Genomic DNA, 173,877 nt, shown 5'->3' on the forward strand with positions numbered 1-173,877 from the left:
CGGTTACTTCGGTGGCCTGGTATCGGCGCCGGTGTTCAGCAAGGTGATGTCCGGGACGTTGCGCCTGATGAACATCACGCCGGACAACCTGCCGGCTACCCAACAAGCGAACGCCGGCCCGCCGGCCGCTGCTGTAAAAGCCAATGGAGGGCGCGGCTGATGTCTCTGAGCCTGAACAAGATTTTTGCCCACGCCGGCCGCGATCTGCTGATTCGCGAGTTGACCCTGGACAGCCGTAATGTGCGTGCCGGCGACCTGTTCCTGGCAGTGCCGGGTGGCAAGTTCGACGGCCGTGACCATATCGCCGATGCGCTGCAACGCGGCGCTGCGGCAGTAGCCTATGAAGTGGAAGGCGCCACCGTGCTGCCGATCACCGACGTGCCTTTGATTCCGGTCAAGGGCCTGGCTGCGCAACTGTCGGACATCGCCGGGCGCTTTTATGGCGACCCGAGCCGCACCCTGAACCTGGTGGGCGTGACCGGTACCAACGGCAAGACCAGCGTGACCCAACTGGTCGCCCAGGCGCTTGACCTGCTGGGTCAGCATTGCGGCATCATGGGCACCCTGGGCACCGGTTTCTACGGCGCGCTGCAAAGCGGGCTGCACACCACGCCTAACCCGATTGCCGTGCAAGCGACCCTGGCCGACCTGAAAAAGGCCGGTGCCAAGGCGGTTGCCATGGAAGTCTCGTCCCACGGTCTGGACCAGGGGCGCGTGACTGCCCTGGCGTTCGACGTGGCGGTGATGACCAACCTGTCCCGCGATCACCTGGATTACCACGGGACCATGGAGGCCTACGCCGCCACCAAGGCCCGGCTGTTTGCCTGGAATGACCTGAAGTGCCGGGTGGTCAACCTGGACGACGAATTCGGTCGCCAACTGGCCGCCGCCCAAGGCGACGGCCGCCTGATCAGCTACAGCCTGGAAGACTCCAGCGCCTACCTGTATTGCCGTGAAGCCACCTTTGATGACGAAGGCGTGCGCGCCACGCTGGTTACGCCGCAGGGCGAGCACCATTTGCGCAGCACCTTGCTCGGGCGTTTCAACCTGAGCAACGTATTGGCCGCTGTGGGTGCCTTGCTCGGCCTGGATTACGCCCTCGACGAAATCCTGCGGGTGTTGCCGAAGCTCGAAGGCCCGGCCGGTCGCATGCAGCGCCTCGGCGGCGGCACCCAGCCGCTGGTGGTGGTCGATTACGCCCACACGCCGGACGCCCTGGAAAAAATCCTGCAGGCCCTGCGCCCCCACGCCAAGGGTAAATTGCTGTGCCTGTTCGGCTGTGGCGGTGACCGCGATCGCGGCAAGCGCCCGCTGATGGCGGAAATCGTCGAGCGCCTGGCCGACGGTGTGCTCGTCACTGACGACAACCCGCGCAGCGAAGACCCAAGCCAGATTTTCGATGACATTCGTGTCGGCTTTAAAGATGCGTCCAAGGCGACGTTCGTCGCCGGTCGCGGTGCAGCCATCGCCCAATTGATCGCCGGCGCAAGTGCTGACGACGTGGTGGTGCTGGCCGGTAAAGGTCACGAGGACTATCAGGAAATCAACGGCGAACGCCACGCCTTCTCCGATCTGGCCGAGGCTGATCACGCCCTGACCGCGTGGGAGGTGGCCCATGCTTAAGCCGCTTAAATTCAGCGAACTGACCCAGGCCTTGTCGGCCCGCGTGCTGTCGGCTGATTGCAGCTTTGATGGCGTCAGCATCGACAGCCGGACGATCAAGCCCGGGCAACTGTTTGTCGCCTTGGCCGGCCCGAGTTTCGATGGCCATGACTACCTGAATGACGTCGCTGCCAAAGGCGCTGTCGGCGCTCTGGTGCAGCGCGAAGTCGCTGACTCGACGCTGCCACAATTGCTGGTCGCCGACACCCGCCTGGCCCTCGGCCAACTGGGGGCGCTGAACCGTGCCGCCTTCACCAAGCCTGTTGCGGCGATCACCGGTTCCAGCGGCAAGACCACGGTCAAGGAGCTGCTGGCCGGCATCCTGCGCACGCGCGGCCCGGTCCTGGCGACCCGTGGCAACCTGAACAATGACTTCGGCGCTCCGCTGACCCTGCTCGAACTGGCCCCGGAACACACGGCGGCCGTCATTGAGCTGGGTGCTTCGCGCATCGGCGAAATCGCCTACACCGTGGCCATGACCAAGCCTCATGTCGCGGTGATCAGCAACGCCGGTACTGCCCACGTCGGCGAGTTTGGCGGCCCTGAAAAGATCGTCGAAGCCAAGGGCGAAATCATCGAAGGCCTCGACGCATCCGGCACTGCCGTGCTGAACCTCGATGACAAGGCCTTCGAAACCTGGCGTGTACGTGCCGCCGGTCGCAAGGTCCTGAGCTTCGCGGTGCACAACGCCGCTGCCGATTTCCATGCCTCGAATATCAAGGCCGACGCTCGTGGCTGCCCGTCCTTCACCCTGCATACCCCGCAAGGTGACGAGCACGTACAACTGAACCTGCTGGGCAACCACAACGTCGCCAATGCCCTGGCTGCCGCCGCCGCCGCCCACGTGCTGGGCGTGTCGTTGTTTGGCATCGCCACCGGCCTTGGCGCCGTGCAACCGGTCAAGGGCCGCACCGTCGCGCAACTGGCCAGCAACGGCATGCGCGTGATTGATGACACCTACAACGCCAACCAGTCCTCGATCTGTGCCGCCATCGACCTGCTGACCGGTTTCGCCGGTCGCAAGGTGCTGGTGCTGGGGGATATCGCCGAGTTGGGCGAGTGGGCCGAACAGTCTCACCGTGAAGTCGGCGCGTACGCCGCCGGCAAGGTCGATGCCCTGTACGCCGTTGGGCCGAACATGCTGCACGCCGTGGACACCTTCGGGCCGGGCGCCAGGCATTTCGCCAGCCAGGCCGAACTGATCCAGGCACTGAGTGCGGCTGAACAAGACAAACACACCACTATTTTGATCAAGGGATCGCGCAGCGCGGTGATGGAAAACGTCGTCGCGGCCTTGTGTGGCTCAAGTACGGAGAAACATTAATGCTGCTGCTGCTGGCTGAGTATCTGCAACAGTTCCACAAAGGCTTCGCGGTCTTTCAGTACCTGACCCTGCGCGGGATCCTGGGTGTGCTGACCGCGCTGTCGTTGTCGCTGTTCCTCGGGCCATGGATGATCCGTACCCTGCAAAACCTGCAGATTGGCCAGTCGGTACGCAACGACGGCCCGCAGTCGCACCTGTCCAAATCCGGCACCCCGACCATGGGCGGTGCGTTGATCCTGTCGTCCATCGGCATCAGTACGCTGCTGTGGGCTGACCTGCATAACCGTTATGTCTGGACCGTGCTGCTGGTGACCCTGCTGTTCGGCGCCATCGGTTGGGTAGATGACTACCGCAAGGTGATCGAGAAGAATTCCAAGGGGCTGCCAAGCCGCTGGAAGTATTTCTGGCAGTCGGTGTTCGGCCTCGGCGCGGCGATCTTCCTGTTCATGACTGCGCCAAGCGCGGTGGAAACCACCCTGATCATCCCGATGCTCAAGGACGCCAGCATTCCACTGGGCGTCGGCTTCGTGGTGCTGACCTACTTCGTGATCGTCGGCTCCAGCAACGCGGTCAACCTGACGGACGGCCTCGACGGCCTGGCGATCATGCCGACGGTGATGGTGGGCGGTGCCCTCGGCATCTTCTGCTACCTGTCGGGTAACGTGAAATTCGCTGAATACCTGCTGATCCCTTATGTACCGGGCGCGGGCGAACTGATTGTGTTCTGCGGTGCGTTGATCGGTGCGGGCCTGGGCTTCCTGTGGTTCAACACCTACCCCGCACAAGTCTTCATGGGCGACGTCGGCGCACTGGCGCTGGGCGCGGCCCTGGGCACCATCGCGGTGATCGTCCGCCAGGAAATCGTCCTGTTCATCATGGGTGGTGTGTTCGTGATGGAAACCCTGTCGGTGGTGATCCAGGTTGCCTCCTTCAAATTGACCGGGCGCCGCGTATTCCGCATGGCGCCGATTCACCACCACTTTGAACTCAAGGGCTGGCCTGAGCCGCGGGTGATTGTCCGTTTCTGGATTATCACCGTGATTCTGGTTCTGTTCGGCCTTGCCACCCTGAAACTGAGGTAGAAACGAGTGTCCCTGATCGCTTCAGACCACTTCCGCATCGTTGTCGGCCTCGGCAAGAGCGGCATGTCCCTGGTTCGCTTCCTGGCGAACCGGGGCACGTCGTTTGCCGTGGCCGATACGCGGGAAAATCCACCGGAGCTGGTCACGCTGCGCCGTGACTACCCGCACGTGGAAGTGCGTTGTGGCGAGCTGGATGTCGAGTTTCTGTGCCGTGCCGATGAGCTCTACGTGAGCCCCGGCCTGGCCCTGGCGACCCCGGCCCTGCAAGCGGCGGCGACCCGTGGCGTGAAGTTGTCCGGCGATATCGAGCTGTTCGCGCGTAACGCGAAGGCGCCGATCGTGGCCATCAGCGGTTCCAATGCCAAAAGCACCGTGACCACCCTGGTGGGCGAGATGGCGGCTGCGGCCGGCAAGCGCGTGGCCGTGGGCGGCAACCTCGGCACGCCGGCGCTGGACCTGCTCAACGACGACGTCGAGCTGTACGTGATGGAGCTGTCGAGCTTCCAGCTGGAAACCACTGACCAGCTCAACGCCGAAGTGGCCACCGTGCTCAACGTCAGCGAAGACCACATGGACCGCTACAGCGGCCTGCCGGCCTATCACCTGGCCAAGCACCGGATCTTCCGTGGCGCGCGGCAAGTGGTGGTGAACCGTCAGGATGCCCTGAGCCGTCCGCTGATCGGCGAAGGTCTGCCGTGCTGGACCTTCGGCCTGAACAAGCCTGACTTCAAGGCCTTCGGCCTTCGGGAAGAGAACGGCGAGAAATACCTGGCCTTCGAATTCCAGAACCTGATGCCGGTGCGCGAACTGAAAATCCGTGGTGCCCACAACCAGGCCAACGCCCTGGCGGCGCTGGCGCTCGGTCACGCAGTTGGCTTGCCGTTCGACGCCATGCTCTCGGCCCTGCGCAGCTTTGCCGGCCTTGAGCATCGCTGCCAGTGGGTTCGCGAGCTGGATGGCGTTGGCTATTACAACGATTCCAAGGCCACCAACGTCGGTGCGGCACTCGCTGCCATCGAAGGTTTGGGTGCCGACATTCAGGGCAAGGTCGTGCTGATCGCCGGTGGCGACGGCAAGGGTGCCGACTTCAAGGACCTTAAAGGCCCGGTCGCCGCCAACTGCCGCGCCGTGGTGCTGATGGGCCGTGATTCCGGCCGGATCGCCGATGCCCTGGGCGACGCCGTACCGCAGGTGCGTGCGCAGTCCCTGGACGATGCCATCGCCCAATCCAAAGCCTTGGCTCAGCCGGGCGACGTGGTGCTGCTGTCGCCTGCCTGCGCCAGTTTCGACATGTTCAAGAACTACGAAGAGCGCGGCCAGCTGTTCGCCCGCGCCGTGGAGGCCTTGGCATGAGTATCAATTTGCGCAACATCATCAAGCCGTACCCGTCGCCGATCATCACCGGGCGCGGTATCGACCTGGACTTCCCGATGCTTGCCGGTTGCCTCGCGCTGCTGGGCCTGGGTCTGGTGATGATCACCTCGGCGTCCTCGGAAGTGGCCGCCGTGCAGTCGGGCAACACCCTGTACATGATGATCCGTCACCTGGTGTACCTGGTGATTGGCCTTGGCGCATGCATCGTCACCATGATGATCCCGATCGCCACCTGGCAGCGCCTGGGTTGGCTGATGCTGGTGGGCGCCTTCGGCCTGTTGGTGATGGTGATCCTGCCCGGCATCGGGCGTGAGGTGAACGGTTCGATGCGCTGGATCGGCTTCGGTGCGTTCAACGTGCAGCCCTCGGAAATCGCCAAGGTGTTCGTGGTGATCTACCTCGCCGGCTACCTGGTGCGGCGCCAGAAAGAAGTACGCGAAAGCTGGATGGGCTTCTTCAAGCCGTTCATCGTGCTGCTGCCCATGGCCGGCCTGTTGCTGATGGAGCCGGACTTCGGTGCCACCGTTGTAATGATGGGCGCGGCGGCGGCGATGCTGTTCCTCGGCGGCGTCGGCCTGTTCCGCTTCACCTTGATGGTGGTGCTGGCGGTGGCCGCCGTGACCATTCTGGTGCAGGCGCAACCCTACCGGATGGCCCGTCTGATTACCTTTACCGACCCGTGGTCCGATCAGTTCGGTTCCGGCTACCAGTTGACCCAGGCGTTGATCGCCTTTGGTCGCGGCGAGTGGCTGGGCGTGGGCCTGGGCAATAGCGTGCAGAAGCAGTTCTACCTGCCGGAAGCCCACACCGACTTCGTGTTCTCGGTACTCGCCGAAGAGCTGGGTGTGGTCGGTTCGCTGTGCACCGTCGCGCTGTTCGTGTTCGTGTGTGTTCGCGGCATGTACATCGGCTTGTGGGCCGAAAAGGCCAAGCAATATTTCGCCGCCTACGTGGCGTACGGCTTGTCGTTCCTGTGGATCGGCCAGTTCCTGATCAACATCGGGGTGAACGTCGGCCTGCTGCCGACCAAGGGCCTGACCTTGCCGTTCCTCAGCTACGGCGGCAGCTCGTTGGTGATTTGCTGCGCCTGTCTCGGGTTGTTGCTGCGTATCGAGTGGGAGAGTCGGACCCACCTGGGCAGCGAAGAGATGGAGTTCAGCGAAAGCGACTTCGCCGAGGAGCCGAACCATGGGCGCTAACGTGCTGATCATGGCAGGCGGCACCGGTGGCCACGTGTTCCCGGCGCTGGCCTGTGCCCGTGAGTTCCAGAACCGTGGCTACAGCGTGCATTGGCTCGGTACACCGCGCGGCATCGAAAACGATCTGGTACCGAATGCCGGCTTGCCGCTGCATTTGATCAACGTCACCGGCTTGCGTGGCAAGGGCAAATTGTCCCTGCTGAAGGCGCCGTTCGTGTTGCTCAAGGCCGTGTGGCAGGCGCGCAAGGTGATCCGCGAAGTGAAGCCGGTATGCGTGCTGGGCTTTGGTGGCTACGTGACCGGCCCGGGCGGTGTTGCGGCAAGACTCGCCGGCGTGCCAGTGATCGTCCACGAGCAGAATGCCGTGGCCGGCACTGCCAATCGCCTGCTGGTGCCCTTGGCTGCTCGGGTATGCGAGGCGTTTCCGAAGACCTTTGGTGCCGCGGACAAGCTGCGTACCACCGGCAACCCGGTGCGTACCGAACTGTTCATGGACATCGCCCGCCAGCCATTGGCCGGTCGCAAGGCGCACCTGTTGATCCTGGGCGGAAGCCTGGGCGCCGAACCGTTGAACAAATTGCTGCCTGAAGCGGTGTCGCAACTCCCCGTCGAGCTGCGCCCGGAGATCTTCCATCAGGCCGGCAAGAACCACGATGAAGTGACCGCCACGCGTTATCGCGATGCGGGTGTGGAGGCGAATGTGCAGCCCTTCATCAAAGACATGGCCCAAGCCTATGGCTGGGCCGACCTGGTGGTCTGTCGCGCAGGTGCGTTGACCGTCAGTGAACTGGCCGCCGCCGGTCTGCCGTCCTTGCTGGTGCCTTTGCCCCACGCGATCGACGATCACCAGACCCGCAACGCCGAATATTTGGCCGGGGAGGGCGCTGCCTTCCTGCTGCCGCAAAGAACGACTGGCGCCGCCGATTTGGCCGCACGCCTGACCGAGGTTTTGATGCAACCGGAACGACTGAACAGCATGGCGAGCACCGCAAGCCGCCTGGCCAAACCTGACGCAACCCGCACCGTGGTCGATATCTGCCTGGAGGTGGCCCATGGTTGAGAATCAGAAAGCCATGCCGCAACCGGAAATGCGCCGCATCCGTCGCATCCACTTCGTCGGTATCGGCGGCGTGGGCATGTGCGGGATCGCCGAAGTGTTGCTGAACCTGGGTTATCAGGTGTCCGGCTCCGACCTGAAAATGTCGCCGGTCACCGAGCGCCTGGAATCGTTTGGCGCAAAAATCTTTATCGGCCACCGCGCAGAGAACGCCGCCGAAGCCGATGTGCTGGTGGTCTCCAGTGCCGTGAACACCTCCAACCCGGAAGTGGCCACCGCCCTTGAACGCCGCATTCCCGTAGTGCCGCGTGCCGAAATGCTGGCTGAGCTGATGCGCTACCGCCACGGCATCGCCGTCGCCGGTACCCACGGCAAGACCACCACCACCAGCCTGATCGCCTCGGTGTTCGCCGCCGGTGGCCTGGACCCGACGTTCGTCATCGGTGGCCGCCTGAATGCAGCGGGCACCAATGCACAACTGGGGACCAGCCGTTACCTGATCGCCGAAGCCGATGAAAGCGACGCCAGCTTCCTGCACCTGCAACCGCTGGTGGCCGTGGTGACCAACATCGACGCCGACCACATGGCGACCTACGACGGTGACTTCAACAAACTGAAGAAAACCTTCGTCGAGTTCCTGCACAACCTGCCGTTCTACGGTCTGGCCGTGGTGTGCCTGGACGATCCGGTGGTGCGCGAAATCCTGCCGCTGGTGAAGCGTCCGACCGTGACCTACGGCTTCAGCGAAGACTGCGACGTGCGCGCGATCAATGTGCGCCAGCAAGGCATGCAGACTTTCTTCACCGTGCTGCGTCCTGACCGCGAGCCGCTGGATGTCTCGGTGAACATGCCGGGCAACCACAACGTACTCAACTCCCTGGCGACCATCTGCATCGCCTCCGACGAAGGCGTCAGCGATGAAGCCATCGTCGAAGGCCTGTCGGGTTTTGCCGGTGTGGGTCGTCGCTTCCAGGTCTACGGCGAACTGCCGGTGGACGGCGGCAACGTGATGCTGGTGGACGACTACGGTCACCACCCGACCGAAGTCGCAGCGGTGATCAAGGCCGTGCGCGGTGGTTGGCCGGAACGCCGCCTGGTGATGGTGTACCAGCCGCACCGCTACAGCCGTACCCGCGACCTGTACGACGATTTCGTCAATGTACTGGCGGATGCCAACGTGTTGCTGCTGATGGAAGTCTACCCGGCCGGTGAAGAGCCGATCCCGGGTGCCGACAGCCGCAAGCTGTGCAACAGCATCCGTCAACGCGGCCAGTTGGACCCGATCTACATCGAGCGTGGTGTGGACCTGGCGCCGATCGTCAAGCCGCTGCTGCGTGCCGGCGACATCCTGCTGTGCCAGGGTGCCGGTGACATCGGTGGCCTCGCCCCTAAATTGCTGGCAAGCCCGCTGTTTGCCGCCGCACAGGGGAAGTCGAAATGACCACTGACTACGGCTCCCTGTTCTCGACCATTCAACCTGCCGACTTCGGCCGGGTTGCGGTGCTGTTCGGTGGCAAGAGCGCTGAGCGTGAAGTGTCGCTGAAGTCCGGCAATGCCGTGCTGGAAGCGCTGCAAAGTGCCGGTGTGAATGCGTTCGGCATCGACGTGGGTGATGACTTCCTGTCGCGCCTGCAGGCCGAGAAGATCGACCGCGCCTTCATCATTCTTCACGGCCGTGGCGGTGAAGACGGCAGCATGCAGGGCCTGCTGGAGTGCCTGGGCATTCCGTATACCGGCAGCGGCATCCTCGCTTCGGCCCTGGCCATGGACAAGTTGCGGACCAAGCAGGTGTGGCACAGCCTGGGTATTCCGACCCCGCGTCACAGCGTGCTGTGCAGCGAAGACGATTGTATTTCTGCAGCCAAGGAACTGGGCCTGCCTTTGATCGTCAAACCAGCCCATGAAGGCTCCAGTATCGGCATGGCTAAAGTGAACTCAGCCGCCGAATTGATTGACGCATGGAAAGCGGCCAGTACCTACGATTCGCAAGTGTTGGTGGAACAGTGGATTCAAGGTCCCGAGTTCACCATCGCTACTCTGCGTGGCCAGGTATTGCCGCCCATCGCATTGGGCACGCCCCACACCTTTTACGACTACGACGCCAAGTATGTGGCCTCCGATACCCAGTACCGGATCCCGTGCGGCCTCGACGCAGCCAAGGAACAGGAATTGATGGACCTCACGGCGAAAGCCTGTGAGGCGCTGGGTATCGCCGGTTGGGCGCGGGCAGACGTGATGCAGGATGACCAGGGGAACTTCTGGTTCCTGGAAGTCAACACTGCACCCGGGATGACCGACCACAGCCTGGTACCCATGGCCGCTCGTGCCGCCGGCCTGGATTTCCAGCAGTTGGTGCTGGCGATCCTGGCAGCAAGCATAGAGCCACGAGGCTAAGACCATGAACGGCGCATCGCTTCGTCATCAGCAACCCGCTCCCGGCCGCAAGCCGGTGCCGCGTGGTGCCAGCCGAATGGTGGCTAAAGAGCCGATGTCGGCGCGCATGCCGAAAGCCAACTTTGGTTTTCTCAAGGCGTTGTTCTGGCCGGTGATCCTGGTGGCCCTGGGGTTCGGTACGTATGAAGGCGCCCAGCGCCTGCTGCCGTATGCCGACCGGCCGATCACCAAGATCAGCGTGCAGGGTGACTTGAGCTACATCAGCCAGCAAGCCGTGCAGCAGCGAATCGCCCCGTTTGTGGCGTCGAGCTTCTTCACCATCGACCTGGCAGGCATGCGCTCCGAGCTGGAACAGATGCCATGGATTGCCCACGCCGAAGTACGTCGCGTGTGGCCGGATCAAGTGACGATCCGCCTGGAAGAACAACTGCCCGTGGCCCGTTGGGGTGATGGTGCGCTGTTGAACAACCAGGGCCAGGCGTTTGCACCTCGCGAAGTGGCGAATTACGAGCACCTGCCGCAGTTGTTCGGGCCGCAGCGGGCGCAGCAGCAAGTGATGCAGCAGTACCAGGCGTTGAGCCAGATGCTGCGGCCGTTGGGCTTCTCGATTGCGCGACTGGAATTGCGCGAGCGGGGCAGCTGGTTTTTGACCACGGGTGCAGGCAGTTCCGGCCCGGGCATCGAGTTGTTGCTGGGACGCGGCAACCTGGTGGAAAAGATGCGCCGTTTTATCGCCATCTATGAAAAGACCTTGAAAGAACAGATTACGAACATTGCGAGCATCGACCTGCGTTACGCCAACGGCCTTGCCGTCGGCTGGCGGGCCCCTGCGGCGCCCACGGCAGCGCAACCTGCTGTCGCGAAGAATTAAGAAGAGGCAGGACCCATGGCAAACGTGCAAAGCGGCAAAATGATCGTCGGTCTGGATATCGGCACCTCCAAGGTGGTGGCGCTGGTAGGCGAGGTCGCGGACGACGGCACGCTGGAAATCGTCGGAATCGGCACGCATCCGTCCCGGGGCCTGAAGAAGGGCGTAGTGGTGAATATTGAATCCACCGTGCAATCGATCCAGCGCGCCATCGAAGAAGCGCAGCTGATGGCCGGTTGCCGGATTCACTCGGCATTTGTCGGCGTTGCCGGCAACCACATCCGCAGCCTGAATTCCCACGGCATCGTGGCGATTCGCGACCGCGAAGTCAGCTCGGCCGACCTGGAGCGGGTACTCGACGCAGCGCAAGCCGTGGCGATCCCGGCTGACCAGCGCGTGCTGCACACCCTGCCGCAGGACTACGTGATCGATAACCAGGAAGGCGTTCGCGAGCCCCTGGGCATGTCGGGCGTACGTCTGGAGGCCAAGGTTCACGTAGTGACCTGCGCCGTCAACGCTGCACAGAACATTGAAAAATGCGTGCGCCGCTGCGGCCTGGAAATCGACGACATCATTCTCGAGCAGTTGGCTTCGGCTTACTCGGTACTGACCGACGACGAAAAAGAACTGGGCGTGTGCCTGGTGGACATCGGCGGCGGCACCACGGACATCGCGATCTTCACCGAGGGTGCGATTCGTCACACCGCCGTGATCCCGATTGCCGGTGACCAGGTGACCAACGACATCGCCATGGCGTTGCGCACACCGACCCAGTACGCCGAAGAAATCAAGATCCGTTACGCCTGCGCCCTGGCCAAGCTGGCCGGTGCCGGTGAAACCATCAAGGTGCCAAGCGTGGGCGACCGTCCACCGCGCGAACTGTCGCGCCAGGCATTGGCCGAAGTGGTCGAGCCGCGCTACGACGAACTGTTCACCCTGATCCAGGCTGAACTGCGTCGCAGCGGCTACGAAGATTTGATCCCGGCCGGCATCGTGCTGACCGGTGGCACCTCGAAGATGGAAGGCGCGGTCGAACTGGCCGAGGAAATCTTCCACATGCCGGTCCGCCTGGGCGTGCCCCATGGCGTGAAAGGCCTGGGCGACGTAGTGCGCAACCCGATTTATTCCACCGGTGTGGGCTTGCTGTTGTACGGGCTGCAAAAGCAGACCGACGGCATTTCCCTGTCGGGCCCGAGCAACCGCGACAGCTACAGAAGCGACGACGAAGCGAAAGCGCCGTTGTTCGAGCGGTTGCAGGCTTGGGTGAAAGGCAATTTCTAAAGATTTACCGCAACACCGTTTCAAGTAGTAGGCGAAAAAACTAGAGAAATGAAAGGAGAGGGAAAATGTTCGAACTCGTAGACAACATCCCCGCAAGCCCGGTCATCAAAGTGATCGGCGTCGGCGGTGGCGGCGGCAACGCTGTCAACCACATGGTCAAGAGCAACATTGAAGGCGTTGAATTCATCTGCGCCAACACTGACGCCCAGGCCCTCAAAAGCATCGGTGCACGCACCATCCTGCAATTGGGCACAGCCGTGACCAAGGGCCTGGGTGCCGGCGCGAATCCGGAAGTCGGCCGTCAAGCCGCCCTGGAAGACCGCGAGCGCATCGCTGAAGTGCTGCAAGGCACCAACATGGTGTTCATCACCACGGGCATGGGCGGTGGTACCGGTACCGGTGCTGCGCCGATCATTGCCGAAGTGGCCAAGGAAATGGGGATCCTGACGGTTGCCGTCGTGACCCGTCCATTCCCGTTCGAAGGTCGCAAGCGCATGCAGATCGCCGATGAAGGCATCCGTCTGCTGTCCGAAAGCGTCGACTCGTTGATCACCATTCCCAACGAGAAGCTGCTGACCATCCTCGGCAAGGACGCAAGCCTGCTGTCTGCGTTTGCCAAGGCTGACGATGTACTGGCCGGTGCCGTTCGCGGTATCTCCGACATCATCAAGCGTCCGGGCATGATCAACGTCGACTTTGCCGACGTACGTACCGTGATGAGCGAAATGGGCATGGCGATGATGGGCACTGGCTGCGCCAGCGGTCCGAACCGTGCACGTGAAGCTACCGAAGCGGCCATCCGCAACCCGTTGCTGGAAGACGTGAACCTGCAAGGCGCACGCGGCATCCTGGTGAACATCACCGCCGGTCCTGACCTGTCCCTGGGTGAGTACTCCGACGTGGGTAGCATCATCGAAGCCTTCGCTTCCGAGCACGCCATGGTCAAGGTCGGTACTGTTATCGATCCGGACATGCGCGACGAACTGCACGTGACCGTTGTTGCGACCGGCCTGGGTGCGAAAATCGAGAAGCCTGTAAAGGTCATCGACAACACCGTCCATACCAGCCACGCCAGCCAGCAAGCTGCCGCTCCAGCGCCTTCGCGCCAGGAACTGCCGTCTGTGAACTATCGTGACCTGGATCGTCCGACCGTGATGCGCAACCAGGCTCAGGCCGGTGCTGCTGCATCCCGCAGCCCGAATCCGCAAGATGACCTGGACTACCTGGACATCCCGGCTTTCCTGCGTCGTCAGGCCGATTAATGGAATGTATCAGGGCTATGAAGGTGATTGGTGTTCAGCAAAGGTCTGGTCTGCTATTATCGCCAGCCTTTGTTGATACCAGTTCGCAATTTGCGCTGAAGCGGTCCAAGCCATGATTAAACAACGCACCCTGAAGAATATTATCCGTGCCACAGGTGTAGGTCTGCACTCCGGGGAGAAGGTATACCTGACCCTCAAGCCCGCACCTGTCGACACCGGCATCGTGTTTGTTCGTGCCGACCTGGACCCTGTGGTGCAGATACCTGCTCGCGCGGAAAATGTTGGCGAAACCACGATGTCGACCACGTTGGTCAACGGTGACGTCAAAGTGGACACGGTGGAGCACTTGCTCTCGGCCATGGCCGGTCTGGGCATCGATAACGCCTACGTCGAGCTCTCCGCGTCCGAAGTCCCGATCATGGATGGCAGCGCCGGACCCTTCGTATTCTTGATTCAATCTGCCGGCCTGGAAGAACAGGACGCAGCCAAGAAGTTCATTCGCATTCTGCGGGAAGTGACAGTAGAAGACGGCGACAAGCGCGCCACCTTCGTCCCGTTCGAAGGCTTTAAAGTGAGCTTTGAGATCGATTTCGATCACCCGGTATTCCGTGACCGCACCCAAAGTGCAAGCGTGGATTTTTCCAGCACTTCGTTCGTAAAAGAAGTCAGCCGCGCCCGTACCTTTGGTTTCATGAGTGACATCGAGTACCTGCGCAAGCACAACCTCGCACTCGGCGGCAGCGTTGAAAACGCCATTGTGGTCGACGCGGATGGTGTACTGAACGAAGACGGCCTTCGCTATGAAGACGAATTCGTGAAGCACAAGATCCTCGATGCAATCGGTGACCTCTACCTGCTGGGCAATAGCCTGATAGGCGAGTTCAAAGGCTTCAAGTCTGGCCACGCCCTGAACAACCAACTGCTGCGCAAGCTGATTGCACAGACAGATGCCTGGGAAGTCGTGACCTTCGAAGATGCCAGCACCGCACCGATCTCTTACATGCGTCCCGTCGCGGCGGTGTAAGTAACAACTCTCTTTCCTTTTGTTTTTAAAGGCTGCCTTCGGGTGGCCTTTTTTTTGATCGTTCCCACGCTCTGCGTGGTAACGCCTCCTGTGACGCTTCGCATCACGGCTTTAAAGCGCCGGCATCAACAACGCGATTACGCCCGGTATGCTTGGCCTCATACAGCGCCTGGTCGGCGTTGAGCAGTAATTCCTCCAGCGTGGTGCGGCTGTTTTTGGTCCAGGTACTGAGGCCGATGCTGACGGTAATCGGCACCGTATCCCCGCCCACTCGCGGCAGGTGTTCGACACTGCTGCGGATATGTTCAGCAATCACGCGCGCACCCTGGCTGTCGGTATGCGGCAGCACCACTGCAAATTCTTCCCCACCATAGCGAGCCGCGAGGTCGGCCGGGCGGCGGATATTGCCCTCGATCACCTGCGCCACCGTGCGCAGTGCCTCGTCGCCACCTTGATGGCCATGTCGGTCGTTGAACGCCTTGAAGTGGTCCACGTCAATCATCAGCACCGTCAACGGCTCGGCCGAACGCTGGGCGCGGTCCCATTCCAGGCGCAGTCGCTGGTCCAGGGTGCGGCGGTTGGCCAGGCCGGTGAGCGCGTCGGTGGCTGCCAGTTCTGACAGCACCTGCTCGGTACGGTGGCGCCTGCGCAGTTCCATGCAGAGCATCCAGGTCAGCCACAAAAGGCCGATGCACAAAATCCCGGTGGCGCCGCTGATCACCAGTGCTGCGCGCTTCCAGGGGGCGAATATGTCATTCGTGGACAGCCCCACGACGACGATCAGCGGTAAATCGCCCACCGTTGAGAAGGTATACAGGCGGTGCTCCTCATCCACACTGGAGGTGCCGCGAAAGTTGCCGTCGCGCTCGTGCAATATGCGCGCGACGTTGGGCCGCTGGCTGAGGTCCTTGTCGATCATGTCCCGTTCCAGCAGCGGCTGCTGGGCCAGCAGGATGCCTTGCCGGTTGATCAGGTTGATGGTGCTGTCGCTGCCGATATTCAGGCTGCGGAACAGTTGCTGAAAGTACGACAGGCGCATGGTGGCCACGGCCACGCCGAGGAATCGCCCATCCGGCCCGGAAACCCGGCGGCTGAATGCGATACGCCATTGGTCGTCACACACGCAGCGCGCCGTGAAGGGCCGGCTGATGAACAGGCCCAGGTCGGGATTCTGCCGATGGGCCTGGAAGTAATCGCGGTCGGCGAAGTTGGCGGATTTGGGCGTCTGCAGGGCTGAGTCGGCGATCACGTTGCCATCCTTGTCCAACAACAGGATGTCGCCTTTGTAGGGCGCCGCTTCCGAACGGTCGAACAGCACCAGGTGACGGATGCCGGCCGATACCCCAGCCAAATCAGTGCGTTCGGTGGCGGCGATCAGGCCTTTGATCGACAAGTCGTACAGCTCGACGTTGCGCAGCACGTCGGCGTCGATCAGTTGGGTGATGTTATTGGCCGTGCGCTGGGCCGCCTGCAACGTGTTGGCGTGTTCGCGAATCAGCAGCACCGTGACCACCAGCATGATCAGCAGCACCGTGACGCAACTGCCGATGATCAGCAGCAGCTCCGGACGGTGGGTGGGGCGGGGCGGGCGGGTAGTGCCTGGGCTCATCGGGCGTACTTCTGCTTCGAGGATGCCCTTAGCGTAGTTGCTGATAACGGCTTATGTGGCCTGGCTGTGAACGATGCGGTTGCGCCCGGAATGCTTGGCGTCATACAGCGCCCGATCGGCACTCAGCAGCAGCTCTTCCAGCGAGCCACGGCTGCGTTTGTCCCAGGTACTGAGCCCGACGCTGACGGTGACCGACAGCGCGTCGCCGTCCGCCGGTGGCAAGTGCTCCACCGCACTGCGGATATGTTCGGCGATGGTGCTTGCGCCCTCGCCGTCGGTATCCGGCAGGATCACCGCGAACTCTTCGCCGCCGTAGCGCGCAGCCAGGTCGGCGGGGCGACGAATATTGCTGCCGATGACCCGGGCCACGTTGCGCAAGGCCTCGTCGCCACCCTGGTGACCATGGCGGTCGTTGAAGGCCTTGAAGTGGTCGACATCAATCATCAGCAAGGCCAGTGGCTCGCCTGAGCGTTGCGCGCGCTCCCATTCCAGGCGCAGGCGCTGGTCGAGGGTGCGGCGGTTGGCCAGGCCGGTGAGGCCGTCGGTGGCCGCCAGTTCCGACAACACCTTCTCGGCACGATAGCGGCGGCGCAGTTCCAGGCGCAGCATCCAGGTCAGCCACAACAGCCCCACACACAGTACGCCGGTGGCGCCACTGATCAGCAGGGCGGAGCGCTTCCAGGCGGCAAACACGTCATCGCTCGACAACGCCACCACCACAATCAGCGGCAGCGCGCCGACGCTGGTGAAGGTGTACAGCCGTTGCGCGCCACTGATGGCGGAGATGGCGCTGAAACTGCCGCTGCCTTCGCGCAGCATTCGCTTGAAGTTGGGCCGCGCGCTCAGGTCCTTGTTGATCATGTCTCTTTCGAGCAGCGGCTGCTGGGCCAGCAGGATGCCGTCGTTATTCAGCAGGTTGATGCTGCTGCCGCTGCCGATGGTCAGGCTATTGAACAGCTGGTCGAAATACGCCAGGCGCATGGTTGCCACCGCCACACCGGCAAACTCGCCATTGGGCCCGGGCACCCGGCGGCTGAAGGCGATGCGCCAGACTTGATCGCAGTCGCAACGAATCCTGAAGGGCCGACTGATGAACAGCCCGGCATCGGGGTTCTGCTGGTGCACCTGGAAATAATCGCGATTGGCGAAGTTGCGGGGTGTGGGCGCCAGCGTGGAAGAGTCGGCGGTGACCGCGCCGGTTTTGTCCAGTAGCAGGACTTCGCCTTTGAAAGGGGCGGCCGTGGACTGGTCGAACTGCACCATATGCAGGACTTCGGCGGAAACCTGGGGCAGGTCATCGCGAGTGGTTGCGGTGATCAGGCCGTTCAGCGCCAGGTCGTAGAGCTCGACGTTGCGCAGCACATCGGCATTGATCAGTTGGGTGATATTGCTGGTGGCACGCTTGGCTGCCTGCAAGGCGCTGGCGTGTTCGCGGATCAGCAGTACGGCAACGATGACCACGATCAGCACGACAGTAAGGCCACTGCCCAGAATCAGCAAAAGCTCCGGGCGTGCAGGCAGGGTGAAGGCGCGGCGTTGAATCATGGGACTGGCTTCGGCACTCAAGATGCTGGCAGTTTAGTTCCATGCTGTGAAAAATAAGTCGTCGCCGCTAAAAGAAAGCCTGAAGGTTAAAAAACGTCAATCGGATAGTCGACGATCACGCGGTACTCATCCACGTCCCGGTCCACTGCCGCGTAGCCATTGCCGCCGCGATTGGTCGCCCATTGCAGGCGCACGGCCAGGTCCTTGGCCTTGCCGCCTTGCACCACGTACTTGAGGTCGATGTCCCGTTCCCAGTGCTTGGCGTTCTTGCCGTCGGCACTGTACCAGGATGAGTAACCACGGCTGTCCGGATCGACCGTGGTCAGGTCGGTCTTGCCGCTGATATACGACACCGCCGAGGTCAGGCCCGGCAGGCCCAGCCCGACGAAGTCATAGGCGTACTTGAGCTTCCACGAGCGCTCGTTGGGGCCGTTGAAGTCGGAGTATTGCTGGGAGTTGTCCAGGTAGATGCTGTCGCCCTGGCTGATGTAGTCGAACGGCGTGTTGCCGTTGACCCGCTGGTAGGCGGCGGTAACGCTGTGATTGCCCACGCCCACGGTGAAATGCAGGCTGTAGGTGTTGTTGTCGATGTCGCCCAGCAAGGCTTTGCCGGTCTCCTGGGTGTGGTAGTAGTGCAGGCCCGGGTTCAGGCTGACCAGCTCGTTCAACTGCCAGGTGTAGTCCAGGTCGTAGTAGTACTGGTTCCAGATGTCCTTGAGTTCGGACGCGTACAGGTTGCTGGTCAGCCCCGGCACGCCGCTGAAGGACACGCCGGCCCAGTCCAGGTGGCGGCTGTCTTCGCCATTGGGCAATGCGCCGTAGCTGGTGCCGATGCGGCGACGGCCGCTCTGGTTGTAGAGCTTGGTGAAGCTGGCCTGGCCGCCCTCGAACATCCAGCCGTCCAGGCTGTGGTTGGTCAGGCTCACGCCGCGGAAGGTCTGGGGCAGCATGCGGGTCATGCCGCCGGCAATCACCGGGTTGTTGAGGAACAGGTCGCCGGCTTTCAGTTCGGTGTCGAAGGCGCGCATTTTCAGGGTGGCGCCGGCGGTGGAGAACGAGCCGGGCGCTTTGCCGTTGCCGGAGCTTACCGGCAGGATGCTCGAGCCGTCGGTGCCGCCACCGCCGTCGAGCTTGAGGCCGAGCATGGCGTTGGCGTCCAGGCCGAAGCCGACGATGCCGGGGGTGTAGCCGGATTCGAAGATGCCGATGAAGCCCTGGCCCCATTCCTTGCTGTCATCGGTGTGAATGTCGCGACGGTCGCGGTTCATGTAGTAGTTGCGGGTGTTGATCTTGAAGCTGGAACCTTCGACGAAGCCGTCGGTGGCCGGGGTGTCTGCCGCGTGGGCAAGGGGAACGATCGTTGCAGCGATCGCGAGGAATAACGGGGTGAACGTCAGCGAGGTTTTCACCGGTGGAGCTCCTTTGGGTCAATCGAAACCGGCCAGTGTTGTTGGGGTTCCTGGCCTTTTTTCAGCGCAAAAAAAAGCCGCTGAACTCAGCGGCTTTAAGACAGATTCCCAGTGTAGAGCCCTGGAAATAAGTCGAGGGAAATCGGGGGAGAGCGGGTCGGTCTTAACCGCTGCGCTCATCGATGCGACAAATTAGCGCAGGTGAGCGGTGCGATACAGAGTGTAACAAGATAATGACTGTTGCCCAAATCGCAACAGTCTGGCAGTGGGGTGTGAGGGGCGGCCTGACAAGCCCTACCCAAGAATGTTAGCGTGCTTGCCATTCCCACGTAGTCGATGAGCCCGCCTTCCATGAAAAAGACCGTCCTCGCCTTCAGCCGCGTCACCCCGGAAATGATCGAACGCCTGCAACAGGATTTCGATGTCATCGCCCCCAACCCCAAGCAGGGCGACATCAACGCCCAGTTCAACGAAGCCTTGCCCCATGCCCACGGCCTGATCGGCGTAGGCCGCAAACTGGGCCGCGCGCAACTGGAAGGTGCGAGCAAACTGGAAGTGGTTTCCAGCGTGTCGGTGGGCTACGACAACTACGACCTGGCGTACTTCAATGAGCGCGGGATCATGCTCACCAACACCCCGGATGTGCTCACCGAAAGCACCGCCGACCTGGCATTCGCCCTGCTGATGAGCAGCGCCCGCCGCGTCGCCGAACTGGACGCCTGGACCAAGGCCGGCCAGTGGAAAGCCAGCGTCGGCGCGCCGCTGTTTGGCTGTGATGTACACGGCAAGACCCTGGGCATCGTCGGCATGGGCAATATCGGCGCGGCCGTCGCCCGTCGGGGTCGCCTGGGTTTCAATATGCCGATTCTGTACAGCGGCAACAGCCGCAAGACCGAACTGGAACAGGAACTCGGCGCGCAGTTTCGCAGCCTCGACCAGTTGCTGGCCGAAGCCGATTTCGTCTGCCTGGTGGTGCCACTGAGCGAGAAAACCCGCCACCTGATCAGCCATCGCGAGCTGGGCCTGATGAAATCCAGTGCGATCCTGGTGAACATCTCCCGTGGCCCGGTGGTGGATGAGCCGGCGCTGATCCAGGCCCTGCAAAACCACACAATCCGTGGTGCGGGCCTGGATGTGTATGAGCAGGAGCCGCTGTCCGAGTCGCCGCTGTTCCAGCTGAGCAATGCGGTGACCCTGCCGCACATCGGCTCGGCCACCAACGAGACCCGCGAAGCCATGGCCAACCGCGCCCTGGAAAACCTGCGCAGCGCCTTGCTGGGCGAGCGTCCGCAGGATCTGGTAAACCCGCAGGTGTGGAAGGGCTGACGACTGCTTGTTGTAGGTAGGAGCGAGTTTGCTCGCGAAACGCGTCAACGATAACGCGGGCAGCCTGGATAAACACAGCGCCCTCAGGTTCTTCGCGAGCAAGCTCGCTCCTACAGTTTTTCGCGTGCAAGTCGATAACGGTCTATAGATCGTCATCCCTGATCCACAGAAGGTTTTTATGTCCACCACCAAAGCCCGCGCAGATTCACTCTCGCTTCTGCTCTTTACCTTGCGCAGCGGCAAGCTGATGGCGATCAACCTGCTGAAAGTCAGTGAAATCATTCCCTGCCCGCCGCTGACCAAGCTGCCGGAGTCGCACCCCCACGTCAAAGGCATCGCCACCTTGCGCGGCACCGCGTTGTCGGTGATCGACCTGAGCCGCGCCCTGGGGGAAATGCCCCTGCAAGACCCGGACGGCGGCTGCCTGATCGTCACCGATGTAAGCCGTTCCAAGCAGGGCCTGCATGTGCAGGCGGTAAGCAAGATCGTGCACTGCCTGACCACCGACATTCGCCCGCCGCCGTTTGGTTCCGGCGGTACGCGTTCGTTTATCACCGGCGTGACCCAGGTCGAAGGCGCCCTGGTGCAAGTGCTGGACATCGAGAAAGTCATCCACGGCATCGCCCCGGCGCAGATCGAAGCGGCGCCCACCGACCTGACCATGGAAGAAGCCGAAGTGCTGGGCAACGCCCGAATCCTGGTGGTGGACGACAGCCAGGTGGCCCTGCAGCAATCGGTGCACACCCTGCGCAACCTCGGCCTCACCTGCCACACCGCCCGCAGCGCCAAGGAAGCAATTGACCGTTTGCTGGAGCTGCAAGGCACCGTCGAGCAAATCAACGTGGTGGTCTCGGACATCGAAATGTCCGAAATGGACGGCTACGCCTTCACCCGTACCCTGCGGGAAACCCCGGACTTCCAGGACCTCTATGTGCTGCTGCACACCTCCCTGGACAGTGCGATGAACAGCGAAAAAGCCCGCCTGGCCGGCGCCAATGCGGTACTCACCAAGTTTTCTTCGCCGGAACTGACCAAGTGCCTGGTGGTAGCCGCCCAGACCGTGGCGCAACAGGGCCTGTGACCGGTGGGTGAATATTTCCAGCTGCTGCGCCGCGACCTCACCGGCAGCCTGCCCGCCCCGCAGTGGCCGGCGGATATCCAGCTGGATCATTACCGCGAAGCCATGGCCCCGGCGATCCACGCGGTATTGAGCCTGGCCCAGGAACAAGGCGGCGGACGCGTCGGCTCCCTTGAGCACTGGCGCCAGCAGTTCGTTACCGATGCCGAGTTCGACCCAAAACTGTGCCTGGTGGCGAGTAACGCCAGCGGCATTCTGGGTGTGTCCCAATGCTGGACCAGCGCCTACATCAAGAACCTGGCCATTCACCCCTGTGCCCAGGGCATGGGGTTGGGCCGTGCGTTATTGCTGCACACCTTCCAGGTGTTCAAGCAACGCGGCGAAGCGTTTGTCGACCTCAAGGTGCTGGAGTCCAACTTGCGGGCACGGCGGCTGTATGAACGTGTGGGCATGGTGTTTGTGCTTCGCGACCTTGTCCCCGAGGACTGACGGCGCTGGCGCATAACTTGCTTTGCACAGAGGCAGAACGGTGAACAGAGGCAAAAACCCGCCACCGTTCATGAGTGCCTTCTGACCTTGCCTGGTGACAGATCCTCCATGAATACCCATTTTTCCTGCGTCGGTTGCGGTAAATGCTGCACCGACCACCATGTGCCCTTGACCCTCGAAGAAGCCCGCAGCTGGGCGGCTGACGGCGGTAATGTCATCGTGCTGGTGGAAGGTTTCCTGGGCAGTGGCCTGGGGCTGCCCGAGTTGCAACGTGACCACGCACAACGCCGTTCCGCCATCGTGCCCAGCGGCAATACCGAGGCGTATGTGGCAATCACCTTTGCCGCCTATAACGCCGGGCGCTGCCGGAATCTTGACGAAGACGACCGTTGCCGCATTTACGAGCGGCGGCCGTTGGTGTGCCGCATCTACCCGATGGAGATCAATCCGCACATCCCGTTGAACCCGGCCGCCAAGGACTGCCCGCCGGAATCCTGGGAGCAGGGGCCGGCGCTGATCGTGGGGGGCGAGTTGATGGACAAGGAGCTGGCCGAGTTGATCCGCCGCTCACGCCAGGCTGACCGCGATGATATCCAGGCCAAGGAAGCCGTGTGCGGGTTGCTGGGCATCCATACCACGGCGCTCAAGGGCGATGGGTTTACCGCGTACTTGCCCGACATGGGCCTGTTTGCCCAGGCGATCGAGTTGGCGACGCAAGAAGTCGTGCAGGCCAATGAGTGGGTGTTTCATGTGTCCGGGATGGACATTGCCGAGCAACTGCTGGATGCCGGCGCCCGGATTGCCACCGAGGTGCCGGCGAACTACGCCTTCATTTCATTGCGGGCGGCTTAAGCGCTAGCGCCGCTTGCCCCAGAATTCCTCCGCCAACCGCCGCAAGTCATCCGCCAGCCCCGCCACGTCCCCTGAGCTGAGCTGGCTCTGCTGGCCAGCGCTGACCGTCACTTCCCCGGCATTGCGAATGCCGATGATGTTGCGATTGATGTCTTCGCTCACCGCACTCTGTTCTTCCACCGCCGCCGCGATCTGCTGGCTCATGGCGGTAATTCGGGTCACTCGCTGGCTGATCCCATCCAGTGCGGCAGCGGCGCGCTGGGCCTGATCGACGCTGGCCTCCACATGCTGGCTGCTTTGCGCCATCGCCTGCACCGCATCCCGGGCGCCGCCTTGCAGGGTGCTGATCATGCGCTGGATCTCATTGGTCGAATCCTGCGTACGCTGGGCCAGGCCTCGTACCTCATCGGCCACCACGGCAAACCCGCGTCCTTGCTCCCCGGCCCGCGCCGCTTCGATGGCGGCATTCAGCGCCAGCAGGTTGGTCTGTTCGGCAATCGCCCGGATCACTTCCAGCACCCCGGAAATATCGCCGCTGTGGCTTTCCAGTTGATGGATCACTGCGGTGGCCCGCGCCAGTTCCTCGGACAAACGCAGCACCGCGTCGCGGCTTTCATCCACTCGTTGATGGCCCTCGCGGGTTTCGCTGCCGGCCTGGTCTGCGGCCCTGGACGCCTGCAGCGCGTGCTCGGCGACTTGCGCCACGCTGGCGGCCATTTGATTGATCGCAGCGGCGACCTGATCCGTCTGGGTCTGTTGGCCGAGGCTGCTGGTGTGGCTGCTGTCCAGTTGTTGCACCAGCGCCGCGGCATGGCCGGACAGACGTTGCGACGCATCGCCAATCCGGCCGACCACCGCGCCCACCTGCGCCTCCAGCATCTGCATGGCAAACTCGATACGCCCGAACTCGTCCTTGCGCCCGGTGTAGATCGCCTGGCTCAGCGGGTTATCGGCAATCAGCCGTGCCCGCTGGTTCAACTGTGCCAGGGGCCGTAACAAGCCGTGCACACCCGCTATCCCCGCGGCGCAGGCCGCCGTTCCCGCCAGCAGTTGCCAGGTCAGCGAATAAGTCGCCAGCCCAAGGCCCAATGCCCAGGTTGTGGCGCAAGCCCCCAGGACCCATGCCGACAGCTTGAAGGTCATGCCCACCACGGGCCGTGCTCGCCGAGTGCCGGCACGCAGGCAGGCATAGGCCCGTTCGGCCCGATGCACCCGCCGTGCATCGGGCTTGGTGCGCACCGATTGATACTCCACCGTCACGCCGTCCCGGGTGACCGGCGTGGCATAGGCACTGACCCAATAGTGATCGCCGTTCTTGCAGCGATTTTTCACCATACCCATCCACGAGCGACCGCTTTTCAATACCTGCCACATGTGCGCAAACGCCGCGGCCGGCATGTCCGGGTGACGCAGCAGGTTGTGCGGCGTGCCCAGCAGCTCCTCGCGGGTGTAGCCGCTGATATCGATGAAGTCCTGGTTGGCGTAGGTAATTGCGCTGGTCAGGTCGGTGGTCGAGAGGATATTGGCGTCGGGGGCAAAATCCACATTTCGACCGGTGACCGGCAGATTGATCTTCATGGAAAAGCGCGCTCGTGATTGTTGGAGGAGTCGGCAGGGCGTCGACTCTAAGCGCACCGGTTGGGCAAATACTGATCCAGCTCATGTTCCGCGCAATTAATTGGCCATTACGGTCTGGAGAGCGGCGCGTCCAGGCGGTAGGGCTCGATGATGCGTTGGTATTCGCCGCTCTGTTTCAGTTGATCGAGGGCGTGATTGAGGGCGCTGCGCAAGGCGGTGTCGGGCTTGCGCAGTGCGATCGCCACGCCGTTACCCAGCAGTTCGGTGGAGACGTGAGGGCCGAGGAAGTCGAAAACCTGACCATCAGCGGTATCGAGCAGCGCCTCACGGATTTCCACGGTGCCTTGCAATGTTGCATCGATGTCGCCTGCCAGCAGGCTGCGGATCAGCTCGTCATTGCGCCAGAATGCCTTGACGATGACCCCCTTGGGCGCCCACTTCGACAGGGCGAAGGCTTCGCGGTTGCTGCCCACCAGAACGCCCACGCGCTTGCCCTTCAGTGACCGTGGGGTCGGCTTCAACCCCGATGTCTTGCGGGCCACCAGGCGCGTGGTGATCGGATAAAGGTTATCGGTGAAATTCACCCGCTGGCGCCGTTTCAGTGTAGGGGCCATGCCCATGATCGCGTCGAATTGCCTGGCTTCAAGGGCGGGGAAGTTTTCCACAAGGACCTGGTCGACCCAGGTACACCGCACATTGAGCTGTATGCATAAGGCATTGCCCAGCTCGATGTTCAGCCCTGCAAGCTGGCCATGTTGATTGCGGCTTTGGAAGGGTGGAAATTGCGCAGCAACGGCGAAACGAATTTCATGCCGTGGTTGACCGCTGGCCGCAGTGGTGGAGAAAACGCTGGCCATCAGCGACAACAACAGCACGACACAGGTGCGTATCAGAACCACAGGGGACGTCCTTTTCCAGAAAACCAGCTTTACCACGTCCAGCCCCGAGCGAAAGAGTCGGGGCAAGCGGGTGTCATGCAAGCTTTCAAGAATTGGCCGCAGGCCTACAAGGCGAAACGTCAGTAACTGTTGTAGGCATAAATCTCCATTACGGAGGATTTATTACCGGTCAGCGCTTGCCCATCGAGCGACGGGTGCCGGGAGGCGCCATGCCCGGGCTCTTGGTGTGGCCGTTCTTGGCGCCGTTTTTGTACCACGGCTGGCTGGCGTTTTTCGCCCCGGCCAGTTCGCCCGGCTTGAACGGAAACTTGAACGCCGGGATCTCGGCCTTGGTTTCGCCTTCGACGCTGTCAGGGTTGGCCTGTTGGTCGATGTCGACCGCTTCAACAGCGGGTTGTGTCGGGGAATTCATGGTGGCTCCGGGGAGTACTGAAAATGACGCGGGCCCGACTTGCAGGCCACACCGCCGCGCAGTATACCTGCGCGCCTCGGATCTTTAACCACTGCTCGTACGAATGGTCGGACTTTACTGACGGCGCTGTCAGTTAGCAGTCACTTTGCTGACCCGGTTGGCGGGCTATAAAGAGCCTTCATTCTTCCGATCCTTTGCCCTGGCGCCTCACCCCATGCACATTCAACGAAAACCTGCCTTGATCGTGGGCGTCCTTGTGGTACTGGCCGTGGTTGCCTGGGTGGTGACCCGCCCGGCCAAGACCAAACTGACCGCATCGTCGGCGATCCCGGTGCGGGTGATCAGCGTCAAACAGCAGGACATCCCGCGGTTTGTCAGCGGCATCGGCTCGGTGCTGTCGTTGCACAGTGTGGTGATTCGCCCGCAGATCGACGGCATCCTTACCAAATTGCTGGTCAAGGAAGGTCAACTGGTGAAGGCCGGCGACCTGCTGGCGACCATTGATGACCGCTCGATCCGCGCCAGCCTGGACCAGGCCAAGGCGCAGCTCGGGGAAAGCCAGGCGCAACTGCAAGTCGCGCTGGTCAACCTCAAGCGCTACAAGGAACTGAGCATCGACGACGGCGTGTCCAAGCAGACCTATGACCAGCAACAAGCCCTGGTCAACCAGCTCAAGGCCACGGCCCAAGGCAACCAGGCCGCGATTGATTCGGCCCAGGTGCAGCTTTCCTACACCCAGATTCGCTCGCCGGTTACCGGTCGCGTCGGGATTCGCACAGTGGATGAAGGCAACTTCCTGCGCATGAGCGACACCCAGGGCCTGTTCTCCGTGACCCAGATCGACCCGATTGCCGTCGAGTTCTCCCTGCCGCAACAGATGCTGCCGACCCTGCAAGGCCTGATCGCCGCGCAACTGCCCGCCGACGTCAACGCCTACATGGGCGCCGACACCGACGGCCAGACCGGCGACCTGCTGGGGGAGGGCCGCCTGAGCCTGATCGACAACCAGATCAGCGGCACCACCGGCACCATCCGCGCCAAGGCCGAGTTCAGCAACGGCGCTCAGAAACTCTGGCCGGGGCAGTTGGTGACGATCCGCATCCAGACCGCCCTGCACAAGAATGCCCTGGTGGTGCCGCCTACCGTGGTGCAACGCGGCCTGGATTCGCACTTCGTGTACCGGCTCAAGGGGGACAAGGTTGAGGTGGTGCCGGTGCAGGTGCTGTACCAGAACAGCGACATGAACATCCTCCAGGGTGTGCAGGCCGGCGATGTGCTGGTCAGCGACGGCCAGTCCCGGCTCAAGGCGGGCGCCCAGGTCGATGTGCTCAAGGAGCCGCCGCAGGTGATCCAGACCGTTGATGCCAAGGTGCAGCCATGAGTGGCAGTCGTTCGCCGTCGGCCTGGTGCGTCGACCACCCGGTCGCCACCTTGCTGCTGACCTTCGCGCTGGTATTGCTCGGGATGATTGCCTTTCCACGCCTGGCCATCGCCCCACTGCCGGAAGCGGAATTTCCGACGATCCAGGTCAGCGCCACGCTGCCCGGCGCCAGCCCGGACACCATGGCCTCATCCGTGGCAACGCCGCTGGAGGTGCAATTCAGCGCCATCCCCGGCATGACCCAGATGACTTCCAGCAGCGCCTTGGGCTCCAGCCTGCTGACCCTGCAATTCACTCTCACCAAGAGCATCGACACCGCCGCCCAGGAAGTGCAGGCGGCGATCAACACCGCGTCCGGCAAACTGCCCAGCGACATGCCGAGCCTGCCGACCTGGAAGAAGGTCAACCCGGCGGACAGCCCGGTGCTGATCCTCAGCGTCAGCTCCGACAGCATGCCCAGCACCGAGCTGAGCGACTACGTGGAAACCCTGCTGGCCCGGCAGATCAGCCAGATCGACGGGGTCGGCCAGATCAACATTACCGGCCAGCAACGCCCGGCCATCCGGGTGCAGGCGTCGGCCGATAAACTCGCGGCCATCGGCCTGACCCTGGCGGACGTGCGCCTGGCGATCCAGCAATCGAGCCTGAACCTGGCCAAGGGCGCGATCTACGGCGAGAACAGCGTGTCGACCCTCTCGACCAACGACCAGTTGTTCCACCCCGAGGATTACGCCCAACTGATCGTGTCCTACAAGGACGGGGCACCTGTACAGCTGCGGGATATCGCCAAAGTCATCAACGGCTCGGAAAACGCCTACGTGCAGGCCTGGTCCGGCGACACGCCAGGGGTCAACCTGGTGATCTCCCGCCAGCCCGGCGCGAACATCGTCGAGACCGTGGACCGCATTCAAGCCGAACTGCCGCGCCTGCAAGCCATGCTGCCGGCCTCGGTGCAGGTCAGTGTGTTGACCGACCGCACCAAGACCATCCGCGCGTCCCTGCATGAAGTGGAAGTGACCCTGCTGATCGCCATCCTGCTGGTGGTGGCGGTGATGGCGCTGTTCCTGCGCCAGCTGTCGGCCACGTTGATCGTGTCCAGCGTGCTCGGCGTGTCGCTGGTGGCCAGTTTTGCCCTGATGTACCTGATGGGCTTCAGCCTGAACAACCTGACCCTGGTGGCGATCGTGATCGCCGTGGGGTTTGTGGTGGACGATGCGATCGTGGTGGTGGAGAACATTCACCGCCACCTGGAAGCGGGCCTCGACAAGCGCGAAGCCGCAATCAAGGGCGCGGGTGAAATCGGTTTTACCGTGGTCTCCATCAGCTTCTCGCTGGTGGCGGCGTTTATCCCGCTGCTGTTCATGGGCGGTGTCGTGGGGCGGTTGTTCAAGGAGTTTGCCTTGACAGCCACCTCGACCATCCTGATTTCGGTGGTGGTCTCGCTGACCCTGGCGCCGACCCTGGCCGCATTGTTCATGCGCGCACCAACCCATCATGCCCACGACAAACCCGGTTTCAGCGAACGCCTGCTGGCCGGCTATGCGCGCAATCTGCGCCGCGCCCTGGCCCATCAACGCACCATGGCCGCGATCTTCATGGTGACCCTGGCCCTGGCCGTGGTCGGCTACGTGTTTATCCCCAAGGGTTTCTTTCCGGTACAAGACACCGGCTTCGTCCTCGGCACCAGCGAAGCGGCGGCCGACGTGTCGTTCCCGGACATGGTCGCCAAGCACAAGGCAATCGCCGAGATCGTCAAGGATGACCCGGCGGTGGAAGCGTTCTCCCATTCGGTGGGCGTGACCGGCAGCAACCAGACCATCGCCAACGGCCGGTTCTGGATTGCCTTGAAAGATCGCGGGGATCGCGACGTGTCGGCCAGCCAGTTTATCGACCGGATCCGCCCGAAACTGGCGAAAGTGCCGGGCATCGTCCTGTACCTGCGGGCCGGCCAGGACATCAACTTGAGCTCCGGCCCCAGCCGCGCCCAGTACCAGTACGTGCTCAAGAGCAATGACGGCCCGACCCTGAATACCTGGACCCAGCGCCTCACCGAAAAACTGCGGGCCAACCCGGCGTTCCGCGACCTGTCCAACGACTTGCAACTGGGCGGCAGCATCACCCACATCAGCATCGACCGTCAGGCCGCCGCGCGGTTTGGCCTCACCGCCACCGATGTGGACCAGGCACTGTACGACGCCTTCGGCCAGCGCCAGATCAACGAATTCCAGACCGAGATCAACCAGTACCAGGTGGTGCTGGAACTGGACACCCAGCAACGCGGCAAGGCCGAAAGCCTGAACTACTTCTACCTGCGCTCGCCGTTGACCAACGAGATGGTGCCGCTGTCGGCGGTGGCCAAGGTCGACCCGCCCACCGTCGGGCCTTTGTCCATCAGCCATGACGGCATGTTCCCGGCGGCCAACCTGTCGTTCAACCTGGCACCCGGCGTCGCGTTGGGCGATGCGGTGATCCTGCTCAACCAGGCGAAGAATGAAATCGGCATGCCGACCACCATCATCGGCAACTTCCAGGGCGCGGCCCAGGCGTTCCAGAGTTCATTGGCCAGCCAGCCCTGGCTGATCCTCGCGGCACTGGTGGCGGTCTACATTATCCTGGGTGTGCTGTACGAAAGCTTCGTGCACCCGCTGACGATCATTTCCACCTTGCCGTCGGCGGGGTTGGGGGCGCTGATCATGCTGTCACTGATGGGCCAGGACTTTTCGATCATGGCGTTGATCGGCCTGGTGCTGCTGATCGGGATCGTGAAGAAGAACGGTATCCTGATGATCGACTTCGCCCTGGACGCCCAGCGCGTACGCGGCCTGCCGCCCGAGGAAGCGATTTATGAGGCGTGTGTCACGCGGTTCCGGCCGATCATCATGACCACCCTGGCCGCCCTGCTGGGTGCAGTGCCGCTGATGCTGGGCTCCGGCCCCGGCGCGGAAATGCGCCAGCCGCTGGGTATCGCGGTGGTGGGCGGGTTGCTGGTGAGCCAGGCGCTGACGCTGTTCACCACACCGGTCATATACTTGTACCTCGAGAAGTTTTTCCACAGACCCAAACCAGCTCCCCAGCTGGCAATCACACACTGAGGCTGAGGCCCCGTCCTGGAACAAAAGGCTCATGCGTGTACTGATTATTGAAGACGAAGAAAAAACCGCCGACTACCTGCACCGCGGCCTGACGGAGCAAGGCTATACCGTCGACGTCGCCCGTGAAGGCGTCGAAGGGTTGCACCTGGCCCTGGAGAACGATTACGCGGTCATCGTGCTCGACGTGATGCTGCCCGGCCTGGATGGCTTTGGTGTTTTGCGCGCGCTGCGGGCGCGCAAGCAGACGCCGGTGATCATGCTCACCGCCCGCGAGCGCGTGGAAGACCGTATTCGCGGCCTGCGCGAAGGCGCGGATGATTACCTCGGCAAGCCGTTCTCGTTCCTCGAACTGGTGGCGCGCCTGCAAGCCCTGACCCGTCGCAGTGGCGGGCATGAGCCGGTGCAGGTGACCATCGCCGACCTGTGGATCGACCTGATCAGCCGCAAGGCCAGTCGCAACGGCGTTCGCCTGGACCTGACCGCCAAGGAGTTCTCGCTGCTCAGCGTATTGGCCCGGCGCCAGGGTGAAATCCTGTCCAAGACCTCGATTGCGGAAATGGTCTGGGACATCAATTTCGACAGCGACGCCAACGTGGTGGAAGTGGCGATCAAACGCCTGCGGGCCAAGCTCGACGGGCCGTTCGAACAGAAACTGCTGCACACCATCCGTGGCATGGGTTACGTGCTGGAGAACCGCAGTGTCGGCTAACTCCATCGCCCTGCGCCTGAGCGGCATGTTCACCCTGGTCGCGCTGCTGATCTTCCTGTTGATCGGCGGCGCGCTGTACCAGCAGGTGGACAAAGGCCTGGGCCTGCTGCCCGGGGCCGAGCTGGATGCGCGCTACAGCGTGCTGGAGTCTTCGGTCAATCGCTTCGGTACGCCGGACCATTGGGCGAAGATCACCGCCAAGCTCAAGTTGTTGGGAGAGGAAGACAAGCGCATTCGCTTCTGGGTGGTGAGCAGCGACCCGACCTACGAATACGGCAACCCGGACGCGCAGATTCGCGCCTTTGCCGCCGGCCCGACCGGCAAGCGCGACTTGCGCCTGCCGGGCCATGCCTACCCGTTCAAAGTATTGGTCAGCCAGTTTCCAGCCAAGGAGCAGCGCCCGCCGCTGCGTTTCCTGATCGCGGTCGACACCGAGAACTTCCGCGCCACCCAGCATCAACTGCTGGTGGCGCTGATCGGCCTGGCGTTTGTCGGCGTGCTGCTGGCCTCGCTGCTGGGGTTCTGGGTGGCGCGCATCGGTCTCAAGCCGCTGATCAAGCTGTCGGACGAGGCGCAGAAACTTGCACCGCCGAAACTCTCCGGGCGCCTGCAATTGTCGCCATTGCCGCCGGAGCTGAAGCAGTTCGTCAACTCCTTCAACTCGACCCTCGACCGGGTAGAACAGGCCTATTCGCGCCTGGAGTCATTCAACGCCGATGTGGCCCATGAGCTGCGCTCGCCGCTGACCAACCTGATCGGCCAGACCCAGGTGGCGCTGACCCGTGGGCGTTCGGCCGAGCATTATTTCGAGGTGCTGCAATCGAACCTCGAAGAGCTGGAACGGCTGCGCTCGATCATCAATGACATGCTGTTCCTGGCCAGTGCAGACCAGGGCAGCAAGGCCACCAAGCTGATCACCAGTTCGCTGGCGGATGAAGTGGCGACCACCCTGGATTACCTGGACTTTATCCTCGAGGACGCCCAGGTGCAGGTGCGTGTGACCGGCGATGCCCAGGTGCAGATCGAGAGGGCGCACTTGCGCCGGGCGTTGATCAACCTGTTGAGCAATGCGGTGCAGCATACGGCGCCTGGCCAGGTGATCGAGGTGAAGATCGAAGTGCTGGAGGACCACGTGGCGATCGGGGTGACCAACCCGGGCGATGAGATTGCCAGCGAGCATCTGCCCCGGTTGTTCGAGCGGTTCTATCGGGTGGACGCGTCCCGCAGCAATAGCGGGGCGAATCACGGGTTGGGACTGGCGATCGTCAAGGCGATCGCGTTGATGCACGGCGGAGATGTGTTTGTGCGCAGCGAGGGCGGCGGCAACACCTTTGGCATTACACTGCCGGTGTAGCGGCTGCCCCCCTCAGTTACTCAGTCGTACCCCGCCCAAACTGCCACTTAGCTCATAGGCCGCCAGTTCCGCCTGATGCGCGGCCATGATTTCCGGCAGGGAACTGCGCAGGTATTCCACCCACGTCTTGATCTTCGCATCCAGGTATTGGCGCGACGGGTAGATGGCGTACAGGTTGAGCTCCTGGGAGCGGTAGTTGGGCATCACCCGCACCAGGGTGCCGTTGCGCAGCCCTTCAATCGCCGCATACACCGGCAACAGGCCAACGCCCATGCCGCTGGTGATCGCGGTCTTCATCGCATCCGCCGAGTTCACCAGGAACGGTGAGCTGTTGATCGCCACACTTTCCTGGCCTTCCGGGCCATTGAACGACCATTTATCCAGCTGAATCACCGGGCTGACCAGGCGCAGGCACGCGTGGTTGAGCAGGTCGCTGGGCCGTTGCGCGCAGCCGTTGGCCTTGACGTAGGCCGGCGAGGCACAGGCGATGCTGTAAGTTATCCCCAGGCGCTGCGAGACAAACCCCGAATCCGGCAGCTCGCTGGCGAGCACGATGGACACGTCGTAACCCTCATCCAGCAGGTCCGGCACGCGGTTGGCCATGGTCAGGTCAAAGGTCACGTCCGGGTGGGTGCGGCGGTAGCGGGCAATCGCATCGATCACGAAGTGCTGGCCGATGCCGGTCATGGTGTGCACTTTCAGCTGCCCGGCGGGGCGGGCGTGGGCGTCGCTGGCTTCGGCCTCGGCTTCCTCGACGTACGCCAGGATCTGCTCGCAACGCAGCAAATAGCGCTTGCCGGCCTCGGTCAAGGCGATGCGGCGGGTGGTGCGGTTGAGCAAACGGGTTTGCAGATGGGCCTCAAGGTTGGAGACCGCGCGCGAGACGTTGGCCGTGGTGGTATCCAGCTGCACGGCGGCGGCGGTGAAGCTGCCGGCTTCGGCCACACAACTGAAGGCGCGCATGTTTTGCAAGGTGTCCATTAAGGTGCTCTCAGGGGAGATGGCAAATTGTGACACGAAGTTGCAGGATCCAGTGATCCCTACGAACGGATTATCGCCTGAACGGTAACAAAGATTCACAAGAATCCCACCTTATCGCCATCCGGCCCGCCCCTTAGAATTGCGCCACCTTCCCCGCAACACCCTCTCAGGAATTCGCAGCAGTGCCGCGTCGCATCAGCAGAGAGCTGAAGACTCTCAGTGTTTGGGCCTTATCGTTAGCAATCAGCGGCTGCATCGGAACCGGAGGAATTGCCCCTCAAGGCCAGTCACTCGTCGCCAGTTCATTGGCCACCGACGAGGCGATCAAAAGCGCCGCCCAGGACGCCCACTGGCCCACCGCGCAATGGTGGCAAGCCTACGGCGACCCGCAACTCAACCACTGGATCGACCTCGCCGTGCAAGGCAGCCCGAGCATGGCCATGGCCGCTGCACGTGTGCGTGAAGCCCGGGCCATGGCCGGGATCGCCGAGTCGGCCGAGTCGTTGCAGATCAATGGTGATGCCACGCTCAAGCGCCATAACTGGCCGAGCGACCAATTCTACGGCCCAGGCGCGCTGGACAATTCCACCACCTGGGACAACAACGCGTCCCTGGGGCTGAGCTATGCCCTCGACCTCTGGGGCCGCGAAAGCAATGCCACCGAGCGCGCCGTGGACATGGCCCACATGAGCGCCGCCGAAGCGCGCCAGGCGCAGCTCGAATTGCAGAACAACGTGGTGCGCGCCTATATCCAGCTGTCGTTGCACTTCGCCCAGCGCGATATCGTGGCCGCCACCCTGGCCCAGCAACAACAGATTCTCGACCTTGCGCAAAAGCGTTTGAATGGCGGGATCGGCACCCACTTCGAAGTCAGCCAGGCTGAGACGCCGCTGCCGGAAACCCATCGCCAGCTGGACGCCCTGGATGAACAGATCGCCCTGAGTCGCAACCAGTTGGCCGCGCTGGCGGGCAAAGGGCCGGGGGAGGGCGCGCAGTTGCAGCGGCCCACCTTGTCCCTGGCCGCGCCGCTGAAACTGCCGTCGAGCTTGCCGGCCGAACTGCTCGGCCAGCGCCCGGACGTGGTCGCCAGCCGCTGGCAAGTGGCGGCCCAGGCCCGTGGCATTGATGTGGCCCACGCCGGTTTCTACCCCAACGTCGACCTGGTGGGCAGCCTCGGCTACGTTGCCACCGGCGGCGGGATGCTGAGTTTCCTCACGGGTAAAAAGCTCAACTACACCGCCGGCCCGGCCATCAGCCTGCCGATCTTCGACGGCGGCCGCCTGCGCTCGCAGTTGGGGGAGGCCAGCGCCGGCTACGACATTGCTGTGGCGCACTACAACCAGACGCTGGTGAATGCGCTCAAGGGTATCAGCGACCAGTTGATCCGCCGCGAGTCGATGGACAAGCAGCAAGCCTTCGCCGCCGAATCCGTGGCTTCGGCGCAGAAGACCTATGACATCGCGATGATCGCCTACCAGCGCGGCCTCACCGACTACCTCAACGTGCTGAATGCCCAGAGCCTGTTGTTCCGCCAGCAGCAGGTGCAGCAGCAGGTCCAGGCTGCACGCCTGAGTGCCCACGCCGAACTGGTGACCGCGTTGGGCGGTGGCCTCGGTGCAGGCAGCGACGTGCCTCAGGACAGCCAGACCTTACCGAGCAAGACCCCGGCGGCCCTCGCCGTGTTTGATCACTGAGTAGGATGCGATGACTCCCTTGCCTGCACCGCTGCGCTGGTTGCACTCGCTTGAGTGGCGCCGTGGTTTCTTCGATTGGGCACGCAGTGATGGCGTGACCTGGGTCTATATCTTCAAGGTGCTGATCGCGGCGTTCCTGACGCTGTGGCTGGCCATGCGCCTGGAATTGCCGCAACCGCGTACCGCGATGATCACGGTATTTATCGTGATGCAGCCGCAAAGCGGCCAGGTATTCGCCAAGAGTTTCTACCGCTTCCTGGGCACCCTGGCGGGCTCGGCGGTGATGGTGTTCCTGATCGCGTTGTTTGCGCAGAACACTGAACTGTTCCTCGGTTCGCTGGCGATCTGGGTCGGCATCTGCACTGCTGGCGCGACCCGCAATCGCAACTTTCGCGCCTACGGTTTTGTGCTGGCCGGCTACACCGCGGCGATGGTCGGCTTGCCGGCCCTGGCCCATCCCGACGGCGCGTTTATGGCGGCGGTGTGGCGAGTCCTGGAAATCTCGTTGGGGATTGTCTGCTCCACGCTGGTCAGCGCCGCGATCCTGCCGCAAACCTCCAGCGCTGCGATGCGCAACGCCCTGTACCAGCGCTTCGGTGTGTTCGCGCTGTTCGTCACCGACGGCCTGCGCGGTCGCAGCGAGCGCGAAGGCTTTGAACGCAGCAACGTGCGCTTTATCGCCGAAGCCGTGGGCCTGGAAGGGCTGCGCAGCATCACCGTGTTCGAAGACCCGCACATGCGTCGGCGCAATGGCCGGCTGACGCGCTTGAACAGCGAGTTCATGGGCATCACCACGCGCTTCAACGCCTTGCACCAATTGCTCGAGCGCCTGCGCAGCCAGGAGGCCGATCACGTGGTGGCTGCGATCAAGCCGGGCCTGCAAGACCTGGCGGAACTGCTCGACGGTTTTTCCGGCCGTGCGCTCACCAGCCCCGATGCGGCGCGCCTGGCCAATCAGTTGAACGCCTACAAGGAAGGCCTGCCCGCCAAGGTGCGCAGCCTGCGCACCCGCTTCCAGGAAAGCGCCCCCAGCGACGCCGAACTGTTGGACTTTCACACCGCCTATGAGCTGCTGTACCGCTTCGTCGACGACTTGCACAACTACGCCCAGACCCACGCCTCCCTGGCGGATCACAGCCACGAGCGCGAACACTGGGACGAACCCTACACCCCCAAAACCAACTGGCTGGCCTGCGCCGCCTCGGGGATTCGCGCCTCGTTTATCCTGATCGTGCTCGGCAGTTACTGGGTGGCCACGGCCTGGCCCAGTGGCGCCACCATGACCCTGATCGCCGCGGCGACGGTGGGTTTGTCGGCCGCCACCCCCAACCCCAAGCGCATGGCCTTTCAAATGGCTTGCGGCACCTTGATCGGGGCGCTGGTGGGCTTTGTCGAAATGTTCTTCGTGTTCCCCTGGATCGACGGTTTCCCGTTGCTGTGCGTGATGCTCGCGCCGGTGATCATCTTCGGTTCGTTCCTGGCTTCGCGCCCGCAGTACGCGGGAGTCGGCGTCGGGTTGCTGATCTTCTTCAGCACCGGCTCGGTGCCGGACAACCTCACGATCTACAACCCCTACACCTTCATCAACGACTACATCGCCATGGTCATCGGCATGCTGGTGTGTGCGGCGGCGGGCGCGATCATCCTGCCGCCCAACAGCCGCTGGTTGTGGCGTCGGCTGGAGCAGGACTTGCGCGAGCAAGTGGTGTTCGCCATCAGCGGCAAACTCAAGGGCCTGGCGTCGGGTTTCGAAAGCCGCACCCGCGACCTGCTGCACCAGGCCTACGGCTTTGCCGCCGGGCAACCCCAGGTGCAACGCAACCTGCTGCGCTGGATGTTCGTGGTGCTGGAAGTCGGCCACGCGATCATCGAGTTGCGCAAAGAACAGGCGATCCTGCCGGTGCACCCGGCGTATGCCGAGTCCCAGCCGTGGCGCCAGGCGATCCGGGTGATGGGCCGTTCGCTGGTGCGGCTGTTCCTGCAACCCAGCGCCAGCAACCTGGAGCGCAGCCTGGTCGCCGTGGACCATGCCATCAGCCGCGTGCAGGCCACCGACGAACCCTTCGCCCCGCACTTCGACACCTCGGCCCTGCGCCGGGTGAAAAGCTACCTGCACTTTATCCGCACCTCATTGCTGGACCCGCAATCACCCCTGGCTGCCCTCAAGCCCGAAGGACCCGCCCATGCCTCGTGAAATCGCCTTCCACGGCGTCTACATGCCCACCATGACCCTGATGTTTCTGATCGCGGCGGGCCTGGCCTGGGCCCTTGACCGGTTCCTGGCCGGCTTTGACCTGTACCGTTTTTTCTGGCACCCGGCGCTGCTGCGCCTGAGCCTGTTCGCTTGCTTGTTCGGCGCCCTGGCGCTGACCGTCTACCGTTGAGAATGCCCCGATGAAAAAGTTTTTCAGCCTGCTCGCGACCTTGCTGGTACTGGCCCTGGCGATCTGGATTGGCCGCACGTTGTGGGTGCACTACATGGAAACTCCCTGGACCCGCGATGGCCGGGTGCGCGCCGACATCATCAACGTCGCCGCCGACGTCACCGGCGAAGTGGTCAACGTTCCGGTGCGTGACAACCAGTTGGTGAAAAAGGGCGACCTGCTGATGCAGATCGACCCCGAGCATTACCAGATTGCGGTCAAGCAGGCGCAATCCCTGGTGGCTTCCCGCAAGGCCACCTGGGAGATGCGCAAGGTCAACGCCCACCGCCGCGCCGACCTCGACGCCCTGGTGATCTCCAAGGAAAACCGCGACGACGCCAGTAACATCGCCGACTCGGCCCTGGCCGACTACCAACATGCCCTGGCCCAGCTTGAAGCGGCGCAACTGAACCTCAAGCGCACCCAGGTGGTGGCGGCGGTCGACGGCTACGTCACCAACCTCAACGTGCACCGTGGCGACTACGCGCGTATTGGCGAGGCGAAGATGGCGGTGGTGGATATGAACTCGTTCTGGGTGTACGGCTTCTTCGAAGAAACCAAGCTGCCCCACGTCAAAGTCGGGGACAAGGCCGACATGCAGTTGATGAGCGGCGAAACCCTCAAGGGGCACGTGGAAAGCATTTCGCGCGGCATCTACGACCGGGACAACCCGGAGAGCCGCGAGTTGATCGCCGATGTGAACCCGACGTTCAACTGGGTGCGCCTGGCCCAGCGGGTGCCGGTGCGGATTCATATCGATGAAGTGCCGGAAGGTGTGCTGTTGGCGGCGGGGATCACCTGCACCGTGATCGTCAACCAAACACAGAACTGAATGTGGGAGCGGGCTTGCTCGCGAAGGCAGTGTGTCAGTCAACGAAAATATCGACTGATCCACCGCATTCGCGAGCAAGCCCGCTCCCACATTTTTACCGTGTCAGGCCTGTAGAAACGTCTCGTGCAAATGGCGCCACAGCAGGGCGCCACTGGCCTGCTTTTCAAACACCACGGTCGATCGCCGATCGGTTTGGGCACCGCTGCCATCCACCTGCTGCTCGCGATAACTCACCGTCGCGCCACGGGCATGTCGGTCAATCCCGGCAAACTCGCTGAGGCTGATCCTGAACCCGGGCCGCTTGCCGCCAGCCTGGCTGAACAGCTGGTTGAGCAGTGCAAAATCCAGTTGTTTGCCCGCCGGGGTGATCATGGAAAAGTCCGGCGAAAAACGCCTCAGCAAAACCTCCAGTGTTCCCTCGGGGGCTGTGCCGGCAAACCATTGCTCGATCTCGACATGGGCCTGGATCACTTCATCAAAAAAATCGCGGTAGTCAATCATCGTGTGGGCTCGCTGGCAGGGTGAAGCAGTGTCCGTACCTTGGACGCATCCAGGCACAGTACGGCAAATAATGGAAACAGGGTCAACGCCGCGGCAATCGCGAAGGTGACGGTGAACGAGTCCAGCGCAGCCAGCACCCCACTGAGCACGGCGGCACCGAGGCAAAAACTCAATTGCCGATTGATGTTCCACAAGGCGCTGGCATGCCCCATGCGCTCGGCCGGAATGTCGAGAAAGGCCAGGGTTTGCGCGGTGCTGCTGCACAGGCTGCCACCCAGGCCCATCAGGAGGTAGGCGAGCACCACGACAACCGGGTGCGGCTCGATCAGCAACAGGATGCCGAGGGCTTGCAGCAGCATGCCCGCCAGCAGCAGCGGCCTCGGCCCGCAGCGATTGAACAGTTTTTTGCTCAAGGCAATCGCCAGCCCCGAGGCCAGCGCCCACGGCAGCATCAGCGCGCCGATGAGGCTGGCGGTAAAGCCGAGGCCGTGCAGATAAAGAATCGCCACCAGGCTGGTGCCGATAAACACGCCCGGGATGAACAGGTAGACCAGCATCGCGACCCGCAGCATCGGGCGGCGAGCCTGGCCCAATACGTGACCGAGCTCCAGCGCCGGGCGTGTGGACGCGGGCGTGTCTGCCTCCAGCCAGCGCAAGGTCAGCATCACGGTGATCAGCGCCAGCGGCAGGTTGGCGAAAAAGATCCAGCGCCACGACACGCTGTCCACCACCAGGCCGCCCAATGCTGGCGACAACGCCGGAATCAGCAGCGCCACCAGCATGACCCTGGCTGTCAGTTGGCTGCGTTCTGCCGGCGGAAAATGCCGATAGGCCAAGGCTTGCCCCACCGGAATCAACAAGCCGCCACCCAAGCCCTGCAACAGGCGCCAGCCGATCAGCGCTTCAATCGAGGCGGCCTGGCCCACCAGCACCGAGGCTACGCCGAACAGCAACAGGCTGACGGCAATCAACCGGCGCTCACCCAACAGCGCCGCCAGCCAAACACTCAGGGGAATGACGACGGTCAGGCCGAGCATGTAGGCGTTGCCGATCCATGCCAGTTGCGTGACCGAGGCGTGCAACTCGCGGGCGATGTCCGGGTAAGCGATGGTGGCGACAAACATGTTCACCAGGTCGAGGGCGAAGCCCAGTAGAAAGATCCAGGTGACTTTCGAGCGGTAGGTCATTGCGCAGTTCCTGCTGTGGATGGCGGCAGGGTAGGCGGGTGCGGGCACTTGGGAAACAGCGGTTTGACTGTTAGTTTGTCAAAAATATTTTGACAAAGGAGCGCGTGACCAATGGTCAGTCTGGATCGTTTCGACACCTTCAAGGCCGTGGTCGAGGCCGGTTCGTTGACGGCAGCCGCTGATGTCCTCGGGCAGACGCGAGCAGTGGTGAGCTTCAACCTCAAGCGCCTGGAAGCCGAGCTGGGCGTGACCCTGCTGACCCGCAGTACTCGGCAACTGGCACTGACCGATGCGGGCGAACGCTTTTACCTGCGCTGCACGCGCATGCTGGAAGAAGCGCGCCTGGCGGTGGAAGAGGCCCGTTCGGAGCACAGCCAGCTCAAGGGCACATTGCGGATCACCACCACCGTCGAATACGGATTGGCGGTGGTGGTGCCGGCAGTGGAAATCTTTCGCGGCCTGCACCCGGAATTGAACATCCAGTTATCCACCTCCTCCAGCCACGCCGACCTGATCTCCGAGCGCTTCGATGTGGCTATTCGATTGGGGCGGATGCTCGACTCCAATCATCGGGCGGTGCAGCTGTCGAGCTACGAAATCCTCGCCGTGGCTGCACCGGGGTTTGCCGGGGTCGCCACGCTGGAAGAGCTGGAGCAACTGCCCAAGCTGGGGCACGGGCGGCTGACGGAGTTGACGGTGCTCGACCCGGCCGGCCATGGGCACCTGTACCGTCCAGGCCCCGGCAAGGCTTCACTGGTTGCCGACAGTGCCGCCATTCTCCAGGCGTTTGCCGTGCGCGGGCATGGCGTGGCGATCCTGCCCCTGTGGCTGGTGCAGGAAGACCTGGATGCGGGGCGTTTGGTGCGGTTGCTGCCGGGGTATCGATTTGCGCCGCAGGGGGTGTACGCGTTGTACCCGGATACCCGGCATTTGCCCCTGAAAGTGCGGGCCTTCATTGATTTCATGAAAGGCTGATCAGCCGAGAAACCGTGTGGCGCGGGAGCAAGCTCCCTCGCCACGGGGAGGCGGGGGCTCTTAGAGCTGGCCGCTCAGGCCAAAGCGTTTTTTCAAGACAGTCTCCAGCAAGCCCTTGGGCAGCAACGCCGCCATCAATGGCAGTGCCCGGCAACCATTACCCGAGCGCAACAGGCGCGGCGGCGTGCCCTGTTGCACGGCCTTGAGCACGTCCGCGGCAAAATCGCGAGCGGGCGTAGGCCGATCCTGGGAGGCCTTGGCCCGGGCGCGGATGCTTTCGCGCAGTGGCCACCAGGGCGACTTTTCATTGATCAACAGTTCGGCCTGGGTGCCGGCGTTTTTTGCAAAACTTGTATCGATGGCGCCTGGCTGCACTTCCATCACCCGCACGCCGAACGGTGCGAGCTCCATGCGCAACGCATCACTCAAGGCATGCACTGCGGCTTTCGAGGCGCAATACGCACCGGCGAACGGTGTGACCAACACGCCGGACACGCTGCCGATATTCACCACCAACCCTTTACGGCGACGCAGGGCCGGGAACAGCGCCTGAGTCACGCCGACCACTGAGAATACGTTGGTCTCGAATTGCTGCTGCATCGCCTGGGTGCCGCCGTCGAGCAACGGGCCCATGGCGCCGTAGCCGGCGTTGTTGATCAGCACGTCCAGCTCGCCGACCTGCCCGGCCAACTGCGCCAGGGCAGCGCTGTCGTTGACGTCCAGTTGCACCGCGTTAAAGCCGGCGCTGGCGAGTGCCGCCACATCCTCGCTGCGCCGGGCGCTGGCCCACACGTCAAAGCCGGCTTGCTTGAAGGCGTCCGCCAGGGCACGGCCAATGCCACTGGAGCACCCGGTGATCAGTACGTTGGGCATGGATCAGTCCTTTGTCGTTATCAGTCAGAGAAGCTGCCTTGCAAATGCTCGGCACGAAATTCCAGGGTTTGCGGGCGGTAGCCGGGGCGCAGCGGCGGCACTGGCAGGCAGTCTTCCCAGGTGGCGCCGGCCTGCAGTTCGCCGGGGCCGCGATAGCGCGGGGCAGCGTACACGTTGTCTGCCAGGTTGACCGTATCGCCCGGCGCATACGCGGCGATGCGCCAACGCAGTTCGGTCAGCGGTACGTTGTTGCCGTTGTTCAAGGTGAGCTTGAGCGGGCGGTCTGCCGGGCATTCTTTCGGCGCGTAGACGGTACGCAGTTCCAGGCGTGCCAATTGCTGGGCTTCGCGGTTGTCCAGCCACACCACCCATACCGCCACCAGGCCCAGGCCGACGGCGGCCGCGAGGGAAACCGGCAACGCCCTGGCGGGGTAGCGCAGCAAGAGGATCAGCCAGGTGATAATCAGCAAGACACCAAAGAACATGGCAACAACCTCGAAAACGGAACGGGCATCCTAACCAAGCGTAGGTGGAGTTGACCATCTTCGGGTTCCCCGGCCCCAAAGAAAAAGCCCCCGGCCCACCGGCTGCGGATAGGGGACGCAGTCGGTGGGGCGGGGGCTTGTTGTGTTGCTCTGTTTACTGCGCGATGGTTTTTACCGACACGCCACGCTCGATTGGCGTGGATCGACCGTAGATATCTTCAAAGCGTTCGATATCGTCTTCACCCAGGTAGCTGCCGGACTGCACCTCGATAATCTCCAATGGAATCTTGCCCGGGTTACGCAAACGGTGCACCGAGGCAATCGGGATGTAGGTGGACTGGTTTTCGGTGAGCAGGAACACGTTCTCGTCACAGGTGACTTCGGCGGTGCCGCTGACCACGATCCAGTGTTCGGCGCGGTGGTGGTGCATCTGCAACGACAGGCACGCGCCCGGTTTCACCGAGATGTGCTTGACCTGGAAGCGCCCGCCCATATCCACCGAGTCGTACGAGCCCCATGGACGGTACACCTCGCAGTGGTTCTGGGTTTCGCTGCGGCCCTGCTCGTTGAGGGTGTTGACCATCTGCTTGACGCCCTGGACCTTGTCCTTGTGGGCAATCATCATCGCGTCCTTGGTTTCTACCACCACGATGTTTTCCAGGCCAATCACCGACACCAGCTTGCCGTTGCCGTGGATCATGCAGTTCTTGCTGTCCTGGATCACCACGTCGCCCTTGCTGACGTTACCGTTGGCGTCTTTTTCATTCACGTCCCACAGCGATGCCCAGCAACCCACGTCGCTCCAGCCGGCAGTCAACGGCACCACGCAGGCCAGTTGGGTTTTTTCCATCACGGCGTAGTCGATGGAGTTGTCCGGGCAGCAGGCGAAGGTGGATTCGTCGATGTCGATGGTGTCGGCGGTTTGGTTGCTGCGTTCCAGGGTCAGCAGGCAGGTGTCGTAGATGTCCGGATCGTGTTTTTTCAGCTCTTCGAGGAAGCGGCTGGCACGGAACAGGAACATGCCGCTGTTCCAGAAATAACCACCGCTCTTGACGAATTCGGCGGCGCGTTTTTCATCGGGTTTTTCCACGAACTGTTGCACGCGGCTGACGCCTTCGGGCAGCAGCGAATCGTTGGTCGACTTGATATAGCCGTAGCCGGTCTCCGGACGGGTGGCCGGCACACCGAACAGCACCATTTCGCCACGCTCAGCCGCCACAGTGGCCAGGGCCAGGGCGCGTTGCAGGGCTTTCTGGTCATCCAGCACGTGGTCGGCGGGCAGCACCAGCATCAGTTCGTCGCGGCCTTCGTTGACCAGCATCATCGCCGTCAGGGCCACGGCCGGCGCGGTATTGCGGCCGAACGGCTCCATCAGGATGCGCTGGGTTTCCAGTTTGCGGGCAGCCAGTTGCTCGTTGACGATAAAGCGGTGGTCCTTGTTGCACACCACGATGGGCGCGTCCATGCCGTCGAACACCAGGCGCTCCAGGGTTTGCTGGAACAAGGTGTGCTCGCCGGTCAGGGCCAGGAACTGCTTGGGAAACTGTTTACGCGAAAGCGGCCAAAGACGTGAGCCGCTACCACCGGAAAGGATTACTGGGATCATGGTGTTTCTCCTTGAATCAAATTTGGTTAGAGCCTGTGGGAGCCGGGCTTGCCCGCGATGGCATCACCTCGGTGTACCTGATACACCGAGTTGTCCGCATCGCAGGCAAGCCAGCTCCCACAGGGGGCAGCGTCAATCTGAAAATCTAATCAGCGGGTCGACACAGGGCGTTTCACCCACACTGGCGACAGGTTGGCGCCGGTGCCGGTGACGTACAGCACTGCGGCCTCACCGCGTTCCAGAGCTACCGGCTTCACGTCGCCGACTTTTTTATCGCCTTCATACAGCGCCAGGCTGACCTTCACCGGGTTGATCTCGCGCTCGCCACGGCCCTTGGCGGCCACGGCCTGGACCACGTCGGTCTTGCCATCGGCGGTTTTCAGGGTCAGCGACTTGTCACTGAGGTTCTGCACGCGCACCAGGGATTTCTGCTTGTTCTTGAACGGCGGTTCTTCGATCAGTTGCGGTTGGCCGCTGCCGCTGCTGACCAGGGTGTAGTAGTGGTCGGCGGCGAGCTTGACCGGCAGGGTCTGGCTGCCGACCTTGGCGCTGTAGTCACCGCCCGGCATGAAGCTGAAGTCACTGCTGGCCAGCGGTGCAACCTCGTTGAGGTTGGTGCTGCCGACGGTGGCGCTGACTTCCTGGTTGCTGGCGTTGTACACCCGCACAAAGCTCGAGCCTTTTGGCGCGACGGGACCGTAGAGGGCGGCGTCGCCACCGGCGAAGGCGGACATCGAAACAACGCTCATGCCGGCGACGAGGGCAAAAGTTTTTGCGAGGTTAGTAGTGAAAGTCATGTGAGTTACCTCTCTTTCAGTTTTGCGCCCGGTCGGGCGTCTCGGAGTTCATGTTTTTAACGGTGGGGGTGTTGATAGCCATGTTCTGTTGGCGCATACCGGCTTGTTTGAGCTGCGCAACCCACTGCGGGTCGGCATCGCCGATTTCGTTGTTCACAGGCAGATAACGCTCGGGAAACTCCCAGATCAGCACCTGTGGCGGGCTGTTCTTGAAGTCGTCGCTTTTCAGGTAGCTGAGCATCGGCAGGATCGGGCCGTGGCCGTCTTCGGAGTAGTTGATGACGTCGCTGCCCAGGGCTTGCTTCAGCGCGCCGACAAAGTTCCAGTTCGGGTTGGCGCTGTAGCTGGTGCCCACCAGGGCCACCGGGTTTTCACTGTCGGTGAACAGCGCATCGTCGCCTTTGGTTTCAGCCAGGTGCGTCACGCGTTTTTGCAGTGGCTCCTTGGGCGGCATCAGGTTTTCGAACAGCGGGTCCAGCGGCAGGAACAGGCGCAGGTCGCCCTTGTGTGGCTCGGTCTTCTCGGCTTCGGTGACAAAGCGTTGAGGCTCGCCGCTCAGGGGCGTTTTGTTGGCAATTGTCTTGGCCAATTCTTTGGCCGCCACTTCAGCGCCGTCCGGGGTCCAGTGGGTGTCGGTGCGCAGGAACACTTGCTGGCCGTGCAGCTTGGCCTGTTGCAGCGGGCCCATCAGGTCAGGGGCGACGATCTTGTCGGCGGCCATGCGGGCATGGAAGTCCTGGTACAGACCGGCGCGGATGCTCGCCGGCTGCACTTCACCCAGGTGTTCCGGGTACAGCCGCACCTTGGCTGGCACGATCGCCATCACCAGTTGGATGCCCTGGGCCTTGAGCTTCTGGCGCACGCCTTCCACCAAGGCGTAGTTGCCTTGCAGGTTCTGGTCTTCGTTGACGATGGGGTTGAATTCCTCGTCGCTGTACAACCAGTGGTCGCGGCCAATCACCACGCCAGGGCGGCCTTCGTTGAACAGCTTGTAGTCCAGCGCTGCCCAGAGGTTGGTGCCCAGGCGCTTGATCGGGAACTGGTCGTCGTAGTGGGTCTCGACAGCCTTGGTCCAGCGGCCGTTGAGCACGGTGGCGTCGGCGTTGGTGCTGAAGCCCAGGAAACTGCGCATCGACCAGGCGCCCAACGCCAGCAGCACGGCGAGGAACAAGGCGATGTAGAGGACGCGTAATGAACGGGTCATGGTCGGCTCCCTCAGAACTGGAAGTAAAGGAACGGCGAGAAGCTCTGCGCCGAAAGTTTGAGAATCGACGCCACGAACAGCAGCAGTACTGCGGCGCGCATGGCGTAGCGTGGCCAGGTGGCGCTCCAGTAGGCCGGTTGCACGGTGGCCTCGGTGCCCACGGTGTAGCCGGGCTCATGGATGCTGCCTGGGTTGTCGCCCGGTACGGCCTTGATCAAGCCCGGTTGCGCAGTCGCCGGGCCGTCGGCCTGGGTGTTCACCGCAGGCTTGGTTTTTTCCGGTGGGCGGTTGCTGTAGAAGTCCCGCAGGCCGAAGAACGCCAGGGTTGCGTACGCCACCACCAGGGTTGCCACTTGCAGGCCGGTGAGGCTGGCGCGGTTGAGTTCCGACAGCGACCACTCGCCGAAGCTGAACATCGCGCCGTACATACGGCCGGCGACGTGCAGGTTTTCCGAGCGGAAGATCACCCAGCCCATCACCACCAGCAGGAAGGTGAAGGCCCAGCGCACAACGTTGAAACTGCGCGGTGCGGTGTTGAGGCCGATGGCTTTTTCAATCGCCAGCCACATGCCGTGCCAGGCGCCCCACACGATGTAGGTGATGTTCGCACCGTGCCACAGGCCACCGAGGAGCATGGTCAGGAACAGGTTGCGGTAGGTGGTCAGCGTGCCTTTACGGTTGCCGCCCAGGGTGATGTACAGGTAGTCACGCAGCCAGGTGGACAGGCTGATGTGCCAGCGCCGCCAGAACTCGGTGATCGACTGGCTGATGTACGGCTGCTTGAAGTTTTCCATGAAGCGAAAACCCATCATCAAGCCCAGGCCGATGGCCATGTCGCTGTAGCCGGAGAAGTCGAAGTACAGCTGCGCGGTGTACGCCAGTGCGCCGAGCCAGGCGTCACCCGTCGTAGGGTTTTGCAGGGCGAAGCAATGATCGGCGACCACCGCCAGGGTGTCGGCGATAAACACCTTCTTGATGAAACCCTGCATGAACCGCGTGCAGCCCTCGGAGAATTTATCGAGGGTGTGGGTGCGGTTGTTGAACTGGTCGGCCAGGTCGCGAAAACGCAACACCGGGCCGGCAATCAGATGCGGGAAGATCGCCACGAACGCCGCAAAGTCGATCAGGTTGCGGGTGGCCGGGGTGTCGCCGCGGTACACGTCGATGATGTAGCTGATGGACTCGAAGATGTAGAACGAGATCCCGATCGGCAACAGCACGTGGGTCAGGATGAAAGGCTCAAGGCCGGCCGACTTCATCATCAGGTTGATGCTGTCGACACCGAAGTTGGCGTACTTGAAGTAGCCGAGGATGCACAGATCGACCGCCACGCCCAGCAGCAGCCAGCGCTGGGCCGGCCTGGTGCGCACGCCTGCCGCGCCGACCTTGAGGCCGATCCAGTAGTTCCACAGCGTCACGGCGGCGAACAGCGCCAGGAAGTCCACTCGCCACCAGGCGTAGAACACATAACTGGCAACCAGCAGCAGCAGATTGCGATAGCGTTGCCCGCTCAGGTAGTACAAGCCGAGGAAGATCGGCAAGAACAGGAACAGGAACACATTGGACGAGAAAACCATCCCGATCTCTCCATGTTTAACCAACAGTCAAGGGCCAACGGCCCCCCCAAACCCCCCACCGAAATGAGAGGGCTATGTGATCGTTCCCACGCTCTGCGTGGGAATGCCTCACTGGACGCTCTGCGTCCGCTTTTGGGACGCGGAGCGTCCCTGGCTGCATTCCCACGCGGAGCGTGGGAACGATCAGCGACTAGCTGCCTTTGTTGCCTTTCTCATGCGCCGGGTCGTAGACCTTGGTCAGGTCACCCCCCAGGCGGAATGTCTTGAACGGCTGCATGCCGTGCTTGCGCTCGATCACATCCGGGGCGCAGGTGTAGAGGGTGCAGAAGGGCTCAAGCCAGGCAAATTTCATGTCTTCCTTGAGGTCCTTCATGTCCTGTTCCTTGCCGTTCTTCTGCTCGAAGATCTCCGGGTCTTTCACCCCGGCCAGCACCTTGTCACCCAGGCGTTTCAACGCGCCGTTGTTTTCCTGGCGCAGGTCCACACCGTTCACCAGGGCAAAACTGGCGATCATCGCCAGCGGCGGCAGGGCGTAGTTGTGGTACGACAGGGCTCGTTGCTGACGCTTCAATTCGTTCGGCAGGAAGCCTTGGGCATCCACCTGGTTGGCGCCGACCTTGTATTCCTTCACGGCCCAGTCAAACAGGTCGCGGCGGTTCACGGCGACGGAGGTCGCCATCACCGACCAGGCAGCCCAGTAGGAGTGGTTGTTGGTTTTATCCAGCGGCAGGTTGTCCCAGTCGCTCACCACCTGGTCGGCCATTTTGCTGAACCAGGCTTCGATCAACTGCGACTCCTGCTGGTGGTTGGCCAGCGGATGAGAGTCGGAGAACTTCAGGCGCACATAGGCCGACGCCATGCTGCCCAGTGCCCATTTGCGCATGGACTTGCCGGTGTGGTTGAAGTCCTTGGACATCAATGCATCGGCCTTGGCCCAGCTCGTGAGCCAGTTCAGCGTGCATTCCAACTGCTCCGGACGGCCGTCGCGCATGAATTGCATCACACGCTTGCTGGTGTCTTTTTCCAGCTTGGTGATGTCGGCGGTGCTGTCGCGAAAGGCTTTTTCGGACTGCACATTCAGGGTGGAACGAGCCTTGTCCGAACCTTCGTACTTGCTGCGAAATTGCAGCGAGCCGGTGTACGGCGCGGGCATGGCGTCGCAGTCATTCTTGAAGTCGCCGGTCTTGAATGCTTCCACCGGGGCGAAATAACCCTGGGGCGGACGCAGTGGTGCGGCGGCGTTGACTTGGCCGGCAAACATCGCCAGGCCCAGCAGCGTTGGAATCAATAACTTCTGCATAAGTAACCTCATTGCCCCGTTGAAGCAGTCTGTTGACCACCGGCGGGGAATACGTTGCGTGTGCAAATTTTCGCTTCGACTTTCTGCGCGGCCTGGCCCGCTTCAGGGCCCTGCACTTCCACGGCCAGCAGGTTTTGCGTGGCCCAGTCTTCATCGGTGCGCAGTTCAAAGGCGAAACGCCCGTCTGTATCGGATGTTTCGGGTTTCTCGATCTTGATGTCCTCGTGGCGCCCGTTCATGTACCAGAGGGTGGCTTGCAGGGTTTTCACCGATGGGTCGGCGAAGCGGATGTCGACCTGGTGACTGCTGTTGCGCAGGTCTTTGTTCGAACTGTTCACCAGCAATTCGTTCTTGCCGGGTTTCAGCGTGGTGCTGGCGCTCATCTGGGCGGTCTTGCCTTCACAGCCGTTGTCCAGCAGCGACATCATCTGGCGGTAGATGGTCTCCTGGTCCAGGCGATACAGCGGCGAGAATTCCCAGATCAGGATCTTCGGCGGGGTCTTCTGGAATTCTTCGCTGCCCAGGTACTGGATCATCGAGCCTTCCAGGCCACCACCGGGGAAGGCGACGTTAAGGATGTCGGCACCGATTTCCTGTTCCAGGAAGCCGGCGAAATTGTAGTTCTTGCCACTGTGGCTGGTACCCACGAGGGTGATCTGCGGGTTGCCGGAATCACCGAACAGGTCGCCGTCCGCCGCTTCGCCCTTGGGCTCGGTGGTGAACTGGTCCATGTACTGGATCGCGTAGCTGGTGCCGCACAGTTGCCCGGCCATGTTGTGCAGGGTGCCGGTCTTGCCCATGCGCCCAGACCGTTTGGTCTCGAATTCGCGCTGGGGGATGCCGGCAAATTCAGGCATCGCCCGCACTTTCGCGCCGACGATTTTGGCGGTGCGCTGGGCGCCGTATGGCGTCCAGTGTTGGTCGCCGCGGAAGTAGAAATCGTGGGCCGGCAATTCATCCGGCAGTTGCTCGTTGGTCAGCGGCGACAGGTCCGGTACGACGTAGCCCATCTTGGCGAAGCGCCCGAGCATGGTCTTGTAATTGCCCAGGGCCTTGTCGAAATCGAACCTGGCTTTCTCTTCAGGGTTGAGCTTGTTGCGGTTCACCAAGCCACGGGTCGGCTGGTAGACCACCACCAGTTCCACGCCCTTGCTCTTGAACGCATCGTGCAGCTGCTGCATGCGTTTGTAGCCGGCGGGGCTGGTGTCGAATTCGGTGCGCAGGTCTTCCTGGGTCCGGAACAGCCAGTCGCCCTGGGCTTGCACCAGGGTGGTGAAGTTCTGCTGGTAGCGGGTGGTGTAGTTCTTCGCGTCGTGGGCGGCCGGGCACAGGCTGCAGCACGGTTCGGCGGTGAAGGTTGGCGCCTTGATTTCGTCGGCGCGCACGCCCTGGCTGGCCGCGAGCAGGCCGAGGGTCAAACCCGAAAGGCTGAGCAGTTTGATCATGTGTGGGTGCATAAAGGTCATCCTCAGTCCTGCATTTCGGTCTGGCGTTCGACAGGGTCGATCAGCACGGCTTTCTTCTGGCGTACCAGCAAGTCGAGGATCTCTTCCTGGCGATCGCCAAGAACGCCCGAGAAGCTGATGCCACTGGATTTGGTCGGCGCAAGCATCGATACGCGGTACAGCTCGACGCTCAACGGCGAGTCGATGGACAGCGGCCCGCTGCCGTTGGCGGCCAGTTCACCGCCGACCACGATCAGCGAGACCTTGGTGTCGAACGGGTCGAGGGCGATGTCGCGGTCGGTGTCGGTCAAATCCTTGATGTGGCCGTACACGCCGGTCAGCCCGTTGGCCATGGCAATGTTCTCGTACAGGCGAATGTTCACGCTGTTACGCACGCGGATGCCGTGGCGACGGTTGCTGATCACCTTGTTGCCCCACAGCAGGTTATCGCCGCTCTCATAGAGGGTGATGCCGTCGGTGTGGTTGCGGTAGATCTCGTTGTCGGCGATCAGGTTGTTGACGCTGTTACGGTCGATCACCAGGCCCGAGAGCTTGTTGTCGAAGCTGCGGTTGTTGAAGATGAAGCTGTCGTTCACTTCCCGGGAAATGATGATGCCGTGCTTCTTCTTCGTGCCATAGACGGTGTTGTCGGTGATGATCAGGCCGTGTGAACGGTCGTGGGGGTCAATGCCGTAGACGATGTTGTCCTTGTAGGTATTGCCCTTGAGCACAAAGCCGGTGGTTTCGTAGCAGTAGAAGCCGTACCACATGTCCGAGAACTCGGAGTCGACGATCCAGCCCGTCGGTTCAGGACGCTTGAGCACCTTGGCCATGTTCGGCGTGTATTGGGAAATACTCACGCCATACGACTTACTGTTGGCGTAGCCGAAACTGGCCATCTTGCTGTTGGCGATGTAGGTCTCGGTGCCGCCCCAGGCCAGCAGGAACGGGCGGAATTCCTTGGGCGACTGGAAGGTCGCCGGGCCGTTGGTCTTCTCGCGCCAGCCGGTGATTCTGGTGTCACGTACGAACAGCTGGCCGTCGTTGATCAGGAACGAACCGGCTTCCTGGGACAGGCGCAGCTCTTGAGTCTGCTTGTCGATTTCGAGGATGCCTTTACGGCCCACCACGATCGGCAACTTGGCCAGGAACACCCCCGGCGAGGTTTCGCTGAAGTACTGCTTGGGCACTTTCTTCAGCAGGTCCTTGAGGTTCATGTAGCCGTCGTCGACAAAGATCGCCTGGGGAATGCCGTGCTGGCGCACTACCCATTCGGCCATCTTGTTGTCGCCGCCGATGAAGTCCTTCAGGGCGTCTTCCTGCATCATCCGGCGGATGCTGATTTTGCCTGGCTTGGTACGCACGATCTTTTTCGCGATATTGGCCGCGGTGTAGCCGGACACGTCCGGCAGCGCAGGCTTGGCCATCTCCAGCGGCTCGGTCGGCGGGCTGGAGATGGTGTAGGTCTTGGCCTGTTGCAGCTCTTTGGCGATGGTCGGCGCTTTGTCGGCGAAGGCCGAGGCGCTGGCCAGCAGCATGGCCGCGACGAGCAGGCTTTGAGACTTCATTGCGCAGGCTCCCATCAGAACTTCCAGATCACGTCGACAAAGGCGCGATGCATGTACGAGTCGACCTGGCTGCCATAGGCGTCGCCCGGCTTGAACACGCCTGCACGGAAGCGCACCAGGGCCGACGGCTCGTCGATCGACTGGCTGAGCCCGGCCGGCAGCAGGCCTTTCTTGAAGTACTTGGTGACCACCAGGTCCATCTCCTGGCCGAGATCTTTCTTGCCGTCTTCAAGCGGCAGGGATGTGCTGGACAGGATCGCGCCGGTCACGTCATCGGTGTTGTTCTGCACGGCATCGATGCCGTTGCTGCCCACCGGCTTGTTGCCGTCGACGCGCCAGAACTTGTGGTACACCAGGCTTGCGTCATAGTCCTCGCGCAGCTGCCAGGACCCGAACAGGCTCATGGACTGCATGTTGTTCATCTCGCCGCGAAACGCTTCGCCGAAGCGATGGACGCGGGACTGGGTACCGGTCCAGTTTGAACGGTTGCTTTGCAGGCCGTTCTGCTCGTATTCGGCACTGGCGCGGGAGTAGGCGGCGCCCACTTGCCACTGCGGGTCGAGGCGCAGGCGCACACCCAGGTCGGTGGCCCAGCCATTCACGTCATCGCTGCGCTTGGCGTTGGCCGGGCGGGTGCCGTCGGCGTTCAAGGCGTTGACCGTGTCGCGGTCGCCCTGCATGCCGGTGACGCTCGCCCAGTAGTTGACGGTGTTGGTGTTGCGCCAGTTGTAGGCGTCGCTGTTGGCTTCGATGCCGAGCCAGGTCAGGTCGCCGTTCTCGCGCTTGTCCAGCGAGTCGGTGGCCACGCCCGGTTCCGGGTAGTCGAGCTTGCCGTCATCATGGGTGTGGTGCGCGCGCAGGCCGATCCACTGGCCTGGCGTCCACTGGTAGGCGGCGTCGGCGTACAGGTGCTGACGGTCCTTGTCCTTGGGCGACAGTTCCTTGAGGTCGGTGCGGTATTCGCTGAAGCGCTCGGCGACGCCGACATTGGCCTTGAGCAAGGTGGTGTCGAAGGTCCAGTTCAGCGCTTCGATATTGGTGTCGCGCCATTGGCCGTCGTCATTGCGCAGGCGTTGGCGACCGAGCTTGAGGATCTCGCCGGGGTAGGGCGTGAAGCCGCCATAGGCGACCCAGAACTCGCGCATCGCCAGGTAGTTCTTCTTGCTCTTGCGGTCGTCATTGCTGGTCTGTTGAGTGGCGTCATCCGAGGACTGTTGCAGGGTGTCGGTCTCGATGATGTCGCTGGAGGTCACGGCCTGGCCCATGGCGTAGGCGCTCCAGTTGCCGCTTTCACCGTAGATCCACGGGCGCAGGTCAAGGCCGATGCCGTTGACGTCGCCGCCTTTCTGGGTGCCCAGGTCGCGGTCATCTTCGGACTGGCCGGTGACTTTGACTTCCAGGCCGAAGTTCTTGGCTTCGGTCAGCGCCGCCAGGGTCGGGCACGACCACAGCAGGGCGAAGGTCAGGCCGATACCGGCCTTGACGAATGGGTTGAGCTTCATAGGGATTCCTCGCCGTCTTCTTCTTGCAGGGCGTGCAATTGCAGCGTGCTTTGGGCCAGGGTGCCGCGCACGGCCAGCTCCTGTTGCACCAGGCGTTGGCCTTCGGCGCGTTGTTCCGGGGTCAGCGGCGCTTCGAGCTGGGTCGCCAGGTCGTTGGCTTCCGGCGTGTCCTGGGCCTTGGCCAACTGGCTGAAGACATAGGCGTTAAGCGGGTCGGGCTTGGTGCCCTTGCCTTGGGAAAACAGCTGGGCAATCGCGAAGTCGGCGCTGTTCTGGCCGTTGCGCGCAGCGGTCAACAGATGGTCCAGGGCCTTTTGCGAATAGACCTTGCCCAGGTAGCCACGGCGGTAGATCTGGCCGAGGTAGTAGTCGGCGGCGACTTCGCGGCCGACGGCTTTCTGGAAGTGTTCTTCGGCGGCCTTGGCGTCAGCCGGGACCCACTTGCCTTCGTAGTAGAGCTTGCCCAGCAACAGTTCGGCGCGGGGCTGGTCGGCGGCGCGGCCGTTGTCGAGGTACTTCATCATCTGGTCGACGTCACCCAGTTCCGGGAAGTCGTAGAGCAGTTGTGCCAGGCTGACCCAGGAGGCCGGGTAGCCGGGGGCGATTTTTTCCAGCAGGGCCTGGGCGGTTTTTTCGTCGGTCTTGCCCAGGCTTGCATCACCCAGTACACGAGCCACGCTGTCGACCCGTTGGGCGGTGACGGTGCCGCGGCTGTAGCCGGCTTCCATCTGCTTGAGCAGTTCGGCCTGTTTTTCCGGCTCGGCTTTTTTCTGGTAGACCGTGGCCAGCTCGACGTAGCAGATATCGGTGGTGTTCAGCGCCGCCTTGCAGATGCTTTCCACTTCATCCAGGTGCTGGTCGTAGGTGTCCTGGGTGCGATACAGCAGCACCTGGGCGAGACCGGCTTCCGGGTAACCCGAGGCGCGCCATTTGCTGATCTGCTGCTGGGCGTTGATGTTCGGGAAACTGTGCGGGTATTGCAGGTAGAGCATTGCCAGCGGGATCAGGGTGTTGCCTTCGCCATTGGCAAAGGCTTTTTTCAGCAGGCCTTCGGCTTCATGGTGTTCGGCTTCGGTCGCGCCGGGCTTGGCCACCAGCAGGCGGCCCAGGCGTGCCTGGGCACGGGGCGAGGTATCGGCAGCCGCGCGGTACGTCGCTTCGGCCTGCTTGATTTGCTCGGGGTCGCGGGTGCCGACCTGGATATCCGCCAGGCCTACTTGGGCCTCGCTGTAGCCCAAATCCGCGAGCTGCTGGTAGTTCTGCTGGGCAGTGACGGTGTCGCCACGTTTCAGCGCTTCATTGGCCAGGCGTTGGTCGGGCAGGCCGGCGCAACCGGCGAGGCTGACCGCAACAGCCAGCAACGCCGCAGTTCCCATGTGGGAGCGGGCTTGCTCGCGAAGGGGCCCTGTCAGTTGATGCATGTGTTGGCTGACACACTGCTTTCGCGAGCAAGCCCGCTCCCACAGGGATTGCGGTGTTTTTGAGAGAGTCATCACAGGCATGTCCTCTGCTTACAGACCGTTGGCCATGGCTTTGTCGATCAGCCAGTTCAGGGACGGGCCGCGATCGCTGGTCACTTCAACTGGGCGACCGGCGTAGGTGCTGTCCAGCGGGGCGTCGGGTTTGATCTGCACGCGGATGTCGGAGGACATTTCGCTGCTGTTCAGGCTGGTGCTGCTGACGATGGTGCCGGTGCGTACCTGCTCTTCATCCGCTACCTGGAAGTTCACGCGGGTGCCCGGGCGAACGTCGGCAAACTGGCGATAGGAGAAACGTGCATCAACGTTGGCCTGGCTGCCGCGTGGCACCAGTTGGAAGATCACGTCGCCCTTGCTGGCGTACTGACCGTCGGCGACCAGTTGCTGGGCCACGACGCAGTCGCACGGGGAGGTGAGGGTGCCGGTCATTTGCTTGCCGAACAGCTCTTCGACCTTGGCCGGTTGCAGCTGGTCTTCGTCCAGATGGCCCTTGAGTACGTCGAGCATGCTGGTGCTGAAGGTTGCCAATGGCGCGCCTTTGGCGGCGACCGCATCGCCTTTGATCAGGCTTTGCACGGTGCCATCGCGGGGCATGGTCACGTTCATCCCGGGCACGCTCACCAGGCCGGAGGTGGCGTGGCTGACGAAGTACATGCCGTACACCGATTTGACCACGAAGCCGAATGCCGCCAGGCCCACCACGAAGATCCCGAGGCTGAACGTCACCGCCCGCAGGCGGCCACCGACGCTCATGTTGCTGCCGCCGTCCTTGACCTTGCGCGCCTTGGTGAAGTTGTCGCGTTGCAGGGTTGCCAGCACGTCACCCATGGTCACGATGTCACCGGCCAGGTGCGAGGTGATCAGGTGGCGCAGGGTGGAGATGTCTTGTGCATCGAGGTTCTGGAACTGGCAACCGGTGCGGCCGGTCTGGCGGTCGTAGGAGCGAATCTGCAGCTCGACGTCCATCGCCAGGCCCAGGTTGTCGATCACGAATTGCAAGCGACCCTTGTGCACATCGCCGACTTTCAGCGGCTGCTGCGGGGCGTTGAAGGCCAGGCCGCCGGCGGACAGGTCGATCACCCGCACTTCCATCGGTGTTTGATCGGCGCCGAAGAAGCGCAGCTTGGCCGGGATTTTGACCCGGGCGTGTTGGCGCTGGGCTTCGGATTCGTGGACAACGTTGGCGTTTACTGGGCTATTCATGGTGTTTAGTTCCTAGTTAATTCAGGCTTGGCAGGGTCAAACCATCATCAGCAACACGGCGACGAAAATGCTGCCGGCGGAGAAGGTCATGGTCCGAGACGACCAGGTGTTGAACCAACGTTGAAAGCTGGCCAAATCGCGGGTCAGTTTGGTGTCCTGGCGGGTCCAGGACTGTTGATCAAGGCGGAAGAACACGTAGATCTTCACCAGCGCGCCCATGATCTGGTTGTAATAGAGAATCACCGGGTAAGCCGGGCCGATCTTGTGGCCGGAGCACGACAGCAGCAGGGTCAGAATCAGGCGGGTGATGCCGATCCACAGCAGGTAGGCGAGGATGAACGCGCCGCCGTATTTGAAGGTGGCGATGATCGCCACGGTCAGCCCCAGCAGGGAGGTCCACATCGACACGCGTTGATCAAACAGCACGATGCTGGTGAACAGGCCCAGGCGACGCATACCCAGGCCCAGGGCACGTGAGTTCTGGCGCAGGTTGTTGCCGTACCAGCGGAACATCAGTTTGCGGCTGGCCTTGATAAAGCTCTTTTCCGGCGGGTGTTCCACGGTGTGGATCGCGGCGTCCGGTACGTAGAAAGTGTCGTAGCCCAGGCGCATCAGGCTGAACCAGCTGGACTTGTCGTCACCGGTCAAAAACTTGAAGCGGCCCAGGCGCCAGTGTTGCAGCGAGTCGCTTTCCACATCGGCAATGAAGCCCGGGTCGGTGACCACGTTGGCGCGGAATACCGACATGCGGCCGGTCATGGTCAGCACGCGTTTGGACAGGGCCATGGAGCACATGTTGATGTGGCGCTGGGCGAAGCGCAGCTTGTGCCACTCGCTCATGATGTAGCCGCCGCGCACTTCGCAGAACTCGTTGGTGGTTAGGCCGCCGACATTGCCGAACAGCTGGAACCACGGCACGGTCTTGCGCACTACGCCCTCGGCGAGCACGGTGTCGCCATCGATCACGGCCACTACGGCACGGTTGTCCGGCAGGTGGCGGGAGATGGCGCGAAAACCGAAGGCCAGGCCGTCACGCTTGCCGGTACCGGCGATGCGCACGAAGTCCAGTTTGACGTGGTCGGGCGGGTTCATCCTGGCCCACAGGCTCTTGACCAGCAGCTCATCGGACATTTCCACCAGGGAGCAGACCACGGTGGTAGGGAAGCCACATTCGATGGCCTCGCGGATCACCGAGCTGTAGACCTGGGCCGTGGTCAGCGCGTCGATCCGAAAGCTGGTAACCATCAGGAATACGTGGGACGGGTCTGCTGCCTTGCCCAGCTTGCGCACTTTGCGCCGCAGGTGCGGGTAGACCACGTACAGGAACAGCATGCCGCGAAAGAAATGCGTAGCACCCATCGAGTAGCGCCAGATACCGACGGCGCCAATCAGGAAAATAAAATTCTTCGACTCTGAGTCGAACGTACTCGCCGGCAACAGCAGGGCGAGTCCCATCAGCAGGCTCAGGAAAAACAGCCAGCCGGCAGATTGGAGGAGTACGTGTTTTAACTTGGACATAGGCGTCATTCCGCAGGTGAAGGAGGCTTCAAGCAGCAAGCGCCGGGGATCAGGACGCTTGCCGCTTGAAACTTGCCGTTGCTGTTACCAGCAAATGCCTTCGGTACGGCCGCTCACGCTGGTGGCCTTGGACATGAAGCCCACCAGGTCGACCACTTGCTTGCCGTGGGGTGCGTTGTGCGCCAGGGCACGGAACTTCTCATCGCGGTTGCCCAGGATGATCACGTCGGAGTTGTTGATCACTTCGTCGAAGTCCGAGTTGAGCAGGGACGACACGTGAGGGATCTTGCCTTCGATGTAGTCCTTGTTGGCGCCGTGCACGCGAGCGTATTCGACGTTGCTGTCGTAGATGCTCAGGTCGAAACCCTTGCCGATCAGCATCTCTGCCAGTTCCACCAGCGGGCTTTCGCGCAGGTCATCGGTGCCGGCCTTGAAGCTCAGGCCCAGCAGGGCGACTTTGCGTTTGTCGTGGCTGGAAACGATGTCGAAAGCGTTTTGCACCTGTGACTCGTTGCTGCGCATCAGCGAGTTGAGCAGCGGCGCATCCACGTCCAGAGAGCCTGCGCGGTATGTCAGGGCGCGCACGTCCTTGGGCAGGCAGGAACCGCCGAAGGCAAAGCCCGGGCGCATGTAGTACTGGGACAGGTTGAGGGTCTTGTCCTGGCAGACCACTTCCATCACTTCGCGACCGTCGACACCCACCGCCTTGGCGATGTTGCCGATCTCGTTGGCGAAGGTCACTTTGGTCGCATGCCAGACGTTGCAGGTGTACTTGATCATCTCGGCGACGGCGATGTCCTTGCGGATGATCGGCGCGTCGAGTTCTTCGTACAGCGACTGCAGAACATCGCCGGAAGCGGTGTCGAATTCACCGATGACGGTCATCGGCGGCAGGTCGTAGTCGGCGATGGCGGTGCTTTCACGCAGGAACTCAGGGTTTACGGCGACGCCGAAGTCGACGCCGGCTTTCTTGCCCGAGCAGTCTTCGAGAATCGGAATCACCACATTGGCCACGGTACCTGGCAGCACGGTGCTGCGGACCACGATGGTGTGACGGGAGGTCTTGTCACGCAGGACAAAACCGATCTCGCGGCACACCGATTCGATGTAGTTGAGTTCCAGGTCGCCGTTCTTCTTGCTCGGCGTGCCGACGCAAATCATCGACAGGTCGGTATCACGGATTGCCTCGGCGAAATTGGTGGTGCCGCGCAGTCGGCCGGTTTGAACGCCCTGGCTTAACAGCTCGCCCAGACCCGGTTCAACGATGGGGGATTTACCCGCGTTGATCAGGTCAATCTTTTCCTTGGAGATGTCTACGCCAACGACCTCATGGCCCCGTGCAGACAGGCAACCGGCACATACCGCGCCGACGTAACCCAAACCAAATATGCTGATGCGCATCGCATTTACCTCATTGTTAATCGTGCCACTAGATGGCCGGAGTTCATGTTTTGAAGCGTCACCCAGGCACTGGGAAGTGCGACGAATAAACGTCGGTATATCCAGTGCAGGCATACTAAAAGTCGAGTGACTAACTAATGCACTCAAGTTGTGCGCAACTTGGCCTTATTGTTGGGGCTTGCCCTGAAATGCAGCCAGCCTTCCTGGGGAAGGGCCTGGCGCCAGTGCCGCAAGGCGTTGACAGGGGCTTTGAGCCCTTATATATCAACGGCTTGGGTTGTCTCACTGACCCATGCAGGTGAGCTCAGCCTTGGCCTTTTCGGAGAAAGTAGTGAAACCTTTGCGTCCGCCTTCAACTAATCAGTTGATGATTTGACCATTGAGTCAAAGTTATATGACAACTTCGCTACTTCCCTTGGTCGCCACGTAAGTCATCTCTTACATCTTCAGAGATAATCGTTACCGGTGGTATGAGCGGTGCTTTAGGACATAGTTCCTGTCCACTCATCCTGTTTCCGGAAATTTCTTGAAATATTAGGAAAGATGGCACTAGTACTATTCTGATAGCACTTGCTATTTAGGCCAGTAGTTGCGGGGAGTTGCGAGGGGTAAATAGTTTTGTGCCACTACTGTTTTAAAAAAGTGGTGCCACTACGAAAAAAATTGACGAATGTCGAGTGAAATAAATGTTAGGGAATCTGAAGAATTATTTTTGACGCCAAATAAATGACGATTTCGGAATTGGAATGCAAACAAAATGTGGGAGCGGGCTTGCTCGCGAAAGCGGCGTGTCAGGCAATAAAGGCATCGACTGAACCACCGTTTTCGCGAGCAAGCCCGCTCCCACATTTGGATCTTCGTTGTCAGGTTATTCCGGGGCGTGATCCCGCAGGAACACCAGGTTATCCGGCTTCGACTGCTCCGCATTGAAGCGATAACCCTGCACGTCAAACTCCTTGAGTCGGGCCGGGTCGTTGATGCGTTCTTCAATCACAAAGCGGCTCATCATGCCCCGGGCCTTCTTGGCGTAGAAGCTGATGATCTTGTACTGGCCGTTTTTCAGATCCTTGAACTCGGTGTTGATGATCCGCGCTTTCAATGCCGGGCGTTTGACTGCCGAGAAGTACTCGTTGGACGCGAGGTTGAGCAGCACGTCATCGCCTTGTTCGGCCAGGGCTTCGTTGAGCCACTCGCTGATGCGGGTGCCCCAGAAAGCGTACAGGTCCTTGCCACGGGCGTTGGGCAGTTTGGTGCCCATTTCGAGGCGGTACGGCATCATCAGGTCCAGCGGCCGCAGCAGGCCGTACAGGCCGGAGAGCATGCGCAGGTGGTCCTGGGCGTAGGTGAAGTCGGCGTCCTTGAGGGTTTCGGCGTTGAGGCCGGTGTAGACGTCGCCCTTGAATGCCAGCAGGGCTTGTTTGGCGTTGGCGGGGGTGAAGGCGGGGGTCCAGCTGCCGAAGCGTGCGGCGTTGAGGCCGCCGATTTTGTCGGAGACGTGCATCAGTTCGCTGATTTGCGCCGGGCTGAGTTCGCGCAGTTGTTCGATCAGCTCCTGGGAGTGGTCGAGGTATTGCGGCTGGGTGAAGCGCGGGGTGACCGGCTTTGACTCGAAATCGAGGGTTTTGGCGGGGGAAATCACCGTCAGCATGAAGTCGTCTCCTTTAATCGTGGGGGGATTCTAGGGGGTAGGGCGGTTTGACTCCACCTATGATGGTGATAGATAGCTGTGCGGTCGTTGGGGGGCATATCCGTTTCTGCGGTTACGGCGGCTTATGGTTTCGCTCTTACAGCGAGTCACTTTGCAAAAGCGTTCAAAAGTGAGCCGCTGTAAGAGCGGAACCAATACAAGCCATCACTCAAATAACGCATATACACACCAACCCAATAGCGCCCCCACACGATCGGCTATAGTGCCCGACGACTCTGGAAAGGGAGACCCTTCGTGCGAATTGCGCTTTTACTGTCAGCCTGGCTCATCTGCCTGGGCGCCCAAGCCGCCCCCGTGGATGTCGCGACCCTGGACCGCGGCACCTGGCCCGAACGCCTCAGCAGCCCCGCCCTGTTCGACGTCGCCTCACGCGCAGAAATCCTGATGTTCGCCCACACCCTGCTCGCCAGCGAATCCCTCGACGAGCCCGCCCTCAAGCAGCGCCTGGGCCTGAAGATCATCAACCAGGCCTCGATCGACGACCTGCGCCGTCAACTCTGGCAACGGCTACTGGAAAACTACACCTTCGCCCAACAAAGCTGCGAACAGGACGCCTCCTTCTGCTACCTGGTGGAAAACATGGACGACCTGCGCGAACAAGCCGCCAAATTCGAAGTCAGCGACAACTCCTTCTATATACGCTGGGCCGGCCCCAGCCGCGCATTCCACGAACGCTACCTGGATGAACAGTTGCGCAAGGCCGCCCTGTTCCCCCAGATCAGCAGCGAAATCGCGCGCTTCGGCGACCACGAGCGCAACGGCGACGAACTCAACGACCGGATGTTCCTGCTGACCTTCGACAGCGGACCGTCCCCGGTCAGCGGCAATACCGACTGGCTCGCCGACTACCTGCGCAAACAGAAAATGCACAGCCTCTTCTTCGTGCTGGGCAACAGCCTGCAAACCCGCGTCGAGAAAAGCTCGGCCACCGATGTGCAGGCGCTGTACCAGGGCCAGTGCGTCGGCATCCAGGGCTGGCAGTACCGCTCCCATAGCCACTGGGTCGACTGGCAGTCGTCCATCACCCGCAGCGCCTCCCTGGCGCAAAACCTGATGCCGGAAAACTACTTGCCGCTGTTCCGCCCGCCGTACGGTCAGCGCCGGTCCGACAGCCAGGGATTTTTCCAGTCACAAGGGCTGCAAGTGGCCTTGTGGGACATCGACTCGGAAGACGAACCCGGCAAGCTCAAGGCTGATGAGTCGGCGAACCGCGTGCTCACACTGATGCTGTTGTGGCGGCGCGGGGTGATCGTCTTCCACGACACCCAGGACAAGGCGCGCATCGCTTTACCCTGGCTTTTACACGCCACGGCAGAAAGTGGACTCGGCTGGCAGGATTGCCGCGAAGCGTTTCGCTGAAAACGCACGAAAAGCCCGGCCCTGTTGGGGCTGAGGTTTTTCAGGGGGGAATTTGGGAGGTATTTCGATACAGGCGGACTTCCGACTTTAACGGTGCAATGCCGGCGCGCCTAGTGCTATTCGTCATCCTGAAAAATAAACTTCAAAAAAGCGTCAAAGTGCTTTTTCCTGTCATGTGTTTTGCGGTATTACGAAGACAGACAGCCGAAACCTGCAACACAGGTGGCGTCTTCCAAGACACCTCTTGTGTGCACCGCACTTGACGCCCCTCAAGTGCGTTCGACGGTCGAATCGAGGCGCAGCACTGTCGCGGTATTGCGTCGACTGGCTCCCACAAAGGTGACCGAGTATGGATGATCATGGACGTAACCCTTCTTCCGACCAGCCAATCCTTTATGTGCTTGATACCAATGTACTGATTCACGATCCAAACGCACTGCTCAACTTCGAAGAACACCACGTCGCCATCCCGATGATCGTGCTTGAGGAGCTCGACAAACTCAAAAGCGGGCACCACAGCGTTGCCGCCGAATGCCGCCAGGCCATCCGCCTGATCGACAAGACCCTCGGCGAAGCCTCCCCCGACGATGTCGAGGTGGGCGTACCGATCCAGCGTGGCAAAGGCGGGCCCAAGGGCTTGCTGTCGATTCTGATGAGCAAGCGCAGCGAGCCCAACAGCTTGCTGCCGGAGAATCTGAACGACAACAAAATCATCAACCAATTGATCGACCTGCACGCACGCGACAAGGACCTGCGCCTGGTGCTGGTGACCAAAGACATCAATATGCGCCTCAAGGCACGAGCGTGTGGGATCGCTGCCGAGGACTACAGTACCGACCAACTGGTTGACGACGTGTCAATGCTGTCTCGTGGTTATCACACCATGACCGGCTCGTTCTGGGATCGCGTCAGCAAGGTCGAAACCCGTCAGGACCATGGCCGCACCTGGCACCAGGTACAGCTGATCGACAACCTGCCGGCTGTGCACATCAACGAATTCATCATCGACGAACAGGGTTTTGTGGGCTGGATCAAAGAGATCCAGGTCGACAAGCTGCTGATCCTCGACCTGCATCAGGAACCCCTGTTGCACCAGGAAGCCTGGGGCCTGAAACCGCGTGATATCTACCAGAGCCTGGCGCTGTATGCCTTGCTTGATCCGGACATCCACCTGGTCAACCTGACCGGCGCCGCAGGTTCGGGGAAAACCATCCTCGCCCTGGCTGCCGCCATCGAACAGACCATGGTTACCAAACGCTATCGCCGCATCATCGCCACCCGCAGCGTGCAGGGCCTGGACCAGGAAATCGGTTTCCTGCCCGGCACCGAAGCGGAAAAAATGGAGCCGTGGCTGGGGGCGATCACCGACAACCTCGAAGCCTTGCACATGGATGACGAAAACACCCATGGCAGCGTCGATTACATCCTCAGCAAAGTGCCGTTGCAGTTCAAATCCCTCAACTACATTCGAGGTCGCAGCTTCCAGCAGAGCCTGATTTTGATCGATGAATGCCAGAACCTCACGCCGCACCAGATGAAAACCATCATCACCCGTGCCGGCGCCGGTTCCAAAGTGGTGTGCCTGGGCAACCTGGCACAGATCGACACCCCTTACCTGTCCGCGACCAGCTCCGGGCTGACTTACTTGACGGAACGCTTCAAGGACTTCCCGAACGGCGTGCACATCGCCTTGCAAGGTGTCCCTCGTTCGATTCTGGCCGAATACGCCGAATCTCACCTGTAACCACGGTCAATGTGGGAGCTGGCTTGCCTGCGATAGCATCACCTCGGTGTAACTGACATACCGAGGTGCCTGCATCGCGGGCAAGCCCGACTCCCACAAAAGCCAGCTCCCACATTTGATCGGCGTTAGGTTTACAATCGGAGCTCCTGATCAGGAGTATCCCTGTGCTGACTCATCTCGATTCCCAAGGTCGCGCCCACATGGTCGACGTCACTGAAAAAGCCGTGACGTTCCGTGAAGCCGTGGCCGAAGCGCGGGTGCGCATGTTGCCCGAGACCCTGAAAATGATTGTCGACGGCGCCCACCCCAAGGGCGACGTGTTTGCCGTGGCCCGTATCGCCGGGATCCAGGCCGCAAAAAAAACCAGTGATCTGATTCCCCTGTGCCACCCGTTGATGCTCACCGGGGTCAAGGTCGAGCTCAGTGCCGATGGCCTGGACGCGGTGCGCATCGTCGCCCGCTGCAAACTCTCCGGGCAGACCGGCGTGGAGATGGAAGCGTTGACCGCGGCCAGTGTTGCCGCCCTGACGATCTACGACATGTGCAAGGCCGTGGACCGTGGCATGACCATCGAAACCATTCGGCTGCTGGAGAAACTCGGCGGCAAGAGCGGGCATTTCAAGGCGGACCAGGCATGAGCATCAACGTACTGTTTTTTGCGCGCTACAGCGAAGCGATTGGCCTGGACTCCCTGGAGATGGAAGGTGACTTCGCGACGGTCGACGCTGTACGCCAGGCATTGGCCGGTGACCCGGAATTCGCAGTGCTCAATGAGGCCAGCCTGATGTGCGCTCGTAACCAGGAACTGTGCGACCTTGAAGAGCCGCTGCAAGCTGGCGACGAAGTGGCATTCTTCCCGCCCGTGACCGGAGGCTGACCATGGCGATTCGGGTGCAGGCCGAGGCGTTTGATCCCGGCGCCGAGGTCAATGCGATGCATGCGGCCAATGTGGGCGTAGGCGCGGTGGTGAGTTTTGTCGGCTATGTGCGCGACTTCAATGATGGCCTGGATGTGGCGGGGATGTTCCTCGAACACTACCCGGGCATGACTGAAAAGGCTCTCGGCAAAATCGTCGTGGAGGCCGAGCAACGCTGGCCGCTGCTCAAGCTGGAAGTGTTGCATCGCATTGGCGCCCTGGAGCCGGGTGAGCCGATCGTGTTTGTTGCGGCGGCCAGCGCCCATCGTCAGGCCGCGTTCGATGCCTGCGCCTTTGTGATGGACTACCTGAAGACGCGGGCTCCGTTCTGGAAGAAGGAAAACACCAGCGAAGGGCCACGCTGGGTGGAAGGGCGCGACAGCGATCACGCAGCCGCTGACCGCTGGAAATAACGTCTGGCGAGGGGCTTGCTGTGGGAGGGAGCTTGCTGTGGCGAGGGAGCTTGCTCCCGCTGGGCTGCGAAGCGGCCCCAAAAAAACGGGAGCGCTGCGCACTCCAGCGGGAGCAAGCTCCCTCGCCACACAGGTCAGGTCGAGGTTTGCAGCCGGTGGGGCGACAGCATCGCTTCGGTCAACCCGAACGCCGCCAATGCATCCGGCAACGGCTTGCCGCGCACCAGCGCCGCACTGGCCTGGCCCATCGCCGGAGACGTCTGGATCCCGTAGCCGCCCTGAGCCGCAATCCAGAACAATCCCTCCACCTGTGGATCGAACCCGCAGACCAGATCACCATCGCTGACGAAACTGCGCAGCCCGGCCCAGGTCCGCGCAGGCCGGCGGATGCTCAGGGTGGTGGCTTCCTCGATGTGATAGATGCCGGTGGCGATGTCCAGCTCTTCCGGTTGCACATCGTGGGGCTCCACCGGGTCGGCATTGGCCGGTGAGCCGAGGAACATGCCGGCGTCGGGTTTCATATAGAACGAACCGTCGAGGGCCGCCAGCTCCGGCCATGCGTGGATGTTCAGCTCGGCGGGTGGAGAGAAGACGAACGCGCTGCGACGTTTGGGTTGCAGGCCGATTTTCTGTGCACCGGCCAACTCGCCGATATGGTCGGCCCAGGCGCCGGCGGCGTTGATGATCACCGGGGCGCTGAAGTGTTGTTGGGCCGTGCGCACTTGCCACAGTCCCTGACCGTCGCGGGTCAGTTTCTGCACCTCACTGTCGGTGTGGATTTCTCCGCCATTGCGCCGAATGCCGCGCAGGTAACCTTGATAGAGCGCATCGGTATCGATGTCACACACGGTCGGGTCGTAGATCCCGCCATGGACTTTTTCCCGGCGCAGGATCGGCATCATGGACATCGACTCCTCGACGTCGAGCAGTCGCGTTTCTGGCACAAGGGCTTTGGCACTCAGGTACTGGCGCTGCAACTCACCGGGGTCGCCAATCAAGTCCACCAGCAATTCGCCCCGTGGGGTGAGCAATGGGTGTTCGGCAAAGCCTGCGGGCGGCTGATCGAAGAAGGCGCGGCTGCCCAGCGTCAGTGCGCGGACCTGGGGCGTGCCATAGGCGGCGATGTACAGGGCGGCGGAACGGCCGGTGGAGTGGTAACCCGGCATCGACTCGCGTTCCAGCACGATGACGCGGGCATGGTGTGACAGCCAGTAGCCGGCGGATGCGCCGGCGATGCCACCGCCGATGATGAGGTAGTCGGCCTGATTCATGTGTTCCTCCTGGATTTGAAAATGCTGAAACCAAATGTGCAGGCTTGCTTGCTCCTCCACAAGCCCGCTTTCACATTTATATTCAGCCTGGCGATAAAGCAGGAAATCGCTATTTCCTTTTGACCTGAAAATTCCGGAAAAACTGTTATTTCTAACAGTAGGCGGTCCCTTCTATAAAGCGCTTACTTGCATCAGGCCGGTACAAGATGTGGCGTTGATGATAACTGTTCTCTATGTTGGATAAGGAGAAGGAAATGAAAGCGGAAGATCCGAATGTTCGTTTAAAAACGTTTGATATTGAATTTCCTAGCCCTGGCGGTGGCAATGTAGTTAGTAGTGAAGTGTATCTGGGTGGCAAACAGCAATGCCAAGTCGATATAATTGTCCAGAAGGAGAGGAGAAACGCTGATGGTATATGGGAGCTGGAAAAGTTTGAGGAGAAGGAGCTTGAAAGCGCCACGGTGGTTGAGTATTCCACAAACCCAGCAGCGACAATGCCAGACGGATGGTATTGTGATACAAAAAGGAATGAGTTTCACATGGGGCGGTGGTCGGGGTTACTTGAGGCGCCCAGCACGACTACTGTCCATTCGAACCCTATTATTCAGCCGATACCCGGTATTGGTCCGCTCGAAAATGTGAAGCGTTACCTGAGGTGTGATCAGACATCAGCGGGTAGTCAGAAATTTATGGCAAGAATTACGGTGGGTAATAAAACGTACACAACTAATATGCTGAGAGATAATATTAATTATCAATCATCTGTCACTGTAAGATCCCAAGAACCCTATACATTGTCCGCTGAACGGCTCGATCATTGGGCTGATACCAACGCTTTTTCAGCGTCGAATGTGGATGTGGATATTTATTATTGGACGCCACCCCTTGGGTTGAAATTTGTCGAGAATATACCTCCGACTTGTCCCGTAATATTAGAGGATCCATCTGTTCAGGGGGATCACTTTGATATTTACTACACTTGGGATATTGGGCGTGGTATTAGACAGATCGGCGGTGTCATACGGGGTAATACTGTTGAAAACATTACAATGAATAGCCTGCTGAAAAAATCCTCAGGGGGAAATGACCCAATTCCTGCGAACAAACGCAATACCATCATGCGTGCTGCGCGAGTCAGGGCCTGGTTGCATAACCCCAACACCGATCAACAAGGGTCCAGTATTTGGACATTGGTCGATAGTTATGGCTGCTCGCATCACTATTACCTGACCCATGACGACAATTACAATGTGATGGTGCTGCGCGCCACTTCAAAACCCTGACGTTCCAGGCATTTCATCCCCTCTCCAAGTGCGAAGCGGTGGACCTATGGACATCTATTCGAACGCGTTTAATTTCAGTGCCCACCTCGGCGGTTCGGTTGACCTGCGTACCGGGCAGTATGGGTGTCTGATTCGTTTGGCAGTCTTGAGCCCAAAAGGGCCGTTAGAGGTCAGTCGAGAGATTGCCTTGGCGTTCTCGATGATGGATACCCGCAACAGTGGCTACGGTAAAGGCTGGAGCTTGTCGAATACCGAATTTGACCCGAACAGCTTCAAGCTTACGCTACTCAACGGTGAACAATATCTAACCCAAGGGCTGCCCTCCGTAGGGGACAATGCTGTTATTACCGACCATAAGTTGAAGGACCTCACCATAAAACGGGTTGCGCAAAATACGCTGCACGTAATTTACAAGGATGGCACTGTCGAAATCCTGCGTCCCCTCAGCATTTCCGGTCCCTATAAGATCAGTGCTATCCAGTTCGAAAATGGCGAGCGGCTGAGCTTCCGGTATGGCGGTAATAACTTATTGCAGAGCATTGTTGACGATAAAGAAACTGACCTGTTGATGTTGAAGTATTCCGCCGGATCGCTGGTAACCGCCGATACACTAATTGATGGTAATCGTTATGCCCGTACGCGATTTGAATATACTCATATCGACAATCAACTGACCAAGGTCACGGTTCCTTATGACTTGGCCGGGCCAGTCGCAAGTGAGGCCTATTCGTTTCAGTACCTCAGGTTGCCTGATGCAATGGTAGCTATTTCGCAGGTTATGACACCCATGGGGGGGCAGGAGATAATTCGGTATAACTCAAATGGGCATCAATACGATGCCCGTTTGTATATTCCGGTCGTCACCTACTGGGAGCAAAACCCCGGACGCGGGCAGCCCTCAGTCGTCCGCTCTTATAACTACAGTCCCAACCGTAACTTCACGGGATATCCTCTTAATGGCGGATTTCGCCAGGGCCAGGATAATTTGTATCGGGTGGATAGCGAGTACGCTTATTGGGCGGAAGAAACTTACGTTGATAATAATGGCAAGCCCCTGCGGTCTACCCGCGCCACTTATAATCGTTTTCACCTGTTGACTGAGGAATTAATGCTAGCCAATGGCAGCCAGGTCAAAACCGAGACTGTCTACAATGAAGTTCGGGGCGTCCAGTTTCCAAATCAGCCCGCCAATCTCCAACTTCCGAGCCGCATCACCAAGACCTTTGAGCTGTATCCCCAGGGTGGCAAACCCCCAAGGGCGGAAGTGGTCAGTATCACCACCGATGACTTCGGCAACGAACTAAGCCGCACCGAGGCCTCCGGCGTACGCACCGAATACACTTATTACCCGGTGACCGGCGAGCCCCGAAGATGCCCTGCCGACCCCCATGGACTCTTTCAACGTTACCTGAAGCTGGAAAAGCTTTTCCCGGCCAGATCGACCACTGCGGCTCGGACCACTGAACATTCCCACACCGACGTCTCGATAACGGGGGGCGGCTACTTCGTCATGCCGCTTGCCATCAACCTTGAAGGGGGCACCCATACGTCTTATACCTATCATTCTGTGGCCGCCAACCCCGCCCTGCATGGTCGCTTGAAAAGCTCCACGACGACGATCGACAAGCTCTCTCTGGTCTCCGATTTCACCTGCACCTTCAATGGCGACTCGATCACCGAAGTCCGGAGCTTGAAGGGGCGTGAGCCTGGTCAATGGCTCGAGTCCGCGCGCACGTGGTCACTGACCAATCAGCGTCTGCTCGACATGACACGTGATGCCGTCGGCAGCCTGGCGATGACGTACGATGTCAGTGGGCGGCTGACATCGGAAACCGCCGCGCCAGGCAAGCCCCAGATGGCCCGACGTCGTTATGCCTATCACTTTTCGGCCGGGGCCAAGATGGCCCATTTGGTCACCACGGATGCACAAGGCACCGTGCTCTTCACGTATTTCGATGGCATGGGACGCCAGCTCTCTGCTGCGCAATCGCTTGATGGCATCGCGGACAATGACAGGCTTCTGGGTTCCTGGGCGTACGACGCACTCGGGCGGCTCGTGAAGCAAACCCGTCTGGATTATCTGGGTGATGGGCCGCGTACATTGAAAACCAGCCACGCCTATAACATTTGGGGCAACCCGTGGACGGTAACTCAACCCGATGGTCGGGTATTGATCGATGAATATGACCCGCTCCTCAACCGCCGGGTGACGGGGGTGCAAGGTGACGCGCAACTGGAAACCTGGTTCAACGAACACAATCAACCGGCACGGGTTGAGCGGGTGAGCGTTGGCGGTGCGCGCATTGTGGTGGAAACCCGTACTTATGACGGGCTGGGCCGCTGCACGGAGCGCATCGATGCCAGGAAGACCAAGACTGAATACACCTATGACATTTTTGATCGTGTGGTGCGCAGCCTGGAAACCCCATCCGACGGAACGCCGCCCCGTGAGCGGTTGACGACGTATGCGCTTGGCACCAGCGAGCCAATGGTGCGCACCCTCACCGTAGACAGCAAGCTGCTTGGCACGCGTGAATACGACAGCCTGGGCCGCGTCATTTCCCAAGCGCGTGGCAACGCAACAGCCACGACCTGGGAGTACAAGCCCAACCAGGTTGCGCCAGTGGCGGTGACTTCGCCGCGCGGTGATCGTCAAGAGTACGGTCATGATCCTGAGCTGGAGACATTAACGAGCGTCAAGATGGCAGGGCATGCACCGATAGACCTTGAGTACGACCCCATCAGTGGAGCGATGCGACAATCACTCACCGCCGGGCTCAAGCATGAGATGAGTTACGACGAGAACGGCTATCTCGCCAAGGAAGTCCAGACGCTGGGCAGCCAGCCCTTGACTAGCCTGACGAGTTATTCGCCGGGTGGGCGGCTGTTGCGGCACTCCGCGGCGGATGGGCAGCACAGTGACCTCGTATATGACCAGTTCGGACGCCTCCAACAGACCTCCACCGGTTTCGTCCGCATGATCCGGACTTACGATAGTCTGGGCCGCCTTTCGGCGCGAACCCTCAATTATCAAATGCGTCTTACCGACTCGGTGACCTTTGACGCATGGGGGCGTGAGTCGGAACGCAAGCTGGAACAGGACGGTGCGCTACTGCAGAACATTGTCAGCACCTATTACGACGATGGCCTGCTGGCCACTCGCACGTTGAAAGACGCGAATGACGCCGTGGTCACGGGCGAGACGTTCACTTACGATGGTTATTCGCGACTCAAATCCTATGTGTGCGAGGGCACGCAATACCCGATGGATAAATTGGATCGGGCGATCAAGGAACAGCGTTTCAGTTATGACGGTCTCGATAATATGACTGAAGTGCGGACAACGTTTATCGATGGCAGTAGCGACCGCAGCGAGCGGTTTTTCCAGGGTAAGGACCCTGCCTGCCTGACGCACCTGACCCATACAAACCCGGTACGAAACCTGACCCTGAGCTATGACGCCGCCGGTAATTTGCAACAGGGCACCTTCGGTCGCGGTTTCACGTACAACGGTTTTGACCAGCTCACTGCTGTACAGACCGCCACAGACAAGTACAGCTACCAGTACGACGGCGAAGCACGCCAGGTGCTTGCTGCGCGAGGCAACGAAGCTCCCGTGATGCTGGCCTATGCCGGGGATCGGCTCGACACGCTGGCGCAGGTCAGCATGCGGGCACGTTACGTGCGCGACGGTGACCAGGTGGTGGCCTACCGAGATAGTGGTAATTACCAGAAACTACTGGTTCTTGACGGCGCTGGCAGCGTCCGCGGTGTGGTGGCACCGATCACGGACCAGGTGCGCCGGCATTACGCACCCTACGGTGACGCCAGGATCGAGTTGCGGGATGACGTGTCGCCCACGATGATGGAAATGCAATTGCCCGCCTACAACGGCGAGCGGCTGGACGTACCGGTCAACCTCTATCACCTGGGTAATGGGCGCCGTGCCTATGATCCCGAACTCATGGTGTTTCTCTCTCCTGATCCCCTCAGTCCTTTTGACGAGGGCGGGATCAACAGCTACGCCTATTGTGGCGGTGACCCGGTGAATTGGTCGGACCCCAGCGGCCTCTTCAGTTTTCCAACATGGGCCAGGTGGGCACTGACCGGTGTTGCACTGGGCATGTCGGTGGTCACCGCTGGGCTTGCAACTGCGGGCTTGCTCGCTGCCATCGGCGCTCAAGCCGCTGCACTGACCATTGCCGGCAAGAGCGCGCTGTTGGTAGCCTCAGGCGCGGCCTCGGTAGGTGGGACGTTGGGGATTGCCGCACTGAGCGTTGAGGCGGTCGACAATCAGATGGGCTGGGATCGCTCCAGTCAAATCAACGTCCTGAACTGGGCATCGCTGACCTTTGCAGCGGTGGGTGTCGCGGCCAGTTTAGGGGGCGCAGGCATAGCGGCGACGGGCGCTTCCCGGGCGGTTGAAGTCGCCGCAAGCCCGGCGGTCCGAAGCTTCAGTCTATTGAGTTCCCAAACAAGGGCCGGATTGCAGACCGCTGGCAAGTTGCTGACCGGTGCTTCTTACAAGTTCTTCAATGACATTACGCTGCCAAGCCAAGCCTGGGGGGTGACGCGTTTTGGCTTGCGCGTGGTCAATCTGTACCGCTCGGTCGACGGTCGGATCAGAAAGCGCCAGCCGGCAGCGCCTATCGGGGGCGATGCCGAGAACTTGCAGCAGCCACTGGGGCAGCCGCAACCCCAGCCTCAGGCCCATCGCCTTGTCGATATGTCGGGCAGCAGCTTCACTTTCCATGAGGCCTTTTCGCAGGAGGCCTCGCGTGTTCGCCAACCGATCCTGGCCGAATGGAATTCGGCCTGAGCCTTTGGCTTAAGGGCGCTTGCGTTCCACCGGACGCAACAGATGCGTCGGCGGCGTTTCGCAGCTGATCTTGCGGCCCAGCAAGGTTTCGATTGACGGCAACTGGTACGAATCGTCTTCACCGGCAAAGCTGATGGACACGCCCGCAGCACCGGCACGGCCGGTACGGCCAATCCGGTGCACGTAGTCGTCCGGCACTTCCGGAAGGGTGAAGTTGATTACGTGGCTGATGCCGTCGATGTGAATCCCGCGCCCGGCCACGTCGGTGGCCACCAGCACGCGAATCTTACCTTCGCGGAAACCTTCCAGGGTCTTGATGCGCTTGTGCTGCGGCACGTCGCCGGACAGTTGCGCTGCATTCACGCCATCACGCACCAGGCGTTCTTCGATGCGTCGCACTTCGTCCTTGCGGTTGGCAAACACCATGACCCGCTCCCAACCGTTGTCGTTGACCAGGTTGTAGAGCAGCTTGTATTTGTCGGCACCGGCCACGGCATAGATATGCTGTTCGACGTTCTCGCTGGCGACGTTGAGTGCCTCGATCTCGACGATGGACGGGTCGGTGGTCCACTGCTTGGCGAGGTTCATCACGTCTTCGGTGAAGGTCGCGGAGAACAGCAGGGTCTGGCGCTCGTTCTTCGACGGGGTCTGGCGAATGATCTGACGCACTTGTGGGATGAAACCCATGTCGAGCATGCGGTCGGCTTCGTCCAGCACCATCACTTCGACCATGTCCAGGTGCACGTCGCCGCGCTGGTTGAAGTCCAGCAAGCGCCCCGGGGTGGCCACCAGGATGTCGCAGTGGCGCGCTTCCAGATGCTTGAGCTGCTTGTCGAAGTCCATCCCGCCAACAAACGTCATCACGTTGAGGCCGGTGTACTTGGTCAGGTCGGCGGCGTCCTTGGCGATCTGTACCACCAGCTCCCGGGTCGGGGCGATGATCAGTGCGCGGGGTTCACCCATGTAGCGCTCTTTTGGCGGTGGGGTCTGCAACAACTGCGTAATGATCGAGATCAGGAACGCAGCGGTCTTGCCGGTACCGGTCTGGGCGCGACCGATGGCGTCTTTGCCGGCGAGGGTGAAGCCCAATACTTGCGCCTGGATCGGCGTGCAGTACGGGAAACCCAGGTCCTGGATGGCGTGCATCAGTTCCGGGGCGAGCTTGAAATCATGAAAGCGGGTTTTGCCTTCCTGGGGTTCGACAACGAAGTCTTCCAGTTTCCAGGGAATAACCACAGGTTTGGGCGCGCGTTCACGGCGCGGCTTTTCCTGGCGTGGCTCCTGGCGTGGTTGGTCGGCGGCTGGCTCTTCAGCGACGTTAACCGTGGCGGGTGTGGTCACCGGCTCTTTTTTTGGCGAGGCTACAGGTGCGGTCCGGCCAGGCTGCTGGCCGTCATTGCGGCTGCCTTGAACGTGGGCGGGGGCACTGGAACCTGGCGCGAGCTGCTCAGCCTCGCTTTTACCGAACATCTTCTTGAGTGCTTTGAGCACGGTCATCTCATCAATTGGTTAAGGAATGTACGCCGGCCAGTGTAATGCAAGAATCGGGCGCGGCGTAGTGCGTTGGTCATGCGGCTACACAATGGGTGGTTTTCAGCCCAGGCGGGCGGCCAACCAGTCACCGATATCGTGTATCTCCTGGGGTAACACTTCGTGGCCCATTGGGTATTCCTGCCATGCGACGGTGACACCGCGCGACTTCAAATGCTCATAGGCGCTGCGACCCATGGCGTTCTGCACCACGTCGTCGTATTGGCCGTGCAGGCACAGCGCCGGAATCCGTTGCTGGCTCGCCGACAATTCGAGTTCGTCACCGAAAGTGGGAGCGTAGGTGGAAAGGGCGATCACGCCACCCAAGGCGCCCTGCCATTTCAGGAACGCGGTGTGGAACACCACGGCGCCACCCTGGGAAAAACCGGCGAGGAAAATCCGCGAGGCGTCTATCCCGCTGCTTTTTTGTTCCTTGATCAGGTCGGTAACCATTTTTGCCGAGGCTTCCAGCTCTTCAACACTGATGGAACGCGCCGGGCTCATGGCCTTGATGTCGTACCAGCTCGGCATCTCGTAGCCGCCATTGATGGTCACCGGGCGTGTCGGCGCCTGGGGCAGGACAAAGCGCGTCGACAGGAGTTTTTCCTGCAGGGCTTCGGCCACGGGCAGGAAGTCGTAGCGATCGGCACCCAGGCCATGCAACCAGATTACGCAGGCGTCTGCGGGCTTGGCGGGCTGAAGAATCAAGGGTTCGGTCATGTCTGCTCCATAAATGTGCGTGCGCTCCGATTGAGTGCGTCGGAACGGTGCGCGACGGGTTGATCTGTTAAGAGAATGTCGCAAGGTTGAATCTTTTGCTCTTGACCATGGGCTGAAACGACTCAGCCATCAGTCTGGTACGGGGCTTGCTACGTGAAACCCGATGTCAAGGCTCACCCCAGGCGGTAACACTATCAGTGACTGGCGCCTGTGGGATAGCAACTGGACTTAAAGCAAAAACCTCATGCTGTTTGACCCCAAAAAAAGCCAACACGGGTCGATGTCGCCTCATAAGGGTGCGGTGGGGTTCGAGCTCCGACACAACAAGAGCAAAACTGGAGGTTTGAATGAAGGTATTGAAATCCACCCTGGCCATCGTGACCGCGGCTACCGTACTGGGTGTCAGTGGTTTCGCCCAGGCTGGCGCCACTCTGGATGCCGTACAGAAGAAAGGCTTTGTGCAGTGTGGCGTGAGCGACGGTCTGCCGGGCTTCTCGGTGCCGGACGCCAGCGGCAAGATCCTCGGGATCGACGCTGACGTGTGCCGTGCTGTTGCCGCTGCCGTATTCGGCGACGCAACCAAGGTCAAATTCAGCCAGTTGAATGCCAAGGAGCGTTTCACCGCGCTTCAGTCTGGCGAAGTCGACATCCTGTCGCGCAACACCACCATGACCAGCTCCCGCGATGCCGGCATGGGCCTGAAATTCCCGGGCTTCATCACCTACTACGACGGTGTTGGTTTCCTGGTGAACAACAAGCTGGGCGTGAAAAGTGCCAAGGAACTGGACGGTGCAACCATCTGCATCCAGGCCGGTACCACCACTGAGCTGAACGTTTCCGACTACTTCCGCGCCAACAACCTGAAGTACACCCCGATCACGTTCGACACCTCCGATGAAAGCGCCAAGTCGCTGGAATCCGGTCGTTGCGACGTACTGACCTCCGACAAGTCCCAGCTCTACGCACAGCGCAGCAAGCTGGCTTCGCCGAAAGACTACGTGGTATTGCCGGAAACCATTTCCAAAGAACCACTGGGCCCTGTCGTGCGTAACGGCGACGACGAGTGGCTGGCCATCGTGCGCTGGGTTGGCTACGCCATGCTCAACGCCGAAGAAGCCGGTATCACCTCCAAAAACGTCGAAGCTGAAGCCAAGTCCACCAAGAACCCGGACGTTGCCCGTCTGCTGGGTGCTGACGGCGAATACGGCAAAGACCTGAAAGTGAAGAAAGACTGGGTCGTACAGATCGTCAAGCAGGTCGGTAACTACGGCGAAGTGTTCGAGAAAAACCTCGGCAAGAGCACGCCTCTGGAAATCGATCGTGGCCTGAACGCTCTGTGGACCAACGGTGGCATTCAATACGCACCACCTGTGCGCTGATCGCTGATGGTTCTATCACCCGGTGGGCCAACCGCCGGGTGATGTTCTGTTCCATTATTTCTGGGGCACTTAATGCAAAATCAAATCGGCGCACCAAAACAGAAGCTCAGCTTCAGTGATCCAAAAGTGCGTGCGTGGCTATTCCAGATCATCACGATTGTGGCGGTGGTCTCGTTGGGCTGGTACCTGTTCAACAACACGCAAACCAACCTTCAACACCGGGGCATTACCTCGGGTTTCGACTTTCTTGAGCGCAGTGCCGGCTTCGGCATCGCTCAGCACCTGATCGACTACACCGAATCGGACAGCTATGCCCGGGTCTTTGTGATCGGTCTGCTCAACACCCTGCTGGTGACGGTGATCGGTGTGGTCCTGGCGACCATCCTCGGGTTCATCATCGGTGTGGCGCGCTTGTCGCCCAACTGGATGATCAACAAGCTGGCCACGGTGTATGTGGAAGTGTTCCGCAACATTCCGCCGCTGCTGCAAATCCTGTTCTGGTACTTCGCGGTATTCCTGACGATGCCGGGGCCGCGCAACAGCCACAACTTCGGCGACACGTTCTTTGTCAGCAGCCGTGGCCTGAACATGCCCGCCGCGTTGATGGCGGAGGGTTTCTGGCCGTTTGTGATCAGCGTGGTGGTGGCGATCATCGCCATTGTGTTGATGGCCCGTTGGGCCAACAAACGCTTTGAAGCCACCGGTGTTCCGTTCCATAAATTCTGGGCCGGCCTGGCGCTGTTGGTGGTGATCCCGGCACTGTGCGCACTGGTTTTTGGCGCGCCACTGCACTGGGAAATGCCCAAGCTGCAAGGCTTCAACTTCGTCGGCGGCTGGGTGCTGATTCCCGAGTTGCTGGCGCTGACCCTGGCCCTGACCGTGTATACCGCGGCGTTTATCGCCGAGATCGTGCGTTCAGGCATCAAGTCCGTCAGCCACGGCCAGACCGAAGCGGCGCGTTCCCTCGGGCTGCGCAACGGTCCGACCCTGCGCAAGGTGATCATCCCGCAAGCCCTGCGCGTGATCATTCCGCCGCTGACCAGCCAATACCTGAACCTGGCGAAAAACTCGTCACTGGCCGCCGGTATCGGTTACCCGGAAATGGTTTCGCTGTTTGCCGGCACGGTGCTCAACCAGACCGGCCAGGCCATCGAGGTTATTGCCATCACCATGAGCGTGTACCTGGCGATCAGCATCAGCATTTCCCTGCTGATGAACTGGTACAACAAGCGCATTGCGCTGATCGAGCGGTGAGGAAACCTGCATGAGTACGCATACTTTCAAACCTGATATGCCGCCACCGAACAAAGTGTTCGGGCCGATGGCATGGATGCGCGCCAACCTGTTTTCCAGCTGGCTCAACACCCTGCTGACATTGCTGGCGTTCTACCTGATCTACCTGGTCGTGCCGCCGATCCTGCACTGGGCGATCCTCGATGCAAACTGGGTCGGTACCACCCGCGCCGACTGCACCAAGGAGGGCGCCTGCTGGGTGTTTATCCAACAGCGCTTCGGGCAGTTCATGTACGGCTACTACCCCGGCGACCTGCGCTGGCGCGTCGACCTGACCGTGTGGCTGGCCATCGTGGGTGTGGCGCCGTTGTTCATCTCGCGCTTCACGCGCAAGGCGGTCTACGGCCTGAGCTTTTTGGTGGTGTACCCGATCGTTGCCTACTTCCTGCTGCACGGCGGGATCTTCGGCATGACCAACGTGGCCACCAGCCAGTGGGGCGGCTTGATGCTGACCCTGGTGATCGCCACCGTCGGCATTGCCGGGGCCTTGCCGCTGGGCATTGTGCTGGCGTTGGGTCGGCGTTCGAACATGCCGGCGATTCGTGTGGTCTGCGTGACCTTCATCGAGTTCTGGCGCGGCGTACCGTTGATCACGGTGTTGTTCATGTCGTCGGTAATGTTGCCGCTGTTCCTGCCGGAAGGCATGGGCATCGACAAATTGCTGCGGGCCTTGATCGGCGTGATCCTGTTCCAGTCGGCCTATGTAGCCGAAGTGGTGCGGGGTGGCTTGCAGGCGATTCCCAAGGGCCAATACGAGGCTGCGGCCGCGATGGGCCTGGGTTACTGGCGCAGCATGGGCCTGGTGATTTTGCCCCAGGCACTGAAGATGGTGATCCCGGGGATCGTCAACACGTTTATCGCGTTGTTCAAGGACACTAGCCTGGTGATCATCATCGGCCTGTTCGACCTGCTCAACAGCGTCAAGCAAGCCGCCGCCGACCCGAAATGGTTGGGCATGGCCACTGAAGGCTACGTGTTCGCCGCCCTGGTGTTCTGGATTTTCTGTTTTGGTATGTCCCGCTATTCCATTCATTTGGAACACAAGCTGGACACAGGCCACAAGCGTTAGGAGTGTTGTGATGAGTGAAGCGATCAAACAGCCTGTGAGCCCTGAAGGCATTATTCAGATGCAGGGCGTCAACAAGTGGTACGGCCAGTTCCACGTGTTGAAAGACATCAACCTGAACGTCAAGCAGGGCGAGCGTATCGTGCTGTGCGGCCCGTCGGGTTCCGGCAAGTCCACCACCATCCGCTGCCTCAACCGCCTGGAAGAGCACCAGCAGGGCCGCATCGTGGTCGATGGCGTGGAACTGACCAACGACCTCAAGCAGATCGAAGCGATCCGCCGCGAAGTCGGCATGGTGTTCCAGCACTTCAACCTGTTCCCGCACCTGACCATCCTGCAGAACTGCACGCTGGCCCCGATGTGGGTACGCAAGATGCCCAAGCGCAAGGCTGAAGAAATTGCCATGCACTACCTTGAGCGCGTGCGTATTCCGGAACAGGCCCACAAGTTTCCGGGGCAGTTGTCCGGCGGCCAGCAACAGCGCGTGGCGATTGCCCGTGCGCTGTGCATGAAGCCGAAAATCATGCTGTTCGATGAGCCGACCTCGGCGCTCGATCCGGAAATGGTGAAAGAGGTACTGGACACCATGATCGGCCTGGCGGAAGACGGCATGACCATGCTCTGCGTGACCCACGAAATGGGCTTTGCGCGCACCGTGGCCAACCGCGTGATCTTCATGGACAAGGGCGAGATCGTTGAACAGGCGGCGCCGAATGACTTCTTCGACAACCCGCAGAATGATCGGACCAAGTTGTTCTTGAGCCAGATTCTGCATTGATCCATGGGTAATGCTTGAAACAATAAACCCGGCCTGGTGCCGGGTTTATTTTTGCCATCAATCAAGTTGTCGTCAGGGTCTCGTGCTCTTTATGTACCGTATGCACGGAATTGCGAAGATCTGCGCCTTCACTCAGGATTTTTGCTTCGACCAGCAAGTGGGGGTGACGCTCAAGCAAACGCATCAGGACTACCAGGGATTTGGGGGGCAATACCTCACCGCGCTCGTAACGAGATAAGGCGTTGTGGCCACCACCCGATAGCAGTTGTACCGTTTCTTTTTGTGAAAGGTGCAGTTTGCGGCGTATGCGCTTCATCTCGGTGCCGACCATCTGCCTGAAACTGTGAACGATTTCATCGCAGTGGTCTGAATAGCGTTCCGCGTCTTCGGGGTCCAGGATCACCTCTCCACATGCCTGGCACTCCCATCCAGACAGATCGTCTATACGGCGATGCAAACCTTTGACTTCCGATGTTTCGCTACGTCCTGAGAAGTGATGCATTCCGTCATGCCTGCCGCAGCTGAAGCATTGCTCTGTTTTCATGGGTTTTTCTCCTTGAAGGAGATCACCGGAGGTTTACCATCCGTGCGGTAGGTCACCTTGATGTAGATCTCCAGATCATGTGAGTGAATGTGATACACATCTTGCCAAACTCGATGGTCGTCATGAGTGGTCATCGACTTGTACAGCATCGTGTTTTTCAACTCGAAAATGACCGCCTGCATTTGTTCGATGCTTAAATCAAGATCCTCGCCGCAACGGCGTGCGCTTTGAGTAAATGCTTGCTTTCCAAGCCGCCTGACATCCGCCTTTATCACCGCCAAATCGTAATGAGGTGTGTACTTTTCCATAAGACACCTGAGCCCAATAATTACCCTCTGAGGGTAATTTTACCAATCGAAAATACTGCTCCTTTGCCTGCCCAAGAACCCTAGTGCGTTGCCTTTGTAGGCAACTCCGAATAGGCTGTGGGAAAATTCATCCTATGATTGGATGAAAGGACGAAACCCATGACAGACATCGCCCCCCTGATCAAACGCTCCCTCGTCGATCAAGCCCTCGAACAGTTGCGCCAGCGCATCACCCAAGGCGTATGGGCCATCGGCGAACGCCTGCCCACCGAGCCCGAGTTGTCTGCCGAGTTGGGGATCAGCCGCAACACCGTGCGTGAAGCCATGCGCGTATTGGCATTCTCCGGGTTGATCGAGATCCGCCAGGGCGACGGCAGCTATTTGCGCTCCATGACCGACCCGCTGGGCGCGATGAAAGCCTTGTCCCACTGCACCCTGGCTCAGGCGCAGGAGACGCGGCAGATTCTTGAAGTCGAGGCAGTCGGCTTGGCCGCGTTGCGCCGCACCGATGAAGACCTGGTCGCTTTGCGCGCGGCCCTCAACGCCAGCGGCGACCATTACCACGGTGATCTTGAGCACTACATCAGCTGCGACCTGGTGTTCCACAAACGCCTGGTGGACGCGGCCCACAACCCGGCCTTGAGCGAGCTGTATCAGTACTTCTCGAGCATCGTCGGCGCGCAACTGCGCCAGACCCTGAACATCCAGCCGCGTCGGCAAGCGGTATTCGACCTGCACGGCGCCTTGCTCGATGCCGTGGAACAACAGGACCCGGAACGTGCCAAGGCGCTTTCCCGGCAGTTGATCAATGAACCTTGAATCCGAGATCCCCATGCCCCGTTCAGAAAACGCCCTTGAAGAACTGCTGATCGACGCCGAAGCCGATGACGATGAGGTCCAGCACAGCCCGCCGGTGGTGAGCCGTCCGTGGTTGTTGCTGTTGGGCCTGATCCTGGTGGCGCTGAACCTGCGCCCGGCGTTGTCGAGCATGGCGCCGCTGCTCGCTGAGGTCTCCCATAGCCTGGGGCTCTCGGCGGCCAAGGCTGGGCTGCTGACGACGCTGCCCGTGTTGTGCCTGGGCCTGTTCGCACCGTTGGCTCCGATCCTGGCCCGGCGTTTTGGCGCTGAGCGGGTGGTGCTGGGCATTCTGCTGACCCTGGCCGGCGGCATCATCCTGCGCAGTTCATTCGGTGAGGCCGGGCTGTTCGCCGGCAGCCTGCTGGCGGGCGCGAGTATCGGCATCATCGGGGTGCTGTTGCCCGGTATCGTCAAGCGCGATTTCGCCAAACAGGCCGGCACCATGACCGGCGTGTACACCATGGCCCTGTGCCTGGGTGCAGCGCTGGCGGCGGGATCCACGGTGCCCCTGAGTCATTACTTCGGCGACAGCTGGAACATCGGCCTGGGGTTCTGGATTCTCCCGGCGTTGGTCGCGGCGTTGTTCTGGTTGCCACAGGTCGGCCAGAAACACGGCGCGCACCAGGTGGCCTATCGCGTGAAGGGCTTGTTGCGTGATCCGCTGGCCTGGCAGGTGACCCTGTACATGGGCCTGCAATCCTCCCTGGCGTACATTGTGTTTGGCTGGCTGCCGTCGATCCTGATCGGCCGTGGCCTGAGCGCCACCCAGGCGGGCCTGGTGCTTTCCGGTTCGGTGATTGTGCAACTGGCCAGTTCCCTGGCTGCGCCCTGGCTGGCCACCCGCGGCAAGGACCAGCGCCTGGCCATCGTGGTGGTGATGGTGCTGACCCTGGGCGGCCTGTTCGGTTGCCTGTATGCACCGTTGGACGGCTTGTGGGGCTGGGCGATTCTGCTGGGCCTGGGCCAGGGTGGCACTTTCAGCCTGGCGCTGACCTTGATCGTGCTGCGTTCACGGGACGCCCATGTAGCCGCCAACCTGTCGAGCATGGCCCAGGGCATCGGCTACACCCTGGCGTCCATGGGGCCGTTCGCGGTCGGGCTGGTGCATGACTGGACCGGTGGCTGGAACGCCACCGGCTGGATTTTCGCGGTGATCGGCCTGGGCGCGATCATCGCGGGACTGGGCGCCGGGCGTGCGCGGTATGTCGCTGTGACCAGCGAAAAAGTCTAGAGGTACAGCACTTCCATGGTGCTGGAACCATCAATATGCACGTCGCTGCTGAGGTCGAGATTGTTCTTGGCAGCGATCACCGTATCGACCCTGACCAAGCTGCTCAGCGTCTGGAAGGCCGTCGGCCCGCTGGTGCTGCCGACGGTGTCGGTAAAGCCGAGAAAGCTGCGCGAACCGATGTCGATCGGGTTGCTGTTGGCGGTGCGCCAGGCGATCCCGCCGCTGGTGGACTCGGTGCCGTAAACCTCAGGCAGGCCGTCGATCACCGTCTGCTTGGGGTCAAAGGTCAGGGAGTACAGCCCGATCTTGTTGCCACTCGGGTCCAGGCCCAGCCCGTAGTAGATTTCGCTGTTGACGTTGGCGGTGCCGTCGCGGTTGTCGCTCATGCGCAGGGCGTAGCGAGTCGCTGCCTCGCAGTTGATGGTCACGCTCAGGTAGCGCACCGGCAGGCGTTTGCCGCGATCAATGTTCAACTCCTGTTGGGAAATCTTGCCGTAGTCGATCAGCCCGTTGCTCGACAGCGCCGGTGTACAGGCGCTGGGAGTGAGCAAGCCGGTGATGCCGAGTTCAACACTGGAGGCTGCCGTGGCACCGCTGCTGAGGGTCAGCAGGGCAAGTGTTGCGAGAGAACGCTGGCGTAGGTGCATGACCATACTCCTTGATCAGAGGTAGATGATTTCAATCGTGCCGGAACCGTCGAGCAGTACTTCCGTACGCAGGTCCAGGCTGTTCATGGGGGACAGGACGGCGCGCACGCTGATCTGCCCACTCAGGTTCTGGATCGCGGTGGGGCCGGCATTGCTGCCGGGTAGAGCGGTAAAGCCGAGCAAACTGCTGCTGCCGATGGGAATGGGGTAAGCGTTGGAACTGCTCCAGGCCACGCCGCCAGTGGTGGAGTCGGTGCGGTACACCTGGGGCAGGGCGTCGGCGCGCAGGTCGAAAGGGTCGAAGTAAAGAAAGTAGCGGCCGATCTTATTGCGGCTGTCATCGACGCCCAGGCCGTAGGCGGTTTCATCGGTGCCGCCGGTGGCCGAGCCTCTACGGTTGTCGTGCATGCGCAAGGCAAAGTGAGTCGGACCGTCGCAGCCGATACTCAGCAGCAGGCTGCGGGAGGCCAGGCCGGTTTCCTTCTCGGCGTTCAGGCTCTTGGCCCACATACGGCCAAAGTCGATGATGCCGCCGTTGGACAGCGTGGTTTCGCAGGCCGCCGGGGCGAAACCTGCTTGCAGCGACAGCTCCCGGGCGCGGCCGGTGGCGACGGCGTCGATCAGCCCGGTGGCTTCCCAGGTCACCGCGTCACGCACTTGTGTGGCGTCGGCCTGTGCCCAGGCATTGACCTGCAGTTGTGCCGAGAAGCTGCTGCCGGTGGTCGGCGCGCCGTCGCGCAACGGCACGATGGCCTGGTCGGGTCGCCAGTCGAGCGTCCTGCCCCTGGCGCTGGGCGCCTGGCCTTGCCCACCGGTCAACCCCAGTTCAACCGCCTGGCCGTCGAGTACCGCATCGCTGATGTGCACGCGGTAGCTGCCACGCTCGGTAAAGCGGTAGCGCTCGGCGGTCGCGGCCAGGGCCCGGTAGAACACGTGCATATCGGTGGGTGTCGGGCAGTTCAGGTTGAGGCTCAGGCGGCGTTCTCCCAGCAGGATTTCTGCGCCGGGGTTGCGCTGCACGGCGCGGTTCATCACGCCGAAATCCAGGCGCGACTGGCTTAGGGTCAGTTGGCATTCGTCGGCGTGCGCCCGGCTCTGGACGATGGCGCCCAGGGCCAATCCCAGCAGTAACAATCGCTTCATCACAGTCTTCCTCATGGCGTCACACAGCGGGCCGGGGCGGTTTCGAAATACACCTGCGGGTCGGCTTTTTCCGCGAGTTCAACCTGCAGTTCACAGCGGCTCATGCCCGGTGCCTTGACCCACAGGGGACGTGGGTCCAGCACGTTCGGCAGGAACACCTGGCTGCCTTCCTGCACCAGGGTCACGAACTCGCCATCGACGGTACTCACCGTGGCGCCACGGGGCAGCGGCGTGCCGTGGTCGGTGGTCACTGTGAGCAAGGCACGACGGGTCAGGGCCACGCCGAATTCCACGCGATCCACCGCGCCGCGCCCGGCGCTGATGACGGCCAGGCCGTTGCTGATATCGGCGTTGCGCGGCAGCGACTGGGTTTGCACTTCCACGGGGCTGCGCCCGTAGGCGGACACCTGCGGGACCACGGCCTGGCCCTGGAAGTCGGTCCATACCGGGCCGCTGGGCGTGGTGAGCTTGACCCCGGCCATATCGCCGACAGATACCAGCGCAAAGGTGTCGCGCACCGGATAAGGCGAGAAGGTCACGCCACCGCTGTGGGCCACCACCGCACCGCGCACACCGCCCTGGTAGCTGGAGCGCTCGGCGTCAGAGCGGCTGTAGTTCATGTCCAGTTGTGCATAGCGCGGCAGATAGGACACGCCGAGGGTGGATTCCACTTGTTGGTCGCGGCTGTCGTGCTCGGCACTGACCCGGTAACTGAGTTGATCGTTGACCTGCTCGTTCACCCCCAGGCCGATGCGATGCTCGCCACCGGAGTTGCGCACCCAGGAGCGCCCACGCCGGTTCTCACCCAGTGGCACGCTCAGGTTCAGGTACACCGCGTTCTCGTTATTCTGCCGGCCGCTGACCTGCCACTCGGCACTGGCCGACAGCGACACGCCGCGCACGCTGGTGCCCCATGAGGCCAGGGCACGGCTGCTGTTTTCGCCGTTGAACGTGGTGGTGCGCGACAGGCCGGCATTGAAGGCGCCCAGCCATGGATGGGCCCAGCCCAGGGCCAGGCTCTGCTGGTCGCGATAGCGGGTGAGGCGACCTTCGTCGTCCCGTGAGTCGTAGTAGGCGGCGTCTTCCAGCTCCCGGTAGCCCATGGTGCGGTGGGAGGCGCCGGCGGTGATCGACCATTGCCGGCCCAGGCGCTGGGACAGGCTCAGGTCGGTCTGTACGCCGCGTTCACCCAGGCGTTGGGCATCGGCAATCTGGGTCGACAGTTGTACCTGGCCGTCTGGCCACGGCAACAGGCCGAGGCTGGCACCCGTGGCACGGTAGTCTTCGGCGGCAAGCGCGCCGGCTCCCAGGCTCAGGCGCGGGTTCAAGGCGCCGCTCCAGCCGCCACTGATCACCCACGGATCGTCGCCGCGCGTATCGCCGATATTGCGCACCCGGCCCGCCCCCAACGAGTAACCCGGGGCTGGCAAGCCGATGCCGAGCATCGCCGCCGGCACGGTGAAGCGTCGCTCTTCGCCGGTGCTTTCCTTGACCGTCACTTCAACGTCGGAGCGTGTGTTCAGGCGCCTCACGTCGGTCAGCGAGAACGGCCCGGCCGGCACCACCGTGGAGTGAATCAGCGCGCCGTTCTGGCGCACCTCCACCTGGGCCGGGCTGTTGGCGATGCCGCTGATGGTCGAGCCCTGTTCCTGGTCCTGCAGGGCCTGTTCGGTAAACAGTTGCATGCCGGTGATCTGCGCCGATGACACTACCGGGTTGTAGAGGTTGATCTGCCCGGCCTGCAACACTGCCTGCTGCTCGGCGAAGGTGCGCTGGGCATAGGCTTCCAGGTGAGTGCTGCGAGACCTGGAATCCTGCCAGGTCTGCACCTGGCGGCTGCGCACGATCCAGTCGCCCGCGTTGAACCCCACTTCGGTATTGGCCGAGCCGAAGCGGTTGGTGTCGTCGCCATAACGGTTGTACAAACCGGTGAGATCGTAGTTGAGCAAGCCGGCGAACCCTCCGGTTTCATAACCGGACAGCTCACGTTGGCGCGGGCGCAGGGCATCGGTGGGCACCATCAGGCTCACGCTCAGGCTGGCGGGGTCTTGCTCCACCACGGTTTGCGGGTATTCGCCGAGGAAGTCATGGCAGCGGCTGTCGGCCAGCGGGGCCGGTATCACCAGGTCGGCGGCGTCCAGCAGCGGGCGGTCAAAGCACAGCGCACCCTGGCTGTCGAACTGAACATCGAGGCGGCCACGGCGCTGGCCGTTCACCGTCAGGCTCACGGCGTGGCGGCCGCTGGTGTAGCGCGGTGCGTCCAGCAACAGGTAGGCCAGTTCCGGGTCGATACCGCGCTGGTGCAGGGTTTGCGCGTCGAAGGCGTCGGCCCAGGCATCGGCCGACAGCAACGCCATGGTCAGTGGCAGCGCGGCCCGCATCCGGGCGGGGCGTAAAGGACAGTCGGGCACGGCTTCGCCAGCCGGGTCAGTGGTTACTGTGTTCACGTAAAGGCACTCAGGTTATGGAAGCCTGCAACGGTTGGCGGGCTTCCCGGTGACAGTCACAGGGCCGTCACTTCGTTATTCAGCGTTTGCGGCGGTTATCGGTGCTTCATAGGCGGCGACGGCAAAGCCGTACACGGTGGCCGGTTGCAGGCGTACGGCCGTGGCGGTGTGGGGCGTGCTGAGCCGCAGGGTTTCGCCGGGCAACACATAAGTGCGCGGCAGCACCAGGCTCTGCTTGCCGGGCAGCAGTTGCAGCTCCTGGGCCAGGCGCACCACGTAAGGCGTGGGGTTGGCGACGTTCAGGTGACCGGCGTTCAACGACCAGGTCAGCCCGGTCCAGGGTGTGCGGTTCGGCGCCAGGCCCTTGGGATGAATGATCACCGGCAGGTTCTGGCGCACGGTCACGCCCACCCGCGCATGGCCAGCCTGGGCGGCGTCACGGTCCTTGGGCATGCCTTCGAAGATCACCCGCTTCAGGCGTTGGGTTTTCAGGGGCGTGGGGTTGCGCAGGATAAAGCGCACCAGCTGGCTTTTGTCGGCCTCGACCCGGGACAGGGGCGGGGTGACGAACAGCAGCGATTCGGTGTCTTCCGGAATGTCTTCCAGGGTGACGTGCAGCAGGGCCAGTTTGCCGTCGGTGTTGGTCACCGACACCGAAGCTTCGCCGTCGGCCTCGTTGACGATCACCACCGAGGTGTCGGGCACCATGCCGTCGGCAAACGCCTGGGTGCTCAGCAGCCAGCCCAGGGCCAGCAAGGTTGGATAGGTCTTCATGACGCAGTTCCTAAAATGATCACAGGGCTTAGAGGTAACGCAAATCCAGGACCAGTGAGCCATCGAGGGGAACGTCTTGCCTGAGGGTCAGACGGTTCGCCGGGTGGATGGTGGTCTGTGCGCGGATCCGGGTAGTCAGGGTGACGATGGGTTCCGGAAACGGTCGGCCGGGACGGGCAAAGCCCATCAGGGTCTTGGGGTGGATGGCTGGTTGGGGGAACCAGAGGCCGGCTCCGGGGTTTGACACCAGTGACTGCATGGCCTGACCGTCCCCCAGCGCGGCTTCGAACGCCAGGCCGACGGTGCCCAGGTGTTCCGTGGGGGCGTTGGGGTTTTTCCCCAGGCCGTAGGCGGTGTCCGGTGCGGCAGACGAATCTTCGCGGCTGTCCATGCCGATGAGGGCAAACAACAAGGGGCCGCTGCAGTGGATCTCCACGTCCAGCCATTGGCTGGGCAACGGGGTGGGCGCCTCCTGATTGAGGGTATGTGCAGGGATGCTGCCGTGGTCGATGACGCCGCTGCCGGAGAGCGCGATGGTGCAGGAACTGGGGGTGACCAGGCCCGAGAGGGTCATTTCGGTGGCGGTGCTGGCAAACACGCTAGAGCCGGTGTTGAGCAATAACAGCGCCGCGTACAGGCGTAGGGTTCTGTTCATCATTCGGTCTTCAATGTGTTCGGTGCAAGTAAGGCGCCTCGCCGCGAACGGCGAGGCCGCGGGTTTACAGGTACTTCACTTCGAACGTGGCGGAGCCGTCGATGGGGTGTTCATCGCTCAGGTCCAGGCTGTCGGCCCGGGCGATATGACCGTAGACGAGCAAGTCGGTGGTTACTTGCTCGATCGCAATGGGCACCCAGGTGCCGCTTGATCGGTCACCGAAGCCGGCCAGTGAGGTGGGCAGCAGCGCGGTATCGTCCAGGTCATGCCAAGTGGTGCCGTTATCCGATGACTCCAGGACGTTGGTGTTAACGCTATCGGCGACCGCGTTTTGCAGGGTCAGGTAATAACCGCCCAGCTTCTGCGTGCCGTTGATCAGGCCCAGGCCATACCCGTTTAACGTGCTGCTGGAGCCTGCGCGGTTGTCTGTGCCCTTGATCGCAAACAGGGTGCTGCCCTCGCAGGTGATGGTCAGTTGCAGTGTGGCTGTTGGCAACTGCGTCAGGGTCGTCAGGTTCAGGTCCTTGGCGGAAATCTTGCCGTAGTCGATCACGCCGGTACCGGACAGGCTGGGCGTGCAGGCGTTGGGGGTAATCACCCCTTTGACGGTCAGGTCGACGGTTGACGCCGCCAGGGCAGAGGCGCTGGTGCTGATCAGCAGCGCGGTGGCCAGGGCATTGAGCGTAGGTTTCATGGGGCACACCTTTCCTTTCGAGTGGGGCCGGTTGAATAAAGGGTTACAGGTACTTCAGTTGTACGGTGGCATGGCCGTCCAGCGGCACTTCGTCGAGCACGGTCAGGCGGTCGGTGCCGTCGACCATGGTGTACACCCGCAGGTCGGCGTTGAAGCGCATCACGGCGATCGGCGTCACGCTGTTACCGGCCGCGGCGATGGCCGTAATCAAGCTATGGCCGAGGAACACCGACGGGCTCCAGGTGGCCCCGCCATCGGACGAGGTAATGGTTTTGGCGGCGAGGCCATCGGCCACTGCGTTGTAAAGGCCGAAGCCGGCGCTGCCGAGCTTTTCTTCGTTGGCCGTCGTGCCCAGGCCGTGCCAGTTCTGGTTGATCGCCGCAGTACCTGAACGGTTATCGATGGTGCTCAGCGCAATGAACATCGGCGCGTCACACAGGATTTCCAGCTGCATGGTTTGCCAAGGCAGTGAAGTGGGGCGATCCGCACTGAGTTCCTTGGCTGCCATCTTTCCGTAATCCACGACACCTCCGCTGGAGAGCATGGGTTCACAGGCATTGGGCGTGATGGTGCCCGTGACGGCGAAGTCGGTACTGCTGGCGGCCAGCACGGAGGGGGCCAGCAGCAAAGTGGCGAGAAAGACAGCGGATGAGGAATTCATGGGCGAGCGGCACCTTTGGTTGCAGAGTCGATGACGTAAGGGTTTAGAGGTACATCACTTCGATGGTGGCCGAGCCGTCGATATTGACTTCGTTGCTCAGGTCCAGGCTGTCGGCGCGGTTGATGTAGCCGCTGTAGGCCACGGGAGTGACCAGTTGTTGGGTGGCACGCGGGGTGCTGGGGTCCGCCAGAGTGGCGACCGAGAGATAGGTGCCGGTTTCAAAGCTGTTCCAACGCTCCCAAGTGACGCCATTGTCGAAGGACCCGATGGCTTGCACGGTCTCGCCGTCAGCCTGGGGTGGGTTAGCGAAGGTACCGAGGGTCAAGCGATAGGAGCCCAGCTTTTGCGTGCCGTTGATAAAACCCAGCCCAAAAGCGGTGCCGGTTCCAGAGCCCATGCGGTTATCGGTGGTCTTGAGGGCGAAGATGACCGGCGCATCGCAGGTCACGGTCATTTGCAAATTGAAATGTGGCAACGGTGTGATCTGGGTGGCATTCAAGTCCTTGGCCGACATTTTGCCGTGGTCGATGACGCCGCCGTCGGACAGGCTTGGAGTGCAGGCGTTCGGGGTGATGATGCCCTTGACCGTCAGGTCCACGGTGCTGGCGGCGAAGGCGGGGGCGGTGCCAGTGATCAGCAGGGCGCTGGCGACGGCGATCAGGTGCTTGTTCATGGTCTGTTGTCTCGGTGTTGGGTCAACTGACGGGTGCGCGTCACCGCAGCGCAGAAAGAGGCGCGGTTGGGCGTCGGGTCAGTTCGGATAGTTGGCCGCCAGGTGAGTTGGCGGGTTGCCCTCTTGGGGTGGGGCGCAATTTAGCGCCGGGGGAGAGGAGGGGAAATACAAGAATTACGACAATCCGCTATCCCTCTAGCTCGCCTGCGTCAAGTCGGAATAGGTGGGCGGTGCTGTAGGAAAAACTGTCTTTTCGTAGTTCTTGTATCGCAAGAGTGGTATTCATGTGGATAGCTTGATTCGGTAATGGGTGCCAGGCGGATGGGTTAAGGATCACCGTCAAGCGCACCCTCACTAGACGATATGCCAGGGCCATCTGATGGCCCTGGCAGGTCGGCGCCGATATCGAGGTGGCCATGATGCCAAGCGTGTTTGCTGACGACGCCCCCAGGCAGCAAACGGTGCCATGGCGCAGTCCTCCTGTTCACTGGAAGCACCTGAGCGTGCTGATCGTCGAGGACCATCAGGCCTATCGCGCCTTGATGGGCTGGTTCCTGCAAAAATTCGAAGTCGATCACGAACTGGTGTGCAACGGGCAGGCCGCGTTGACCGCCATCGCCCTGCGGCATTTCGACCTGGTGATCAGCGATTGCCGCATGCCGGTGCTGGATGGCTATAGCATGGCTCGTGAGATCAGGCGGCGAGAGGCCGTACACAGCCGCCCGCGTGTGCCGATCATTGCCTTGACCGCCAAACTCTCTGCGGACGATGCGCGCCGCTGCCTTGAGGCCGGCATGGATGCCTGGCTGCTCAAACCGCTGACCCTGGAACAATTGCGCGGGGTGCTGGAGCAGTGGCTGCCACAGCCGCCGGGCGCCAGTACGAACCCGCCTGCCACAGCCTGCGCCGCGGCGCACTGGCCGACTCGTGCCGAACTGATCAGGACATTTGGTGATGAACAGGTGGTGAACCAGATGTTGCGCACCCTGGTGCGCGAGGCCGAGGCTGATTACGCAGGCCTGGTACAGGCTTGCCGCATCGTCGACCCGCATGCATTGGTCGACTGCCTGCATCGCCTGGCGGGAAGCCTGGCGTTTTTTGGCGAGACGGAGCTGGATCGCTGTGCGGGGGAGTTGATCGAACAGGTGCGCAAGCACGGGATCCGGTGCAACAGGCGGGCATTGCAGCGGTTCGACCAGGACCTGCTGGTGTATCTGCGCTATTTGACAGATTTATGACATTTTCCGCGATTCTGTAGGGGGTATTACCTCTGTCTGTGGGCTTAGTTTGTAGGTGGTTTCCTTTTTTGTTGTAGGTAAAAAATCACCCGCTTAAGAACACGGGACGCCATTGAAAACCGCTCCCAGGTGGGCGGTTGTTGCCCGGGACGGACAGGGTTATTTTGCGCAAATCAATTTGCCATCACTCATGGATTTCTATGCTTCGCGTAATTATTGCTGACGATCATCCCATTGTTCGGATCGGGCAGAAGGTGGTGATCGAGGCCAACGGCAAGTGCAAGGTGGTCGGTGAGGCCAACGGCCCGGATGAGCTGCTGCGGGTACTGGGCAGCACCCCTTGCGATGTGCTGGTGACGGACTTCGCCATGCCGGGCGGGCAGCAGGCTGACGGCTATGTGTTGTTGGGCTTGTTGCAACGCCAATACCCCGGGGTGCCGGTGATCCTGGTGACGATGTTCGCCAATATCGCCACCCTGCGTGCCTCGTTCGCCGAGGGCGCCCGAGGCATTGTCGCCAAGAGTGCATCGGCCAAGGAGTTGCCCACGGCCATCAAGGAAGTCTGCGAGGGCAAGACCTTCGTCAGCGAGTCCCTGCGGACCCAGTTGGTGCAGGCGGGCACGGGCGATCAATCACAACCGCCGCAACTGTCGGGCAAGGAACGCGAAGTGGTGCGCATGCTGGCCAGCGGCATGACCGTCAGCCAGATTGCCGCGCGGGTCAACCGCAGCATCTCCACCATCAGCAAACAGAAAAGTACCGCGATGAACCGGCTGTGTATCTCCACCGATGTGGATTTGTTCCACTATGCTCGCAGCAGCGGAATGGTGCCCTGAAGGGACGGGATGAGGTATTCCTGGCGTTGATGCCAGTAGTGTTCCCCGGCCTTGGGGATTATCGTACCGGCCATCCCAACTTCTTTTGCGGAACCTGCCCATGAGCGACGCCCATAACGCCTTGATCACCGAATTCTACAGTGCCTTCCAGCGCCTGGATGCCGAGGCCATGAGCGCCTGCTACAGCGACGACGTGGTGTTCAGCGACCCGGCATTCGGTGAACTGCGTGGCCGTGATGCCGGCGACATGTGGCGCATGCTGACCACCCGGGCCAAGGACTTTTCCCTGACCTTCGACAGTGTGCGCAGCGATGAAATCACCGGCAGCGCCCACTGGGTGGCGACCTACCTGTTCAGTGCGACGGGCAACACCGTAGTCAACGATATCCGGGCGCGCTTTGTGTTTCGTGACGGCAAGATCTGCGAGCACCACGACCACTTTGACCTGTGGCGCTGGTCGCGGCAGGCGTTGGGCACCAAAGGCCTGTTGCTGGGCTGGACGCCGCTGGTGAAAAACGCCGTGCGGGCCCAGGCGCTGAAAGGGTTGAAGGCGTTCCAGGCCAGTCGTTGATAAGATTGGCGTTCCTTTGGTTTGCCGAATTGATCCGTGACGACTCCTTCTGAAGCCAAACCGTGGTTTGTCTACCTGGTGCGCGCCGCCAATGGCTCGCTCTATTGCGGTATCAGCAATGACCCGGTGCGCCGCTTTGCCATGCACCAGAGTGGCAAGGGCGCACGGTTTTTCCTCTCAAGCCCCGCCGTGGCGCTGGTGTACACCGAGGCATGCATCAGCAAGGCCGAGGCGTTGCGCCAGGAACGGCTGATCAAGAAACTCAAGAAAAGCGCCAAGGAGTGCCTGGCGGCGATCGGCCCATCAGTTTGACTGATAGGTTCCCATGCGCGCCTTTGCCGGGTTTGCAGGCTAAGCTGGACGCTCACTCATTGAGCGGAGCCTGGCATGACTGAGTTGATCCTGCACCACTACCCGCAATCCCCATTTGCCGAAAAGGCCCGCCTGTTGCTGGGCTTCAAGGGCTTGTCCTGGCGTTCGGTGCACATCTCGCCGGTGATGCCCAAGCCTGACTTGACGGCCCTCACCGGTGGTTATCGCAAGACCCCGGTGTTGCAGGTGGGCGCCGATATCTACTGCGACACCGCACTGATCGCCCGCCGCCTGGAGCAGGAAAAGTCCGCGCCGGCGCTGTTTCCCCAAGGCCTGGAACTGGTCAGCCAAAGCTTCGCCGCCTGGGCTGATTCGACGGTGTTCTCCCATGCCGTGAGCCTGGTGTTCCAGCCGGAATCCCTGGCGGTCAAGTTCGCCAAAGTGCCGCCGGAAATGCTCCAGGTGCTGGTGGCCGACCGCAGCAAATTGTTCAGTGGCGGCACGGCCACCCGTGTGCAACTGGATCAGGCCAAGCATCAATGGCCGGTGATCATCGGTCGTATCAATCAGCAGTTGCAGCACCAGCAGGGCGACTTCCTGTTCGGCGAGCCGTCGATTGCCGACTTCGCCCTGGCGCACCCGCTGTGGTTCCTCATGGGATCGTCGGTGACCTCGCCGCTGGTGGAAACCTATCCTGCGGTGGCCGCCTGGCTCGCCCGGGTGTTGGGTTTCGGGCATGGCACGTCGAGCCAGATGAGCGCCGAGCAAGCCCTCGAAGTCGCGCGCAATGCCACGCCGGCCAACCTGCCGGAAGAAATCTTCGAAGACCCGAACGGCTTCAAGCCCGGCCAGCAAGTGACCATCAGCGCCACCGACTACGGCACCGATCCGGTGGCCGGGGAGTTGCTGTTTGCCGGCCGCGAAGAGCTGATTCTGCGGCGCACCGATGACCGCGCCGGCACCGTGCATGTGCACGTTCCGCGCTTCGGATTTCGGATCCAACCGGCGTGACTGAAATTATTTTCAAATCGGTGTGAGGTAAACCTGTCGGCCATCCGTGTAGTGCTTGAAACTGCGATTAATTCGCATTAACAGCGTTTTTACACACGGGTTCTCAAGCATGAAGTCCAGGGCAACGTCGGCGGGTTCGGTTAAACATTGGCTGGGAGCCTCGGTATTGGCAGTTTCGGGGCTGGCGCTGTTGCCCCTGGGCGTGGCGCAGGCGGCCGAGGCGCAGCAGCAGAGCACGCTGTTCAACTTTGCCCTGGCCGCCAAGCCGCTGCCCCAGGCCTTGAGCGACTTCACCCGGGTGACCGGCATCAGCGTGGTCTACACCGACGAAGCGCCGTACGCCATCAAGGCCCCGGCCATCACCGGGCAGATGAGTGCGGCCCAGGCCATGCAACGCCTGCTGGGTAATTCCGGCTTCACCTTCCGCCAGGTCGACGCCCGCACCCTGGCCCTGGAACCGCTGCCCACCGACGGCGCGCTGAACCTCGGTGCCACCACCATCAACGGTGCCGCCCTGGCCTCGGATACCACCAGCTATCAGCCGCCGCCCACCAGTTCGGTGATGCGTTCCCACGGCCTGCTGCTGGAAACCCCACAGACTGTCAACGTTGTACCGGCCCAGGTGATGCGCGATCAACAGCCGCGCAACCTCGACGATGCCCTGACCAACATCAGTGGCATCACCCAGGCCAACACCTTGGGCAGCACCCAGGACGCGGTGATGCTGCGGGGTTTTGGTGACAACCGAAACGGTTCGATCATGCAGGACGGCATGCCGCTGGTGCAGGGCCGCGCGCTGAACTCCACCGCCGAGCGCGTCGAAGTGCTCAAGGGCCCGTCGTCGTTGCTGTATGGCATTCAGGATCCGGGCGGCGTGGTCAATATCGTCAGCAAGAAACCCGAGCTGATCCAATCCACCTCGCTGACCGTGCGCGGCTCGACCTTTGGCGACGGCAAGAACGGCAGCGGCGGCAACCTCGACACCACAGGGCCCATCGGTGACAGCGGGTTGGCGTACCGCTTGATCGTCGATCACGAAGACGAAGATTACTGGCGCAACTACGGCACTCACCGCGAGAGCCTGATCGCACCGTCGCTGGCCTGGTACGGCGACAACACCAAGCTGTTGTTTGCCTATGAGCACCGGGAGTTTCTCTCGCCGTTCGACCGGGGCACCGCCATCGACCCCAAGACCAACCACCCGCTCAACATCCCGTCGACTCGCCGCCTGGACGAGCCCTTCAACAACATGGAAGGCCGCTCCGACCTGTACCGCTTCGAGGCCGACCACGATTTGAATGACGACTGGAAAGCCCACTTCGGCTACAGCTGGAACCGCGAGACCTACGACGCCAGCCAGGTGCGTGTGGTCAAGGTCAACACCAATGGCACCCTGACCCGCAGCATGGACGGCACCCAGGGCGCACTGACCACCGACCGCTTCGCCACCGCCAGCCTTGAAGGCAAGGTCAACGTCGCAGGCATGCAGCATGACCTGACCTTCGGCCTGGATGACGAGTACCGCAAGATCTACCGGGCCGACCTGATCCGCCAGGCGCCCCGTGGCACGTTCAACTACAACGATCCGGTCTATGGCAATGAAGTGGCGGGCACCACCGTCAGCGCGCCGGACAGCAACCAGACGGACCTGCTGCGCAGCGACTCGCTGTTCCTGCAGGATGCGATCCACCTCACCGACCAGTGGATCCTGGTAGGCGGCGCGCGTTATCAGATGTACGACCAATACGCCGGCAAGGGCGTCCCGTTCACCGCCAACACCGACGGCAATGGCCAGAAGTGGGTGCCACGGGCGGGCCTGGTGTACCGCTACACTGACGAGCTGTCGTTCTATGGCAGCTACACCGAGTCGTTCAAGCCCAACTCCACCATCGCACCGCTGGCGAACAAAAGTGTGCTGGATGGCAGCCTTGAGCCGGAGCAGTCGAAGTCCTGGGAGTTGGGGACCAAGCTCGATATACCGGGGCGCATCACCGCCAGCGCCGCCCTGTTCAACATCGAAAAACGCAACGTGCTGGTGCAGGTCGGCGATGGCTTGACCTCGGTCTACAGCGTCGCCGGCAAAGTGCGCTCCCGAGGCCTGGAACTGGATGCCAGCGGCCAACTGACGGATAAGTGGAGCGTGATCGGCAGCTATGCCTACACCGATGCAGAGGTTACCGAAGACCCGGAATACAAAGGTAATCGCCTGCAAAACGTGGCGAAGAACACCGGCTCGCTGTCGGCGGTGTATGACTTCGGCAGCATTCTCGGTGGCGACCAACTTCGGGTCGGCGCCGGGGCACGTTATGTCGGCGAGCGAGCAGGGGACGCGGCCAACAGCTTCGACCTGCCGGGCTACACCGTGGCCGATGCGTTCGCCACCTATGACACTAAAATCGAGGGGCAGAAGGTCAAGTTCCAGCTCAACGTGAAGAACCTGTTTGACCGTACCTATTACACCTCGGCCGTGAACACCCAGTTCGTGTCCATCGGCGATGCGCGGCAGGTGTCGGTGTCCAGCACCCTGACGTTCTAAATTCGGCTACACCCTATGGCGCGGTAGCCGGCTGCCTCGCCATACGGTTGTCGAGCTGCTAGCGTGGCCGCCATTAATGACTTTGCGGGAACACGATAGCGATGCAGTTGGGACGATGGATACACACCGGCGGGCTGCTGCTGGGCTTGAGCTTGTTGCTGGGCGGTTGCGCCACGGCGCCGAAAACTTCCACCAGCGCCAGCCTCGACCAGTTGCTGGCCGACCCGGCACTGCACGGTGCCAGCGTGTCGCTGATGGTGCGCGATGCCCGCAGTGGCAACACGCTCTATCAGCACAACCCGCGTACGCGGCTGAGCCCGGCTTCGAGCCTCAAGCTGTTGACCACTGCGGCGGCGATGGATGTGCTGGGGCCGCAGTATCGGTTTTCCACGCAACTGTTGAGCGACGGCATCCGCCAGGGCGCGGTGCTTGACGGCAACCTCTACCTGCGCGGCCTGGGCGACCCGACGATCCAGTGGGCGGACTACCAGGCGCTGGCGGCCAACCTGGCGCAGCAGGGCATCCGGCAGGTGCGGGGCGACGTGGTGTTCGACGACACGTTCTTCGACGCCGAGCGCCTGGGCACCGACTGGTCCCAGGACGATGAAAGCACCTACTACGGCGCGCAGATTTCGGCGCTGACGGTGTCGCCCAATGACGACTTTGATGCGGGCTCCCTGCTGGTCACGGCCAGGGCGCCGGTCGTGGCAGGGCGCCCGGTGACGGTGGAGATCAGCCCGGCTACCGATTACGTGCAGCTCAGCAACCGTGCGGTCAGCGGCACAGGCAACAGCTATGGAATCAATCGCCAGCACGGCACCAACCTGTTGCGCCTCAGTGGCGCGCTGGCGCCGGGCAGGCAGAGCCCGCAACTGGTCAGTGTGTGGGAGCCGACGCAACTGGTGGCCAACCTGTTTGAACAGGCCTTGGCGCAGCAGGGGATTGTCGTGCAGGGGCGTCGGATGATCGGGGGGGGGACGCCGACCACGGCGACGGTGCTCGCGCTGCATGAGTCGGCGCCGTTGCAGGAACTGATCACGCCGTTGCTCAAGCTTTCCAATAACAACATGTCTGAAGCCTTGCTCAAGAGCATGGGGCGCAAGACCGTGAATGCCGGTACGGCGCCTGCCGGTGTGGCGGCGGTGGCCGGGTTCCTGAAACGTCAGGGGATTGATACGGCGACGTTGAACCAGGTGGACGGTTCGGGGTTGTCCCGGCGTAACCTGGTGTCGTCGCAGAACCTCACGGATGTGCTGCTGGCCGCCAGCAAACAGCCCTGGTTCAACGCCTGGTACAACGCGTTGCCGGTTGCCGGTAATCCGCAGCGACTGGTGGGCGGCAGCCTGCGTTACCGCCTGCGGGGCAGCGCTGCGGAAAACAACCTGCACGGCAAGACTGGCTCCATGAGCGGCGTGTCGTCGTTGACCGGGTATGTCACCGATGCCAATGGGCGCAAGCTGGTGTTTTCGATGGTGACCAACAATTACGTGGTCGCAGGCGCGCGGGTCAAGGCGCTGGAAAACCGCCTGGCCACGGCACTGGCCAACAGCACGGACTATTGAGCACCGAAGATCAAAGGTGGGAGCGGGCTTGCTCGCGAATGCGCTGGTTCAGTCAGTACATGTGTTGACTGTCACACCGCTTTCGCGAGCAAGCCCGCTCCCACATTGGACCTGTGCCGTCAGGCAGATTGCATTTCAAGGCAGGAACGCCTGCCGGTATTCACCAGGGGTGGCGCCCATCGCTTGGCGGAACCGGTTGGTAAAGTGGCTGGCACTGGAAAACCCGCACGCCAGGGCAATCTCGCCCAGCGGCAACGACCCACCCCGCAACAACTCCCGGGCGCGGGCCAGGCGCCGCGCCAGCAGATATTGATGGGGCGGCAGTCCAAAACTCTCGCGAAACATCCGCGCAAAGTGGTACTCCGACAACGCACACAAGCCTGCCAACTGCCCCAGGCTGATCGGCTCCGCCAGCTGCTGGTCGATGTGCTCCACCAGTTGCCGGCGCTGGTGGGCGGCCAGCCCGCCTTTCAAACGCAAACCCTCGCGCATCCCCACTTGGCTGAGCAAGGTATGGCTGAGCATTTCATGGGCCAGGCTGCTGGTCAGCAGGCGTTCGCCGGGCTCTTTCCAGTTCAGGCCGATCAACTGGTGAAAACGCCGGGCCTGCCGCGCATCGTCGAGGAAGGTGCTCTCGCGCAGTTGCAACTCGCGGGGTTCGCGGTCCAGCAAGGTGACGCAGCCCAGGGCGAATTGCTCGGGGCTGAAATACACGTGGGCCAGGCGGATTTCGCCGTTGATCACCCAGGCCGATTGATGCTCGGCCGGCAGGATGCACAGCTTGTCCGGGCCGCCCTTGGTGCCGGGCTGGTCGCGGCGAAAGGTGCCGGTGCCGCCGCCGATGTAGCAGGACAAGGTGTGGTGGTCGGGGGCTTCGTAATCCTGGGCGTCGTGATGGTTGCTCCACAAGGCTGCAGACAAGCCGTCACCGAGCTCGGCGCACAGCTCGAGGCGAGCGTTGGGCGAGCGGTTGAGGGATTGAAAGACTTGCAGGGTTTCCAGTGGCGGCATATTCGTACTCTCTGACGGCTTGCATCCTACTCCCAGTGGCGGCGGCTGTGATCCCGGCAGCCGACAAAAGCGCAAGAATGTGCAAGAGACCTGGTGCCGCCAGGGGCGAAACTGTGGCTCAACCCTCGGAGCCCGCCATGAACCTTTTCCTGTATTTACTCACCGTATTGATCTGGGGCACCACCTGGATTGCCCTCAAGTGGCAACTGGGCGTGGTGGCGATTCCGGTGTCCATCGTCTATCGCTTTGGCCTCGCGGCGCTGGTGCTGTTCGTGATGCTGCTGCTCAGCCGCAAGCTGCAGGTGATGAACCGGCGCGGGCATCTGATCTGCCTGGCCCAGGGCCTGTGCCTGTTTTGCGTCAACTTCATGTGCTTCCTGACCGCCAGCCAGTGGATTCCCAGCGGCCTGGTGGCGGTGGTGTTCTCGACGGCCACCTTGTGGAACGCGCTGAACGCCCGGGTGTTCTTCGGGCAGAAGGTCGCACGCAATGTGTTGATGGGCGGCGGCCTTGGCTTGCTGGGCCTCGGGCTGTTGTTCTGGCCGGAACTGGTGGGGCACACCGCCAGCCCGCAAGCCTTGTTCGGCCTGGGTTTGGCATTGCTCGGCACCATGTGTTTCTCGGCGGGCAATATGCTGTCGAGCCTGCAGCAGAAGGCCGGCCTCAAGCCACTGACCACCAATGCCTGGGGCATGGCCTATGGTGCGTCGATGCTGGCGATGTACTGCGCGGTGCAGGGCATTCCGTTCGACATGGAATGGAACAGCCGCTACATCGGTTCGCTGCTGTACCTGGTGATCCCGGGTTCGGTGATTGGCTTTACCGCCTACCTGACCCTGGTCGGGCGCATGGGGCCGGAGCGGGCGGCGTATTGCACCGTGCTGTTCCCGGTGGTGGCGTTGAACGTCTCGGCGTTTGCCGAGGGCTATCAGTGGACGGCGCCGGCGTTGGCGGGGTTGGTGCTGGTGATGCTGGGGAATGTGTTGGTGTTTCGCAAGCCCAAGGCTGGCGCGCCGATCAATCCAATCTACAAGGCGAAGCAGGTTTAGTGTGGGGGCTCGACAGCTCCCACATTTGATCTCCTTTACCTGAGAATCACCGTTCATTACTTCAGGCCCAGGCGCTTGGCCATCCGCCCCAGGTTGGCCCGGTCCAGGCCCAGCTCGCGGGCGGCACTGGCCCAGTTGTGCTGGTGGCGTTCCAGGCAGGCGCTGATGACCTGGCGCTGGTAGTTCTCGGTGGCCAGGCGCAGGTCGCCGGTGACGTCCGGCACGGGGTCGGGCTGCGCTTCGAGCGGTGGCGCGGTGGCGTTCGGCAAGTCCAGATCCGCCGCGCTCAGGCTGAGAATCTTCGGGCGCTCCCGGCAGTTACCCAGGGCTTTCAAGGCGCTGCGGCCGATCAAGTGTTCCAGTTCGCGCACATTCCCCGGCCAGGTATAAGCCAGCAGTGCCGCCTGGGCATCGCTGGTCAGGCGCAGGCTGCCCAGTCCCATGCGTGAGCGGTTCTGTTCAAGGAAAAAGCCCGCCAGCAACAGCACATCGCGACCGCGCTCACGCAGCGCCGGGACTTGCAACGGGTACACACTCAAACGGTGATAGAAGTCGGCACGATAGCGGCCGCTGCGTACTTCTTCGGCCAGATCCCGGTTAGTGGCAGCGATCAGGCGCACATCCACCTGGTGCTCCTTGTCAGACCCCAGGCGCTGCAACTGGCCACTTTGCAGCACCCGCAGCAGCTTGGCCTGCACGGTGAGGGACAACTCGCCCACTTCATCAAGAAACAGCGTGCCGCCATTCGCCAGCTCGAACTTGCCCCGGCGTTCGTTGAGCGCGCCGGTAAACGCCCCGCGCACGTGGCCGAACAGTTCGCTTTCCACCAGGGTTTCCGGCAGGGCGGCGCAGTTGAGGCTGATCAGCGGTTTCTCGGCGCGGTTTGATGCAGCATGGATCGCCTGGGCCACCAGCTCCTTGCCCACGCCGGTCTCGCCGGTGATCAATACCGTCAGGTCACTGCCACCCACCAGGTTGATTTCTTCCACCAGGCGTTTGTGGCTCTTGCTCTGGCCGATCATTTCCTTGTGCTGCTGGCCGCTGGCCTGGCGGTAGATTTCGGCGCGCTGGTGTTCGTCTTCGGCACGCAGGGCCAGGCGTTCAATGCGTTCAGCGACATTGACGGTGGCGGCGGCGAGGCTGGCAAAGGCTTGCAGGGCGTCCAGTTCCACCCGTTCGAAGCGCTCGGTATCCAGGGCGTCGAGGGTCAGCAGGCCCCAGGGCCGGTCGTCGACAAACAGCGGGCAGCCCATGCAGTCGTGAACCTCCAAGTGGCCGTGCAGGCCATCCACCAGGCCGTCATAGGGGTCGGGCAGTTCGCTGTCGCTGTCAAAGCGGGTAGGGCCGGGGCTGCTGAGCAGCACGGCGAAACGCGGATGTTCGCTGACCTTGAAGCGCCGGCCGAGGGTGTCGGTACTCAAGCCATCCACCGCCAGCGGCACCAGCCATTCGCCGTCGAGGCGCAGCAGGGCGGCCGCGTCGCAGGGCAGCAGGGCGCGCATGGCCTGGAGCAGGCGCCGGTAACGCTCGCCTTCGGGCAACTCGCGGGACAGGTCGGCGACCAGGGGCAGCAGGGTGGTGAGCAGCGGCTTCGCAGTCATAATGACTCCTTGTAGTCATAGTGACTATATAGCGTAGGAAGTCATACTGACTACATTAATATTAAGTATTTGATTTATAATGATTTATTAGTTGGCATGAATACTGAGTAGTAAAGGGTATTCAGTAAGAAGACTCAGGAGTCTGCCATGCTTAGTGCCCAAGACCGTGCCATCGTTAAATCCACCGTGCCCCTGCTGGAAAGTGGCGGCGAAGCCCTGATCACCCATTTCTACCGGATGATGCTGTCCGAATACCCAGAAGTACGCCCGCTCTTCAACCAGGCCCACCAGGCCAGCGGCGACCAGCCCCGGGCCTTGGCCAACGGCGTGCTGATGTACGCCCGGCATATCGACCAACTCGACCAGTTGGGCGATCTGGTGGCAAAGATCATCAACAAGCACGTGGCCCTGCAGATCCTGCCGGAGCATTACCCGATTGTCGGTACCTGCCTGCTGCGGGCAATTTCCGAAGTGCTGGGCAGCGAAATCGCCACCCCTGAAGTGATGAGTGCCTGGGGCGCCGCCTATGGCCAATTGGCCGACATCCTGATCGGTGCCGAGGCGGCTATCTATAAAGAGAAGGAACAAGCACCGGGCGGCTGGCGTGGCGCGCGGCCGTTCACCTTGGTCAAGCGTGTGGAGGAGAGCGCGGAAATTATCTCGTTTTACTTCGCGCCTGTGGATAACGGCCCGATCCTGGCCGCCGAGCCTGGGCAGTACATCGGCATGAAGCTGGTGCTGGAGGGCGAGGAAGTGCGCCGCAACTATTCCCTGTCGGCGCGTGGCGATTCGGGCCAGTACCGCATCAGCGTCAAGCGCGAAGCCGGTGGGCGGGTGTCGAACTACCTGCATGACCAGTTCCAGGTGGGTGCGACCATCGATCTGTTCCCGCCTTCGGGGGAGTTCACCCTGGCGGCCAGCGACAAGCCATTGGTGCTGATCAGCGGCGGCGTGGGCATCACGCCAACATTGCCGATGCTCGAAGCGGCGCTGGCCACCGAGCGTCCGGTTCACTTTATCCACTGCGCGCGTAATGGCGGCGTGCATGCGTTCCGCGAATGGGTGGACGGCCTGGCGGCGCAGCATCCACAGCTCAAGCGCTTCTATTGCTACGCCGAGGATGATGGCGTGAGCCCGGCGGCGGACAAGGTCGGGATGCTGAGCCAGGAGCAACTGGCGGCGTGGTTGCCCCAGGAGCGCGATGTGGATGCGTACTTCCTGGGGCCTAAAGGCTTCATGGCGGCGATCAAGCGTCACTTGAAGGCCCTGGGTGTGCCGGAAGCGCAGAGCCGGTATGAGTTCTTTGGGCCGGCGTCGGCTCTGGAATAACTTACTCGGTCAAAAATGTGGGAGCGGCGGTGCGACGATTCGACTTGCTCGCGAAGGCGGTGTATCAGGCACACATTCAGTGACTGACACTCCGCTTTCGCGAGCAAGCCCGCTCCCACATTTTGATCTCCATTTTCCCTGATTAATCTCCTGTTAATGCCTCCTGTTTAAACCTCCACACGCCAACTGCTCAACTTTCACCGTCCGCGTGTAAACTTGCGGCCATTGGCACAACCATCATTGGCTAAAGGGAAACGGGGATGATCGACGAATTGCGTTTGGGCAGGGAGCGACGCTTTCTGGTACTGCTGGGCATCATCTGCCTGGCGCTGATCGGCGGGGCGCTGTACATGCAGGTGGTGCTGGGCGAGGCCCCTTGCCCGCTGTGCATCCTGCAACGTTATGCCTTGCTGCTGATCGCGATCTTCGCCTTCATCGGTGCCGCCATGCGCACCACCCGCAGTGTCACGGTGTTTGAAGCACTGGTGACCCTCAGCGCCCTGGGGGGCGTCGCCGCTGCCGGCTATCACGTGTACATCCAGTACTTTCCGAAGGTCAGCTGCGGCATCGACGTGCTGCAACCGATTGTCGATGGCTTGCCGCTGGCCTCGGTGTTTCCCCTGGGGTTCCAGGTCGACGGCTTCTGTGAGACGCCGTACCCGCCCGTGCTCGGCCTGTCCCTGGCCCAGTGGGCGCTGGTGGCCTTTGTGCTGACGGTGATCCTCGTGCCACTGGGCATTTACCGTAATCGCCAGGGCAACGCCTAAGCGGTTACAACTCAACGCCCCGGCCTTCCTCTAAAGAAGGCTGGGGCGTTTTTGTTTGTAGGCATTTGTGAAGAGGCCGTGACGCGGGGCAAGTTTGGGTGTGCGCAGCGTGCGACATGTTGTCACACGGAAGCTGTCGCAGGACGTTTCTGACGCTCGTAAACGCGCCATAAATTTGCATGAAGCGGCGTTTTATGGCTGTCAGTTCGTCGTCTGGCCGACGCCGCGAGTGGCGTGCGGTCGGCGACATTGCCCGATGTCCGAATGCCTTGTTTTTAGGGGACTTGGATCCGTTTTCGATGCCCTTACAGGCTGTAAGGGATGTGGCAGATTGCCCAATAACACGGTATTTTTTGTGGTTTTTGTCGAGAATCAAACGCGATACGATCGCGGACCTTTGCAATAATGGTGAAGGATTATTGCTGGAAACGATAAAAATTATTTCTGGATAAGACATGGTTTATACATCGCTAGCTAACTACAATCGCCCGCACTGAATGTCCGGTGCTGCTCACCCCTGAGCAAACTAGGGCGGTCGAGAAGCGGATGTAACGTTTCATGCGACCCCAGGTGCCGGCAGCCTTTCAACTATCCGCACCAAATGGAATTGGTCTGTAACAAGGCCTTTGACCAACGAATTCGAATAAGAACTCACCGCTAGCCCGGGACGTGTCGATTCGCGCAAGGTGCGACGGGCAGGCCCTTATTCAATCGAAGAGAAATGCCAACCCTTGGCAGGGTGAAGTGTTGGCGATCAAAACCCAACTGCATTGCGCAAGCTGCTTTAGAGGTCGTGAGATGAGTAAAAACAGGTACCCCCGATTACTAGGCTTTTTGCCGCTGCTTGGCATGATGTTAATGCTGGGAGGCTGCAAGTGGACCTTGCTCGACCCTAAAGGTCAGGTCGGTCTGGATCAACGCAACCTGATCATCACCGCCACCCTGCTGATGCTGTTGGTCGTGGTGCCCGTGATCATCATGACGTTCGCGTTCGCCTGGAAATACCGCGCGTCGAACACCAGCGCCACCTATGCGCCGAAGTGGTCGCACTCCACCAAGATTGAAATCGCGGTGTGGCTGGTGCCGATCCTCATCATCATCGCCCTGGGTTACATCACCTATAAGTCGACCCATGAGCTGGACCCGTACCGTCCGCTGGACTCCGACGTCAAGCCGATCAACATCGAAGTGGTCGCGCTGGACTGGAAGTGGCTGTTCATCTACCCGGACCTGGGTATCGCCACTGTGAACCAGATCCGGTTCCCGGAGAACACCCCGCTTAATTTCCGGATCACCTCCGACGCCGTGATGAACTCGTTCTTCATCCCTGCACTGGGTGGCCAGATCTACGCGATGGCAGGCATGCAGACCCGTCTGCACCTGATCGCGAACGAGAAAGCTGAAATGGAAGGCATCTCCGCCAACTACAGCGGTGCTGGCTTCACCGGCATGAAATTCAAAGCGATCTCGACAAGCCAGGAAGATTTCAACGCCTGGGTAGCCGAAGTCAAGGCCGCACCTAAACAGCTTGATCAAGCTGAATACGACGCCCTTGCCAAACCAAGCCAGAACAACCCAGTCGCCCTGTACTCCACGTACGAGCCGGACCTGTTTCAGAAAATCGTCGACAAGTACGAAGGTATGAAGCCAGGCAAGCCGATCGAGCACGAGAAGAAAGAAGTGGCCGCGGTTGAAGGTTCTGACACGGGCTCGCATTCAACTGCTGGGGCAGAGGAGTAAACGATGTTTGGTAAATTAAGTTGGGATGCGGTCCCGTTCCACGAGCCGATCGTGATGGTGACCATCGCCATGATCGCGCTGGGTGGTCTGGCACTGTTTGCAGGTATCACTTACTTCAAGAAGTGGACCTACCTGTGGACCGAGTGGCTGACTTCGGTCGACCACAAAAAAATCGGCGTCATGTACGTCATCGTTGCCATGGTCATGCTGCTGCGTGGTTTTGCCGACGCCATCATGATGCGTACCCAGTTGGCCATGGCCACCGAGGGTTCGCCTGGCTACCTGCCTCCTGAACACTATGACCAGATCTTCACCGCCCACGGTGTGATCATGATCATCTTCATGGCGATGCCTTTCTTCACCGGCCTGATGAACCTTGCCTTGCCGCTGCAGATCGGTGCGCGTGACGTTGCGTTCCCGTTCCTGAACTCCCTGAGCTTCTGGCTGCTGGTATCCGGCGTAGTGCTGATCAACCTGTCCCTGGGCGTCGGCGAATTCGCCAAGACCGGTTGGGTTGCGTATCCGCCATTGTCGGGCCTGGCCTACAGTCCGGGCGTGGGTGTGGATTACTACATCTGGGCGCTACAGTTATCAGGACTCGGGACGACACTGACGGGGGTCAACTTCCTGGCCACCGTCTTGAAAATGCGCGCCCCTGGCATGAAGCTGATGGACATGCCGATCTTCACCTGGACCTGCACCTGGGCCAACGTACTGATCGTTGCATCGTTCCCGATCCTGGCTGCAACCATGGCGTTGCTGTCGCTTGACCGTTACCTGGATTTCCACATTTTCACCAATGAACTTGGTGGCAATCCAATGATGTACGTGAACCTGTTCTGGGCATGGGGTCACCCTGAGGTGTACATCCTGATCCTGCCAGCGTTCGGTATCTTCTCTGAAGTGATCTCGACCTTCTCGGGCAAGCGCCTGTTCGGTCACCACTCGATGATCTACGCCTCGGGCGCGATCTCGGTACTGGGCTTCATGGTTTGGCTGCACCACTTCTTCACCATGGGTTCGGGGGCCAGCGTCAACGCGTTCTTCGGACTGGCGACGATGCTGATTTCCATCCCGACGGGGGTGAAGCTATTTAACTGGCTATTCACCATCTATCACGGTCGTCTGCGTATCACCAGCCAGGTCCTGTGGACCCTGGGCTTCATGGTGACCTTCGCGATCGGCGGCATGACCGGCGTACTGCTGGCCATCCCGGGTGCTGACTTCGTACTGCACAACAGCCTGTTCGTCATTGCTCACTTCCATAACGTGATCATCGGCGGCGCAGTATTCGGCTACATCGCAGGTTTCAGCTTCTACTTCCCGAAAGCGTTCGGCTTCAAGCTGCACGAAGGCTGGGGCAAGGCTGCATTCTGGTTCTGGATCTCGGGCTTCTTCGTCGCGTTCATGCCGCTCTACGCTCTGGGCTTCATGGGCATGACCCGTCGTCTGAACGCCACGACCAACCCTGAGTGGGTACCGTACCTGTACGTTGCCATGGTGGGTGCACTGATGATCGCTGTGGGTATCGCCTGCCAGCTGATCCAGCTGTATGTCAGCGTGCGTGATCGCAAGCAGAACATGTGCGAATCCGGCGACCCATGGAATGCACACACCCTGGAATGGTCGACTTCGTCGCCACCGCCGTTCTACAACTTTGCCGTACTGCCGAAGGCTGACAGCATCGATCCGTTCACCGAAGCCAAGGAAGACGGTACTGCGTACCAGAAGCCTGCGCGTTACGAACCGATCCACATGCCTAACAACACCGCTACCGGCGTTGTGATGGGCGCGCTGTTGACCGTGTTCGGTTTCGCGATGATCTGGCACATCTGGTGGCTGGCCATCGTGAGCCTGGTGGGCACCATCGGCTACTTCATCGTTCACGCTGCCCGTGATGACCAAGGCTACATGGTGCCGGTCGACGTGATCGAACGCATCGAAGCCGAGCAACACGCTCGCCTGGTTGCCGAGAAGAAGATCCCGGCCAACCGTGTTGAAACCTCGTTGGAACAGGCTTAAACCATGTCGAACTTAGTGACCAATGCTGGACACGCCCATGTCGATGACCATGGGCACGATGACCATCACCACGACTCGGGGCCAATGACCGTATTCGGTTTCTGGCTCTACCTGATGACCGACTGCATCTTGTTTGCGTCGATCTTCGCGGTGTACGCGGTACTGGTAAACAACGTAGCGGGTGGCCCGTCGGGCCACGACATCTTCGAACTGCCTTACGTGCTCGGCGAAACCGCCTTGCTGTTGTTCAGCTCGATCACCTACGGCTTCGCCATGCTGGCCTTCTACAAGGGCAGCAAGAAAGGCGTCCTGAGCTGGTTGGCACTGACGTTCCTGTTCGGCCTGGGCTTCATCGGCATGGAGGTCAACGAGTTCCACCTGCTGATCTCCGAAGGTTACGGCCCGCACCGTAGCGGCTTCCTGTCGGCGTTCTTCACGCTGGTAGGCACCCACGGTCTGCACGTGACTGCCGGTCTGATCTGGATGGCGACCATGATGTATCAGGTCAACAAACATGGCCTGACCAACACCAACAAGACTCGCCTGAGCTGCCTGAGCCTGTTCTGGCACTTCCTGGACGTGGTCTGGATCTGCGTCTTCACCGTTGTCTACCTGATGGGGACTCTGTAATGGCTAATGCACATTCCCATGACAGCCATGATGACAGCCACGGCAGCGTCAAGTCGTACGCCATTGGCTTCATCCTGTCGGTCATCCTGACGCTGATCCCGTTCGGCCTGGTGATGTACCCAACCTTGCCAAAGTCGATCACCTTGATGATCGTCCTGGCGTTCGCGGTGATCCAGGTCCTGGTTCACCTGGTGTACTTCCTGCACCTGGACCGCTCGAAGGCTCAGCGCGATAACGTGATTGCGTTCGTGTTCGCAGGTTTGGTGATCCTCCTGCTGGTTGGCCTGTCGGTATGGATCATGTTCAGCATCCATACGTTCATGATGGCGAAGTGAGGTAAGACCCGATGTCGCTTAAGCACTTTATCCAAATCACCAAACCGGGGATCATTTTCGGTAACGTGCTTTCTGTGGCAGGCGGTTTCTTCCTGGCCTCCAAGGGGCATGTCGATCTGGCCATTTTCCTGGCTGCGATGATCGGCACGTCCCTGGTGGTAGCTTCCGGTTGTGTATTCAACAACTGCATCGACCGCGATATCGACATCAAGATGGAACGCACCAAGAATCGTGTGCTGGTCCAGGGCCTTATCTCCCTGAAACTGGCACTGATCTTCGCGACCATCCTGGGTATCGCCGGCGTGGTGTTGCTGTACAAGGTGGCCAACCCGCTGGCGGCGCTGTTTGCCGTGATCGGCTTTGTCATCTACGTCGGCTTCTACAGCCTGTACCTCAAGCGCAAGTCGGTTCACGGCACGCTGGTGGGCAGTCTGTCGGGGGCGATGCCGCCGGTGATTGGTTATGTGGCTGTGACCAATAGCTTCGACATGGCCGCGTTGGTGCTACTGGTGATGTTCAGCCTGTGGCAGATGCCGCACTCCTATGCCATCGCGATCTTCCGCTTCAACGACTACCTGGCTGCCTCGATTCCGGTTCTTCCGGTCAAGCGTGGCATCAAGGTCGCCAAGAAACACATCCTGCTCTACATCCTGGCCTTCCTCGTGGCGACCTTGATGTTGACCTTCAGTGGCTACGCCGGCATGAGCTACCTCGCCGTTGCCGCCGCCATGGGCATGTACTGGTTGTACATGGCCTGGACCGGCTACAAGGCGGTGGATGACACCGTCTGGGCACGCAAGCTGTTCGTCTTCTCGATCTTCACCATCACCGCCTTGAGCGTGATGATGTCCCTGGATTTCCAGGTGCCGAAAGAGTTGCTGCTGACGTACGCTCACTGAGTGATCGAGCAGTAAAAAACCCCGCCTTCGAAAGAAGCGCGGGGTTTTTTATTGAGGGGCCTTTAAACTATGCCAAATCTTACAAATGCAGGAAGCAGCGTGATGAGTAAAAAAGCCGTTATCGTATTCAGTGGTGGGCAGGATTCGACCACCTGCCTGATCCAGGCACTGGCGCTGTATGACGAGGTGCACTGCATTACCTTCGATTATGGCCAGCGCCATGTGGCGGAAATCGAAGTCGCACAGAAACTCGCCAAACAGCTGGGCGCCACCGTTCACAAAGTGATGGACGTGTCGCTGTTGAACGAGCTGGCCATCAGCAGCCTGACCCGCGACAACATTCCGGTACCCACGGTGAACAGCTCGGGCGAGAGTTTGCCGAGCACCTTCGTGCCGGGGCGGAACATTCTGTTCTTAACCTTGGCGGCGATCTACGCCTATCAGGTCAAGGCGGAAACGGTGATCACCGGGGTGTGTGAAACCGACTTCTCCGGCTATCCCGATTGCCGGGACGAGTTCGTCAAGGCGCTGAACAAAGCGCTGCAACTGGGCATGGAATACGACGTGCGCCTGGAAACGCCGTTGATGTGGCTGAACAAGGCCGAGACCTGGGCCCTGGCGGACGATCACCAGCAGCTGGACCTGATCCGCAACCAGACCCTGACCTGCTACAACGGCATTATCGGTACGGGTTGTGGCAACTGCGACGCGTGCAACCTGCGCGCACGTGGCCTGAACGACTACCTCGAAAACAAGGCAGCCGTCATGCAGAGCCTGAAAAGCAAACTGGCGTGATGTCGATCGTTCCCACGCTCCGCGTGGGCACGCATCCCGTGACGCTCCGCGTCACAAAGGCGGACGCGGAGCGTCCAAGGCGGCATTCCCACGCAGAGCGTGGGAACGATCATCAGCTGGCGTGCGGTTGGGCCTGGGTATCGCCCGTGATGTAGCGCTTGAACAGCGAGCGGGCACCGTAGGCCGGCAGGATGTTGATGAAGGCAAAGCAGACCTGTTAATCGTTCCCACGCTCCGCGTGGGAATGCATCCCGTGACGCTCCGCGTCACAAAGGCGGACGCGGAGCGTCCAAGGCGGCATTCCCACGCAGAGCGTGGGAACGATCATCAGCTGGCGTGCGGTTGGGTCTGGGTATCGCCCGTGATGTAGCTTGAACAGCGAACGGGCACCGTAGGCCGGCAGGATGTTGATGAAGGCAAAGCAGACCTGTCGATCGTTCCCACGCTCCGCGTGGGAACGCATCCCGTGACGCTCCGCGTCACAAAGGCGGACGCGGAACGTCCAACGCGGCATTCCCACGCAGAGCGTGGGAACGATCATCAGCTGGCGTGCGGTTGGGCCTGGGTATCGCCCTTGATGTAGCGCTTGAACAGCGAGCGGGCGCCGTAGGCCGGCAGGATGTTGATGAAGGCAAAGCAGACTTTGATCGCGATCTGCACGTAGATCATGTTCAGGATGTCGCTGGTCTGCATGGCGCCGTAGAACGCGATGAAGCAGAACAGGAAACTGTCGATAATCACCGCGAAGAACGTACTCAGGAAAATCCGCAGGAACAGATACCTGGAATTGGTCAGCTCCTTGATCTTGCACAGCAGGTACGAGTTGATGTTCTCCGACACCAGGAACGAAACCGAAGAGGCGATGAGCACCGACGACACCTGGATGATCACGTCGTTGTAAGGCCCGTCGAGCTTCCAGCCTGGCAAGCCGGGGAGGAAGGTCGAGCCGTAGAGCAGGATGATGATCATCGCGTTACTGGCAAACGCAAACAGGATGGCCCGTCTCGCCAGCCGCAGGCCGAATTGTTCGTTGAGCAAGTCCACGATCAGAAACGTCAGCGGGTAAAGGAACGTGCCGGGCGTGACGATAATGCCCAGCGACTCCAGGTAAATAGGTTTGGTCGCGGCGATGCTGGTGAAGATATAGAACGTAAAGAGCAGCAGGTTCAGGATGATGTAAATCATCCATGAGTTCTCGTTGCGGTCGTTGAGGTCGTACGCGGTCAGCGCTCCGCCCTGTGAGTAGAACTTCTTGTACATGTTCTTGACTTCCATTTTATTTAAATTGTCCATGATTTCGCTGTTCAGCACTTCGCTCAGCTTTATCCGAATGATCTTGCCCGTGGCGATCACCATGATCACCGCCAGGCTCTTGTCATTCTCGAACCCCAGCAACTTGTATTTGCTGTTCTCGACTTCGTGCTCATACGTTGTCATTGAAGCGCTCCTCGATGATATCTCCCACCACACAGATACGATCCGAGCTGACACACGCTTGATCCGTGATAAATAGTTTTTTGCTGAGCCTGTCGTACACCAACTTTTCCTTGTCGTCGCTCGACGTCCCTTTCTGCACGATCAACAAATCGCCCGGCTCGTTGACGCCGGCAATCGCATGTTCCAGCAGCACGGCTATCAAGTTGTAGGAAGTGCCGAAGTAGTAGGTCAGCGGGTACAGCGTGGCGAGTTCGCCAATGCGCTTGTCCATGCTCGTCATGACCTGGCTTTGCTTGATGATCGGCACGGCAGCAGGGTTCATGTTGCCCTGGGGGGAAATACTGCTGTCGATGATCTCTTTTTCTTCGAAGTCGAGGGTCTCGATTTCTTCATAGGAAACGCCGAAGAAATCCGAGATCTTGCGGATGGTGGACTGCTGTACGTTGACGACCTTGCCTTCCAGAATGTTGTAGATCGTGGTTCTGGTCAGGCCGGCCGCATTGCACAACGACAGCTGCGTCTCTCCGCGGCTCTTGATCAGGTATTTGATATTGCTCTTCAAATACTCGGTGCGTTCTTTTCTGTGAATCAAATGCCCACCACTTCCTTATGTTCTACACAGAGCGTCCATGTTGCGCTGGGGTGCGTGCTTCGCCGCGGCGCGAAGTGTTGCATGCGCCTGCCACAAGAATAAAGACTGTGATCAGTTTTTTGGCGATTGGCCATCATCCAGCCAGGAAAAACCGCGTCTTGTCCCCCTGTGTGCGGCCAAAAAGAATCATTTAATTTGGAAAATGTTCATTTTTCTGCTTAATTGCCCTGCGCCCAACGGAAAGGCGCACGGGATTTTCAGGGAAGGAACACAGGACAATGGCAGTCGACACGCAACCACTTACCCACCAGGCCGACCTGCTGCAACGAGGGCTGGCGGATCTACGGGCAGAAGACGCGGAGCTGGCAGCGTTGCTGGATGCGGAAGTCACGCGCCAACACCAGACGCTGTCGCTGGCCGCTTCGTCCTGCGCAGTGAGGCCGAATATCCTGGCGGCGTCCGCCTCGCTGCTGGTCAACGTGACCGCCGAGGGCACGCCCGGCTGGCGTCATCACGCCGGCTGCGAGAATGCCGACCGGGTCGAAGCCCTGGCTGTGCGCCGAGCGCGTGAGCTGTTCGGTGCGCAATACGCCGGCGTGCAATCACACTCGGGGTCGACTGCCAACTATCAGGTACTGGCGGCCTTGCTGGAGCCGGGAGACACCGTGCTCGGCATGGCCCCCGATCACGGCGGGCATCTGAGCCACGCCAGCCCCGTCGCGTTCACCGGCGCGAACTACAAGGCGCTCAGGTACGGCACTACCTCCAAGGGTGTTATCGACTACGACCAGGTGCGCACACTGGCGCTGGCCCATCGCCCGCGCGTGATCATCTGCGGGGCGACGGCCTACTCGCACACCATTGATTTCGCGCGCTTGCGTGGGATTGCCGACGAAGCCGGGTCGATCCTGCTGGCGGACATTTCGACCATCGCCGGCCTGGTCGCCACCGGGCGCCATCCGAGCCCGATCGACGCAGCCCACGTCACTACGCTGTGCACCCATAAACAACTGGGCGGCCCGCGTGGCGGCCTGATCCTTTCCGGTCGCGACGCCGAAACCAAGGTGCCGGGCCTTAAGACCAGCTTCAGCCGGCTCCTCGATCAAGCCGTGTTCCCACGAATGCAGGGCGCACCGGCCTTCAACATGATCGCGGCAAAGGCGGCGGCGTTCGGCTACGCCATGTCCGCGGATTTCGACGCCTGGATGGCGCGTATTCGCACCACGGCCGACGAACTGGCCAGCGCGTTCCAGGCCTGTGACTACGAGGTGGTGGGCGGGCGCAGTGAAAACCACTCGGTGCTGATTCGCTTGCGTGGCGGCATCACCGGCGCCATCGCCCAGGCGGCGCTGGAGCAGTGCGGCATCATCGTGGACAAGCATCGGGCACCGGGAGAGACGCGACCATCATTCGTCGCTGGCGGGTTGTGTATCGGCACCGGCTCCCTGGCGCAACGCCAGCTCGACGCCGATGGATGTCGGCAGGTCGTCGAACTGGTGTGCCGGGTACTCGATGCGGTCACGCCCCTCAACGAGCACAAGTTCACCCTGGATCCGAATGCACAGGAATCCCTGCGCTTGCAGGCTCAAGCCTTGTGCGCGAAGTATCCCCTCGCGGATTACCTGCACAACTGAGCAAACATCCAAATGGATGTTTCATGTTATTGCAGGATAAATTGCTGTACGGTGTTTAAGCGGCTGTTATAGACGGTCGCGTTGTTGCTCATTCTCATCATTAACAAGCTGCACGACAGCTTGGCGTTCTCCTGGCAGTTATAAAAAGGGCTCTTAAAGTCCGTTCAACCTCCGTGAACGAAGTACTCAGCCTTTTGCAGTGAAGTCGAACTAGGCCCGTGCGCCGATAGTTGTTCGACTCATGAGGAGATATCCCGTGATAACCCGAAGAAAACTCCTGTATACAGGCGCAGCCTTGACCGGTGCTGGCCTGTTTGCCCCACTGTGGGCAGGTGCCGCGCTGGCGCAGGAAGTCAGCAGCGCCGCCAGCGACGACATTGAATCCTTCCGCCAACTGTCGATGTTCCTCCTCGAACGCTCGAACCTGGATGCCGCCTTGTCCTTGCGCATCCTGGCTCAGTGCACCCGGAACGACCCTGCATTCCCCGAGAAGATCAAAGCCTTGTGGAGCAAGGTTGGCCAGCATCACTTGCGCAACGTCGGCCAGTTGTCCGGCAGCCCGTTCTACGCCGACCCGGTGATCAAGGACACGACGCAGAAAATCGTCTCCGCCTGGTACCTGGGCTACACCGGCACGCCGGTGTCCCTGCGCGCCACCGACGGCACGCGCCTGGTCACCTTCACTGGCGCCCTGGCCTATGCGCCGACCGCGGACGCCACGGTGATCCCGACGTACTCCCGGGGAAAAACCAATTACTGGGTCAATCCTCCGGCCACGCTGGCCAACGACTAAGACAAGGCACTTTTATGAATCAGGATTTTGACGCCGATGTCATTGTGGTTGGCTCCGGCGCATTAGGCAGTAACGCAGCCTTTGAATTGGCCAAACTCGGCAAGTCAGTGATTATTCTGGAAGCCGGTGAACATATTCCCCGCTGGAAGATAGTCGAGAACTTCCGTAATTCGTCGAACAAGGGCAATTACAACTCACCCTATCCGAATGAGCCGTGGGCCCATCATTCTTATGATGAGCAATACATCGAGAACACCGGTTCTTTCGAGTTCCGCCCCGGCATGTTGAAACTGGTGGGCGGTACCACCTGGCACTGGGCGGCAGCGTGCTGGCGTTACTTGCCCAACGACATGAAGCTCAAGACGCTCTACGGCGTAGGTCGCGACTGGCCGCTGGAATACAGCGAGCTGGAACCCTATTACGTGCGTGCGGAAATTGCCCTGGGCGTATGCGGCAGTGACACCCAGGACCAGAGCGGGCAGGGCGGCGGCGCTTTCCCGCCACGCTCAAGCCCGTACCCGATGGCGCCGGAAGGTGATACCTACCTGTTCCAGCGCCTGCGCGAACGCATGGCACCGGCGGGGTATCACTTTATCCATGAGCCCAATGGCCGTGCCACTGAACCCTACGACGGGCGCCCGGCGTGCAGCGGCAACAACAACTGCATGCCGGTCTGCCCCATTGGCGCGATGTACAGCGGCGACGTGCACGCCCGCCATGCGGAACAGGCCGGCGCCAAGCTGATCACCGACGCCACCGCCTACAAGCTGGAAAAAGGCGCGGACGACAAGATCGTCGCGATCCATTACCGCAGCTCCACCGGCGCCGATGTGCGGCTCACTGCCAAGTACTTCATCGTTGCCGCCCACGGCCTGGAAACCCCCAAGCTGCTGCTGATTTCCGAGGTGGCCAACTCCTCCGACCAGGTCGGTCGCAACCTGATGGACCACACTGGCCAGGGCCTGCAATTTATCGCCGACGAGCCGTTGTGGCCGGGACGCGGCGCGGTGCAGCAGGGCGGGATTTTCAACCGCCGCGACGGCGAGTTCCGCAAGGAGCGGGCCTCGGTCAAACACTCGATCTCCAACAACGTGCCGAACATTGCCGTGGCCAAGCGGCTGATCGCCCAGGGCGTGTACGGCAAGGAGCTGGACGAACGCATCCGCCACGATGCGGCGCGTTGGGTCGACGTCTCTACCGTGTATGAAACCCTGCCATTGCAGACCAACACCGTGCGCCCGAGCCGCACCCGCAAGGACGCCCTGGGCATTCCGATGCTGGTGGTCAACTACGAGGTGGGCGACTACGTGAAGGCGGCCAAGGCCGGCGTCACTGAAGACTATGCGCACTTCGTGCAGCTGATGGGCGGCACGGTGGTGGAAGACAACACCGGCTACCAGAACCGCGACCACCTGATGGGCACCGTGATCATGGGCGCCAACCCCAAGGATTCGGTGGTCAACCACGAGTGCCGCACCCACGACCACGCCAACCTGTTTCTCGCCACCACCGGGGTGATACCGGCCTCCGGCACCATCAACCCGACCCTGGCCGGCGTGGCGCTGAGTATCCGTATGGCCGACATCATTGCGCGGGAGGTCTAGGTCATGGGATTGCTTAAATTTCCATTGCTGGCCTTGCTGCTCACCGCGTTGCCGGTGTTTGCCGCTGAAGACACTGCCGCGCTGATCCAGAAAGGTGCGTATGTCGCCCGTGCCGGCGACTGCGAAGCCTGCCACCGTACCGCCGAGAATGGCGGCGCGCCGCTGGCCGGCGGGTATGTGATCGACTCGCCCATGGGCAAGATCATCTCCAGCAACATCACCCCGTCCAAGGCCTACGGCATCGGCGACTACACCGAGCAGCAACTGGCGGACGCCTTGCGCAAAGGCATCAACGCCAAGGGCCAGCACCTGTACCCGGCGATGCCCTACACCTCTTACCAGGGCATGAGCGATGACGACATCCACGCCTTGTATGTGTACCTGCAACAGGGCGTCAAAGCCGTGGACCAGCCGGTGCCGGAAACGCACCTGGCGTTCCCGTTCAACATCCGCCAACTGATGTTCGGCTGGAACCTGGTGTTCCTCGACAGCCAGGGTTTTGTGCCCAAGCCCGGCGCCACCGAACAGACCCGTCGCGGCCAGTACCTGGTGGACAACCTCGCCCACTGCGGCGCCTGCCACACCCCACGTAATGCCTTGATGGCCGAGGACAACAGCCAGTACCTGGCCGGTGCGAAACTGGGTGGCTGGGTCGCGCCCAACATCACCTCCGACAAGGTCAGCGGGCTGGGGGACTGGAGCGAAGATGACCTGGTCAACTTCCTGAAAAACGGTCACCTCGCCGACAAGGCCCAAGCCGCGGGCGGCATGGCCGAAGCCGTGGAAAACAGCTTCCGCTACCTCAGCGACAGCGACCTGCATGCCATGGCCGCCTACCTGCACAGCGTGCCGCCGATCCGCGATCCCGGGCAAACCGAGCGGGTGGTGCGTGACGTCAAGCCGGTGGACATGAGCACCCTGGAAACCGGCCAGGGCGATCAAGCCTCACTGGCCGACGCCACCGGACTGGATGGCGCACGCCTTTACAACTCGGCCTGCTCCAGCTGCCACGGCCGCGATGGCCAGGGCTCGGCTGACAAGTTCTACCCGTCCCTGAGCCTCAACACCGCGCTCAACGGCAACCAGGCCAACAACCTGGTGATGGCGATCATCGCGGGCATCGACCGCAAAGGTGCCGACGGCGCCGTGAGCATGCCGGCCCTGGGCGGTGACCTGAACGACGCGCAAATCGCCGCCATCGCCAACTACAGCCTGCACACCTTCGGCAACCCGGCGTTGAGCGTCAGTTCCGAAGAAGTCACCAGCCTGCGTCGCGGTGGGGATGCGCCGTTGTTGATCACGGCCATGCCGTACCTGCTGTGGGGCGGTGGCCTGGTGGTGCTGGTGCTGATCATCGTGCTGTTGCTGTGGCGCCGTCACCACCAACACCTGCGGGCAGTGGAGGCCAAGCGGATCGCGTTGAACCGGCGTTTTCATTCCAACTAGCCGGAAACGCAAAAGCCCCGCCTTCGGTATGAAGTGCGGGGCTTTTTGTTGGTTGGGTAAATCACCGGCTGTTTTCCTCGTCATACCCAATTGCAGGAACGGGGGCGAATCCCGCACCTGAAGCTGCGAGCCGACAAGGAGAGGTCTTCATGGTCAACGTGAGTCGTCGTTCCCTGATCGCACTGGGCGCGGTCTTGCCGTTGCTGGGTCGCCTGGACTGGGCTGAGGCAAGCCCCGCCGTGGCGGCGCCCGAGGTGCTGCTCAACTACAACGAAAGCCCCTACGGGCCGTCGCCGGCTGCGCGGCAGGCCATGCAGCGCGGCATCGCCACCTCGGGGCGCTATCCTTACCCGGACATGTACGCGCTGGTCGAACAGTTTGCCAAACAGCAGGGCATTCTGGAGGAACAGGTGGCGGTGTTCGCCGGCTCCATGGCCGCGTTGCGCTACGCGGTGCTGGCGTTTACCAGCGAAACCCGCAGCCTGGTGATGGCCACGCCTTCCTACGAAGTTCCGCGCCAGGCAGCCGAGTCGTGCAAGGCCAGGGTGCATGAAGTGGACCTCAACGCCGATCACGCCCATGACCTTCCCGCCATGCTCACCGTTGACCGCCAGCCCGGCCTGATCTACCTCTGCAACCCGAACAATCCCACCGGCACCCTCACACCCGCCAAGGCCATCGAACAGGCACTGGCGCGCAAACCCCAGGGCAGCATTTTGCTGGTGGACGAGGCCTACATCGACTTCAGTGACGCACCCAGTTGTGTGGCGTGGGTCAAGGACCATGATGACTTGCTGGTGCTGCGCACGTTCTCGAAAATCTATGGCCTGGCCGGCGCACGCCTGGGGCTTGCGATCGGTCATCCGCAGCTGCTGGAACAACTGGCGGTGTTTGGCGGGGACAACGTGCCGGCGGCCTCCAGCCTGCTCGCCGCCCGCGCCAGCCTTGCGGATGCGCAACTGGTGCCGGCGCGCAAGGCACTCAACACCCGATTGCGGGATGAGACGGTGGCCTGGCTAAAAAAACGCGGATTCGCCTGCACGGCGTCTCACAGCAACTGCTTCATGATTGATGTGCGCCGTCCGGCGGAACAGGTCATCGAGCGGCTGGGCGAGCAGGGCGTGAAGATAGGGCGCGTGTGGCAAAACTGGCCGAAGTGGGTGCGGGTCACCGTGGGCAGCGCTGATGAGATGCAGCGGTTTCGCGAGGTGTTTGCGGCTCAAGTCGTAGGCTGAATTCGCTGCGACGCAGGTCAAATGTGGGAGCGGGCTTGCTCGCGAAAGCGGAGTGTCAGTCAATGCATACGTGACTGACCCACCGTCTTCGCGAGCAAGCCCGCTCCCACATTTAGATCGAGTTACTGCTGGGCGATGCTGTAGCCCTCAAACGCCGTCTGCTGCTGCAGCGCGGTGATGATGCTTTTACGCGTCAGTGGCTGCTCGGCGCCCGAGTTATCCACAAAGGTTTCAACTTCCAGTTCCGCCTCGTCACCTTCACCGACAAAGGTAAAGCCGAGGAATTCAAACGCCTCACGGTCCACGTTCGGCTTGGAGCGCGGTGAACGCAGCGGCAGGGTGACGCTGATGCCGTCCTTGCTGATGGCGAACACTTCCACTTCCTTCTTCGGGCGGGAAGCCTTGCCTTTGCCGGCGCTCGGGTTGCTGATGGCCTGGTGGGTCTGGTTCAGCACCTTGAGGGCCAGGCCGTAGACCAGCTCCTGGAACTCCGGGTCGTCCTTGAAGCTGGACAGGATGCGGCTGATGGAGAACTTGCTGTTCAGGTCTTCGAGGGCGGCGTTGTCGGCGGCTTCGGCGTCCTTGAGCTGCTTGAGCTCGCCCATCAGGTCGTAGGCCTTGTCGTCGTCGAAGGCGTCGTGGGCCTGGCGGATGGCCACGCGCAGCTCGCGGATCTGGTCGCTTTCCTTGGAGGTGTGGAACGCGTCCAGCACCATTTCACTGATGGTCTTGGCCGCCGGCACGTGCTGTGAAAGATTGATGGCGTTTTCGTATTCAGCTTTGGATTGCAAGGCGACTACGGATTCTTCGGTGCGGGAATCGGACATTGAAATTTCACTACTTCAGTAAACGGGGAGACGGGAAAAGCGTCGCGCATTTTCAGCGGGGAGGGGGATCAGGTCAAGGCAGCACAATGCCCTCATCCCGGTTGAATGATGCCAACGCCCGCTGCAGCTTGATCGCCCGCCCGCAAAACAGCCCAACGGTAAAACCCGAAGCCCCGCCCGCCAGGGCCAGCATTGGCGCGGTGCTCGACAGCAACGGGTGCACGGCGTGCTGGTAACCGAGGTAATACTTCACGGCGAAGAACAGTTGGGAGATCAGCAGGATTTTCCAGGTGCCGGGCAGCACCAGCGTGTGGCCATCGAGGCTTGCACCCTTGGCGGTGAACATCGCCATCGCCAACAGGCAGCCCACGGCGGCACCGCCCAGCCAGCAACCGATCGACAGCGTTGAATGCTCAATGGACAACAGCGACCAGATCACCAGCACCACCGGCAGGATAACCAGTGACCGGTGGTTTTCGCGGCTGCCGCGGGTGGCTTTGATCCCGTACCAGCAGATCCACAGATAAACGGCGTACACCCAAAGGGGCGTGCCCTGAAGAATGTCGAGCATGGTCAGCGTCCGTGCCTGATGAAGTTGGGCGTCGATATTCGCCGGGCCGCGCGTGGCTTGTCCATCGATTTAACCGAGGCGCTTGCCCATTTCGAAGGCGCGTTTTTCGTAGCCCAATTCCTCGTACAGCCGCTGCGCCGGTTCGTTGAAGGCCCAGACGGTCAGGCGCAAATCCCGGGCGCCCTGGCGGATGGCCCAGCGTTCGGCGAGCGCCATCAGTTCACGGCCAATGCCCTGGCCGCGGTGTGCCTCCAGCACGCAGATCGAGCCGATCCTGGCAACACGCAGCGGCTGCAACAACGGGCTGGCGGTCTCGATGATTTGCGCGGTGATAAATCCAACACCAACGCCGTGCTGCTCGGCAAGAAACACCGCCTGAACCCGGCTGGTCAGGCAGGGCCGCCAATGGGACTGGTCGCGCTCCACCTGGTCGGTGGCGTCACGGTAGATATCGGGCCGTTCCTGGTGGTGCAGGCGGTTCAGCGGCTGGCCCAGCACGCACAGGGTGTGCAGGTCATCCAGGTGCGCCTGGCGATAGGTCAATCCTTGAGACATGGCAGTCCTTCGAACGGGGCAAAGGGCGTTTTATGCCCGTTATCGGCGATCACGTAAAGGCGCGGCGTCGGCCCCAAGCCCTTCGACGAAGCCGGCAATGCGCTGGCAAGCCTCCCTGAGGGTGTCATCGGCGACGGTAAACGAAACCCGCACAAACCCTTCGGCGCTGGGGCCAAACGCTTGGGCGTCAAGCACCGATACGCCGGTCTGGCGATACAGTTGCCAGGCGAATTCCCGGCCGCTGAGCCCGGTGCGGCGTACGTCCACCAGCATGAACATGCCCGCCTGGGGGACTCGGCAGTCCAGCTCGCTGATCGCACTCAACGCGTTCACCACCAGGTCACGCCGGCGCCGATACACCGCGCGGGCATCGCTGACCACGGCCTCATCCAGTTCCAGTGCCTTGAGCGCCGCCGCCTGGATAAACCCTGGCAGGCCATAAATCATGCACAGCAGCAAGTTTTCCAGATGGTTGATCAATGTGGGCGGGCCGGCCACCCAGCCAACCCGCCAGCCGGTCATGGCGTGGCTTTTCGACAGGCTGTTGAGCACCACCGTGCGCTCGGCCATGCCGGGCAACGCGCTGATGCTCAGGTGTTGATCGTCATAAATGAGCTGCCCATACACTTCATCGCAAATCACCCACAGGTCGTGGGCGCGTGCCACTTCCGCGACGGCTTTCAGCTCTTCGCGGCAGTAGACGTTGCCGGTGGGGTTGCACGGTGTAGCGAGGGCGATGCCCCGGGTCTTGTCGGTAATCGCGGCTTGCAGCGCGGTGCGGGTCAGGCGAAAACCGTTGGCGGCCGGTTGTTCGACGGTTCTAATGCGTGCCCCCGAGGCTTGGACACAGGCCTCGTAGGTCAGGTACATCGGCTCCGGCACCAGCACTTCATCGCCGTGGCTGAACAGGCACAAGCAGGCCGCGAACAGGCCATTCTGCGCGCCGGCGACCAGGGCGATATTGTCGGCGTGCACCGCAATCCCTTGCAGCAGGCTCTGCCGGGCCGCGATGGCTTCCCGCAGTTCCGGGCGGCCGAGCACAGGGGTGTAGTGGGTGTCGCCGGCGCGCAGGGCGTCCACGGCGGTTTCACAGATCGCGCTGTGTGTGGCGAAATCCGGGTCGCCGACACTGAGCACAATCACGTCTTCGCCACGCAGTTGGGCTTCGGCGGCGGCGTAGTGAATATCCCAGGCACTGACGGATTCGCCGCCAATGCGCCCCACAAAGGGTGAATAACGCATCCTTGCTCTCCTCGCCGGCATCGATGCCCGCGTCAATTAGTCAATTTCAGTTCCACTGTAGAACATGCCGCCTGATCCACATCAAGGGCTGCGCGCAAAAAATCCGCTACAACGAAGCTGGGGCTGGCCATGCCCCGGTTATCTGCCTGATGACCCAATAAAAACGATTGCAGACCTGCGCCGAGGGGACCGCCCCAGGCCGGGTTATTAAAGGAATAGTGCGATGATTTTTCCCCTGTCACGTCTGGGCCTTGTGGGGGTGGTGCTGTGCCTTTCCCTTCCCCTGCACGCCAACGAAGCCGACCCCACGCTGATCGAACAGGGCAAATACGTTGCCCAACTGGGCGACTGCATCGCCTGCCACACCGCCAAGCAAGGCGCGCAAATGGCCGGCGGGCTGGAACTGGGCACGCCGATGGGCACGATCTATTCGAGCAACATCACCCCGGACCGTGACACCGGCATCGGCCAGTACACCTTCGAGCAGTTCGACCGGGTGATGCGTGAAGGCGTGACGCCGGCCGGGCAGAACCTGTACCCGGCGATGCCTTACCCGTCCTACGCGAAGATGAGCGAAGGCGACATGCGCGCCTTGTTCGCCTACCTGATGCAGGGCGTGGAGGCGGTGAACAAACCCAACCTGGACGCCGAGATGGGCTTCCCGTTCAACCAGCGCTGGGGCCTGGCGTTGTGGAATTTGGCGTTTCTCGACAAGCAACCATTCGTGCCGGACCCGGCGAAGGATGACGTGCTTAACCGTGGCGCCTACCTCGTCCAGGGCCTGGGCCACTGCGGCTCGTGCCACACCCCGCGCGGCATCGCCTTCCAGGAAAAAGCCATGAGCGACGCGGGCCGCAGTGGCCGGCATTACCTGGCCGGTGAGACTGTCGAGCACTGGCGCGCCTTGAGCCTGCGCAACCTGTGGACGGTGGACGACACCGTGCAATTGCTCAAGACCGGGCAGAACCGCTTTGCCACGGTCGCGGGCAACATGGCGGATGTGATTCATCACAGTACCCAACACTTCACCGATGCCGATTTGACCGCCATCGCGACGTATCTCAAATCCCTGCCGCCGGGCAAGGACGACCTGCCGATGCCCGCCGTGGCCCACGAACCCGCCGCACCGCCCAAGGACTTGTTCACCAGCCGTGGTGGCCTGGGCTATATGCAGTTTTGCAGTGACTGCCACCGCAGCGATGGCGGCGGGGTGAAAGGGCTGTTCCCGCCGTTGGCCGGCAACCCGAGCGTTGCCTCGAACAACCCGACGTCACTGCTGCACATCACCCTCACCGGTTGGGAAACCGCCGAGACCGCAGCCCATCCACGGGTCTACACCATGCCTGGGTTTGCGCGGTTGGCGGATCAGGAAATCACTGAAATCCTCAGTTTCGTGCGCAGCCGTTGGGGCAACGAAGGCACGCCTGTCACGGCTGCCCAAGTGAAGAAAATGCGCGGCCAGCTCAACCCGGTCACCACCGACTCGTCAGCGTTTGAAACCCCACGCCTGGCCGAATTGTTGGCGGCGCCGAATGCCGATCAGGTGGTACGCGGCATGCGCCTGCACCTGCAGACCAAGGAACTGCTGCCCAATAACGTGGGCAACTCGCTGAACTGCACCAGCTGCCATCTCAACGCCGGCACTGTGGCGGATGGTTCGCCGTTTGTGGGCGTCTCGGCATTTTTCCCGAGCTATGCGCCGCGTGCGGGCAAGGTGGTGAGCCTGGAAGAGCGGATCAACGGCTGCTTCCGTCGCTCGATGAATGGCAAGCCGTTGCCAGCGGAATCGGCGGATATGCAGGCGATGGTGGCGTACTTCGACTGGATGAAAAACAACACCAGGCCCGAAGACAAAGTCGCCGGGCGCGGGGTGGGCAAGGTCGACCCGGCGATCAAGCCGGATATGCAGAATGGCAGGCAGGTGTACGCCCGGCAATGCGCGGTGTGCCATGGCGACAATGGCCAAGGGTTGACGCGGGCGGATGGCGAGTTGGTGTACCCGCCGTTGTGGGGCGAGCAGTCGTTCAATATCGGGGCGGGGATGGCGCGGCTGTACACGGCGGCGGCGTTCGTCAAACGCAACATGCCAATCGGTTTCCACGAGAAATTCCCGTTGGGGCAGGGCGGGTTGTCGGATCAGGAGGCGGTGGATGTGGCAGCGTACTTCTCCCAACAACCTCGTCCGGATTTCCCGGACAAAGTGAAGGACTGGCCGAAGGGGGGTAAGCCCGTGGATGCGCGGTACTAACCCCACAACCTGTTCGAAGTGGGCACAGTCAATGTGGGAGCGGGCTTGCTCGCGAAGACGGTGAGTCAGTCACCCATGTATTGACTGACACTCCGCTTTCGCGAGCAAGCCCGCTCCCACAGTTTTAACCGAGTGCAGTCAGTTAGAAGGTGGTGCGCAACCCAACCTGCACACTTCGACCCGGCGCCGGGGCGATGTCCCGCAGGATCGAGCTGGCGTAGCGCACGGTCTGGTTCGTCAGGTTCTCGCCGTTGACGAACGCCAGCCACTGGCTGCCGCCGACATTGAAGCGGTAGCCGGCGCTGGCGCCCAGGGTGGTGTAGCCGTCGGTGCCGCTTTCGTTGTCCGGCACCCGGCCCTGGCCCGCCGCGTGTTCAACGTCGATCCGCGCCTGCCAGCGATCCAGTTCCCACAAGAGGCCGCTGTTCAAACGCAACGGCGCAATGCGGGGCAACGCTTCACCCGTGTCCAGGTTGGTTGCACGGGTGTAGTCGCCCGACAGTTCCAGCGCAAACTTGCCGTAGGCACCTTCCCCCAGCTTGATGTGATCCTGGGCTTCAAAGCCTGCGAAACGCGCACGCACACCGGAATATTTGTACTCAGGGATGCCGCCGGCGTCTTCCTCGCCTTCGTCATTCAAGGTGCGACCGCTGCCCAGCAGGCCGATGTAGTTGGAGAAGTGGCTGTAGAACACGCCGAAGCTGCCCTTGTGGGTGCCGTTGTCGAAGCGCAGTGCCAGGTCGCTGGACACGGCTTTTTCTTTCGACAGGTTGGCATCGCCCAGTTCATAGGTGCCGGTGGCGACGTGAGCGCCGTTGGCATACAGCTCGTAGAAGGTCGGGGCACGTTCGGTGTAGCCGAGGGTGGCGGCCAGGGACCAGATCGGCGTGAGGGTGTACATCGCGCCGGACGACAGGCTGCCGGCGGTGAAGTCGGCGGATTTGTCCGCATTGGCGAAGCGTGCGTTGCCCTTGCCGTCCGGGTCGACGTTAGTGTGTTCCAGGCGCCCGCCGAGGCTCAGCTTGAGGCGCTCGGTGGCCTGCATTTCTTCGAGGATAAACAGCGCGCCGGCGTTGGTATCGGTCTGCGGCACGAAGGCTTCTTCACCCAGGGCCGAGAATTCATTGCGACTGACTTGGGCACCCACCACGCCGTTGAACGGCCCGATCGGCAAGTGTCGCGCTTCCACCCGGGCTTCGTAGCCCTTGTTCTTGAAGGTGGTGCCGGTCTCGCCGCCTTCGATTTCCATGTGCTTGTAGTCGGTATAGCCGGCGTCGAGTTTGACCGAGGTGAACGGGCCTTGCAGGTTGCGGATTTCGGACGCAAAGGCGTAGTGATCCTGCTTCATGCGGATGCGCACGTCCTGCTCGGCCGGGGAGCCGTAGTTGCTGTCGTAGTTGCTGTAGGACAGCCCGGCGTAACCGTCGTCCCAGGTGTAGGAACCGCCGACTGCACCACCGTCCTGGCGTCCGTCGCTGTTGCCGAGGCGACCGTTCTTGCCTTCACCGTCGTCGCTTGGCGGTGCATGGCGGCTGCGGGCAAAGCCGGGGATTTTCAGGTCGTTGAATTCCCGCGCGCTGGCGTCCAGGTGCAAGGCGAAAGTGCCGTTGCCGGCTTCCAGTTTGCCAGCGCTGCTGCGGGTGGTGTCGGCGCCGCCGTAGCGCAATTCACCGGCACCGTGAATGCCTTCGATGGCTTCGGTGGGGATGCGGTTGTCGAAGGTATTGACCACGCCGCCGATGGCGCTGCCGCCATAGAGCAGGGCGGCCGGGCCACGCACGATTTCGATGCGGTCGACGTTGACCGGGTCCAGCGGCACCGCGTGGTCATAGGACAGCGACGAGGCATCCAGCGCGCCCACGCCGTTGCGCAGGAGGCGAATGCGGTCGCCATCCTGGCCACGAATGATCGGCCGGCTGGCCCCCGGGCCGAAGTACGACGACGACACACCGGGCTGCTTGTTCAGGGTTTCACCCAGGCTGCCTTTTTGTTGCAGGGTCAGGTCATCGCCTTCCAGCACGGTGGTGGGCGAGGCGAGGGTTTCGCTGCCCAGCGGGTTGCCGGTGATGACTTGAGGTTGCAGTTCCAGGGCGTTGGCCTGGGAGGTGATCAACAGGGCGGCGGCCAGCGGGGTAAGGCGCCAGAGAGAAGAGAGGGACATCGGTCGTTCCTTGGCAAACGGCAAAAAGAGAAGGCTGAAAACGGTAAGGGATTCGATACCCTTTGATAGTTATAGTTACAATATAACATCACTTTTTTCCCTGCCAAGGGGAACTTTCCCAAACCCCGCTCGATCACTCCCACGCTGATCGTTCCCACGCTCTGCGTGGAAATGCATGCCGTGACGCTCTGCGTCACCATTGCGCAGGGTTAAAACTTGCGTCGACCGAGGGACGCAGAGCGTCCAATTCGGCATTCCCATGCAGGGCGTGGGAACGATCGAACAGTGGCCTATAGTGAAGGCAACGCTTCCACCCGCACGGCCCGTCCGCTAAGGTGCGCGGCTTCGTTTTCTTCTTTTCTGCACAAAAGGCCCGGCATGACCGCGACAAACAAAGACCCACTGCACGGCGTCACCCTGGAACAGGTCCTCACCGCGCTGGTGGCGCATTACCAATGGGAAGGCCTGGCCGAGCGCATCAATATCCGTTGTTTTTCCAGTGACCCGAGCATCAAGTCGAGCCTGTCGTTCCTGCGCAAGACGCCGTGGGCGCGGGAGAAGGTCGAAGGGTTGTACGTGAAGTTGATGCGCACCAAGCGACCGGTCGAGGACTGAGGTGAAACGTCACCTTATCGGCCTGGCAGCCCTCGGCGGCTGGGTTGGCCTGGCGCTGCAGCAGTACATCATTTTCTACTTCCGCTGGGTCGATGGCGCCAGCCTGTTGCCGGGCCTGGTGAATTTCTTCAGCTTCTTCACCGTGCTCACCAACACCCTGGTGGCGGTGGTGTTGACCCATGCGTGGGTGCAACGGCCAACCGCGGCGAGCCGGTTCTTCCTCGGGCCCGTAGTCAGCAGCGGGATTGCCGTGAGCATTGTCGTGGTCAGCCTCGCCTACAGCCTGTTGTTGCGCCACATGTGGCAGCCTGCGGGGGTGCAGTTTGTGGCGGACGAGTTGCTGCACGATGTGATGCCGTTGGTATTTGTCGCGTATTGGTGGTGGTGCGTGCCCAAGGGCAGCCTGCGCCTCAAACACATCGGGCTGTGGGTGATTTACCCGGTGGTGTACTTCGCCTATGCGTTGTTGCGCGGGTATGTGTGGGGCCTGTATCAGTACCCGTTCATTAACGTGGACACCCTGGGTTATCCACAGGTGTTCATCAATGCCGGGGGAATTCTGGTGGGGTTTGTACTGGTTGCTTTGGTGGTGGTGGGGCTGGATAAAATCTGTAGGAGCGAGCTTGCTCGCGAAGAACGTTAACGATAACGCAGTGTGTCTGGTTTGACGCGGCGCTCTCAGGTTCTTCGCGAGCAAGCTCGCTCCTACAGGGATCACTGTTGCCAGTAACCAACCGCCTTGAGGAATGCCTCATTGATGTTGTGCGTGTCCAGCAGCACCCGTCGTACCTGGCGCGACAGCTTGCTCTCGGTGGCGACAAAGCTGTACAGCGAACCGCCCGGCAGCGTCAGGTTCTGCACCGTCTCGAGCAGGTCATCCTGGCCGCGCACCACCCAGATCACTTCCACTTCGGCAGCGCTGGCCAGCGGCTGCTGTTCCGCCGCATTGGCGATCTCTATCACCGCCAATACCTTGCGCCCCGCCGGCAATTCGTCCAGGCGCCGGGCAATCGCCGGAATCGCGGTTTCATCGCCGATCAACAGGTAGCTGTCGAAGATATCCGGCACGATCATCGAGCCACGCGGCCCGCCGATGTGCAGGTGCTGACCGACCTTGGCCTGCTCGGCCCAGGTGGAGGCAGGGCCATCGCCATGCAGCACGAAGTCGATGTCCAGCTCGCCGATGTCCAGGTCGTACCGGCGTGGGGTGTAGTCGCGCATGGCGGGTTGCGGGCCGTCGCCGCGCAGGTTGAAGTCGGGGCTGTCCAGCGCCGCTTGTTCGGCGGCGTTCTGTGGGAACAGCAGCTTGATGTGATCGTCACTGCCCAGGCTGATAAAGCCCGCCAGTTCCGGCCCGCCCAGGGTGATGCGGCGCATGCGCGGGGTGATGTCGACCACCCGCAGGACTTCGAGGCGGCGGCGTTTGATTTCGTGGGTCACGCGGTGGATGGCTTGGGTATTCATTGAGCTTTCCCGTCGGCAATGGCTTGGGCGGTGCTGTTGAGCAGCGCCGCGACACGAACGATTTCTTCCGGGCTCCAGCGCCCGTGGTGCGAATGCAAGGCGTGGCGCAGGTTATGCACCGCCTCGTGGATTTCCGGCGGACGGTCCTGGCCCCGCAGCGAACGTTTGCTCACATCCATGCGCATGCGAATGCCTTCGAGGGCAACCGCCTGTTCGCTTAAGAAGAGACGACCGGCGTCGGTGATTGTGTAGCGTTTTTTTCCGTCTTCGGCATCGCCGGTAATCAATTCGCTTTCTTCGAGAAAGGTCAGCGTGGGGTAGATCACGCCGGGGCTGGGGCTGTAGGCGCCGTCGAACAGGGTCTCGATCCGGCGAATCAGGTCGTAGCCATGGCACGGCTGTTCGGCGATCAGCGCCGGCAGCAGCAGTTTCAGGTCGCCGGGGGCGAAGACCCGCGGGCCACGGCCGCCGCGCTCGCGGCCTGGACGTTTGTCGAAGCCGTCGCGGCTGTCACCGGGGTCGCGGTGTGAATGATGGTCTCTCATTTCGGGTGCTCTCGTTTGGTTTAGATACAACGTAAGATATATCTTATTGCCGCCGCAACCCCGGCAGACGAACGGTCATCTCGCGTCTTGTGAGACGGGACTCGAAACGGGCCGATCAGCGCACTGACCCTTTCGACATATTCGCCAACTTGTTAGTTGGCGTGCCCCAGTAATTACTGTTGTTTTTTATAATATGTAATCCTATTCTTACGGACTTGTTCTGCACTAAATCATTCTCGTTAAGTTGATGTAGTCCGTTTCTTACGGTTGATTCAAAAGTTTTGGCAAAGTGCCATAATTTTCCTATGTGTCTTGGTGTGACAAGGCTACGTGAATAAGCGAATCGACCGGCTTTCATATTCAAAATCGAAATGGATAATTGCCCGGCCTCGAACGAACTCCTGAATTGCAATACAAGTAATTGGAAAGCATCCAATTTCCATTGCTTCGGGAAATTGTTCTGGCGCTGGGTTAATTAAGTCCTGTGCGCAACTAAGCCAGGATTTCGTTTTGATTTTTAATACATGTGAGCTCTGCAAATGAAGACTAAAGTAAAAGCTGCGCTGTTGACTGTCGGCCTGTTGGCGGGTTCGATCTCTGTTGCTAATGCGGCGGACGGGACGATTACATTTACCGGTTCGGTCCATTCGGGTGCTTGCTCTATCAAGCCTGAGTCTGTGGATCAGTCAGTTGCACTTGGCGCTATTGCAAAGCATCAGTTGCAATCCGGCGGCAAGTCCACCGCCCGCCCCGTGGCGATCGAGCTTGAAGGTTGCGACCTGTCTGGCCTCACCGATAACACCGTGACCACTACCTTCACCGGTGCACCGTCCAGCGTTGTGCCTGGCGGCATCGGCACGGTCGGCAGCGCGGGCGGCATCGGCATCATGATGACCCACGGTGGCAAAGCGATTGAGCTGGGCGTGCCAACCACTCCGCAGGCCATTGTTGCCGGTAATAACACCCTGCAGTTCGGCGCCTACGTACAAGGCCAGGCGACAGGCGACATCGTTCCTGGTGATTTCAGCGCGGTCACCAACTTCACCTTGGCTTATCAGTAAGTGTTTCCCCCGCCACCACTGGTGGCGGGGGAAAACTGGCGGGAGATCAAGGTGAAAACATTCATAAGTCTCGCTATTGCCTCTTCATTGACGTTGTTCATCAGCCCTTGTGATGCCGCGCAGACGCGTGTGCAAGGCGATGGGCTCGTCACGCTGGGAGGCGAGATCATCGACTCGGCCTGCGGGCTGGAAGCGGTCACTGCCGATCAGACCATCGACATGCCTCCCGAACCCATCGGCCGCCTGTTGCGAGAGGGCGCGGGGCAAATGCAGCCGTTCCAGCTACGGCTGGTCAACTGCACCGTGACGCGTCCCGACCCGCTGCGCCCCGGCGAAACGCTGCCGGACTGGGAGCATCTTCGCGTGACGTTCGACGGGCCCAGCGATATGGGCGGGCGCACCTTTGCGGCCTTTGGGGCCTCGCAGGGGGTTGCTTTCCATATTGAGGACGCCGCTGGCCAGGTGAGTGTGCCGGGAGTGCCGATGGCGCTGCTGCCGGTGGTTGATGGCGACATGACACTTCATTACAGGCTCCGCCTGGTGGGCAACGGAGTGCCGCTGTTGGCAGGGGCTCACCGCGCGGCAGTGCGGTTCAAGTTGGAATACTTTTGAAGATTGAGTTGCGTGTATGTTGAATACGTCGAAAGTCATGAATACGCTGCGCCCCAGCCTCTTTGGCGGGTTGATATCACTGGCTGGAACTGCAATGGGCGCCGGGGATATTGAGTTTAATACCGACGTTCTTGATCTGATTGATCGCTCCAATATTGACCTGTCTCAGTTTGCACGCAGTGGGTTTATCTTGCCTGGCACCTACTCGATGGTGGTCCAGCTCAATACCCAACCTATATCTGAACAATCGGTGGCGTTCTTTGCCCCCGATGATGATCCCAAAGGCAGTGTGCCCTGTTTATCGCGCGAGCTTGTCGAGCAACTGGGCCTCAAGGCGTCCGGTGCTGACCAGCTGAAGTGGTGGAAGGGCGGGCAGTGCCTGGATGTCACGGGCTTGCCCGGCATGGAGGTCAGTGCCGACCTGGGCACGTCCACCCTGGACATCAACCTTCCCCAGGCCTACCTGGAATACAGCGCCATCAACTGGGACCCGCCGTCACGTTGGGACGAGGGGGTGCCGGGGCTGCTGGTCGACTACAACATGACGGCGCAGTCCAGCTACCGCAAAGGTGACGGTACGCGCAATGACCTCAGCGGTAACGGCACACTCGGGGCCAATGCCGGGGCCTGGCGCCTGCGGGCGGATTGGCAAGGGCGTGTCGAGAAAGACCGCGAGGCGCAGGCCAGCCGGCAAAAACTGGAGTGGAGTCGCTATTACGCATATCGCGCCATTCCTGCGCTGAAGGCACGCCTGGTGTTGGGCGAGGACTACCTCTATTCGGACCTGTTCGACAGCTTCCGCTTTACCGGTGCCGGGCTCAAGTCAGACGAAAGCCAGCTGCCGCCCAACCTGCGGGGCTATGCACCGGAAGTGGTCGGGGTGGCCAAGACCAATGCAAAGGTTGTCATCAGCCAGCAGGGGCGTGTGCTCTATGAAACGCTGGTGGCGGCAGGCCCTTTTCGGATCCAGGACCTTAACGACGCCGTGTCCGGCACGCTGGATGTGCGGGTCGAGGAGCAGGACGGTTCGGTACAGAAATTCCAGCTCGATACGGCAGGCGTTCCTTACCTGACGCGTCCCGGGCAGGTTCGTTACAAGCTGTCTGCCGGGCGACCGTCCAACCTGCAGTACCACTCCCACGGTGACTTTTTCGGCACCGGCGAGTTTTCCTGGGGAATCAGCAATGGTTGGTCGCTGCTGGGCGGTGCGATAACGGATAACAACTACCGTGCGCTGTCGGTGGGGGCGGGGCGGGATTTGCTGGCGTTCGGGGCCGTTTCCCTGGACGTCACCCAGTCTCGCGCCAGCCTGTGGAACCAGACACTTTCGGGCAAATCCTACCGCCTTCAATATTCCAAGAACTTTGAAGAGTACGACAGCCAGGTCACCTTCGCCGGTTACCGGTTCTCCGAGAAGAACTACTTGAGCATGAGCCAATACCTGGATGCTCGGCACTACGGGTTGAACGGTGAATTGGGTGGGCGCGGCGTGTTCGATGAAGACGGTAACTTCATTGAACACTGGAAACCCATTGGCGGTAACAAGGCGCTGTATACGGTCACGGTGAACAAACAGTTCCGCGATCTGAACACCACGGTGTATGCCAGCTACAACAAACAAACCTATTGGAACCGGCCGGACACCCAGCGCTGGAACCTGTCGGCGTCTCGTTACTTCAACGTGGGCTCTGTCAGGAACATGAGCCTGTCGCTGAATTTATATCGCACCCATGAATACCAATATAAGGACAACGGAGCAGCGCTGACGGTCAGCCTGCCATTGGGACCCACCGGCACCCTGTCGATGGATGCCAACAGGGCCGGCGGCAAAAACAGCTTTACCACACGCTACGCCGATCGCCTGGATGAACGTAACAGCTACCAGGTCAGTGCCAGCGACACCTCGGCCAGCGGCTACCTGAGCCATATTGGTGACCAGGCCGACATCGACCTCAGCGCCACGACGCAACAAGGCAATAACCGCACCCTCAGCGCATCCGTGCGTGGCGGCGGCACGCTCACGCCTTACGGCGGGGCGCTGCATCGAACCACCAGTACCGGCGGAACCCGGCTGCTGGTCGATACCGCCGGTGTGCCCGATGTGCCCGTGCGGGGCTACGGCACGCCGACCCGCAGCAACGCGTTCGGCAAGGCGGTCATCTCCGACATCACCAGCTACCAGCGTACGGCGGCCAGTGTTGACCTGGAGAAATTGCCCAGCGATGTCGAGGCCACTCAATCCGTGACGCAACTGACCCTCACCGAGGGGGCCATTGGCTACCGATCCCTGGAAGTGATTTCCGGCCAGAAGGCCATGGCGGTTCTTCGCCTGCCGGATGGCAGCGCACCGCCCTTCGGCGCCACGGTGAAAAACCGCAAGCAGCAGGACACCGGGGTGGTGAATGACGGCGGGGATGTCTACCTGAGCGGCATTCAGGCCGGCGAGCAGATGATCGTCAGCTGGGGCGGCACCGAGCGTTGCGTCCTGACGCTGCCTGTCGAGTTGCCAACGGATGCGTTCACCGATGCCCTGCAACTGCGCTGCCAGAGGGTAGCCGTCGATCAAGCCTCACCCGAGCCAGCCAGCCTGACCGGCCAGCGAAACACTATGGAGAACCCATCCTCATGAAACACAGCACACGTTTTACCTATGCACTGCTGCTGGCGGTCTTGAGCCAGAGCGCCAACGCCGCTGTCGGCCTGGACCGTACCCGCGTGATTTTCGACGGTGGCAAAGACGCAACCAGCGTCAACATCACCAACAACAACCCCCAGTTGCCGTACCTGGCCCAGGGCTGGATCGAGGATGAAGAGGGCAACAAGATCACCTCGCCGTTGATCGTGCTGCCACCGGTCCAACGCCTGGAGCCCGGCAAGCAAAGCCAGGTAAAAGTCCAGGCGTTGCCGGCCGCCAAATCGCTGCCCCAGGATCGGGAGACGGTCTACTACTTCAACCTGCGGGAAATTCCGCCGCGCAGCGACAAGCCCAATACCCTGCAAATCGCCCTGCAAACCCGGATCAAATTGTTTTACCGGCCGCAGGCAATTACCCCCACCCAGCAGGACCTGTCCAACCCATGGCAGGAAAAGCTGACCCTTACCCGGCAAGGCGATCACTACGAGGTGAATAACCCCACGCCTTACTACGTGACCCTGGTGGATGCGCGCAGCAGCAAGGACGGCAAGACCATACCGGGCTTCGAGCCGGTGATGGTCCCGCCCAAAGGCACGCAGGCCCTGGGGCCGACTGCCAAGGAGCTCGGCACAACCCCCTATTTGTCCTACGTGAATGATTACGGTGGCCGTCCGCTGCTGGCGTTCACCTGCAGTGGCGAGACATGCAAGGTGAACACGCAACTGTCTGTGGCCAATCAGTAGTGCCTGCTGCCGGAGAACGTCATGAAGTTGCACACAGTGAAGGTCTTGGGCGGTCTGTTGCTGGCCCTGATGGGGCCGGCGCACGCCGCGGATGACGAGGATGTGGAGGGCATGGTCGGGATGCTCAACATTCTCGGGTCCATGCATGAAACCCCCTGCAGCCTGGAGATGGCATCCCTGCACCAGACGATCGACCTGGGCCCGGTGTCGGCCAGCCAGTTGCAACGGCCGGGTGACCAGGCGACCTCCGTGGCCTTTCAACTGCTGTTCGAGGATTGCCGGCGCACCGCCGGCCGCATCGCCAGTGAACGCACGGGGAACCTGACATGGAGTGCTTATCAACCGGTGCTCTCGGTGGCGTTCATCGCACCAGCCGATGCCGATGATTCACGGCTGGTCAAGGTGCAAGGCATCACCGGGATGGGCCTGCGCCTGACCGATTCCCAGGGGCGCGATGTACAGCTGGGTTCAAGGGGGGAGCCATTGTTCTTGCCCTTGGGCCGCAACACGCAGACCTGGAACGTCCAGCCCACGCGCACCCCGGCACCCCTGACCAGCGGTGCATTCCGGGCCGTGGTGGATTTCAGGCTCAATTATGAGTAAGGGCAGAACAATGACCAGGTTAACCGGCCCGTGGGCCATTTTTATCGGTGCGGGACTGCTGTGGGCGGTCAGCCAGGGCGTGCAGGCCGATACCAACCTGACGATCCGCGCGACCATCATTGCACCTCCACCGTGCGTGATTAACAGCGGCGGCACGCTGAATGTGCCGTTCGGCAATGACCTGCTGACGTCACGGATTGATGGCGTGAATTATCGACGGGACGTGCCGTATACCGTCACCTGCAGTCCTCCCGTTTACAGCAACGCGATGACCCTGGAACTCAAGGGCGCGGCAGCCGGGTTTGATAACAAAGTGCTCTCGACCCCCAAGACCGACCTGGGGGTCAAGCTCTTCGCCAATGGGGCGGACTGGCCGCTGAACACGCCGCTCAGGTTTACCCATCCGACCTTTCCGGTCGTGCAGGCGGTGCCGGTCAAGCGCGCAGGCAGCACGCTGACGGGCGGGGCATTTGCGACCGCCGCCACCCTCGTGATCGAGTACCAATAATGAGGAAACGATCAATGAAATGTTGGCCACAGCGAACGTTGCTCGGCTTGTGTTGCTTCGGCTTTTTCAGTGCTGCGTCGGCCAACCTGACGTTCAACGGAACGCTGAACGAGCCGCCGCCCTGCACGATTGATTCGGGCAGCACGATTGAAGTCGATTTCGGGGATGTCGGCACCAAGCGTGTTGATGGCGTGAAATATCGCAGGGCCGTCGGCTACACCATCCGCTGCGGCGCCTCCACGCTGCCGTGGCTGTTGAAGTTGAGCGTCAAGGGCGCAGAGACAAGCTTTGATAACGCGGCCCTGCAGACCACTGCGCCTGACCTGGGCATTCGGCTGTACCAGAACAACGCGCCGTTTCGCCTCAACACGCCGCTGGACATCAGCCTGGCTGCACCGCCGACATTGGAAGTGGTGCCGGTCAAACGGCCGGGTTCGGTCCTGAAGGCCCAAGGGTTCACGGCGGTGGCCACGCTGTTGGCTGAATACCAGTAGGAGTCGAGTGTATGCGACACGCAATGATTCATAAGGGCCTGGCCCTGCTGCTGACCTTCGGCCTGGCGGCCACGGCGCAGGCGGTGGACAACCTGAGGTTCAAGGGCAACCTGGTGGAACAGGCCTGCACCATCCGCCCGGGCGATGAAGCCATCACCCTGGAGCTGTGGGACCTGACCAGCAAGCACCTCTACATCAACACGCGCTCAGTGGGCAAACGTTTCACCCTGCACCTGGATGACTGCAATACCACTATCAGCGACTCGGTGACCATCCTGTTCAACGGTGCGGAAAACCGCGCGCTGCCCGGTTTGTTCGCGCTGGATGGTGGCAGTGGTGCCTCAGGTATCGGGCTGGGCCTGGAGACACTGAGCGATAAGCCGGTGCCGGTGAACAAGGTCGGCGACGAGCAGAAATTGAGCCCCGGCAACAACGTCATCCTGCTCAAGGCCTATGTGCAGGGTGAGCCGGATGCCCTGCGGGACAAGACCATCGGGCACGGCAGCTACCGTGTGACTTCGACGTTTACGCTGGATTATCCGTAACGGTAAACCGTTATGCATGGGATGAAAGAGAACAACATGAAACGACTATTTGGAGCCGTTGTGCTGCTTGCCCTGGCTGGCATTACGACGACCGTGAAAGCGGCTGATTGCCGGGTCAATGGCGGGCCCTGGAAGCGATTGGACACTGGACAAACTGTAAGCCTAACGGTCCCGGTGACTGTCCGATTGGGGTCGGACACGAGCCGTATTCTGCTTGATGGGGCGAACCTGGAGTGTCGGTACTCTCTCTTGGACGGCCATCCCGCTTGGAGGCAGGACTACTGGGCAACTGCGCCATCTGCCTGGGCGCCCGGCGGAAAATTCGCAGGCTTCGGCACCGGTCTACGAATTAACGGCTCAGACTTGAATACTCCCGTCCCGGGCGGAATTCGAATATCTGTCATGCCAAATAATGGTATTGGGGTACGAGTCAATGTAACGCCCTATATTTTGATAAGAAACAATCCGACCAACCCAATCGAAGTTGAAAGAGGGGACATCCTTGGAACGTTAACGCTGGACCAGACAAACAACTACGATTCAAACCGCACGCGGCTTGTTCTCCAGTACACCGCGGATAATAAATTCGCGATCTCTCCATCGTCGTGCACGATCAACAATAACCAGCCGATCAATATCGACTTCGGCAACGTGCATCAGAGGGCGATAGGCACGGAACCGCTGTCCACCACTGTTCGTAAAGATCACACGTTGACCTACCGGTGCCCGGACCCGGGGATTACCACGCCGATCACCATTACCTACAAAGGCACGCCGTCCTCGTTCAACGCCAATGCGCTGGTGATGAGCAATCGGAACGTGGGCACGGCCCTTGTCCGTCAGGGGACTGCGGTTCGAGTCAATGGCTCGTTCCTGACCCGTATCACCAACAGTTCCGGGAGCGACGTTGTAACGTTCGCCCTGGTCAAGCAGGCGGGGTCCCTGCCTGTCGAGGGGGTCGTAAATGGCAACGGCGTGTTGGTAATGGGTGTGCCATGACACACCCATACGTTCAGACCTGGCGCGTCACGCGGTTACGTTGTTGGCTGTGGCGTTCCAACGCCTGGTGGGTCAACTCGCGCATCCATTGTTTTTCGCGGTAGCCCAGTTCGTTGAGCAGCAGGTTGTAGCTGTCGTCCGTCATGGGTTGCCCGGTCAGCACCTGCGGGTGCGGTACACCCAGGGCATCGGCGAGGCCGATCAGCGTGAGCCTCAATGCTTCTTTCTGCTCGGCGGGTAAGCCGTTGGCCTGGGCCAGCCTGGCCTGGGCTTCCTGCAGTTCATCAAGGCGTGCGCATTGTTCGTCGAAATGCCGGGCATTGGCCTCAAGGGTGTTCGGGTGGTGGTCGTGCAGGTACTCTTCCCAATAGGGCTCCAGCAACATCTGGTTGACCAGGCCATCGCCTTCGCCCAGCTCCAGCACCGTGCTGTAGGCCTGTTCGATCTGCGTGGGTTTTACGTCGCCGGTGTCGCGGTACAGCATGTGTTCCGACAGCCAGGGCAGGTCGAGGCGCTTGGCCAGGGAGGTCTGGTAGCTCAGGTAGACCTCCACGTCGTCCACGTTACCCATCACGCCCTCCCGTCGTTGCGAACGCAGCCATTGGCCGAGGCCGCCTTCGGCTTCGGGTTTGAGCCGATGGGCAATGTCCTCGCTGGCGATGCGGTTCAATTGCTTGAGCCGTGCATTGCCCTTTGCCAGCGTCACCAGTTTGCCCTCGCGCTCGCTGGCCGAGGCGGAGTAACGCTGGGCTTCGCTGACCAGCACTTCGATGCCCAGGTCATTGAAAATCTGTGCACTGCCGTCGGCGCACAGGCCGGGAAAACTGGCCATCTTGAACAGCTTTTCACGCAGCGCCGTATCGTTGTGGGCCGCCTCCAGCAAACGCCAGACGCGCTCGCGCAACGTTTCAAGATTGTCCCAATAGGTGTCCATGTCCTGGGGCCGCTGGAAGAAGTCGGGCGCTTCAAGGGCCTTGATCACCTCGAACAAACCCTGGGAGCCGTGCTCGCGCTCCACCGCTTGCCACAGCTCCTGGCGCCTGCCCAGTAACGGCGGCCTGACCCGTTCCAGCCACGGGCCGCTCTCTCCACGGGGTTCATAGCTGCGGTTGGGGTCCAGTCCGGCGGCTTCGCGGTACTGCTCGTACAGCAGGCGCTGGTCGTTGAGCAGGGTGTTGCGGTCCAGGCGGGTATGGGCGACGGTCCGGGCCTCGGCGCTGTCGGCCATGAGCGCTGGCACATGATCAATCCGGGTTTGGCTCAGGTCCAGCAGGAAACCCTCCTCCCGTGGGTGGGCAAACAGCCCGGTGGGCCACTGGGTGATGGGGGTGCGGCTCAGGAACAGGCGGCGCAGGTGCGGCATTTTCGAGATGTTCGGTGGCTGCGTCAGCGGGTTGCGGTACAGGTTCAGGTTGCGCAGGTGCTTGAGGTTTTTCAGGCGCGCAACGTCGCCGTTGAGCAGCGTGATCTGGTTTTCCCCCACGTTGAGGTCGCGCAGGTAGCGCATGTTGGCGATGGGCTCGGGCAGCCGCGTCAGTTCGTTCGCACTGACGTCCAGCTCCCGCAGGGACGGGAATGCCTGCAGAAAGGGCCACTGGCTGTCGTTGAACATGCAGTTGGCCAGCTTCAGTTGGGTGACGTGCTCGAAACCATTGCCCAGCAGCGGCAGGCTGCCGGGCAGGTCGAGGGCGCTGAGGTCCAGGCTCGCGCCGCTCTGCACCTGGCCCAAGTCGTCGCGGTGCTCGGCGAGGCGGTCTTCCCAGCAGCGATAGAGTTTGTGCGCAATGATATTTTTACGCAGTTTTTCCTCCCGGGCCATGCGGCTGTTTTTGGGATGGGGGCCGGGCAGGCGCTTCCATTGCTCCAGCTCCCGGTACAGGTTGTGCCGCTGCAGGACCAGGCGATTGAGGACATCGTTGTTCAGCCCCGGGCCGATCTCATTGAGGAACCGCTGCAGGCGTTCCTCCTCCAGGGTCGGGAACAGACTGGCCAGCACCTCCCGGGCGCGGGCCTGGCCCAGGTGCTCCTGGGCGCGGCGCAACCCGCCGAGGGCCGCGCCGCCGAGCAGGGTGGTGGTCTGCACATCTGCCGTACTGCGCAGCGGTGGCTCGGCCAGCACCCGGCGCCGTTCGGCCAGGGGTTCGAGGGTTTCCATCAGCCAATGCTTGAGCCCGGCGCCCTGGCCGGGCCGGTAGCCCAGTTCACGTTGCTGCGCTTCGGACAGCGCGCGCAACAGGCATTCATACAGGGTATCCGGCCCATGCAGGCGCTGGCCCTGCTGATCGAACAGTTCGTAGCCCATGTCGTTCTGGCGCACCAGCACCCGGCGCCGGCGGGCATCGGCCGGCCCGGCTTCACAACGCAGCGTACCGCTGACCAGGCGATCGCGGATTTGCAGGTGCAGGTCGCCAAAGCCATCGCTGTAGCGCTTGAGGGTATTGAGCACCAGGCGCTCGGTACCTTCGGTGATCGCCCAGGGCGGGAAGAACCCCGCGTAGGCCTGGACACTGTGCTGGGCGAAGCTCAGTTCCCTGGCCTGATTGAGCAGGCGCAGCGGTACGTGGTGGTCCAGGGTTTGCCGTTCGGCCGGGGTTGTGCCGGCCAGCAGGGTGTCGGCCAGCGGCCGGTCCAGCGGGCTGACCTGCACGCGCAAACGGCGTTCATGGGGATCGGCGCTGACCTGGCGGGCCTGATGGATGTAGTCGGCGATGTCACCGGTCTGGCGCGCCACCGAGTCCGCCAGTTGATCGCGCAAGGTTTGCACGCGCAGTGCTTGCGACACGTCGCCGCCCAGCAGGTGCCTGATCGACGGCTCATCGAGAAACTCCAGCACCCGCGCCGGCAACTCGCCGGACATCACCTCGGCCAGGCTCAATTGCAGCGTGTCGGCCGGCGATGCCTGCGGGTTGGCGTACTTGTGGGAGTCACCGCTCTTGTCCGAGCGCACGAACACTTCCAATGCCTTGGTTTGGGGCCAGCCCGGCAGCTCGGTGATGGTCTGCTCGAACCAGGCGGACGTCGCATCCAGCGGCAGCGGTGCGCCGGCGCGAATGGTGTGCACGGTCTGTGTGGCAGCGCGCTGGGCTTCATAGCGATTGAGGGTCGCTTCCAGCAGCGGCGGGGTCGGCCGGTTTTGCACGTAAAGGTTGCGCAGCACACCGTCGTCGGCACCGCTGATGCGTTGCATCTGCTGCAGTTGCTGGTTGCTGAAGGGCGCCGTGCGCGGCCCCAGGCGGCGCATCAGCGTGGCGCTGTCCCAGGTGCGCGGTTGCTCGGCTTCATGTACGAAGGCGCCGTCGCCGTTGAACCGCACCAGGGGTTGATAGGCGTTGGCGCGCTCCGGGTGAGCGATACGCGTGTCGCCGGTTTCAGGGTCTGCCTGCACTTCGAAGTGAGCACCTTGCAGCGCGAGGATCTGCTTGCCCTGATGGGTGTGCAGGCCGTCGACAATGGGCGGCTGGTCGAGGTTTTTCACAGCATAGGGCGCAATATCCGGGTGCCACAGGCGCGTGCTGCCGTCGGGCCGCACCACCGGGCGCAAGCCTTCGACGAAGGGGCTGAGCTTGAGCCGTGCGACATGGCCCAACTGGCTGGCAGCACCGAACAAGGCAAACTGGATCACGCTGTCGGCCACCGCGACCACTTGCTCCGCCGCCTCGGCACCACGCCCCTGGGCCCAATCGACAATCCCCTCGAACACCTCGTCGGTGATCTGGTACAGGCTGTAGGCGAGCATCGCTTCCCCCAGCAGCGGCACGAAGGGCGTCAGCACCAGCAGCGCCGCATTGAAGATATCCCCGAGGATTTTTTCCAGGTTGTCCCACCAGGCCCAGCGCGCGTGGCGGTCGGCGGTGGCGGTGGGCACGGCGATGTCCAGGGCATCATTGACGATCTTGTTCAACTTGAGGCGGTACTGGTAATTCCACAGGTCATTTTCGGCGGCGAGCGTTGAGCGATTGACGTGATCGTCACCGATAGCCTGCACGCTGAATTGCAGGTTTGGCTGGGTGATCGGGGTGTCGCGCCAGCTGGGACGCGGGTCGGTGTGGGCGGTTTGATGCCAGCGCACACGGCTCAAGCGTGTATTGAGCCCGGCAAAGAATTCACCGCGCCTGGCGTGGTCGATGAACTGGCTGAAGAAGGTCTGGTAGCGCTGGCTGTCCCGCAGTTTTTCCGTGAGGTGGCTGAGGAAGGCCGCAGGCGAAGGGTATTGCTTCAGAGGGTGTTCGGGGTCTGCGGGGATGTACACCAGCACCTTGCCGACGGGCCGGGTGGGCTGCGGGACAAACAGCAACAGGATGCCGGTCAATGCCGTGTTCATCAGGCTCAGGGTATGGCATCCAAGCGCCTGACCGTCCAGCAGCGCGACGCGGCCGGCGATCAGGTCGAGCACGGCGCCGTGGGCATCGGCGTCGATGTCCCGGTTGATCAAGGCCAGGTGCGCCGCCGTACCCAGGGCAGTCTTCTGAGTGGCAATCATCTGCAGGCGCACGGCCCGGGTCACCGCCGGGTCATAGAACCCCAGGGCCTGGCGCAGGCTTTTCTGGTAGCGGGCGCCCAGGTCCAGGGTGCGGCAGATGTGCTTGAACTGTTCAGCGGTCAATACCGCGCCGGTGATGGAGTGGCGCAAGGTCAGTGTATCCCGCTGCCCGCGTGGGTCTTCGGCGGACAGGAAGGCGTAGTCGACGAAGGTGTCCGAGGCGGCAAAGTTGGCCAGCGCGACGTCCAGCAGCGACAGGGTTTTGCTTTGCTCCCCACGATTGAAATCGTGCACCCACCAGGCAACTTTGGCGCTGGCATACAGCCGCAGGCAGGTGGTTCTGACGTCGATCTCGCCATAGGCCTTCAAGGCATTTTTCAGCAGCGGTTCGGCGAAGGCATACACGTCGGTCAATGCCTGGAATCGCTGGTCCATCGCAGCCTGCTGCTGCCAGTGTGCGGCGATCGCGGGCTTGAGCGCTTGATGCTGGTTGGCGCTGGCATGGGGATAGTGGCGGATGCCTTGGCGGGCGACGTCGTTGAGTGCGCGCAGGCGGAGTGGCGAGGTGGTTTTCAGCCAGTGCGGCAGGGCGTTTTCGATAAACGCGTGGTGCAGGGACTGGTCGGGTATGTCGGCCATGGGGGCAACCTGTAGAGCTCAAAAAGAAGGCTTGAGTCTATGCACCGGCACGGCTGCGGATAAGTTTGAATAGTGGGTGGAAACCGCGGCGGATCCCTCAGTAATCCGCAAGTGAAAAGCGCAGGGATAGGCCCATCAGCGCACGCTGCATAAGCTGTTGTTGCCCGGTTGCAGATAGGGCGTAAGAATCGGCGCCATGCCCTTGAGTACCTGTACCGGCAACGCCGAAGTGAACTTGAAACCCTGGGCCGAAGCGCCGGGGACGAAGGCGGTCAGCGTGCCGAAATGATGCTCGCCGATGTAGAACACGAAGGTCGCCGTGCGGTTGATCGCCTTGGAGCTGAGAATCCGCCCGCCGGCGCCGATGGCTTCGATCCGGTTGTCGCCGGTACCGGTCTTGCCGCCCATGGCCAAAGGCGTACCGTCCGCCAGTTTGAAACTGCCGGACACGCGCCGTGCAGTGCCGGCGTCCACCACCTGGGACAGCGCCCCCTTGAGTGCCGTGGCCACCTCGGAAGGCATCACGCGCTTGCCGCGATTGGGGTCGTTGACCAAGCGGGTTTCGTACGGGGTGTCGGCGGCAAAGCGCAGGCTGTCGATACGCAGGGTGGGCTGGCGCACGCCATCGTTGAGGATGATCCCCACCAGTTCCGCCAGGGCCGCCGGGCGGTCGCCGGAGCTGCCGATGGCCGTGGCAAGCGACGGCACCAGATGGTCGAAGGGGTAGCCGACTTTTTGCCAGCGCTGGTGAATATCGAGGAAGGCTTCGATCTCCAGCATGGTGCGGATGCGGCTGTCGCGGGCACTCTTGTGGCGGCTCTTGAACAGCCAGCTGTAAACCTCCTGGCGCTCGTGTTCACTGGCGGCGGTGGCCTGGGTGAAGGTGGCGTCGGGGTTGTTCAGCAGGTAGCCCATCAGCCACAGGTCCAGCGGGTGAACCTTGGCGATATAGCCTTGGTCAGGCAGGTCGTAGGCGCCGGGGCCGTAATTCTGGTAGAGCTTTTCGAGGCGCTCGTCGGTGAGTTTTTCAGGGCTTTTGACGCTGCTCAAGTGCGAGCGGACGAAGCTGTTGAAACTCGCCTGGCTGGCGTTGGGCAGCAGGTAGCGGTGTACGGCGGCCAGGCGAATGGCGGTGGGGTGCATGCTGTCGAGGAAGGTGTCGAGGCGCGCCTGGGTGTTCTTGTTGCGGTATTTCTTCCAGAACTTGAGCAGGAAGGTGGTGCCTTCGCGGTCGGCGAATTTGGCCAGGTATTCCTGGCGCCTCGGGTCACTGTCGTCCTTGAGCAACTCGGCACTGTTGTTCGCACCGTGATAGGTGCTGTAGCGCACCAGGTCACGCATCAGGCGAATGAACGGCAAGTTGATCGACTCGCGCAGGGCTTCGATCAACGTGGGATTGCGACCGTTGTCCTGGCTGCGGAAGTTATGGAAGTGGTGCATGCCGCCGCCGGTGAAAAAACCTTCGCCGGTGTTGGCCGAGTATTGGCGATTGAGGGCGGCGTCGAGCATGGCCGGCAGGTTGCGGTCGCTGTTCTGGGCCAGGTAGTCGAGGGCCCAGCGGGTAATGCGGTCCGTGTCCTCGACCGGGACTTTGCGCAGCTCGGCGGCAGGTGTCGCAGCGTATTTATCATGCAGTTCGCTGACGATTTGCAGGTAGGTAGTCATCACCCGCAGCTTGGCGGTTGAACCCAGTTCCAGCTTGCTGCCTTCGTTGATGTCGAATGGCTGGTCGGTGCTGTCGGTTTGCACGCGCACGCGGGCACCGTCGGGTGTCATCTCGTAGAGGTTGAAACTGTAGCGAACCTGAGCGGTGCTGGCGGGCGTCAGCAGCGTGGGCCCGAGCAGGCCGATCTGCGCGGCGAAGGCGGGGTCGGCGAGTTGCTTGAGGTACGTGCTGGCCTGGCTTTGCAGGTCGGCTTGCAAGGTGCTCGTGGCAGAAAGATCGAGTCGGTCGAGGTCGTACAGCGGCTGGTTGAGCAGGGCGGCCAGGCGAGTGCGGGCGACGCTGATGCCCTTGTTGGTTTCGATTGGCTGGATCGTCGGTTGTTGCTGCCAGTCACGGTAGGTGACTTTGCTGGCGAGGGCTGCGCTGGCCAGCGCCGGGTCGATCACGTTGTTTTGTGCGAGCAGGCGGATGTGGCTGTCGGTGAGGTCCGCCAGTTCCTTGTGGCCCTTGGACAGATAGTGAGACGGGCGACGCTGGGCGATCATCAGCGACAGCACCTCGCGCAACGCCAGACCCTTTTGCGGCAGCTGTTTGGGGTCGGTGCCGATGAGCAGCGCGTTTGTCTGGTTGAAGTCGGCGCCGTACCACACGCGCAAGCCTTCGGCCATGCCGTGCACTTCGCCATGGCCGGGTACCGCCGACAGGGGCACGCTGTTGAGGTAGTCGCGCACGATGTCCTGGCGAGCGGCAAGGGTTTGCGGGCCGTCCTGATACGCGCGCACGCTGGCAGAAATCATCTGGCGGATTTTCTCGCCGCCGGACAGGGTCAGGCCGTCGGGCGAGTGGCGGTATTTTTCCAGCTGCGTGGCCAGGGTACTGCCGCCTGCCGTCTGGCCGGGCAGGTGCAAAAGCTTCGCCACCTGGGACCAGGCGGCCTTGGCAAAGCGCGGCCAATCCACGGCCGGGTTGAGTTGCGGGTTTTTCGGGTCCAGCAGGTCGCGGTCTTCGATAAACAGCAGGCTGCTGACCACCACCGGCGGGATCGCCGCAAAGCTTGGGTAGAACTGTTGTGGATACGTGAACTGATACAGCGGTGCGGCGCGGCAATCGGTGATGGTCAGGCCGGCCTGGATTTTTTCCGGGTAGGGCACGAACAGGCCGCGCTGGGCGTAGGTCATCAGGTCGGGGGAGAAGCGCGCTTGAGCCTGGATCAGGTAGTCACGCTTGATCAAGCGCGGCAGGAACTCGCCGAGGGCGCTGTAGCCCAGGCGCTTGTCAAAGGGCCCGGCGCCAGGGTAAACCCGCGCATCGCTGGGGCCCGAATGCATTTGGTAGGTGAGGGTTGAGGCAATGTCGGAGAAGGTTTTGGCCTGCAACCTTGAAGTGCGCATTTCCCGCAGGGCGGCAAAGCCCAGGGCGATCAGCGCAATCAGCAGCACCAGCCAGAACAGCCGCCACCACAACCGTCGGCGGGGAGGAGGGCTTTGTGGCAACGGCTGTTCATCCGGGCTATCGGTGGATACCGCAGCCTTGGTCGAAGCGTTTTGCCATAAAGCGCCCATAGTCGATTGATCCATTTACGCAGATTGATCGGACTTGGTTGAAGCTTAGACGGTGGTGGGCGAGTGGGAGGAATTTGTGAGGGTGATGCTGTTTGTGGCGAGGGGGCTTGTCCCCCGTTGGGCTGCGCAGCAGCCCCAAAACCTGCCATGAAGATCTTCCTGAAGAAATGCGGTGTGTTTACTGGGGCTGCTGCGCAGCCCAACGGGGGGCAAGCCCCCTCGCCACAGACAAGCCCGCTCGTCACAGATAACCCCGCCACATAACCCCAAACCGTCGAGCTAGAGCCTCCCCCACCCGTAAACCCGCCAAAGGTAGGGGCATGACGCTGCACCATTACCGTGCAATACTCGCCGCCGTTTGGTGGCGATGATTCCTACGCTAACCAGGTGATGCTCCTCCGCAAAAGGCGCCTTTACCGAGAGTTCCCGCTGAATCTTGCCGTTTATAGAGTGAAAACCCCTGGGTTTAGCTTTTTATACTGCACCCCCGCTGATCTGGCCCGGCCAGACCGTTTTACCCAAAAGGTGATCCGGCAACGGTACGCCATGGCAGACCCGCCATGACGCCCCGGACTCGGTGGCTCATATCCAATAACAAGACGAGGTTGTATCCCTATGCCAGCTGGCAATCATCTGCCCCACGGCGAGACCGCTCAGGGCGGTCCGCTGAAACGCGAACTCGGCGAACGGCATATTCGCCTGATGGCCCTCGGTGCATGCATCGGCGTCGGCCTGTTCCTCGGCTCGGCCAAGGCCATTGAAATGGCCGGCCCGGCGATCATGCTGTCGTACATCATCGGCGGCCTGGCGATCCTGGTGATCATGCGCGCCCTCGGCGAGATGGCCGTGCACAACCCGGTGGCCGGTTCGTTCAGCCGCTACGCCCAGGATTACCTCGGCCCGCTGGCGGGCTTTCTCACCGGCTGGAACTATTGGTTCCTGTGGCTGGTGACCTGCGTGGCAGAAATCACGGCCGTCGCCGTGTACATGGGCGTGTGGTTCCCCGATACACCCCGCTGGATCTGGGCCCTGGCAGCACTGATCAGCATGGGCACCATCAACCTGATCGCGGTCAAGGCCTTCGGTGAGTTCGAGTTCTGGTTCGCACTGATCAAGATCGTCACCATCATCGCCATGGTGATCGGCGGCGTCGGCATCATCGCGTTCGGCTTTGGCAACGATGGCGTGGCCCTGGGCATTTCCAACCTGTGGACCCACGGCGGCTTTATGCCCAATGGCGTGCAGGGTGTGTTGATGTCCCTGCAGATGGTGATGTTCGCCTACCTGGGCGTGGAGATGATCGGCCTCACCGCCGGTGAAGCGAAGAACCCGCAGAAGACCATCCCGAGTGCCATCGGCTCGGTGTTCTGGCGCATCCTGCTGTTCTACGTCGGTGCGTTGTTCGTGATTCTGTCGATCTACCCGTGGAACGAAATCGGCACCCAGGGCAGCCCGTTCGTGATGACCTTCGAGCGCCTGGGTATCAAGACCGCCGCCGGCATCATCAACTTCGTGGTGATCACCGCAGCGTTGTCGTCGTGCAACGGCGGTATCTTCAGCACCGGGCGCATGCTCTACAGCCTGGCACAGAACGGCCAGGCCCCGGCCACGTTCGGTACCACCTCAAGCAACGGCGTGCCGCGCAAGGCGCTGCTGCTGTCGATCTTCGTGCTGTTGCTGGGCGTGCTGCTCAACTACATGGTTCCGGAAAAAGTCTTCGTCTGGGTCACTTCCATCGCTACCTTCGGCGCGATCTGGACCTGGCTGATGATCCTCCTGGCCCAGCTCAAGTTCCGCAAGAGCCTGACCCAGGCCGAACGTGACGGCCTTAAATACCGCATGTGGCTGTACCCGGTCAGCTCCTACCTGGCCTTGGCGTTCCTGGTGCTGGTGGTGGGCCTGATGGCGTACTTCCCGGACACCCGTGTGGCGCTCTACGTGGGGCCGGTGTTCCTGGTGCTGCTGACGGTGTTGTTCTACGTGTTCAAGTTGCAGCCGACTCAAGCGGCGGCACGCACCGCGAGCTGAGTTTCCTGCGCTCAACAAAAAGCCCCTTACGGGGCTTTTTGTTTTTCAGGCGGTGGCGGGGGGCGCCGGTTGGGTGAGCCGTTTGTTCAAATCCAGCCAGGCCCCCAGCAGCGCCATCAGCCCGGCGCCTACCAATGCGGTGAAGATTTGCATGGCGAAGGCATCGCCGGTGATCGCATTGATCATGTCCGCCAGCGGTGCCAGCAGCACCCCCAGGCAGAACACCTCCAGGGAGTAGCGGCCCATGCGGCAGGTTTGCTGCGCCAGCCAGTTTTGCGTCCAGGCGTGGCCAGGCAACAGCTTGGCGGTGACATAGGCCAGGGCCAGGAAGTGCAGCAAACGCACGGGCGACAGGTCGGTCTTGCTGATGGGGTACAGCAGGTCACTGAGCGCCGACGGCATCAGCGCGTCGTGGATTTCCGGCCAGCGCCACGAGAGCGTGAGAACCCCCGCCACCAGCGCATACACCGCCGCAGCGACGAACAATGGCTGACGCAACAGGCGCCGAGTCTCGACAGGGCGGGGTTGCCCGGCATGAATCGCCGCCGCGCCGCCCAGCACAAACAGCAACTGCCAGGTCACCGGGTTGAAGTACCACACGCCGTCGGCAATCGCCGCCAGGTTCCAGCCCAGGTGCGGCGCCAGCAAGTACACCGCCAGCGAAACAGCCACCACCGCCCAGGTCTTGCGCAACAGCAGCGGCAACACCAGCGGCAGGCAACCCAGCAGCACGATGTACAGCGGCAACGGGTCCATCAGGTTGGGTTTGAAGCGCAACAGCAGTTCATCCACTAGGGCTTGCTGGGGATGGGTGACGAAGTGCGTCAGGCCCATCTCTTCAACGAGGTCGCGGGTTTCCACATGGCTGTTGGCGAAGAACACGATGCCCATCAGCATCGCCAGCAGGAAGATGTGCACCACGTACAGCACCCAGGTGCGCCGCCAGATCTTCACGCAGGCGATCAGATAACCGTCGCGCTGCAGGATCTTGCCGTAGGCCAGCACGGCCGCATAACCGGCCAGGAACACGAAGACCTCCGCCGCGTCGCTGAAACCGAAGTTGCGCAAGGTGATCTGGCCCAGAGGGTTGTGGGGCACGTGATCCCAGAAAATAAAGATCAACGCCAGGCCCCGAAAAAAATCGATGCGCGGGTCGCGTCCGTTCAACATGGCAGCGGGCTCTTGAACAAGGGGTTTAGTAATGACAAGTGGACGACGGCTTCAGTCGAGCCGTACGTCGGGCGGGCGCAGGTTGGCGGTATTTGTAAGCAATTGCAAAGCTGAGTTTTTTGCTGAATGTCTCATCGCTTTGTTTAAACGTCGATGATCACCAGCGTGCCTTGGCTGCCGGCGAGTACCGCGTGGGCGATGCCGGCTTCAACCAGGTACATCTGACCGGCGCCGACGTCGATGGCCTCCTCGCCAATAGACAGGCGCAAAAGGCCGTCGATCACCAACAGCCCTTCGTTGTAGTCGTGGGTTTCTTCTTCATAAGCCTGTGCATCCATGCGCAGCACCTTGATCCGCGCCGGGCCGACCTGGCCCACGCGGGTGGATTTCCAGGTGTCCGGCAGTTGGGCGGCAAGGGCGGTGAAGTCGAGTAACGGCATGGTGAAGCTCCTTGTTTCAACGATGCCGTTCGGTGGTCCGGTTCAGCGGGGTTGTTCAGTGCGGGCTCAGGCCGCGGCGATTTCATTCGGCTCAAAACTGTCCGCCCGCGCCATCTGCCACATGCGCGAATAAAACTCGCCGTTCACTTCGCCGGTGAGCAATTCGCCAGGTTTCAGGAACACATGCAGCTGCGAAAACAACTTGATCTCGGTGGCCGACATGCGCCGCACCAGGTGCTTGGCCGAGAGTTGCGAAGGGTGGTCGAGACCGGCGGCAGCGAGCATTTCGGCCAGGGCCTTCAGCGTGTTGCGGTGGAAGTTGAACACGCGCTGGGCCTTGTCCGACACCACCAGTGCGCGCTGGCGCAACGGGTCCTGGGTGGCCACCCCGGTGGGGCATTTGTTGGTGTGGCAGCTTTGCGACTGGATACAGCCGATGGCGAACATGAAGCCCCGCGCCGAGTTGGCCCAGTCGGCACCGATGGCCAGGACGCTGGCGATGTCGAACGCGCTGACGATCTTGCCGCTGGCGCCGAGCTTGATCTTGTCCCGCAGGTTCAAGCCCACCAGGGTGTTGTGCACGAACAACAAGCCTTCACGCAGCGGCACGCCGATGTGGTCGGTGAACTCCACCGGCGCGGCGCCGGTTCCGCCTTCCTTGCCGTCCACCACGATAAAGTCCGGGAGGATGCCGGTTTCGAGCATGGCCTTGGCGATGCCCATGAATTCCCACGGGTGGCCCAGGCAGAACTTGAAGCCCACCGGTTTGCCGCCCGACAGTTCACGCAGCTGGGCGATGAAGTGCATCATTTCGATGGGAGTGGAAAACGCGCTGTGGCGCGAAGGCGAGATGCAGTCCTCGCCCATCATGATGCCGCGGGTGTCGGCGATTTCCTGGGTGACCTTGTGCTTGGGCAGGATCCCGCCGTGGCCCGGTTTGGCGCCCTGGCTCATCTTGATTTCGATCATCCGCACTTGCGGGTTCTGCGCCTGCACGGCGAAGCGTTCCGGGTCGAAAAGGCCGGCGCTGGTGCGGCAGCCGAAGTAGCCGCTGCCGAGCTCCCAGGTCAGGTCGCCGCCGTTTTCCCGGTGATAGGGGCTGATGCTGCCTTCACCGGTGTCATGGGCGAAGTTGCCGAGCTTGGCCCCCTGGTTGAGCGCGCGAATCGCATTGGCGCTCAGCGAACCGAAGCTCATGGCCGAGATGTTGAACACCGAGGCCGAGTAGGGCTGCTTGCATTGCGGGCCGCCAACGATCACGCGAAACGCGCTGGGGTCGCTCAGCGGCGCGGGGCGCATGGAGTGGCCGATAAACTCAAAGCCCGACTGGTACACGTCGATCAGCGTGCCGAAGGGTTTGTCGGCACTTTCATTCTTGGCGCGGGAGTAGACCAGCGAGCGCTGGGCCCGGGAGAAGGGCAGGGCGTCGCTGTCGGATTCCAGCAGGTACTGGCGGATTTCCGGACGGATGCCTTCCACCAGGTAACGGATATTGCCCAGGATCGGGTAGTTGCGGCGCACCGCGTGGGGGCTTTGCAGCAGGTCGAAAATGCCGATCAGGCTAAGGATGCCGGTGACCACGGCGATCGGCCACAGCCATTCGTGTTCGATAAACGGCATGCTGGCGAGGGTGAAAATGACGCAGACGGCAAAGAACGCGTAACGGCTTAACAAGGACAGGCTCATACAGGGTTCCTTAGTTTTTATCCTGTAGGAGCGAGCTTGCTCGCGAAGGTCGTTAACGATAGCGCGGTTGTCTGGATGACCGCGGTGCATTGACGTTTTTCGCGAGCAAGCTCGCTCCTACAGGGCTCGATCAGGCGTTTTGCGCCTGCAGAAAAATCGAGAACAGCTCCGACTGGGATTTGATCCCTAGCTTGCTGTACATGTGTTTCTTATGGACTTTCACGGTTTCAACAGAGATTTCCAGCTTACGAGCGATTTCCTTGCTGGAGCAACCACTGAGCATCAAACGGCCCACATCCAGCTCCCGCGCGGTGAGTTGCGCGCCCCAGCCATCGTTGTGGATCGGCTGCTCCGGAGCGCTCACCTGGTTGAGTTCATGGGGCAGGCGCTGGCGCAGCAAGCCCAGTACCCACGGTTGAATCAGCGACAGCAGGGCAATCTGCTGTGGGTCAAAGCGCTGTTTGGAGCCCAGGGACAGGCATAGGGTTCGCCCGTCCGGTTGCTGGCAATTGAACTGGATTTCATCGGCCACCACGTTCAACCGGAAGTAGCGCTGGTAATACTCGGTCAGCTCGAAATGCTCCGGGGCCACTTCGGCCAGGCGAAACAGCCCGGTGCGCGAGTGTTCGCGGCTGGCGATGTAGAAGGGATCGAGCAGGTATAAACCGTTGAGGTAATCCTGGAACAGATGGTCGGGTTCGCCGTCCTGGCCCGGGCATTCGGCGAACACCAGGGGTTTGTGCTCGCTGCTGAACAGCAACACCACCCAACTGTCGAACGGCACATATTGGTCCAGCAACCGGACAAGCTGCGTCCAGAAATTCGGCTGGTCCAGGGCGTCTATCATCTGCCCCACCGAACGGTGCCAGGCGATGTCTTCCAGCGACAATGTCATGCATCTACCCCCATAGGGTTAACCCGGCTGCGTGATTTCCCGAGTGTTCGCGGCTGCGCATACTGCGCCACAGATAAAGAACAAGGAATAACCATGAAGGTCGAATTTGCCCAGCTGGCAGGCCGCGATAACGGCACAGCTTACAACCTTGAGCGCGCGTTGGCGGCAATTGCTGCGTGTGCGGCGGATACCCAATTGGTCGTATTCCCGGAAACCCACCTGATGGGCTTCCCGACCGCCGGCACCGTGGCCGAGGTGGCCGAGCCGGTGGACGGCCCGACCGTGCAGGCGATTATCCAGGCCGCCCGCGCGCGCAACATCGCCGTGGTGATCGGCATGGCCGAGAGCGACGCGGGCCAATTCTATAACACCACCTTGATGATCACCCCGGACGGCATCGCCCTGCGCTATCGCAAGACCCACCTGTGGGCCTCGGACCGCGGCGTCTTCACCCCGGGTGACCGCTACGCCACCTGCGTGTGGAACGGCGTGCGAGTTGGCCTGTTGATCTGTTACGACATCGAATTCCCGGAAACCGCCCGGGCCCTGGCGCAGTTGGGCGCTGAAGTGTTGATCGTCACCAACGGCAACATGGACCCGTACGGCCCCACTCACCGCACTGCGATCATGGCCCGCGCCCAGGAAAACCAGGCGTTCGCGCTGATGGTCAACCGAGTGGAAGAGGGCGACGACGGCCTGATGTTCGCCGGTGGCAGTGCGCTGGTCGACCCGTTCGGCAGCTTGCTGTTTGAAGCCGGGCGCGGGGAAGGGCAGTTCCGCGTTGAACTGGACCTGGGGCAACTGGCGGCGGCGCGACAGGACTATCGCTACCTGGATGACCAGCGCTTGAAATTGCCGGGGGAGGTGATTGAGCGCGAGGACGGGACGCGGGAATTGTTGATCCCCAAACCCTGACACGGGTCTCGTGGCAAGGATGCTGTTGTGGCGAGGGGGCTTGTCCCCCGTTGGAGTGCGAAGCGCTCCCGCTTTTTCTGGGGCCGCTTCGCAGCCCAACGGGGGACAAGCCCCCTCGCCACAGAAGCTGCATTTCACCAAAAAGCTGCTTCAACCATAAAAATTATTGCGTTCGCTGCACCGACTTCAGTTCTGCCATAAATCTAATAATTGCGCGGAGAATCGCTCATGGCTCGTTTGCAACGCACCCTGTCGTTAGGGTCGGTGGTGCTGTTTGGCATCGCCTATATGACACCGATCATTGTCCTGGGCACCTTCGGTATCCTGGCGCAATCCACCGCCGGCATGGTCCCGGCCGCTTACCTGGCCGCCCTGGTGGCGATGTTCTTTACCGCCATGAGCTACGGCCGCATGGCCTCGGCGTTCCCGGTGGCCGGGTCTGCCTACAGCTATGTGCGCAAGGCCATCAGCCCCAAGCTCGGGTTTATCGCCGGTTGGGCGGTGTTGCTCGACTACCTGTTCCTGCCCATGGCCATCTGGCTGATCGGCGCGGCCTACCTGCATTCGGCCTTCCCGGCCGTGCCGCAATGGGTCTGGGTACTGGCGTTTATCGGGGTCACCAGTGTGATCAACATCATCGGCCTGAAACTCGCCAACGGCATCAACGCCTTGCTGATGCTGGTGCAGTTCCTGGTGCTGGTCGCCTTCGTCGCGCTGTGCATCCACTACATCGGCGGTGATGCGAGCAAGCCGCTGTGGACCATCACCCCGTTCTTCAACGGCCAGATGCAAATGCCGTTGATCATGAGCGGTGCGGCGATCGCCTGCTATTCGTTCCTGGGCTTTGACGCGGTCAGCACCCTGACCGAAGAAACCCGCGACCCGCGCCGCACGATTCCCCGGGCGATCATGCTGATCACCCTGATCGGCGGGCTGATCTTCGTCGGTGTGTCGTACTTCGTGCAGATCGCCCACCCATCGTTTGAGTTCACCGACGTGGATTCTGCCGCCTACGAGATTGCCCGCAACATTGGCGGCGACCTGTTTGTGTCGATCTTCCTGATCGGCCTGATCGTCGGCCAGTTCGCCTCGGGGCTGTCGGCGCAGGCCAGCGGTTCGCGGTTGCTGTTTGCGATGGGGCGCGACGGGGTGTTGCCCAAGTCGTTCTTCGGTACTTTGCACGCGCGCTTCGGTACGCCGGTCAACAGCATCCTGCTGTGTGCGGTGGTTGCGTTACTGGCGTTGAGACTGGACGTCACCACCTCCACCTCGTTCATCAACTTCGGTGCGTTCCTGGCTTTCAGCCTGGTGAACCTGTCGGTGATCTTCCACTACTGGATCGGTGCCAAGCAGCGCGGTTTGCGGGAGTTGGTGCTGTTCCTGGTGTTCCCGACCATCGGCCTGGTGGCGGATTTGTGGTTGATGGTCAGCCTGGATCACCTGGCGATTTACCTGGGCCTGAGCTGGTTGGCGATTGGCCTGGTGTACCTGGGTTTCCTGACGCGGGGCTTCTCCCGGCAGCCCCCGGAAATGGACTTTCAGGAAGCCGCATAGAAGCTTGGGGTCTATTCTTATTGCAATCGGTTCTCGTTTGGGTGCATCATTTGTGTTACTGTATAACACTTGATGTTCACCCAGACGCCCCGGAGGCCTTATGAAACCTGGTATCCACCCCGACTACCGCACCGTGTTGTTCCATGACACCGCCGCCGACGTTTTCTTCCTGATCGGTTCCACCGTGGAAACCGACCGTACGCAACAACACAGCGACGGCAACACTTACCCCTACGTACTCCTGGACGTGTCCAGCGCCTCGCACCCGGTGTACACCGGCCAACAGCGCAAGACCCAGTCCGAAGGCCGCATCGCCGGCTTCAACAAGCGATTTGCGTCGTTTGGTTCGGCCGGTAAAACCGCCGAGGCGTGATGCACCGCGCGTTACCTCAGGGCCGCTTCATTCAATGAAGTGGCCCTTTTTTATGCCCATCTGACGAAGTGATGTCGCAAGGCCATCACTGCAAAGAAAAACCGACTAAACTGCTGGGTAATGGCCAGGAGGCTGTTACCTTGACCGTAGGACACGCACATCGACGCTATACGAGGTGCCCCATGGGAGAGTCAGTGACCTTCGCAAATCCCGACCGCCCGGTAGTGCTGTTGATTGACGCACACCCGGACGTGCTGGACCGCCTGACGCAGTTGCTGCGCCTGGAACCCTTTGAATTATGCAGCGCCACCGACGCCGCTCACGCGCTGGCGATTCTGGCGCAGCAACCCGTCGACCTGGTGATGAGTGCCGCGCGCCTGCCGGACATGGACGGCGCCACCCTGCTTGCGCAGATCCACCATGATTACCCGCACACCGTGCGTATCCTGCTGACCGGTGAAACCGACCTGACGCTGATCATCAAGGCCATCAACGAAGGGCAGATCTACCGCTACCTGAGCAAACCCTGGAAAGACGAAGAACTGCTGCTGGCGTTGCGGCAATCCCTGGCCCATCAACATTCCGAGCGTGAGCGCCTGCGCCTGGAGCAATTGACCCGCCAGCAGAACGACGAACTCAAGCAACTCAACGCCAGCCTGGAAAAACGCGTGGCCTCACGCACCAGCGAGCTGCAGCAAACCGCTGACATGCTCGACCTGGCCTACGAAGAACTCAAACACAGCTACGCCACCGGCACCGAAGTGTTCTCGCTGCTGGCCAACCTGCGCTTGCCCCGAGCCAAGCAAACCAACCGGCAGATCATCGAGCTGGTGCGCACCTGGTGCCACGGCCGCGGCCTGGATGAGGCCAGCAATCGCGACCTGACCATGGCCGCCGCGCTCTACAACATCGGCAAGTTGAGTTGGAGCGACAACATGATGGTCTCTCCCAGCGACCTGCTGCACAGCACCTACCGTGAGCGGTACCGGGCGTATCCGGCCCAGAGCGAATCGTTGCTGATGACCCTGGAACCGATGAAAGACGCGGCACGCTTGATCCGCCATCACCAGGAACGCTGGGACGGCAGCGGCTTTCCCGACCACCTCAAGGGCGAAGCAATACCTGTAGGTTCGCGCCTGTTGAAACTGGCGGTGGACTTCATCGAATTGCAACGCGGCTTGATCCTTGAGCGGCAGATGAACAGCGACGAAGCGCTGCTCTACATCCGCAAATACGCCGGGCGCCTTTACGACCCGGACATGGTCGAGGACTTCGTCCAGGCGTGCGCCGCGTTCCTCAGCGACGTGACCCTGGGCGACCCGTCGGTCAAGGTCCTGAGCACCCGCGAACTGGCCGAAGGCATGGTGCTGGCGCGCAACCTCAACGCCGACAACGGCATGCTGCTGCTCAACGCCGGCAAGGTGTTGAACCTGCCGCTGGTGGACAAGCTGATTGCGTTCGAGGCCATGGAAGGGGCGAAGTACAGCGTGTTTATCAAGGAACCGGATGAGACGCCGCTTTCGAGCTGATACCGGTTCATGGGATCCTTGCGCCTTTGTATTCAAGGCGACTTTCCCATGACCTCCACCATTCGCATCGCCGCCGCCCTGCTGATCGGCAGCGACGGCCAGACCCTGCTGGTACGCAAGCGCGGCACCCAGGCCTTCATGCAGCCGGGCGGCAAGATCGATGCCGGCGAGCAACCCGTAGAGGCTTTGGCCCGTGAGCTGCACGAAGAACTGGGCCTGCGGATTGATCCGGCGGCGGCTGTGTACCTTGGGCAGTTCTCGGCGCCGGCGGCGAATGAGCCGGGGTTTGTGGTGCAGGCCGATTTGTTCCAGGTGCACATCGACGTGGCGGTGATGCCGGCTGCCGAGATTGAAGAGGTGTGCTGGATCGACCCGGCTGGCGACGGTGGTTTGCAGCTTGCGCCGCTGACCCGGGATTTGATTCTGCCGTTCTATCGCGCCTCTCTGATCCCTGCCTGATCTTGTGGCGAGGGAGCTTGCTCCCGCTGGGGCGCGAAGCGGCCCCAGGATTTTTGGGTCTGCTGCGCAGCCCGGCGGGAGCAAGCTCCCTCGCCACAGGTATCCGCTACAGGTCAGCGAACGGCGCTGACGCCGTCCAGGGTCGAAAACGAGGTGTCCTTGGCCGTCAGCAGAAAATCACGCATGTACGGCGCATCGAGCATGTCGGCGCGAATCCCGGCGTACAGCGTGGCAAACAAACCTTTCTCCCCCAGCCGCTTGGCCTTCACATACCCCCGGGAGCTGTATTCATGCAGCGCCCAATGGGGCATGCCGCACACGCCGCGACCGCTGGCCACCAACTGCATCATCATCACCGTCAGTTCCGAGGTGCGCACCTGGGCCGGTTCTACATCTGCCGGTTCCAGGAAGCGGGTGAAGATGTCCAGGCGATCCCGTTCCACCGGGTAGGTGATCAGGGTTTCGCTGATCAGGTCTTCGGGCACGATGTACGGCTTGTTCGCCAGCGGGTGCTGGTTGGCCACGGCGAGCATGGCTTCGTAGGTGAACAGCGGTACATAGGTGATGCCCGGCAGCTCCAGCGGGTCCGAGGTCACCACCAGGTCCAGGTCGCCACGGGCCAGGGCCGGCAGCGGCGCGAAGGCGAAGCCGGAGGCCAGGTCCAGCTCGACTTCCGGCCAGGCATCGCGGAACTGGTCGATGGTCGGCATCAACCACTGGAAGCAACTGTGGCACTCGATGGCCATGTGCAAACGCCCGGCCGTGCCGCCGGCCAGGCGCGCGATGTCGCGTTCGGCACCGCGCAGCAAGGGCAGGGTGGCGTCCGCCAGTTGCAGCAGGCGCAGGCCGGCGCTGGTGAAGCGCAGCGGCTTGGTCTTGCGCACGAATAACTGCATGCCCATGCGCTCTTCCAGTTCCTTGAACTGGTGGGAGAGTGCTGATTGCGTCAGGTGCAGGCGCTCAGCGGCCTCCACCAGGCTGTCGGCTTCGCGCAAGGCGTGCAGGGTCTTGAGATGGCGGATTTCGAGCACGGGGTCTCCATGAATATAACTTGTGACAAATTCGGATCGGTTGAGTTTGTCTCATGTTGTTATGTGTGTCGACCGTCGTGCGCAAGTCCCGCCGCCTTTACACCCCGGCAAAGTGCCGGGTGGCCAGCGCTCGCCCGATATTGCCGCGCCAGATAGGGTCCACCGCGACCCCGGCTTGCGCCTGGGCGACTTGCCATTGCAGGCCCAGGTTGCGCTGCTCGGGAATCTTCAAGTGGGCCTTGATGAACTCGTCGAACTGCGCCCCGGCCTTGTCGTAATGAAAGTGCGCATACCACAGGGTGGCGGGCGGCGTTTGTGTCAGGTCCTGAATCACGTATTCCTGAAGAAAAACCGCCCGTCCTTTCTTGCCTTCATTGAGGTTGCGGGCCGGTTCGCCCTTGCGAATCTCCACCACCCGTTGTTCGCGAAGGTAGTCCAGATAGCCTTCGGTGGGGGTTTTGCTGGCGAGGGTCTGGCGGATTCGCAGGTTGCGGCCCTTGATGGTCAGCTCCGCGGCCTTGGCCCGCAACTGGCGCACGAGGTCTTCGGTGGGGTCCAGGCGTTCCAGGCGATTGGCCCGCAGGTTCAACTCGGCCGCTTCACTGACCAGCAGGTGCTCCAGGTCCACCGGCAGCATTTTTTGCTCGGTGTAGGCGGTGGCGCGGTTTTCGTACAGCGCGACGTTGTCCAGGCGAGCCCTGGCTTCGCTCACCACGAACGGCTTGACGTTGGACTCCGGCGGCGCGGGTTCCGAGGCGGCATTGTCCTTGAGCCGGGACTTGCCGCCGGGGCCCTTGATCCAGGTCTCGGACCGCCCTCTGGCGCTCTCGACCCGGTAAGTAGTGGCCTGGGTTTGCGGGTCGATGATCTCGGTACCTACCAGGGAAATATCGTCCTCGGTGTCGAATACCCGCCGTACAGGTTGCCCGGCCGGTGGGCGGCTTGCCGGCGACTCCTTGATGGCCCGGCGGGCGAGTTCGATCATCTGGTCAATGTCGACGAAAAACGCACTGAGTTGCGCCTGGTCGAAATGCTGGGGGTAACCGAGGTTCCAGGTGCGGATGGTCAGCCGGAATTGTTCATAGGCCTGTATGCAGTCTTCCAGCACCTTGCGCCGCTGTGTGATGTTGGCAGTGGCGTTAGGCAATTCAAAATGCGAAGCCTGGGCCCGGTTGACCTTGGCATAGCTGTCACGGGCCTGGGCTCTCAGGTACCACCAGGACAGTTCGGTCACTTCGGGGTATACCTCAAGGGTGTCGAAGCGGTGCGCCAGCCTCAGGTGCATGCGGTAGTTGTCATTAAGCACGTGTCGGAACCGTTCCAGCATCGGGCTTAGCCGGGCACGGTGGGCGGTGTCAGTCACCTGTTCGAACCAGCGATTGAATTGGGGAAAGTCGGCATCGATTATGTCCAGGTTGCGCAGAATCTCGACACTGATCCTTTTACGTTGCCGCAGAATGTCCAGCACGGCAGGAACAAGCGCCGGTGTGCCGAAAATCTCGGGGTTGATGGCGGTCATGTTATGGGTTCCAAGCTCCAGGATCCGTGCCTCGATCTGCTTGAAGTGATAGCGCGCCCGGTTCAGGGTGGTGAGGGTCAGGCGCGCCGCATTGCGGCTCATGTCCTCTCTGATCGCGCGCTGGCGGTTGCCGCTGGTAAAGGGCACGAACTCCGTCAGTTCCTGATACTGGCGGCTGTACAGTTCGATGTCCTGCTCGAAGGATCTGCGGATCGCCGGGCCTGCGCTGTCGGTGCGGGCCATCAGTTCTTCGGTTCGGTTAATGGAGAGCGCAATCAGGTCTTCACGGCTGTTGATACTGTTGGCCAGCGCCTGTTGGCGGCGCAGGGCGCGGTCGGTCCACCAGCGCGGCAAGTAATCACGGATCGCCTGGGGCCAGATCGGATCAAGCACTTCGGCCATATGCCCGAGCACGCTGCCGCCACCCGCCAGGCCGCCCTTGAATGCGCTGCCGTAGACGCCGTAGTGAGTGTCCCATTCGCCGTTTTCATCCAGGGCAATCGGCTGCTTGTAGGTTTTGCTGCGGGTCGGGCTCAGGCGCCAGTCCAGGGGATCGCCGGCCAGCTCAACCTGATAGATGCGCCCGCGCCGCATGATGAAGTCGCCTTCGGTATGCCGGTACACATTGCGATAAAAACCGTGGGTCTGCGGTTGCAGCCCGGCCAGCGAGATCACTCCTTCATATTCATAACCGGCGAAACGCTGTGCCGCCCGCCGAGCCTGGGTGACCGAGGGCAGGTGCAGGCTGGCGGCGCTGCTGGCCAGATGGCGCAATTGACGCTGGCGCGTGGCAGCGCGGGCGTTGATCGGCAGGGCGAGGCTGCCCGGCAGAATGTCCATGGCGCAGTCGATCAGCGACAACAGCACCGCCTCGACCTCGGCCAGGCCATGGCCGACGTTCCCGCGCAGGAACGCAGCAGTGGCCAGGTTGGCACTGGACCAGGCGTCATACAGCGCGACGACCGAACCGACGAAAGGCACCAGCCCCAGGGCGATTTTCAGGTAGTTGAAGATCAGCCCGGCGCGCAGCGCATTCTGCTCCAGCAACAAGGCCGCGTTGGAGCGCGAGGTCGCGCGATGCGCTTCTATGACGCGGCCCATATGGGCGTTCAGCAAATGGGCGGCCAGCGATGTGGTGGCCGGCCACGGTGTTCCGACGGCAAAGATCGGATCAAAATTCCGTTGCTGGGCCTGGGCGATCCGGGCGAGGTGGGCGGCGGTGTCGCCCTTGATGGCCAGGCCGGCCAGGTAGGCGCTCATGCCGCTGACCAGGCTGAGGTCGTAGAGCGCCTTGCGGGCCAGTTCCAGGCTCGCGTAGCGCCGCAGGTCCTGGTTGTCCGGGCTGTTTGGCAGGTACAGCAGGGTTGTGCCGGAGATTTGTTCCTGGATGAAGGTGACCCCTGACAGGGTGGTCGGACCGAAGTCGGTATCTTCACCGCCCGCACTCAGGGTGGCCGGCAGCAGCACGATTTTCTTGTCTTCCACCTGCCAGGCATCCGCGTTGTCGGCGTCGATGGCGATGTTCAGCAGCCGCAGATCGTTGTCGTCGAATCGCCCCAGGGCCCGCGCGCGTTTGCCTTGCAGTATGAGCATCAGGCGCAGGGGCTCGGTCAGGCATTCGCGACGGTGCTGCGTGGTGAAAGGCGCCGCCGCGGGATCACCGAGGAAGGTGCGGGTGATCAAGCTTTCGTAGGCCCCGGCGAGGTCCAGCTCCTTGACCAGGGTCTTCAGGTATTCCAGGGACAGGCCGGTGGTCAGCCGGGTGGTTTCAGGGGCATTGGGGCCGGAGACATCGAGCTTCATGTAGGTCAGGCGCTGGGCCAGCGTCGGGTCGATGTTTTGCTGGGCCAGTTGCAACAATGACAGGGTGCTGCGGCGGGTACTGGGCACCGTCACATACTTGAACGGTGTACCCGGGCCCGCGTATTCGGACAGGTATTCGCGCTCCTGGCTGACCGTATCGGGCAGGTCCAGTTGCACCGACCAGGTGTGTTCAAGCTGGAAGTCTTCGCGCAGGCGTTGGTCCAGGCGGCGCTGGCCGAAGTCGTCGAAGGGTTCCAGCTCGCGCTCGAGCAATTGCTGCGAGCGATGCAGGGCGCTGATCTGCGCGTGTATCAGGTGCTTGAGCGCCAGGCGTTCATCTGCCGGCAACTGGCTCAACTCCCCAGGCAGTGCCCCGGCCAGGGTGCTGCTGCGTTGTTGCTCGAGCAGTTGTCCATACGCCAGTTCCCGCGCCGGGCACACCGGGGTTTGCAGGGTAAACAGGGTTTGCTCTTTGAGTTTGTCCAGGCCTTCGGTTCGCTCCTGGCCGAACGGAGGCACCGGGAAGAGGGAGATCAGCGCATACGCCTGTTGTTCGCTGGCGTACAGCTGCTGTTGCAACGAGTATTCAATCGGGTCGCCGGTCAGCAGCGACAATTGCAGGGTGACGTCCTGCGCTTCGCTCGACAGCTTGAACAGCGAGTGTTCCAGGGCTTGGCGGGATTCGAAACGCTGCAGGCCGCCTGCATTGCCGGGCCAGTACAGCAACAGGCTGTGGGGCACCGAAGAGGTCAGCGCGCTGGTCTGGGTGATGAGCAACAGGCCTGTCAGCTCCTCGGAACCTTCCCTTGGGTCACGGCTGGAGAGGATCAGGCGGGTCACCGCGACAGCCGGGCGGCGTTCCGGGGCCGCGGGGTGTTCCGTGACGGCCAGGAGCAGGCCGTGTTCTTCATCGCTGATCTGCTGGAGCGCATGCTGGATGGCGCCCTCGGCGCGCAGGGCGGCGAGCCGCGCCTGGTAGAGCGCGTCATAGTCCGGATTGGGTTTTTGCCGCAGCTCAAGTTGATCGAAGGCGGCTTTTTTTGCCAGCAGGCCGCTGGCGGCATCATTGCCGGCCTGCTCTGCGTCTTTCAGCGCCTGCATCAAACCCTTCAACTGCGCCAGCCGGGCGGTTTGCTCAGGGCCATCGCCCAGGAAGCGCTCCAGTGCGCTGCGTTGCAGCCTGATCGCGGCCCAGCGTTGGCCCAGGGCAATGTCGGCGCTGAGGTGGCCGAAGGGCAGGGCAGGAGGCAGGTCGTCAGCGTCCGGGCCGGGCGTATCTGCCGGTTGATGCGGTGCGATAAGCATCGGGATTTCCCGGCGCTGGCTGTCCAGGCGGTCGGCATCATCCAGGGCATGGCTGGCGTAACGGGCCAGGTCACTGCCATTGCGATGACGGTTGCGCAGGCTTTCCAGCTGAGCCGCGTGCAGGTGCGACAGCAGGTCCAGAATGCCGTGCTCCAGGGGTTCGGTGCGCGAGCTGTATTCGACGGTGACAGCGTCAGCCGCGACGTCCGGCGGGATCAGTTGCTGATGCGCTGCGACCAGCCACTGCTCCATGTCGCGGCGTTGGCTGAAGACCATCACGCCGGGTTGCCGGCAGGGCAGGTACAGGGTTTGTGTCAACAGCGGCTCCTGGCCCACGGAGATGACCCAGGCGCCAGCCAATTTGACCTTGCTCTGGTCGGGCAGCAGCAACGCCAGCTGGCAGGTCTCGACGGGGCGTACGCCATTGGGGGTGGTGACCGGGTTGAGCACTGTCTGCAACGAGATCAGTTGTTGGGCACCCAGCCTTCCCTGGGCATAGGCCGATTGCCCGCAGGCCTCGAAATGCTGGCAGTACAGTTGTGCCGCCCGCTCGCGACGGGACAACGGCGTACCCGGCGCCCGGGTACTCCAATAGTTTTCCCAGCGGGCGCTGAGCAGTTTCCCCAGGCCCAGTGCCTGGAGCCGCTTGAGCAATTGCACGGGCGTGAGGGCTGACAGGCGGTGGGACGCCAGGCCGACCACGGTGCTGCGCGTATCCAGGGTGGGGGAGATGTCTGGAAACTGGCAGATAAATCCCCAGGCATCCACCAGGCTGACGAAGTGCTCGTCGTGATCTTCGGTCTTGAGAAATCCCAGGCCGACCGGTGCGGCGCCCAGTTGCCAATGCTCTGTGAGCAGTTGTTCGATGGAGTCACGTACGCCGGGTGCCTGGGCAATCAGTTGATGCAGCTCCTGTTGGCTTTCGCGCCAGCGCGCTGAGGCTTGCAGGGACAGGCTTTGGTCCTGGAGGCGGGCCTGGCCTGGAAGCGACGGTGAGGCGAAGTCGCTCAGGGTGGCAGACGGGGGAAGTAGGGTGAGGTCACTCATGATGGTGTGTTCATGCTCTGGTGAGACCGGGCTTGCCGGTGAATGCACCATTAAAAAGGCGGGGCCAGGGCGTGAGGTGATAGATAGATACGCGGATGACCGTTGGGCGCCCTTCATCAAACTGTCACTGAACTGTGGCAGCGCGCTTGTACAAAGTTCATCAGACTCGCGCTCTACTGGGGTTCTGCGTTTCGGTGTTTTTCATGCGCGTGTTGTTTTTCATGGCCGCTCTGTTATTCGGCCTGCCGTCCTTTGCGGCTTCTCGATGTGATGTGAATGTCCCGACTGAACGGGTTGATCTGGAACAGGTGAGCCTGGCCTACCAGAGCATTGGTCGTGCCTCCGACCCGGCCTTGCTGCTGGTGATGGGCCTGGGCGGGCAGTTGATCCACTGGCCGGACGAAGTGGTGGTGGCCCTGTGTGAGCAGGGCTTTCGGGTGATTCGTTATGACAACCGTGATGTCGGGCTGTCCACCTGGCGCCAGGCACCGGCCAGCGCCAACCTGACCTTCGAAGTGCTGCGCTACAAGCTCGGCCTGCCGGTGGCGGCGCCCTACACCCTGACCGACATGGCGGACGACGCACTGGGCTTGATGGACGGCTTGCACATCCAGCAATTCCACGTGCTGGGCGCGAGCATGGGCGGCATGATCGCCCAGCACCTGGCGGCCATGGCGCCGCAACGGGTGGAAAGCCTGACGCTGATCATGACCAGCTCCGGCGCCGAAGGCCTGCCGGCACCGAGTGCGGCGCTGGTGCAACTGTTGTCGCGCCGCAGCGCGCCCAATCGTGAAGTGGCCCTGGAACAACAGGCCGACCTGCTGGCGGCGCTGGGCAGTCCTTATGTGAAGGATGATCGCAAGGTGCTGTTGCAGCAGGCGGCGCAGTCGTACGACCGGGCGTTCAACCCTGACGGTGTGAAGCGCCAGATCATGGCGATCCTTGCCGAACCGAGCCGGGTGCCGTTGCTCAATCAACTGCGGGTGCCGACGCTGGTGGTGCATGGCACGGCCGATCCGTTGTTGCCGGTGATGCATGGGGTGCACCTGGCGGCGCATATCCAGGGCAGCCAGCTGCGGCTGATTCCGGGGCTGGCCCATCGTTTCCAGGAGGCGTTCAAGGCGCCGTTGCTGGCGGCGGTCTTGCCCTATTTGCAAGCGCATCGTCAGGATGCGGCGCATTGGGCGCAAATCGACCCGGTGGCGCCTGCGAAGGTTTTGTAGGGGCTTGACGGGGTGTATCGTGGGATCTTTCCGGCGTGTAATGCCAGCGAGGTTGCCTAGTCATGAGTACTCCCCTGAAAATCGATTTCGTCAGCGACGTGTCGTGTCCCTGGTGCATCATTGGCCTGCGTGGCTTGACCGAGGCCCTGGACCAACTGGGTCCGGAGGTGCAGGCCGAGATTCATTTCCAGCCGTTTGAGCTGAACCCCAACATGGCTGCCGAAGGGCAGAACATTACCGAGCACATCACTGAAAAGTACGGTTCCACGGCTGAGCAGTCCCAGGCTAACCGGGCGCGGATTCGTGATATGGGGGCGGAGTTGGGGTTTGCGTTTCGTACTGACGGGCAGAGTCGTATCTACAACACGTTTGATGCGCATCGTCTGTTGCATTGGGCGGGGCTTGAGGGGTTGCAGTACAACCTCAAGGAAGCATTGTTCAAGGCGTATTTCACTGACCAGCAGGATCCGTCTGATCACAGGACGTTGGCGGGGATTGCCGAGGGTGTTGGGCTGGATCGTGTGCGGGCAGAGGAAATTCTGGCTTCGGACGAATATGCCGCCGAGGTGCGGGAGCAGGAGCAGTTGTGGGTATCTCGCGGGGTGACTTCTGTGCCTACCATCGTGTTCAACGATCAGTACGCGGTGAGTGGTGGGCAGCCGGCTGAGGCGTTTGTCGGGGCGATTCGGCAGATTATCAGTGAGGCCAAGGGCTGAATGGGGGCTGTCAGATAAAAATCAAAAGCAGCCGACCTGAGTGTTAGAAGCAAAAGCAGAGCCGCTTTATGTGGGAGCGGGCTTGCTCGCGAAGAACCAGAGGGCGCCGCGTTGAATCAGGATGCCCGAGTCATCGTTAACGACCTTCGCGAGCAAGCCCGCTCCCACATTTGGAGCGTGCCCGCCTTTGATTTTGCTGTTGCTTCAATCAAACTTATAGCTGATGGCAGTCTGCACCTGCCCCTGATTCACATCCCCGGTCTCCTTGACGATGCTGCTATTGGCCGCTGACCCCACCAGGTGTATCCAACTGGCACTGGTCAACAGCGACCACTTCGCATCCAAAGGAAACTCAAAACTCTGCGTCAGCGTCAGGTTCTGAAACCCGGCACTGGCGTTATACGGCCGAAACCCCGAGGCCGCAGCCTCATTGGCATCCACCCCGAAAAACGTCTGCGCCTGGCGGGCATCGGCAAAGTGCGCCATCAGGCCGGTGCTGCCGATAATGCCGCTCCCCAACGGATAACCCAACTCGCCGCCGAGCTTCCCCACAACCCCGCTTTGATCACGCGCCCCGCCCACGGCCTGACCCACCTGTGCATACACCCGCCAGAAATCAGCCGGAGCGTACTGAATAAAGCCTCCAACCTCGGCCATATCCGAAACATCACGCAAGCCCCGCAGCGACCCATTGGCCGTCCGCCCCGGCAAGTAGTTGATGTAAGGCCCGGCAGTAAAGCCATGGGTATTCAGGGCACTCCAGGTCAGCCCATCGTCGGTACCCAGGCTGACACTCCCCCAATCCAGATCGAAATACGGGATCGGCCGCGTTTCGTAGCGGCTGCCCGTCGGATCATGGGGCTGATAGCTGACGCCTGCGCCGACCTCGCCGGTAATTCCGTCCGCCAGCGCAGCGCCGCAAACGCCCCACAGCCCCAGCAAACCGGTGAATACAGCAAAAGTAACCCTGAACATGGAGCCATTTCCTTTTGTGAACATGCGCGCATGAACGCGCAAACACCCGACCTTAGGCAAGCACTCATCTAGGTTGTAGCAAGCTACAAAAATTGTAGCCAGTTCCGACACAACCAAATGCAAATACCCGCCAAACCCTTTGAAAACAGGGGGTGCGAGCACTTGGCACAGTCCATGCTCTAGCACTCTGCAAGCGCAACAGCGCGCTCCTACTTCATAGGTAAATGCAGATGATCCACTGGCATATCGTGTGTGACTTCGACGGGACCATCACCCCTACCGACGTCATCGACAACGTCCTCCAACGCTTCGCCGGCCCCGAGTGGGAAACCATCGAGCAGGAATGGCTGGATGGGCACATCGGTTCGCGCGAATGCCTGAGCCGTCAACTGGCGCTGATCAAGGCGACCCCGGCCGAGTTGCTGGCGTATTTCGACAGCGTCGAGATCGACCCGGACTTCCCGGACTTCGTCGATCACGTCATGGGCCTGGGCGCTTCCATTGAAGTGGTCAGCGATGGCATCGAACAAGGCATCGCGCGGATTCTCTCGCGCAACTACGTGACCTTGCTGCCGATCCTCGCCAACCGCCTGCGCCAGGTCGACCAGAACAGCTGGCGCATCGACTTCCCGTATGCCAGCGACGCCTGCCGTGCCGCCTCCGGCAACTGCAAGTGCAAGTCCACGCCGCGCAACAAGCGCGTGCTGGTGATCGGCGACGGCAAGTCCGACATGTGCGTGGCCTCCACCGCCGACTTCGTCTTCGCCAAGGCCAGCCTGGCCGACTACTGCGAAGCCAACAACATCCCTTACGCGCGGTTCGACACCTTCGCCGAACTGCCGGCATTGCTGGCCAAGCTGCCTCAGGGCATCGCCGCCAACGCCACCTCCTTCAGCACCTCTTCCGACAATCAGGAACTCTTCCACCATGTCTGATATCCGCATCGCTACCGCAGAAGACCAGGTTCTTCTGGATAAAGAAGCCAAGTACTGCTCCTACGGCGACACCGTTCACTACATCGACCCGCCGCGTATTTTCAGCCGCTGCGAAGGCTCCTACGTGTGGGACACCGAAGACCAGGCTTACCTCGACCTGCAAATGTGGTACTCGGCCGTTAACTTCGGTTACGCCAACCCGCGCCTGAACAACGCGCTGAAACAGCAGATCGACACCCTCCCGCAAATCGCCAGCCAGTACCTGCACAAAGGCAAGATCGAGCTGTCGGAAATGATCGCAGTCGACGCCAAGAAAAAATTCGGCCTCGACGGTCGTGTGCACTTCAACGTGGGCGGTTCGCAGTCCATCGAAGACTCCCTGAAGGTGGTGCGTAACGCCACCAACGGCAAGAGCCTGATGTTCGCCTTCGAAGGCGGCTACCACGGCCGTACCCTTGGCGCTTCGTCGATCACTTCGAGCTACCGCTACCGTCGTCGCTATGGCCACTTCGGCGAGCGCGCCAACTTCATCCCGTTCCCGTACCACTTCCGCGGCCCTAAAGGCATGACCAAGGAAGAATACGGCAGCCACTGCGTGCAGCAGTTCGCCCGTCTGTTCGAAACCGAATACAACGGTGTGTGGGACCCGAAAGTCGGCCAGAGCGAATACGCCGCCTTCTACGTCGAGCCGATCCAGGGCACCGGCGGCTACGTGATCCCGCCGATGAACTTCTACAGCGAGCTCAAGCAGGTCCTCGACCAGCACGGCATCCTGATGGTCGTCGACGAAATCCAGATGGGCTTCTGGCGTACCGGCAAGCTGTGGTCGATCGAACACTTCGACGTCAAGCCGGACGTGATCGTCTTCGGCAAGGCATTGACCAACGGCCTGAACCCGCTGGGCGGCATCTGGGCCAAGGAAGAGTTGATCAACCCTAAGATCTTCCCGCCAGGCTCCACCCACTCCACCTTCGCGTCCAACCCGTTGGGCACCGCGGTAGGCCTGGAAATGTTCAAGATGACCAGCGAAGTCGACTACGGCGCAATGGTCATGGCCAAGGGCAAATACTTCCTGGCCGGCCTGCAAGAGCTGCAAAAACGCTTCCCGATCATCGGCGACGTCGACGGCCTGGGCCTGGCACTGCGCTGCGAAATCTGCGGCCCGGACGGCTTCACTCCGGACAAGGCGACCCTGGACTACATGGTCGAGGAAGGCATGAAGGGCGACATGGTGGTTGACGGTCAGAAACTCGGCCTGATCCTCGACGTGGGCGGCTACTACAAGAACGTGATCACCCTGGCACCGTCCCTGGAAATCAGCTACCCGGAAATCGACCTGGGCCTGAAGCTGCTCGAGCAACTGCTTGTGCGAGCGACCAAACGGTGAGCAGCCACGAGATCGACCTCGGTGAAGGTGATGCCGGCTTCGTTCTCGGTAGCGGTCCGATTGGGATCTTGTTGATCCACGGCCTGACGGGCACCCCGACGGAACTCCGTCGGGTGGCCCAGGGGTTGGCCAAGGTCGGTAACTGCACGGTGTACGTGCCGACCCTGGCCGGCCACTGCGGGGACAACAGCGACCTGCAAGCCACCGGCTGGCAGGACTGGTACGAAGGCGTGCGCAAGACGTTCGTCGCGGTGAAACAGCGCCACGAGCAGGTATTCGTCGGCGGCTTGTCGATGGGCGCGGTGATGTCGATGTACGTGGCGTCGCAGTTCCCCGGCCAGGTTGCCGGCTTGCTGATGTACTCCACGACGTTGAAGTACGACGGCTGGAGCATCAACAAGATGGCGTTCATCACGCCCTTGCTGATCCGTATTCCCTTCGGTGTGCGCCTGTTCCGCTTTACTGAAAAGCCGCCCTACGGCATCAAGAACGAGCGCCTGCGGGCGATCGTCGAGCGGCAGATGAAGGAAGGGGAGAGCAGCGAGGCGGGTCTCTTGACCATGGAGGGCGTCACGGTGCGCGAGTTGCACTGGATGAATGCCGTGGTGAAGAAGCTCATGCCATCGATCAAGACCCCGGCCCTGGTGCTGCATTCCATCGAGGATGACATCACCAGCCGCTGGAACGCCGATTACGTGGAACGCCATCTCGGCGGCCCCGTGACCAAGATCCTGCTGGACAACTGCTACCACATGATCACCGTCGACCTGCAATACCGTCGGGTGATCGAGTTGAGTGCCGAGTTTGTCGGGCAGCACGCACACGCCACAGAGGCACCTGAAGATTATCGACAGCTGGCTTGAACCCTAAGGATTTGACGTGATCACCGCCCAAGCCTTTTCGACCATTCGGGCCATCGAACGCAGTGCCTGGAACGACTGTTTTCCCGATGCCCTGGAGGATTGGGACTATTACGTGGCCGTGGAAAACGCCGCTATTGATGACTTTCAGTGGCGCTACCTCGCGGTGTTTGACGATGCAAGGCTGGTGGCGGTCGCACCGGCGTTCATCACGCGGTATCGCCTGGACACCACCGTGTCAGGCGTAGGCAAGCGCTTTACCGAGCGCCTGGAGCGACTGTGGCCGGGTGTTTTGAAGCTGGGCCTGTATGCCATCGGCTCGCCGGTGGCGGAGCAGTGCAATGCGGGCATCGCCAGCCACGTTGCCGAATCAGGGCGCGAGGCTCTGCTTGCGCAATTGCTCGCTGCCGCGCGCCAGGATGCCGATACGTTCGGCGTCGGGCTGGTGGCGGTCAAGGATGCACCGACCAGGGACGAAGGCTGGTCAAACAGCTGCCTTGGCGCGGGTTTCCAGAGCATGCCCAGCCTGCCAACGGCCTTGTTGCCGATCCCTTTTGGTTCAGTGGACGCCTACCTCGGTTCCCTGGACAAAGCCACCCGCAAGGACCTGCGCCGCAAACTGCGTGCGCCGGGGCCGCGTGTCGAGTGGCGACGCAACATCGACGACGTACTGCCGCGCATCATGGCGCTGTATGAGGCCACCCTGGAACGCTCCGACCTGCAGTTCGAGCGACTGCCGGCAGGCTATTTCACCGGTATCCTTGAACAGCTGCAGGAACGTGCGGTCTGTGTGCTTTATTGGGTGGACGAGCAACTGGTGGCGTTCAACCTGATCCTGCTTAACCGGGATCGCCTGATTGACAAGTTTTTCGGCGAAGACAGTAACTACAGTCGCGAATACAGCCTGGCGGTGCGCAGTTGGTTAACCAACATCGACTACTGTATTCGCAACGATATTGCGTTATATGAATGTGGTCAGGCCGGCTATGCCAGCAAGTTGCTGCTGGGCTGCGAGTTCCAGGGCAACAGCATGTTTTTCCGCCACCGTAACTGGCTGGTCAACCGTGCGCTGTTCGTTGCAAAAGTGTTTCTCCGACCGGATCGATCCGACCCTGCCATGGCTGCTGCGATAAGCGAAACCTGATGATCAACAAGACCCGCCAAAAAGCCCGCCCCTTTGCCATTTCGCGTTGGAGCGTCCAGCGCAAGCTGGTGTTGGCGTTCTGGCTGGTGACGGTAATTCCGACGATGATCGCGGCGGAGCTGGCCGCCACGACGTTGTCGCAGATCTTCGACAGCAACGTGCGCATCTGGCTGCAGGAGTCGACCAAGATCGTCAAGGACGAGATCGGCGACATCCTCCACGACAACGCCCGGGTTGCCCAACTGTTCCTGCGCTATACCAAACCGCCGTCGTCGCGCCAGGCCGAGAAACACGACAAGCTGACCGCCGATATTGCCGCCGCCACCGACATCGACGTGGTCGCGCTGATCCGCAGCAGTGACCACAAAATCGTGTTTACCACCGCCGCCGACGACATCGTCAAGCAAATCAACCTGGCCAGTAATGCGGTGTTGCAGACGGTCGAAGTGGGTGGCGTGACCACCGGGGTTGTGGTGTCCACCTTCGAGACCAGCGAGGACGGCGTCGATTATCAACTGCTGGTGGCCACTTATCTGGACAGCAGTTTCCTGACCAGCGTGGCCGATGTGCATTCCCTCGACCTGCGCTTGTACCTGGCCAACCCCAGCGGGTTTTCGGAGATTTTCTCCACCCAGCGCTTTGTCGATCACCCCGCGCGGATTCCTTCGAGTATCGAATCCGCGCTGCGCAGCACCAAGCAACCCAGCGAACAATTCACCAACAACTACAGCGGTTTGTACTGGCCGATCTTCAACGATGCCGGCGAGCTGCAAGGGGTGATCTTCAGTGGCTTGCTGCGCCATACCAGCCTGGTGGGCCTGGTGAACCAGAGCAATCTGTTCGTGTTGATCTTCCTGCTCAGCTCGGCGTTGTCCCTTGGTGCGGGCATGCTGGTGTCCCAGCGCCTGACCCGGCCATTGCGGGATCTGTCCGAAGGCGTCAGCGCGGTGATCTCGGGTAACTATCAGCACCGTGTGGCGGTCAGCGGCGGCGACGAGCTGGCGCAACTGAGCAGCACCTTCAACCACATGACCGAGCGCCTCGGTGAGTTGCATCACCTGGAAGCGCAACTGCGCCGCCGCGACCGCCTGCATGCACTGGGCGAAGTGGCCATGGGCCTGGCCCATGAAATTCGCAACCCGCTGGGCATTATCAAGACGGCCACCCAGTTGCTGCATCGCCGCGCCGATTTGCCGGAAACCGACAAGCGTCACCTCGAATACGTGATCAGCGAAGTCAGCCGGATCAACGACCTGATCACCGAATTCCTCGACTTCGCCAAACCCAGTGCGCCGCTGCGCACCGTGCAGGCGGCACGCCCGGTGGTGGAGGAGATCCTCGGCTTCTGCGGGCCTGAGCTTGCGACCCATAACATCGACGCGCAAATTGATGATGCGGCTCCCGGCGCGACGATTTATGCCGATGCCAAGCAGCTCAAGCAGGCGTGCCTGAACCTGATTCTCAACGCCATCGACGCCATGCCCGGAGGCGGGCGCCTGACCCTGGGCATCCACAGCGTGGGCGGCAACACGGTGATCAGCATCGGCGATACCGGCGAGGGCATTGCGCCGGACATGATCGAGCGGATCTTCACACCATTCGTCACCACCAAGGCCTCGGGCACGGGCTTGGGTCTGGCCAAAGTGTTCTCGATCATGGAAAGTCATGACGGCAGCATCGAATGTGTCAGCGAGACAGATGCCGGCGCCACCTTCAGCCTGTACATTCCGGCCCAGGGTGCAGACGACGGCGATGATGAGGATGGTGATGACGCATAACGTATTGGTAGTTGACGACGAACCCAAGCTCTGTGACTTGCTTTCGTCGGCCTTGAGCCAGAGCGGGATCCAGGTGTTTACCGCCGGCAACGGCCTGCACGCGCTCAAGGTGCTGGAGCAGGAAGACATCGACCTGGTGATCAGCGACTGGCGCATGCCCGGCATGGACGGGCCGGCGCTGCTGGCGGAAATCAAGGTGCGCTACCCGCAGTTGCCGGTGATCGTGATGACCGCCTACAGCACCGTGAAGAACGCGGTGCAGTCGATGCGCAACGGCGCCTACGACTATATCGCCAAGCCCTTCGATATCGACGAGCTGGACATCACGGTGGCGAAGGCCCTGCAGTTTCGCGACATCATGCGCGACAACGCGCGCATGCGTGCCGAGTTGGATGAACATGCGCAGTTCGACAGCCTGGTGGGTGACAGCCCGGCGTTCCGCCGCGTGCTGCACGCCGTGGACTCGGTGCGCGACAGCAACGCTACGGTGCTGCTGACGGGCGAAAGCGGCACCGGCAAGGAGATGGTCGCCCGCGCCATCCACAAGCACGGCAACCGCGCCGACAAGCCGTTTGTGGCGGTCAACTGCGCGGCAATCCCCGAAGGTTTGCTGGAAAGCGAGATGTTCGGCCACCGCAAGGGCGCCTTCACTGGCGCCGTGGCGGATCGGGTCGGGCGCTTCATGCAGGCCGACAAGGGCACGTTGTTTCTCGATGAAGTGGGTGACATGCCGTTGGCGTTGCAGGCGAAAATCCTGCGGGCCTTGCAGGAGCGGGTGATCGAGCCGGTGGGTGACCCGCGCGAGCGCAAGGTGGATGTGCGAGTGATCGCTGCCACCAACAAGAATTTGCTGGATGCGGTGGCGAACAAAGAGTTTCGTGAAGACCTTTACTACCGGCTGAATGTATTTCCGATTCCGCTGCCGGCCTTGCGTGAGCGGGTGGAAGATATCGCGCCGCTGGCCCGGCACTTTGCCCAGACCTTGAGTGCCACGGCGGGCAAACGCATCACCGGTTTCAGCCCCGAGGCGTTGCAGGCCATGGCGGCGTATTCCTGGCCGGGCAATATTCGTGAGCTGCAGAACTGTGTGGAGCGGGCGACCATTGTCGCGGCGACGCCGGTGATCGAGGATATTGATTTGCCGGCGTATCTGTTTGCTTCGACGCCTGCTGAGGATGGGGTGGGCGCGATACTCAGCAACGGGCCGGGTGTGCCGCAGGATCTGGATGCGGCGCTGGCTGAGGTGGAGAAGGCTTACATCATGGCTGCGTTGCAGGAGAGCAACGGGGTGCAGGCTGCGGCGGCGCAGAAGATCGGGATTTCCGAGCGCAGTTTTTGGTATCGGTTGAAGAAGCTGGGGATTCAGGTGGACAAGATTGTTCGCTAGGGGGCGCTGAGCGGTTGCTTGGGGGCATATCCGCTATTTAGGTAACGGCGACTTATGGTTCCGCTCTTACAGCGGGTCACTTTTGGCAAACGCCCGGAATGCCGGCCCAGCCAAAAGTAAAAGGTCTTTGCCCCACCACTCGGTGCCTCGCTTAGGCTCGGCATGCCCGCACTCCGGCCATCGTGGTTGACGGGGTGCCTAAGATCAAAAGCAAAAGCACAGCGGCCTCCCGGC

Annotated in this window: 143 protein-coding genes and 3 pseudogenes (1 of these 146 only partly in view); 87 read left to right on the top strand and 59 right to left on the bottom strand. The window is 61.5% G+C overall.

Going from position 1 to position 173,877, the window contains the following annotated elements; genetic code table 11:
* The 13 genes from HX818_RS17650 to lpxC form a co-directional block, all read left to right on the top strand.
* A protein-coding gene (locus HX818_RS17650; protein ID WP_166742205.1) for a penicillin-binding protein 2 crosses the window boundary here: on the top strand, positions 1 to 160 show its end. Its footprint begins 1,583 nt before the window's first position; only the last 160 of its 1,743 coding nucleotides appear in the window; the start codon falls outside the window, past its left edge; its stop codon occupies positions 158 to 160.
* On the top strand, positions 160 to 1,623 hold the full coding sequence (locus tag HX818_RS17655) for a UDP-N-acetylmuramoyl-L-alanyl-D-glutamate--2,6-diaminopimelate ligase (protein WP_177020463.1): 1,464 nt from the start codon (positions 160 to 162) through the stop codon (positions 1,621 to 1,623). The genes HX818_RS17650 and HX818_RS17655 overlap by 1 nt, the downstream gene beginning before the upstream one ends.
* On the top strand, positions 1,616 to 2,986 hold the full coding sequence (gene murF, locus HX818_RS17660) for a UDP-N-acetylmuramoyl-tripeptide--D-alanyl-D-alanine ligase (protein WP_177020464.1): 1,371 nt from the start codon (positions 1,616 to 1,618) through the stop codon (positions 2,984 to 2,986). Before HX818_RS17655 ends, murF begins: the two co-directional genes overlap by 8 nt.
* The gene (mraY, locus tag HX818_RS17665; RefSeq protein ID WP_008434230.1) at positions 2,986 to 4,068 is read left to right on the top strand and encodes a phospho-N-acetylmuramoyl-pentapeptide-transferase; all 1,083 of its coding nucleotides are present in this window, start codon (positions 2,986 to 2,988) and stop codon (positions 4,066 to 4,068) included. The genes murF and mraY overlap by 1 nt, the downstream gene beginning before the upstream one ends.
* A 6-nt stretch (positions 4,069 to 4,074) precedes the next feature.
* A complete protein-coding gene (murD, locus tag HX818_RS17670; RefSeq protein WP_177020465.1) occupies positions 4,075 to 5,421 on the top strand; it encodes a UDP-N-acetylmuramoyl-L-alanine--D-glutamate ligase in 1,347 nt (448 codons plus the stop codon).
* Entirely contained in the window at positions 5,418 to 6,641 is a 1,224-nt protein-coding gene (gene ftsW / locus HX818_RS17675; RefSeq protein WP_010170479.1) for a putative lipid II flippase FtsW, read from the top strand. Before murD ends, ftsW begins: the two co-directional genes overlap by 4 nt.
* Entirely contained in the window at positions 6,631 to 7,701 is a 1,071-nt protein-coding gene (gene murG, locus HX818_RS17680; RefSeq protein ID WP_134327307.1) for an undecaprenyldiphospho-muramoylpentapeptide beta-N-acetylglucosaminyltransferase, read from the top strand. Before ftsW ends, murG begins: the two co-directional genes overlap by 11 nt.
* The gene (murC, locus tag HX818_RS17685) at positions 7,694 to 9,139 is read left to right on the top strand and encodes a UDP-N-acetylmuramate--L-alanine ligase (RefSeq protein ID WP_003216219.1); all 1,446 of its coding nucleotides are present in this window, start codon (positions 7,694 to 7,696) and stop codon (positions 9,137 to 9,139) included. Before murG ends, murC begins: the two co-directional genes overlap by 8 nt.
* Positions 9,136 to 10,092, top strand: a complete 957-nt coding sequence (locus tag HX818_RS17690) for a D-alanine--D-alanine ligase (RefSeq protein WP_003216220.1) — start codon at positions 9,136 to 9,138, stop codon at positions 10,090 to 10,092. Before murC ends, HX818_RS17690 begins: the two co-directional genes overlap by 4 nt.
* A gap of 4 nt (positions 10,093 to 10,096) precedes the next feature.
* On the top strand, positions 10,097 to 10,963 hold the full coding sequence (locus HX818_RS17695; protein ID WP_023659197.1) for a cell division protein FtsQ/DivIB: 867 nt from the start codon (positions 10,097 to 10,099) through the stop codon (positions 10,961 to 10,963).
* 15 nt (positions 10,964 to 10,978) lie between these two features.
* Positions 10,979 to 12,241, top strand: a complete 1,263-nt coding sequence (gene ftsA, locus HX818_RS17700; RefSeq protein WP_003216224.1) for a cell division protein FtsA — start codon at positions 10,979 to 10,981, stop codon at positions 12,239 to 12,241.
* A 65-nt stretch (positions 12,242 to 12,306) separates the two neighbouring features.
* The gene (ftsZ, locus tag HX818_RS17705; RefSeq protein ID WP_003216225.1) at positions 12,307 to 13,503 is read left to right on the top strand and encodes a cell division protein FtsZ; all 1,197 of its coding nucleotides are present in this window, start codon (positions 12,307 to 12,309) and stop codon (positions 13,501 to 13,503) included.
* A gap of 112 nt (positions 13,504 to 13,615) precedes the next feature.
* Complete coding sequence (gene lpxC, locus HX818_RS17710; RefSeq protein ID WP_003216227.1) at positions 13,616 to 14,527, top strand: UDP-3-O-acyl-N-acetylglucosamine deacetylase; 912 nt, start codon at positions 13,616 to 13,618, stop codon at positions 14,525 to 14,527.
* 103 nt (positions 14,528 to 14,630) lie between these two features.
* On the opposite strand, the gene HX818_RS17715 is transcribed toward lpxC, so the two are convergent.
* From HX818_RS17715 to HX818_RS17725, 3 genes are all read right to left on the bottom strand, one after another.
* The gene (locus tag HX818_RS17715) at positions 14,631 to 16,136 is read right to left on the bottom strand and encodes a diguanylate cyclase (protein ID WP_177020466.1); all 1,506 of its coding nucleotides are present in this window, start codon (positions 16,134 to 16,136) and stop codon (positions 14,631 to 14,633) included.
* A 51-nt stretch (positions 16,137 to 16,187) separates the two neighbouring features.
* Positions 16,188 to 17,681 carry a sensor domain-containing diguanylate cyclase gene (locus HX818_RS17720; RefSeq protein WP_177020467.1) on the bottom strand — a complete coding sequence of 498 codons (1,494 nt, stop codon included), beginning with the start codon at positions 17,679 to 17,681 and terminating at the stop codon, positions 16,188 to 16,190.
* A gap of 86 nt (positions 17,682 to 17,767) precedes the next feature.
* Entirely contained in the window at positions 17,768 to 19,090 is a 1,323-nt protein-coding gene (locus tag HX818_RS17725) for an OprD family porin (RefSeq protein ID WP_177020468.1), read from the bottom strand.
* Positions 19,091 to 19,441: 351 nt separating this feature from the next.
* Here HX818_RS17725 and HX818_RS17730 point away from each other — a divergent pair, with 351 nt between their 5' ends.
* The 5 genes and pseudogenes from HX818_RS17730 (at position 19,442) to HX818_RS17745 (ending at position 22,835) form a co-directional block, all read left to right on the top strand.
* Positions 19,442 to 20,416: a D-glycerate dehydrogenase gene (locus HX818_RS17730; protein WP_177020469.1), complete on the top strand. Its 975-nt coding sequence runs from the start codon at positions 19,442 to 19,444 to the stop codon at positions 20,414 to 20,416.
* Positions 20,417 to 20,444: 28 nt separating this feature from the next.
* Positions 20,445 to 20,543: pseudogene (locus HX818_RS31260) on the top strand (outer membrane lipoprotein carrier protein LolA); the annotation flags it as partial.
* 51 nt (positions 20,544 to 20,594) lie between these two features.
* Positions 20,595 to 21,497 carry a chemotaxis protein CheV gene (locus HX818_RS17735; protein WP_102369883.1) on the top strand — a complete coding sequence of 301 codons (903 nt, stop codon included), beginning with the start codon at positions 20,595 to 20,597 and terminating at the stop codon, positions 21,495 to 21,497.
* Between the two features lie 3 nt (positions 21,498 to 21,500).
* On the top strand, positions 21,501 to 21,983 hold the full coding sequence (locus tag HX818_RS17740; RefSeq protein ID WP_003216240.1) for an N-acetyltransferase: 483 nt from the start codon (positions 21,501 to 21,503) through the stop codon (positions 21,981 to 21,983).
* A 108-nt stretch (positions 21,984 to 22,091) separates the two neighbouring features.
* Positions 22,092 to 22,835 (top strand): YkgJ family cysteine cluster protein, encoded by a 744-nt coding sequence (locus HX818_RS17745; RefSeq protein WP_003216242.1) that lies wholly within the window; start codon positions 22,092 to 22,094, stop codon positions 22,833 to 22,835.
* Positions 22,836 to 22,838: 3 nt separating this feature from the next.
* On the opposite strand, the gene HX818_RS17750 is transcribed toward HX818_RS17745, so the two are convergent.
* The 4 genes and pseudogenes from HX818_RS17750 to HX818_RS17760 form a co-directional block, all read right to left on the bottom strand.
* Positions 22,839 to 23,978: a methyl-accepting chemotaxis protein gene (locus HX818_RS17750; protein WP_371315723.1), complete on the bottom strand. Its 1,140-nt coding sequence runs from the start codon at positions 23,976 to 23,978 to the stop codon at positions 22,839 to 22,841.
* Between the two features lie 153 nt (positions 23,979 to 24,131).
* A pseudogene (locus HX818_RS31505) lies at positions 24,132 to 24,413 on the bottom strand (PAS domain-containing protein); the annotation flags it as partial.
* Between the two features lie 107 nt (positions 24,414 to 24,520).
* Entirely contained in the window at positions 24,521 to 25,312 is a 792-nt protein-coding gene (locus HX818_RS17755) for a transporter substrate-binding domain-containing protein (RefSeq protein WP_177020471.1), read from the bottom strand.
* A 169-nt stretch (positions 25,313 to 25,481) separates the two neighbouring features.
* Positions 25,482 to 25,724 (bottom strand): hypothetical protein, encoded by a 243-nt coding sequence (locus HX818_RS17760; RefSeq protein ID WP_003216247.1) that lies wholly within the window; start codon positions 25,722 to 25,724, stop codon positions 25,482 to 25,484.
* Positions 25,725 to 25,938: 214 nt separating this feature from the next.
* Here HX818_RS17760 and HX818_RS17765 point away from each other — a divergent pair, with 214 nt between their 5' ends.
* Genes HX818_RS17765 through HX818_RS17780 form a run of 4 tightly spaced genes read left to right on the top strand, consistent with a single transcriptional unit; the run spans position 25,939 to position 32,260 of the window.
* Entirely contained in the window at positions 25,939 to 27,105 is a 1,167-nt protein-coding gene (locus HX818_RS17765) for an efflux RND transporter periplasmic adaptor subunit (RefSeq protein ID WP_003216249.1), read from the top strand.
* A complete protein-coding gene (locus HX818_RS17770; RefSeq protein ID WP_008434191.1) occupies positions 27,102 to 30,197 on the top strand; it encodes a multidrug efflux RND transporter permease subunit in 3,096 nt (1,031 codons plus the stop codon). The genes HX818_RS17765 and HX818_RS17770 overlap by 4 nt, the downstream gene beginning before the upstream one ends.
* A 31-nt stretch (positions 30,198 to 30,228) precedes the next feature.
* Positions 30,229 to 30,906, top strand: coding sequence for a heavy metal response regulator transcription factor (locus HX818_RS17775; protein WP_003216255.1), 678 nt, complete (start codon positions 30,229 to 30,231; stop codon positions 30,904 to 30,906).
* A complete protein-coding gene (locus HX818_RS17780) occupies positions 30,896 to 32,260 on the top strand; it encodes a heavy metal sensor histidine kinase (protein ID WP_102606327.1) in 1,365 nt (454 codons plus the stop codon). The genes HX818_RS17775 and HX818_RS17780 overlap by 11 nt, the downstream gene beginning before the upstream one ends.
* 12 nt (positions 32,261 to 32,272) lie before the next feature.
* Here the strand turns inward: HX818_RS17780 and HX818_RS17785 are convergent, their stop codons facing one another.
* The gene (locus HX818_RS17785) at positions 32,273 to 33,241 is read right to left on the bottom strand and encodes a LysR family transcriptional regulator (protein WP_003216257.1); all 969 of its coding nucleotides are present in this window, start codon (positions 33,239 to 33,241) and stop codon (positions 32,273 to 32,275) included.
* 182 nt (positions 33,242 to 33,423) lie between these two features.
* Between HX818_RS17785 and HX818_RS17790 the strand changes: the two genes are divergently transcribed.
* From HX818_RS17790 to HX818_RS17805, 4 genes are read left to right on the top strand one after another with little or no spacing between them, the layout of a single operon-like run.
* The gene (locus HX818_RS17790) at positions 33,424 to 34,935 is read left to right on the top strand and encodes an efflux transporter outer membrane subunit (protein ID WP_177020472.1); all 1,512 of its coding nucleotides are present in this window, start codon (positions 33,424 to 33,426) and stop codon (positions 34,933 to 34,935) included.
* Positions 34,936 to 34,945: 10 nt separating this feature from the next.
* Positions 34,946 to 37,129, top strand: a complete 2,184-nt coding sequence (locus HX818_RS17795; RefSeq protein ID WP_003216260.1) for an FUSC family protein — start codon at positions 34,946 to 34,948, stop codon at positions 37,127 to 37,129.
* Complete coding sequence (locus HX818_RS17800; protein ID WP_003216262.1) at positions 37,119 to 37,319, top strand: DUF1656 domain-containing protein; 201 nt, start codon at positions 37,119 to 37,121, stop codon at positions 37,317 to 37,319. Before HX818_RS17795 ends, HX818_RS17800 begins: the two co-directional genes overlap by 11 nt.
* Positions 37,320 to 37,329: 10 nt before the next feature.
* A complete protein-coding gene (locus HX818_RS17805) occupies positions 37,330 to 38,190 on the top strand; it encodes an HlyD family secretion protein (RefSeq protein ID WP_087692839.1) in 861 nt (286 codons plus the stop codon).
* A 102-nt stretch (positions 38,191 to 38,292) separates the two neighbouring features.
* Here HX818_RS17805 and HX818_RS17810 read toward each other — a convergent pair whose 3' ends face one another.
* Both HX818_RS17810 and HX818_RS17815 read right to left on the bottom strand, forming a co-directional pair.
* Positions 38,293 to 38,691 (bottom strand): hypothetical protein, encoded by a 399-nt coding sequence (locus tag HX818_RS17810; RefSeq protein WP_008434185.1) that lies wholly within the window; start codon positions 38,689 to 38,691, stop codon positions 38,293 to 38,295.
* Positions 38,688 to 39,878 (bottom strand): MFS transporter, encoded by a 1,191-nt coding sequence (locus HX818_RS17815; RefSeq protein WP_177020473.1) that lies wholly within the window; start codon positions 39,876 to 39,878, stop codon positions 38,688 to 38,690. The genes HX818_RS17810 and HX818_RS17815 overlap by 4 nt, the downstream gene beginning before the upstream one ends.
* Before the next feature lie 111 nt (positions 39,879 to 39,989).
* Here HX818_RS17815 and HX818_RS17820 point away from each other — a divergent pair, with 111 nt between their 5' ends.
* Positions 39,990 to 40,853 carry a LysR family transcriptional regulator gene (locus HX818_RS17820; RefSeq protein ID WP_177020474.1) on the top strand — a complete coding sequence of 288 codons (864 nt, stop codon included), beginning with the start codon at positions 39,990 to 39,992 and terminating at the stop codon, positions 40,851 to 40,853.
* 60 nt (positions 40,854 to 40,913) lie between these two features.
* On the opposite strand, the gene HX818_RS17825 is transcribed toward HX818_RS17820, so the two are convergent.
* The 15 genes from HX818_RS17825 to yaaA form a co-directional block, all read right to left on the bottom strand.
* Positions 40,914 to 41,726 (bottom strand): SDR family oxidoreductase, encoded by an 813-nt coding sequence (locus HX818_RS17825; protein WP_008434183.1) that lies wholly within the window; start codon positions 41,724 to 41,726, stop codon positions 40,914 to 40,916.
* A gap of 20 nt (positions 41,727 to 41,746) precedes the next feature.
* Positions 41,747 to 42,211, bottom strand: coding sequence for a hypothetical protein (locus HX818_RS17830; protein ID WP_003216273.1), 465 nt, complete (start codon positions 42,209 to 42,211; stop codon positions 41,747 to 41,749).
* Between the two features lie 154 nt (positions 42,212 to 42,365).
* Positions 42,366 to 43,817: a mannose-1-phosphate guanylyltransferase/mannose-6-phosphate isomerase gene (locus HX818_RS17835; RefSeq protein WP_003216275.1), complete on the bottom strand. Its 1,452-nt coding sequence runs from the start codon at positions 43,815 to 43,817 to the stop codon at positions 42,366 to 42,368.
* Between the two features lie 149 nt (positions 43,818 to 43,966).
* Complete coding sequence (locus HX818_RS17840) at positions 43,967 to 44,614, bottom strand: alginate O-acetyltransferase AlgF (RefSeq protein WP_008434181.1); 648 nt, start codon at positions 44,612 to 44,614, stop codon at positions 43,967 to 43,969.
* A 16-nt stretch (positions 44,615 to 44,630) separates the two neighbouring features.
* Entirely contained in the window at positions 44,631 to 45,818 is a 1,188-nt protein-coding gene (locus tag HX818_RS17845) for an alginate O-acetyltransferase (protein ID WP_177020475.1), read from the bottom strand.
* A gap of 11 nt (positions 45,819 to 45,829) precedes the next feature.
* Positions 45,830 to 47,395 (bottom strand): MBOAT family protein, encoded by a 1,566-nt coding sequence (locus HX818_RS17850; protein WP_087692834.1) that lies wholly within the window; start codon positions 47,393 to 47,395, stop codon positions 45,830 to 45,832.
* A 190-nt stretch (positions 47,396 to 47,585) separates the two neighbouring features.
* Positions 47,586 to 48,695, bottom strand: a complete 1,110-nt coding sequence (locus HX818_RS17855) for a mannuronate-specific alginate lyase (protein WP_008434173.1) — start codon at positions 48,693 to 48,695, stop codon at positions 47,586 to 47,588.
* Positions 48,696 to 48,703: 8 nt separating this feature from the next.
* Positions 48,704 to 50,152, bottom strand: coding sequence for an alginate O-acetyltransferase (locus HX818_RS17860; protein WP_076014451.1), 1,449 nt, complete (start codon positions 50,150 to 50,152; stop codon positions 48,704 to 48,706).
* Positions 50,153 to 50,163: 11 nt separating this feature from the next.
* Positions 50,164 to 51,723, bottom strand: coding sequence for a mannuronan 5-epimerase AlgG (gene algG, locus HX818_RS17865; protein ID WP_043225844.1), 1,560 nt, complete (start codon positions 51,721 to 51,723; stop codon positions 50,164 to 50,166).
* Positions 51,723 to 53,210, bottom strand: coding sequence for an alginate export family protein (locus HX818_RS17870; RefSeq protein WP_003216288.1), 1,488 nt, complete (start codon positions 53,208 to 53,210; stop codon positions 51,723 to 51,725). Before HX818_RS17870 ends, algG begins: the two co-directional genes overlap by 1 nt.
* Positions 53,207 to 54,631 (bottom strand): alginate biosynthesis TPR repeat lipoprotein AlgK, encoded by a 1,425-nt coding sequence (algK, locus tag HX818_RS17875; RefSeq protein WP_371135978.1) that lies wholly within the window; start codon positions 54,629 to 54,631, stop codon positions 53,207 to 53,209. The genes HX818_RS17870 and algK overlap by 4 nt, the downstream gene beginning before the upstream one ends.
* A gap of 90 nt (positions 54,632 to 54,721) precedes the next feature.
* Positions 54,722 to 55,891 carry an alginate biosynthesis protein Alg44 gene (locus HX818_RS17880; RefSeq protein ID WP_003216292.1) on the bottom strand — a complete coding sequence of 390 codons (1,170 nt, stop codon included), beginning with the start codon at positions 55,889 to 55,891 and terminating at the stop codon, positions 54,722 to 54,724.
* Positions 55,892 to 55,927: 36 nt separating this feature from the next.
* Complete coding sequence (gene alg8, locus HX818_RS17885; RefSeq protein ID WP_003216294.1) at positions 55,928 to 57,409, bottom strand: mannuronan synthase; 1,482 nt, start codon at positions 57,407 to 57,409, stop codon at positions 55,928 to 55,930.
* A gap of 84 nt (positions 57,410 to 57,493) precedes the next feature.
* Positions 57,494 to 58,810 carry a nucleotide sugar dehydrogenase gene (locus HX818_RS17890; RefSeq protein WP_003216295.1) on the bottom strand — a complete coding sequence of 439 codons (1,317 nt, stop codon included), beginning with the start codon at positions 58,808 to 58,810 and terminating at the stop codon, positions 57,494 to 57,496.
* 868 nt (positions 58,811 to 59,678) lie between these two features.
* Positions 59,679 to 60,458 (bottom strand): peroxide stress protein YaaA, encoded by a 780-nt coding sequence (gene yaaA, locus HX818_RS17895; protein WP_102606060.1) that lies wholly within the window; start codon positions 60,456 to 60,458, stop codon positions 59,679 to 59,681.
* 294 nt (positions 60,459 to 60,752) lie between these two features.
* Here yaaA and HX818_RS17900 point away from each other — a divergent pair, with 294 nt between their 5' ends.
* From HX818_RS17900 to moaE, 5 genes are all read left to right on the top strand, one after another.
* Positions 60,753 to 61,877, top strand: a complete 1,125-nt coding sequence (locus HX818_RS17900; RefSeq protein WP_177020477.1) for a polysaccharide deacetylase family protein — start codon at positions 60,753 to 60,755, stop codon at positions 61,875 to 61,877.
* A gap of 349 nt (positions 61,878 to 62,226) precedes the next feature.
* Complete coding sequence (locus tag HX818_RS17905) at positions 62,227 to 63,621, top strand: PhoH family protein (protein WP_003216302.1); 1,395 nt, start codon at positions 62,227 to 62,229, stop codon at positions 63,619 to 63,621.
* A 164-nt stretch (positions 63,622 to 63,785) separates the two neighbouring features.
* A complete protein-coding gene (gene moaC, locus HX818_RS17910; protein ID WP_008435663.1) occupies positions 63,786 to 64,259 on the top strand; it encodes a cyclic pyranopterin monophosphate synthase MoaC in 474 nt (157 codons plus the stop codon).
* Positions 64,256 to 64,498 (top strand): molybdopterin converting factor subunit 1, encoded by a 243-nt coding sequence (gene moaD, locus HX818_RS17915; RefSeq protein WP_003216306.1) that lies wholly within the window; start codon positions 64,256 to 64,258, stop codon positions 64,496 to 64,498. The genes moaC and moaD overlap by 4 nt, the downstream gene beginning before the upstream one ends.
* Positions 64,499 to 64,500: 2 nt before the next feature.
* Positions 64,501 to 64,950: a molybdopterin synthase catalytic subunit MoaE gene (gene moaE, locus HX818_RS17920; RefSeq protein ID WP_003216307.1), complete on the top strand. Its 450-nt coding sequence runs from the start codon at positions 64,501 to 64,503 to the stop codon at positions 64,948 to 64,950.
* 134 nt (positions 64,951 to 65,084) lie between these two features.
* Here the strand turns inward: moaE and HX818_RS17925 are convergent, their stop codons facing one another.
* Positions 65,085 to 66,221 carry an FAD-binding oxidoreductase gene (locus HX818_RS17925; protein WP_177020478.1) on the bottom strand — a complete coding sequence of 379 codons (1,137 nt, stop codon included), beginning with the start codon at positions 66,219 to 66,221 and terminating at the stop codon, positions 65,085 to 65,087.
* 254 nt (positions 66,222 to 66,475) lie between these two features.
* Between HX818_RS17925 and HX818_RS17930 the strand changes: the two genes are divergently transcribed.
* Positions 66,476 to 67,504, top strand: a complete 1,029-nt coding sequence (locus HX818_RS17930; protein ID WP_177020479.1) for a hypothetical protein — start codon at positions 66,476 to 66,478, stop codon at positions 67,502 to 67,504.
* 46 nt (positions 67,505 to 67,550) lie between these two features.
* Positions 67,551 to 72,323 carry an RHS repeat domain-containing protein gene (locus HX818_RS17935; protein ID WP_177020480.1) on the top strand — a complete coding sequence of 1,591 codons (4,773 nt, stop codon included), beginning with the start codon at positions 67,551 to 67,553 and terminating at the stop codon, positions 72,321 to 72,323.
* Positions 72,324 to 72,332: 9 nt separating this feature from the next.
* Here HX818_RS17935 and rhlB read toward each other — a convergent pair whose 3' ends face one another.
* Positions 72,333 to 73,820 (bottom strand): ATP-dependent RNA helicase RhlB, encoded by a 1,488-nt coding sequence (gene rhlB, locus HX818_RS17940; protein WP_177020481.1) that lies wholly within the window; start codon positions 73,818 to 73,820, stop codon positions 72,333 to 72,335.
* Positions 73,821 to 73,916: 96 nt separating this feature from the next.
* A complete protein-coding gene (locus HX818_RS17945) occupies positions 73,917 to 74,573 on the bottom strand; it encodes an alpha/beta hydrolase (RefSeq protein ID WP_003216319.1) in 657 nt (218 codons plus the stop codon).
* Positions 74,574 to 74,920: 347 nt separating this feature from the next.
* On the opposite strand from HX818_RS17945, the gene HX818_RS17950 reads away from it, so the two are divergent.
* The 4 genes from HX818_RS17950 to HX818_RS17965 all read left to right on the top strand — a co-directional run bounded on the left by HX818_RS17950 (position 74,921) and on the right by HX818_RS17965 (position 79,089).
* Entirely contained in the window at positions 74,921 to 75,952 is a 1,032-nt protein-coding gene (locus HX818_RS17950; RefSeq protein WP_003216321.1) for an amino acid ABC transporter substrate-binding protein, read from the top strand.
* Positions 75,953 to 76,024: 72 nt separating this feature from the next.
* On the top strand, positions 76,025 to 77,206 hold the full coding sequence (locus tag HX818_RS17955) for an amino acid ABC transporter permease (protein ID WP_003216323.1): 1,182 nt from the start codon (positions 76,025 to 76,027) through the stop codon (positions 77,204 to 77,206).
* 10 nt (positions 77,207 to 77,216) lie between these two features.
* Positions 77,217 to 78,314, top strand: a complete 1,098-nt coding sequence (locus tag HX818_RS17960; RefSeq protein ID WP_003216325.1) for an amino acid ABC transporter permease — start codon at positions 77,217 to 77,219, stop codon at positions 78,312 to 78,314.
* A 10-nt stretch (positions 78,315 to 78,324) separates the two neighbouring features.
* The gene (locus tag HX818_RS17965; protein WP_003171943.1) at positions 78,325 to 79,089 is read left to right on the top strand and encodes an amino acid ABC transporter ATP-binding protein; all 765 of its coding nucleotides are present in this window, start codon (positions 78,325 to 78,327) and stop codon (positions 79,087 to 79,089) included.
* A gap of 61 nt (positions 79,090 to 79,150) precedes the next feature.
* Here the strand turns inward: HX818_RS17965 and HX818_RS17970 are convergent, their stop codons facing one another.
* Together HX818_RS17970 and HX818_RS17975 are read right to left on the bottom strand one after the other, a co-directional pair.
* Positions 79,151 to 79,633 carry a type II toxin-antitoxin system MqsA family antitoxin gene (locus HX818_RS17970; RefSeq protein ID WP_003216327.1) on the bottom strand — a complete coding sequence of 161 codons (483 nt, stop codon included), beginning with the start codon at positions 79,631 to 79,633 and terminating at the stop codon, positions 79,151 to 79,153.
* Positions 79,630 to 79,941, bottom strand: a complete 312-nt coding sequence (locus tag HX818_RS17975) for a type II toxin-antitoxin system MqsR family toxin (protein ID WP_003216329.1) — start codon at positions 79,939 to 79,941, stop codon at positions 79,630 to 79,632. Before HX818_RS17975 ends, HX818_RS17970 begins: the two co-directional genes overlap by 4 nt.
* A 159-nt stretch (positions 79,942 to 80,100) precedes the next feature.
* On the opposite strand from HX818_RS17975, the gene HX818_RS17980 reads away from it, so the two are divergent.
* Entirely contained in the window at positions 80,101 to 80,760 is a 660-nt protein-coding gene (locus tag HX818_RS17980) for a FadR/GntR family transcriptional regulator (protein WP_003216331.1), read from the top strand.
* A complete protein-coding gene (locus HX818_RS17985; protein WP_177020482.1) occupies positions 80,750 to 82,030 on the top strand; it encodes a CynX/NimT family MFS transporter in 1,281 nt (426 codons plus the stop codon). Before HX818_RS17980 ends, HX818_RS17985 begins: the two co-directional genes overlap by 11 nt.
* Here the strand turns inward: HX818_RS17985 and HX818_RS17990 are convergent.
* The 8 genes from HX818_RS17990 to HX818_RS18025 form a co-directional block, all read right to left on the bottom strand.
* A complete protein-coding gene (locus tag HX818_RS17990) occupies positions 82,027 to 82,677 on the bottom strand; it encodes a DUF1120 domain-containing protein (protein WP_177020483.1) in 651 nt (216 codons plus the stop codon). The two genes, HX818_RS17985 and HX818_RS17990, sit on opposite strands and share 4 nt — an antisense overlap.
* A 15-nt stretch (positions 82,678 to 82,692) precedes the next feature.
* The gene (locus HX818_RS17995; RefSeq protein ID WP_177020484.1) at positions 82,693 to 83,820 is read right to left on the bottom strand and encodes a DUF1120 domain-containing protein; all 1,128 of its coding nucleotides are present in this window, start codon (positions 83,818 to 83,820) and stop codon (positions 82,693 to 82,695) included.
* Between the two features lie 11 nt (positions 83,821 to 83,831).
* Complete coding sequence (locus tag HX818_RS18000) at positions 83,832 to 86,201, bottom strand: fimbria/pilus outer membrane usher protein (RefSeq protein WP_177020519.1); 2,370 nt, start codon at positions 86,199 to 86,201, stop codon at positions 83,832 to 83,834.
* 141 nt (positions 86,202 to 86,342) lie between these two features.
* Complete coding sequence (locus HX818_RS18005; protein WP_008435638.1) at positions 86,343 to 87,041, bottom strand: fimbria/pilus chaperone family protein; 699 nt, start codon at positions 87,039 to 87,041, stop codon at positions 86,343 to 86,345.
* Between the two features lie 28 nt (positions 87,042 to 87,069).
* Positions 87,070 to 87,696, bottom strand: coding sequence for a DUF1120 domain-containing protein (locus HX818_RS18010; RefSeq protein ID WP_256344663.1), 627 nt, complete (start codon positions 87,694 to 87,696; stop codon positions 87,070 to 87,072).
* A 64-nt stretch (positions 87,697 to 87,760) separates the two neighbouring features.
* Positions 87,761 to 88,390: a DUF1120 domain-containing protein gene (locus HX818_RS18015; RefSeq protein WP_177020486.1), complete on the bottom strand. Its 630-nt coding sequence runs from the start codon at positions 88,388 to 88,390 to the stop codon at positions 87,761 to 87,763.
* Between the two features lie 43 nt (positions 88,391 to 88,433).
* Positions 88,434 to 89,051: a DUF1120 domain-containing protein gene (locus HX818_RS18020; protein WP_003216346.1), complete on the bottom strand. Its 618-nt coding sequence runs from the start codon at positions 89,049 to 89,051 to the stop codon at positions 88,434 to 88,436.
* A 43-nt stretch (positions 89,052 to 89,094) separates the two neighbouring features.
* On the bottom strand, positions 89,095 to 89,724 hold the full coding sequence (locus tag HX818_RS18025; RefSeq protein ID WP_003216348.1) for a DUF1120 domain-containing protein: 630 nt from the start codon (positions 89,722 to 89,724) through the stop codon (positions 89,095 to 89,097).
* Positions 89,725 to 90,227: 503 nt separating this feature from the next.
* On the opposite strand from HX818_RS18025, the gene HX818_RS18030 reads away from it, so the two are divergent.
* The 7 genes from HX818_RS18030 (at position 90,228) to dacB (ending at position 97,790) form a co-directional block, all read left to right on the top strand.
* Complete coding sequence (locus tag HX818_RS18030) at positions 90,228 to 90,962, top strand: response regulator (RefSeq protein ID WP_008435633.1); 735 nt, start codon at positions 90,228 to 90,230, stop codon at positions 90,960 to 90,962.
* A gap of 200 nt (positions 90,963 to 91,162) precedes the next feature.
* Entirely contained in the window at positions 91,163 to 91,798 is a 636-nt protein-coding gene (locus HX818_RS18035; RefSeq protein ID WP_003216351.1) for a response regulator transcription factor, read from the top strand.
* 100 nt (positions 91,799 to 91,898) lie between these two features.
* Positions 91,899 to 92,369 (top strand): nuclear transport factor 2 family protein, encoded by a 471-nt coding sequence (locus HX818_RS18040; protein ID WP_008435632.1) that lies wholly within the window; start codon positions 91,899 to 91,901, stop codon positions 92,367 to 92,369.
* Positions 92,370 to 92,405: 36 nt separating this feature from the next.
* A complete protein-coding gene (locus HX818_RS18045) occupies positions 92,406 to 92,681 on the top strand; it encodes a GIY-YIG nuclease family protein (RefSeq protein WP_003216354.1) in 276 nt (91 codons plus the stop codon).
* A gap of 75 nt (positions 92,682 to 92,756) precedes the next feature.
* Positions 92,757 to 93,692 carry a glutathione S-transferase family protein gene (locus HX818_RS18050; RefSeq protein WP_008435631.1) on the top strand — a complete coding sequence of 312 codons (936 nt, stop codon included), beginning with the start codon at positions 92,757 to 92,759 and terminating at the stop codon, positions 93,690 to 93,692.
* Between the two features lie 109 nt (positions 93,693 to 93,801).
* Complete coding sequence (locus tag HX818_RS18055) at positions 93,802 to 96,228, top strand: TonB-dependent receptor (protein ID WP_177020487.1); 2,427 nt, start codon at positions 93,802 to 93,804, stop codon at positions 96,226 to 96,228.
* Positions 96,229 to 96,329: 101 nt separating this feature from the next.
* Positions 96,330 to 97,790 (top strand): D-alanyl-D-alanine carboxypeptidase/D-alanyl-D-alanine-endopeptidase, encoded by a 1,461-nt coding sequence (dacB, locus tag HX818_RS18060; protein ID WP_177020488.1) that lies wholly within the window; start codon positions 96,330 to 96,332, stop codon positions 97,788 to 97,790.
* Between the two features lie 135 nt (positions 97,791 to 97,925).
* Here the strand turns inward: dacB and HX818_RS18065 are convergent, their stop codons facing one another.
* The gene (locus HX818_RS18065; RefSeq protein ID WP_008435627.1) at positions 97,926 to 98,801 is read right to left on the bottom strand and encodes a helix-turn-helix domain-containing protein; all 876 of its coding nucleotides are present in this window, start codon (positions 98,799 to 98,801) and stop codon (positions 97,926 to 97,928) included.
* A 137-nt stretch (positions 98,802 to 98,938) separates the two neighbouring features.
* On the opposite strand from HX818_RS18065, the gene HX818_RS18070 reads away from it, so the two are divergent.
* Positions 98,939 to 99,850, top strand: a complete 912-nt coding sequence (locus HX818_RS18070) for a DMT family transporter (protein WP_177020489.1) — start codon at positions 98,939 to 98,941, stop codon at positions 99,848 to 99,850.
* A 56-nt stretch (positions 99,851 to 99,906) separates the two neighbouring features.
* On the opposite strand, the gene norR is transcribed toward HX818_RS18070, so the two are convergent.
* Positions 99,907 to 101,451, bottom strand: coding sequence for a nitric oxide reductase transcriptional regulator NorR (gene norR, locus HX818_RS18075; RefSeq protein WP_087692812.1), 1,545 nt, complete (start codon positions 101,449 to 101,451; stop codon positions 99,907 to 99,909).
* A gap of 147 nt (positions 101,452 to 101,598) precedes the next feature.
* On the opposite strand from norR, the gene hmpA reads away from it, so the two are divergent.
* The 8 genes from hmpA (at position 101,599) to queC (ending at position 109,968) form a co-directional block, all read left to right on the top strand.
* Complete coding sequence (gene hmpA, locus HX818_RS18080; RefSeq protein ID WP_102369858.1) at positions 101,599 to 102,780, top strand: NO-inducible flavohemoprotein; 1,182 nt, start codon at positions 101,599 to 101,601, stop codon at positions 102,778 to 102,780.
* 260 nt (positions 102,781 to 103,040) lie between these two features.
* Complete coding sequence (locus HX818_RS18085) at positions 103,041 to 103,547, top strand: disulfide bond formation protein B (protein ID WP_177020490.1); 507 nt, start codon at positions 103,041 to 103,043, stop codon at positions 103,545 to 103,547.
* Between the two features lie 798 nt (positions 103,548 to 104,345).
* Positions 104,346 to 105,287, top strand: a complete 942-nt coding sequence (cyoA, locus tag HX818_RS18090) for a ubiquinol oxidase subunit II (protein WP_008435619.1) — start codon at positions 104,346 to 104,348, stop codon at positions 105,285 to 105,287.
* A 3-nt stretch (positions 105,288 to 105,290) separates the two neighbouring features.
* Complete coding sequence (gene cyoB / locus HX818_RS18095) at positions 105,291 to 107,309, top strand: cytochrome o ubiquinol oxidase subunit I (protein WP_003216371.1); 2,019 nt, start codon at positions 105,291 to 105,293, stop codon at positions 107,307 to 107,309.
* A 3-nt stretch (positions 107,310 to 107,312) separates the two neighbouring features.
* Positions 107,313 to 107,939 carry a cytochrome o ubiquinol oxidase subunit III gene (locus tag HX818_RS18100; protein WP_008435616.1) on the top strand — a complete coding sequence of 209 codons (627 nt, stop codon included), beginning with the start codon at positions 107,313 to 107,315 and terminating at the stop codon, positions 107,937 to 107,939.
* Complete coding sequence (gene cyoD, locus HX818_RS18105) at positions 107,939 to 108,274, top strand: cytochrome o ubiquinol oxidase subunit IV (protein ID WP_003216374.1); 336 nt, start codon at positions 107,939 to 107,941, stop codon at positions 108,272 to 108,274. Before HX818_RS18100 ends, cyoD begins: the two co-directional genes overlap by 1 nt.
* An 11-nt stretch (positions 108,275 to 108,285) precedes the next feature.
* Positions 108,286 to 109,173 (top strand): heme o synthase, encoded by an 888-nt coding sequence (cyoE, locus tag HX818_RS18110; protein WP_003216376.1) that lies wholly within the window; start codon positions 108,286 to 108,288, stop codon positions 109,171 to 109,173.
* 102 nt (positions 109,174 to 109,275) lie between these two features.
* Entirely contained in the window at positions 109,276 to 109,968 is a 693-nt protein-coding gene (gene queC, locus HX818_RS18115; protein ID WP_003216378.1) for a 7-cyano-7-deazaguanine synthase QueC, read from the top strand.
* Positions 109,969 to 110,080: 112 nt separating this feature from the next.
* Here queC and HX818_RS31510 read toward each other — a convergent pair.
* From HX818_RS31510 to HX818_RS18125, 3 genes and pseudogenes are all read right to left on the bottom strand, one after another.
* A pseudogene (locus HX818_RS31510) lies at positions 110,081 to 110,185 on the bottom strand (VUT family protein); the annotation flags it as partial.
* Between the two features lie 323 nt (positions 110,186 to 110,508).
* The gene (locus tag HX818_RS18120) at positions 110,509 to 111,405 is read right to left on the bottom strand and encodes a queuosine precursor transporter (protein WP_177020491.1); all 897 of its coding nucleotides are present in this window, start codon (positions 111,403 to 111,405) and stop codon (positions 110,509 to 110,511) included.
* Complete coding sequence (locus HX818_RS18125) at positions 111,392 to 111,997, bottom strand: helix-turn-helix transcriptional regulator (RefSeq protein ID WP_177020492.1); 606 nt, start codon at positions 111,995 to 111,997, stop codon at positions 111,392 to 111,394. Before HX818_RS18125 ends, HX818_RS18120 begins: the two co-directional genes overlap by 14 nt.
* A 278-nt stretch (positions 111,998 to 112,275) precedes the next feature.
* Between HX818_RS18125 and glyA the strand changes: the two genes are divergently transcribed.
* The 5 genes from glyA to HX818_RS18150 all read left to right on the top strand — a co-directional run bounded on the left by glyA (position 112,276) and on the right by HX818_RS18150 (position 118,709).
* The gene (glyA, locus tag HX818_RS18130; RefSeq protein WP_102369857.1) at positions 112,276 to 113,631 is read left to right on the top strand and encodes a serine hydroxymethyltransferase; all 1,356 of its coding nucleotides are present in this window, start codon (positions 112,276 to 112,278) and stop codon (positions 113,629 to 113,631) included.
* 256 nt (positions 113,632 to 113,887) lie between these two features.
* Complete coding sequence (locus HX818_RS18135; protein ID WP_177020493.1) at positions 113,888 to 114,424, top strand: sugar dehydrogenase complex small subunit; 537 nt, start codon at positions 113,888 to 113,890, stop codon at positions 114,422 to 114,424.
* A 14-nt stretch (positions 114,425 to 114,438) separates the two neighbouring features.
* Positions 114,439 to 116,028, top strand: coding sequence for a GMC family oxidoreductase (locus HX818_RS18140; RefSeq protein ID WP_102369856.1), 1,590 nt, complete (start codon positions 114,439 to 114,441; stop codon positions 116,026 to 116,028).
* Between the two features lie 3 nt (positions 116,029 to 116,031).
* A complete protein-coding gene (locus HX818_RS18145) occupies positions 116,032 to 117,474 on the top strand; it encodes a cytochrome c (protein ID WP_177020494.1) in 1,443 nt (480 codons plus the stop codon).
* A gap of 149 nt (positions 117,475 to 117,623) precedes the next feature.
* Positions 117,624 to 118,709, top strand: a complete 1,086-nt coding sequence (locus tag HX818_RS18150) for a pyridoxal phosphate-dependent aminotransferase (protein WP_177020495.1) — start codon at positions 117,624 to 117,626, stop codon at positions 118,707 to 118,709.
* A gap of 122 nt (positions 118,710 to 118,831) precedes the next feature.
* On the opposite strand, the gene HX818_RS18155 is transcribed toward HX818_RS18150, so the two are convergent.
* The 4 genes from HX818_RS18155 to HX818_RS18170 all read right to left on the bottom strand — a co-directional run bounded on the left by HX818_RS18155 (position 118,832) and on the right by HX818_RS18170 (position 121,904).
* Positions 118,832 to 119,536: a hypothetical protein gene (locus HX818_RS18155; protein ID WP_003216395.1), complete on the bottom strand. Its 705-nt coding sequence runs from the start codon at positions 119,534 to 119,536 to the stop codon at positions 118,832 to 118,834.
* A 73-nt stretch (positions 119,537 to 119,609) separates the two neighbouring features.
* Entirely contained in the window at positions 119,610 to 120,107 is a 498-nt protein-coding gene (locus HX818_RS18160; RefSeq protein ID WP_003216397.1) for a hypothetical protein, read from the bottom strand.
* Between the two features lie 69 nt (positions 120,108 to 120,176).
* A complete protein-coding gene (locus HX818_RS18165) occupies positions 120,177 to 120,662 on the bottom strand; it encodes an N-acetyltransferase (RefSeq protein WP_008435578.1) in 486 nt (161 codons plus the stop codon).
* A 39-nt stretch (positions 120,663 to 120,701) separates the two neighbouring features.
* Complete coding sequence (locus HX818_RS18170) at positions 120,702 to 121,904, bottom strand: pyridoxal phosphate-dependent aminotransferase (RefSeq protein ID WP_177020496.1); 1,203 nt, start codon at positions 121,902 to 121,904, stop codon at positions 120,702 to 120,704.
* 223 nt (positions 121,905 to 122,127) lie between these two features.
* Between HX818_RS18170 and HX818_RS18175 the strand changes: the two genes are divergently transcribed.
* A complete protein-coding gene (locus tag HX818_RS18175) occupies positions 122,128 to 124,152 on the top strand; it encodes a c-type cytochrome (protein WP_177020497.1) in 2,025 nt (674 codons plus the stop codon).
* A gap of 142 nt (positions 124,153 to 124,294) precedes the next feature.
* Here the strand turns inward: HX818_RS18175 and HX818_RS18180 are convergent, their stop codons facing one another.
* Positions 124,295 to 126,313: a TonB-dependent receptor gene (locus tag HX818_RS18180; protein ID WP_177020498.1), complete on the bottom strand. Its 2,019-nt coding sequence runs from the start codon at positions 126,311 to 126,313 to the stop codon at positions 124,295 to 124,297.
* A 378-nt stretch (positions 126,314 to 126,691) separates the two neighbouring features.
* On the opposite strand from HX818_RS18180, the gene HX818_RS18185 reads away from it, so the two are divergent.
* Entirely contained in the window at positions 126,692 to 126,928 is a 237-nt protein-coding gene (locus HX818_RS18185) for a VF530 family DNA-binding protein (RefSeq protein WP_003216406.1), read from the top strand.
* A 1-nt stretch (position 126,929) separates the two neighbouring features.
* On the top strand, positions 126,930 to 127,571 hold the full coding sequence (locus tag HX818_RS18190; RefSeq protein ID WP_177020499.1) for a Pr6Pr family membrane protein: 642 nt from the start codon (positions 126,930 to 126,932) through the stop codon (positions 127,569 to 127,571).
* 71 nt (positions 127,572 to 127,642) lie between these two features.
* On the opposite strand, the gene HX818_RS18195 is transcribed toward HX818_RS18190, so the two are convergent.
* The gene (locus tag HX818_RS18195) at positions 127,643 to 128,392 is read right to left on the bottom strand and encodes a siderophore-interacting protein (RefSeq protein WP_177020500.1); all 750 of its coding nucleotides are present in this window, start codon (positions 128,390 to 128,392) and stop codon (positions 127,643 to 127,645) included.
* Complete coding sequence (locus HX818_RS18200; protein ID WP_003216412.1) at positions 128,389 to 128,937, bottom strand: PadR family transcriptional regulator; 549 nt, start codon at positions 128,935 to 128,937, stop codon at positions 128,389 to 128,391. The genes HX818_RS18195 and HX818_RS18200 overlap by 4 nt, the downstream gene beginning before the upstream one ends.
* 539 nt (positions 128,938 to 129,476) lie before the next feature.
* Here HX818_RS18200 and HX818_RS18205 point away from each other — a divergent pair.
* Genes HX818_RS18205 through HX818_RS18245 form a run of 9 tightly spaced genes read left to right on the top strand, consistent with a single transcriptional unit; the run spans position 129,477 to position 137,137 of the window.
* Positions 129,477 to 129,998 carry a fimbrial protein gene (locus HX818_RS18205; protein ID WP_023659208.1) on the top strand — a complete coding sequence of 174 codons (522 nt, stop codon included), beginning with the start codon at positions 129,477 to 129,479 and terminating at the stop codon, positions 129,996 to 129,998.
* 51 nt (positions 129,999 to 130,049) lie between these two features.
* On the top strand, positions 130,050 to 130,610 hold the full coding sequence (locus HX818_RS18210; protein ID WP_023659209.1) for a fimbrial protein: 561 nt from the start codon (positions 130,050 to 130,052) through the stop codon (positions 130,608 to 130,610).
* Positions 130,611 to 130,626: 16 nt separating this feature from the next.
* Positions 130,627 to 133,239, top strand: a complete 2,613-nt coding sequence (locus HX818_RS18215) for an outer membrane usher protein (protein ID WP_158213531.1) — start codon at positions 130,627 to 130,629, stop codon at positions 133,237 to 133,239.
* On the top strand, positions 133,236 to 133,988 hold the full coding sequence (locus HX818_RS18220) for a fimbria/pilus periplasmic chaperone (protein ID WP_177020501.1): 753 nt from the start codon (positions 133,236 to 133,238) through the stop codon (positions 133,986 to 133,988). Before HX818_RS18215 ends, HX818_RS18220 begins: the two co-directional genes overlap by 4 nt.
* A gap of 21 nt (positions 133,989 to 134,009) precedes the next feature.
* Positions 134,010 to 134,591 carry a fimbrial protein gene (locus HX818_RS18225; protein WP_003216422.1) on the top strand — a complete coding sequence of 194 codons (582 nt, stop codon included), beginning with the start codon at positions 134,010 to 134,012 and terminating at the stop codon, positions 134,589 to 134,591.
* A 10-nt stretch (positions 134,592 to 134,601) separates the two neighbouring features.
* Positions 134,602 to 135,099 carry a fimbrial protein gene (locus HX818_RS18230; protein ID WP_087692799.1) on the top strand — a complete coding sequence of 166 codons (498 nt, stop codon included), beginning with the start codon at positions 134,602 to 134,604 and terminating at the stop codon, positions 135,097 to 135,099.
* A gap of 14 nt (positions 135,100 to 135,113) precedes the next feature.
* Positions 135,114 to 135,593: a fimbrial protein gene (locus tag HX818_RS18235; RefSeq protein WP_003216426.1), complete on the top strand. Its 480-nt coding sequence runs from the start codon at positions 135,114 to 135,116 to the stop codon at positions 135,591 to 135,593.
* Positions 135,594 to 135,604: 11 nt separating this feature from the next.
* Positions 135,605 to 136,138: a fimbrial protein gene (locus HX818_RS18240; protein ID WP_023659210.1), complete on the top strand. Its 534-nt coding sequence runs from the start codon at positions 135,605 to 135,607 to the stop codon at positions 136,136 to 136,138.
* Between the two features lie 36 nt (positions 136,139 to 136,174).
* Complete coding sequence (locus HX818_RS18245; protein ID WP_177020502.1) at positions 136,175 to 137,137, top strand: fimbrial protein; 963 nt, start codon at positions 136,175 to 136,177, stop codon at positions 137,135 to 137,137.
* A gap of 13 nt (positions 137,138 to 137,150) precedes the next feature.
* Here the strand turns inward: HX818_RS18245 and HX818_RS18250 are convergent, their stop codons facing one another.
* Complete coding sequence (locus HX818_RS18250) at positions 137,151 to 142,256, bottom strand: NEL-type E3 ubiquitin ligase domain-containing protein (RefSeq protein WP_177020503.1); 5,106 nt, start codon at positions 142,254 to 142,256, stop codon at positions 137,151 to 137,153.
* Between the two features lie 135 nt (positions 142,257 to 142,391).
* Positions 142,392 to 145,484, bottom strand: a complete 3,093-nt coding sequence (locus tag HX818_RS18255) for a biosynthetic peptidoglycan transglycosylase (protein WP_177020504.1) — start codon at positions 145,482 to 145,484, stop codon at positions 142,392 to 142,394.
* A gap of 615 nt (positions 145,485 to 146,099) precedes the next feature.
* Between HX818_RS18255 and HX818_RS18260 the strand changes: the two genes are divergently transcribed.
* On the top strand, positions 146,100 to 147,512 hold the full coding sequence (locus tag HX818_RS18260) for an amino acid permease (protein ID WP_003216436.1): 1,413 nt from the start codon (positions 146,100 to 146,102) through the stop codon (positions 147,510 to 147,512).
* Positions 147,513 to 147,557: 45 nt separating this feature from the next.
* Here the strand turns inward: HX818_RS18260 and HX818_RS18265 are convergent, their stop codons facing one another.
* From HX818_RS18265 to HX818_RS18280, 4 genes are all read right to left on the bottom strand, one after another.
* Positions 147,558 to 148,682 carry an OpgC family protein gene (locus HX818_RS18265; protein ID WP_177020505.1) on the bottom strand — a complete coding sequence of 375 codons (1,125 nt, stop codon included), beginning with the start codon at positions 148,680 to 148,682 and terminating at the stop codon, positions 147,558 to 147,560.
* 143 nt (positions 148,683 to 148,825) lie between these two features.
* Positions 148,826 to 149,122: a cupin domain-containing protein gene (locus tag HX818_RS18270; RefSeq protein WP_003216439.1), complete on the bottom strand. Its 297-nt coding sequence runs from the start codon at positions 149,120 to 149,122 to the stop codon at positions 148,826 to 148,828.
* Positions 149,123 to 149,188: 66 nt separating this feature from the next.
* On the bottom strand, positions 149,189 to 150,808 hold the full coding sequence (locus HX818_RS18275) for an FMN-binding glutamate synthase family protein (RefSeq protein WP_177020506.1): 1,620 nt from the start codon (positions 150,806 to 150,808) through the stop codon (positions 149,189 to 149,191).
* Positions 150,809 to 150,938: 130 nt separating this feature from the next.
* Complete coding sequence (locus HX818_RS18280) at positions 150,939 to 151,703, bottom strand: LuxR C-terminal-related transcriptional regulator (protein ID WP_003216446.1); 765 nt, start codon at positions 151,701 to 151,703, stop codon at positions 150,939 to 150,941.
* 93 nt (positions 151,704 to 151,796) lie between these two features.
* Between HX818_RS18280 and HX818_RS18285 the strand changes: the two genes are divergently transcribed.
* The 5 genes from HX818_RS18285 (at position 151,797) to HX818_RS18305 (ending at position 156,533) form a co-directional block, all read left to right on the top strand.
* Positions 151,797 to 152,618: a carbon-nitrogen hydrolase family protein gene (locus tag HX818_RS18285; RefSeq protein ID WP_102369845.1), complete on the top strand. Its 822-nt coding sequence runs from the start codon at positions 151,797 to 151,799 to the stop codon at positions 152,616 to 152,618.
* 228 nt (positions 152,619 to 152,846) lie between these two features.
* Positions 152,847 to 154,172, top strand: coding sequence for an APC family permease (locus HX818_RS18290; protein ID WP_003216451.1), 1,326 nt, complete (start codon positions 152,847 to 152,849; stop codon positions 154,170 to 154,172).
* Positions 154,173 to 154,272: 100 nt separating this feature from the next.
* Positions 154,273 to 154,545, top strand: a complete 273-nt coding sequence (locus HX818_RS18295) for a type B 50S ribosomal protein L31 (protein ID WP_003216453.1) — start codon at positions 154,273 to 154,275, stop codon at positions 154,543 to 154,545.
* Between the two features lie 182 nt (positions 154,546 to 154,727).
* Entirely contained in the window at positions 154,728 to 156,074 is a 1,347-nt protein-coding gene (locus tag HX818_RS18300; protein ID WP_177020507.1) for an HD domain-containing phosphohydrolase, read from the top strand.
* Between the two features lie 48 nt (positions 156,075 to 156,122).
* A complete protein-coding gene (locus HX818_RS18305) occupies positions 156,123 to 156,533 on the top strand; it encodes an NUDIX domain-containing protein (protein WP_177020508.1) in 411 nt (136 codons plus the stop codon).
* A gap of 113 nt (positions 156,534 to 156,646) precedes the next feature.
* Here the strand turns inward: HX818_RS18305 and metR are convergent, their stop codons facing one another.
* Positions 156,647 to 157,564 (bottom strand): transcriptional regulator MetR, encoded by a 918-nt coding sequence (gene metR, locus HX818_RS18310; protein WP_003216460.1) that lies wholly within the window; start codon positions 157,562 to 157,564, stop codon positions 156,647 to 156,649.
* A 97-nt stretch (positions 157,565 to 157,661) separates the two neighbouring features.
* Entirely contained in the window at positions 157,662 to 163,238 is a 5,577-nt protein-coding gene (locus HX818_RS18315) for a dermonecrotic toxin domain-containing protein (protein WP_177020509.1), read from the bottom strand.
* A gap of 203 nt (positions 163,239 to 163,441) precedes the next feature.
* On the opposite strand from HX818_RS18315, the gene HX818_RS18320 reads away from it, so the two are divergent.
* Both HX818_RS18320 and HX818_RS18325 read left to right on the top strand, forming a co-directional pair.
* Positions 163,442 to 164,461 carry an alpha/beta fold hydrolase gene (locus tag HX818_RS18320; protein WP_177020510.1) on the top strand — a complete coding sequence of 340 codons (1,020 nt, stop codon included), beginning with the start codon at positions 163,442 to 163,444 and terminating at the stop codon, positions 164,459 to 164,461.
* 62 nt (positions 164,462 to 164,523) lie between these two features.
* Positions 164,524 to 165,177, top strand: a complete 654-nt coding sequence (locus HX818_RS18325; protein ID WP_177020511.1) for a DsbA family oxidoreductase — start codon at positions 164,524 to 164,526, stop codon at positions 165,175 to 165,177.
* Between the two features lie 204 nt (positions 165,178 to 165,381).
* Here HX818_RS18325 and HX818_RS18330 read toward each other — a convergent pair whose 3' ends face one another.
* Complete coding sequence (locus HX818_RS18330) at positions 165,382 to 166,152, bottom strand: MipA/OmpV family protein (RefSeq protein ID WP_177020512.1); 771 nt, start codon at positions 166,150 to 166,152, stop codon at positions 165,382 to 165,384.
* Between the two features lie 230 nt (positions 166,153 to 166,382).
* Between HX818_RS18330 and HX818_RS18335 the strand changes: the two genes are divergently transcribed.
* The 6 genes from HX818_RS18335 to HX818_RS18360 are packed head-to-tail and all read left to right on the top strand — an operon-like array spanning position 166,383 to position 173,643.
* Positions 166,383 to 167,087, top strand: a complete 705-nt coding sequence (locus tag HX818_RS18335; RefSeq protein WP_177020513.1) for an MtnX-like HAD-IB family phosphatase — start codon at positions 166,383 to 166,385, stop codon at positions 167,085 to 167,087.
* Entirely contained in the window at positions 167,080 to 168,474 is a 1,395-nt protein-coding gene (locus HX818_RS18340; RefSeq protein ID WP_003216473.1) for an aspartate aminotransferase family protein, read from the top strand. Before HX818_RS18335 ends, HX818_RS18340 begins: the two co-directional genes overlap by 8 nt.
* On the top strand, positions 168,471 to 169,337 hold the full coding sequence (locus HX818_RS18345) for a carboxylesterase (RefSeq protein ID WP_003216475.1): 867 nt from the start codon (positions 168,471 to 168,473) through the stop codon (positions 169,335 to 169,337). Before HX818_RS18340 ends, HX818_RS18345 begins: the two co-directional genes overlap by 4 nt.
* Positions 169,338 to 169,353: 16 nt before the next feature.
* Positions 169,354 to 170,478 (top strand): GNAT family N-acetyltransferase, encoded by a 1,125-nt coding sequence (locus tag HX818_RS18350; protein WP_177020514.1) that lies wholly within the window; start codon positions 169,354 to 169,356, stop codon positions 170,476 to 170,478.
* Positions 170,478 to 172,256 (top strand): HAMP domain-containing sensor histidine kinase, encoded by a 1,779-nt coding sequence (locus tag HX818_RS18355; protein WP_102369840.1) that lies wholly within the window; start codon positions 170,478 to 170,480, stop codon positions 172,254 to 172,256. The genes HX818_RS18350 and HX818_RS18355 overlap by 1 nt, the downstream gene beginning before the upstream one ends.
* Positions 172,246 to 173,643 (top strand): sigma-54 dependent transcriptional regulator, encoded by a 1,398-nt coding sequence (locus HX818_RS18360; protein WP_003216481.1) that lies wholly within the window; start codon positions 172,246 to 172,248, stop codon positions 173,641 to 173,643. The genes HX818_RS18355 and HX818_RS18360 overlap by 11 nt, the downstream gene beginning before the upstream one ends.
* The last annotated feature ends 234 nt before the right edge of the window (positions 173,644 to 173,877 follow it).

This window comes from Pseudomonas sp. F9001, assembly GCF_013385435.1.
In the GTDB taxonomy this organism is placed as follows: domain Bacteria; phylum Pseudomonadota; class Gammaproteobacteria; order Pseudomonadales; family Pseudomonadaceae; genus Aquipseudomonas.

Excerpts from the sequence above, each read along its gene's own strand:
- HX818_RS17655 (WP_177020463.1), top strand. The coding sequence starts at position 160 with ATGTCTCTGAGCCTGAACAAGATTTTTGCCCACGCCGGCCGCGATCTG.
- murF (WP_177020464.1), top strand. The coding sequence starts at position 1,616 with ATGCTTAAGCCGCTTAAATTCAGCGAACTGACCCAGGCCTTGTCGGCC.
- mraY (WP_008434230.1), top strand. The coding sequence starts at position 2,986 with ATGCTGCTGCTGCTGGCTGAGTATCTGCAACAGTTCCACAAAGGCTTC.
- ftsW (WP_010170479.1), top strand. The coding sequence starts at position 5,418 with ATGAGTATCAATTTGCGCAACATCATCAAGCCGTACCCGTCGCCGATC.
- murG (WP_134327307.1), top strand. The coding sequence starts at position 6,631 with ATGGGCGCTAACGTGCTGATCATGGCAGGCGGCACCGGTGGCCACGTG.
- murC (WP_003216219.1), top strand. The coding sequence starts at position 7,694 with ATGGTTGAGAATCAGAAAGCCATGCCGCAACCGGAAATGCGCCGCATC.
- HX818_RS17690 (WP_003216220.1), top strand. The coding sequence starts at position 9,136 with ATGACCACTGACTACGGCTCCCTGTTCTCGACCATTCAACCTGCCGAC.
- HX818_RS17695 (WP_023659197.1), top strand. The coding sequence starts at position 10,097 with ATGAACGGCGCATCGCTTCGTCATCAGCAACCCGCTCCCGGCCGCAAG.
- ftsA (WP_003216224.1), top strand. The coding sequence starts at position 10,979 with ATGGCAAACGTGCAAAGCGGCAAAATGATCGTCGGTCTGGATATCGGC.
- ftsZ (WP_003216225.1), top strand. The coding sequence starts at position 12,307 with ATGTTCGAACTCGTAGACAACATCCCCGCAAGCCCGGTCATCAAAGTG.
- lpxC (WP_003216227.1), top strand. The coding sequence starts at position 13,616 with ATGATTAAACAACGCACCCTGAAGAATATTATCCGTGCCACAGGTGTA.
- HX818_RS17715 (WP_177020466.1), bottom strand. The coding sequence starts at position 16,136 with ATGAGCCCAGGCACTACCCGCCCGCCCCGCCCCACCCACCGTCCGGAG.
- HX818_RS17720 (WP_177020467.1), bottom strand. The coding sequence starts at position 17,681 with ATGATTCAACGCCGCGCCTTCACCCTGCCTGCACGCCCGGAGCTTTTG.
- HX818_RS17730 (WP_177020469.1), top strand. The coding sequence starts at position 19,442 with ATGAAAAAGACCGTCCTCGCCTTCAGCCGCGTCACCCCGGAAATGATC.
- HX818_RS17735 (WP_102369883.1), top strand. The coding sequence starts at position 20,595 with ATGTCCACCACCAAAGCCCGCGCAGATTCACTCTCGCTTCTGCTCTTT.
- HX818_RS17745 (WP_003216242.1), top strand. The coding sequence starts at position 22,092 with ATGAATACCCATTTTTCCTGCGTCGGTTGCGGTAAATGCTGCACCGAC.
- HX818_RS17750 (WP_371315723.1), bottom strand. The coding sequence starts at position 23,978 with ATGACCTTCAAGCTGTCGGCATGGGTCCTGGGGGCTTGCGCCACAACC.
- HX818_RS17760 (WP_003216247.1), bottom strand. The coding sequence starts at position 25,724 with ATGAATTCCCCGACACAACCCGCTGTTGAAGCGGTCGACATCGACCAA.
- HX818_RS17765 (WP_003216249.1), top strand. The coding sequence starts at position 25,939 with ATGCACATTCAACGAAAACCTGCCTTGATCGTGGGCGTCCTTGTGGTA.
- HX818_RS17770 (WP_008434191.1), top strand. The coding sequence starts at position 27,102 with ATGAGTGGCAGTCGTTCGCCGTCGGCCTGGTGCGTCGACCACCCGGTC.
- HX818_RS17775 (WP_003216255.1), top strand. The coding sequence starts at position 30,229 with ATGCGTGTACTGATTATTGAAGACGAAGAAAAAACCGCCGACTACCTG.
- HX818_RS17785 (WP_003216257.1), bottom strand. The coding sequence starts at position 33,241 with ATGGACACCTTGCAAAACATGCGCGCCTTCAGTTGTGTGGCCGAAGCC.
- HX818_RS17795 (WP_003216260.1), top strand. The coding sequence starts at position 34,946 with ATGACTCCCTTGCCTGCACCGCTGCGCTGGTTGCACTCGCTTGAGTGG.
- HX818_RS17800 (WP_003216262.1), top strand. The coding sequence starts at position 37,119 with ATGCCTCGTGAAATCGCCTTCCACGGCGTCTACATGCCCACCATGACC.
- HX818_RS17805 (WP_087692839.1), top strand. The coding sequence starts at position 37,330 with ATGAAAAAGTTTTTCAGCCTGCTCGCGACCTTGCTGGTACTGGCCCTG.
- HX818_RS17810 (WP_008434185.1), bottom strand. The coding sequence starts at position 38,691 with ATGATTGACTACCGCGATTTTTTTGATGAAGTGATCCAGGCCCATGTC.
- HX818_RS17815 (WP_177020473.1), bottom strand. The coding sequence starts at position 39,878 with ATGACCTACCGCTCGAAAGTCACCTGGATCTTTCTACTGGGCTTCGCC.
- HX818_RS17820 (WP_177020474.1), top strand. The coding sequence starts at position 39,990 with ATGGTCAGTCTGGATCGTTTCGACACCTTCAAGGCCGTGGTCGAGGCC.
- HX818_RS17825 (WP_008434183.1), bottom strand. The coding sequence starts at position 41,726 with ATGCCCAACGTACTGATCACCGGGTGCTCCAGTGGCATTGGCCGTGCC.
- HX818_RS17830 (WP_003216273.1), bottom strand. The coding sequence starts at position 42,211 with ATGTTCTTTGGTGTCTTGCTGATTATCACCTGGCTGATCCTCTTGCTG.
- HX818_RS17835 (WP_003216275.1), bottom strand. The coding sequence starts at position 43,817 with ATGATCCCAGTAATCCTTTCCGGTGGTAGCGGCTCACGTCTTTGGCCG.
- HX818_RS17840 (WP_008434181.1), bottom strand. The coding sequence starts at position 44,614 with ATGACTTTCACTACTAACCTCGCAAAAACTTTTGCCCTCGTCGCCGGC.
- HX818_RS17845 (WP_177020475.1), bottom strand. The coding sequence starts at position 45,818 with ATGACCCGTTCATTACGCGTCCTCTACATCGCCTTGTTCCTCGCCGTG.
- HX818_RS17850 (WP_087692834.1), bottom strand. The coding sequence starts at position 47,395 with ATGGTTTTCTCGTCCAATGTGTTCCTGTTCCTGTTCTTGCCGATCTTC.
- HX818_RS17855 (WP_008434173.1), bottom strand. The coding sequence starts at position 48,695 with ATGCAGAAGTTATTGATTCCAACGCTGCTGGGCCTGGCGATGTTTGCC.
- HX818_RS17860 (WP_076014451.1), bottom strand. The coding sequence starts at position 50,152 with ATGCACCCACACATGATCAAACTGCTCAGCCTTTCGGGTTTGACCCTC.
- algG (WP_043225844.1), bottom strand. The coding sequence starts at position 51,723 with ATGGGAGCCTGCGCAATGAAGTCTCAAAGCCTGCTCGTCGCGGCCATG.
- HX818_RS17870 (WP_003216288.1), bottom strand. The coding sequence starts at position 53,210 with ATGAAGCTCAACCCATTCGTCAAGGCCGGTATCGGCCTGACCTTCGCC.
- algK (WP_371135978.1), bottom strand. The coding sequence starts at position 54,631 with ATGCATCAACTGACAGGGCCCCTTCGCGAGCAAGCCCGCTCCCACATG.
- HX818_RS17880 (WP_003216292.1), bottom strand. The coding sequence starts at position 55,891 with ATGAATAGCCCAGTAAACGCCAACGTTGTCCACGAATCCGAAGCCCAG.
- alg8 (WP_003216294.1), bottom strand. The coding sequence starts at position 57,409 with ATGTCCAAGTTAAAACACGTACTCCTCCAATCTGCCGGCTGGCTGTTT.
- HX818_RS17890 (WP_003216295.1), bottom strand. The coding sequence starts at position 58,810 with ATGCGCATCAGCATATTTGGTTTGGGTTACGTCGGCGCGGTATGTGCC.
- yaaA (WP_102606060.1), bottom strand. The coding sequence starts at position 60,458 with ATGCTGACGGTGATTTCCCCCGCCAAAACCCTCGATTTCGAGTCAAAG.
- HX818_RS17905 (WP_003216302.1), top strand. The coding sequence starts at position 62,227 with ATGGATGATCATGGACGTAACCCTTCTTCCGACCAGCCAATCCTTTAT.
- moaD (WP_003216306.1), top strand. The coding sequence starts at position 64,256 with ATGAGCATCAACGTACTGTTTTTTGCGCGCTACAGCGAAGCGATTGGC.
- moaE (WP_003216307.1), top strand. The coding sequence starts at position 64,501 with ATGGCGATTCGGGTGCAGGCCGAGGCGTTTGATCCCGGCGCCGAGGTC.
- HX818_RS17925 (WP_177020478.1), bottom strand. The coding sequence starts at position 66,221 with ATGAATCAGGCCGACTACCTCATCATCGGCGGTGGCATCGCCGGCGCA.
- HX818_RS17930 (WP_177020479.1), top strand. The coding sequence starts at position 66,476 with ATGAAAGCGGAAGATCCGAATGTTCGTTTAAAAACGTTTGATATTGAA.
- HX818_RS17935 (WP_177020480.1), top strand. The coding sequence starts at position 67,551 with ATGGACATCTATTCGAACGCGTTTAATTTCAGTGCCCACCTCGGCGGT.
- rhlB (WP_177020481.1), bottom strand. The coding sequence starts at position 73,820 with ATGACCGTGCTCAAAGCACTCAAGAAGATGTTCGGTAAAAGCGAGGCT.
- HX818_RS17945 (WP_003216319.1), bottom strand. The coding sequence starts at position 74,573 with ATGACCGAACCCTTGATTCTTCAGCCCGCCAAGCCCGCAGACGCCTGC.
- HX818_RS17950 (WP_003216321.1), top strand. The coding sequence starts at position 74,921 with ATGAAGGTATTGAAATCCACCCTGGCCATCGTGACCGCGGCTACCGTA.
- HX818_RS17955 (WP_003216323.1), top strand. The coding sequence starts at position 76,025 with ATGCAAAATCAAATCGGCGCACCAAAACAGAAGCTCAGCTTCAGTGAT.
- HX818_RS17960 (WP_003216325.1), top strand. The coding sequence starts at position 77,217 with ATGAGTACGCATACTTTCAAACCTGATATGCCGCCACCGAACAAAGTG.
- HX818_RS17965 (WP_003171943.1), top strand. The coding sequence starts at position 78,325 with ATGAGTGAAGCGATCAAACAGCCTGTGAGCCCTGAAGGCATTATTCAG.
- HX818_RS17970 (WP_003216327.1), bottom strand. The coding sequence starts at position 79,633 with ATGAAAACAGAGCAATGCTTCAGCTGCGGCAGGCATGACGGAATGCAT.
- HX818_RS17975 (WP_003216329.1), bottom strand. The coding sequence starts at position 79,941 with ATGGAAAAGTACACACCTCATTACGATTTGGCGGTGATAAAGGCGGAT.
- HX818_RS17980 (WP_003216331.1), top strand. The coding sequence starts at position 80,101 with ATGACAGACATCGCCCCCCTGATCAAACGCTCCCTCGTCGATCAAGCC.
- HX818_RS17985 (WP_177020482.1), top strand. The coding sequence starts at position 80,750 with ATGAACCTTGAATCCGAGATCCCCATGCCCCGTTCAGAAAACGCCCTT.
- HX818_RS17990 (WP_177020483.1), bottom strand. The coding sequence starts at position 82,677 with ATGCACCTACGCCAGCGTTCTCTCGCAACACTTGCCCTGCTGACCCTC.
- HX818_RS17995 (WP_177020484.1), bottom strand. The coding sequence starts at position 83,820 with ATGAAGCGATTGTTACTGCTGGGATTGGCCCTGGGCGCCATCGTCCAG.
- HX818_RS18000 (WP_177020519.1), bottom strand. The coding sequence starts at position 86,201 with ATGCGGGCCGCGCTGCCACTGACCATGGCGTTGCTGTCGGCCGATGCC.
- HX818_RS18005 (WP_008435638.1), bottom strand. The coding sequence starts at position 87,041 with ATGAAGACCTATCCAACCTTGCTGGCCCTGGGCTGGCTGCTGAGCACC.
- HX818_RS18010 (WP_256344663.1), bottom strand. The coding sequence starts at position 87,696 with ATGAACAGAACCCTACGCCTGTACGCGGCGCTGTTATTGCTCAACACC.
- HX818_RS18015 (WP_177020486.1), bottom strand. The coding sequence starts at position 88,390 with ATGAAACCTACGCTCAATGCCCTGGCCACCGCGCTGCTGATCAGCACC.
- HX818_RS18020 (WP_003216346.1), bottom strand. The coding sequence starts at position 89,051 with ATGAATTCCTCATCCGCTGTCTTTCTCGCCACTTTGCTGCTGGCCCCC.
- HX818_RS18025 (WP_003216348.1), bottom strand. The coding sequence starts at position 89,724 with ATGAACAAGCACCTGATCGCCGTCGCCAGCGCCCTGCTGATCACTGGC.
- HX818_RS18035 (WP_003216351.1), top strand. The coding sequence starts at position 91,163 with ATGCTTCGCGTAATTATTGCTGACGATCATCCCATTGTTCGGATCGGG.
- HX818_RS18040 (WP_008435632.1), top strand. The coding sequence starts at position 91,899 with ATGAGCGACGCCCATAACGCCTTGATCACCGAATTCTACAGTGCCTTC.
- HX818_RS18050 (WP_008435631.1), top strand. The coding sequence starts at position 92,757 with ATGACTGAGTTGATCCTGCACCACTACCCGCAATCCCCATTTGCCGAA.
- HX818_RS18055 (WP_177020487.1), top strand. The coding sequence starts at position 93,802 with ATGAAGTCCAGGGCAACGTCGGCGGGTTCGGTTAAACATTGGCTGGGA.
- dacB (WP_177020488.1), top strand. The coding sequence starts at position 96,330 with ATGCAGTTGGGACGATGGATACACACCGGCGGGCTGCTGCTGGGCTTG.
- HX818_RS18065 (WP_008435627.1), bottom strand. The coding sequence starts at position 98,801 with ATGCCGCCACTGGAAACCCTGCAAGTCTTTCAATCCCTCAACCGCTCG.
- HX818_RS18070 (WP_177020489.1), top strand. The coding sequence starts at position 98,939 with ATGAACCTTTTCCTGTATTTACTCACCGTATTGATCTGGGGCACCACC.
- norR (WP_087692812.1), bottom strand. The coding sequence starts at position 101,451 with ATGACTGCGAAGCCGCTGCTCACCACCCTGCTGCCCCTGGTCGCCGAC.
- hmpA (WP_102369858.1), top strand. The coding sequence starts at position 101,599 with ATGCTTAGTGCCCAAGACCGTGCCATCGTTAAATCCACCGTGCCCCTG.
- HX818_RS18085 (WP_177020490.1), top strand. The coding sequence starts at position 103,041 with ATGATCGACGAATTGCGTTTGGGCAGGGAGCGACGCTTTCTGGTACTG.
- cyoA (WP_008435619.1), top strand. The coding sequence starts at position 104,346 with ATGAGTAAAAACAGGTACCCCCGATTACTAGGCTTTTTGCCGCTGCTT.
- cyoB (WP_003216371.1), top strand. The coding sequence starts at position 105,291 with ATGTTTGGTAAATTAAGTTGGGATGCGGTCCCGTTCCACGAGCCGATC.
- HX818_RS18100 (WP_008435616.1), top strand. The coding sequence starts at position 107,313 with ATGTCGAACTTAGTGACCAATGCTGGACACGCCCATGTCGATGACCAT.
- cyoD (WP_003216374.1), top strand. The coding sequence starts at position 107,939 with ATGGCTAATGCACATTCCCATGACAGCCATGATGACAGCCACGGCAGC.
- cyoE (WP_003216376.1), top strand. The coding sequence starts at position 108,286 with ATGTCGCTTAAGCACTTTATCCAAATCACCAAACCGGGGATCATTTTC.
- queC (WP_003216378.1), top strand. The coding sequence starts at position 109,276 with ATGAGTAAAAAAGCCGTTATCGTATTCAGTGGTGGGCAGGATTCGACC.
- HX818_RS18120 (WP_177020491.1), bottom strand. The coding sequence starts at position 111,405 with ATGACAACGTATGAGCACGAAGTCGAGAACAGCAAATACAAGTTGCTG.
- glyA (WP_102369857.1), top strand. The coding sequence starts at position 112,276 with ATGGCAGTCGACACGCAACCACTTACCCACCAGGCCGACCTGCTGCAA.
- HX818_RS18140 (WP_102369856.1), top strand. The coding sequence starts at position 114,439 with ATGAATCAGGATTTTGACGCCGATGTCATTGTGGTTGGCTCCGGCGCA.
- HX818_RS18145 (WP_177020494.1), top strand. The coding sequence starts at position 116,032 with ATGGGATTGCTTAAATTTCCATTGCTGGCCTTGCTGCTCACCGCGTTG.
- HX818_RS18150 (WP_177020495.1), top strand. The coding sequence starts at position 117,624 with ATGGTCAACGTGAGTCGTCGTTCCCTGATCGCACTGGGCGCGGTCTTG.
- HX818_RS18155 (WP_003216395.1), bottom strand. The coding sequence starts at position 119,536 with ATGTCCGATTCCCGCACCGAAGAATCCGTAGTCGCCTTGCAATCCAAA.
- HX818_RS18160 (WP_003216397.1), bottom strand. The coding sequence starts at position 120,107 with ATGCTCGACATTCTTCAGGGCACGCCCCTTTGGGTGTACGCCGTTTAT.
- HX818_RS18165 (WP_008435578.1), bottom strand. The coding sequence starts at position 120,662 with ATGTCTCAAGGATTGACCTATCGCCAGGCGCACCTGGATGACCTGCAC.
- HX818_RS18170 (WP_177020496.1), bottom strand. The coding sequence starts at position 121,904 with ATGCGTTATTCACCCTTTGTGGGGCGCATTGGCGGCGAATCCGTCAGT.
- HX818_RS18175 (WP_177020497.1), top strand. The coding sequence starts at position 122,128 with ATGATTTTTCCCCTGTCACGTCTGGGCCTTGTGGGGGTGGTGCTGTGC.
- HX818_RS18180 (WP_177020498.1), bottom strand. The coding sequence starts at position 126,313 with ATGTCCCTCTCTTCTCTCTGGCGCCTTACCCCGCTGGCCGCCGCCCTG.
- HX818_RS18185 (WP_003216406.1), top strand. The coding sequence starts at position 126,692 with ATGACCGCGACAAACAAAGACCCACTGCACGGCGTCACCCTGGAACAG.
- HX818_RS18195 (WP_177020500.1), bottom strand. The coding sequence starts at position 128,392 with ATGAATACCCAAGCCATCCACCGCGTGACCCACGAAATCAAACGCCGC.
- HX818_RS18200 (WP_003216412.1), bottom strand. The coding sequence starts at position 128,937 with ATGAGAGACCATCATTCACACCGCGACCCCGGTGACAGCCGCGACGGC.
- HX818_RS18205 (WP_023659208.1), top strand. The coding sequence starts at position 129,477 with ATGAAGACTAAAGTAAAAGCTGCGCTGTTGACTGTCGGCCTGTTGGCG.
- HX818_RS18215 (WP_158213531.1), top strand. The coding sequence starts at position 130,627 with ATGTTGAATACGTCGAAAGTCATGAATACGCTGCGCCCCAGCCTCTTT.
- HX818_RS18220 (WP_177020501.1), top strand. The coding sequence starts at position 133,236 with ATGAAACACAGCACACGTTTTACCTATGCACTGCTGCTGGCGGTCTTG.
- HX818_RS18225 (WP_003216422.1), top strand. The coding sequence starts at position 134,010 with ATGAAGTTGCACACAGTGAAGGTCTTGGGCGGTCTGTTGCTGGCCCTG.
- HX818_RS18230 (WP_087692799.1), top strand. The coding sequence starts at position 134,602 with ATGACCAGGTTAACCGGCCCGTGGGCCATTTTTATCGGTGCGGGACTG.
- HX818_RS18235 (WP_003216426.1), top strand. The coding sequence starts at position 135,114 with ATGAAATGTTGGCCACAGCGAACGTTGCTCGGCTTGTGTTGCTTCGGC.
- HX818_RS18240 (WP_023659210.1), top strand. The coding sequence starts at position 135,605 with ATGCGACACGCAATGATTCATAAGGGCCTGGCCCTGCTGCTGACCTTC.
- HX818_RS18245 (WP_177020502.1), top strand. The coding sequence starts at position 136,175 with ATGAAACGACTATTTGGAGCCGTTGTGCTGCTTGCCCTGGCTGGCATT.
- HX818_RS18250 (WP_177020503.1), bottom strand. The coding sequence starts at position 142,256 with ATGGCCGACATACCCGACCAGTCCCTGCACCACGCGTTTATCGAAAAC.
- HX818_RS18255 (WP_177020504.1), bottom strand. The coding sequence starts at position 145,484 with ATGGGCGCTTTATGGCAAAACGCTTCGACCAAGGCTGCGGTATCCACC.
- HX818_RS18260 (WP_003216436.1), top strand. The coding sequence starts at position 146,100 with ATGCCAGCTGGCAATCATCTGCCCCACGGCGAGACCGCTCAGGGCGGT.
- HX818_RS18265 (WP_177020505.1), bottom strand. The coding sequence starts at position 148,682 with ATGTTGAACGGACGCGACCCGCGCATCGATTTTTTTCGGGGCCTGGCG.
- HX818_RS18270 (WP_003216439.1), bottom strand. The coding sequence starts at position 149,122 with ATGCCGTTACTCGACTTCACCGCCCTTGCCGCCCAACTGCCGGACACC.
- HX818_RS18275 (WP_177020506.1), bottom strand. The coding sequence starts at position 150,808 with ATGAGCCTGTCCTTGTTAAGCCGTTACGCGTTCTTTGCCGTCTGCGTC.
- HX818_RS18280 (WP_003216446.1), bottom strand. The coding sequence starts at position 151,703 with ATGACATTGTCGCTGGAAGACATCGCCTGGCACCGTTCGGTGGGGCAG.
- HX818_RS18285 (WP_102369845.1), top strand. The coding sequence starts at position 151,797 with ATGAAGGTCGAATTTGCCCAGCTGGCAGGCCGCGATAACGGCACAGCT.
- HX818_RS18290 (WP_003216451.1), top strand. The coding sequence starts at position 152,847 with ATGGCTCGTTTGCAACGCACCCTGTCGTTAGGGTCGGTGGTGCTGTTT.
- HX818_RS18295 (WP_003216453.1), top strand. The coding sequence starts at position 154,273 with ATGAAACCTGGTATCCACCCCGACTACCGCACCGTGTTGTTCCATGAC.
- HX818_RS18300 (WP_177020507.1), top strand. The coding sequence starts at position 154,728 with ATGGGAGAGTCAGTGACCTTCGCAAATCCCGACCGCCCGGTAGTGCTG.
- HX818_RS18305 (WP_177020508.1), top strand. The coding sequence starts at position 156,123 with ATGACCTCCACCATTCGCATCGCCGCCGCCCTGCTGATCGGCAGCGAC.
- HX818_RS18315 (WP_177020509.1), bottom strand. The coding sequence starts at position 163,238 with ATGAGTGACCTCACCCTACTTCCCCCGTCTGCCACCCTGAGCGACTTC.
- HX818_RS18320 (WP_177020510.1), top strand. The coding sequence starts at position 163,442 with ATGCGCGTGTTGTTTTTCATGGCCGCTCTGTTATTCGGCCTGCCGTCC.
- HX818_RS18325 (WP_177020511.1), top strand. The coding sequence starts at position 164,524 with ATGAGTACTCCCCTGAAAATCGATTTCGTCAGCGACGTGTCGTGTCCC.
- HX818_RS18330 (WP_177020512.1), bottom strand. The coding sequence starts at position 166,152 with ATGTTCAGGGTTACTTTTGCTGTATTCACCGGTTTGCTGGGGCTGTGG.
- HX818_RS18335 (WP_177020513.1), top strand. The coding sequence starts at position 166,383 with ATGATCCACTGGCATATCGTGTGTGACTTCGACGGGACCATCACCCCT.
- HX818_RS18340 (WP_003216473.1), top strand. The coding sequence starts at position 167,080 with ATGTCTGATATCCGCATCGCTACCGCAGAAGACCAGGTTCTTCTGGAT.
- HX818_RS18355 (WP_102369840.1), top strand. The coding sequence starts at position 170,478 with ATGATCAACAAGACCCGCCAAAAAGCCCGCCCCTTTGCCATTTCGCGT.
- HX818_RS18360 (WP_003216481.1), top strand. The coding sequence starts at position 172,246 with ATGACGCATAACGTATTGGTAGTTGACGACGAACCCAAGCTCTGTGAC.